At 58.7% G+C, this 172,713-nt stretch carries 162 protein-coding genes, 3 tRNA genes and 1 pseudogene (1 of these 166 only partly in view); 120 read left to right on the forward strand and 46 right to left on the reverse strand.

Annotated features, from left to right (window positions below; all coding sequences use genetic code 11):
* Nucleotides 1-220, reverse strand: partial view of an SGNH/GDSL hydrolase family protein gene (locus LOH53_RS02145; RefSeq protein ID WP_230066062.1) — the start only. 647 nt of this gene lie to the left of the window's left edge; 220 of the gene's 867 nt are visible here — the first part of the coding sequence; it begins with the start codon at nt 218-220; its stop codon lies beyond the left edge, outside the window.
* A gap of 80 nt (nt 221-300) precedes the next feature.
* On the opposite strand from LOH53_RS02145, the pseudogene LOH53_RS02150 reads away from it, so the two are divergent.
* A pseudogene (locus LOH53_RS02150) lies at nt 301-941 on the forward strand (alpha/beta hydrolase).
* A gap of 9 nt (nt 942-950) precedes the next feature.
* Here the strand turns inward: LOH53_RS02150 and LOH53_RS02155 are convergent.
* Nucleotides 951-1,181 (reverse strand): RNA-binding S4 domain-containing protein, encoded by a 231-nt coding sequence (locus LOH53_RS02155; RefSeq protein WP_230066064.1) that lies wholly within the window; start codon nt 1,179-1,181, stop codon nt 951-953.
* A 90-nt stretch (nt 1,182-1,271) separates the two neighbouring features.
* Between LOH53_RS02155 and LOH53_RS02160 the strand changes: the two genes are divergently transcribed.
* The 4 genes from LOH53_RS02160 (at nt 1,272) to LOH53_RS02175 (ending at nt 6,230) form a co-directional block, all read left to right on the forward strand.
* Nucleotides 1,272-2,336 carry a lactonase family protein gene (locus tag LOH53_RS02160; protein ID WP_230066065.1) on the forward strand — a complete coding sequence of 355 codons (1,065 nt, stop codon included), beginning with the start codon at nt 1,272-1,274 and terminating at the stop codon, nt 2,334-2,336.
* Nucleotides 2,337-2,560: 224 nt separating this feature from the next.
* Nucleotides 2,561-3,946 (forward strand): glycine--tRNA ligase, encoded by a 1,386-nt coding sequence (locus LOH53_RS02165; RefSeq protein ID WP_230066066.1) that lies wholly within the window; start codon nt 2,561-2,563, stop codon nt 3,944-3,946.
* 3 nt (nt 3,947-3,949) lie between these two features.
* The gene (locus LOH53_RS02170; protein WP_230066067.1) at nt 3,950-4,933 is read left to right on the forward strand and encodes a GNAT family N-acetyltransferase; all 984 of its coding nucleotides are present in this window, start codon (nt 3,950-3,952) and stop codon (nt 4,931-4,933) included.
* 49 nt (nt 4,934-4,982) lie between these two features.
* A complete protein-coding gene (locus LOH53_RS02175) occupies nt 4,983-6,230 on the forward strand; it encodes a YibE/F family protein (protein WP_376991865.1) in 1,248 nt (415 codons plus the stop codon).
* Between the two features lie 39 nt (nt 6,231-6,269).
* Here the strand turns inward: LOH53_RS02175 and LOH53_RS02180 are convergent, their stop codons facing one another.
* The 3 genes from LOH53_RS02180 to LOH53_RS02190 are packed head-to-tail and all read right to left on the reverse strand — an operon-like array spanning nt 6,270 to nt 9,388.
* Entirely contained in the window at nt 6,270-7,499 is a 1,230-nt protein-coding gene (locus tag LOH53_RS02180) for an FAD-dependent oxidoreductase (protein ID WP_230066068.1), read from the reverse strand.
* Nucleotides 7,492-8,214 (reverse strand): class I SAM-dependent methyltransferase, encoded by a 723-nt coding sequence (locus tag LOH53_RS02185; RefSeq protein ID WP_230066069.1) that lies wholly within the window; start codon nt 8,212-8,214, stop codon nt 7,492-7,494. Before LOH53_RS02185 ends, LOH53_RS02180 begins: the two co-directional genes overlap by 8 nt.
* On the reverse strand, nt 8,207-9,388 hold the full coding sequence (locus LOH53_RS02190) for a type III polyketide synthase (RefSeq protein ID WP_230066231.1): 1,182 nt from the start codon (nt 9,386-9,388) through the stop codon (nt 8,207-8,209). Before LOH53_RS02190 ends, LOH53_RS02185 begins: the two co-directional genes overlap by 8 nt.
* A 332-nt stretch (nt 9,389-9,720) precedes the next feature.
* Between LOH53_RS02190 and LOH53_RS02195 the strand changes: the two genes are divergently transcribed.
* Complete coding sequence (locus LOH53_RS02195; RefSeq protein WP_230066070.1) at nt 9,721-10,275, forward strand: YetF domain-containing protein; 555 nt, start codon at nt 9,721-9,723, stop codon at nt 10,273-10,275.
* 42 nt (nt 10,276-10,317) lie between these two features.
* On the opposite strand, the gene LOH53_RS02200 is transcribed toward LOH53_RS02195, so the two are convergent.
* From LOH53_RS02200 to LOH53_RS02215, 4 genes are all read right to left on the reverse strand, one after another.
* Nucleotides 10,318-11,490 carry a magnesium and cobalt transport protein CorA gene (locus LOH53_RS02200; RefSeq protein ID WP_376991863.1) on the reverse strand — a complete coding sequence of 391 codons (1,173 nt, stop codon included), beginning with the start codon at nt 11,488-11,490 and terminating at the stop codon, nt 10,318-10,320.
* A gap of 369 nt (nt 11,491-11,859) precedes the next feature.
* On the reverse strand, nt 11,860-12,456 hold the full coding sequence (locus LOH53_RS02205; RefSeq protein WP_230066071.1) for a TetR/AcrR family transcriptional regulator: 597 nt from the start codon (nt 12,454-12,456) through the stop codon (nt 11,860-11,862).
* A 51-nt stretch (nt 12,457-12,507) separates the two neighbouring features.
* Nucleotides 12,508-14,727 (reverse strand): YhgE/Pip family protein, encoded by a 2,220-nt coding sequence (locus LOH53_RS02210; protein ID WP_230066072.1) that lies wholly within the window; start codon nt 14,725-14,727, stop codon nt 12,508-12,510.
* Complete coding sequence (locus LOH53_RS02215; RefSeq protein WP_230066073.1) at nt 14,728-15,465, reverse strand: ATP-binding cassette domain-containing protein; 738 nt, start codon at nt 15,463-15,465, stop codon at nt 14,728-14,730.
* A gap of 268 nt (nt 15,466-15,733) precedes the next feature.
* Here LOH53_RS02215 and dusB point away from each other — a divergent pair, with 268 nt between their 5' ends.
* From dusB to LOH53_RS02240, 5 genes are all read left to right on the forward strand, one after another.
* Nucleotides 15,734-16,915 carry a tRNA dihydrouridine synthase DusB gene (dusB, locus tag LOH53_RS02220; protein WP_230066074.1) on the forward strand — a complete coding sequence of 394 codons (1,182 nt, stop codon included), beginning with the start codon at nt 15,734-15,736 and terminating at the stop codon, nt 16,913-16,915.
* 639 nt (nt 16,916-17,554) lie between these two features.
* The gene (locus LOH53_RS02225; RefSeq protein WP_230066075.1) at nt 17,555-18,829 is read left to right on the forward strand and encodes a deoxyguanosinetriphosphate triphosphohydrolase; all 1,275 of its coding nucleotides are present in this window, start codon (nt 17,555-17,557) and stop codon (nt 18,827-18,829) included.
* Between the two features lie 94 nt (nt 18,830-18,923).
* Nucleotides 18,924-20,981, forward strand: coding sequence for a DNA primase (gene dnaG / locus LOH53_RS02230; protein ID WP_230066076.1), 2,058 nt, complete (start codon nt 18,924-18,926; stop codon nt 20,979-20,981).
* A gap of 61 nt (nt 20,982-21,042) precedes the next feature.
* Nucleotides 21,043-21,118 (forward strand) — tRNA-Asn (locus tag LOH53_RS02235).
* A 112-nt stretch (nt 21,119-21,230) separates the two neighbouring features.
* Nucleotides 21,231-21,306 (forward strand) — tRNA-Asn (locus LOH53_RS02240).
* An 86-nt stretch (nt 21,307-21,392) separates the two neighbouring features.
* On the opposite strand, the gene LOH53_RS02245 is transcribed toward LOH53_RS02240, so the two are convergent.
* Nucleotides 21,393-22,433 (reverse strand): NAD(P)-dependent alcohol dehydrogenase, encoded by a 1,041-nt coding sequence (locus LOH53_RS02245; RefSeq protein WP_230066077.1) that lies wholly within the window; start codon nt 22,431-22,433, stop codon nt 21,393-21,395.
* A gap of 203 nt (nt 22,434-22,636) precedes the next feature.
* The gene (locus tag LOH53_RS02250) at nt 22,637-23,542 is read right to left on the reverse strand and encodes a helix-turn-helix transcriptional regulator (RefSeq protein ID WP_230066078.1); all 906 of its coding nucleotides are present in this window, start codon (nt 23,540-23,542) and stop codon (nt 22,637-22,639) included.
* A gap of 216 nt (nt 23,543-23,758) precedes the next feature.
* On the opposite strand from LOH53_RS02250, the gene LOH53_RS02255 reads away from it, so the two are divergent.
* The 3 genes from LOH53_RS02255 (at nt 23,759) to LOH53_RS02265 (ending at nt 27,204) form a co-directional block, all read left to right on the forward strand.
* Entirely contained in the window at nt 23,759-24,850 is a 1,092-nt protein-coding gene (locus LOH53_RS02255; protein ID WP_230066079.1) for an NADH:flavin oxidoreductase/NADH oxidase, read from the forward strand.
* A 476-nt stretch (nt 24,851-25,326) separates the two neighbouring features.
* A complete protein-coding gene (locus tag LOH53_RS02260; RefSeq protein ID WP_230066080.1) occupies nt 25,327-25,620 on the forward strand; it encodes a DUF4287 domain-containing protein in 294 nt (97 codons plus the stop codon).
* A 402-nt stretch (nt 25,621-26,022) separates the two neighbouring features.
* Complete coding sequence (locus LOH53_RS02265; RefSeq protein WP_230066081.1) at nt 26,023-27,204, forward strand: LCP family protein; 1,182 nt, start codon at nt 26,023-26,025, stop codon at nt 27,202-27,204.
* Here the strand turns inward: LOH53_RS02265 and LOH53_RS02270 are convergent.
* Together LOH53_RS02270 and LOH53_RS02275 are read right to left on the reverse strand one after the other, a co-directional pair.
* Nucleotides 27,168-27,662, reverse strand: coding sequence for a hypothetical protein (locus LOH53_RS02270; RefSeq protein WP_230066082.1), 495 nt, complete (start codon nt 27,660-27,662; stop codon nt 27,168-27,170). The genes LOH53_RS02265 and LOH53_RS02270 overlap by 37 nt on opposite strands.
* Before the next feature lie 283 nt (nt 27,663-27,945).
* On the reverse strand, nt 27,946-29,166 hold the full coding sequence (locus LOH53_RS02275) for a multidrug effflux MFS transporter (protein WP_230066083.1): 1,221 nt from the start codon (nt 29,164-29,166) through the stop codon (nt 27,946-27,948).
* Nucleotides 29,167-29,471: 305 nt separating this feature from the next.
* Between LOH53_RS02275 and LOH53_RS02280 the strand changes: the two genes are divergently transcribed.
* From LOH53_RS02280 to LOH53_RS02305, 6 genes are all read left to right on the forward strand, one after another.
* Nucleotides 29,472-30,311: a phage holin family protein gene (locus LOH53_RS02280; protein ID WP_230066084.1), complete on the forward strand. Its 840-nt coding sequence runs from the start codon at nt 29,472-29,474 to the stop codon at nt 30,309-30,311.
* 63 nt (nt 30,312-30,374) lie between these two features.
* The gene (locus tag LOH53_RS02285; RefSeq protein WP_230066085.1) at nt 30,375-31,007 is read left to right on the forward strand and encodes a CDP-alcohol phosphatidyltransferase family protein; all 633 of its coding nucleotides are present in this window, start codon (nt 30,375-30,377) and stop codon (nt 31,005-31,007) included.
* Entirely contained in the window at nt 31,004-31,903 is a 900-nt protein-coding gene (locus LOH53_RS02290) for a DMT family transporter (RefSeq protein WP_230066086.1), read from the forward strand. The genes LOH53_RS02285 and LOH53_RS02290 overlap by 4 nt, the downstream gene beginning before the upstream one ends.
* A gap of 137 nt (nt 31,904-32,040) precedes the next feature.
* On the forward strand, nt 32,041-33,246 hold the full coding sequence (locus LOH53_RS02295) for a glycosyltransferase (protein ID WP_230066087.1): 1,206 nt from the start codon (nt 32,041-32,043) through the stop codon (nt 33,244-33,246).
* Nucleotides 33,247-33,315: 69 nt separating this feature from the next.
* Nucleotides 33,316-33,389, forward strand: a tRNA-Ile gene (locus LOH53_RS02300).
* 234 nt (nt 33,390-33,623) lie between these two features.
* Nucleotides 33,624-34,814, forward strand: coding sequence for an acyl-CoA dehydrogenase family protein (locus LOH53_RS02305; protein ID WP_230066088.1), 1,191 nt, complete (start codon nt 33,624-33,626; stop codon nt 34,812-34,814).
* A 30-nt stretch (nt 34,815-34,844) separates the two neighbouring features.
* On the opposite strand, the gene LOH53_RS02310 is transcribed toward LOH53_RS02305, so the two are convergent.
* The gene (locus LOH53_RS02310) at nt 34,845-35,444 is read right to left on the reverse strand and encodes a M23 family metallopeptidase (protein WP_230066089.1); all 600 of its coding nucleotides are present in this window, start codon (nt 35,442-35,444) and stop codon (nt 34,845-34,847) included.
* Nucleotides 35,445-35,788: 344 nt separating this feature from the next.
* Between LOH53_RS02310 and rpsB the strand changes: the two genes are divergently transcribed.
* The 6 genes from rpsB (at nt 35,789) to LOH53_RS02340 (ending at nt 41,238) form a co-directional block, all read left to right on the forward strand.
* Nucleotides 35,789-36,673, forward strand: coding sequence for a 30S ribosomal protein S2 (rpsB, locus tag LOH53_RS02315; protein WP_230066090.1), 885 nt, complete (start codon nt 35,789-35,791; stop codon nt 36,671-36,673).
* 152 nt (nt 36,674-36,825) lie between these two features.
* Nucleotides 36,826-37,653: a translation elongation factor Ts gene (tsf, locus tag LOH53_RS02320; RefSeq protein WP_230066091.1), complete on the forward strand. Its 828-nt coding sequence runs from the start codon at nt 36,826-36,828 to the stop codon at nt 37,651-37,653.
* A 222-nt stretch (nt 37,654-37,875) separates the two neighbouring features.
* Complete coding sequence (pyrH, locus tag LOH53_RS02325; RefSeq protein WP_230066092.1) at nt 37,876-38,637, forward strand: UMP kinase; 762 nt, start codon at nt 37,876-37,878, stop codon at nt 38,635-38,637.
* Between the two features lie 120 nt (nt 38,638-38,757).
* The gene (frr, locus tag LOH53_RS02330) at nt 38,758-39,315 is read left to right on the forward strand and encodes a ribosome recycling factor (RefSeq protein ID WP_230066093.1); all 558 of its coding nucleotides are present in this window, start codon (nt 38,758-38,760) and stop codon (nt 39,313-39,315) included.
* A 371-nt stretch (nt 39,316-39,686) separates the two neighbouring features.
* Nucleotides 39,687-40,565: a phosphatidate cytidylyltransferase gene (locus LOH53_RS02335; protein WP_230066233.1), complete on the forward strand. Its 879-nt coding sequence runs from the start codon at nt 39,687-39,689 to the stop codon at nt 40,563-40,565.
* 67 nt (nt 40,566-40,632) lie between these two features.
* Nucleotides 40,633-41,238: a DivIVA domain-containing protein gene (locus tag LOH53_RS02340; RefSeq protein WP_230066094.1), complete on the forward strand. Its 606-nt coding sequence runs from the start codon at nt 40,633-40,635 to the stop codon at nt 41,236-41,238.
* Here the strand turns inward: LOH53_RS02340 and LOH53_RS02345 are convergent.
* The 4 genes from LOH53_RS02345 to LOH53_RS02360 all read right to left on the reverse strand — a co-directional run bounded on the left by LOH53_RS02345 (nt 41,235) and on the right by LOH53_RS02360 (nt 45,214).
* On the reverse strand, nt 41,235-42,734 hold the full coding sequence (locus LOH53_RS02345) for a sodium/solute symporter (RefSeq protein WP_230066095.1): 1,500 nt from the start codon (nt 42,732-42,734) through the stop codon (nt 41,235-41,237). The genes LOH53_RS02340 and LOH53_RS02345 overlap by 4 nt on opposite strands.
* Nucleotides 42,731-43,138 carry a hypothetical protein gene (locus tag LOH53_RS02350; RefSeq protein WP_230066096.1) on the reverse strand — a complete coding sequence of 136 codons (408 nt, stop codon included), beginning with the start codon at nt 43,136-43,138 and terminating at the stop codon, nt 42,731-42,733. Before LOH53_RS02350 ends, LOH53_RS02345 begins: the two co-directional genes overlap by 4 nt.
* Entirely contained in the window at nt 43,135-43,857 is a 723-nt protein-coding gene (locus LOH53_RS02355) for a LytR/AlgR family response regulator transcription factor (RefSeq protein ID WP_230066097.1), read from the reverse strand. Before LOH53_RS02355 ends, LOH53_RS02350 begins: the two co-directional genes overlap by 4 nt.
* A gap of 133 nt (nt 43,858-43,990) precedes the next feature.
* Entirely contained in the window at nt 43,991-45,214 is a 1,224-nt protein-coding gene (locus LOH53_RS02360; RefSeq protein ID WP_376992032.1) for a sensor histidine kinase, read from the reverse strand.
* Between the two features lie 167 nt (nt 45,215-45,381).
* Between LOH53_RS02360 and LOH53_RS02365 the strand changes: the two genes are divergently transcribed.
* Nucleotides 45,382-45,753, forward strand: coding sequence for a DUF485 domain-containing protein (locus LOH53_RS02365; protein ID WP_230066234.1), 372 nt, complete (start codon nt 45,382-45,384; stop codon nt 45,751-45,753).
* 30 nt (nt 45,754-45,783) lie between these two features.
* On the forward strand, nt 45,784-47,406 hold the full coding sequence (locus LOH53_RS02370; protein ID WP_230066235.1) for a solute symporter family protein: 1,623 nt from the start codon (nt 45,784-45,786) through the stop codon (nt 47,404-47,406).
* A gap of 125 nt (nt 47,407-47,531) precedes the next feature.
* Here LOH53_RS02370 and LOH53_RS02375 read toward each other — a convergent pair whose 3' ends face one another.
* The 3 genes from LOH53_RS02375 to LOH53_RS02385 form a co-directional block, all read right to left on the reverse strand.
* Entirely contained in the window at nt 47,532-47,843 is a 312-nt protein-coding gene (locus LOH53_RS02375; RefSeq protein ID WP_230066099.1) for a protealysin inhibitor emfourin, read from the reverse strand.
* Nucleotides 47,840-48,910 (reverse strand): M4 family metallopeptidase, encoded by a 1,071-nt coding sequence (locus tag LOH53_RS02380; protein ID WP_230066100.1) that lies wholly within the window; start codon nt 48,908-48,910, stop codon nt 47,840-47,842. Before LOH53_RS02380 ends, LOH53_RS02375 begins: the two co-directional genes overlap by 4 nt.
* Nucleotides 48,911-49,060: 150 nt before the next feature.
* Nucleotides 49,061-49,525: an Lrp/AsnC family transcriptional regulator gene (locus LOH53_RS02385; protein WP_230066101.1), complete on the reverse strand. Its 465-nt coding sequence runs from the start codon at nt 49,523-49,525 to the stop codon at nt 49,061-49,063.
* 236 nt (nt 49,526-49,761) lie between these two features.
* Here LOH53_RS02385 and pdhA point away from each other — a divergent pair, with 236 nt between their 5' ends.
* The 4 genes from pdhA to LOH53_RS02405 all read left to right on the forward strand — a co-directional run bounded on the left by pdhA (nt 49,762) and on the right by LOH53_RS02405 (nt 53,837).
* On the forward strand, nt 49,762-50,898 hold the full coding sequence (gene pdhA / locus LOH53_RS02390) for a pyruvate dehydrogenase (acetyl-transferring) E1 component subunit alpha (protein ID WP_230066102.1): 1,137 nt from the start codon (nt 49,762-49,764) through the stop codon (nt 50,896-50,898).
* On the forward strand, nt 50,895-51,899 hold the full coding sequence (locus LOH53_RS02395) for an alpha-ketoacid dehydrogenase subunit beta (protein ID WP_230066103.1): 1,005 nt from the start codon (nt 50,895-50,897) through the stop codon (nt 51,897-51,899). The genes pdhA and LOH53_RS02395 overlap by 4 nt, the downstream gene beginning before the upstream one ends.
* Before the next feature lie 8 nt (nt 51,900-51,907).
* Nucleotides 51,908-53,338, forward strand: a complete 1,431-nt coding sequence (locus tag LOH53_RS02400; protein ID WP_230066104.1) for a dihydrolipoamide acetyltransferase family protein — start codon at nt 51,908-51,910, stop codon at nt 53,336-53,338.
* A gap of 85 nt (nt 53,339-53,423) precedes the next feature.
* Nucleotides 53,424-53,837 (forward strand): hypothetical protein, encoded by a 414-nt coding sequence (locus LOH53_RS02405; RefSeq protein ID WP_230066105.1) that lies wholly within the window; start codon nt 53,424-53,426, stop codon nt 53,835-53,837.
* Here LOH53_RS02405 and LOH53_RS02410 read toward each other — a convergent pair.
* Nucleotides 53,826-54,455, reverse strand: a complete 630-nt coding sequence (locus tag LOH53_RS02410) for an SACE_7040 family transcriptional regulator (RefSeq protein ID WP_230066106.1) — start codon at nt 54,453-54,455, stop codon at nt 53,826-53,828. The genes LOH53_RS02405 and LOH53_RS02410 overlap by 12 nt on opposite strands.
* Nucleotides 54,456-54,595: 140 nt before the next feature.
* Here LOH53_RS02410 and LOH53_RS02415 point away from each other — a divergent pair, with 140 nt between their 5' ends.
* The 16 genes from LOH53_RS02415 to LOH53_RS02490 all read left to right on the forward strand — a co-directional run bounded on the left by LOH53_RS02415 (nt 54,596) and on the right by LOH53_RS02490 (nt 71,518).
* Nucleotides 54,596-56,203 carry a carboxyl transferase domain-containing protein gene (locus LOH53_RS02415; RefSeq protein ID WP_230066107.1) on the forward strand — a complete coding sequence of 536 codons (1,608 nt, stop codon included), beginning with the start codon at nt 54,596-54,598 and terminating at the stop codon, nt 56,201-56,203.
* Nucleotides 56,204-56,210: 7 nt separating this feature from the next.
* A complete protein-coding gene (locus tag LOH53_RS02420; protein WP_230066108.1) occupies nt 56,211-58,340 on the forward strand; it encodes an acetyl/propionyl/methylcrotonyl-CoA carboxylase subunit alpha in 2,130 nt (709 codons plus the stop codon).
* Nucleotide 58,341: 1 nt separating this feature from the next.
* On the forward strand, nt 58,342-59,505 hold the full coding sequence (locus LOH53_RS02425) for an acyl-CoA dehydrogenase family protein (protein ID WP_230066109.1): 1,164 nt from the start codon (nt 58,342-58,344) through the stop codon (nt 59,503-59,505).
* A 35-nt stretch (nt 59,506-59,540) separates the two neighbouring features.
* Nucleotides 59,541-60,305, forward strand: a complete 765-nt coding sequence (locus LOH53_RS02430; RefSeq protein ID WP_230066110.1) for a CoA transferase subunit A — start codon at nt 59,541-59,543, stop codon at nt 60,303-60,305.
* A 2-nt stretch (nt 60,306-60,307) separates the two neighbouring features.
* The gene (locus LOH53_RS02435; RefSeq protein WP_230066111.1) at nt 60,308-60,961 is read left to right on the forward strand and encodes a CoA transferase subunit B; all 654 of its coding nucleotides are present in this window, start codon (nt 60,308-60,310) and stop codon (nt 60,959-60,961) included.
* Complete coding sequence (locus LOH53_RS02440) at nt 60,958-61,437, forward strand: MaoC family dehydratase (protein WP_230066112.1); 480 nt, start codon at nt 60,958-60,960, stop codon at nt 61,435-61,437. The genes LOH53_RS02435 and LOH53_RS02440 overlap by 4 nt, the downstream gene beginning before the upstream one ends.
* Before the next feature lie 55 nt (nt 61,438-61,492).
* Nucleotides 61,493-62,290, forward strand: a complete 798-nt coding sequence (locus LOH53_RS02445) for an HpcH/HpaI aldolase/citrate lyase family protein (protein ID WP_230066113.1) — start codon at nt 61,493-61,495, stop codon at nt 62,288-62,290.
* A gap of 83 nt (nt 62,291-62,373) precedes the next feature.
* Entirely contained in the window at nt 62,374-63,588 is a 1,215-nt protein-coding gene (gene dxr, locus LOH53_RS02450; protein ID WP_230066114.1) for a 1-deoxy-D-xylulose-5-phosphate reductoisomerase, read from the forward strand.
* A gap of 55 nt (nt 63,589-63,643) precedes the next feature.
* Nucleotides 63,644-64,975, forward strand: coding sequence for a M50 family metallopeptidase (locus LOH53_RS02455; RefSeq protein ID WP_230066236.1), 1,332 nt, complete (start codon nt 63,644-63,646; stop codon nt 64,973-64,975).
* Between the two features lie 89 nt (nt 64,976-65,064).
* Entirely contained in the window at nt 65,065-65,859 is a 795-nt protein-coding gene (locus tag LOH53_RS02460; protein WP_230066115.1) for a MarR family transcriptional regulator, read from the forward strand.
* 55 nt (nt 65,860-65,914) lie between these two features.
* On the forward strand, nt 65,915-66,361 hold the full coding sequence (locus LOH53_RS02465) for a hypothetical protein (RefSeq protein ID WP_230066116.1): 447 nt from the start codon (nt 65,915-65,917) through the stop codon (nt 66,359-66,361).
* Nucleotides 66,362-66,370: 9 nt separating this feature from the next.
* Nucleotides 66,371-66,664: a YciI family protein gene (locus LOH53_RS02470; protein ID WP_230066117.1), complete on the forward strand. Its 294-nt coding sequence runs from the start codon at nt 66,371-66,373 to the stop codon at nt 66,662-66,664.
* A gap of 123 nt (nt 66,665-66,787) precedes the next feature.
* Nucleotides 66,788-67,951 (forward strand): flavodoxin-dependent (E)-4-hydroxy-3-methylbut-2-enyl-diphosphate synthase, encoded by a 1,164-nt coding sequence (gene ispG, locus LOH53_RS02475; protein ID WP_230066118.1) that lies wholly within the window; start codon nt 66,788-66,790, stop codon nt 67,949-67,951.
* The gene (locus LOH53_RS02480) at nt 67,905-68,801 is read left to right on the forward strand and encodes a GNAT family N-acetyltransferase (protein WP_230066119.1); all 897 of its coding nucleotides are present in this window, start codon (nt 67,905-67,907) and stop codon (nt 68,799-68,801) included. The genes ispG and LOH53_RS02480 overlap by 47 nt, the downstream gene beginning before the upstream one ends.
* A gap of 146 nt (nt 68,802-68,947) precedes the next feature.
* A complete protein-coding gene (locus LOH53_RS02485; protein WP_230066120.1) occupies nt 68,948-70,975 on the forward strand; it encodes an NADPH-dependent 2,4-dienoyl-CoA reductase in 2,028 nt (675 codons plus the stop codon).
* Between the two features lie 3 nt (nt 70,976-70,978).
* On the forward strand, nt 70,979-71,518 hold the full coding sequence (locus LOH53_RS02490) for a PadR family transcriptional regulator (protein WP_268250850.1): 540 nt from the start codon (nt 70,979-70,981) through the stop codon (nt 71,516-71,518).
* Nucleotides 71,519-71,529: 11 nt separating this feature from the next.
* Here the strand turns inward: LOH53_RS02490 and LOH53_RS02495 are convergent, their stop codons facing one another.
* From LOH53_RS02495 to LOH53_RS02505, 3 genes are all read right to left on the reverse strand, one after another.
* Nucleotides 71,530-71,802: a hypothetical protein gene (locus tag LOH53_RS02495; protein ID WP_230066122.1), complete on the reverse strand. Its 273-nt coding sequence runs from the start codon at nt 71,800-71,802 to the stop codon at nt 71,530-71,532.
* 101 nt (nt 71,803-71,903) lie between these two features.
* Nucleotides 71,904-72,659: an ABC transporter permease gene (locus LOH53_RS02500; RefSeq protein WP_230066123.1), complete on the reverse strand. Its 756-nt coding sequence runs from the start codon at nt 72,657-72,659 to the stop codon at nt 71,904-71,906.
* Nucleotides 72,656-73,489 carry an ABC transporter ATP-binding protein gene (locus tag LOH53_RS02505; RefSeq protein ID WP_376991852.1) on the reverse strand — a complete coding sequence of 278 codons (834 nt, stop codon included), beginning with the start codon at nt 73,487-73,489 and terminating at the stop codon, nt 72,656-72,658. The genes LOH53_RS02500 and LOH53_RS02505 overlap by 4 nt, the downstream gene beginning before the upstream one ends.
* A 155-nt stretch (nt 73,490-73,644) precedes the next feature.
* On the opposite strand from LOH53_RS02505, the gene LOH53_RS02510 reads away from it, so the two are divergent.
* Nucleotides 73,645-75,441 (forward strand): proline--tRNA ligase, encoded by a 1,797-nt coding sequence (locus LOH53_RS02510; RefSeq protein ID WP_230066124.1) that lies wholly within the window; start codon nt 73,645-73,647, stop codon nt 75,439-75,441.
* A 34-nt stretch (nt 75,442-75,475) separates the two neighbouring features.
* The gene (locus LOH53_RS02515; RefSeq protein ID WP_230066125.1) at nt 75,476-76,300 is read left to right on the forward strand and encodes a sulfite exporter TauE/SafE family protein; all 825 of its coding nucleotides are present in this window, start codon (nt 75,476-75,478) and stop codon (nt 76,298-76,300) included.
* Nucleotides 76,301-76,357: 57 nt separating this feature from the next.
* On the opposite strand, the gene LOH53_RS02520 is transcribed toward LOH53_RS02515, so the two are convergent.
* Entirely contained in the window at nt 76,358-77,101 is a 744-nt protein-coding gene (locus LOH53_RS02520; RefSeq protein WP_230066126.1) for a VIT1/CCC1 transporter family protein, read from the reverse strand.
* 179 nt (nt 77,102-77,280) lie between these two features.
* Complete coding sequence (locus tag LOH53_RS02525; RefSeq protein ID WP_230066127.1) at nt 77,281-79,311, reverse strand: DUF4439 domain-containing protein; 2,031 nt, start codon at nt 79,309-79,311, stop codon at nt 77,281-77,283.
* Nucleotides 79,312-79,463: 152 nt separating this feature from the next.
* Between LOH53_RS02525 and LOH53_RS02530 the strand changes: the two genes are divergently transcribed.
* From LOH53_RS02530 to rbfA, 5 genes are all read left to right on the forward strand, one after another.
* Entirely contained in the window at nt 79,464-80,093 is a 630-nt protein-coding gene (locus tag LOH53_RS02530; protein WP_376991848.1) for a ribosome maturation factor RimP, read from the forward strand.
* Between the two features lie 2 nt (nt 80,094-80,095).
* On the forward strand, nt 80,096-81,067 hold the full coding sequence (gene nusA / locus LOH53_RS02535) for a transcription termination factor NusA (protein WP_230066128.1): 972 nt from the start codon (nt 80,096-80,098) through the stop codon (nt 81,065-81,067).
* 81 nt (nt 81,068-81,148) lie between these two features.
* On the forward strand, nt 81,149-81,496 hold the full coding sequence (locus tag LOH53_RS02540; RefSeq protein ID WP_230066129.1) for a YlxR family protein: 348 nt from the start codon (nt 81,149-81,151) through the stop codon (nt 81,494-81,496).
* Nucleotides 81,497-81,657: 161 nt separating this feature from the next.
* A complete protein-coding gene (gene infB / locus LOH53_RS02545; RefSeq protein ID WP_230066130.1) occupies nt 81,658-84,567 on the forward strand; it encodes a translation initiation factor IF-2 in 2,910 nt (969 codons plus the stop codon).
* A gap of 176 nt (nt 84,568-84,743) precedes the next feature.
* Nucleotides 84,744-85,181: a 30S ribosome-binding factor RbfA gene (gene rbfA / locus LOH53_RS02550; protein ID WP_230066131.1), complete on the forward strand. Its 438-nt coding sequence runs from the start codon at nt 84,744-84,746 to the stop codon at nt 85,179-85,181.
* A gap of 115 nt (nt 85,182-85,296) precedes the next feature.
* Here rbfA and LOH53_RS02555 read toward each other — a convergent pair whose 3' ends face one another.
* Entirely contained in the window at nt 85,297-86,061 is a 765-nt protein-coding gene (locus LOH53_RS02555) for a hypothetical protein (protein WP_230066132.1), read from the reverse strand.
* A gap of 146 nt (nt 86,062-86,207) precedes the next feature.
* On the opposite strand from LOH53_RS02555, the gene truB reads away from it, so the two are divergent.
* The 8 genes from truB to LOH53_RS02595 all read left to right on the forward strand — a co-directional run bounded on the left by truB (nt 86,208) and on the right by LOH53_RS02595 (nt 94,699).
* Complete coding sequence (gene truB / locus LOH53_RS02560) at nt 86,208-87,170, forward strand: tRNA pseudouridine(55) synthase TruB (RefSeq protein ID WP_230066133.1); 963 nt, start codon at nt 86,208-86,210, stop codon at nt 87,168-87,170.
* Nucleotides 87,170-87,574 carry a hypothetical protein gene (locus tag LOH53_RS02565; protein WP_268250852.1) on the forward strand — a complete coding sequence of 135 codons (405 nt, stop codon included), beginning with the start codon at nt 87,170-87,172 and terminating at the stop codon, nt 87,572-87,574. The genes truB and LOH53_RS02565 overlap by 1 nt, the downstream gene beginning before the upstream one ends.
* Nucleotides 87,571-88,005, forward strand: coding sequence for a hypothetical protein (locus tag LOH53_RS02570; RefSeq protein WP_230066134.1), 435 nt, complete (start codon nt 87,571-87,573; stop codon nt 88,003-88,005). Before LOH53_RS02565 ends, LOH53_RS02570 begins: the two co-directional genes overlap by 4 nt.
* A gap of 41 nt (nt 88,006-88,046) precedes the next feature.
* Nucleotides 88,047-89,255, forward strand: a complete 1,209-nt coding sequence (locus LOH53_RS02575) for a GNAT family N-acetyltransferase (RefSeq protein WP_230066135.1) — start codon at nt 88,047-88,049, stop codon at nt 89,253-89,255.
* Between the two features lie 53 nt (nt 89,256-89,308).
* Nucleotides 89,309-90,310 (forward strand): bifunctional riboflavin kinase/FAD synthetase, encoded by a 1,002-nt coding sequence (locus LOH53_RS02580; RefSeq protein ID WP_230066136.1) that lies wholly within the window; start codon nt 89,309-89,311, stop codon nt 90,308-90,310.
* Nucleotides 90,311-90,482: 172 nt separating this feature from the next.
* A complete protein-coding gene (gene rpsO / locus LOH53_RS02585; RefSeq protein WP_110501986.1) occupies nt 90,483-90,752 on the forward strand; it encodes a 30S ribosomal protein S15 in 270 nt (89 codons plus the stop codon).
* Nucleotides 90,753-91,096: 344 nt separating this feature from the next.
* The gene (locus LOH53_RS02590) at nt 91,097-93,337 is read left to right on the forward strand and encodes a polyribonucleotide nucleotidyltransferase (RefSeq protein ID WP_230066137.1); all 2,241 of its coding nucleotides are present in this window, start codon (nt 91,097-91,099) and stop codon (nt 93,335-93,337) included.
* Between the two features lie 3 nt (nt 93,338-93,340).
* Nucleotides 93,341-94,699 (forward strand): M16 family metallopeptidase, encoded by a 1,359-nt coding sequence (locus LOH53_RS02595; RefSeq protein ID WP_230066138.1) that lies wholly within the window; start codon nt 93,341-93,343, stop codon nt 94,697-94,699.
* A gap of 55 nt (nt 94,700-94,754) precedes the next feature.
* Here LOH53_RS02595 and LOH53_RS02600 read toward each other — a convergent pair whose 3' ends face one another.
* On the reverse strand, nt 94,755-95,033 hold the full coding sequence (locus tag LOH53_RS02600; protein WP_230066139.1) for a MoaD/ThiS family protein: 279 nt from the start codon (nt 95,031-95,033) through the stop codon (nt 94,755-94,757).
* A 300-nt stretch (nt 95,034-95,333) separates the two neighbouring features.
* Here LOH53_RS02600 and LOH53_RS02605 point away from each other — a divergent pair, with 300 nt between their 5' ends.
* From LOH53_RS02605 to LOH53_RS02640, 8 genes are all read left to right on the forward strand, one after another.
* Nucleotides 95,334-96,959, forward strand: a complete 1,626-nt coding sequence (locus LOH53_RS02605; RefSeq protein ID WP_230066140.1) for a molybdopterin-dependent oxidoreductase — start codon at nt 95,334-95,336, stop codon at nt 96,957-96,959.
* 233 nt (nt 96,960-97,192) lie between these two features.
* The gene (locus LOH53_RS02610) at nt 97,193-98,479 is read left to right on the forward strand and encodes a molybdopterin molybdotransferase MoeA (protein WP_230066141.1); all 1,287 of its coding nucleotides are present in this window, start codon (nt 97,193-97,195) and stop codon (nt 98,477-98,479) included.
* Nucleotides 98,467-98,997 carry a cyclic pyranopterin monophosphate synthase MoaC gene (gene moaC, locus LOH53_RS02615; protein ID WP_230066142.1) on the forward strand — a complete coding sequence of 177 codons (531 nt, stop codon included), beginning with the start codon at nt 98,467-98,469 and terminating at the stop codon, nt 98,995-98,997. The genes LOH53_RS02610 and moaC overlap by 13 nt, the downstream gene beginning before the upstream one ends.
* Complete coding sequence (locus LOH53_RS02620) at nt 98,994-99,494, forward strand: MogA/MoaB family molybdenum cofactor biosynthesis protein (RefSeq protein ID WP_230066143.1); 501 nt, start codon at nt 98,994-98,996, stop codon at nt 99,492-99,494. Before moaC ends, LOH53_RS02620 begins: the two co-directional genes overlap by 4 nt.
* Nucleotides 99,484-99,945, forward strand: coding sequence for a molybdenum cofactor biosynthesis protein MoaE (locus LOH53_RS02625; RefSeq protein WP_230066144.1), 462 nt, complete (start codon nt 99,484-99,486; stop codon nt 99,943-99,945). The genes LOH53_RS02620 and LOH53_RS02625 overlap by 11 nt, the downstream gene beginning before the upstream one ends.
* Before the next feature lie 80 nt (nt 99,946-100,025).
* On the forward strand, nt 100,026-100,784 hold the full coding sequence (dapB, locus tag LOH53_RS02630) for a 4-hydroxy-tetrahydrodipicolinate reductase (protein ID WP_230066145.1): 759 nt from the start codon (nt 100,026-100,028) through the stop codon (nt 100,782-100,784).
* 73 nt (nt 100,785-100,857) lie between these two features.
* Nucleotides 100,858-101,253, forward strand: coding sequence for a hypothetical protein (locus tag LOH53_RS02635; RefSeq protein WP_230066239.1), 396 nt, complete (start codon nt 100,858-100,860; stop codon nt 101,251-101,253).
* 79 nt (nt 101,254-101,332) lie between these two features.
* Nucleotides 101,333-102,130 carry an alpha/beta fold hydrolase gene (locus LOH53_RS02640; RefSeq protein ID WP_230066146.1) on the forward strand — a complete coding sequence of 266 codons (798 nt, stop codon included), beginning with the start codon at nt 101,333-101,335 and terminating at the stop codon, nt 102,128-102,130.
* Nucleotides 102,131-102,215: 85 nt separating this feature from the next.
* Here LOH53_RS02640 and LOH53_RS02645 read toward each other — a convergent pair whose 3' ends face one another.
* Nucleotides 102,216-103,046 carry an SGNH/GDSL hydrolase family protein gene (locus LOH53_RS02645; protein ID WP_230066147.1) on the reverse strand — a complete coding sequence of 277 codons (831 nt, stop codon included), beginning with the start codon at nt 103,044-103,046 and terminating at the stop codon, nt 102,216-102,218.
* Between the two features lie 80 nt (nt 103,047-103,126).
* Here LOH53_RS02645 and dapA point away from each other — a divergent pair, with 80 nt between their 5' ends.
* Together dapA and LOH53_RS02655 are read left to right on the forward strand one after the other, a co-directional pair.
* Nucleotides 103,127-104,032: a 4-hydroxy-tetrahydrodipicolinate synthase gene (dapA, locus tag LOH53_RS02650; protein ID WP_230066148.1), complete on the forward strand. Its 906-nt coding sequence runs from the start codon at nt 103,127-103,129 to the stop codon at nt 104,030-104,032.
* Nucleotides 104,033-104,034: 2 nt separating this feature from the next.
* Complete coding sequence (locus LOH53_RS02655) at nt 104,035-105,726, forward strand: ribonuclease J (RefSeq protein ID WP_230066149.1); 1,692 nt, start codon at nt 104,035-104,037, stop codon at nt 105,724-105,726.
* Between the two features lie 41 nt (nt 105,727-105,767).
* Here LOH53_RS02655 and LOH53_RS02660 read toward each other — a convergent pair whose 3' ends face one another.
* The gene (locus tag LOH53_RS02660; protein ID WP_230066150.1) at nt 105,768-105,959 is read right to left on the reverse strand and encodes a hypothetical protein; all 192 of its coding nucleotides are present in this window, start codon (nt 105,957-105,959) and stop codon (nt 105,768-105,770) included.
* 18 nt (nt 105,960-105,977) lie between these two features.
* Between LOH53_RS02660 and LOH53_RS02665 the strand changes: the two genes are divergently transcribed.
* The 4 genes from LOH53_RS02665 (at nt 105,978) to LOH53_RS02680 (ending at nt 110,597) form a co-directional block, all read left to right on the forward strand.
* Complete coding sequence (locus LOH53_RS02665) at nt 105,978-108,869, forward strand: FtsK/SpoIIIE family DNA translocase (RefSeq protein WP_230066151.1); 2,892 nt, start codon at nt 105,978-105,980, stop codon at nt 108,867-108,869.
* A 42-nt stretch (nt 108,870-108,911) separates the two neighbouring features.
* Complete coding sequence (pgsA, locus tag LOH53_RS02670; protein WP_230066152.1) at nt 108,912-109,532, forward strand: CDP-diacylglycerol--glycerol-3-phosphate 3-phosphatidyltransferase; 621 nt, start codon at nt 108,912-108,914, stop codon at nt 109,530-109,532.
* A complete protein-coding gene (locus LOH53_RS02675; protein WP_230066153.1) occupies nt 109,525-110,028 on the forward strand; it encodes a CinA family protein in 504 nt (167 codons plus the stop codon). The genes pgsA and LOH53_RS02675 overlap by 8 nt, the downstream gene beginning before the upstream one ends.
* A gap of 128 nt (nt 110,029-110,156) precedes the next feature.
* Nucleotides 110,157-110,597 carry a helix-turn-helix domain-containing protein gene (locus LOH53_RS02680; protein ID WP_230066154.1) on the forward strand — a complete coding sequence of 147 codons (441 nt, stop codon included), beginning with the start codon at nt 110,157-110,159 and terminating at the stop codon, nt 110,595-110,597.
* A 141-nt stretch (nt 110,598-110,738) separates the two neighbouring features.
* Here the strand turns inward: LOH53_RS02680 and LOH53_RS02685 are convergent, their stop codons facing one another.
* Nucleotides 110,739-111,341 (reverse strand): MarR family winged helix-turn-helix transcriptional regulator, encoded by a 603-nt coding sequence (locus LOH53_RS02685; protein WP_230066155.1) that lies wholly within the window; start codon nt 111,339-111,341, stop codon nt 110,739-110,741.
* A gap of 58 nt (nt 111,342-111,399) precedes the next feature.
* Between LOH53_RS02685 and LOH53_RS02690 the strand changes: the two genes are divergently transcribed.
* From LOH53_RS02690 to dapF, 7 genes are all read left to right on the forward strand, one after another.
* Nucleotides 111,400-111,621, forward strand: a complete 222-nt coding sequence (locus tag LOH53_RS02690) for a DUF3046 domain-containing protein (protein WP_230066156.1) — start codon at nt 111,400-111,402, stop codon at nt 111,619-111,621.
* 295 nt (nt 111,622-111,916) lie between these two features.
* Nucleotides 111,917-112,969: a recombinase RecA gene (recA, locus tag LOH53_RS02695; protein ID WP_230066157.1), complete on the forward strand. Its 1,053-nt coding sequence runs from the start codon at nt 111,917-111,919 to the stop codon at nt 112,967-112,969.
* A 24-nt stretch (nt 112,970-112,993) separates the two neighbouring features.
* A complete protein-coding gene (locus LOH53_RS02700) occupies nt 112,994-113,527 on the forward strand; it encodes a regulatory protein RecX (RefSeq protein WP_230066158.1) in 534 nt (177 codons plus the stop codon).
* 44 nt (nt 113,528-113,571) lie between these two features.
* Nucleotides 113,572-114,822, forward strand: coding sequence for a coiled-coil domain-containing protein (locus tag LOH53_RS02705; protein ID WP_230066159.1), 1,251 nt, complete (start codon nt 113,572-113,574; stop codon nt 114,820-114,822).
* 66 nt (nt 114,823-114,888) lie between these two features.
* A complete protein-coding gene (gene miaB / locus LOH53_RS02710; protein WP_230066160.1) occupies nt 114,889-116,457 on the forward strand; it encodes a tRNA (N6-isopentenyl adenosine(37)-C2)-methylthiotransferase MiaB in 1,569 nt (522 codons plus the stop codon).
* Nucleotides 116,454-117,383 (forward strand): tRNA (adenosine(37)-N6)-dimethylallyltransferase MiaA, encoded by a 930-nt coding sequence (gene miaA / locus LOH53_RS02715; RefSeq protein ID WP_376991839.1) that lies wholly within the window; start codon nt 116,454-116,456, stop codon nt 117,381-117,383. Before miaB ends, miaA begins: the two co-directional genes overlap by 4 nt.
* Nucleotides 117,384-117,409: 26 nt before the next feature.
* Nucleotides 117,410-118,342 carry a diaminopimelate epimerase gene (gene dapF, locus LOH53_RS02720; protein WP_230066162.1) on the forward strand — a complete coding sequence of 311 codons (933 nt, stop codon included), beginning with the start codon at nt 117,410-117,412 and terminating at the stop codon, nt 118,340-118,342.
* Nucleotides 118,343-118,355: 13 nt separating this feature from the next.
* Here dapF and LOH53_RS02725 read toward each other — a convergent pair whose 3' ends face one another.
* Nucleotides 118,356-118,994 carry a class I SAM-dependent methyltransferase gene (locus LOH53_RS02725; RefSeq protein ID WP_230066163.1) on the reverse strand — a complete coding sequence of 213 codons (639 nt, stop codon included), beginning with the start codon at nt 118,992-118,994 and terminating at the stop codon, nt 118,356-118,358.
* Between the two features lie 177 nt (nt 118,995-119,171).
* On the opposite strand from LOH53_RS02725, the gene hflX reads away from it, so the two are divergent.
* Nucleotides 119,172-120,812 (forward strand): GTPase HflX, encoded by a 1,641-nt coding sequence (gene hflX / locus LOH53_RS02730; protein ID WP_230066164.1) that lies wholly within the window; start codon nt 119,172-119,174, stop codon nt 120,810-120,812.
* Complete coding sequence (locus tag LOH53_RS02735; RefSeq protein ID WP_326832725.1) at nt 120,805-122,898, forward strand: ATP-dependent DNA helicase; 2,094 nt, start codon at nt 120,805-120,807, stop codon at nt 122,896-122,898. Before hflX ends, LOH53_RS02735 begins: the two co-directional genes overlap by 8 nt.
* Nucleotides 122,899-123,058: 160 nt before the next feature.
* On the opposite strand, the gene lexA is transcribed toward LOH53_RS02735, so the two are convergent.
* Nucleotides 123,059-123,802, reverse strand: a complete 744-nt coding sequence (gene lexA, locus LOH53_RS02740) for a transcriptional repressor LexA (RefSeq protein WP_230066165.1) — start codon at nt 123,800-123,802, stop codon at nt 123,059-123,061.
* 437 nt (nt 123,803-124,239) lie between these two features.
* On the opposite strand from lexA, the gene LOH53_RS02745 reads away from it, so the two are divergent.
* The 7 genes from LOH53_RS02745 to LOH53_RS02775 all read left to right on the forward strand — a co-directional run bounded on the left by LOH53_RS02745 (nt 124,240) and on the right by LOH53_RS02775 (nt 129,406).
* Entirely contained in the window at nt 124,240-124,617 is a 378-nt protein-coding gene (locus tag LOH53_RS02745; protein WP_230066166.1) for a LysM peptidoglycan-binding domain-containing protein, read from the forward strand.
* A gap of 364 nt (nt 124,618-124,981) precedes the next feature.
* Nucleotides 124,982-126,085 carry a histidinol-phosphate transaminase gene (locus LOH53_RS02750; RefSeq protein WP_230066167.1) on the forward strand — a complete coding sequence of 368 codons (1,104 nt, stop codon included), beginning with the start codon at nt 124,982-124,984 and terminating at the stop codon, nt 126,083-126,085.
* 181 nt (nt 126,086-126,266) lie between these two features.
* On the forward strand, nt 126,267-126,893 hold the full coding sequence (hisB, locus tag LOH53_RS02755; protein ID WP_230066168.1) for an imidazoleglycerol-phosphate dehydratase HisB: 627 nt from the start codon (nt 126,267-126,269) through the stop codon (nt 126,891-126,893).
* A gap of 23 nt (nt 126,894-126,916) precedes the next feature.
* On the forward strand, nt 126,917-127,573 hold the full coding sequence (hisH, locus tag LOH53_RS02760; protein ID WP_230066241.1) for an imidazole glycerol phosphate synthase subunit HisH: 657 nt from the start codon (nt 126,917-126,919) through the stop codon (nt 127,571-127,573).
* On the forward strand, nt 127,574-127,726 hold the full coding sequence (locus tag LOH53_RS02765) for a hypothetical protein (protein WP_230066169.1): 153 nt from the start codon (nt 127,574-127,576) through the stop codon (nt 127,724-127,726).
* 43 nt (nt 127,727-127,769) lie between these two features.
* A complete protein-coding gene (priA, locus tag LOH53_RS02770) occupies nt 127,770-128,510 on the forward strand; it encodes a bifunctional 1-(5-phosphoribosyl)-5-((5-phosphoribosylamino)methylideneamino)imidazole-4-carboxamide isomerase/phosphoribosylanthranilate isomerase PriA (RefSeq protein ID WP_230066170.1) in 741 nt (246 codons plus the stop codon).
* A gap of 5 nt (nt 128,511-128,515) precedes the next feature.
* The gene (locus LOH53_RS02775; protein WP_230066171.1) at nt 128,516-129,406 is read left to right on the forward strand and encodes an SseB family protein; all 891 of its coding nucleotides are present in this window, start codon (nt 128,516-128,518) and stop codon (nt 129,404-129,406) included.
* 87 nt (nt 129,407-129,493) lie between these two features.
* Here LOH53_RS02775 and LOH53_RS02780 read toward each other — a convergent pair whose 3' ends face one another.
* On the reverse strand, nt 129,494-129,901 hold the full coding sequence (locus LOH53_RS02780) for a DUF1844 domain-containing protein (protein WP_230066172.1): 408 nt from the start codon (nt 129,899-129,901) through the stop codon (nt 129,494-129,496).
* 297 nt (nt 129,902-130,198) lie between these two features.
* Between LOH53_RS02780 and infC the strand changes: the two genes are divergently transcribed.
* From infC to LOH53_RS02805, 5 genes are all read left to right on the forward strand, one after another.
* The gene (gene infC, locus LOH53_RS16900; RefSeq protein ID WP_230066242.1) at nt 130,199-131,380 is read left to right on the forward strand and encodes a translation initiation factor IF-3; all 1,182 of its coding nucleotides are present in this window, start codon (nt 130,199-130,201) and stop codon (nt 131,378-131,380) included.
* Nucleotides 131,381-131,488: 108 nt separating this feature from the next.
* Complete coding sequence (rpmI, locus tag LOH53_RS02790; protein WP_054010474.1) at nt 131,489-131,683, forward strand: 50S ribosomal protein L35; 195 nt, start codon at nt 131,489-131,491, stop codon at nt 131,681-131,683.
* A 109-nt stretch (nt 131,684-131,792) separates the two neighbouring features.
* Nucleotides 131,793-132,176 carry a 50S ribosomal protein L20 gene (gene rplT, locus LOH53_RS02795; protein ID WP_230066173.1) on the forward strand — a complete coding sequence of 128 codons (384 nt, stop codon included), beginning with the start codon at nt 131,793-131,795 and terminating at the stop codon, nt 132,174-132,176.
* A gap of 64 nt (nt 132,177-132,240) precedes the next feature.
* On the forward strand, nt 132,241-133,152 hold the full coding sequence (locus tag LOH53_RS02800) for a TrmH family RNA methyltransferase (RefSeq protein WP_230066174.1): 912 nt from the start codon (nt 132,241-132,243) through the stop codon (nt 133,150-133,152).
* Between the two features lie 54 nt (nt 133,153-133,206).
* Nucleotides 133,207-134,139 carry a cation diffusion facilitator family transporter gene (locus LOH53_RS02805; RefSeq protein ID WP_230066175.1) on the forward strand — a complete coding sequence of 311 codons (933 nt, stop codon included), beginning with the start codon at nt 133,207-133,209 and terminating at the stop codon, nt 134,137-134,139.
* On the opposite strand, the gene LOH53_RS02810 is transcribed toward LOH53_RS02805, so the two are convergent.
* The gene (locus LOH53_RS02810) at nt 134,136-135,371 is read right to left on the reverse strand and encodes an MFS transporter (protein WP_230066176.1); all 1,236 of its coding nucleotides are present in this window, start codon (nt 135,369-135,371) and stop codon (nt 134,136-134,138) included. The genes LOH53_RS02805 and LOH53_RS02810 overlap by 4 nt on opposite strands.
* Before the next feature lie 167 nt (nt 135,372-135,538).
* Between LOH53_RS02810 and LOH53_RS02815 the strand changes: the two genes are divergently transcribed.
* Both LOH53_RS02815 and LOH53_RS02820 read left to right on the forward strand, forming a co-directional pair.
* Nucleotides 135,539-135,979 carry a (deoxy)nucleoside triphosphate pyrophosphohydrolase gene (locus tag LOH53_RS02815; protein ID WP_326832726.1) on the forward strand — a complete coding sequence of 147 codons (441 nt, stop codon included), beginning with the start codon at nt 135,539-135,541 and terminating at the stop codon, nt 135,977-135,979.
* A gap of 126 nt (nt 135,980-136,105) precedes the next feature.
* Complete coding sequence (locus LOH53_RS02820) at nt 136,106-136,306, forward strand: DUF5302 domain-containing protein (RefSeq protein ID WP_230066177.1); 201 nt, start codon at nt 136,106-136,108, stop codon at nt 136,304-136,306.
* 20 nt (nt 136,307-136,326) lie between these two features.
* Here the strand turns inward: LOH53_RS02820 and LOH53_RS02825 are convergent, their stop codons facing one another.
* Nucleotides 136,327-137,517 (reverse strand): Rv2578c family radical SAM protein, encoded by a 1,191-nt coding sequence (locus tag LOH53_RS02825; RefSeq protein WP_230066178.1) that lies wholly within the window; start codon nt 137,515-137,517, stop codon nt 136,327-136,329.
* Between the two features lie 191 nt (nt 137,518-137,708).
* On the opposite strand from LOH53_RS02825, the gene LOH53_RS02830 reads away from it, so the two are divergent.
* Nucleotides 137,709-139,205 carry a long-chain-fatty-acid--CoA ligase gene (locus LOH53_RS02830; protein WP_230066179.1) on the forward strand — a complete coding sequence of 499 codons (1,497 nt, stop codon included), beginning with the start codon at nt 137,709-137,711 and terminating at the stop codon, nt 139,203-139,205.
* A 33-nt stretch (nt 139,206-139,238) separates the two neighbouring features.
* Here the strand turns inward: LOH53_RS02830 and LOH53_RS02835 are convergent, their stop codons facing one another.
* Both LOH53_RS02835 and LOH53_RS02840 read right to left on the reverse strand, forming a co-directional pair.
* Complete coding sequence (locus LOH53_RS02835) at nt 139,239-139,913, reverse strand: SIMPL domain-containing protein (RefSeq protein ID WP_230066180.1); 675 nt, start codon at nt 139,911-139,913, stop codon at nt 139,239-139,241.
* Entirely contained in the window at nt 139,910-140,386 is a 477-nt protein-coding gene (locus tag LOH53_RS02840) for a hypothetical protein (RefSeq protein ID WP_230066181.1), read from the reverse strand. Before LOH53_RS02840 ends, LOH53_RS02835 begins: the two co-directional genes overlap by 4 nt.
* A gap of 297 nt (nt 140,387-140,683) precedes the next feature.
* On the opposite strand from LOH53_RS02840, the gene pheS reads away from it, so the two are divergent.
* Nucleotides 140,684-141,763 carry a phenylalanine--tRNA ligase subunit alpha gene (pheS, locus tag LOH53_RS02845; protein WP_376992027.1) on the forward strand — a complete coding sequence of 360 codons (1,080 nt, stop codon included), beginning with the start codon at nt 140,684-140,686 and terminating at the stop codon, nt 141,761-141,763.
* Between the two features lie 3 nt (nt 141,764-141,766).
* Nucleotides 141,767-144,310 carry a phenylalanine--tRNA ligase subunit beta gene (gene pheT, locus LOH53_RS02850; protein WP_230066183.1) on the forward strand — a complete coding sequence of 848 codons (2,544 nt, stop codon included), beginning with the start codon at nt 141,767-141,769 and terminating at the stop codon, nt 144,308-144,310.
* A gap of 91 nt (nt 144,311-144,401) precedes the next feature.
* Here the strand turns inward: pheT and ppk2 are convergent, their stop codons facing one another.
* Nucleotides 144,402-145,286 carry a polyphosphate kinase 2 gene (ppk2, locus tag LOH53_RS02855; protein WP_230066184.1) on the reverse strand — a complete coding sequence of 295 codons (885 nt, stop codon included), beginning with the start codon at nt 145,284-145,286 and terminating at the stop codon, nt 144,402-144,404.
* 55 nt (nt 145,287-145,341) lie between these two features.
* Here ppk2 and LOH53_RS16905 point away from each other — a divergent pair, with 55 nt between their 5' ends.
* A complete protein-coding gene (locus LOH53_RS16905; protein ID WP_230066185.1) occupies nt 145,342-146,019 on the forward strand; it encodes a 4'-phosphopantetheinyl transferase family protein in 678 nt (225 codons plus the stop codon).
* 13 nt (nt 146,020-146,032) lie between these two features.
* Here the strand turns inward: LOH53_RS16905 and LOH53_RS02865 are convergent, their stop codons facing one another.
* The 3 genes from LOH53_RS02865 to LOH53_RS02875 form a co-directional block, all read right to left on the reverse strand.
* Nucleotides 146,033-147,451 carry a M1 family metallopeptidase gene (locus LOH53_RS02865; protein ID WP_230066186.1) on the reverse strand — a complete coding sequence of 473 codons (1,419 nt, stop codon included), beginning with the start codon at nt 147,449-147,451 and terminating at the stop codon, nt 146,033-146,035.
* On the reverse strand, nt 147,451-151,395 hold the full coding sequence (locus LOH53_RS02870) for a Pls/PosA family non-ribosomal peptide synthetase (protein ID WP_376991831.1): 3,945 nt from the start codon (nt 151,393-151,395) through the stop codon (nt 147,451-147,453). The genes LOH53_RS02865 and LOH53_RS02870 overlap by 1 nt, the downstream gene beginning before the upstream one ends.
* Nucleotides 151,396-151,507: 112 nt before the next feature.
* Nucleotides 151,508-152,482 carry a quinone oxidoreductase family protein gene (locus LOH53_RS02875; RefSeq protein WP_230066245.1) on the reverse strand — a complete coding sequence of 325 codons (975 nt, stop codon included), beginning with the start codon at nt 152,480-152,482 and terminating at the stop codon, nt 151,508-151,510.
* Between the two features lie 151 nt (nt 152,483-152,633).
* On the opposite strand from LOH53_RS02875, the gene argC reads away from it, so the two are divergent.
* The 9 genes from argC to LOH53_RS02920 all read left to right on the forward strand — a co-directional run bounded on the left by argC (nt 152,634) and on the right by LOH53_RS02920 (nt 162,347).
* Nucleotides 152,634-153,692 carry an N-acetyl-gamma-glutamyl-phosphate reductase gene (gene argC, locus LOH53_RS02880; RefSeq protein WP_230066187.1) on the forward strand — a complete coding sequence of 353 codons (1,059 nt, stop codon included), beginning with the start codon at nt 152,634-152,636 and terminating at the stop codon, nt 153,690-153,692.
* Nucleotides 153,689-154,858, forward strand: a complete 1,170-nt coding sequence (gene argJ, locus LOH53_RS02885) for a bifunctional glutamate N-acetyltransferase/amino-acid acetyltransferase ArgJ (RefSeq protein WP_230066188.1) — start codon at nt 153,689-153,691, stop codon at nt 154,856-154,858. Before argC ends, argJ begins: the two co-directional genes overlap by 4 nt.
* Nucleotides 154,859-154,987: 129 nt before the next feature.
* The gene (gene argB, locus LOH53_RS02890; protein ID WP_230066189.1) at nt 154,988-155,887 is read left to right on the forward strand and encodes an acetylglutamate kinase; all 900 of its coding nucleotides are present in this window, start codon (nt 154,988-154,990) and stop codon (nt 155,885-155,887) included.
* On the forward strand, nt 155,884-157,200 hold the full coding sequence (locus LOH53_RS02895) for an acetylornithine transaminase (protein ID WP_230066190.1): 1,317 nt from the start codon (nt 155,884-155,886) through the stop codon (nt 157,198-157,200). The genes argB and LOH53_RS02895 overlap by 4 nt, the downstream gene beginning before the upstream one ends.
* Nucleotides 157,200-158,168 carry an ornithine carbamoyltransferase gene (gene argF, locus LOH53_RS02900; RefSeq protein WP_230066191.1) on the forward strand — a complete coding sequence of 323 codons (969 nt, stop codon included), beginning with the start codon at nt 157,200-157,202 and terminating at the stop codon, nt 158,166-158,168. The genes LOH53_RS02895 and argF overlap by 1 nt, the downstream gene beginning before the upstream one ends.
* A gap of 2 nt (nt 158,169-158,170) precedes the next feature.
* Nucleotides 158,171-158,701 (forward strand): arginine repressor, encoded by a 531-nt coding sequence (locus tag LOH53_RS02905; RefSeq protein ID WP_230066192.1) that lies wholly within the window; start codon nt 158,171-158,173, stop codon nt 158,699-158,701.
* A 135-nt stretch (nt 158,702-158,836) separates the two neighbouring features.
* The gene (locus LOH53_RS02910; protein ID WP_230066193.1) at nt 158,837-160,042 is read left to right on the forward strand and encodes an argininosuccinate synthase; all 1,206 of its coding nucleotides are present in this window, start codon (nt 158,837-158,839) and stop codon (nt 160,040-160,042) included.
* Nucleotides 160,043-160,044: 2 nt separating this feature from the next.
* The gene (gene argH, locus LOH53_RS02915; protein WP_230066194.1) at nt 160,045-161,517 is read left to right on the forward strand and encodes an argininosuccinate lyase; all 1,473 of its coding nucleotides are present in this window, start codon (nt 160,045-160,047) and stop codon (nt 161,515-161,517) included.
* A 95-nt stretch (nt 161,518-161,612) separates the two neighbouring features.
* On the forward strand, nt 161,613-162,347 hold the full coding sequence (locus LOH53_RS02920) for a maleylpyruvate isomerase family mycothiol-dependent enzyme (RefSeq protein ID WP_230066195.1): 735 nt from the start codon (nt 161,613-161,615) through the stop codon (nt 162,345-162,347).
* 14 nt (nt 162,348-162,361) lie between these two features.
* Here the strand turns inward: LOH53_RS02920 and LOH53_RS02925 are convergent, their stop codons facing one another.
* Nucleotides 162,362-163,165 (reverse strand): GNAT family N-acetyltransferase, encoded by an 804-nt coding sequence (locus tag LOH53_RS02925; RefSeq protein ID WP_230066196.1) that lies wholly within the window; start codon nt 163,163-163,165, stop codon nt 162,362-162,364.
* A gap of 81 nt (nt 163,166-163,246) precedes the next feature.
* Between LOH53_RS02925 and LOH53_RS02930 the strand changes: the two genes are divergently transcribed.
* The 4 genes from LOH53_RS02930 (at nt 163,247) to LOH53_RS02945 (ending at nt 166,005) form a co-directional block, all read left to right on the forward strand.
* Complete coding sequence (locus tag LOH53_RS02930; RefSeq protein WP_230066197.1) at nt 163,247-163,858, forward strand: GNAT family N-acetyltransferase; 612 nt, start codon at nt 163,247-163,249, stop codon at nt 163,856-163,858.
* 154 nt (nt 163,859-164,012) lie between these two features.
* Entirely contained in the window at nt 164,013-165,023 is a 1,011-nt protein-coding gene (locus tag LOH53_RS02935) for a methyltransferase (protein WP_230066198.1), read from the forward strand.
* Between the two features lie 124 nt (nt 165,024-165,147).
* A complete protein-coding gene (locus LOH53_RS02940; RefSeq protein WP_230066199.1) occupies nt 165,148-165,318 on the forward strand; it encodes a hypothetical protein in 171 nt (56 codons plus the stop codon).
* Nucleotides 165,319-165,381: 63 nt separating this feature from the next.
* The gene (locus LOH53_RS02945; protein ID WP_230066200.1) at nt 165,382-166,005 is read left to right on the forward strand and encodes a maleylpyruvate isomerase N-terminal domain-containing protein; all 624 of its coding nucleotides are present in this window, start codon (nt 165,382-165,384) and stop codon (nt 166,003-166,005) included.
* On the opposite strand, the gene LOH53_RS02950 is transcribed toward LOH53_RS02945, so the two are convergent.
* Complete coding sequence (locus LOH53_RS02950; RefSeq protein WP_230066201.1) at nt 165,973-166,911, reverse strand: DNA-3-methyladenine glycosylase family protein; 939 nt, start codon at nt 166,909-166,911, stop codon at nt 165,973-165,975. The genes LOH53_RS02945 and LOH53_RS02950 overlap by 33 nt on opposite strands.
* Nucleotides 166,912-167,025: 114 nt before the next feature.
* Between LOH53_RS02950 and LOH53_RS02955 the strand changes: the two genes are divergently transcribed.
* A complete protein-coding gene (locus LOH53_RS02955) occupies nt 167,026-167,700 on the forward strand; it encodes a DNA-3-methyladenine glycosylase (protein WP_230066202.1) in 675 nt (224 codons plus the stop codon).
* On the opposite strand, the gene LOH53_RS02960 is transcribed toward LOH53_RS02955, so the two are convergent.
* Nucleotides 167,630-168,307, reverse strand: a complete 678-nt coding sequence (locus tag LOH53_RS02960; RefSeq protein ID WP_230066203.1) for a GNAT family N-acetyltransferase — start codon at nt 168,305-168,307, stop codon at nt 167,630-167,632. The genes LOH53_RS02955 and LOH53_RS02960 overlap by 71 nt on opposite strands.
* 364 nt (nt 168,308-168,671) lie before the next feature.
* On the opposite strand from LOH53_RS02960, the gene LOH53_RS02965 reads away from it, so the two are divergent.
* Entirely contained in the window at nt 168,672-170,912 is a 2,241-nt protein-coding gene (locus tag LOH53_RS02965; RefSeq protein WP_230066204.1) for a HelD family protein, read from the forward strand.
* 96 nt (nt 170,913-171,008) lie between these two features.
* Entirely contained in the window at nt 171,009-172,319 is a 1,311-nt protein-coding gene (tyrS, locus tag LOH53_RS02970; protein ID WP_230066205.1) for a tyrosine--tRNA ligase, read from the forward strand.
* Nucleotides 172,320-172,713: the final 394 nt, after the last annotated feature.

Raw genomic sequence — 172,713 nt, forward strand, 5'->3', positions numbered from 1 at the left:
ACCGGCCCCGAATGGCCAAGTTGGCGTAACGGAAGTCCTCGTGTCCGCGACTTAGTTCTTCCGCTAACCTGTCGGCCCAGCCGCGGTAGCCGCCCGGGCTGCTGGGCTCTGGGTCACCGATTCCTTCGGTGAAGGAATCGCCCAGGGCCACATATCTGCTCCAGGGGTGGCGAGAGGCGGGTACAGCATCTAAATTTTCAGGGTGCGTAGAAACATTCACGTTTCCATCCTGCCCGCAGTGGGTTAGTTTGCGCCACCTCCCGTTCGTTCTGATTGCTGGCGCGTGAAAGAATGATGGGCATGAGTGAAACCCCCACAGTCCTTTGGTCCCGTCCGGAAAACGAGCGCGCAGGAAGCCCGTTGCTGGTTATGTTTCATGGCTATGGTGCCGATGAAGCTGACCTCTTTGCTTTGGCCAGCCAGCTTCCAGCAGAGTTCACAGTGGCGTGTGTCAGAGCTCCGCAGCAGGCAGGACCTGGTTATGCCTGGTTTCCACTGCGCACGGATCTGACTTACTCTTTGGACGCCGTCATTGACACCGCCGCTAGCATCGAGGCTTGGTTGGATTCTGTCCGTGGCGCTCACAGCTCCGTCACTCTGCTTGGTTTCTCGCAGGGCATGTGCATGGCGACAACGTTGATGCGGCACCGTCCCGCGGACTATGCCGCCGTCGTCGGACTCTCGGGCTTCGTGGTCACAGCGGAGCGCAACCCGTACTTTGACGACGCAACCACAGGCACTGTTAAGCCCCCGCTTTTCTGGGCCGAGACCAGGGCGACCCCGTCATCTCTGCCGAATCAGTGGAGCTCACCAACAGCTGGTTGCGTGGCCATACAACGCTCACGAAGGTCCTCTATACCGGGATCGGGCACGGCATCAACGCCCAGGAAATGGCACACGTGAGCGAATTCTTAGCCCAGAAAGTCCTCGCAGAAGCTTAGCGGGTGCAGCTACTTACTGGTGCTGATACGCACGGTCTCGCCATTGACGCTCACGGTATCGCCGTCGTGAAGTTGCCGGCCGCGGCGCTCGTCAATCTCGCCGTTGACTTTGACGAGGCCAGCCTTGATGACGTCTGTGGCTTCGACTCCGTCCTCGACCAGGCTGGCAAGCTTTAGCAACTGGCCTAACCGGATCATGTCGTCGCGGATGGGGATGTCAATGATCTCGTGTGAACTCATACTGTAATTGTGCCGCATGGGAACAGCTATCCTTGCCGCCGGGCGCTAACGTTGCAGGGAGCACATTCACGATCCGTGAGGGAAACGACCATGAGTTCACCAACGCACGTATTTGTTAGCGGTTATACGCAAGCCCCTTACGGTTCGGGGCCAGGTGTGGTGCGCTACGCTCTGGCACCGGACGGCAGCATAGGCTCAGAAGAAGCGCGGGCCACGGCAGCGGTGAATCCGTCATACCTTGCCGCTGGCGGTTCGGTTTTGCTGAGCGTGGAGGAATTGCCCCAAGGGCGGATCGTGGCACTAGACCCAGGCACCTTGGAACTGGTGGGGCGGGCATCTTCAGGCGGAGCCGACCCGTGCCATCTCACCCTGTGCGGCAGCGACGTGTGGACCGCGAACTATACGTCCGGAACAGCCTGCGTGACTGCGCTCGCCGAACTAATTGACGGTGGTTTTATGGCCAGTACGACGCCGGCCTCACCGGATCTGCTCTCTCATCCGGGAACCGGGCCAGTAATTGACCGCCAGAGCGAGTCACACGCCCATCAGGTGACGTTCACACCCTGGGGAACAGTCTTGGTCTCGGATTTGGGAGCGGACCGAATTGACGAGTACGACGCCCATTCCCACGTGCTGCGTGGCTCAGCCCAACTGCCACCGGGTTCGGGGCCCCGACACGTTGCCATCAAGGGTGCCTTCTTGTTGGTGGCAGCGGAGCTGGATGGGCATTTGCACGTGCTCCGGCGCAACGTGCTGGCAGATGGCGCCGACCACTCGTGGACGTGGCTGTTGCGGACGCCGTTGGCATACTCTTTGGCGGAACAAGAAGATGCCAAAGAGTTCTACCCGTCTCACCTTGAACTCGCAGCTGAGCAAGACCTGCTTTATGTAGCCGTCCGCGGGGCAAATACGCTGGTGGTGCTGGATGTTTCGGGTCTTTGTGGGGATAATCCGGAGGTGCCGCGGGTGCTTTCGGTTGTGGACTCCGGGGGCAACTGGCCGCGCCATCTGGCCTTGGGTGAGAACGTTGTGTACGTGGCGAATCAGCGTTCCGACACCGTGACGGTATTTTCCTTGGACCAGGATGGTCTCCCGGGAGCGGAACCGGTGCAAACCATCGGCTTTGGCAGCCCCGCCTGCGTCTTACTTGGCTAGTGGGCACCCAAGGGCGATGAAATGCGTAGGCGGAGTCCGGCGTCGTACTGCTGGCGCAAAACTTGCCACCAGTATTGCGCATAGTGTACCCGGCGCAATACTCGCCACCAGTATTGCGCCGGCGGAATGGGGCAAGACCAATTCCCGCCATCTCACCACGTCCCGGTAGGCTTATCCACGGACGGACCGCACCCAGCGGCCTCGTAAATAACAGGAGTACTACTTTGGCGCCCCAATCCAAGCTTGACCAGGTCATTTCCCTCGCGAAACGTCGCGGCTTTGTCTTTCAGGCCGGTGAAATTTATGGCGGTTCGCGATCAGCTTGGGACTATGGTCCCCTTGGCGTTGAGCTGAAGGAAAACATCAAGCGCGAATGGTGGCAGTCCTTCGTCCGCGGACGAGAGGACATGGTGGGTCTGGACTCCTCCATCATCTTGCCCAAGGCCGTGTGGGCAGCCTCCGGCCACGTGGCCACGTTCACCGACCCCCTCGTCGAGTGCACCCAGTGTCACAAGCGTCACCGCCAAGATCACCTCCTTGAGGCGTTCACGGCGAAGAAGAAGCGCGAGCCTGAAAACGGCATGGACGACATCGTCTGCCCAGACTGCGGCACCAAGGGCCAGTGGACCGAGCCCCAGATGTTCTCCGGGTTGATGAAGACCTTCCTGGGCCCGGTGGACAGTGAATCCGGCATGGTGTACATGCGCCCGGAAACTGCGCAGGGCATCTTCGTGAACTTCAACAATGTGCTCACCACCAGCCGGAAAAAGCCGCCGTTCGGCATTGGCCAGATCGGCAAGGCATTCCGCAACGAGATCACACCCGGAAACTTCATTTTCCGCACCCGTGAGTTCGAGCAGATGGAAATTGAGTTCTTTGTGCCAGAAGATGAAGCTGAGAAGTGGTTCAAGGAATGGGTTGAACTCTGCTGGAACTGGTTCTTGGACTTGGGAATGAGCCCGGAGAACATGCGCCAGTTTGATGTTCCCAAGGACGAGCGAGCCCACTATTCTGCAGGGACCATTGACTTTGAATACAAGTTTGGTTTCCAAGGCAACGAATGGGGCGAGCTCATGGGCGTCGCCAACCGCACCGACTACGATCTGAACTCTCACACGAAGGGCTCCGGCACAGAGCTGAGCTACTTCAACCAGGCCACGGGGGAGCGGTACACGCCGTTCGTCATCGAGCCTTCCTTTGGCCTGACACGTTCCATGATGGCGTTTTTGGTGGACGCTTTCACCGAAGACGAGGCCCCTAACGCCAAGGGCGGGGTAGATAAACGTACCGTTTTGAAGCTGGATCCGCGACTGGCTCCCGTCAAGGCCGCAGTGCTCCCGCTCTCCCGCAATGAGGACTTGTCCCCGAAGGCCAAGGAGCTTGCCAACACGCTGCGCAAGCACTGGAACATCGACTTTGACGACGCCGGTGCCATCGGCCGCCGTTACCGTCGCCAAGATGAGATCGGGACACCGTTTTGTATCACTGTGGACTTTGAAACCCTTGAAGACAATGCTGTGACTATCCGCGAACGCGACACTATGAGCCAAGAGCGCGTTCCTCTCGATCAGGTACAGGCATACTTGGCTACCCGATTGCTAGGTGCCTAAAGCATGGCTGAACTCTCCTACCGGCCTTGGCGTGATGGCGATGACCTAGCGCTGCGTGAAATTTGGGGCGACGCCGATTACGCCGCAGCCGGGCAGTTCCGCACGGCACTGGCGCCCGAGCAGGATGCGAAGCCGTGGCGGCGGACCATAGTGGCGATGGACCAAGGTATTCCGGTCGCAGCCGGCGTGGTCTATTCCACCACGCTGCACCCACAACGGCTCTGGGCTTATGTGGAGGTCACGCGGGATCATCGCCGGGCAGGTGTGGGAGCTACCTTGCTGACTATGCTGCGCCGCGAGGCTGACGGCGCGCTTGCCGCCGGCCTGCTCAGTACGACGGCGTTGCGCAGCAAAGTTGCCCCCGGCACCCCAGGCGCTGAATTTGCGCAGGCAATGGGACTCTTTGTCCTCCAGCGTAACCGCGTGGTCGAGGTACGGCCCAGTGCGCTGAATTTGCCAGTTTTTGGTGAGGGAACCGAGGCAGAAGCTGAGGCTCGCGTTCAGGATCTGGCCACCGGTTCAGTTGAGCTTAGTGATGTTGTGGGCCGCTATTACGAAGCGGTGAATCGGTGGGATCCCACCGGCGTTCTCACGCCCGGGATGGTCCAGCGCATGTTCTTGGATGAGCTCACCGGAGCCCATGGGGCACTTGTGCTGCGCGCCGAAGCTGCAAGTGCGTTTGGCAACACCGTGGCGGCCAGCAAGAAGGGGCGCATCGAGGCCTTTGCGGTGAGCTATTCACAAGGTTCCCTCACCCCGGACGCCGCAGAGTCAGCGTCGGAAGTGTTCTTGGGAGTTGAACCAAAGCTAGAACATGACACCGCAGTGCAGGCAGTGTACGACCTTCTAGCTTTGATTACGCACCAGTATCCCGTGCTTCTTGAACTTGATGATTCCATGGAAGCCGTGGCCGCTGTCGTCAATCCCATGATTGAAGTTGGTGCGGCAGTTCTTCGCGGCGGTGAGACGCTGGTAGTTGGCGAGTAACCCGTCCACGACTGAGCGTGAGAACAACCATTGAAAGGCTGTCTCCAACGTGAGCCACTCGCATTTACCCGTCGATGACTCCTCTTTAGGACGCAGTGAACTGAGGCGGCGCACAGCTGTGCGCCGCCGCGCCGTCGTCCTACTGAGTTGGATACTTGCCCCGTTGGCCGCGCTGACGCTAGTGGGCATGCTCCTGCTGTGGCCGGGGGATTCTTCGTCAAGCCCGATCGCTGGAAACCCGTACACGGCAGCGCCTGGAGCCGCCATTTTGACGGGGACAGTCCAGCGAACCTCCACTGAAAACTGTCCGGGCAGTGCCCAGAAGTCGCAGAGCTGCTTCATTGCACACACCTCGGTGCAAGGTGGGGGCGAAGTTCCCGTGGTGGTTACTCCGGACATTGTCCAAACTCGTGGCGTGAAGGTGGGCGAAGGCATCCGGTACTTGAAACTACCGGCAATGCCCGCCGGCTTGGAGGCCATGGGGCCGCAGTTTGTGTTCATGGATTTCGTTCGCACAGTGCCACTGGGACTCTTGGCGGTGCTGTATGCAGTGGTGGTCATCGCTGTGGCCAGGTGGCGCGGGTTGCGAGCTATGGTGGGGCTCGGCGGCGCATTTGCCGTACTAGCGTGGTTCATCCTGCCAGCCTTGGCACAGGGGAAACCGCCGTTACTGGTGGCCGTGGTAGGTTCCTCTGCCATTATGTTTGGGGTGTTGTATTTTGCCCATGGATTCTCGGCACGGACCTCCACAGCTCTTCTTGGCACACTCTTTGGACTGGCGGCTACGGCGGGGCTGGCGGCATGGGCCGTGGACGCGGCAGCTCTGACCGGGAGCACGGGAGATAACGCCTACCAGTTACTTAATCTCACGCAAGGGATGTCTTTGTCCGGCATGATCTTGTGCGGCCTGATCATTTCAGGACTGGGTGTGCTCAACGATGTCACCATCACCCAGTCATCGGCCGTCTGGGAGCTCTACGAGCTTGCACCGCAGACCAGTGCCCTGACGCTTTTTCGTTCGGCCATGCGCATAGGGCGTGATCACATTGCCTCAACCGTTTACACGATCGCGTTCGCCTACGCCGGCAGTGCGTTACCGGTACTTCTTTTGGTCTCACTCTATGATCGTCCACTTTTGGATGCGCTGACCAGTTCTGAATTGGCAGAGGAAGTGGTGCGGATTCTAGTCGGTTCCATCGGACTGGTTCTGGCCATTCCGGTCACGACGGCGGTTGCGGTGGCCGTTGTGAAGGCCACGGGAAAACAGGAGGCTGCGGCTCCGGCGCTCGCCAACTAGCAGGGTGCAGTGCTCACTGGACTCTAACCGGTCTGGGCTCTAACCGGACTGGACTCTAACCGGTCTGGGAGATTGCATCGTGAACCTGCGTGCTACGGCGTCTGCCAGCCACGGCACCCGAATAACCCCACCAAGGACGGCGTTACGACGTCGCAGCAATGTGCGTGGCAAGGGACGTCCAAGCGCCATATTTATCGACGCTTGCCGGGATGCTCGGGTAGCTGCGGCCATCCGAACTTGTTCGAATTCCTTCAAGCGCAGTGCCGTCTCTTCTCCCCTGAGCGCAGCCACAATGATCGGGGCCAGCGCGGCTGCGTCGAGCCAGCCCAAGGTCAAGCCTTGGCCGCCGATCGGGCTGATCTGGTGTGCGGCGTCTCCGATTAAAGCCGTCCGCCCCTGTACCATCCGCAGTGCCAGACGGGCACTGACCGGAAAAGCGCTGAGCATACTATTTGCCTCCGCTGCCACGCTGACGCCTGTGCGCGTATGAATGAGCGCCGCCAAATCGGCGGCGCTAGCTGAGGACAGCAGTGTGTCGGTGTGAACCACCCAGCGGCGCAGTTGCCCGGGCATGGGGAAAGACTCCACGATCCCGCCCGGTTCCAGATGCAGCACAGCAGTGGGTCCGTCGTCACCGGCGTCGGGAAAATCCCCCATCAGGTATGTATCGGGGTAATTACGGCCACGTGTGGGAATTCCGAGTTCTCGGCGCACAGTGGAATAGGCGCCGTCGGCTCCAATCAGCAGGCTGGCCGAAAAGACCATTGGGTTCTCCCCGGCGTCCGTATCCCCGGCGTTCAGAACGCTAGGGACCGGAACCATGCCACCCGTATCCCCGGCGTTCAGGGAGGCCCTGAGCGTGACCTGAGTACCGTCGTCGTGCAGGGAATGTACGGTAACCCCGCGCAGGAGGGCCTGCGGGTCGAGTGCGTGAACCCGCGCCTCCAAGAATTCCTCGGTCCTGGCTTGAGGAATGGAGAGAATAAAGGGCGGGCCGTTCGTAATGCCAGAGAAACGTAGCCCTGCCACCAATTTTCCGCCGCTGCGAGCCGCACCGTTGCTGATGTGCAGTCCCTCCGCGGCCAGCGCTTCGCTTACGCCTGCGAGATCAAGTGCGCTCAGCCCGGGTGGATGGATGCCGATCGCGCGTGAATGAGTGCGGGGTGAGTTCCTTTTTTCGAGGATTTTGACGGTGAGTCCGGCTTGGAGAAGCAGGACGCCCAGATACAGGCCCGCCGGTCCCGCCCCGACGATCAGGACATCATCCATGGCCGGCCCCCATGGTAAGTATCAGCCTAAATGGCCGGCCTTCCTCCACTCGCCAGGGGGGCGGGACAGCCGCGGCCAGCTCGTCTCTGGTATAGCTGCGGCGAATGGAAGTGAGTCCGTCACGGCGGATGAACGACCCCGGGAAAAATGGCAGAGTTGAGGCAGAAAACAAGGCGTAGCCGACTCTGTGGCGGGCGATGTCGGCATGCAACGCCAGCTTTGGGGACAACGCTCCGGTGTCCACAAGCAGGCCCTGAAGTTCCGGAGCGCTCAAGTGGTGCAGGACATGGTTGGAGACAATAATGTCGAAGGTGGCCCCTTCTGCTACGAGCACGTTGCTGTGCGCGGACCGATACGTCACACCTGGCACGGATGGTTGCGCGCAGGCGAAGGTGAAGGCTCGTTCATCCGGGTCCAATCCCGTTGCGAGCAAAGCGAACCCATCGCGTGCCGCCCAGCGGGCTAAGCTTCGCACCACGTCACCGCCGCCGGAGCCTATGTCCAGCAACGTCACAGGTCCGTCGGATGCTTTTTGTGCTGCCAGTATCGGTCTGATTCGTTCCTTGTACATGTTCCGCCAGCCAGACACCACCGCATTGATGAGCGGAAACTGGGCGTAGGTGCGTTCTAGCATTGCGGCGTCGCATCCTGGCCGGTCCATCTCCTCCACAGCGCACTGGTCCCGCTCGCGCAGAAATTCCCTGCGCTCAGGCACGACCGACGGTTTCCAACTCCACTACGTTCCGGCCGGTGGGCAGGCCTGGGGAAAGCTTTGTGAAGAGACCCGTCTCCACCGTCAGGCCAGGGCCGAACGCCATAGCGCAGATGCTCTCCTGCGCCGCCGTGGCCTGCTGGTTGAGAATGTGTTTGAGGACGAACATCACTGTTGCGCTGCTCATGTTCCCGAAGTCACGCAAGGTTTCACGGGCGGGAAGCAGCTGCTCTGCTGTGAGTTCAAGCTTGGCCTCGACCTTGTCCAGAATGCTGCGCCCGCCGGGGTGGATGGCCCAATGCCGGATGTCACCATAAGGAAGCGCCGCAATGGCCGGTTCGTGTGCCAGCAGGGGTGCCAGCGCATCCACGATGTGCTCGTCAATAATGCGGGGTACGTAACTATCGAGCACCATTTCAAAGCCTTCATCGCCAATGTTCCAGGCCATCGAGTCTTCGCCCACGGGCGTGAGCACGGTTTCAAAATGATCCAGAGAAATGACAGGGTTCGACGACGGCAGTTCGCGTGCGCTCACCACGGCAGCGGCCGCCCCGTCGCCGAACAAGGAGGAGCCCATGATGGTGTCCGGGTTATTTGATGTGCGCACATGTAAAGAACACAACTCGGCTGTGACTACCAGCACCACAGCTTCTGGATCGGCCTCACAAAAGGCTTTAGCCGCACGCAATGCGGGGAAAGCGGCGTAGCAACCCATGAAACCCAGGTGGTAGCGCTGCACTGAGGCATTCAGACCCAGTGCACGCACCACTTTATAGTCGGGGCCGGGGTTGAAAAAACCAGTACAGGAAACGGTGATGACGTGCGTGACGTCGCCTGGCCCAACGCCGTCGCACGCCTCTAACGCCTTTTCAGCGGCTTCGATGAACAGTTTTGTGGCCTCCGTCGTGAAGAGGTCGTTGCGCACTTTGGTGCTGGGGGAAAGTAACAGGCCGGATGCGCCATCGAAAAAGACTGGATTTTCGCTCTGAGAACCGGTAGACATCTCCGCCACTGCGGTATGGCGGGTGTCTATTGCGGCCGAATCAAAACAGGTACGCACTAACCGTTGACCCAAACGGGTAAGGCCAGGTTGGGAGGCAAAAACATCGCGGGCCTCGGATTGGATCAAGAGGGTGGGCGGAACTGCGGTTTCTAGGGATCTCAGTGTGACCGTCATGCTCCATTGTGGTTCCTGCGCGGGGCAGAAAACAATGGCAGCCGCGGCCCATGCGGAAAGTGACTTTCTAAAACTCTTCCCAGCATGAATTTTTGGGCCGATGGATCGTGTCCCTTTGTTGGGTAAGTGCAAAAAGTAGATGAATGCGGTGATCAGGACCAACGTGGGCAGCGCGTCAACGATCATTGGTGCTGCGCATTTTCGCCCTGACTACCGCATGGAACCTCCGTCCAGGGGTCCGAACCCGTATTCTGGAGGGAGGTTCTGGGCCTTCCTGCGCGGATGGCCCATGCCCGTTCGGACTGGGTAGAACTCCTTGGGAAGGGACCAACATGTGGAATGACTATGGATTGACGTGGGCCGATGCAGGCCGAGTAGTACTTTCAGCCGTTGGGCTTTACGTCCTTGTGCTCTTGCTGATTAGGTTCATGGGCCAGCGCACCATGGCAACACTGTCCAGCTTCGACCTCGCCGCGGCTGTGGCCCTAGGCGCGGTGGTCGGACGGGCCATCCTCGGGTACACCCCTACTTTGGTGGCTGGCGCCCTAGGGTTGCTCACTCTCCTGGTACTCCAAGCGCTCACAGGGCAGCTTCGCCGATTCCCCAAAGGCATAGCCGCCGTCAACAATAGGGCGTATCTACTCATGGCAGGCGGGGCGATTCACCCCTCCAATCTGCGCAGAACCCATGTTTCTCAAAGCGAAATTAGGGCTAAATTGCGTCAGGCTGGCATCCGCAATTATGCCGAAGTAGCCTGTGTGATCCTTGAATCAACGGGAGAGATCAGCGTGCTGCGCACGGGCGTGCCCATCCAACCGGAATTCCTAGAGGACGTCAGGGGTGCGGAGCTGGTACCGGCTTCGTTTCTGGCCATGCCACAGGATTGATATGGATTTCAGGCAAGCACAGCTTCCTGCTGGTGAGCCTGCTTAGATCCACTTGCGGTTCTTAAAGATGCCAAACAGCACGGCGCTGACACCAAACATTGCCAGAATGGCCAGCGCGTAGCCATACTCCCAGTGCAACTCCGGCATAATGTCAAAGTTCATGCCATAGATGGTTCCGACCAAGGTGGGTGCGAACAGAATGGCCGCCCAAGCGGAGATCTTCTTGACCTCTTCGTTCTGAGCGTTGCTGGCTTGCGCCAAGTGCTTCATCTCCTCGTTTTGGCGCTGCGCCACGAGGGTTGAATTGACAGTCAGGATGTCCCGAAGCATAAAGCGGAAAGAATCGATCCGCTCATTGGCCGCAGCAACGTGATCGTCCACATCGCGCAGGTACTGGCGCAGTTCCTCATCGATCCCATATTTATCGAATCCAGCCGCGAGTGAGGCGAGGATCCCTGTCATGGGCCTGGTGGAACGCTGGAACTCAATGACCTCGCGGGAGAGCTCGTAGATGCGGCGGGAAACTTGCGGATCTCCACTGAAAACTTCGGTCTCAATCTCATCAATGTCATTGGCCAAACCAGTCACCACCGGTGCGAAGCCGTCGACCACGGTGTCCAGAATCGCATAAAGTACGGCTTCAGGACCCAGGCGCAAGAGGGTCGCGTCCTGTTCCATCCGACGTCGCACAGCTGCCAGATTAGGTGAGTTCCCATGGCGGACGGTGATGATGAAGTTGGCGCCCACGAACACGTGCAGCTCGCCAAACTCCACCTCTTCTTGGGTCTCCAGATAGCGAGCCGCACGCAGCACCACGAAGAGGGTTTTACCGTAGCGTTCCAGCTTCGAGCGTTGATGGGCCAGAACCGCGTCTTCAATGGCAAGTTCATGCAGGTCAAACTCTTCGGCCAGCTCCTGGAGTTCACTTTCCTGCGGGGTCACCAGACCAATCCAGGCCATAGAGCCGGGCAAGGAGTTGAGCTCGCGGAAGGTATCCGGCAGGGTGCGGGGTGAGGAAATTCGGCGACCGTCATGGTAGATGCCGGCGTCGATCATGCTCGTTGCCGTGTCATGGACCATGCCCGTGCCAGGGTTGAGTACCCCGTCTGGCCCGGCTCCGATCGCGTCCGCGGAACCAGTGGCGGGGCGACAGATAAAGGGGGAGGTGGCGTTCTTCAAAGATTGCAGACGCGTAGCAGCGCGGCGTGTGTTCATGGGTGTATCCAGTCAAGCGCAGGGAAGGATGGGCCATTATCAGGGCCGGCCCACCGTCATCGCCTGCTATGAGGCGGCTATGCGCCTAAGAATGCGCGACGGAAGGCCTGGCTAGTAGGACTCGGAGGTTCCGAACTCATGCGCCCGCCTCCCTTCAATGGCTATTGGCTTCTCTTGCTACCGGAATTGAGCATTTGATGCTGACCGGGGATCACTTTAAGCATAGCCCGGAAAGTCTGTACAGCTAGTTTTGGCAGTTTTGGCAGTTTTGGCACAGGGCGGAGGTCTGCTGCGATGCGTTCTAGCGTACGACGGCGAGCAAGGCCTCCCGGCGGTTCTAACCGAGGGTTGGGGGAAAGTGACCCGGTTCTAACCGAGGGTTGGGGGAGTGGGACCGGCGTCGAGCTTTCCGGAAAGGGTGAAGAGCAGCGCGGCGGCAACATCACTTACGGGGGTCTGCGGGCTAAAGAGTAGCCACTCCAGCCCGCCCATGAGTGTGGCACCAAAGATGCCGCCAGCCATGAGCAGACGCATCGCCTCGCTGGTGCCGGCGGGCACAAGTGGAACCAGCGCTTCCTCGATTTCGGTCAAGGCCTCACGGCGCAAGGCAAAAATGGATTCTTGCCAGGCTCGGTCGGTGCGGAAAATCTCTGCGGCCATGAGTTTGGACAAGGCCCGATTTGCCTCTAGCAGGGACAGCATGGCTGTGACCATCGCTTCAACCCCGGCAAACCCGGACGCGGAGAGCCGGGCGTCGTGCAGCGTCTGGGCAAGCTTGCTCACTCCGGTGGTCAGCAACTCGCCAAACAGTTTGTCCTTGGAAGAAAAGTTGTAGTAAACGCTGCCTTTGGCCACACCAGCGCGCTCAGCCACCTGTTCCATGGTGGTGCCGGAGATCCCATGCAGTGCGCCCAGCTCCAGAGCGGCGGCCAAGATGGCCTCTTTGGTAGCCGAAACGCGCTGCATGGGATGTCCTTTACTTGGATGACGACGGGGTGGAAAAGACTCTTGACTGGCTTACATTTCCAATTCAGGATGCAGGCGCTTGATGGAAAAAACGCGCTGGCGACCGGCACTGAATGAACTGATGGCCACAGAAGCTACAGTCATCACGGCTAAGAATGCCACGGAAATCCACAAACGAGAGTCTATTCCACCAGTCATCAATGCTCGAAGCCCGTTGACCACGTAGGTGGCGGGCATGAACGGGTGAAGTGCTTGAAAAAAGGCTGGGGTGGTCTCCACGGGATACGTACCACCTGAGGAACTTAGCTGGAGCATCAATAGCACCAGACTGGCAACTCGGCCAGCCGCTGTGCCAAAGACAATGATCAGCATCTGCTGCAGTGCTAGGAAGGCCACCGTCGTTAGATAGATGAACCCCGCCATAGCGACTGGATACACAGGGTTCATGTCCAGTCCCCACAGCAGTACCGCCACCATGATCAAGACCTGTCCCAAACCAATGGCCAGGGCTGGCAACAGCCCGGTTAGGACGCTGCGGATCCCTGATACGCCTGCGGCCAAGGCCCGGGTGGGCAAGGCGCGCAAGAGGAGCCAGGAAATTAGTGCCCCGACAAACGTGGCGAGGGCAATGAAGAACGGGGCGAATCCTTCACCAAAGCTGTTCGACTGGTTGCTCCAGGTGGATTTGACGCCCACGGGGTTTGCCAGAACATGTGACTTTTTCTCCAGCAATGTCGCGGGGTCATTGGGTACTGTTTGACCACCTTCCGTGAGTTTGTCAGTGAGCAGATGGCTGCCGGTGGAGAGTTTGTTGGCTCCATCAGCGAGCGTTGCTCCACCATCAGCCAACTTCGTGGCTCCTGTGGCCAGACTGCCGGAGCCTGAGCTGAGAGTTCCGGCTCCCGCGGCCAGCGAGGACGCGCCATCGCGGGCGGAGTCGGCACCCGTGGACAATTTCGCTGCACCCGCTGCTACTTGTGTGGCGCCGGATGCGACGTCGGCTGATCCTGTGGCGGCTCGCCCCGCAGCTGTGGAGAGGGCCATAGCGCCTGAGTTGACGGTATCTGCCCCTGTGGACAGTGCCGAGGCTCCGGTAGCTGCCTCTGTAACCCCGCTAGTGAGTGTGCCGACCCCGCTGGCGACAGCGGTGGCTCCGGTGGAGAGTTTCGCGGCACCGTTGGCCAGAGGTGTTACGGCCTGGGACTGTAATTGCTGGAGGCTGGCTACGAGTGCGCTGGCTGGGGTGCCCGCCGGCAGAGCCTGGGCTGTGGCAATCAGCTTTTCTAGTTCTGCGGACGTCGTTGCTGCGCTCGCAGCGAGTGTGGAGGCGTTTGTGGATACATCGTTCGCACCGGACGAGAGTTTTTGAGCTTGCGGAATGGCTCCCGTGAGCTTGGTGGAGAGTTCAGCGGAGCCGTCTGCCAGCTGTGCGGTGCCGTGGGTCAAAGTGGTGGCTCCGCCGCGCAACTCGTTGAGTCCGGCGGCCAGGGAGTTCGTGCCAACGGAAAGCTGTTGCGCTCCACCGTTAAGCGTCGCGGCACCAACGGAGAGGTCTTTGACACCGTTGGAGAGTGTCCCTGCCCCATTAGCTAATGCCAAGGCGCCGTCCTTGAGCGTCACTGAGCCATTAGCTAGATCGTTCATGCCAACGACCAACTGCCCCGCACCATTTTTAGCCGAGTCAATTCCTCCGGTGATCTGAGCCGAGCCAAGAGCAGCACTGCGGAGGCCATCGCCGGCGTCGTGCAACCCCACCAATAATGTGCTTGAGGTTTGCTGTCCCAATTGGGTGGCTACTGCGTCACGAACTTGAGCCATCGCCTGCTTGCCCAACACCGTGGACAGGAAGTTGTTTGAGTCGTTGTACCGGACATCTAGGAGAGTCTGGGCTGGCGAATCGGTGCCTACAGAAACGGCTTGGGCGGAGAAATCGGCGGGGATAGTCAGCGCAAAATAGTACTTTCCCTCATCCACCCCGTGAGCGGCAGTTGCGGCATCGGTTTGCTCCCATTTCACGTCCATGCCGGCCATGAGTTTGCTGGCCAGATCGGTCCCGGCATGCACAGCAGTGCCAGCATTCGTAGCACCCGTGTCTTGGTTAACTAACGCCACGGGAAGCTGGTCTAGGTGTTTGTCGGGTGCTTGGAAAGCCCAGAGATAGAGCGCTCCGTAGATCAGTGGGATGAACAGCATCACGGCTACGGCTATCTTGGGTAGCTTTCCGCGCTTGAACCGGCTCAGTTCGGTACCGGTGGATAAAAAGGCAAACATTTAGCGACTCTCTTTGATCGGTTGTGCTGCAATAGGGGCCTGGCCGGTGGCTTCCGCATCCTGCGGAGTCCGGGCAGCCGTCAATTCCACCACTGACGGGTTGATGTCCAGTGCTTCCCACAGCTGCGTATCAAGTGAGGAAGCAGACACTACGACGGCGGTGCCCCTGGCTGCAATGTTCGCTAGCCTGCGCCACAGAGTGCTGTGTGACTCTTTTGAGGTGAGCTGCTCCAAGTCGTCAACCAACAGGACGTCGGGGCGGTTCATCATGGCCAAGGTGATGCGCAGGAGAAATTTCGCCCGCTCATTGAGGTTCCAAATGACTGTGTCGGCATGGGGTATGGCTTCGTCTGCAAATACGTCTGCACAGCGCAGCGCTACGTCAACATCATTGAGCTTGTGGACGATTCCCCACCAAGGGCTCAGCCAAGCCTCGCGCTCACGGAGGGCAGCGCCCACGGTCACGGAATCCTCCAGTTCGTCAATGCCAGCAAAGCCGCACACTGCGGTAATTTTTTGCACGGCGCGTAGTTTGCGCGGGAGCTCATATCCGTTGACGGTCAGCTGTCCTGTGTCAGCTTTCATCCGCCCGCCCAGTGTCAAGAGCAGGCTGGTCCGCCCGCTGCCTGGGTCACCGCGGAGCACTGTTAGCCCGTCGCCGATCTCGAACGTCAACGGGCCGTAGACGGGTCCCCGGCTGGCGGAGCATCCAAGCCCGTCTGCGTATATCTGCACCATGTTTCCTTTCAGGAGATCGGGGCGGGAAGTCTTTTTCGACTTAGTTCGCTATCCGGTCATTTCAATTCTTTGTACTGACCAGTCAGTCTAGCAACATTGAGCGATTCGTAACGGATTGTTTTCCGTTTCGCGCTCCGTGACTTTCTTCACAGCGTTGGACGGCCCGGATCGGCTCGCAGGGTTTTTGAAAAAGATCAGGTGCGCGGCATCTGTCATCACTAAGAACCCTGGGTGAGCTTAATTTGGATGGATTTGAGAGAATTGATGGGTGACCGTTACAGACATCCCCACCAGCGCTACCAAACTTGACTTGCCTCCCTTGAAGCTAGGCAACATCACAGTTACGACCCCAGTGGTGCTTGCCCCCATGGCAGGTATCACCAATACGGCCTTCCGCAGGCTGTGCCGCGAGCACGGCGGAGGTGTATTTGTTTCGGAAATGGTCACTTCTAGGGCTCTCGTGGAGCGCACACCCGAGTCCATGCGGCTGATCAGCCATGACGAGGACGAGGAAATTCGCTCCGTCCAGCTCTACGGTGTTGATCCGGAGACCGTGGGCCGGGCTGTGCGCATGCTGGTTGAGGAAGACCACGCGGACCACATCGATCTGAACTTCGGCTGTCCTGTGGCGAAGGTGACGCGTCGAGGTGGCGGCGCGGCGCTTCCATGGAAGACCGATCTGTTTGCCTCGATTGTGCAGACAGCCGTGAAAGAGGCATCCAAGGGCGGCCTTCCGCTGACCATCAAGATGCGTAAAGGGATTGACGATGACCACCTGACGTACCTTGAAGCCGGACGGATCGCGCGCGATGCCGGGGTAGCTGCCGTGGCACTGCACGGGCGCACTGCTGGCCAGTTCTACTCCGGACACGCCGACTGGGACGCCATCGCAAGGCTCCGCGAAGTGTTGCCGGACATCCCAGTCTTGGGAAACGGTGACATCTGGAGTGCTGAGGACGCCATCGCCATGGTCCGCCAAACCGGTGTTGACGGCGTTGTGGTCGGGCGGGGCTGCCAGGGCCGTCCGTGGCTCTTCGGCGATCTCAAAGCGGCCTTTGAGGGCAGCGAGGAACGCCACCGCCCTGGATTGGCAGAAGTATCCGCCGCCGTCTATCGGCACGCTGAGCTGCTCGTTGACACGTTCGACGACGAAAACAAGGCCCTGCGTGACATTCGCAAGCACATGGCCTGGTATTTCAAGGGCTACGTAGTGGGGGGAGAACTGCGCGCCCAGTTGGCCGCCGTGCCCACACTCGAGGTACTGCGTGGTCTCCTGGACCAGCTGGACATGGAATCCCCCTACCCAGGAGCCGACGCCGAAGGGCCCCGAGGCCGCGCCGGCACGCCCAAGCGCACGGCGTTGCCCGAAGGATGGTTGAAGTCCCGCAATCTCAGCGGCGAGCAGCAGGCAGATATTGGTGCCGCGGAATTGGACGTTTCCGGGGGATAGTCCCCAAACGCTCCCACAACTCGCACGCTCGTTGCGGGGCCCTCGCGTTTGTGGGCCCAGTACGCTGCCGACTGTGCACGCTCGTTGCGGGGCCCTCGCGTTTGTGGGCCGAGTAAGCTCCCGACTGTGCGAGCTCGTTGCGGGGCCCTCGCGTTTGTGGGCCCAGTACGCTCCCACAACTCGCACGCTCGTTGCGGGGCCCTCGCGTTTGTGGGCCCAGTACGCTGCCGACTGTGCACGCTCGTTGCGGGGCCCTCGCGTTTGTGGGCCGAGTAAGCTCCCGACTGTGCGAGCTCGTTGCGGGGCCCTCGCGTTTGTGGGCCCAGTACGCTCCCACAACTCGCACGCTCGTTGCGGGGCCCTCGCGTTTGTGGGCCCAGTACGCTGCCGACTGTGCACGCTCGTTGCGGGGCCCTCGCGTTTGTGGGCCGAGTAAGCTCCCGACTGTGCGAGCTCGTTGCGGGGCCCTCGCGTTTGTGGGCCCAGTACGCTCCCACAACTCGCACGCTCGTTGCGGGGCCCTCGCGTTTGTGGGCCCAGTACGCTCCCGACTGTGCGAGCTCCGGCAACCAGCTAACTCAGGAGCCAGCTGTGGACAACGTCCATGACTGTCGCCAGCTTGGCCCTAAACTTAGGGCTATGTCTACCAGCGCGCAGCCAGAGTATTCCGCCAGCGACGTGGAACGGTGGGTCCAGGAGGCCCACAAGAGCAGTTTCCGCACCGTTTTTGAGCGTGATCGGGCACGCGTCTTGCACTCTTCTGCGTTGCGCCGCCTCGGAGCCAAGACCCAAGTGGTGGCTCCGGACACCGACGATTTTGTCCGAACCCGCCTCACCCACAGCTTGGAAGTGGCCCAAATAGGCCGCGAGCTGGGCCGTGTCTTGGGCTGCGACCCGGACGTGGTGGATACGGCATGCCTCTCTCACGACCTTGGACATCCCCCGTTCGGCCACAATGGCGAGTCAATTCTCAACGCCCTCTCCCATGACATTGGCGGTTTTGAAGGCAATGCCCAGACGCTGCGCCTGCTGACACGCTTGGAGCCAAAAGTCATGACGCCGGACGGCGGTTCGGCCGGTTTGAACTTGACCCGTGCCTCATTGGATGCAGCTTCCAAGTACCCGTGGTTAGCTGCCGACGCTCCTTTGCTGGATGGACGCCGGACCAGCAAATTTGGTGCCTATGCCGACGATCTGCCCGTTTTTGAATGGTTACGCAGGGACGCCCCCACAGCGAAAACGTGCATCGAGGCTCAGGTCATGGATTTAGCTGATGACATTTCCTACTCCGTCCACGACGTGGAAGATGCGATCGTTGCAGGGCACGTTCAGCTCAAATGGCTGGCTAATGCCGACCAGCGCAGCAGAGTTTTGGGCTACACCCAACAGTGGTATCTGCCAGGTTCACAGACAGCAGAGATCGAGGCTGCACTGGCCCGGCTAGAATCCACAGACGTCTGGGTTCGGCATGCAGACGGCAGCCGAGCCTCAATGGCGGCTCTGAAGGATATGACGAGTCAGCTGATTGGACGGTTCTGCCAGAGCGCAGTCGCTGCTACCCAAGCCCTCTACGGCACAGGAAGGCTCACCCGGTACGCCGCTGACGTCGTCGTGCCTCGAGAAACTAGTGTCGAAATCGCCGTCATGAAGGGCCTAGCCACCACGTTCGTCATGACCACGGACCACCGCCAACCCATCTATCAGCGCCAGCAGGACGTGCTCAGCGAACTTGTTGCCGTCCTTAATGCCACAGGGGACGCGCATTTGGAGACCATGTTTGCCGCAGATTGGCAAAATGCGCAGGACGACGACGCCCGACTCCGAGTCGTGATCGATCAAATTGCCTCGTTGACTGACGTTTCGGCGCTGGCATTGCATGAACGCCTTGTCGGCATGGAGCGCACACTGCTTTAGGCTCCGCTTGCTACTTTTTTGAGCTTCGCGGTGTTCTCCCCAAGCGAAGAAGTACCGTGGCGTTGTGTACGGCGAATTCACGTAAACTGACCCTGTGGCCGGGCTGATCAAGAGGGAAGACATCGACGAGGTGCGCACGCGTACCGATCTGAAAGAGGTCGTCGACGCCTACGTCACGCTCAAATCCGCCGGGATTGGTTCCTTCAAGGGTTTATGCCCTTTCCACGACGAGCGCAGCCCCTCCTTCCACGTGCGCCCGCAGATGGGGTATTTCCACTGCTTTGGCTGCCAAGAGAGTGGCGACGTCATCTCCTTCGTCCAAAAAATGGACCACATCCCGTTTTCGGAAGCTGTAGAGAAACTCGCTGGCCGCATCGGCTTTGAGTTGCACTATGAAGACGGTGGGAGTGGACCGCGGCGCGAAGACGTGGGCCGCCGCCAGCGCTTGCTGGACGCCCACAAGATTGCAGGAGAGTTCTTCCAAGCTCAATTGTTGACACCGGGCGCTGCTACCGGACGGGCTTTTTTGCAGGAGCGCGGCTTTGAACGAAGTGCCGCTGAACACTTTGGGGTCGGCTACTCCCCGCAGGGTTGGGACGCCCTTCTCAAATACCTCTCCGGTAAAGGGTTCACCCAAGAAGAGCTGAAACTCACCGGCATGTTCTCCGAAGGTCAGCGGGGGATCTACGACCGTTTTCGGGGTCGGCTCATGTGGCCTATTCGCGATATTGCCGGAGATACGGTGGGCTTTGGTGCCCGCAAGCTCTTCGACGATGATCAGGGACCCAAATACCTCAACACCCCGGAGACCGTGCTCTACAAGAAGTCCTCGGTGCTCTATGGGATCGATTTGGCAAAGCGGAATATCGCCTCCAAACGCCAGCTAGTGGTTGTGGAGGGTTACACCGACGTGATGGCCTGCCACTTGGCTGGTGTGGACACGGCCGTAGCCACGTGCGGTACCGCCTTCGGTGCCGATCACATCAAGGTTGCTCGCCGCCTGCTTTCAGACGACGGCACTGGTGGTGAGATCGTCTTCACGTTCGACGGCGACGCTGCCGGGCAAAAGGCGGCGCTGAAGGCCTTTGATGAGGATCAACGCTTTGTTGCGCAGACTTTCGTGGCAGTGGAACCTTCAGGGGCTGACCCGTGCGAGCTGCGCCAACGCCGCGGGGACGAGGCCGTCCATTCTCTGATCCGCTCACGTCGACCGTTGTTTGAATTTGCCATTCGCTCCACCCTGGCCAAATTCGACCTGAGCACGGTAGAAGGGCGTGTCAGCGGACTGCGAGCCTCGGCTCCGGTGGTCGCAGCCATTCGCGATGCCTCTACACGGATGGGCTACAGCCAAGAACTCGCTGGCTGGCTGGGTATTGCTGACCCAAACGAGGTGATGCGCGCTGTCAAGGGAGCCGAGAAACGTGCCCAAACCGCTGCCGTAAGCGGGACTACAGCTTCGCGCCAATCTCCGACGTCTGCGGGTCAGCTCAAGACAGGACAAGACACGTACGACGTCGGCAGCGGCGGACGCGCCAACACCACAACTTTTGGGCATCAGGAACACTTTGGTGCGGCAAATCCCGAACCTGGGACCCCTCACCAGAGGCAAAGATGGCAGGACGCCGGAGCCGGTGACGGCGTCGAACCTTCCATACAAGAACCGGCTGCACCCGTCTACGAAAGACCGGATCCGCGGGACCCGCAGGGACGGATGGAACGGGAAGCTTTGGAAGTGGTGTTGCAACATCCCGGCTTGCTCACGAGCGGAAACTGGCAACACTTCGCTGCCACCGACTTCGTCATTCCGGCATATAAGGCTGTTCAAACGGGTATCGCCGCGGCAGGGGAGTCGCTGGTGGCGTCCTCGCAGTGGCTAGAAGCGGTGCGAGAAAACGTGCCAGCTACTCTGGTGTCGCTGGTGGCGGAACTGGCACTTAGCCCGCTACCAGCGACAAAGGAAGAAACGCTAAACCGGTATTGCCGGGACATTCTGCGCAGATTATTTGAGATGCAGATCACCCGCCTGAAGCAAGAACGGCTCGGCGCCCTCCAGCGGATGGATCCAAGCGTGGACCCGGAAGGCTACACGATGCTCCAGCGTGAACTCATGGAGTTGGAAAGTGCTAGACGGGCCCTGCGGGGTGACTCTTGAGCAGTTCACGCACAGGCGATTTCGCAACCGGGCCAGCCTTTGTTATTGTTGTTCTGCGCGATCCTCTGTAGCTCAATTGGCAGAGCATTCGACTGTTAATCGAAGGGTTACTGGTTCAAGTCCAGTCAGAGGAGCCAATCCCATTGTTGGGATTTCCGGATGCCAATCCGGGCCACGCGCACAGCAGATTCTAATCCTGCTTTGTTTTGTTGTTATGACACGGCACTGCTAGGGTATTGACTGCTTCATTCCTCTGTAGCTCAATTGGCAGAGCATTCGACTGTTAATCGAAGGGTTACTGGTTCAAGTCCAGTCAGAGGAGCCAAAGAAGAGGTCCCGCACTCATTACTGAGTGCGGGACCTCTTCTTTTCTAGTGTGGCTGTTAACCTTTTTAAGCCACAATTTCCGCTCTAGAGGGTGGCGGTGTCAATGACGAAGCGGTAGCGGACATCGGATGCCAGGACGCGCTCGTAGGCTTCGTTGATCTTGCTGGCAGGGATGACCTCGATCTCGGCACCGATGCCGTGCTCGGCGCAGAAATTGAGCATTTCCTGTGTTTCTTTGATGCCGCCGATCGCGGATCCGGCGAAGGTGCGCCGTGCCCCGATCAAGGAGAACGCCTGCACGGGCAGAGGCTCGGCAGGGGCACCCACGCTGACTAGTGCGCCGTCGAGCTTGAGCAGCTGGAGGAAGGCGTTGATGTCGATGACGGCGCTGACCGTGTTGATGATCAGGTCGAAGCTTCCGGCGAGGTCGGAGAACGTGTTCTGATCACTGGTGGCGTAGTAGTGATCGGCGCCCAGACGCAGGCCGTCTTCCTTCTTCTTCAGCGACTGAGAAAGGACGGTGACGGTTGCGCCCATGGCGTGGGCGATCTTGACCGCCATGTGGCCGAGCCCGCCCAGGCCCACGACGGCGACGTTCTTGCCGGGACCGGCACCCCAGTGGTGCAGGGGGGAGAACGTGGTGATACCGGCGCAGAGTAGCGGGGCGGCGACGTCGAGCTCAAGTCCGTCGGGGATGTTGACCACGAAGTTTTCGGTTACGACGACGTGGGTTGAGTAGCCGCCCTGGGTGATGGTTCCGTCGCGGTCCATGGCGCCGTAGGTGCCCGTGTTTCCCTTGAGGCAGTATTGCTCTTCGCCGGCCTGGCAGTTGGCGCATTCGCCGCAGGAGTTGACCATGCAACCGACCCCAACACGGTCGCCGACTTTGTGTCGGGAGACTTCGGAGCCCACTTCGCGCACGATGCCGGCGATCTCGTGGCCTGGCGCCAGAGGGTACTGCTGCGGGCCCCAGTCGCCGCGGACGGTGTGGATGTCCGAATGGCAGATACCGGCGAATTTGATGTCAATCAGGACATCGTGGGGGCCCACTTCCCGGCGCTCAATGGTGGTGGGTACAAGATCACCGGTGGCGGAGGGTGCTGCGTAAGCCTTGACTGTAGACATTATTTACTCCTGTAGTTGATGTGTAGGAATGGTTTTTGGGGGGAGAAGCAGTGGGGATGGCTGTATGCCATCGGTTCGGCACGGCGTCGTGCATGAATGTCAGAGTGCATGAATGTGAGGGGGCTTGAATGTAGCGTGCCGTGAGGTCAGACTGCCTGCCGGCGAGCCGTCAGCTGGCACGGCGGCGGCCCAATAATGCGGGGTCAGTGGCGCAGGGCATCCCCGGTGGTGCTGTGTGCATCGCTGGCGGGTTCCGCGACGAGTTCCTTAGTGGTGGCAGCCCAGCTGGCCAACAGTGCCAAACCGTCCTCCGAGGAGGACCCTGGCTCGGCTGTGTAGGCGAACATCGTCAGGCCCGGTGATGCCGACAGCTCCAAGGCGTTGAAATGTAGCACCAGATCGCCCACGGACGGGTGGCGGAGGGTCTTGACGCCGCTGCGGTGGTGGCGGACATCATGCTGCGCCCAGCGCCTGCGAAATTCTGTACTCCGGGTTGAGAGTTCCCCCACAAGGTCCGTCAGGCACCGATCGAAAGGGTCGCGGCCGGCCTCCGCATGTAGCATGGCCACCACCGTGTCGGCGGCCAGGTTCCAGTCCGCGTAAAGCGACTCTGAACCGCGGTTGAAGAAAACGAAACGCGCATAATTTAGCCGGTGTGCCGGTTCCTTGAAGGCCTCCGAATACAGGGCGCGCCCCAGATCGTTGGCCGCGACGATGTCCAGACTCCGGTTTTGCACAAATGCGGGGATCCCCACCATGCCGTCCAGGATCTGTTGGATGCTCGGATCGATTTCCTTGGCGGCCCGTCGCCGTGTGCGAGGTGCCGAGCTGGCCGCTTTGGCGAGATTGAACAGGTGCTGGTGCTCAGCCTCGGTGAGCCTAAGGGCACGGGCGATGGAGTCCAAGACAGAGTCGGAGACCCCGGCCAGACTGCCGCGTTCCAGCCGGGTGTAATACTCAACGCTGACCCCTGCTAGCTGTGAAACTTCTCCCCGGCGCAGACCCGGGACGCGGCGGATACCACCAAAGGTTGGCAGCCCCACCTGCTGGGGTGTGAGCTTCGCCCGCCGGGAAGCAAGGAATTCCCGAATCTCGTTGCGGTTATTCATATCCACCACGTTACGTCCTGCTCCACTATGAGTGGGAGGCCCTGACAGGGTCTGTGAGGGCCACCATAGTAATTTCCACCGGAATGGCGAAGCCGTGAGTTGGCAGGGGTTGTCCGCTGCGCGGCGCGCCCGGGACCTGAGCCGGGCTGGGGAATCAGAATCGACTAAGCGGTGTTCCCCCTACAAGCGTCCACCATCAGAAGGAAGTCTTGGCCTATGTCCTCTGCACTCTTTGAAGCGATCACCTTGCGCGGTGTGAGCGTCCGCAACCGGCTCTGGGTCACACCCATGTGCCAGTATTCAGCTGAACAGCAGGACGGGATGCCCAACGACTGGCACTTGGTGCACTTGGGATCCTTCGCCAAGGGCGGGGCAGGCGCCGTGTTCACCGAGGCCACCGCGGTCCTTCCCGAAGGTCGGATTTCACCTCAGGACCTGGGCTTGTGGAACGATTCCCAGGAAGCAGCGTTCGCCCGGATTGTCAGTTTCATCCACTCACAGGGTGCCGTAGCCGGTATCCAGCTTGCGCACGCCGGACGTAAAGGGTCAACCTATAGGACTTGGGAGCAACGTCACGGCACAGTCCCCGTGGACGACGGCGGCTGGACCACACTGGCGCCCAGCACTGTGGCCTTCGGCAGCTACAAGGAGCCCGTGGCACTGACGGTGGAAGGGATCCGGGAGGTCACGGACGCCTTCGCCGCTTCCGCCCGAAGGGCCGTCGCCGCAGGGTTTGACCTCATTGAAATTCATGCCGCCCACGGCTACCTCCTGCACCAGTTTTTATCACCCTTGAGCAACACCCGCACTGACTCTTACGGCGGCTCCTTAGAAAACCGCGCTCGTGCGCTGCTGGAAACCATCGACGCTGTCCGCACCGAAGTCGGCGCTGACGTGCCAGTGGTGGTGCGCTTTTCCGCCACGGACTGGACCGACGGGGGCTGGACCCTGGCGGACACGCAGACCGTTGCACGGTGGGCCGCGGAGCACGGTGCCGACCTGGCAGATGTTTCCTCCGGCGGTAACGTCCCTTCCGCATCGATCCCAGTCGGCCCCGGCTACCAAGTCCCATTCGCCACCGCGGTCCGCACCCATGCCGGCGTGCCGACCATCGCCGTCGGGCTCATCGAGGATGCCCGACAGGCAGAGCAGATCGTTGCCACCGGCTTGGCCGATGTCGTCATGATGGGCCGCGAGCTCCTCCGCGATCCCAATTTCCCGCTGCGCGCCGCCGCCACGCTGGGCGTTGACGTTCCGTACGCCCCGCAGCAGTACCACCGCGCTCCAATGGAACGGACCAGGGCGTAGCGTCATGTAACATCTCAAGTTTTCTGTCACCGGCGGCTCGCTCTGACCAGCGTCGATGTTCAACGCTGGATCTGCGGAAGTCTCAAATTCGTGTCACTCTCCTACGAGGCGCGTCATCGTTGGTGAAGACGCGCCATCCAGTTCCACGTGCGACGACCAAATCAACTGGGTCAGGCGGTATGGCGAGTAGCGGGCCAACGCTTGTCGGAGTCAGAAGACCGGACTCGTGGAAGGCGGAAATTCTGCCCCATATAAGGTCCGCCGTCCGTTCACCGGGCACTATTGCGGGCGGGTCTTACCGGAATCGGAGGTCAGTGGATTATCGCGGATTTCAGTTTGGGAGAATTGTGGTTGTACTTGCGCCGACGAGGGACCGGCTTGGGGATACGGTTCAGCAGGTTCGACGGTAGCAGCGGTCCCTCGGCTAGCGCACTCCCAACGGATGCGTCATACTGGCCGAAAATGAAGGGACATCAATGTCATTCCAGGCTTACCTCGACACCGTCGAGAAAAAGACAGGGCTTACCCCGCGCCAGTTGATCGAAATCGCACATCAGCGCGGGTTAGGTCCCGAAACCAAGGCGGGATCCATCCTGACATGGCTGTCAGAGGAATACGGCCTTGGGCGGGGGCACGGGATGGCCATGGTTCATGTCATCACGAAGGGCGACAGCATCGGTAGCAAACACGTCGGCACGGGGAGCGCCCACAGTGACCTGAAGGATCACCTGTGGCTGGATGGTGTTGCCACCAAGCCAGCGTGCTACTAAGGGCTGGTCAGACCCCTACGTCGTCAAACGAACCACGGATAAATGCCCGGTAGTCAATCCTCTTATGTGACGGGCTCAAGGCGGCTTTCGTGAGCAAGCTGTCGTCCAGTTGATACTTGGCTCAACTCACCCTTAGAGTACAATTTTTCTGTTTTCTGCGGTGCTCCCTTCTTGCTTGGGCTGCTACACGATATCTGCGTGCGGAGGATGGTATTCGGTCTGTCTTTCTAGCCGGATGAAAAACAAAGCCGAAACTAAACCGTGCCCCACAACCGAGCAGTAGACTCGTTGTCCATGGGGAAAAGGCGATCTCAGAACAAGACGGTAGCGAAGCATCCATACGTAGATCCCTCATCGAACGGCGATACTACTGAGGCGAGCAAAGAACAGTCTCCCCGACACATGTCTGTAAAACGCAGGTTATCGATATGGTCTAAGTTGGGGATCGTCTCGTCTCTATTGCTGCTGCTGGTTTGCGGAGCAGGTGCTACCGCCTATTTAAAACTGCAGAATAATATAGCTGCTGTCGATTTGTTTCAGCCCGGAGAGCAGCCGTCATCAGAGCCTCCGGTAGACGACAATTCACCAATAGATATTTTGGTCGTCGGAACAGACACACGCGATGGTGCCGATAGCCGCTACGGCAGTGCAGATGACTCCAACGGTGAAGGAAACGCTGACGTCATGATGGCGGTTCACATTTCGGGGGATAGACAGAGAATGTCTGTCGTCAGTATTCCCCGAGACACGATGGCCCCGTTCCCCGGATGTGTGGATGCTGCCGGCGGTCCGCCGTGGCCTGCAATGGAAACGCAAATTCTGAATGTTGCCCTGAAAATGGGGGGACCGTCCTGCTTGAGGAAAACGGTTGGCGATCTTACGGGGGTCTCATTCGAGCACTTTATGATTGCTGATTTCCATGCCGTCGTTGATCTAACTAATACTGTCGGCGGTGTTCAGGTGTGTGTCAACAAGGCGATCGATGACGCTGACTCGAGACTACATTTGCCTGCGGGAAACAGCACCATTCAGGGGGAGGACGCCTTGGCCTTTCTGAGAACCCGGAGCGCCTTCGGTGATGCTAGTGATCTTTCCCGGATAGCTGCCCAGCAAGGGTTCTTGTCGTCCCTCGTGCGCAAAATTAAAAGTGAAAAAACGCTCACAGACGTACCCAAGCTCTATTCGATCGCAGACACTGTCACTAAGAATGTCACTATCGATAAAGGGCTTGCTAATATCCCTGCGTTATTGCAGCTAGCCAGCCGACTTAAGAACATCAACCCAGCCAACGTGACGTTCGTCACCGTACCTCACGAACCATATGTGTACGATCCCAACCGAGTTCAGATACAACAAGAACCCGCTAAGAAGCTCTTCTCCACGATTATTGCGGACCAAGATATTTCTACATCGGTAAATGACAAAGGTGCTGCGGCGCCTGGTCAAGATATATCGCCAGGTGTCGCGCCCTCAGAACTTCCGAGCGAGGGCGCCCCCATGCCAACAGCAGTGTCTGTTCCGGATCCTCTTACAGGTCAGAACGCGGATCAGCAGACGTGCCAATCGGCATCCGGATTCAAATAAATGACCTGTTCTGCTTGCGGGTGGGCTTGTGGGTAGCTAGAAGTGGATGGGGTCCGGGGGCTTCCTGCTATCTTGGCTGCGCCGACCAGCATAACCACAAATGATGTGAGGGAAACTGCAAGCATCGAAAATAGGAGCACGTCCACAAATTCTGTCGGCCGGCTTTGGCTTACAAGATTTCCTTCAAGCCTGAGCAGTTGCCGAGCCGCTGCGGCAGCGGAAACCCATAGGATTTCTCCTACGGCCACCACCCAGGCGAGGCGTAAATGGCCCCTTCCCCGGCCACAAAGAACCGTCAGCGAGACGACTGTCGCGAGTATGACTAAACCCAGCAATAGGGTGGACAGGTTTAGTGGCAGGCCGAAGAAGGTAGAGCCGATGCACAAAACCGCCACCACCAAGGCCGCGATCACACCAGCAACTATCGTGAATCCCCGTAACGAAAACCGTAATTTCACGGTTTCATCCCCCTCGTTCATTGCCGCTACTCATGAGAAGGATAGGTAGGTCATGCCAGATAAGTGGACCCATCTACCAGTCAATCAATTGGTGCGAACCATACAAGGTAGAAGCTCGAGGTGATAGGGGATCGTGTCCGCATCCCGCTCAGAGATCCTACACGTCACCGGGTCCTCGAAAAAACGGCGCTAAGATAAGAAGCGGTTCCGCACTCACTCAGGAGTGCGGAACCGCTTCTTTCTTTGCCGGCTCACGTGGATCGGCCCGGCGTGAGCCCTGGTCTTAGAGTTTTGGCACCGTACGTGGCCGGACGATTAGCCAGAGGGCGGCCATCGCCAGCAGGCTGCAAGTACCCATGATGAGGGCCATCGGACTAGCAGTCTTGACTCCCACAAGACCAACCACCGGGGTAATAAGTCCTGCAAATCCGAAGGTGGCGGCACCGAGCAAAGAGGCCGCTGTGCCAGCTTGCTTGCCGTTGCGGGCCAGACCCAAAACCTGCACGGAGGGGAACATGAATCCGGTCGCCGCAATGAAGAACCAGAGCGGGACAATCACTCCCCACAGCCCAAAGCCCAGCTGGTCAAAGACCACCATGGCGATCGCCGCCAGCACCTGGCCCACCGTGGCGCCAGCAATGACCCATTGTGGGCCAATAAAGCGCATGAGGCGAGCCGCCACCTGGACTCCTGTGACCACCCCAAGGGAATTGGCGGCAAACAGGAAACCATATTGTTGGGGCGTGAATCCGTAGGTCGTTTGAAACAGGAAGGTTGAGGCTGAGAGGTAAGTGAACAAGGCGGCGAAGTTGAGTCCGCCTACAAAGAGTGTGCCAACGAAGATTCTGTCGCTGAAAACCGCCTTGTAACGGCCGGCAACGCTCACGCCGTCGAACTTGCGTTTTTCACGGGGCAGGGTCTCGATGATAAAGACGAAGGCCGCTAGAACTACAAGCGCGCCGTAGCCGGCCAAGAACCAGAAGATGCCGGGCCAGTCCATGATGCCCAGAAGCTGGGAACCGATCACGGGCGCTAAGATCGGCGCCATACCGTTGACCAGCGACATGTAGGAGAGCATCTTGACAAGCCGGTAACCGCCGAAGAGGTCACGGATCATGGCCATGGCCACCACGCCACCGCCGGCCGCGCCAATCCCCTGCAAGATGCGGAAGATCCCCAGCATGGTGATGTCGGTGGACATGGCAGCACCCACAGATGCCGCCACGTGTACGGTGGTGGCCAAAATCAAGGGCAGTCTGCGGCCAAATTTGTCGCTAAACGGACCCACTACCAACTGCCCGGCCGCGAAACCGATTGTCGTGGCAGTGAGAGTTAGCTGGACGGCAGTGGCGCTAACCTTCAGTTCCTCACCGATGATGGGGAAGGCTGGCAGATACAGGTCAACGGTGAACGGGCCTAGGGCTGTCAACAGGCCCAAGACGAGGACATAGACGAGTTTTTGTCGGCGGCTCAGGCTGTCGCCTGGGTGCGAAATGGGGGTCAAAACAGGATTCCTCGGGATCGAAAAGCATGGCAAGCGGGCCCTTTGCGCATCCACGGCACTGGGAAAGGCTTAGGTGTTAATGATATTGCTTCGGTGGGTCAGGAGTGCCCTGTTAACGCTCCGGTGTGCTCCTGCCCAGTGCCATAACGTCACAACGGCCCCAGCTATTTCCTACTACGCACGAATCGCTCCACCACGAGGGATGGTAATTTTGTCTATGCTGGTGTGTACCAAAAACGGCGGTACACAAAGATTTCGGGCAAAAGTCGTGTGTGCCATGAAACGAATGTGATGGAGGCGGTCCCATGAGCGATGCACCCAAGCGCGTGTTGGTCGAGACACTGGAGCGTCCAGAAGTTGACGGCTCGACTCTTCTTGACGCCATCAAGACGACCTCACGCCTCGTGCCGCGTCAGATCACTGACGAAATTGAACTGGCCAAGTTGGAACTTCAGCAAAAGAAGGCGCGTCTGGGCGGGGTCGGTGTCTTTGCCGGGGCCGCAGTGCTTTTCGTGATGCTCTTGGTCATTGCCCTGGTGGTTGCTGCGATTGCAGGTTTAGCGGTGGTTCTTCCACTGTGGCTCGCAGCGCTGATTATTTGTGCCGCACTTCTGTTGGCAACGGGTATTGCGGCGCTGATCGGATACCGAAAGTTTAAGTCTCTGCTTCCCTTGATGCCTGAGCGCGCGTGGCGGGGGATCCGTCACGATCTCGGCATCGCCAAGGAAGGTAGCGACTTTGATGCTTCTACACTCATTCAAGAGAAGCTGAGCAAAGAAGAGAAGAAGGCCAAGGCAGCAAAGGCGCAGGCCCAGCAGGAGAAAGAGAAAGCCGAGCGTGAGGCCAAGGCTGCCGAGAACGGTCCCAAAGCAAGTGCCGAAGAGTTGGTTCTGCGCACGGCAGCTCGACGGGAACACTTGGCTGTCCTGCGCGCGGAATTAATCGAGCAGGCGGACGTCAAGAAACAGGGCGCGCATCTGCTGGACTTTGCCAAAGATAAGGCCGGGGACTCTGTTCGCTCTTCAGCCTCCGGAGTGCTTGCCGCCGGACGGGAGAATATGCAGGGGCGATGGAAACCACTCGCCGTTTTCGCCGTGTCTGCAAGCGCCTGCGCGTTCTTACTGCGAAAGTTATTCAAGAACTAGGAGCATGAAGCGAGTGTCGGCCTTTTACGCTGATGTCAGACGTTTGTGGGAGAGGTGAGACGCATGCCTGCCGGATACGACGCGCCAGCCACCCGGGAGAACGCTGTTGTGACCATCCCAAACCTCATTACTGTGGGCAGATTTTTAGGTACTCCCCTTTTTGTCTGGCTTGTGCTGGCCCGGCACGAATATGGGTGGGGTGTCTTTGTGCTGGCTGTGATGGGCTGTACTGACTGGATTGACGGCTATGTGGCCCGGAAGCTGAATCAGTCTTCCAAACTAGGCCGCATTATGGATCCCTTGGCCGACCGAGTGGCATTGGTGGCTGTCATCATCACGTTGGTGATTGCCAATATTCTCCCGCTATGGCTTTTGCTACTCATGCTCATCCCTGACATTGTCCTGCTCGCCGCCACCCTTTACCTCTTCCACGGCGACGCCGAGTTGAAAGTCACATTGTTGGGAAAGACTCGTACCGCGGTGCTGTTGATCGGCACACCCCTGCTGCTCTTGGCGAAAGCTTTGGATTCGGACGCCACAGCTGTTGCTGCCTGGATCCTCCTCATAGCCGGAATGCTCATGCACGTGGTCGCCTTCGCGTTGTACTGGCGTGCACTGCTGGCCAAATACCGGACGGTGCATCGCAATACTGGAACACCACAAGCTGACGGAGCACCACAGGCAGGCCGCCCATGATGTGGCTGGCAGTTGCATGCGCCGTAGCTGGTGCTTTCTTCTTGGCTTTTGGTGCCCAACGCCAGGGTAGTGCGGTGCAAAATAATACGGGTGGGCTTGCACTTGGCGGATCAGGCTTCTTGCGGTTGCTGCGCAACCCGCGGTGGGTACTGGGACTAGGGCTCCTTGGGGCTGGCATGGCCCTGAACGTGGTGGCGCTGACCCTGGGGACTTTGACCGTCATCCAGCCCATTGGTGCGATCGCGCTGGTCATCACCACCATTGTCAACTCCCGCGATCAGGGAATCCGTTTGAACAGAGCCACGGTAGTTGCCATTACCGCGTGTGTCAGTGGTAGCGCCCTTTTTGTTCTCCTTGCGGTCAATGTGGTCAGTGAAAACACCCACGTCTTGCCCGAAGAGGAGCTCACGGTGGTGATGCTGCTGAGCATCGTCGTGGTGATTTTTGGTGGTTCCCTGGTGCTGTTCAAAAACCGTCTGAAGGCTTTCTTCTATATTCTGGGCGCGGGCGTCCTTTTTGGCTTCGTCGCGGTGCTGACCCGGATCATCTCGAAGCAATTGTTTGATCCCAATGGACTGTTCATGTTCAATGTCCAGTGGTATTCGATCATTGCGATCGCTGCGGCCGGAGGGTTGGGCAGCTGGTTTGTGCAAAGCGCATATTCCAGTGGTCCGCCGGACCTTGTTATTGCCGGGCTGACCGTGATCGATCCGATAGTTGGAATTGGAATCGGAATTACCATTTTGGGTGAGCTTCGTCCCGATGTGCCCCCCGTGATTGCGATATCCATGGCTGGGGCCGCTTTGCTTGCTATCGTTGGGGTGGTCGCGTTGTCGCGGCATCATCCGGACGTTGTCAAGCGCCGCGCTGATGCCAAGAGAGAGCAGCGCAAGTAATGCGCCAACGCATTACGGTCCCGTGATTGCGGGGCAGTCCATGAATCCAGCACGACGGCGTAGGTAACCCCCGTGGTTGCCTCGCGTTGGGGCGTCGGGAAGAACCGGCGGCTGACCATCCATCAGGAGCTATATCCGTGACATCCACACCCGGGACCGGCGAGCACAAACCGTTGACGATTTTGATCGCCGCTGACACCTATCCGCCGCACATCAATGGCGCGGCGCAGTTCTGCTACCGGCTAGCCACAGGCATGAGTGCCCGTGGGCATAACGTGCATGTAATGGCCGCGCGGCCTGACGGTGGTCCCATGTATACCGAAAAGCGCGACGAAGCCACGGTGCACCGTCTGCGCTCACGCCCGGTACCAACCCACGAGTACATCAGAATCTGCCTACCGTGGGAGATTAAGAAAGACATCGCCGCGTTGTTTGATGTCATTAAGCCGGATGTGGTGCACGTGCAAAGCCACTATATGATCGGCGAATATGTGGTGTACGAGGCCCAGCGTCGTGGTATTCGAATCGTGGCAACCAACCATTTCATGCCGGAGAACCTTAACCCGTTTTTGCCGTTCCCGAAGTGGGTCAAGAACATCATTGCCCGGGTTTCTTGGCGAGACATGGGGAAGATCATGAGCCGCGCGGACGTCGTGACCACGCCAACCCCGCTGGCCGCACAAGCCATGCACGAGCACGCATTCTTGCGTAAAGTTCTTCCGCTATCTAACGGGATTGAGGCTGGCAACTATGAGTTGGCAGAAGGGGAGACGCTGGAGCGTAATCCTTACCTGACCGTTGCATTCGTGGGCCGTCTGGCAGAAGAAAAGCACATTGACGTGCTCATTGATGCCATTGCCAAGACGCCAGCAGAACTGGATCTGCACCTAGTGATTGTGGGTGGTGGTGAAGTGAAGAATGCGCTGAAGGCACAGGCTGAAAAAATGGGGCTGGCTTCCAGAGTTCGTTTCACCGGCCTGATCAGTGATGCGGAATTGCGTGATGTCTACCTTAAAGCGGATCTTTTTGTTATGCCCGGAACCGCAGAATTGCAGTCCCTGGTGACGTTGGAGGCTATGAGCGCCTCGACTCCGGTGATTTTGGCCAACGCTATGGCCCTGCCTCACCTGATGGACGACGGCGTCAACGGCTACCTGTTCAAGCCTAACGACAGTGATGACCTGGCCCAAAAGATCACCACGGTCATGTCCTTGTCGCAGGAGGACCGGGAAGCCATGGGTGCAGCCAGCCACTCCATGGTGGCCCGTCATGGATTAACGAAGACTTTGGACACGTTTGAGGACATTTATCGTGGCGGCAGCTATGAGGATCACGCAGTTTAGACTCAAATCCATTAGGATTGTAGGAGTGCTTTTTTGTCGGATGTCTTCAGCCTAAAGAAGCACAGTCTAGGGGCCATAGCTCAGCTGGTTAGAGCGCGGGACTCATAATCCTTAGGTCCTCGGTTCAAGTCCGAGTGGCCCTACGCCTAAAAAGCTGCTGTTCAAAACCACACATGTGGTTTTGAACAGCAGCTTTTTTGCGTTTTAGCGCGTGTGGGAGTTCTCGCCTGCAAGGAATGGTCCGCTGTCCTGGGTTAAGAGTTAGTTGCGGTCAGTGTTGCGTTGGTCACGCCCCTGAGATATGTTACTCATGAGTAACAAGTTTGGGTGGCGATGAATCGTCATCTTTATAGATGAGATCAAGCAAAGGAACGCCCATGTCTAAGCCTGCTGTTGACCTGAACAACCTCCCCTATGCTGATGGTGATTTCTACGGATTCGAGCAACTGCTCACTGACTCCGAACGTGAACGGCTTCAGGTGCTTCGCGAATTTTTAGATAAGGAAGTCAAGCCCATTGCCGTGGATTGCTGGAACCGGGCAGAGTTCCCCCACGAGCTGATCCCCAAGCTGGCCGCCCTGGACATCATGAGTCCCATTCGGCGACAAGGCCATTCCAATGTGTTCGCTGGTATTTGTCATGCCGAGTTCACCCGGGCGGATGCCTCCATTGCAACGTTCCTGGGCGCCCACGACGGATTGTTCACTGGAACCATCGAAGAACTGGCATCCGAGGAGCAAAAAGCCGCGTGGCTGCCGGACATCTACTCCTTGAAGAAGATCGGCGCCTTCGGTTTGACCGAACCACTTGGTGGTTCTGACGTCGCCGGGGGTACCCGCACCACCGCTGTCCGCGACGGCGATAACTGGATCCTCAACGGCGCCAAGCGATGGATTGGTAACGCCACTTTCTCTGATTGGGTGGTCATCTTTGCCCGGGACCTGGCGGACAATCAAGTCAAGGCATTCTTGGTGGACACCACAACGGAGGGCTACAGCGCAACAAAGATTGAAAATAAGACCGCTCTGCGCTCGGTACAAAATGCTGACATTACGTTGGAGAACGTGGTAGTCCCCGACTTCTTCAAACTTGCCGGAGGAAACAGCTTCAAGGACGTCAACAAGGTCTTGAAAGTGACTCGACTGTCGGTGGCATGGCAGGCAGTTGGTCAGCAAATGGCTGCCTTTGACGTGGCACGACGCTACGCCGTGGAGCGCCAGCAGTTCGGCCGGCCCATTGCTTCGTTCCAGTTGGTTCAGGACCAGCTGGTGAAAATGTTGGGCAACACGGTTAGTTCCATGGGCATGATGATCCGATTGGCCCAACTGGAGGACCTGGGTGTGGCCAAGGATGAACAATCCGCGCTTGCCAAGGCCTTCACCACTGCCCGGATGCGTGAATCCGTGGCCATGGGTAGAGGGATCTTTGGTGGTAACGGAATCGTCACCGATTATGGCATGGCGAAGATCTTTGCGGATGCGGAAGCCATCTATTCCTATGAGGGCACTTACGAGATCAACACGCTCGTAACGGGAAGGGCCATCACTGGCATCTCTGCCATCGTCTAGGGCTCACTTTCAGTGTTCAGTTTCCATCGCTCATCCGGTGCTGGGAGAGTCGAGAGGGAGCAACACCGAGGGGCGCAGATCCAGGACAAAAATGAGCGGGTTCAGATAACTCTCGCCATTGCGGACGCCCCAGTGCAGGCAGCTATTGGTTCCTGGGGGAGCGGAGTCGCAGTGAGTGGGTGAGGCGATGTTGCCCACCGGCTCCCCACGGGAGACGCCGTCGCCGGCACTGAGGTTAGACGTTACGGGCTCAAGAGTGATCAGCAGCCCGGCTGGGGTGGCTAACACTAAGACTGGACGATCCACCACGATGCCTGAAAAACTCACAACGGCGGACGTCGGGGCCAGGATCTGCTCGCCATTGCTCGCAAGGAGATCCACGCCCCGATGCCCACGCCGCCAGGGTTTGTCCGGGGGATCAAAGACATGGACAACTACTGCTTTCCCCGAGAGGGGCCAATGCCATGTGATCGAAGGCGGCAGCGAGCGGGGCGACGGGGCAAAAATCGCCAGGCCTGTACCTGCCTTAACTGTTACTGCTGGCGCTGAAGTGGTCATTAAGGCAAGCCCAGCCACGACGCATAACGCCACAGCTCGGTGCCTCTGGTTAAACGTCCGTGAAGTATCCATGAACTAATGCTTGCGCTTAGATAAGACAGCGTGCAGGTGCCCGCTGGAAAATGTGGAGAAAGTCCGGTGCCGGATGTGGTTGTGGAGGGGGCTTTTCCGTCGTGGAGTACAGCGGAAATGTAGTAGGCTTGGCACAGCAGTGTGCTCTTTTGCATCACTGACTACGCGTGCCTAACCCTGATGAGTGGCTGGAGAAATCCTCAAACTGCTGACGGATTGTGCCCATACGGTCTGTCACTTGGCAGGACATGGAAGCACGATGGGTACCAGGAGCAGGACCCGCACGGAAAATCTCGTACAGGTTATCAAGCTAAAAGAACCGTAAAATAAGAAGGAGCGCCGGCATGCCCGTCGTAACTATGCGCCAGCTGCTTGACAGCGGCGTCCACTTTGGACACCAGACCCGTCGTTGGAACCCGAAGATGAAGCGATTCATCCTCACGGAGCGCAACGGCATCTACATCATTGACCTGCAGCAGTCACTGTCTTTCATTGACCGCGCTTACGAGTTCGTGAAGGCCACCGTTGCACACGGCGGCACCGTACTCTTCGTCGGCACCAAGAAGCAGGCTCAGGAAGCAATCGCCGAGCAAGCTACCCGCGTAGGCCAGCCTTACGTGAACCAGCGCTGGTTGGGTGGCATGCTCACCAACTTCCAGACGGTTTCAAAGCGTATCTCACGCATGAAGGAACTCGAAGAAATCGACTTCGAGGACGTAGCTTCCTCCGGTCACACCAAGAAGGAGCTCCTGCTCCTCAAGCGTGAATTGACCAAGCTGCAGACCAACCTCGGTGGTATCCGCAATCTGACCAAGGCTCCGTCCTTGCTCTGGATTGTTGACACCCCGAAAGAGCACCTCGCCATCGACGAGGCTCACAAGCTGAACATCCCTGTCGTTGCCATCTTGGACTCCAACTGCAACCCGGACGACGTCGACTTCCCGATCCCGGGCAACGACGACGCCATCCGCTCCGTTGCGCTGTTGACCCGTGTGATCGCTGACGCTATCGCTGAGGGCTTGATCGCTCGCAACAACAAGGCGACCGGCAACGAAGAAGCACCGGCCGAGCCGCTAGCTGAATGGGAGCGTGAGCTCCTCGAAGGCGACAAGGCAGCTGCCCCGGCTGAAGCTTCTCCTGAGGCTCCTGCCGCTGACGCTGCTCCTGCCGCTGCTTCTGAGGTTCCTGCCGCTGAAGCTGCTCCGGCTGAAGCTGCAACCGAAAAGTAAGACCCACCTTGCGCCGTTTCCTGGGCTTAGTTGGGACGCGGAACCAGGTTTACGGACACTGGCAGGATCGCACCGCTCACAAGGCAAAGCGGTCCTGCCAGCTGTTCTCTAACTAGATTTATATTCTCAAACATCTACACTGAGGGGTTCACATGGCGAACTATACCGCCGCTGATATTAAGGCACTGCGCGAGCGCACGGGCGCTGGCATGATGGACGTCAAGAAGGCTCTCGACGAGGCAAATGGTGACGCCGAGAAGGCCCTAGAATTCATTCGGATCAAGGGTCTCAAGGGCGCCACGAAGCGTGAAGGCCGCTCCACCGCTGAAGGTTTGGTTGCAGCTAAGGCGCAGAATGGCGTTGGCGTCATGGTTGAAGTCAACTGTGAAACTGACTTTGTGGCCAAGGCTGCTCCGTTCATCGAGTTTTCCAACAAGGTGCTAGCAACTGCCATTTCTTCCGGTGCGGCTGACGTTGAAACACTCCTGGCTGCCGAGGTTGATGGCAAGCCGCTGTCTGAAGCTGTCATTGAAGCCGGCGCGCTTCTGGGCGAAAAGATTGCCATCCGCCGGATCGCTCGTGTTGAAGGTGCCACAGTTGACGCCTACTTGCACAAGACTTCCAAGGACCTTCCAGCCCAGGTTGGTGTGCTGTTCGCGATCGACGGCGAAAACCAGGCTGTCGCTCACGATGTTGCTGTCCACATTGCCGCTATGTCTCCTAAGTTCCTTAGCCGCGACGAAGTTGCAGCTGAGACTGTCGAGACCGAGCGTCGCATTGCCGCCGAGACCGCTCAGGCAGAGGGCAAGCCCGAAGCTGCCATGAGCAAAATCGTTGAAGGTCGCCTCACCGGCTTCTTCAAGGAAATCGTTTTGGTTGATCAGTCCTTCGCCAAGGATGCTAAGAAAAGCGTTGGCTCAATTTTGGCTGAAGCTGGCGTCAAGGGCGTCGCATTTGCTCGTTTCCGTGTTGGCGCATAACGCACCAGCACCCTGATGCACACTAAAGGGGCGCCCGCCCACGCGGCCGCCCCTTTTTTGTGCGCAATGTCAGCTAGAATTTGTAACGCACGTTGTCATTGTCGGCCCAAGGCGCGTCAATGGCCCTGCATGGGTGACACCACTGCATCAGCAACTGCACCGACATCACTGCATCGGGTAAAGGGGCCTGGCTCAGGCCGCCCTGCTCCCACGGAAGGCGAAATGACAACTGACACTTCAAAGACCACTCAAGATCACGGCGCCCCCCAAGCAGCAACCACCAAGCGTCGTCGGGTGCTGTTGAAGCTATCTGGAGAAGTATTCGGTGCCGGGAAACTAGGAGTTGACCCTGACACCATCCGCAACATTGCCAAGCAGATCGCCAGCACCGTGGATACCGTGGAAGTCGCCATCGTCGTTGGTGGCGGAAACTTCTTCAGAGGAGCTGAACTCTCCGCTTCCGGAATGGACCGTTCCCGCGCGGACTATATGGGCATGTTGGGTACGGTAATGAACTGCCTGGCGCTGCAGGACTTCCTGGAACAAGCTGGCGTTGATACTCGCGTACAAAGTGCCATCACCATGGGTCAGGTGGCGGAGGCCTATATTCCACGGCGTGCCATTCGCCACCTCGAGAAGAGTCGCGTTGTCATCTTTGGTGCCGGCGCGGGCCTTCCCTACTTCTCCACAGACACAGTGGCAGCTCAGCGCGCGCTGGAGGTCCACGCCGATGTGGTTTTGATGGCCAAGAATGGTGTGGATGGCGTCTACACGGCAGATCCGAAGAAGGACCCCACTGCCGTGAAACTCGACCACCTCAGCTATGACGAGGCAATGGCCAAGGATATTCGGGTGATGGACCAGACGGCATTTAGCCTATGCCGTGATAACAACGTCACGATGCTTGTCTTCGGGATGCAAGGAGAGGGAAACGTGGCGCGAGCCATCCGTGGTGAAGAACTGGGTACGCTGGTCACCCCCTAGCCTTGCGCCCCAGCGAGGTACCGCGTCTGCGCGCTTGCTCACGGTAAGATAGTTCTAGGTTTGCCACGTTCGTTTGTCGTGGAAGTGTTGTTTACACCAAAATTGTTGAGGGAGACTGACGTGATCGAAGAAACTTTGTTCGAGGCCGAAGAGAAGATGGGCAAGGCCATTGAGGTCGCGAAAGAGGATTTCTCCACTATTCGGACAGGCCGTGCGCACCCCGCCATGTTCTCCAAGGTTCTGGTGGAATACTACGGTGCGCCCACCCCTTTGCAGCAGTTGGCGTCCTTTGCTGTACCAGAAGCTCGCACACTGCTCATCACCCCGTTCGATAAAACTTCCTTGCATGAGATCGAGCGGGCGCTTAGCTCGTCGGACGTGGGTGCCAATCCTTCAAATGACGGCAACGTCATCCGCATCATGATGCCTGAACTTAGTGCGGAACGGCGCCGGGAGTACGTGAAACTGGCGCGCACTAAGGGTGAAGACGCTAAAGTTTCGGTGCGGAACATCCGGCGCAAGGCCAAAGAATCGCTAGACAAACTTGTTAAGGACGGCGACGCCGGAGAAGACGAGGGTTCCCGTGCCGAGAAGGAACTTGATGCACTCACGAAAGCCCATACAGACAACGTAGACGAACTCCTTAAGCGCAAGGAAGCCGAGCTTCTGGAAGTCTGATGAAGGACCCCATGCCCGCGACGGCCGATTCACTGGGGGATGACCCGTCCACACCCAATCCCGCTCCCGATCCTTCAATGGAGCCTCCCGCGTACCAGTTCCCCACGCGGAAAGCCCGGCGGGTCGCTGAGCTCACGGGCATGATTCCGATAGTGGCCCCCGCGCCGGATCACTCTGAGCAAGCTGCACGTGGCGAGGTCGCCCGCGAGGAGACGGTATCAGGGATTGAATCCGGCGTTGGGTCTAAGGCTTCTCAGCCTGTGCTCTCCGTGGCAGGAACGGCGCGGGTAACGAAGTCATGGGCTTCGGTAGGCGCTGAACCGTCGATCCCCGTCCCTGCAGGGCCCGTCGCCGTGCTACCAGATATTGCCATGGTGGCAAAGCCAAAAAATCGTACGCCTAAGGCAGGGCGAGATCTTCCAGCCGCCATTAGCGTGGGCTTGAGTCTGCTCGTAGTCGTGCTGGCCAGCCTGCTATTTTTCCCTTTGGCGTTTGTTGTTGTCGCCACCGTTTTCGCAGCCGTCGGTGTGTGGGAGGTCGCTCGAGCAACCGCCAGCAAGGGCATTCTGGTACCTATGACGCCCGTCATGGTGGGTGCTCTTGCCATGCCAGCCAGCGCATACTTCGCCGGTTCTGAAGGCCTGCTGTTTGCTCTGGTCGCCAGTTGCGGAGCTACCCTGCTGTGGCGTTCGCTGGATCCAGAACCCGGTGCGGTGAAGAGCATCCTGGCCGGGATGTTCGTGCTGATGTGGATTCCTTTTCTGCTCGGGTTTGTCTTCCTGATGCTGCGCGCCGAACACGGCCCCACGTTGGGGCTCACCTTGGATATGTCCGACATAAACCGCGGCGTACTTCAAGTGGTCATTATGCTCATTTTAGTGGTTGCTAATGACACTTTTGGATACCTGGTAGGAGTCCTGTTCGGTAAACACCCGATGGCCCCAAAGATCAGCCCCAAGAAATCTTGGGAGGGTTTTGCCGGTTCAATGGGTGGCGCCATGCTGGTGGCCATTCCCGCCACGGTTTTTGTGCTCAACGAGCATTGGTGGGTCGGTTTAGCGCTCGCGATTGGTATGGTCGTTTCAGGAACTGGTGGCGACTTTGCCGAATCCATGGTGAAGCGTGAACTTGGCGTGAAGGACATGAGCAATTTGCTGCCCGGCCATGGGGGCGTGATGGATCGGTTGGACTCTATTCTGTTCGCCGCCCCGGTGGCCTATGCCACGTTTAGCGTTTTAGGTCAGTTCTAATGTGCACCGAAGACATCCGTACCGAGTTCGTTTTAGTCCGAGAAGGCAACACCCCCGAGGAATGGCTATGACAGTGGAAGAAAAGACCCGCAGTACCTCCAAATTCAAGCTGGTTGGTGCGAAGGAAGTTGGTTACAACGTCAAGCAGGTTGACCAGTTCTTAGATCGTGCCCGCGCATATTTTCTCAATGCTGACATTACGGGGGCTGCGATCACCAGCCACGACGTGCGCACCGCCTCCTTCGAGCCAGCCCGTCGCGGCTATAACGCGCAGTCGGTCGACGCGGCCATGGACCGGATCGAAGACGAGTTCGTTCTACGTGAGCGGGAACTGTTGATCAAGGCTGAGGGCGAGCAGGCTTGGATGATGAAAATTGGCAAGACCGCCTCGGTCCTGCGAAGCAGACTGCACCGGCCCGACGGCGAACGCTTCCGTCGTCCTTCGCGCAAGGGAGTGCAAAGCTACAGCATTGCCGACGTGGATCTGCTGTGCCGCGAGCTTCTCACTTACATTGAGGACAACGGCGAACTGAGTGTGGATGTGGTGCGTCGGGCCATTTTCTCCCCGGTCAAAGGCCGCAATGGGTACGAGGAAAGCCAGGTCGACGCGTTCTTGGACCGCATGGTTGAATTGATGGCATCAATCGACACGGCAACGGAGAAGCAGGCCTAACCGCGGCCCTGGCCCGTTGCGAGTGGGCGTTCGGGCACGTGTAGTTTCGACATGAATCTGGCCAGAGATGCGTTCCGACGTTGAGGAGTTGCCAGCGAAACAAGAATCATGGTGAGAAACGCTGCTGGCACGGTCCAAGCGGCTGGCTGTGTCAAGAGGTCTCGCCAGGGTGAGTCGGGCCCTAGCTGTGCGCCAAGCAAGATGGCGGATCCGCACAAGAGGCCACCTGTCAACATGCCAGCTACTGCTCCGATATCTGTGAGTTTCCGCCACCAAATTCCCAGCAGCAGTAGCGGGCAGAGGGTGGATGCCGTGAACGCGAAGACCAAGCCCACACTTCCAGCCAATGCCAGTGAATCGGTACCCAAAGCCACACCCAATGGCACCACAGCCGCTGCGATTGCTGCGATGCGAAAGCCCCGCACGCTTCCTCCCAGTAGGTCTTGGCTAATCACGCCGGCCAGAGAAACTACAAGCCCAGATGTGGTCGATAAAAATGCTGCGAAGGCTCCGGCGACCACAAGAGCTGTCAGTATGCTCCCGCCCAGGCCGCCGATCAAAGTTCCCGGTAGTAGTAAGACCGTGGCGTCAGCGTTGCCGTTGGTGATCAGCCCGGGCAGAAAAACCCGGCCCACGATCCCGTAGATCGTGGGGAAGAGGTAAAAGACGGAGAGCAGACCCAGGACAATCAACGTGGTGCGTCGGGCCGCAGCGCCGTCGGGGTTGGTATAAAACCGGACCAGGACGTGCGGCAGTCCCAAGGTGCCAAAAAGGAGGGCAACCAACAAGGACACTGTCCGGTACATGCTCTCGCCGTCGAGGATGTCACTTGCAGGGAAGAACTCGGAACCGGCGCGGATTCCTCCCGGGGGCACCATGCCTGTGGACCCACTGACTAATAACAAGATAAAGACGGCCGGCGCGGCAAGAGCCGTCAGTTTCAGCCAGAATTGGAAGGCCTGAACGAAGGTGATGGAGCGCATGCCACCGGTAATGACAGTCAGGCACACAATCACCACGACGGCGGTGGCGCCGACCCAGGAAGGTAAGCCGGTGGTGGTGCGGATGGTCAGGGCAGCGCCGTGTAGCTGCGGGACAATGTAGAGCCAACCCACCATGACTACAAGGAAACTCGTGACGTATCTTGCCTGGGTGGAGTTCAGCCGGGCTTGTGCAAAATCTGGAATGGTGTAAGCCCCGGAACGTCGCAGAGGAGCTGCGACGAAGAACAGGAGCATTAGGTACCCGGCCGTGTAACCGATCGGGAACCAGAGGGCGTCGATGCCGGAGATCATGATCAGCCCGGCGATGCCTAGGAAGCTGGCCGCGGAAAGATATTCGCCCCCGATTGCGGAGGCATTCAGCCACGGTGGAACCGTGCGTGATGCCACGTAGAAGTCGCTGGTGGTGCGTGAAATACGTAAACCGTAGAAACCGATGAGTGCGGTAATGATCGAGACTGTGATGATCGCCGTGAAGCCGACTGCGGGATTCATTTCTCGTCCACCAGATCACGGTAGCGGTTTTCATTCTTTGTTGCGGCACGGACATACAGCCAGGCGCATGCGCCAATCACTGGATACACGCCAACGCCAAGCATGAGCCAAGGTGCCGGGATGCCCATAATTTGCCAGGTCCTAAAGGCTGGGACCCAGCGAATAGCGCTCCAACCAATCATGAGCGCCACCATGAAGCCGATGCTCACCACCAGGGCTAAGCGCAATTGGGAGCGAATGAGCGACTGGACCATTACCTCCCCGACGGCCGACTGTTCGGCAACTTCCTCAGAGACGCTGGCGCCTCCTAAAACGCGCCGGGCTGCACTGTGCGGGGAGACCACGCGGACTCGGCCTGTAGCGGGCGGCCCTTGTTCGGGATTCAAGGAGTCCTGGGTTGTCATGACGGCCGAACCCGGGTTGATTGCAGGCGCTCTCGCAGGGCTGGTAAATGACGCCTACTCACTGGCAAGTCAGCGTTCGAGACCGAAACCGTAGGCCTGCTAGCGCTGAGTTTAAGTGCCGTAACAAACGCCATGCAAACCAGATAGGAACGGTGAATGCGCAAGAATCCTGAATCTTGCCAGCGCTGTTCTAGATCTGCCAAGGGAACCCTGATGAGGTAGCTGGCTTCGGCCGTGTGCAGCCTCGCGTAGTCGCCTTGTGCCTGAACAAAGCGCACATCGTCCAAGCGGATGAGGCGGCTGACGCCGCCTTGATCAACTGTGATCATCTCAACCGGGACCTCAGGGACGGGATGGGCCACGAGTTCGGCTACCCGGTCCACTGACTGTGTTAACCGCTCCGTCCGGACTGGTTTGAGCAGGTAATCGACGGCGGCCAAATCAAAGGCTTCCAAAGCGCGGTCGTCATCTGCCGTCACAAATACTACGACTGGCGGGTGTTCGCCTTGCCCGATTACCTGCGCAAGTTCTAGTCCTGACAGCCCGGGCATATGGATATCCAAGAACACGGCGTCCACTGCTTCGTGGGTAAGGATCTGAAGTGCCTGCGCGCCACCTAAGGCCCGGTGAATAACGTTGATGCGGGGGTCGCGGCCCAGCAAGTAGGCCAATTCCTCGACCGCGGGCAGCTCATCGTCGGCGACTAAGACGTTGATCATGGGCTAAGCCTAACGGCCGAGGGGCCCCAAGAGAGCGAAGCGAGCTTGGGGAGGGTGGAAGGCGCTAACGGCCGAGGGGCCCCAAGAGAGCGAAGCGAGCTTGGGGAGGGTGGAAGACGGGAGGCCCTAGCGGTTATTGGGCATCATGACCGGGCTGGTTCTTTGGCACGGTCATGGTGATGAGCATTCCATGACCAACACCGGTGTCGATGACGAGTCCGTGTTGATCTCCGTACACCTGCCGGAGCCGGGAGTCGACGTTGCGCAGACCCACGTGGCTACCGTCGCGTTGGCCACCCAGTACCTGTTTGAGTAATTCTGGGTCCATGCCGACGCCGTCGTCCTCAATGGTGACCTCGGTAAGGGCTCCCAGGTCGCGGGCAGAGATTTGGATCAAGCCCCGTCCCACCTTGGCCTCCAAGCCATGTCGCACAGCATTTTCCACTAGGGGTTGCAGGCTGAGGAAGGGAATGACGGTGCTGAGGACTTCGGGCGCAATTTGCAAACTGATCTGTAAACGATCGCCAAAGCGGGCGCTCTCCAGCAATAAGTACCTGTCGATGCAGCGTAGCTCCTCGGCAAGCGTGGTGAAGTCGCCGTGGCGGCGAAAGGAATAGCGGGTGAAATCGGCAAATTCCACCACGAGGTCCCTGGCTCTCTGAGGGTCGGTATTGATGAAGGAGGCGATGGCGTTCAGTGAGTTGTAGATGAAGTGAGGGCTGATCTGTGCTCGCAGAGCGCGCACCTCGGCTTCTGCCAGTGCTGTGCGTGAGGCGTTGAGCTCGGTCAGTTCCAGCTGAGCCGATACCCAAGCCGCGACTTCGTTGGTGGCTCTGATAAGGCCGGCGCTGGGTTGCTTACTCAAAATGATCACGGTGCCTGCCACCCTTGAATCAACTTTGATGGGGCAGATGACAGCGGCCTTGAGTACTGATTCCTGTTGCGGCAGCCCTAAGGCTTGGCGGAGTCCGGAGTCCAGGACCGCAACCTGGGTGCGACCGTTGCCCAGCGCCTGTGCAGCCAATCCCATAACTGCGGGAGAGTCTGGTTGCTTTGCGGCCGGGCCGGCACCGTCCCACGCCAGCAGCGTGTCTGTATCCGTCATGGCAAAGGCCGCGCAATTGAGTAGAGCGCGTAACTGTTTGCTCGCTTTTAGTGCACTTGTCGGTTCCAAGCCGTTGCGTAACTGTGCGCCAGCGGCCGCGGTCGAGTGCAGAGCCCGGAAGGTTGCGCGTTCGGCGTCCGTCCCAAGCTCGCGATGGGAACGTGAGAGCTTGAAGCCGACGACGGCGACGATTGCGATGGCGGCCAGGACTGCCGCAATTGTGGTGATGAGCAGGAGCGTCGAATCGCTCAACACGAGAGGTGGCATGAAATAAACCATAGCTGCACGGCGCATTAGGCGGCATTGGATACCGTTCGGCGCATTCGCCATGCCGTTCGGCGCGGGTATGTTCCAAACGCTAAAGAATGTGATCTCAAGCACGCCATAGTGAGAGGGATCACATTACTCAAGGAGGAATGATGGGTAATTCTGCCCATGCAAGTGAAGAGAGTCTGGACGTTGATTATATTCAAGTCCAAGCGTCGCAGGAGTTCGCAGACCTCAAGAAAAGCCACCGTAGCTTCGTCTTTCCGGTCGCCGTCGGATTTCTACTGTGGTATTTCGCGTATGTGCTTTTAGCTGCCTATGCCCACGATTTTATGTCCATCAAGGTCTGGGGCTCTATCAATATTGGCTTAGTCATGGGCTTGCTCCAATTTGTCACCACCTTCGGCATCACCACCTGGTATGTCACCTACGCCAACAACAAGCTCGATCCGAAGGCGGCGAAAATCCGTACCCGCCTCGAGGCGCAGATCGCAGCCACCAACGCCGTCCAGGAAGAGGTCTAAACCGTGAGCCGTTCTTCTCTCTTCACCCAGATCGCCCCCTTGCAGTCATTAGGCGAACAGACCAAGGAGACATCGTGGATCAACATTTTGATCTTCGTGCTCTTTGTCGGCGTCACCATGGTGGTCGTCTTCCGTGCCAGCCGCAACAATAAGACTGCTGCAGACTACTATGCGGCCGGGCGTTCCTTCTCCGGCGGGCAAAATGGCACAGCGATCGCTGGAGACTACCTCTCAGCTGCCTCCTTCCTCGGCATCACCGGTGCCATCGCCATCAATGGCTACGATGGCTTCCTCTACTCCATCGGCTTCCTGGTTGCATGGCTAGTGGCCCTGCTGCTCGTGGCTGAACTGCTGCGTAACACCGGTAAGTTCACGATGGCGGATGTGCTCTCCTTCCGACTCAAGCAGCGCCCGGTCCGTATTGCCGCTGCCACCACCACGTTGGTAGTATGCTTCTTCTACCTCTTGGCCCAGATGGCCGGCGCGGGTGGACTTGTCTCGCTGCTCCTGGGTTTGGACAATGGCAATAAGGCTGGCCAGGCGGTCGTGATCGCCGTCGTCGGCGTACTCATGATTGTCTACGTACTGATCGGTGGCATGAAGGGCACCACCTGGGTACAGATCATCAAGGCCTGTCTGTTGATTGTTGGAGCGGCCATCATGACCGTGATGGTTCTTGCCATGAACGGGTTCAACCTGAGCACGTTGATGGACGCGGCAGTGCAGACGTCCATCAATGAAGGTGGGGCCGGTGCGGCACTGCTGAACCCAGGCGCCCAATACGGAAAAGCTCCGCTGGACTTCATCTCCTTGGCTCTTGCCCTGGTCCTTGGAACGGCGGCGCTACCTCACGTGCTCATGCGTTTCTACACTGTTCCCACAGCCAAAGAAGCCCGCAAATCAGTGGTCTGGGCGATCTGGCTCATTGGTATCTTCTATATCTTCACCCTAGTTCTTGGCTACGGTGCGGGTGCGTTGATCGGCAAGAAGGAAATTTTGGCGGCACCCGGTGGCGTCAACGCTGCCGCCCCGCTGCTGGCATTCGTGGTGGGAGGGCCCATCCTGCTCGGCTTTATCTCGGCCGTGGCCTTCGCTACCATCCTGGCTGTTGTTGCCGGGCTGACCATCACCGCCGCTGCGTCCTTTGCGCATGACATCTACTCCAACGTGATCGTCAAGGGCGAGCCTAAGCCTGAAATGGAAGTCAAGGTTGCCAGGCGCACTGTGGTCGTGATCGGTGTAGTCGCCATCGCCGGTGGCATCTTGGCCAATGGGCAGAACATCGCCTTCCTCGTGGCATTGGCGTTCGCGATCGCTGCCTCGGCGAATTTGCCCACCATTGTTTTCTCGCTGTTTTGGAAGAAGTTCACTACTCAAGGTGCCTTGTGGAGCATGTACGGTGGCCTCGCCGCTGCGATTGTCCTCATCGCGTTTTCCCCGGTGGTCTCTGGAAGTCCGAAGGCGATGATCCCCGGTGCCAGTTTCGACTTCTTCCCGCTGGCCAACCCCGGAATCATCTCGATCCCGTTGGCATTCTTCCTCGGTTGGTTGGGCACGGTACTGGATAAGAACACCGAAAACCCGCGCATTCAAGCGGAAATGGATGTCCGTTCCCTCACGGGTGTCGGAGCTGAGAGGGCGGTCGAGCACTAAAACACGCTCTCAGTGCCTGTAGAAAGGCCCCTACTAGTCCTCCTTGGATGAGGTCTAGTAGGGGTCTTCCTACGTCTACCAGCAGCGCTTGTTGAGGGGCCGGGGCTGTAGCGCTTGCTGTGTTGCTAAGCCTCTAATGACTCTTGTCGATCAGGGCACTGCCGCATCCAATGCACGAGTTTCTCGACGTCCGCTGGAATGGATTCGTCCGTGAAATGTAGTTTGAAGCGCTTTTCTCCGTCTTGGAGAAGTACCTCATAGAGTTGTGCATCTGGCCGCCGCTGGGCTGCGGCGGGTGGCTCGATGGAGCGTAACTGTGCGCGGTCCACTTCCGCAGCCAACGCTTGCGCTTGCGCCACAGGAAGGATTGTGGAATCTACGGCTATGACGGACACCACTCCGGCGAAACCCCCGCCGATCCGGACCGTCAGTTTCACGACAAAACACCCACGCTCTTCCACGCGCTTTCCACCGCGTGTGCTTCGGCAGAGCCAAAAAGTGTGCTCGCCATGTCCACAGTGGCTGTCGCAGCGTCGTCGAATTGTGAGTTTGCGTGCAGTTGTGTGGTGAGGGTTCGGTACCAGATCTTCCCAGCCTTTTCCCACGCATTTCCTCCGAGTGCAGTGGCAGCGAGGTAGAAGGCATGGTTGGGGATTCCAGAATTTATATGGACGCCGCCGTTGTCGTTACGGGGGTCGTTGTCGTCAGGTAATTCAACGTAGTCGGCCATCGTGGCTGGTTGGTGGTCACCGGAGTAGGCCGTTCCCGGAGCTTTCAGTGAACGCAGTGCCTTGCCTAAAGACGGAACCAGGACACCCTCGCCGATCAGCCAGTCGGCGTCTTGTGCGGACTGTTTGAGTGTGTACTGCTTCACGAGGGAGCCGAAGACATCCGAGAATGATTCGTTCAGGGCGCCGGACTGTTTGCTATAGGCCAGACCTGCCGTGAACTCTGTGATCCCGTGAGTGAGTTCATGGCCGATCACATCCAGTGCGTGCGTCAGTCCGCCGATTTGGAAGATTTGTCCGCTGCCGTCACCGTAGACCATCTGCGTGCCATCCCAGAAGGCGTTGTCATAGGCCACGCCGTAGTGGACGCTGGAGACCAACTCCATATTGGCGTTGTCCAAGGAATTGCGGCCCATGACTTTTTTGTAGAAATCGTAGGTTTCGGAACTGCCGTCATACGCTTCGTTGACCGCTACATCCGAGCTGGGTGGCTCACCCCACCCGCGCATGCGTACGCCCGGCAGAAAAGTGCGGCCTTTCGTTTGGTTATCATAGACGGTCAGCCGTCTGGTGGAGGAAATGTTGAATCCCAGAGCCTGACCGGTGGGAAGGTGGAACTGGCGTGTCATTTTGCCCATGACGGCGCGTTGCTGCCGGAATGCAGCAGAGGTTGCCAGTGCTCGCAAGGCAGCTTCCTTCTGGGCTGACGTTCCGTCAAGTGCCAGCCGCGCCAGCAGATCTGGCGGGGCAATGCTGCAGTGATGGTTGGCAATCATTGTCTCTACCTCATGATTCCTCGCGAGTGGCTGCCTCCACGCTACGCCGGTGCTCCGACTCGCGAAAGGGTAGGAATCGTTGATTTCGAACTTTCGGCTCTGTTGGGCCAATTTAGGATCCGGAGCCACGGTGCCAAGAAATTTTCGTCGCTACACTCTCCGCTTGAGCAGGGGTGTGAAACGGAACGGGACTAGCTCGTTCATGGCTAAAGATGTGTCGGTGCGCTCCACGCCGTCGCAGGCTAGAATTTTTCCGTTGATTCGGAACAGATCTTCGGCTCCGGTCGAGACCACCCTGACCAGCAAGTCAGCCCGTCCACTGAGTCCGTGAGCCTCCACCACCTCGGGGATGTCTGCTAGCAAACCGGCAAGCGCGAGTAGTTTTTGCTGCTGGACGTGGACGGAGATGAAAGCCGTCAACGGGTAGCCCAGGGCCGCGGCGCTGATGCGGTGGTCAAAGCCTAAGAACGCGTGCCGCTTCTCCAGCGAGGAGATCCTGGCTTGCACGGTGTTCCTGGAGAGACCAAGCTGTGCCGCCATGGCCACGACGGTTTGTTTGGGGTCGTTGACCATGGCGAGGAGAATGCGAGCGTCGGTTCCATCTAAACTAGGCATAATGCGCATATTAGCACGGGTTGTTCCGATGATTTTTAGCAAAATGATCAATTTTTTTAGTGCATATTGCGCCGTTTGCCCTCTGTGAGTACTGTCACAGATAAGGGTTGCAATGAGGCCGCCCTGCCGGTCGCGAACACTATTCGCTGACGGCCACACGAGCGCGCATCAACCCGATGTATTTGCTCTTTGTTGCGGTGCGTGCGCCCGTAGCAAGCATTAGGAGGCGAACTGTCGTGCTGGATGAACAAGCTGACCCCGGGGCCCTGAATCAAACGGGAATCCACCAGCTCATTTCCCCCGACGGCCACGCCGTTGTGGATGAAGAGCTTTCACCTTTTGTCGAGGACGTTGACGATGCCGCGATCCTTGGTCTTTACTCCGATATGGTGGCCATCCGCCGGATAGATTCTGAAGCAACCGCTCTCCAGCGCCAAGGTCAATTGGCACTGTGGCCACCGATGCTAGGACAGGAAGCATCGCAGGTTGGCTCCTTGAGGGCTTTGGCCGTCGAGGACTTCATCTTTCCGACCTACCGAGAAAATGGCGTTGCCTACCTCCGGGGCGCGAGCCTGGCAGGGATCATGAGCACGTGGCGCGGCAGTGCCAACACTGGGTGGGACCCTCATGCGATCAATCTGGCAACCCCGCAGATCATTATCGGTGCGCAGACCCTTCACGCCACCGGCTATGCCATGGGGTTGGTTCTGGAAGGCAAGGACGACGTGTCCATTGCCTACCTAGGCGATGGTGCCACCAGTCAGGGTGACGTCCATGAATCAATGGTGTTTGCGGCCAGCTTCCAGGCGCCTGTCATTTTCTTCTGCCAGAACAATCACTGGGCGATCTCGGAGCCCGTAGGATTGCAGGCCCATGCGCCCATCGCCGGCCGGGCCCCGGGTTATGGCATTCCTGGCATGCGTGTTGACGGCAACGACGTCCTTGCCGTCCTGGCAGCTACACGTTGGGCCGTGGCCCGCGCACGCAGCGGCGGTGGCCCCAGCTTCATCGAAGCCGTCACGTACCGCATGGGCGCCCACACGACGGCGGATGACCCCACCCGCTACCGTGGTGTGACTGAGCTTGAGGAATGGGGCGCAAAAGACCCGATCGCTCGAGTCAAGGCGCTCTTACAGAGCCGTGGACTCCTTGACGCCGATGGTGAAGCTGCCGTGACGGCGCGGGCCAATGCCGTGGCAGCTGAGTTAAGAGAAGGCACCATCACCATGGGTGACCCTGCCCCCATGAGCGTCTTTGAAAACGTTTATACCGAAGAACATGCCATTCTGGACCGCCAAAGAGAGCACTACGGGCGTTACTTGGCAGGATTCACGCCCGCTGACGGAACCAAGCTGGAAGGGAGCCTGTCATGAGTAAGCTGACACTCACGCAAGCCATCAACGCCGGGCTGCGCAAGTCCATGGAAGAGGACCCGAAAGTCATCTTGATGGGTGAGGACATTGGCACCCTCGGTGGAGTCTTCCGCGTCACTGACGGGCTGATGAAAGACTTTGGCTCGCACCGCGTCATTGATACCCCGTTGGCCGAATCCGCCATCATCGGGACCGCGGTGGGTCTGGCCTATCGCGGTTTCCGGCCGGTTTGCGAGATACAGTTCGATGGCTTCATTTACCCCGCCTTCGACCAGATTGTTTCGCAGGTGGCGAAGCTGCACATGCGCACCCACGGACAGGTGCGCATGCCGCTGACCATCCGAGTCCCGTTCGGCGGCGGCATTGGCTCCCCAGAACATCACTCCGAATCACCTGAGGGATACTTTGTCCATACCTCAGGGCTGCGCGTCATCAGCGTTTCCAACCCACAGGACGCATACACCATGCTCCGCCAGGCCATCAAATGCGATGACCCGGTTCTGTTCTTTGAGCCCAAGCGCCGCTACCACACCAAGGGTGAGGTTGATTTGGACGCTGATCTTTCACGTGCACCGGCCATGGGCGCCTCCCGGGTTGTCAGTGCCGGCACCGACGTCACTTTGGTGACCTATGGACCGTTGGTGCCAACGGCACTTGATGCAGCCCGCGCCGCCGCCGACGAAGGCATCAGCATAGAGGTCATCGACCTACGGTCCCTCTCACCTCTTGACTACGGACCGATCGAGGAATCGGTTCGCCGCACCGGACGTCTGGTCGTCACTCATGAGGCGTCACAAACTTTGGGCCTCGGGGCGGAGATTGTTGCCGGGATCACCGAGCGCTGCTTCAATTACTTGGAGGCAGCACCGGTACGGGTAACCGGATTCGATATCCCTTACCCGCCCTCAAAGCTGGAAAAGCATCACCTCCCCGACCTTGACCGCATGCTCGACGGCGTGGACCGCGTCCTCGGCCGTCCCAACTCCGCTTCCGGGCTTTAAGGATGACAATGATCCAGGAATTTAGGCTTCCCGACCTTGGCGAGGGGCTGACCGAGTCGGAAATCGTCAGCTGGCACGTGGCCGTCGGAGACACGGTGGAACTCAACCAGGTCATCGGTGAGGTGGAAACCGCCAAGGCCGTCGTCGAGCTCCCATCGCCCTACGCCGGTGTGGTAACAGCGATCGCCCACGAACCCGGCACAGTGGTGGAGGTAGGCGTTGTCATCATTGCCTTCGAAGTGCCTGGCGAAGACGCTCCGGCACTCGGGCGTGGCAAGTCAGCGGCGGGCGCCACCAGTTCCTCGGCGCCCGAGGCGGAGTCGGCAGCTGCTGAGGCGGTGCAGCAGCGTGTCCCAACCTTGGTCGGGTACGGTGCGGACCCGGAGTCATCAAAGCGACCCGCTCGGAGAGCGCGCTCCTTTGATGCACCCGCTACTGACGCAGCTGCTAGGACGACTCCGTCCGTAGCTTCCGCCCCTGTGGTAGCAGCGCCTGTGGTGGCAGCACCGGAGGTGCCTGCGCAGGTGCAGGGAGACCGCCCTCGATCCACACCACCAGTGCGCAAGCTGGCCCGGGACCTCGGCATAGATTTGTTTGATGTGACTGGGACGGGGGAGTCGGGTGTGATCACACGCGGGGATGTCCTGTCCTTTTCTGGCGAAAATGATGCAGCGGCGCTCGCCGTGCCGTCATCGTCAACCGGCGCATCCGGTCCCCAATCATCTGATCGGATGAAGGAACGGGAAGTTCGGACCCCCATCAAGGGCGTTCGGAAGTTTATGGCAGCGGCCATGGTCGATAGTGCCTTTACCGCCCCACACGTCACTGAATTCTTGAGTGTTGATGTCACCGCTGGCATGGAGTTCTTGGCTAGACTGCGGGATTCCAGGGCCTTTGCTGACGTCAAACTGACTCCTCTCACGCTTGCGGCTAAGGCTGTGTGCGTAGGAATTGCCCGGCAGCCATCGCTTAATTCCCACTGGGACGCTGCGAACAACGAAATTGTGACGATGAGCTACGTCAACCTTGGTATTGCCGCAGCTACGCCCCGCGGGCTCGTCGTCCCCAACGTCAAGGACGCACAGGATCTGGGCCTGCATGGCTTGGCGGAGGAGATCGGCCAGTTGGCAGTCACGGCACGGGCCGGGAAGACACCGCCTGCGGACCTCGCTGGTGGAACGTTCTCCATCACCAATATCGGTGTGTTTGGCATTGACGCAGGTACCCCGATCCTCAACCCGGGCGAGGCTGGCATCTTGGCGCTGGGTGCCGTGCGCACCATGCCGTGGGAACATCAGGGTGGGATTGCCTTACGGCAGATAATGACACTGAGTTTGTCCTTCGATCACCGGCTCGTGGATGGAGCGCAGGGTAGCCGCTTCCTGGCCGACGTCGGCGCCATCATGGCAGATCCGGCCATGGCATTGGCTCTGTCTTAGGCGACAAGCCACTGGCGAGGTGAAGCTGTTCCGGACCGAGTGTGCTTTCAATGCGCAGCGCGTTCTTTGAGTAGGCTTTGTTGGCATGAGGGTCCTTCTGGGTAGGGTGTCCAAGGCGTCCGCCGCGACATTACTGGTTTTGTCGGGGCTGTTCCTGGTTCTTGGGGCCATAGAAGCAGCCCGCTATGCCGGGCTCCTGCACACAGTGCAGGAGCCCGATGCCGCAATAGCCGTGGTAGGCATGCTCATGGTATTTGGCTTGGGAATGGCGGCCTTTTTCTGCGCTCTGGCGGCCTTGGAGTCGTTGCGCAGAGCCAATCACTGGTTTGCCGTTTTACTCATTGCCGGCTGGCTGCTGGCACGGTTTCCCGCGGGCCTGGTCCTTGGCTCACTTCCGCAAGGCTTTCGTGTGCTGGACGGCGTTTTTACAATGCTGATGCTGCTTGGGATTGGGGTCGGCGTGTTTGCCTTGGTAGTAGGTCCCCGGCTAAGAAGCTAGATAATGCGGACTTGATCCCTCTGCGCTCAGACTGGCCCATGCCATGGACTCCAAAGCGGTTTTGGCGGCTGTCGCGCCGAGCCGGCGCCCGTGCAAGATCACGCTGTGAGGGGTGGAGTTGATCAGCCCAAATACTGCGTGGGCCTGGAGTCTGCGCAGCGAGGCATCTCGTTGTGGAAACAACCGCCCCAGCACGTCGACCCACAACTCCACGTAGCCGCGTTGGAGTGAGCGTACTGACGCCAGGTCCTCCTCGCTGAGCGAGTCAAAGTCCCTGTCCTGGACACGAATGACATCAGGCTGAGCCAAGGCGAAGTCCACGTGGAAGGCAACGAGTCCGCGCAGTGCGCTGGCATCGGCATCCGCACTTGAGAGGACCGCTCGGCCCCCTGCCAGCAAGTCTTCGCTCACGCCCACAAGAAGCGCGCCGAGCAACGCTTGCTTACCACTGAAGTGCCTGTAAACAGCAGGCCCACTGACGCCCGCTGCAGCCCCGAGGTCTTCGATGGAAACGCCGTTGAAACCACGTGAGGCAAAGAGCGCGGCGGCTGATTGGAGCAGTACGGCACGGCGGTTGGCTTTCGCCTGGGTACGCGTGGTGGCGGTTGGCTCAATCATCGTCATTCCTAGTGCTGGACATCACGGAAATCTCAGACTAACCTGAAACTCAGTTAGTGGTTATTAACTTAGCATGTGGATTTGGCTGGTGTAAGGCGCCAATCTACGAGGCCCGTCACCGGGGAATGGATTACTTGTCAATGGAGACTTTGCAAAGTCGTGTGGACCCGTCGGGGGCGGCCTTTGGGCGCAACGAATCAGCCCAGCGCCTGCTGGTAGCTGAATTAGGCGAACGCTTGCGCGTCACGGCCCTTGGTGGGACGCAAAAATCACGTGAGCGTCATGTGGCGCGAGGAAAGCTTCTGCCCCGGGACAGGGTGGATCGGCTCCTCGACGACGGAAGCCCGTTTTTGGAAATTGCCCCTTTGGCTGCCAACGGCATGTACGACGACGCGTCCCCAGGCGCGGGGGTCATCGCGGGTATCGGCCTGGTACAGGGGCGGCACGTGGTGATCGTCTCCAACGATGCCACGGTCAAGGGCGGTACCTATTACCCGATGACCGTCAAGAAGCACCTTCGGGCACAGGAGATAGCGCTGGAGAACCGGCTGCCATGCATCTACTTGGTGGATTCCGGTGGAGCGTTTTTGCCTAAGCAAGACGAAGTGTTTCCGGACCGAGAGCACTTCGGCCGGATTTTCTTCAACCAAGCTCAGCTATCAGCAAAAAAGATTCCACAGATCGCCTCGGTCATGGGCTCTTGCACCGCGGGCGGCGCGTACGTCCCGGCCATGAGTGATGAAACTGTCATTGTCCGCAACCAAGGCACCATCTTCCTTGGCGGCCCGCCCCTGGTAAAGGCCGCCATTGGCGAAATAGTGACGGCAGAGGAGCTTGGGGGAGGCGATGTGCATGCTCGGATTTCCGGCGTCGTGGATCACCTGGCAGAAAATGACGAACATGCTCTGGCGATAGTCCGTGACATCGTCGCGACACTGCCGGGGAACCCAAAGCCAGCATGGGAAATTCGGGCCACCGAGGAGCCTGTGGTGAACCCCGACGAGATCTATGGTGCTGTTCCCACAGATCTGAACACTGCCTTTGACATTCGTGAGGTTATTGCGCGGATAGTGGACGGAAGCAGATTCCACGAATTCAAGAAGGAATACGGCACCACGCTCGTCACCGGCTTTGCCACCTTGCACGGTCATCCCGTGGGAATCGTTGCCAATAATGGCGTGCTGTTTAGCGAGTCAGCCCTGAAGGGTGCTCACTTCATTGAGTTGTGTGACCAACGCGGAATCCCGCTGATCTTTTTGCAAAACCTCAACGGTTTCATGGTTGGAAAAGACTACGAACAAGGTGGCATTGCCAAGCATGGCGCCAAGATGGTCACTGCCGTGGCAACCGCCCGAGTACCTAAGCTGACGGTTATTGTGGGCGGTTCCTTTGGTGCTGGCAACTATTCCATGTGTGGCCGCGCCTACTCGCCCCGCTTCTTGTGGATGTGGCCGGCCGCCCGCATTTCCGTTATGGGCGGTAATCAGGCTTCCTCAGTGCTGGCGACGGTCAAGCGGGACCAGTTTGAACGCCAGGGCCAAGAGTGGTCACTCGAGGATGAAACCGCATTCAAGGCGCCCATCAAGGCCCAATATGAGGACCAGGGCAGCCCGTATTATTCCTCGGCTCGGCTCTGGGACGACGGTGTGATCGATCCCGCTGACACTCGCACCGTGCTGGGCCTTGCCCTGGACGTCTGCGCCCGTACCCCACTTCCGGAGACATCCTTCGGCCTCTTTAGAATGTGAGCCAGCCATGACTTTTCCTTTTGACACCGTCCTGGTGGCTAACCGTGGCGAGATTGCCTGCCGCGTCATTAGAACGCTGCGCGCCTTAGGCGTCCGCTCAGTGGCCGTTTATTCCGAGGCCGACGCCGGCGCCCGTCACGTGCGTGAAGCAGACCAGGCCGTTTGCATCGGACCGGCAGCGGCTTCGGAAAGCTATTTGAACATTGACGCCGTCGTGCAGGCATGTAAGAGATCCGGAGCGCAGGCAGTCCACCCGGGCTATGGTTTTCTCTCGGAAAACTTGGCGTTTGCACAAGCCCTCGATGCTGCTGGCATCACGTTTATTGGTCCCAACATTGAGGCCTTGAACGTCATGGGGGATAAAATTCGTTCAAAGAATCATGTCTCCGAAGCAGGGGTTCCGGTGACCCCGGGAATCTCCCGTCCGGGGCTGACGGACGCAGACTTGATCGCGGCGGCGCCTGGCATCGGGTTTCCTCTTCTCATCAAGCCGTCGGCCGGCGGCGGAGGCAAGGGCATGCATGAGGTGTTCAGTGCCGGAGAGCTACCGGGTGCGCTGGCCACGGCCCGACGCGTTGCTGCCAGTTCTTTCGGCGATGACACCCTGTTTTTGGAAAGACTCGTCTCCACTCCGCGCCACATCGAAGTGCAGATCTTGGGCGACAACTTTGGCAACGTAGTCCATCTTGGCGAGCGGGAATGCTCTCTCCAACGCCGCCACCAAAAGGTCATTGAAGAGGCACCGTCTCCACTGCTGGATGGCTTGGACGACGATGGCGCCACCCGGGCACGCATCGGAGCCGCGGCTTGTGCTGCGGCCGCAAGTGTCAACTACACGGGAGCCGGGACAGTAGAATTTCTGGTCTCGGATGAGAACCCACAAGAGTTCTTCTTCATGGAGATGAACACACGTCTCCAAGTTGAGCACCCCGTCACAGAAATGGCTGTCCGGGCAGCAGGAAAAACCCTGGATCTTGTCGAATGGCAGTTGCGGATAGCAGCTGGGGAACGGCTGGACTTTACCCAGGAAGAAATTAGCTTCGAAGGTCACGCCGTGGAAGCCCGGGTGTACTCGGAGAGTCCCGCCCAAGGATTCTTGCCCGCATCCGGAACGGTTATAGTCCTCGATGAGTCCGTGGCGCAGCGCCCCGGAGTACGCGTGGATAGTTCCTTGATGCAAGGGTTGGAAATTTCCGCCAACTACGACCCCATGCTGGCCAAGGTTATTGCCTGGGGCGCAGACCGCACCGAAGCTCTGGCCCGGCTGGACGCTGCACTGCGGGACTACGTGGTGCTCGGGGTACCAACCAACGTTGAGTATCTTCGCTTGCTTCTTGCTGACGCCGACGTTATCTGTGGGCGCCTTGATACAAACCTGATTGAGCGCAAGCTACCGGACATGACGTTCCGGACGCCTGCTGCTAGTGACTACTCTGCTGCAGCCTTGTTCACACGAGCCACGGGGGCGCCTTCGAACGTTGACGGACGCCAGTATCGCGAGGACCTCCAACAGGGACGCCCGTGGAACCGAACTGACGGCTGGCGGCTTGGCGATTCTGCCCCGTGGCACATGAGCCTTGCCGGTCCCGGGCGTTCTGCGGTGATCGCGGTCAGCGGCAAGGAGACGCAGAAGGTGCGCGGCGAAACCGCCGGAACCTCCGACGTCGTCCAGGTGAGTGGCCTGGGTGCAAGCGATGGCACCGAACACAGTGTCCGGCTCACCGGAATCCACGACGGGGTACTGTCGCTGACATGGGATGGGGAGCTGGTGCGCTACACCGTTGCCCGGAACCAAAACACTGTGATTTTAGGTGCCGAAGGCTGGAGTGCCCGTTTTCAAGTGCTGGATCGCGATGCGGCGACAGCTCGGATGCTCGCAGAGATAGAACATGAGGACGCCGCAGCTGATCCGGATGTGCGCAGTCCCATGCCGGGAACCGTGACGGTCGTCAGTGTCCAAAGCGGTGATCGTGTGGCTGCCGGAGACGTGCTCCTTGCTGTGGAGGCTATGAAGATGGAGCACCAGCTCCTCGCCGCCGTCTCCGGGATAGCGCACATTTCCGTCGCCATCGGCAGTGTTGTCAAGGCTGAACAAATTGTTGCCACCATCGAAGCAGAAACTCCTGAAGGGGAATAACGTGCCAAATTTTGAACTCAACGAGGAATATCAAGACCTCAGCGACATGGTCAGGGACTTCGCCGACAACGTGGTGGCACCCGTGTCCGCTAAGCACGACGAGGAGCACAGCTTCCCGTATGAAGTGGTTGCGCAGATGGGCGAGCTGGGCCTGTTTGGCCTACCGTTCCCGGAGGAACACGGTGGCATGGGTGGGGACTACTTTGCTTTGTCCCTTGCCTTGGAACAGTTGGGCCGGGTGGACCAGTCGGTTGCTATCACGTTGGAGGCCGGCGTCTCGCTAGGCGCCATGCCCATCTACCGGTTCGGTACGGAGGCACAAAAACAGGAGTGGCTGCCATCCCTTGCCGCCGGTACTTCACTCGCTGGCTTTGGTCTCACTGAGCCTGACGCAGGGTCCGACGCCGGGGGTACCGCCACGAAGGCTCGCCTTGATGGAGGGGAGTGGATCATTGACGGAAACAAGCAGTTCATCACCAACTCCGGCACTTCCATCACCAAGTTTGTGACGATGACAGCCGTGACCGGAACTTCGGTGCGTGCCGACGGGTCCATCAAGAAGGAAATCTCCACCATTTTGGTGCCCAATGGCACACCCGGATTCACTGTTGAAAAGGCGTACAACAAAGTTGGTTGGAATGCCTCCGACACCCACCCGTTGACTCTGGTGGACGTACACGTCCCCGAAGAAAACTTGATTGGTGTGCGCGGGCGCGGGTACGCGAACTTTCTCTCGATCTTGGATGAAGGCCGGATCGCAATTGCAGCACTAGCCACCGGTACAGCGCAGGGCTGCGTGGATGAAGCCGTTCGCTATGCCAAGGAACGCTCCGCCTTCGGCCACAACATCGGGCACTACCAAGGCGTCTCCTTCAAGATCGCCCGTATGCAGACCCGTGCTCACACTGCGCGGTTGGCGTACTACGACGCCGCTGCCCGCATGCTGGCAGGCAAGCCGTTCAAGACGGAAGCTGCCATCGCTAAGATGGTGGCAAGCGAGGCGGCCATGGACAATGCCCGTGACGCTACACAGGTATTTGGCGGTTACGGCTTCATCAACGAATTCCCGGTAGCCCGCCACTACCGCGATTCAAAGATCTTGGAAATCGGGGAGGGCACCACCGAAGTCCAGCTCATGCTCATTGCCCGCGACCTGGGCTTGTGAACCTCGCCACCCGAAGCAAGTGAAAGGTACTAGCGATGATTGACAAAGAAGTTGCGTCCGCGGCGGTTGCCATAGAGGACATCCACAATGGTGCGTCCTTAGCCGTTGGCGGTTTTGGTCTGTGCGGCATCCCGGTAGCGCTCATCCAAGCCCTCCACGACGCCGGAACGAGCGAGTTGGAAACGATCTCCAACAACTGCGGAGTGGATGACTGGGGACTTGGCGTACTGCTCACCGATGGACGTATCCGCCGCACCATCTCCTCCTATGTGGGGGAGAACAAAGAGTTTGCCCGCCAATTCCTGGCCGGCGAGCTTGAAGTAGAGCTCACTCCGCAGGGTACCTTGGCCGAAAAACTCAGGGCAGGCGGAGCTGGTATCCCGGCGTTCTACACCGCAGCAGGGGTGGGGACACAGGTCGCTGATGGTGGACTGCCGCGCAAGTACGACGGCGCAGGTGGGGTTGCTATTGCTTCCGAGCCTAAGGAGGTGCGCACGTTCAACGGCGCCGACTTTGTGCTCGAAGAGTCATTGAACCCTGATTTCGCGTTGGTGCACGCCTGGAAGGGCGATCGCCATGGCAACCTCGTCTTTCACGCTACCGCCATGAACTTCAACCCGCTATGCGCCATGGCGGGGAAAATTACGATCGCTGAAGTCGAGGAACTTGTTGAGCCTGGGGAACTGGATCCCGAACACATCCATGTTCCCGGCATCTTCATCCAACGCGTGGTCCACGTTCCGGCAGGCGCACCCGGTAGCGAGAAAAGAATTGAAAAACGAACGGTCAAGGAGGCATAACCATGGCACTGACACGCAACGAGCTTGCAGCCCGGGTAGCCCGGGAATTGCACAACGGCCAGTACGTCAATCTGGGCATCGGTATGCCAACTCTGATCCCTAACTACATCCCTGACGGGGTGGAGGTGGTGTTGCACTCTGAGAATGGAATTCTGGGCACGGGCCCCTACCCGTTGGAGGCCGACGTCGACCCTGACCTGATCAATGCAGGGAAGGAAACCGTCACCGTCAACAAGGGCGCAGCATTCTTTGACTCAGCGCTGTCCTTTGGCATGGTACGCGGCGGACACGTGGATGTCGCCGTCTTGGGTGCCATGCAGGTGGCGCAAAACGGTGACCTCGCCAACTGGATGATTCCGGGAAAGATGGTCAAGGGCATGGGCGGTGCCATGGACCTCGTCTTTGGTGCAAAGAAACTGATCGTCATGATGGAACATACCGACAAGGCCGGCAATCCGAAGATTTTGGAGAGCTGCACACTGCCGCTGACAGGCAAGGGATGCGTTGACTTGATAGTCACTGACCTGGCCGTCATTGAAATACGTGAGAACACGCTGATACTCAAAGAACTGGCGCCGGGCGTGAGCGTAGAGGCGATAATCGCAGCCACCGGCGCGCCCCTGAACTTTGATATGTACGATTCGAGGAACGCATGAGTGATCAACCTCGAGTCACCCAACGCGGCCTGTTCTACGAGGAACTCGAAACTGGGGTCGTCTATGTACATAAGCCCGGGCGGACCATGACGGAGACGGACAACGTCCTTTTCACCACCATGACCATGAACACCCAGGCACTGCACCTCGACGCCGCGTGGAGCGCTTCACAGCCGTTTGGCCAACGGCTCATGAACTCCATGTTCACCCTAGCCACCATGGTGGGGCAGTCTGTGGCGCAATTGACGCAAGGCACCATCGTGGCACAGCTGGGCATGGGGGAGATTTCCTTCCCACACCCCCTCTTTCACGGTGACACCCTGTACACAGAGACCATCGTGACCGAGAAAAGGCTCTCTTCCTCCCGCCCCGGGCAGGGAATTGTCACCATGACCCATACCGGCCGCAACCAGGACGGAGTGGTGGTGGGCAAAGCCAGCCGTACCGCCTTGTTCTGGCTCAAACCCGAAGACTAGCTCAGCACACTACGCGAAGGAACACACCATCAGCACCGCGCACAAAACCTTCACCATGGGCCCGGCACTACTTTTCGCCCCCGCCGACCGGCCCGAAAGGTATCTAAAGGCCGCCGAGCGATCGGACGCCGTCATTCTTGATTTAGAAGACGCAGTGGCACCTGACGCCAAAGCACAAGCACGTGAGCACTTGGTCGCTAACCCCCTGGACCCGGCCACCACCATGGTGCGTGTGAACGCGCTCAGTACAGCTGAGAGCACCCTGGACTTGGCGGCATTGGCCCGCACCCGGTACCGCACCATCATGGTGGCCAAAGCGGAAGATCCGGGCGCGATTGCTGCGCTCGCCGACTACAACGTGGTGGCCCTGTGTGAAACGGCGGCAGGCATTATGGCCGCCGCAGAGTTGGCCAAGTTGCCCAACGTCGTCGCGTTGATGTGGGGTGCGGAGGACCTGGTGGCATCCCTTGGCGGTACGTCCAGCCGCTTCGCGGATGGTTCTTACCGGGCCATTGCGACCCACGCACGTTCATTGATGTTGCTGGCGGCCGGGGCCGGAGGGAAAACGGCAATTGACTCGATCTATGCAGATATCCCAGATCTGCCGGGGCTTGCCGAGGAAAGCGAGGACGCCGTTGCCAGTGGATTCGGCGCAAAGGCGTGCATTCATCCAAGCCAGGTCGCCGTCATCCGCGAGTCCTACCGGCCCTCCGATGTTGACGTCGCGGCAGCAACACAACTACTGGCTGCTGCTTCTGCGGCGGGCACGGGCGTCTTCGCCTATCAGGGAAAAATGGTGGATGGGCCCATTCTTAAGCACGCCCAGGAAACATTGCGTCGAGCCGGGGTATAGGGCTGGAGTGATCTATAACTGCTTGCACAGCGGTTTATGAGTGGGTGTGCCCACGCTTTGCCGGAGTACGGAATACTAGAACCATGCAGCATCGCAAAGTGATCATTCTTGGCTCCACCGGTTCGGTAGGTACGCAGGCGATCGACGTCCTGGCACGTGCGGTGAAACCGGACGGCACACCACGGTTCACCGTTACCGCTCTCAGTGCTGGTGGGGGGAACCTTGAGTTACTGGCTGAGCAAGCAGTAGAAACGCGTGCACTTGCCATCGGAATCGCCTCGGACGACGCCGCCGCCCTCCGGACGCTGATCGCTAGCCGTGCCGCCGCGGTAGGGGTCCACGGCTATGCCCCGGAGATCGTGAGTGGCCCAACCGCCTCCTCCGTCATAGCGGCCTGGGATGCTTATGGTCCGGACGCCGCGGACGTTGTTTTGAATGGGATTACCGGTTCTATCGGCCTAGCTCCCACACTGTCGGTCCTGGGTACTGGAGCCATCTTGGCTTTGGCGAACAAGGAATCACTGATTGTGGGCGGCCAGCTTGTTAAGGATGCGGCTTCGCCTGGGCAGTTGGTTCCCGTTGATTCTGAGCATTCGGCGCTCGCACAGGCGCTACGCTGCGGTACTGCTGCGGAAGTGCACAAACTGGTGATTACCGCCTCCGGTGGCCCATTCCGTGGCCGCAGCCGGAACGAATTGGCGGGTGTCACGCCTGCGCAGGCACTCAAGCACCCCACGTGGTCCATGGGGCCAATGGTCACCACGAACTCTGCCACGTTGGTCAACAAGGGGCTGGAAGTCATCGAGGCGCACTTGCTCTTTGATGTCCCGCTGGAGAAAATCGAAGCCGTGGTCCACCCTCAATCGGTCGTGCACTCCATGGTGGAATTCACTGACGGTTCAACGCTGGCCCAGTGTTCACCACCGGACATGCGACTGCCTATCGCTTTGGGGTTGGGCTGGCCCGATCGCGTTCCGGGTGCCGTGCAGGCGTGCGATTGGACCAAGGCTGCCACTTGGACTTTTGAGCCGCTGGACAACGTGGCCTTCCCCGCCGTCGAGCTGGCCAAGGAAGCTGCAAGGCGGGGCAGTACCTGCCCGGCTGTTTACAATGCGGCGAATGAGGAGGCTGTTCACGCCTTCCACGCCGGAAAGATGAGTTTCTTGGGCATCGTTGACACTATTGCGGAAGTTCTCAGCGAACATGCACCTGATTCGGAGCTGACTATCGGTTCGGTGCTGGATGCTGAAGCGTGGGCGCGCACTCGAGCCAACGAGTTACTGGCCGCGAAGAGATGACTCATATAGACACAGACGTTTCTTTTATAACGGGTAACCACTAGCCGGAAAGTTGATTGTGACCGTATTGCTATTCATTGGCGGCGTCCTATTCGTTGCCGTGGGTGTGGTTCTTTCCATTGCCCTGCATGAGGTGGGGCATCTGCTGCCCGCCAAGCTCTTCAACGTCCGTGTGAGCCGTTACATGATCGGCTTTGGCCCCACCCTTTGGTCCCGCACAAAGGGCGAAACTGAATACGGCTTCAAGGCGATTCCCGCCGGCGGATACGTAGCTATGATCGGCATGTACCCGCCTAACCCCGCGGATGGCAGCGTCCGCCCGTCCAGCACCGGAATGTTCCAGACGCTGGCTACTGAAGCACGCAGCGTAGCCCATGAAGAAGTCGGTCCAGAGGACGCCAATCGGGTATTTTACCGGCTTGCAGTCTGGAAAAAAGTTATCATCATGCTCGGCGGACCCACCATGAACCTGCTGATCGGCATTGTGCTGATGGCTGTGCTGCTTATGGGATTCGGTACACCACAACCCACCACCACGGTGTCCTTGGTGAACGCCTGCCAAGTGGCTTACGGGTCCCCGGAACCAACGGACCTTTCCACCTGCACCAAGACGCCGGCCGCTGCCGCTGGATTGCAGCCGGGGGACACCATTACAAGTTTTGATGGCAAAGATGTCACCAACTGGACCACTTTGACGGAGTGGATCCGCGCATCGGCCGGCCAATCTGTGGCCATGAGTTACCAGCGCGCCGGAAAAACGCTCACCACGACCATCACGCCTGTGCTGACCTCCCGGCCCGTTGTGGATGCCAGCGGCAAGGCTGAGGTGGATGCGAAGGGCCAGGCAGTGACGGTCGACGTCGGCTTCATTGGCGTGGGGCCCACCTCGGCACTGGTGCCAGAATCGGCCAGCGCAGTGCTTCCGGCGGTGGGAAGCAACATCACCCAAATTGGTGGTGTGGTCTTCCAGTTGCCACAAAAGCTCGTCGGGGTGGCGCAGGCAGCGTTCAGCTCAGAACCGCGGGACCCCAATGGACCCATCTCTGTGGTCGGTGTCGGTCGTGTGGCGGGGGAGGTGGCTGCCATGGAAGATGTGCCCCTGAGTGCTCGTGTCGGAACGCTGATCGGTCTGCTAGCGGGGGTGAACTTGGCTTTGTTCGTCTTCAACCTGATTCCGTTGCTGCCGCTGGACGGTGGCCATATTTTGGGGGCTCTCTATGAAGGTGTCCGCAGGAGCGTTGCTAAGCTGTTCAAACGCCGCGATCCAGGCCCTTTCGACATCGCCAAGTTGCTGCCAGTGACTTACGTAGCGGCAGTAGTACTCATTGCCATGGGCGCGCTGCTGATCTACGCGGACATCGTGAAGCCTGTCAATTTGTTTGGTTAGTTCGCAGTTAGTGGGCCGTTGGCCGCAAATTCTCGCCTGATCACTCAAATAGGGTTGATTATTAAAAATCAACCGATTATGATTTATCTATGTTTGTCATGACAATTGATCAGCGGGGTAGCCGTCAGGGTCCTGATTTAGTGCCGGAGCTGCTATCAGTGCTGGCTGATATCCCTGTGCTGTTAGCGTTCGAGCGCTCGGTGGGGGATGAAGTTCAGGGCCTACTCGATTCGCCTAAATCTGTGATTGAGGTGGCGATGCGTGCGCTTCGCAGCGGTCAATGGTACGTAGGTATAGGCGTCGGGGACGTCGATAAACCCTTGGGCGCCAGTCCGCGCGAAGGATCAGGGGCGGCCTTTGTGCAGGCACGTCAGGCCGTGGACAAGGCCAAGCGCACAGGAGAACGTGTGCCTCTTTCGGTCCAAGCAGCACCTGCGCGAGCAGTTCAGGGCCTAGCCGTTCCAGACTCTGGGCAAGCAGCATCGGCCCCAGCTGCGCCAGGAACGGAACGGTCGGGCCAAGTTGCCTCAGCCCAAGCGACTTCCAACCAGGCGACTTCGGGCGAAGCAACTTTGAACCTGCCGACTTTGAGCCAGACGACTTCGATGGAGCGGGCTCTGGCTGCCCGCGGTATTGATGAGCGGGCTCGAGCCGCAGAAGCAGTGTTGGTACTTATCGGGGATTTGGTGCGCAAACGCTCCGAGGCCCAGTGGCGTGTTTTAGCGCAACTTGACGCTGACCCCATGCAGCGTCAGGTGGATGTCGCCGTCGCCTTGGGAATCAGCCCGCAGGCAGTGAGCCGTGCCATCCTAAGGTCTGGCTGGCAAGAAGAATTGGCGGGGCGCGACGCCGCCGCGCTGCTACTCGATCTACTCAACTCATAGCCTCTGGGCTTTGTCTGAGCATGCCGCTACGCTGGGGACCGATAAGGAGGAACACATGACTGCACTGTGGATTGTGCTCATCTTCGCGGCCGGGTGCTTGGGCGGCTGGCCTATAACCGCCGGGATACTAAAGCTCGCCAAGTCCCGTTCTGTCCGTGCCGTTGATGCCCATGAGATGGGCGCCCAGACGTCACCGGATGCAGCTAGGCCGGACCTGGCTGCGCTCACGCCAACACCGGAAGCGTGCCCGCCTCCGGCTCAGGAAGCTGGCGTACTCAGAGGCGGACTGCTGATAGGGATGTTGGAGCGAGCCGGCGTCGTACTTGCCATTCTGAGCGGGCAGCCGGTTGCCATTGCCTATGTAGTGGCCATCAAAGGCTTGGGCAGGTATCCCGAACTTAAAGCGGCGCCCGAGTCGAGCGAGCGGTTCATCATCGGCACATTGGCCTCGATGCTGTGGGCCGCCGCCGTGGCGGCCGTTGCCAAAGTGCTCCTGTTATAGGCTGCAAGTATGACTATCTTTGCTGTTGAGTATGTGTATGGTCCCGAAGCCGAGGCCGCTCGGGTGGAACACCGTCCCAAGCACCGTGAATGGCTCGCCGCCCAGTCCGAAGCTGAGGTGATGCTGGCTTCTGGTCCATATGGGGATGGCGCTGGGGCGCTGTTGATCTTCAAGGCAACTGACGAGCCGGCGTTGCATGAACTTCTCAAACAAGACCCCATGAGTATTGGTGGCGGTGTCACTGGGCTGAAAATTTCCGAATGGAAACCGGTCATTGGGCAGTTAGCCAAATACATGTCGTAGGACTCATCTGGCACCAGAACGTGCCAACGCCGTTTACAATTTAGACCATACGATGCGTAATTCACCCAGCTCCTCACAGGAGCTGGCTGCGCAGCGGAACAAAGAACCAACAAGGAGCAAATTTTGACCTCGGTCAGCCTCGGAATGCCGCCATTGCCACCGCCAGTTCTTGCCCCCCGGCGCAAAACCCGTCAAATCAAAGTCGGCTCCGTCGGTGTTGGTTCGGACTTCCCCATCAGCGTGCAGTCCATGACCACCACGAAAACTACCGACATCAACGCCACACTGCAGCAGATTGCTGAGTTGACGGCTTCTGGTTGTGACATCGTGCGGGTCGCTTGTCCTTCACAAGATGACGCAGAGGCACTGCCCATCATTGCCAAAAAGTCGCAGATACCTGTCATTGCTGACATCCACTTCCAGCCCAAATACGTCTTTGCGGCCATTGAAGCTGGTTGCGCTGCGGTGCGGGTTAATCCGGGCAATATCCGCAAGTTTGACGATCAAGTCAAGGAAATCGCCCAGGCCGCCAAGGATCACGGGACGTCCATCCGCATCGGTATCAATGCAGGTTCGCTGGAGCCGGGCATTATGAAGAAATACGGCAAGGCCACGCCTGAGGCCCTCGTGGAATCCGCCGTCTGGGAAGCTTCCCTTTTCGAAGAGCACGGCTTTCACGACTTCAAGATCTCGGTTAAGCACAACGACCCTGTCATCATGGTCGCAGCTTATGAGTTGCTCGCCGAACAAGGCGACTGGCCACTGCACTTGGGCGTGACTGAGGCGGGACCGGCGTTCCAGGGCACCATCAAGTCCGCTGTAGCGTTTGGCGCACTTCTCTCCAAGGGTATTGGAGACACCATTAGGGTTTCCCTCTCTGCTCCTCCGGTGGAGGAGATCAAAGTCGGCAACCAGATCCTGCAGTCATTAAACTTACGCCCCAGGAAACTAGAAATCGTCTCGTGCCCTTCGTGTGGACGGGCTCAAGTGGATGTGTACAAGCTGGCCGAAGAAGTTACGGCTGGCCTTGAGGGCATGGAAGTGCCGTTGCGAGTGGCTGTTATGGGCTGTGTAGTCAACGGCCCGGGGGAGGCTCGTGAGGCTGACCTTGGTGTGGCCTCGGGTAACGGCAAGGGTCAGATCTTCGTCAAGGGCAAGGTCATCAAGACCGTGCCTGAGGATGAGATCGTTGAAACCCTCATCGAAGAAGCCATGAAAATTGCCGAACAGATGGAGTCCGATGCCGAGAATTCGCTCCCGGGTGGGCCCGTGGTTAGCGTCTCATAGGGCGCACGTTACGCCCCAGGTGCGCGTCCTAGTCCACGAGGACACTCAAGCGCTCCTGGCCCTCGTAGCAAAGGATGCTGTCGCCAACGTCTTCATCGATTCCTTGCTAAGCAAGGGTCGCAGTGCCGTGCCAATCCAACAAGGCGCTGTGATCCTTGGCTATTTTGAGCATGATGGCACCCGGTTGGTTGCAGCGTGCTGGGTGGGCTCCAATGTGGTCCCCATCGAGGCCGGAGCCGAGCACAGCGAAGCCTTTGGCCGTTGGATAAATGAGCACTGGCGCCCGCACGCGTCCATTTTTGGGCCGGCCGAAGCAGTGCTGGCCATTATGAGCGTCTTAGCAGAAAGTGGCGTCCAAGCCCAAGAAATTCGTGCCGACCAGCCGCTCTTGACCATGAGTTCGCCCTCGCCGCTGGCCGCCAGCCCCCTGCTGCTCCGCAGCCATAATGGGCAATTTTCCCAAATCCTCATTGCCGCCGCCGCCATGTTTGAGGAAGAGGTGGGCTATTCGCCTTTTCTTGGCGGAGAAGAGAACTACCGCCGTCGCGTCGCATGGCTGATCAATGCAGGGCATTCCTTTAGCCATTGCGAAAAGGATGGCACCGTAATCTTCAAAGCCGATCTGGGTGCGGTGACCAAACACGCCACTCAAGTCCAGGGTGTATGGATGAACCCTGCCTATCGTGGACAGGGCTTAAGCGCCGGATACATGGCCGCCGTCGTTAATCTCTCACAGATGTTGGCTCCTGTAACGAGTCTGTACGTCAATGACTTCAATACCCGCGCCCGGTCCGTCTACGAGAAAGTCGGTTTTGAACAAGTGGGCACCTTCGCCACCGTGCTGTTCTAGAAAGACTTCCAAGCTGCGCACAACTCACCATGAGTTTTGCGCATAGTGCACCAGGCGGCGAACTGGTACCGAGTTAGGCGCAGACGGTAATCCGCGAGGCCTTTCGTGTTACATTTATGCAACTTGTTGCACAAAGGAGAGCATGAATGGTCACCGATCAGTATCCCCACCTGTTCACCCCCCTGGATCTGGGCTTCACCACGCTACCCAACAGGGTGTTGATGGGATCAATGCACGTTGGCCTTGAGGAACTTCCCGGCGGTTTTGAGCGTATGGCAGCGTTTTATGCTGAGCGAGCACGGGGAGGCGTTGGGCTGATGGTCACCGGTGGTATTTCCCCCAACGACGCTGGCCGGCCAATGAAAGGGGGCGCCAAGATTTCAACGCCCGAGGAAGCCGAGCAACATAAAGTTGTCACGGCTGCCGTGCATGCCGAAGGTGGAAAAATCGCTTTGCAGCTGCTGCATTTTGGCCGCTACTCCGCACATCCGGACCTGGTGGCTCCCAGCGCTGTTCAGGCTCCCATCAGCCCGCTGACGCCGCACGCTCTGAGCAGCGAAGAAGTGGAGGCAACCATTGAGGACTTTGTCTCTGCGGCTGACTTGGCTCAGAGCGCCGGGTACGACGGCGTAGAAATCATGGGCTCAGAGGGTTATCTGATCAATGAGTTCATTGCACTGCGGACCAACAACAGGACCGATCAATGGGGTGGTTCCTATGAGAATCGGATGCGATTGCCCAAGGAGATTGTCCGACGTACCCGCGAACGCGTGGGCTCGCACTTCATCATTATCTACCGGCTGTCCATGCTTGATTTGGTGGAGGGAGGTTCCACCTTGGAAGAGGTCATCAGGCTCGCCCAAGGCGTTGAGGAAGCTGGGGCTACCATCATCAACACAGGGATCGGCTGGCATGAGTCGCGCATCCCCACGATCGCCACCTCCGTACCCCGAGCCGGATTCGCTTGGGTGACCAAAAAGGTTATGGGTAGCGTGGGCATCCCCTTGATCACAACGAACCGCATCAACACTCCCGAAGTCGCTGAGGCGTTGCTGGCGGAAGGCAATGCCGACATGGTTTCCATGGCCCGGCCTTTCCTGGCCGACCCGTTCTTTCTTCGGAAAGCTTCCGAAGGCCGTGCGGATGAGATTAGCAGCTGTATTGCTTGTAATCAGGCGTGCCTGGACCACACGTTCGCTGGCAAGACATCCTCTTGCCTGGTCAATCCGCGAGCTTGCCACGAGACCAAGATCGTAATTGAGCCCAGCCTGGAACCGAAAAGGCTAGCGGTGGTGGGGGCCGGACCGGCAGGGTTGGCCTTTGCTGTGACAGCGGCAGAGCGTGGTCACCACGTGACACTTTTTGAAGCAGCTGCGCAGATCGGCGGGCAGTTCAATATAGCCAAGCAGATCCCTGGCAAAGAAGAATTCAGTGAAACCATCCGTTATTTCAACCGTCAAATCCAGCTGCGCGGTATTGAACTTCGCCTGAACACGAGGGTTACGGCAGCACAGTTGCTGGCAGAAGGATACGAGCATGTAGTGCTCTCCACGGGAGTTCTTCCGCGTATTCCGGAAATTGACGGAGTGGATCATCCCAGCGTGATGACTTATCTTGACGTTATCCGGGACAAGAAACCGGTGGGCGCCAATGTGGCAATCCTCGGGGCCGGCGGCATTGGGTTTGACGTGGCAGAATTCATCACGGCACAGGGCCCAAGCGCCACTCTGGTCCCAGAAAAGTTCTACCGGGAATGGGGGATAGACGCGGATTACACCGGTGCCGGTGGTATCACGGAGGCGCAGCGTGAGGCGCCAATCCGTCGGGTCGCACTCTTCCAACGCAAAGAAACCAAGGTTGGCGCTGGGCTTGGCAAGACCACTGGCTGGATTCACCGCACAGAGCTCAAAGCCAAGGGCGTACAAATGATCCCGGGAGTTGAATATCAAAGGATCGACGACGCAGGCCTGCACTTGCGCATCAACGGTGCCCAGACAGTCCTGGCGGTGGACACGGTCATCTTATGCACGGGGCAGGAACCACGGCGAGAACTGGCGCACGAGCTGGAAGTTGCCGGCGCCGTCGTGCATCTGATTGGTGGGGCGGATGTGGCTGCCGAACTGGATGCGAAACGGGCCATAGACCAGGGTACGCGGCTGGCGGCGGCGATCTAGCCCATGTCTCTGCGTCATGCACTTCTGACTTCTTTGATGGAAAAGCCTTGTACCGGGGCTGAACTGGCGCGCCGGTTTGAGAAATCGATCGGTCATTTTTGGCAGGCGTCCCATCAACAGATTTACCGTGAACTGGCAGCCTTGGAAGCGGATGGGCTCATCGAGGTTAGAGGGCTGGCTACGGCACGCGGGAGTCAGCGCCATTTTGCTGTGTTGGCTGGTGGGCGGAATGAATTGGAACGTTGGTGTTTGTTATCAGCAGATCCGCATCCAGTGCGTGAGGCACTTTTGGTACGCCTGCGTGCTGCTGCGGTCTTGGGGACAGTGGACTTGGCGTCAGAAGTCCGCCGGCATCTAGGTTTGCATCAGGATTCCTTGCGACGCTACCAGGCAATTCAAGGACGGGACTTTGCCGAAGGCAGCCCCCTGACGCCCGCGGGGGAACTCCAGCTGGCGGTTCTACGCGCTGGAATTGAATTTGAGCGCGCTTGGCTGGCGTGGTGCCAACAAACCCTCTGCGAGGGGTTATCGGAGAAAAAATAAACGACAGTGCCTTAGGAACTGGCGGTGTCCTGCTGATCAGCTTGAAACTGAAGGTGTAAGGCGGCGTCATTGAGCATGTCGGCCCCCTTGGCAATCACGGGGGCGTAGGAAGATTGCCAGGCGTGTCGGAACATGAACGCATCTGGGCCTTCCCAACGGAGGTTATTGGAGATGTGTGAGCCAAGCTCGGTACGGATAGTCATGAGCGCACCGGCTGCCGCATTGAGATCATAGGCAAACCGGCGCAACTCATCCGGGTCTGAGCCTTGGAGGCCTTGCGTCATTAATACTCCTGCGCTTCGCCATCTTGATCGAACTTCAACAGATCGAACTTCAACAGTAGGCGTGGTGACGGTTCGGCGCGATGGGGAGTGCTGCCCATGGCTCAGGCGGACCTTCTGCGTAGTGTCAAGGAGGCCAGCAGCAGACAGAGCAGCACAAACCCTGCCATCACCAATAAATCGAACGTTAGCGCGCGTGTGGGGTCGGCGTGTTGGGCCACCTCGTTGAGCCCGTCCACGGCATAGCTCAGTGGTAAGACGTTAGAAACTGCTTCAAGGATGCCGTTCATTTGGTTTCTGGCAACAAACAGTCCGCACAGCAGAATCTGGGGGATGACCACCACAGGCATGAACTGGACGGCCTGAAACTCCGTGGTGGCAAAGGCTGAGCACAGCAGACCCAAGGCCACACCCAAGACGGCGGTCAGTACGGAAATGAGCACCACCCAGCCAGCGTTGCCGCTAATGCTGATATTGAACACCCAGTAAGCCACTGCCGTGGCCACGAGCGACTGCAGCGCCGCCATGATGGAGAAAGCCAGTGCATAACCGACCAGTAGGTCAGCCTTGTGGATAGGGGTGGTGAGTAGCCGTTCCAAGGTCCCAGACACCCGCTCGCGCAGCATCGTGATTGAAGTGACTAAGAACATGACGGTAAAAGGGAAGATGCCTAGCATCATCAAACCCACACGGTCGAAGGTGCGTGGCTGCCCGGGGGCTAAGACTTCGTTTTGGTAGAGCCAATAAATGACGGCCAGCAGTATTGCTGGAACCACCAAAATCAAGGCAACACTGCGAGGATCATTCTTTAGCTGCATGAGTACGCGCAGGCACGTGGCCCACATCATTTTGAGGTTCATGAGGCCACAGCCATGTCAGCCTGGATGAGCCGCAGGAACGCTAATTCCAAATTCTCACTCCCGCCACGCTGACGCAGTTGTGCAGGAGTGAGTTGAGCCAGTAAGCGACCCCCGCGTAAAAGCAATAGAGTGTCGGCATGCCCGGCCTCCTCCATGACGTGACTGGAGATAAGCAACGTGGTTCCGGCTGCTGCCATGGCGGTGAACTGTGCCCATAGATCGGCCCGCAGTACCGGGTCAAGCCCCACGGTGGGTTCATCCAGAACGAGCAACTTTGGTTTGGAAACTAGGGCGCACGCCAGGGAAACCCTACTGAACTGTCCACCGGAAAGCGCTCCAGCCTTGCGCCGGGATATCTCAGCGAGCCCGACGGCGGCCACGGCAGCCACTGCGTCCGCGTGGCTGCAACCACTCATGGCGCCAAAGTAGCGCACATTCTCCAGCACGCTCAAGTCCTTGTACACGCTGACGGCTTGAGTGACGTAGCCGATCTCCCCCCGTAGAGTTGCGTCACCGGCGGGTCGGCCCAAGACCTCGATAGAACCGCCGACAAACTTTTGTACACCCACCAGAGTACGAATAAGCGTAGTTTTCCCACTGCCGGAGGGCCCCAACAGGGCTGTGATGTGTCCACTCGGAATGGAGAAGGAGAGGTCTTTTAGGACCTCCATCCGGCCGCGGCGGACCGTAAGGTTTTCAACCCTGACACTTGTCCCGGCGTCGTGCCGTCCGGGTTTCAGGGGTAACGCCGGTGTTGGCGGCGACATGCCCAACGGATGCGGGAAGGGTAGCTGTCCGTCCGGTTCTGGAAGTACTGCACGGTGTGACACGCCTGTTCCATTCTCTCGATTCATCCCCTATTGATTTCAAAGTAGTCCGGGGCTCACTCCGTGTATAGAGTCCACGCTGCGGATTCCGGTAGATTAGTAGCGTCCCGTTCTTTTGCCGGCGGGCCGCAACTGCTCAAGAAACGGAAAATACCCGCGTGGCACTTCGCCTTTCCACTCTCTTTCTTCGCACCCTTCGCGAGGACCCCGCCGACGCCGAGGTAGACAGCCACAAATTGTTGCTGCGCGCCGGCTATATCCGCCGTGCCGCTCCGGGCATCTACACGTGGTTGCCGTTGGGGCTGCGTGTCTTGCGCAAGGTCGAGGCGATCGTGCGTGAAGAGATGGACGGGATCGGTGCCCAAGAAGTGCATTTCCCGGCGTTGCTGCCCAAAGAGCCCTATGAGATCACCAACCGTTGGCTCGAATACGGTGACGGGATTTTCCGTTTGCAGGACCGCAAGGGCGCTGATTATTTGCTGGCGCCCACACATGAGGAAATGTTCACACTGCTGGTCAAGGACCTGTACTCCTCTTACAAAGACCTGCCGCTTTCTATCTACCAGATCCAAAATAAGTACCGCGACGAAGCCCGGCCGCGTGCTGGGCTACTGCGCGGTCGTGAGTTCATCATGAAGGACTCGTATTCTTTTGACATTGACGACGCCGGACTAGACGCCAGTTACATGGCCCACCGCGGCGCCTATCTGCGAATCTTTGAACGACTTGGCCTGGAAGTCATTCCAGTCGCGGCAACAGCAGGGGCTATGGGAGGCTCTAAGAGCGAGGAATTCCTGCACCCGGTGGCGATCGGCGAGGATACCTTTGTGCGCTCTGCGGGCGGTTATGCCGCCAATGTGGAGGCTGTCACCACGGTGGTCCCCGACGACATCGATTTCACGAGCGCTCCTGCGGCAGTGGTCATGGACACGCCTGACACCCCGACCATCCAGACCTTGGTTGAGGCAGCAAATAAACTAGCACCGAAGGCCGACGGCGGTCAGTGGACTGCCGCTGACACCCTGAAGAACGTTGTGCTCGCCATCGATCTGCCGACGGGTGAGCGCCAGCTCGTGGTTATCGGTGTTCCCGGCGACCGCGCCGTGGACCTCAAGCGCATTGAAGCCAATATTTCGGCTCACCTCACGGTGGGAGGAGAAGTTGGTGTTGAGAGTGCAAACGAAGCCGACCTGAAGAAACAGGCCGGACTGGTCAAGGGCTATATTGGCCCGGGTTTGTCCCTAGCTGCTCCAGTCCTCGGAGCTGAATCAGCGACGAAGTTGATGTACCTGGTTGATCCCCGTGTTGTGTCCGGCACAAGCTGGATCACCGGCGCCAATGAGTCCGGCAAACATGTATTTGGTTTAGTCGCTGGACGCGACTTTGCCTGGGACGGGACCATCGAAGCAGTCGAGGTGCGTGAAGGGGACCCTGCCCCCGATGGTTCGGGACCGCTAGAAGCGGCTCGCGGCATTGAGATGGGTCATATCTTCGCATTGGGCCGTAAATACGCCCAAGCTCTGGACTTGAAAGTCCTGGATCAAAACGGCAAGCTTGCCGTCGTCACCATGGGTTCCTACGGCATTGGTGTAACACGTGCCGTTGCCGCTTTGGCCGAATCCAATCATGACGATCGGGGTCTGATCTGGCCGGCCAACGTAGCACCAGCCCACGTCCACGTCGTTGCCGTGGGCCGAGGTAGCGAACTCTACGAAGCAGCAGAGGCTCTGACCGCCGAACTGGAAGCCAAGGGCCTGGAAGTCATTTACGATGACCGTCCCAAGGTTTCCCCCGGTGTGAAGTTTGCCGACGCCGAGCTTCTTGGAGTCCCAACCATCGTTGCCGTGGGACGTGGACTGGTGGATGGTGTGGTAGAAATCAAGAATCGCGCCACGGGCGTTGCCACGAACGTACCCGTCTCCGAGGCAGTGCAATACATCCTCGACAATCAGTAGCCTTCACCCTTCAGAAACCAATTAGTGGAGAAGCATGATTTCCGGGTTTGAAAACATCACCGTGGCCACGATCTTATTGATTTTGGTGGCTGGCTTTGCAGCAGGTTGGATTGACGCAGTAGTAGGTGGGGGCGGACTCATCCAGCTGCCGATCATGCTTATGATCCCCGGGATCACACCCGTGCAGGCATTGGCGAGTAACAAACTAGGTTCGATCTTTGGGACAGCTACCAGTTCCGTAACGTATTATCGGCGCGTAAAAGTTGATCTGCGAACAGCCCTTCTGATGGCCGCTGTGGCGCTGCTGGGCAGTCTTGGTGGGGCCGTGGTGGCGACCCTTTTGCCAGTGGCTGTCTTTAAGCCCGTCATAGTTGTGGCATTACTCGCCGTGTTCTTGTTCACCGCTTTCAAGCCCAGTATTGGCAACACCACGGAACCTTTGCGCTCTGGCCGCAAGCACTACGTTGTGGCCTGCGCCATTGCTGCCCCGATTGGTTTTTACGATGGTTTGATCGGCCCAGGGACGGGATCTTTCTTAGTGATCGCCTTAGTGAGCCTCATGGGGTATGCGTTTCTTGAAGCAAGCGCTAAATCCAAGATCATCAATCTGGCCACCAATGCCGGCGCGCTGATGTTCTTTCTGCCCAACGGTTCCATTTTGTGGGGTGTGGGGCTGCTCCTTGGCGCCGCAAACATGGCCGGCGGTTACCTCGGCGCCCGTACTGCGGTGAAACAAGGCAATAAGTTCATTAGAGTCGTGTTTTTAGTCGTTGTATTGGTACTCATTATCAAACTTGGCATAGACGTTTGGAACGAAAATGGGCTGGCGGCGTTGTCCACCAACATGCTGCGGTCCTAATTTGCCCCCTTTACGTGTCTTTGTCCACGCCAAGGGAAAACGGCTGGGAGCATGCTGCTAGCCAAGCAAACCGCTGGCACCGAGCAGCCTACCGATGACGAAAGTGGCGGCCAGGGCCACTGCTCCGCCCAATGTCACGCGCAGGGCGGCCTTGATGCGGGAGCCGCCGCCGATGGTGGCGCCCACCCAGCCAGTGATAGCCAATGCGGCCAGCACTGCCACAAAAGTGACTGGAACGCGGAGCGTTTCCGGCGGAAGTAAGATGGCAAGCATGGGCAAGATCGCGCCGAGAGTGAAAGCGATGGCTGAGGCGATAGCTGCATGCCAGGCGTTGACGACGTCGTTCTCGTCTAGATTCAGCTCAGCACTCACATGCGCGCCCACGGCGTCGTGCTCCGTCAACTCCTTCGCAACCCGCTGGGCTGTCCCGGCGCTGAGACCCTTGCGCTCGTAAATGCGTGCCAACTCTGCAAGGTTCCGTGCGGGCGCTAAGGCGAGATCCCGGCGTTTTTGAGCGATCATGTGCTTTTGGCTATCACTTTGGCTGCTCACTGATACGTACTCACCCAGTGCCATGGACACTGCGCCGCCTACCAGGGCCGCCATCCCCGCCATGAGGATTGCCCCTGTGCCGCCAGTAGCACCGGCAACGCCGACTACGACGGCGGCAACGGAGACGATACCGTCGTTGGCACCCAGAACGCCGGCGCGCAGCCAGTTCAAACGCTGCGCTATCTCACCGGTTCGTGTGAGCTCCCTTGGGGCCGTGCCGAGTACTTCTAGATCAACTGCTCGCTTCATGACCTAAGCAAACCACCGTGCCGGATTCGCCGCCAGCAAGGTGAGGATGTCCTCCCAGAGGCAAGGCTCGCCTGAGTTTGGACAAACTTTCCAGAGAATTTTTTGGGCCACTCTTTAGGTGGTAGGGAAGTTGGCACGTCGATCGTTAATTGGCAGGCCGGTCGTTAGGAGGCCTGTCGTTAGGACGCAGGTGTTGGAACGGAGATGCCAGGTAGCGCTCCGGGCGTACCTCCCCAAGTTTGCTCTGCGACGATTGATCCTAGTAGCCAGGCCACGGCAAGTGACCGTGGAGATGATTCTGTGGTGCTGGTTGCCGATACAACGTGGGGAGCAGACGGTTGGCTCAAGGTGGCCAGGTCGCCGTAAACATCGGCCAGCTGAGCCTCCAACTTCCCTAGGGCTTGTTGAGGTGCGGTGGTGAATGATGGGTCCAGCACATAGGCCGGAACAGGAACTATTTGTGGAAGACACTGATGGGCCAATGCGGCATTTAGAAGTGTCAGTCGTTCCTGATGCTCCTTGAGGAGATCCATGGCGGTGGAAAATGCGGGCTTAGCCAGGCGCGATCCGGCCACTTGGTAGGTGTACACGGCTTTTTGCTCGGCTAAGGCAGCCGTATGAAGTGCTGTATCCGCATCCACACCGGGTTTTGGAGTGCGCGTTTCCTTGCAGTTCTCCGACGTGGCCAGCGCAAATTGAGATGTGGTCGAAAATGCTTGCAGATCGGGGGCCGTCAGGCTGTTTTCTGCCGCAAGATCGGCGGCAAGCAGGAACTCACTCGTGCTTGCCGAGGCAAAAACTCTGCCCAATGTGCCGTCCGCTGTCATGGCGAAACCAAGCATACTGGTGGCGTTTGCAGTGAGGGCTTGAGTAAAGTCCGCCATGGAACCTGGTGGCACGGGCACGGGTGTGGTGCTGATAGGCGCTGACGATGCCGTTGTCGAAACAGGAAGCCCGTCGGATAGCGCAGCCGTATGAGCCTGCAGCGCAGCTGCCGTGGTTTCAAGTAATTTCTTATTACTGGCCACCGTCGCCGTTGTACCTAGTTGCCGGGCCATAGACGCCAGGGCTTGCGTTGCGTCCCGCATTTGCACCCGGTTGAGTTCGGTAGTGGAAGGCGGAGCGTCCTTTGTGTCCTTATCAGAGATCACGGTCCCCACGCTCAAAACAACGGCCGCAATGACCAGCAACAACAGCAATGCTCGGAGGGCAGCCCAGATGCGATTGCGCTTTTTACGTGTGGCCCGCCTCTGAAGAGGTACTTCTGGGAGGGCGTCACCGATGGGGGAAACGGGGGTCAACACGAGCTCTGGCGTCAAAGCAGCAGCGCTGGCACTTGTGGCTTCTGCTCCACTTGGCTGGCTCTGCTCGGCCAAGCGCCTTTCGCGTCGTGATAGGGGAACCTCGGGCTCGTCAATAACAGGTGAAGAGGTGGGCTCGTCATTTACCGCGATCTCACCGGCTGGTTGCTCGTGGTCGGGCTCTCCGCCTGTGGGGATCTCACCGGCAGGTTTTGAGTTTGACTCGTTGGTAGCTTTTTCTTCCCCATCTGGGAAGGAAGCCTGAGGCAGGTCCGATCTGCCCATGCTCTGCGCTGCCGTTGATGTTTCAACTTGCTCGGCAGCCAGAACTACCCCGGCAGCGTCAGGGGAGGCTTGCGTGTCAAGCGTGCTGTCAGCCAGGGTCGCCAGGCTGGCAGCATCCGCGGTCCCTGCGGTATCGGAGGTGGGCTCTGTGTCTGAATCCGGACGAGCGTCGGCATCCGATGTCGGATCTGCATCCACATCCACATCAGGATCAAGATCAGAATCAGGATCAGGATCAAGATCAGGATCAAGATCAAGATCAAGATCAGAATCAGGATCAGGATCAGGATCAGGATCAGAATCAGGACCAGCGTCTGCCGGGTGCCCGGAAGACTCTTTGGCGGGAAGCTGCTCCGCTTTGGCCTGCGCCAGGCTTGGCGCGCTGACGTCCGATTTTGAAGTTTGTGATGCCGGGACAATCATGCCGTCGGCGCCTACTACGATGACGACAGCGCCAATACCGGAGCCCTTATTTGGCGAGCCTGCCGGAGAGGAGACTCTCCGGTGTCCTGTCCGCCGCGGCTTGGCGGGGGAAGTCCCGGGCACGACTTCGAGGTCTCCGGCAGGAGTGGGCTGACGCTCGGAAGCAGAACGGGAATTGGTCACAACTGTTGATGTTCTCATGTTGACCGGTCATTGTGCACACTAATACCGTCTGTCGGCACGCCGATTGGGTCCAAATGCGTTGATACTCACAGCAAAAACGTTCTGCGCGACCGGTTGAAACTCGGTAGTCTATATATCTACAACATAATTTCAAGGGAGGCGGGCGTCCAATGGCGAAGTCGGACAGGCCAAAAATGGCCCGAAACTCAGGGCATTCTCACTCGCTCGTAGATCCTGGTGCTCAGGCACAGCGGTTGATGGCGCTGCTGGCACCCACCGTTGATAGTGCTGGGCTCTACCTTGAGGACGTTCGAGTTACTTTTGCCGGGACACACCGAACTGTTTCGGTGGTCGTGGACCTGCCGGATTCGGAAACCGGCGGAGTAGGGCTTGACGCGATTGGACGGATATCCAAGACATTGTCTGAGACTATGGATTCCGATCCATTAGATGACGGGGTGCCCTATGATTTGGAAATCTCCTCACCTGGTGCCACCCGGCCGCTAACGCAGCCACGCCACTGGCGTCGTGCGCTAGGCAAAATGGTGAAAGTGAACGCCATCGACAGGGATAATCTAACGGGCCGGATACTGGCTGTTGACGACGACGGCGTGCAGTTGCTACCTGAGCTGCCTGTTAAAAAGGGTATGAAACCCAAACAAGGCGAGCCGGAGAAGGTTTTGTTCGCAACCATTCGCCGCGGTGTTGTGGAAATTGAATTTGCTCGCCTGGACGAGGCTGAGCTGGATTTGGAATTTGAGCCGACCGGCGGCGACGCGGTCGATCGAGAGGAAAGCTGATTATGGATATCGATATGAGCGCGCTGCGAATTCTGGAGCGTGAACGCGAGATCCCCTTGGATCTGCTGATCCCCACCATCGAGCAGGCATTGCTGATGGCTTATCACAAGTCTCCCGGTGCCAATGAGCAAGCTCGCGCCGAACTCGACCGCAAGAGCGGACACGTCACCATCTGGGCCGCCGAGTTGGACGAAGACGGAGAGCAAGTCGGTGAGTTTGAGGACACGCCAGCTGGCTTCGGGCGCATTGCTGCCAGTACGGCCCGCCAGATCATCCTCCAACGCTTGCGTGACGTCGAGGATGAGAACGTCTTGGGTGAGTTCAAGGGCAAAGAAGGCGAACTTGTAGCGGGTCAGATTCAGCAGGGAAATAACCCGAATATGATTCAGGTTAACCTTGGGGCCGTCGAGGGAGTCCTTCCCCCCAATGAGCAGGTCCCCGGCGAGAGCTATCGCCACGGCTCCCGCGTTCGCGCCTACGTTGTGGATGTTCACCGTGGCTTGAAGGGTCCCTCTGTTACTCTTTCACGCTCCCATCCGGGCCTTGTGCGCAAGCTTTTCGAGATGGAAGTTCCTGAAATTGCTGATGGCACGGTTGAAATTGTTGCTCTTGCCCGGGAGGCAGGACACCGTACAAAAATGGCCGTCACGGCTCACAAGGCCGGAGTGAACGCCAAGGGTGCGTGCATCGGCGAAATGGGTTCGCGCGTGCGCGCCGTCATGTCTGAACTCAACGATGAAAAGATCGACATTGTTGACTTCAATGAGGACCCGGCCGCATTTATCGCCAGTTCGCTATCTCCGTCTAAGGTGATTTCGGTCACCATTGTTGATGAGGATGCTCGCTCGGCAAGGGTGGTTGTGCCCGATTATCAGCTCTCTTTGGCCATTGGCAAGGAAGGGCAGAACGCCAGACTTGCTGCCAAGTTGACCGGATGGCGCATCGACATCGTCTCGGACGCCAGCGCAGAATAGGTTAGCGGCCCGGCCGCGCGGTAGACTAGTTGGGACCGGGCCTACGGGCTGTTGTGACTAATCGTGTAAGGCGTTGCACACGTGCCAAAGATTTTCGGTGTTCGTGGGGAAGAAAAACCCATAGCACCAGGCGCATTGCGAACCTGCATTGGTTGCAAACAAACCGATGCCCGTCAAAAGCTGCTGCGGCTGGTCAGATCAAGCAACGAGTTCGGGGAACTGAACGCTTTGATTGATGTGCGACGCCGCCGCCCTGGCAGGGGAGCATGGCTGCACCCCAGCGAAAACTGCATCAAGCTTGCTCTCAAACGTCGCGCCATTGGACGAGCCCTTCCAGGGATCACCAATGGCTCCGATATCGAAAAAGAGCTTGTGGGCAGCTACCGCCAGGTATTTGAATCAATACGAACCGACATTGTCCCTTTGTGAAAGCGGGTCAGAAAACCGATGGAAACCCGATGAGTACCCAGCGATGAGTGCCCAAAAATGAGCATCTTCGTGCTCTCTCACGCCGCGCGGTCCGACATGGATTGTCGCAGTAAGAATTAAGCGGTTCGTACCTGTCCGGTGCGGGCCGAGACAGGAGAAATGTGGCCAAGGCCCGCGTCCACGAGCTTGCAAAAGAGCTCGGTATCACCTCAAAAGAAGCAGTTACTAAGCTTCAAGAACTCGGCGAATTCGTTCGTTCAGCGTCTTCAACCATTGAGGCCCCCGTCGTGAAGAAGCTTCGCGACGCATTCCCAGCTGCCCAGGCAGCACCCAGCAAACCGGCTCCAGCCGCACCCGTCGCTACACCGGCCCCGGCAGCAACGGCCACTGCGCCTGCTGCAGTTGCGCCAGCCACAAGTGCTCCCGCACCCGCTGCATCAGCGCCGCAAGCGGCAAGTGCTTCCGCACCTGCTGCTCCGGCTGCACCAGCACCCAAGGCGGCTTCAGCCGCCAAACCGGGTGCCAAGCCCGCTGCGGCGGCACCCGCGCCAGCCGCATCAGCGCCGCAAGCTCCTAAGGCTGCACCAGCACCAGCACCCAAGGCTGCACCATCGGCCGGTGGACCCCGCCCGGGAAACAATCCCTTTGCTTCGTCTCAGGGGATGCCGCGCTCCGGCCGCCCTGAGCGTGGCGAGAACCGGGACGGCAACCGGGCCCCGCGCCCAGCCGCGGGTTCAACGGGAGGCGCTGGTTCAGGAACGGGCAGCCCTCGCCCGGGTAATAATCCCTTCGCTTCTTCGCAGGGCATGCCCCGTCCGGGTACGCCGCGCAGCGCTGAAGCCGGGACCGGCGGTCCACGTCCAGGCGGTCCTCGTCCAGGTGCTCCTCGCCCGGGTGCTCCTCGCCCGGCCGGTGCCAGTGGCACTGGCGGTCCTCGTCCGGGTGCCCCGCGCCCAGGCGGCCCCCGTCCCACACCCGGCATGATGCCAAACCGCACCGAGCGCCCGGCGGCTCCCGGTCGCGGCAATGACCGTCCGGGTGCGCCGGGACGTGGACGCCCCGGAGCTCCCGGAGCCACACCGGGCGGAGCCCCCGCCGGCGGTGGCTTCGGTAAGGGTGGTCGCGGTCGCGGTGGCACCCAGGGTGCCTTTGGTAAGGGCGGCGCAGGCCGTGGCAAGCAGCGCAAGTCCAAGCGTGCCAAGCGCCAGGAACTAGAGCAGATGAGCGCTCCGTCACTTGGTGGCGTGAGCGTACCCCGTGGCGACGGTAACACCGTCATCCGCTTGCGTCGAGGCGCTTCCATCTCTGATTTCGCCGATAAGATCGAGGCAAATCCCGCAGCATTGGTGACAGTGCTCTTCCACCTGGGCGAGATGGCAACTGCCACGCAGTCTTTGGACGAAGACACGTTCGCCTTGCTGGGAACCGAACTCGGCTACCGGGTCCAGGTTGTTTCCCCGGAAGACGAGGAGCGCGAGCTGCTCAGCAGCTTCGACATCGATTTCGATGCCGAGCTTGAAGCTGAAGGCGACGAAGACCTTGAAATTCGTCCTCCGGTCGTTACTGTCATGGGTCACGTCGACCATGGTAAAACCCGTCTGTTGGATGCCATCCGTAAGTCGGATGTCGTTGCTGACGAGCATGGTGGCATCACCCAGCACATCGGTGCTTACCAGATCGTGCATGAGCACGAGGGTAACGATCGTCGCATCACGTTTATTGACACCCCCGGCCACGAAGCGTTCACCGCTATGCGTGCTCGTGGTGCCAAAGTCACCGACATCGCCGTTTTGGTGGTTGCCGCTGATGACGGCGTCATGCCTCAGACCGTTGAGGCACTCAACCACGCACAGGCTGCTAACGTGCCGATCGTGGTTGCAGTGAACAAGATTGACAAGGAAGGCTCCAACCCGGAGAAGATCCGCGGGCAGCTCACCGAGTATGGTCTGGTTCCTGAGGAATATGGTGGAGACACCATGTTCGTGGACGTCTCGGCACGCAACAACATCAACATCGAGGAACTCCTCGAAGCTGTGTTGCTGACCGCTGATGCAGCCTTGGACATGCGTGCCAACCCGAACAAGGACGCCCGAGGCATCGCGATTGAAGCGAATCTGGACAAGGGCCGCGGTTCCGTAGCCACCGTCCTGGTGCAGTCCGGTACCTTGCACGTCGGTGACATCATTGTCGCCGGCACCGCACACGGCCGTGTGCGTGCCATGTTCGATGAAAATGGCGACGTCATCTCCGAGGCCGGTCCTTCGCGTCCGGTTCAGGTACTGGGTCTTTCCAATGTCCCCCGTGCAGGTGACACGTTCTTCGTCACCGGCGACGAGCGCACTGCCCGCCAGATCGCTGAGAAGCGTGAAGCAGCAGACCGCAATGCCGCACTGGCCAAGCGCCGCAAGCGCATCAGCCTGGAAGACTTTGACCAGGCCGTTGCCGATGGGAAGGTTGACACGCTTAACCTCATCCTTAAGGGTGACGTTTCGGGTGCCGTTGAGGCGCTGGAAGATTCACTGTTGAAGATCGACGTCGGCGAAGGTGTGGCGCTTCGGGTGATTCACCGCGGTGTGGGTGCTATAACCCAGAACGACGTCAACTTGGCCACTGTGGACAACGCGATCATCATCGGTTTCAACGTCAAGCCGGCGGAGCGCGTTGCCGAGCTGGCTGACCGTGAAGGCGTAGACATGCGCTTCTACTCGGTCATCTACGGTGCCATCGACGATATTGAGCTGGCCTTGAAGGGTATGCTCAAGCCCGAGTACGAGGAAGTTCAGTTGGGCACCGCGGAAATTCGCGAAGTCTTCCGTTCATCCAAATTTGGGAATATTGCCGGATCGATTGTTCGCTCGGGCACCATTCGCCGCAACTCGAAGGCACGTGTTCTGCGCGCTGGGAAGGTTATCGGTGAGAACCTCACCGTTGACTCACTCAAGCGCTTCAAGGATGACGCAACCGAAGTACGTACGGACTTCGAGTGTGGTATCGGGTTGGGCTCGTTCAACGACCTGCTGCCTGAGGACATCATCGAGACGTTCGAGATGCGAGAGAAGCCGCGCGTCTAGTCATCAGGCAGTTCCGCCGGCCGGCTTGCCCTGCAAGCCTGCGGGCGGATCCCGGCCGGTGGGACCTGCATGTTCCATGAGCCGGCCGGGCGCCCACACGGGCGTCCGGCCGGCTTTGCAATCCCTAAGATGGTTCCAGGACCATCCTTGTCTTTCCACTTTTGAAGGAGAACACCATGGCTGATTCAGCCCGCGCCGCCAAACTGGCCCAGCGCATCAAGGTTGTTGTGGCGCAAGGCCTGCGCAGCCGGGTCAAAGATCCGCGCGTTCAGGGCATCACCATCACCGACGCTCGGGTCACCAACGATTTGCAGCACGCCACCGTCTACTACACGGTCTTGGGCGACGAAGCGGCACAGTTAGAAACCAAGATCGGTCTAGAGCGCGCCAAAGGCGTACTGCGTGCCGAGGTTGGCAAGAACATCACGGTCCGCCTGACGCCGACCTTGGAATTCGTCGCCGACGAAATTCCGGTCAACGCCTCGAACCTCGAGGCACTTCTGCGTGTCGCGAAGGAACGTGACGCTCAGCTCGCAGAATTATCTGCAACCGCAGAGTTTGCCGGCGAAGCAGACCCGTACAAAAAGGAAGTAGACGACGCCGACCAAGCGTAGCGACTAGCTAACCGTCAAGCTTCCTAGTGCACAAACAAAAGCAAGATGTTGACCAACGGGAAACGGCCGGTCACCTTCCAAAAGGAAGGTGGCCGGCCGCCGTCGTACCTAAAGGCTATTTTCCCCAGGTAATAGGGTTCTTCAGGTAAGGATTGTCAGAGTATTTGACGTAGTGGAAGCTGCTGTCTTTGTAGGAGGCGGACGTGATGGCGTCGCCTGCGGGTGCCAGGAAGACGCTGCAGGTGGTTTTGCTGGAGCCCACAACGTATGTGAATGCGTCGCCGTCGCCCTCGGTCTTGAAGTTGGTGTCCTTGCAATCGGGCATGGAACCAAAGACGATCAGCTTCTGGGCCTCGGAGCCGTCCTTCAAGTGCGCGGAGACTCGAGGATCGCTCAAACCGGCACTGGGCTTATTCAGGGCGGTCAGTGTCATATCTGTGAAGACGTAGTAAGGCGTCTGGCCAGCGAACTTGGCGGCATCTTTGAACTTAGACAAATCCGCTTCAGTACCGGGGACGATCTTCGTCACGGCAATCTCGTAGCTAGCTTCCTTGTACTTTTCCGTGCCTTCATCCCCAGAATTAACGTGAGTGTAAGCAACTTCACCTAGTTTGAGGGAAGCGCCTGGCTCGGTCAAGGTACCCGGCTCAGCTGCTGCTTTCGGGGCGGCTGACCTGCTTGCTCGTGCTGTTGCTGAGGAGAAACCGCCGTCACGTGCGGTATCGCTAGCGGCAGCCGAGGATGCGGGCTTGTCTGTCTGGGGTGCCGGTGTGGCGTCTTTGGCTCCGGGCAGACAGCCGGTCAACGAGATCATGAGGGCAGCCCCAGCGCCAAGGGCTGCCAATGAGCGGTTACGGACGGTAGCTGGTGTGGTCTTCATGGGTCCCCAGTTTCAAAATGATGCGAGCGGATCAGATAGGTACTTTTATCAGATAGGTACGTTTAGAAGACTAGTAATCCAAATCGTTTCCCGCGATGGGGACAAGTGCCCATGGGGTGCGCCTCCATACCGATATACTTCAAAGCGTGCTTTCTGGACTTGTAATCGTTGACAAACCGCAGGGATGGACCAGCCACGACGTGGTCGGCCGAATGCGAAGGCTAGCAGGGACCCGAAAAGTAGGTCATGCAGGCACCCTGGATCCTATGGCCACCGGGGTGTTGGTGGTGGGCATCAACAAAGCCACCCGACTGCTGACCTATATTGTGGGTACTGCAAAGACTTATGACGCCACCATCCGACTCGGTGGCACCACCATTACCGATGACGCCGAGGGTGAGATGACCCAGACGGTCTCAACAACAGCGGTGGTTGAGGACGCTATTCTTGCGGGAATTTCGGCGCTGCGTGGGCCCATTAGCCAAGTTCCTAGCAGCGTCAGCGCCATCAAAGTCAAGGGCGAACGTGCGTACACTCGCGTGCGAAACGGCGAGGAAGTAAAGCTGGCAGCCCGGCCTGTCACCATTCACCGCTTTGACGTCCTGGAGATTCGACGGGGAACTCACCTGGACCAAGAAGGTGAGGTGGTCCAGTTCATTGACGTGGACGTCACGGTGGAATGCTCTTCCGGAACGTATATCCGTGCACTGGCTCGGGACCTTGGTGCGGGACTCGGTGTGGGCGGGCACCTGACCGCGCTTCGCCGCTCCAGCGTGGGCCCTTACACCCTGGACCGCGCCCGGACCCTGGAACAACTCGCACAGAACTTGGAAGTCCTTGATATAGCGGACGCTGCCAGAGCACTCATGCCCATTCGGGAACTCACTGCGCAGGAAGCCGCTGAATTATCGTTCGGGCGGCGTATCAGCGCCAGCGTGGATGGACTGCACACTGCAGGGGAACCGGCAGCTGCTTTCGCACCCGACGGAACCCTCGTAGCGCTGCTTGCAGACGCTGGGAAATACGCCAAACCAGTCCTCGTTTTCCCACCTGATCAGGCTGGCGCCGCGGATCAGGACCCGGCTGCCACAGTAGGGGAGGAGAGCTGATGACCATTGATGGCTGGTTTATCGCGAGCATAGTAGTGGGTATGGCGTCAACAATCATCTGCTTTGTAGCGGCTGTGATGAAAAAGAAACCCAACGATCTGACGCTGATCTCATTGGCCGTCGTAGAAATTTTCATCATTGTCTACGCCGTGGCGTCCCTCATCCGGGTACTTGCTGGCGCAAACATCAACGGCGAACCATGGGAATTTTGGGGATATATCCTCACAGCAGCCCTCCTGCCCGTGGGCGGCTTCTACTGGGCCATGACTGAACGGACGTTCTGGTCCAACTACGTTATGGGCGCCGTGGGTGTAACGGTGGTGGTCATGATGGCCCGGATGGCACAGATTTGGTACGGCGTCAGCACCGCTGCGCAACCCTTACAGCTTGGAATCGGATCATGAAGAACAACTCCACCACCGCAGCGCCATCCTCTCCAGCCGGCCGGACCACAGGTGCCGGTCGGCTCCTCATCACCGTCTATGGTATTTTTGCCATCTCCGCCACGGCCCGCGCCGGCTATCAGATAGCCACACACTTCACGGACGCACCCGTGGCTTACTTATTGTCTGCGTTTGCAGCGGTCGTCTACATCGCGGCAACCGTCTCCTTGGCAAAACCGGGACAGAAATGGGCGATCGCTGCCGCAGTAGCCATTTGTATCGAGTTGGTAGGAGTGCTGGTGGTTGGTTCGCTGAGCCTCTTCGACCAGCAAGCATTCCCTCACGCCACCGTGTGGAGCATGTTTGGCCGGGGTTATGGGTTTATTCCTTTGCTGCTGCCCATTATTGGGCTGTGGTGGCTTTACCGTCACCGTGAGCGGGCCAATCGGTGAGTCGCGAGACTATCAATAGCGGGGACAGCGACCAAGGAAATATGGGGCCAGTACTTCGTGAGGGCTCCACCGCAGTGCGTCGCTTCACAGCAGCGGACGCAGCGAGTTTTGCTGCCATTCACCGTGATGGCCTCAATATCAAATGGGCGGGCTCAGACGCCAACATGGACCTTGTGAAAGCCGCGCAACTCATCGAGGGGCCGGTTGCGGACGGTTGGAAGACCGGCTTATCGCTACGTTTCGCTGTCGTCGACGAACTTGATGACGTGGAACAGGTCGTCGGTACGATCAGTCTTGCTGACGTGAACCGGACGGCCGACGGCGGGACCGCGTCAGTGGGCGTGAAAATGCTTCCAGCAGGACGAGGTCGGGGCAGTGCAAGCCGTGCTATCAAGCTCTTGTGCGCTTACGCCTTCAAACAATTGGGTCTTGAGGTTCTCCATTGGCGAACCACCGTGGGCAATACAGCTAGCAAAATGCTCGCTGAGCGTTGTGGCTTTGTCTTGGCTGCTCAGGTGCCAGGTTTCGGCCACGTAGACGGTCACATAGCCGATGGATGGCTGTTTGCCCAAACTCGCCCGCAATGGAGCCGCACGCAAGACCGGGATAAGTTTGGGGAAGCCCAACACAGTGCACGGGTGCCTACTTCGATGGGGGACCTCCCCATCGAGCTATCAGTGCCTCGGCTAGAACAAGACAACGTTGTCTTGAGGGCGCTTCACCGTGGGGACGCTGAGAAGTTGGTGATCAACTGCGCCGACGCGCAGGCGGTACGATGGACCACCGTCCCACTGAACTACACGGCTGAACATGCCGAGTATTTCATCAACACCGTTGTTGTTGATGGGTGGCGCAGCGGTGCGACCTTGACCTTTGCCGTCGCAGAGCGTGCCTCGGACCGGCTGCTGGGCACAGTGGACCTACAGTGCAAGAATCCGGGAAGCGCCGCCGTCGGCATTAACTTCGGTCCTGACGCTCGCGGGACGGGAAGCGCCGAGATAGCTGTGCGAATGCTCGCCGCCTACGCCTTCGACCAACTCAACTTCAGCTATTTGCATTGGTCAGCCATGGTGCCCAACTGGGCAAGCCGGAAACTGGCATGGAAGTTGGGTTTCACTCTTGAAGGCCAGATTCGGGGGGAATACAACGACCGCGGCACACCCGCTGACCACTGGGTTCTGACGCTGGCATCCACAGATCTTCGTACCCCACAGGTGCCGTGGAGCGGACCGGCCGCACCAGCACGGTAATCTAGAAAAAGTCGCCCCGCAGTAAAAGTGTATGGAAATGGTGAGGAAAAGCAGTGCACATTTGGAACTCATTGGATCAGGTCCCCGCGGGGTTTGGGCCCTGCGTGGTGACACTGGGAAACTTTGATGGGTTGCATCTGGGGCATCAGGAGGTGCTGGGGCAAGTCATAGCTGTTGCCGCGGCTCGCCAAGCATCGGCAGTAGCGCTAACGTTTGACCCGCACCCTGCCCAAATCCACCGTCCTGACTCCGCACCGGGCCAGATCATGGGGTTGGCGGACAAGCTCGAGGCCATGGAAAAACTGGGGCTGGACGGAGTGTTAGTGATTCCTTACACTCTCGAATTCGCCCAGCAGAGCCCAGAAGAATTTCTGCGCAATGTCTTCGTGTCAACCCTCGGGGCATCCGCGGTGGTGGTAGGCCATGACGTTAGGTTTGGGAGGGGTAACGTCGGAGATTTGGACGCTATGATTCGTCTCGGTACCCAGCTTGGCTTCGATGTAATCGTGGTGGACGACAAAGGCTATGATCGCCGCTGGTCCTCCACCTGGGTCCGTGAAGCGCTGGACAAAGGCGATGTAGAAACCGCCGCTCAGGTTCTGGGCCGCTGGCACAGCATGAGTGGAGAGATCGTGCACGGGGCGGCACGCGGACGCGCTCTGGGGTTTCCTACGGCCAATCTCTCCCCGGATGCCGCTGGAAGTATCCCCGCAGACGGAGTCTATGCTGGCTGGTTGAGTGACGAGCAGCAACACCGATGGCCCGCAGCAATCTCCGTGGGCTCTAATCCAACCTTTGAAGGCGTCAGCCGCCAGGTTGAGGCTTTTGTGATCGGGCGTCCCAAAGAGCCGGTGGAAGCCTTCAACCTTTATGGTCAGCACGTGGTGGTTGAATTTGTGCAGCGGCTTCGCGGCATGGTTGCCTACACGGGGCCGGAAGCGCTTATTGAGCAGATGCATCAGGATGTCCTTGACACGAGTTCGATCCTTTCTGCCGATCCTTCAGTGATTCCTTCAGTGATTCGCTCAGTGATTGGCTCAGAAGAGACCGCATAAGCGGCATCTTGCCGGTGCGAGTGCAAGATGCCCGCTTCGACATTCCGGGGCCCAGTGCACTAAACTTGTCAACTGGGTCCGGCTGCAGTCCGTGGTGGCTGGATTCAACCGCGTCTAGGGCTTGCCCGAATCACGGTTACACCACGTTCACGGCACAAACAAGGAGTTACTTGTGGCACTTGAAGCCGCTGTAAAGCAGGAAATCATGCAGGCATTTGCAACCAGCGAAGGTGACACTGGTTCGCCTGAGGTTCAGATCGCGATGCTCTCACGACGCATCTTGGATTTGACCGAGCACCTGAAGATGCACAAGCACGATCATCACACCCGCCGCGGCCTCATGGGCCTGGTCGGTCGTCGTCGTCGTCTGCTTGGCTACTTGAAGGACACTGACATCGCTCGCTACCGTACGCTCATCGAGCGCCTCGGTCTGCGTCGCTAGCATTGCCTACGAGGCGGTCTTCCCCGGCTGGGGAAGGCCGCCTTCACAGTAGTAAGGAATTCAGTCGCACCGGAATCGGTTCGACTGGCCCGTGGCTGTCGCAGATACGCGCCAGTCACACAACTTGTTCTAAGGCATCTGCCTGGCATCGCGCATTCGCGGTCCTCGGTAGTGGTCTCCGGGAACAGCCCTTTGGGGTATGCGCCCGTGGACCTCGATCGAAGACCGGATGTTGTACAGGAACCCACAGCAGTGTTCGGTGGGATACCTGGGATGGTGACGGAAAAGATTCCTTGGCGCAAGTGACATAGTCACACCTACAAGGAAATGGAGGTGACTCTCTTATGGAGGGTCCCGAGATTCAGTACGCAGAGGCCGTTATTGACAACGGCCGTTATGGCAAGCGTGTTATCCGCTTTGAGACCGGGCGCCTTGCACAGCAAGCGGCAGGCTCAGCGATGGTCTACATCGACGAAGACACGGTCATGCTCTCCGCCACCACGGCAGGCAAGCACCCTCGTGAAGGATTCGATTTCTTCCCGCTGACGGTTGACGTCGAAGAGCGCATGTACGCTGCTGGCCGCATCCCCGGCAGCTTCTTCCGCCGTGAAGGACGTCCCTCCACAGACGCCATCTTGGCCTGCCGCCTCATGGACCGCCCGCTGCGCCCCGCATTCAAGAAGGGCTTGCGCAACGAAGTCCAGATCGTCGTCACCATCTTGGCGATCAACCCCGACGTGCTCTACGACGTTGTAGCGATCAACGCTTCCTCGATGTCAACTCAGCTCTCCGGCCTGCCGTTCTCCGGCCCCATCGGTGGCGTCCGCGTTGCCTTGGTCGACGACGGAAACGGTGCCCAGTGGGTTGCGTTCCCGAAGCACTCCGAGCTGGAAAACGCCGTGTTCAACATGGTGGTTGCCGGTCGCGTTGCCGGTGACGATGTTGCGATCATGATGGTGGAAGCTGAAGCCACCGAGCACTCTTGGAAGCTCATCAAGGAACAGGGCCACACGGCCCCGACCGAAGAGGTTGTTGCCGAGGGCCTTGAGGCTGCCAAGCCGTTCATCAAGGCACTGTGTGAAGCTCAGGCGGATTTGGCTGCTCGCGCTGCCAAGCCGACCGTTGAATTCCCCGTATTCTTGGACTACGAAGACGATGCCTACGCAGCCGTCAGCGAGGCTGCTGCTAAGAAGCTTGCAGCCGTGTTCGCGATTGCTGACAAGCAGGAGCGCGATGCCGCTTCGGATGCTTTGAAGGACGAGACCGTTGCTGCTTTGGCCGCTGACTTTGCTGGCCGTGAGAAGGAACTCTCCGCTGCTTTCCGTGGAGTCACTAAGCATGTTGTGCGCCAGCGCATCCTCACCGAGCAGGTTCGCATCGATGGACGCGGCCTCACCGATATCCGCCAGCTCACCGCTGAGGTAGAGGTTCTGCCACGCGTGCACGGCTCCGCTATCTTCGAGCGCGGCGAAACCCAGATCATGGGTGTCACCACACTGAACATGTTGAAGATGGAACAGCAGATTGACTCGCTGAGCCCCGTTACGCGCAAGCGCTACATGCACAACTACAACTTCCCGCCGTACTCCACCGGTGAGACGGGTCGCGTGGGTTCGCCCAAGCGCCGTGAAATCGGCCATGGTGCCTTGGCAGAGCGCGCACTTGTGCCTGTGCTGCCCTCGCGTGAAGAATTCCCCTACGCAATTCGCCAGGTCTCGGAGGCTTTGGGTTCAAATGGCTCAACGTCCATGGGCTCAGTATGTGCCTCGACGTTGTCGCTGCTCAACGCTGGTGTTCCGTTGAAGGCCGCTGTGGCGGGAATCGCCATGGGCTTGGTCTCCGACCAGGTCGATGGTCAGACTCGCTACGCTGCCCTGACAGACATCCTTGGTGCCGAAGATGCCTTCGGTGACATGGACTTCAAGGTTGCAGGTACTTCAGAGTTCGTTACGGCCATCCAGCTGGACACGAAGCTTGACGGTATCCCGGCCTCGGTTTTGGCCGCTGCGCTGAAGCAGGCCCGCGAAGCGCGCTTGCACATCTTGAGCGTCCTCAACGCCGCAATCGACGTTCCCGACGAGCTTTCCGAGTTCGCGCCACGCGTCATAGCGGTTAAGATCCCCGTTGATAAGATCGGCGAGGTCATTGGGCCGAAAGGCAAGATGATCAACCAGATCCAGGAAGATACCGGCGCTGACATCTCCATTGAAGATGACGGAACGGTTTACATCGGTGCAACGAACGGTCCGTCAGCCGACGCCGCGCGTTCAGCGATCAACGCCATTGCCAACCCTCAGATTCCTGAAATTGGCGAGCGTTACCTGGGAACCGTCGTCAAGACCACCACGTTTGGTGCGTTCATTTCGCTCACGCCTGGCAAGGATGGCCTGCTGCACATCTCGGAATTGCGCAAGCTCTCCGGCGGAAAGCGCGTTGACAACGTTGATGATGTTGTTTCTGTTGGCCAGAAGATCCAGGTGGAAATCACCAAGATCGATGACCGTGGAAAGTTGTCTCTCTCCCCGGTGGTAGCCGATGAAGAGGTAGCAACGGATGATTCTGTAGCAGAAGGTGCTGCTGAATAATCCATGGCAATTACCCTTTTGCCGCTGACCTCCGCTGCGGCCGGACTTGATCATCCCGACTCGTCATTGATTTCGGGTACTGCCGGAGGCGCCTTGGTGCGCCGCTCCGTCTTGCCTGGAGGAGTACGAGTCCTGACAGAGTCAATGCCGGGGCAGCGAAGTGCGACAATCGGGTTTTGGGTCGGTGTTGGCTCTCGGGATGAATCCGAGGGCCAACACGGCTCGACTCATTTTCTTGAGCACCTGCTGTTCAAGGGAACCCTGCGCCGGACAGCGTTGGAAATTGCGTCAGCCTTTGATGAGGTGGGCGGGGAATCTAACGCAGCTACGGCGAAGGAAAGCACCTGCTACTACGCACGTGTGCTAGATACCGACCTCCCCATGGCCATCGACGTGATCGCTGACATGGTCACCTCCGCTGTGTTGGACCCGGCGGAGCTGGAACAAGAACGCGACGTCATCTTAGAAGAAATCGCCATGGACAGCGATGATCCTACGGACGTTGCGCACGAAAAATTTGTTGCCGCGGTTCTGGGTGAGCACCCCCTGGGTCGCCCCATCGGTGGCACACCAGAGGCTATCAAGTCCGTGCCGCGGGAGTCCGTGTGGGAGCATTACCGCAAGCATTACCGCCCCGAAACGTTGGTGATCACCGCTGCTGGCGGCCTTGACCACGACGACGTCTGCGCACACGTCCTTTCGGCTTTGCGCACTGCGGGTTGGTCCTTGGACGACGGCGTCACTCCGGCCCCGCGCCGCAGCGCCGTCCCCGCCACGATCTCCGGAACTGCCGGACTAAAAGTTATTCATCGAAAGGTGGAGCAGGCCAACATCATCCTTGGCTGTCCATCCTTGACGGCCACCGATCCCCGTCGCTATGTCATGAGCGTGCTGAACTCTGTTCTGGGTGGTGGCATGTCCTCCCGGCTATTCCAAGAGATCCGCGAAAAGCGTGGTTTGGTTTACTCCACTTACTCCTTCGCATCCTCCTACGCTGATGCCGGGTACTTCGGTATGTATGCTGGCTGCTCCCCGCAAAAAGTAGCTCAGGTCATCGGTTTGTTGAGTGCCGAGCTGGAAAAGTTGGCACAAGAAGGCATCACCGAGGCGGAGTTGTCTAAGGCTCTGGGACAGATGTCCGGCGGAATTGTGCTTGCCCTTGAAGATACCGGTTCACGGATGTCCCGGCTGGGCCGGGCGGAGCTTGTAACAGGGGAGTTCCTTGACATTGACGAGACCCTTGGTCGGATTCGCGCAGTCACTGTTACACAAGTGCAGGAGTTAGCGCGTGAATTGGCTGCAGCGCCCCGCACCATCACCGTGGTCGGTCCCTTTGATGAAGCAGAGACGTTCGGGTTGTAAACGCGTTTTTGTAGGATCTATTTTTCTGCCCGGATTCAGAATCCTGGCCCAGCGTTTAGCCTCCAGCGAACGGGGGCAGAACGTCAACGACGTCGCCTTCTCCAAGAGTGGTGGCTAGATCGCGTTGAGCAACCTCATTGAGCAGAAAGCTGCACCGGGTGAGCAATTCGGGCAGCGGGGGAGTGCCCTTGGAAGCTGATACTGGAAAAGAGGAAGCTAGGAGGACCGAGAGGTCTCTTAGTGTAAATGGGGTAGATTCATCCACCCCTAATTCAATGAGCTGTTCCTCGACGCCGGCAGCGGCAGCGGCTGCCGCAAAAAATCGAACCTTCATCTTAATCTCCCATGATGTTCAGGCGCCGTTGCGCTTGTCCTAGCTTGTGCGCTGAAGGCTGGATGCTAGGACGAACCGTCAGCACCCTTCGAAGAAGGCCTCGCTGTGTGTACGACTCAACGCTACTTCATCGACGTCGGCGAAGCCATCGAAGGTGAATCGGGCCCCGCCGGCCCTGGCCTTGACGCCTGCTCCACGGACCATGCCGGAGACTAGTTCTCGGTCAAAAGATCCAATATGAAATCTTTAATGAAATCTGCACGTTAGACTGTTCTGGGGCCGTGAATTGGAAAGGAAGTTATGCAAGCACGACGGTACTGGGGTCTTGCTGGGTTAGTCTGCGTCGCAGTGGGGGTGGCGCTAGGCGAATTGCTGGCCGCGTTCACCAGCCCGGCCGCATCGCCTGTAAGCGCCGTAGGTCAGGCAGTGATTGGTCTGTTACCGGGTCAGGTCAAAGAATGGGCCATTCATCTTTTCGGGACGGCCGATAAAACAGTTTTACTGCTGACCATGGTCCTTGTGATGGGACTGTTGGCATTTTCGGCCGGTGTCTTGGAGAAGGCACGCCGAGGTATGGGAATGGTACTTATTGGTGCGTTTGGTGTGGTGGGACTTGCCGCCGTCGCTGTAAACGCGCAAGCCTCAATTCTGGCGTATGCCGCTCCAATCGTTGCCGCTGGTGTCGCTATGGGGCTTTTGTCCTGGGTGCGCGGCCGTTTTCTGGATGATGATTTAGCTCTCCACCAGGCGTCCGAACTCAGGGCTGCAAAGATGGCAGCCGACTCCAAGGGTGTGTCCGGGAAGCAAAAAACTCCGACCCGCACTCCGGCAGCAATACGCGAAACGAGTGCTCGCGAGGCGTCCCGGCGTAAATTCTTGGTGACCATGGGTACCGGCGCCGCGCTGGCAGTAGTTGCTGGAGGTGCCTCGACTATTTTTAGACGCGCAAGCGTCGTGGTGACGGAACTGCGAGCTATGGTGCGGTTGCCGATGCCGAAAAAGCCGGCTGCGCCAATACCAGCAGGTGCTCAATTGGATATTCCCGGGATTACCTCTTTGGTGACGGATCCGGAGACATTTTACCGAATCGATACCGCCCTCGTCGTTCCCGCTGTGAACTCGGACACGTGGACGGTCAAGGTAACAGGCATGGTGGAGCGGGAAATCACCCTCAACTATGCCCAACTCTTGGCAAAACCCATGGTGGAGGAGCACATAACTATTGGCTGTGTCTCCAATGAAGTAGGAGGCGGACTGGTTGGCAACGCACGCTGGCTAGGCTGGCCCGTGCGCGAATTGTTGGCCGAAGCTGGTGTGTTGCCGGGTGCGGACATGGTGCTTTCGCGAAGTACGGACGGGTTCACGGCGGGCACACCCCTTGAAGCCATGACGGATGATCGCAACTCCATGATTGCCGTCGGTATGGACGGGGAGCCGCTTTCCTTGGTCCATGGCTATCCCGCCAGGATGGTCGTGCCAGGCCTGTATGGCTACGTCTCAGCCACTAAATGGCTCATGGAATTGAAGGTGACGACTTTTGCCGCGGATCAGGGTTATTGGACGCCGTTGGGATGGAGCGCCTTGGGGCCAATAAAGACCGCGTCACGCATCGACGTTCCCCGCTCTGGTGCCAAACCTTCGGCAGGACAGTTCACAGCCGCCGGGGTTGCCTGGGCTCCTGAGCGCGGTATTTCCGCTGTCGAGGTAGCGCTTGACGGCGGATCTTGGGTCAAGGCGACTCTCGCCGAGGCTATCAACAAGGACACCTGGGTGCAGTGGAAGGTTTCACTGGATCTGGCCGCTGGCGGGCACGAACTCAAGGTGCGAGCCGTGGATGGAGAAGGGACTGTGCAAACAGCTACTCTTGCCGCGCCGGCACCCAACGGTGCCAGTGGCCACCACACGGTGAATTTCACTGCGCAGTAGATAGAACGGCGCAGTAGATAGAACGGCGCAGTTGGTGGAGCAGCGCAGTTGGTGGAGCAGCGCAGTCAGCCAAGCTGCGCTGCTCGCAAAGCTGCGCCGTCAGCAAAGCAGCGCAGTTCGCGGAACCGTCTCGTGGGGAAACCTTGGTGGTGTGCGCCCAGATACCACTGCCACCTCACCTAGGATGGGGTGCAGCGAACGTGCCCAATGAGTTACTCCGGGAGGAAATGTTAATGCGAAGGACAGTTGCCGAACACCAAGGTGCCGTGCTTGAGGTGCTGACAAAGGCTTGGAGTGGTCCGGAGGGAACCCTCCGGACCGAAGATGTCGGGGAACGAATGCCGTTAGCTGAGGCAGCTGGGCGAGTGCTGGCCGGCGACTTGGTGGCGCCTTTGTCCTTGCCTCCTTTCGCTAATTCGCAGATGGACGGCTTTGCTATTCTCTCCGATACGTCACAACCGGAATACGTTGATTCCATAGAATCAACCACCTTTACGGTGACTGCTACCATCCCCGCCGGCGTCACGCCTTCGCGGCTGCCGTCGGGTATGGCTGCACCGATCATGACGGGGGCCATGATGCCAGACGGTGCCGACGCCGTCGTGCCCGTGGAGAAAGCGGACCCTGCCCGCTTTCTAGCCGAAGGCGAGTCGGTGGTACTGCCGCTGACGCGAGCAGGTACTTATGTTCGCGCAATGGGCAGTGACCTGGCTCAGGGTGAACTGGCCATTGCTGCAGGGACGCTGTTAAATGCTGCGCACATCGGCTTGGCTTCCGCGTTGGGTTGCGTTCAGCTCACGGTTCGGCGAAAACCACGGGTTTTGCTAGTGACCACCGGGGATGAGGTGATGCTCCCGGGTGATCCCCGGGCCTCGGATGGACTGCCAGCGGGGAAAATTTTTGATGCCAATATGGCTTTGCTGCGGACCAGTTTCCAACAGGCTGGGGTAGAGGTCGTTTTGGCTCCAGTAGTTGCGGACCAGCCCCAGGCATTGTTGGAGATGCTTGAGAGCTATGTGGGGCCCAGTGCCCGCGGAGGGATCGATTTGATTGTCTCCACGGGTGGTATCAGTGCCGGCGCATTTGAGGTGGTTAAGCAAGCGCTCGATGATGCGAGCGTTGAGTTTGTTTCGGTGGCGCTGCAACCCGGTGGCCCGCAGGCGTTGGGCACGTTCCTGGGTGTGCCCTTCATCGGTTTCCCCGGAAATCCTGTCAGCGGGGTGGTCTCCTTTGAGCTGTTTTTACGCCCCGCATTGAGCGAAATCCTTGGAGCTCCCGAGCCGAGGCGTCGGGTGCTGGCGACCCTGGAACATGCGTTAGACTCACCAGCTGGAAAGTACCAGGTTCGCCGTGGAATCTACGAAGGCCCGGAATTTGAATCGGCGGCATCCGTGCGGGAAGTAGGCGGACCCTCCTCACATTTGCTGGCGTCGTTAGCCCAGGCAAACGCACTAATCCACATCCCGGCCGGGGTTACGGAACTTGAGTCCGGAGCAAAAGTGGAAGTATGGCTGTTATGACCGGCACTCAACCATCTAAATTAACCCACTTGCGCCAAGACGGTACCGCCCAGATGGTGGACGTCTCTGAAAAGGCCGTGACTACTCGGGAGGCCACCGCGAGCGGGGTGGTTCACACCACGGCGGAGGTCATGGTGTTGCTGGGCGCAGGCGAACTACCAAAGGGCGATGCGTTGGCAGTGGCGCGCGTGGCGGGCATCATGGCGGCGAAAAAGACACCCGAGCTCATTCCGCTGTGCCACCCGCTGCCAATCTCTAAGGTGACTGTGGATTTTGAGCTGGGCACCACCACTGTTGGTATTTTTGCCACTGTCAAGACCCGAGGGGTGACGGGTGTTGAAATGGAAGCACTTACCGCAGTGTCCGTGGCGGCACTTAGCGTGTACGACATGCTCAAGGCGGTGGACAAGCACGCAGTTATTTCGGATATCTCGGTGCTTGCTAAAAGTGGCGGGAAAAGAGGGGACTGGAGCATGGCAAGCAGTGCGGGCGCAGAAGACGGTGAGGCATCCAAGTGAACGATTCAAATTCTGAGGTTTCGCCAGGTGCTGCAGGAGTGCTGATTGCTTCCACACGCGCAGCAGCGGGCGTCTACGAGGATAAGACCGGACCGGTGATCGTCGATTGGCTGCGTGAACGGGGCTTTGATGTAGCCGAGCCTGTGGTCGTTGCGGATGGTCCTGCCGTTGGCCAGGCACTGCGCGCATTATTGGTCAATCAACCGTCCGTTGTGCTGACCAGCGGGGGCACGGGGTTGAGTCCTACTGACCAGACCCCTGAAATGACACTTCCCTTGCTAGAACGCGAAGTTCCGGGCATCATGGAAGCGATCCGGGCCGCGGGACTGAGCAAAACGCCGATGGCGGCCCTAAGCCGGGGACATGCTGGTCTCGCGGGGGACACTCTCATCGTGAATCTGCCGGGTTCACCCAAGGGTGTCATGGACGGCTTGGCCGTTTTGGAACCCATCATCAAGCATATTTGTGAACAGGTGAGGGGCGGGCATGGGCACTAATCTGGATGTAGTTGCCGCGCTGTTGAGCGCAGATCCCATCTCCGTCGACACCGCGATTGCGGCCGTTGAGTCCCAGCGGGCCGGAGCAGTTGTCAGCTTCAGCGGGGTAGTTCGCAACCATGACGGGGGCAAGCGGGTTCAGCGGCTCTCCTACAGTGCGCATCCGCTTGCCCAAGAAGTTCTGAACCGGATTGTCACCGAACTTGCCGGTGCTAAAGGGGCTGCCGATCCGGACGGGCATCCCGTGCGTATCTGGGTGGCACACCGTGTGGGACCGTTGGAAATCGGTGAACCTGCGTTGGTGTGCGCGGTTGCTTCCTCACACAGGGCCGAGGCCTTTGAAATCTGCTCGGAGTTGGTGGAACGGGTCAAAGCTGAAGTACCTATCTGGAAAGAGCAGTTCTACACCGACGGAAGCGTTGAATGGGTCGGGGCGGGAATGCTGCCTTAAACTGCCCTCCAGTGAGGCCAGGCTGACGTGAAGCCGTAGTGCGGATAATGGTGGCCGTGAAAACCAGTAGGCTTAAACGTATGAGTGAAATGCTAAAGGTCGCCGTTCTCGGCGCCAACGGACGTATGGGCGCGGCGGCTGTTGACGCCGTGGGTGAGGCAGCAGGCATGGAATTGGTAGCGGCTTTAGGGCGCGCCGATTCGCTGGAGATGCTTCGTGACTGTGGTGCAGAAGTCGTTGTAGATCTCACTGTCCCTTCCGCCACGGAAGCTAACGTTCGCTTTGCCGTTGAGCATGGCATGGACGTTGTCGTTGGTACCTCCGGTTGGGATGCGGTGCGTTTGGAATCACTCCAGGCCTTGTTGGCGGACCATCCCGAAAGCGGTGTCCTCATCGCGCCGAACTTCGCCCTCGGTTCAGTGCTCGCCACCCACTTCGCTACCAAAGCTGCGAAGTACTTTGACTCCGTTGAAATCATTGAACTCCACCACCCGGCCAAAGTGGATGCTCCCTCCGGTACTGCGTTGCGCACGGCCGAACTCATAGCTGCGGCCAGGAGGGCTGCGGGTGTACCCGCAGCCCCGGATGCAACAGAGACCGAACTCGACGGCGCCCGTGGTGCCAGCGTCGAGGGCATACCTGTCCACAGCGTTCGGCTAGCCGGATTGGTAGCGCACCAAGAAGTGCTGTTTGGCAACGCGGGGGAGGGACTGAAAATCCGTCATGATTCTTTCAACCTTGGCTCTTTCATGCCAGGAGTGCTGCTGGGAGTGCGCACGGTTGGAACACGTCCCGGATTGACATTGGGACTTGATGGTTACCTTGACTTGGAAGGCTAAGACTGTGGAAAAGATCCGTATCAGTAGAACCAAAGTCTGGGTCGCCTTGATCGCCTTGCTGCTGGTTTTTTACATGGTCGTCATGCTTCAGCGTTCCTTTACGCTCATGTTCGTCTCACCCGAATGGCAAGCCAAAGTCATGGGCGCGGCGTATTTCCTGATACCTCTCGTTGTGGCGTGGGTACTGGTCAACGAGATCCTTTTTGGCGCCCGTACCGAAAAGTTGGCCACCATCCTTGAATCGGAGGGTGGGTTGCCGGTGGATGAGCTGCCACGAACCCCTGCCGGAAGGATCATCCGGGCCGCCGCTGACGCCGAATTTGAAAAATACAAGCAGCAGGCTGAGGAAGCGCCAGGAGACTGGCGGTCCTGGTTCCGTCTCTCCTGCGCGTACGACGCATCCGGAGACCGCAAGCGAGCCCGCAAGGCGATGCGTGACGCGGTCAACATGTTCCGGGCCGGTCTCTGAGCGAACTCGAATTTTTCAGCGATGCAGGGCCGGCGGACCTGCGGTATCGAAGCTATAACGCCAAAAATAGGATGAAACCATGGTGAGCAGTACGCGCAACCCGGTAGACGGCGTCGAACTTTCCTTCGATAGTGTGGGGGAAGGGGACCCGATCCTGCTCATCCATGGCAGCGCCCTGAGCAGGGCCATTTGGCGCGGCTTCGGCTATACCAAGGCGCTGCGTGATCGCTATCAGGTCATCTCAATGGACCTGCGCGGCCACGGGCGCAGTGGCAAACCGCATGCTCAAAGTGCCTACGCCATGGACTTTTTGGTGGCCGATGCGTTGGCAGTTTTGGATGCTGCCGGGGCCGAGCGCGCCCATTTCGGTGGGTACTCCGTGGGATCACGGGTGGGATATTCGCTTGCTGTCAGCGCCCCCGAACGGCTGCTCTCCCTGACTACTTTTGGCGGCACGTTCCGCATCCAGCCCGGCAGTGTTGGGGATCTATTTTTCCCTGAGTACGACGCCGCTCTGGGCGCCGGCGGTATGACCGGCTTTGTGGCGGGCTGGGAAGCGCGGATGGGTCATGACCTTGATGCTCAAACGCGGGCGGCGTTCTTGGCAAACGACGGTGCTGCGTTGCAAGCTTATTTTCGTCAAACTGAGGCCGAAGCTGCCATTGCCGAATCCGACGTCGCAACTCTTGGCATGCCTGCACTGCTGTTCGCAGGAACGCGGGATCTTGCAAGGCTGCAGGATTCCCGACGCGCGAGCGAACTCATGCCCAATGCCCGTCTCGTAGAATTGCCGGGCCGCGACCATGGCACCACATTGATTCCGGCTCAACCGGTGTTGGAAGAGTGGTTACCCTTCCTCGCAACGTCCGGCAACTAGCCCGGAACGCAACGTCCGGCAACTAGCCCGCAATAGATGCTCTTTTAACCCATTGGAAAGCGATTTCCAATGCAATAATCGCGGGTCAGTTTGAGGGTGCGCCATCCTGCCTAGCTGCGCGGCCCTCGTTGCTGTGGTTATAGGCGGAGAGCACGGCCGGGATGATGACGGCAGAAGCGCGCCGGTAGCCCAAGGTGGATGGGTGAAAACCATCAATGGCGAACATGTCATGTGGTTCGGAGAGGAATATTGATCGCACGGCCCGGCCCAAGAGCACGGGCCGTGCACCGGCAGCTGTGGCAGCCTTGAACTGGGCTGTGGCCAATCTTCTGGAGAGCTGACCCCCCACTTCACGCAGCGGTTTCGGTAGCGAGGGCAAGGTGTCGAAGTCTGGACAGGTACCTACGACGACTGCACTTCCCATCTCCCGCAGCCTTAACATAACAGCGGTGAGTTCCTTGATGGAAGTTGCCAGCGAGACGCGATTCGTCAAGTCATTACCGCCCACAATGACAAGAGTGATAAATGGCACGGCGCCGTTGAGAGAGTCCAACTGGCCATTGACGTCACTGGTTTTGGCACCCACAACAGCAACGGTTCTTAGTTCTACGGCGCGGTGTGCGTGGTCAGAGAGGGCAACTGCCAGATTCGCCCCTAAGGTTGCCGCTGGTCTCGTCGCACCCAGGCTGGCGGCCACAGAATCTCCGGCTACCACCAGCAGCAACGGTTTGCCCCAAGCTGGCCGATAGATCTTGTCTGCGTCCGGGCCTCTGTCGCCGAGCCGATGCCCCACTGCGTGATATGCCCGGCGGCCTTCCGTGCCAAAGAGCACTGCCAGTCCACCCACCGTCGCAACGACGCTCGCGGCAACGACCGCGCCAGCTAGCGCTGTCCTTCGGAGGGAGATGGCATCCATGCTGGAAGTATAAGCCGCCGGGAGAACGCGGTGACGGACGCGTTGAACGAAACTGATGCCGAACAAGTAATGTTTTAGCTATGTCTGCCACTGATGGAACTCTGCGCCCCTTTGGAACCCTGGTCCCTGCCATGGTCACACCCTTTACCGTAAATGGTGAAGTGGACTACAAGCAGGCGGCTGCTCTGGCCAATAAGTTAGTTGACGACGGTTGCGATGGCATCCTGGTCACCGGAACGACGGGGGAGACCCCGACCTTGACAGACGAGGAAAACCTCAAAATGTTCGCGGCGGTTCTTGACGCCGTGGGCGGGCGGGCCCGCGTGATCGCTGGCACCGGTACCAATGACACCCGGCACTCCATTAGTTTGTCCTTGCGTGCAGCAGATCTTGGTGTCCATGGCTTGTTGATTGTGACACCGTACTACAACAAACCCAGTCAAAGTGGCATCAGGGCCCACTTCGAGGCTATCGCCGATTCCACGCCACTACCCGTGATGATCTATGACATTCCCGGGCGAACAGGCATGGCGATCACCACGGAAACGATGATCAAATTGGCTGATCACCCGCGGATCGTTGCTCTCAAGGATGCCAAAGCTGATTTCACGGCAACCTCGCGTGTGATGGCCAGCACCGATCTTGATGTTTACTCGGGCGACGACGGACTGACCTTGCCGCTGATGGCGGCAGGAGCCGTCGGGCTCGTCAGCGTCAGCGCCCATATCGCACCACGGCGTTTCCGTGCGCTCATTGACGCAGCAGCCGCGGGGGACTTCGTTACGGCTCGCCGTATCCACTTCGAGCTGGACCCTCTGATTCGTGCCGCCATGGGACATGTTCAGGGCGCCGTCGCGGTGAAACAAATTCTTAAGTGGCAGGGGATCCTGTCCAACTCGGTTGTCCGGCTTCCACTTGTGGAGCCGGACGAGGCCGAGATCGCGATGATCAAGGCTGACCTTGCGGAAGCTGGAATGGAATTGTAAACATGACCCAAATGACCGAGCCTGGCTTGAGCACACCACCACCACTCGCGGAAGAAACGCTACGGATCGTGCCGTTGGGCGGCATTGGCGAGATCGGGCGCAATATGACGGTCTTTGAAATGGGCGGCAAATTACTCATTGTGGACTGTGGAGTCCTCTTCCCGGAAGAGGACCAACCAGGCGTCGACGTGATCCTGCCTGACTTTTCCTATATCAAGGACCGCCTCGATGACGTAGTGGGCGTAGTTCTCACGCACGGCCATGAAGACCACATTGGTGCGGTACCGTATCTGCTGCGCCTGCGCGAAGACATTCCGCTGATCGGTTCGCATTTCACCCTGGCGTTAGTTGAGGCCAAGCTTGAAGAGCATCGGATTAGGCCTTACTCGCTCACTGTCAAAGAAGGAGACGTAGAGCAGTTTGGCCCGTTCCAGTGCGAGTTTGTGGCAGTAAACCATTCCATCCCTGACGCGCTGGCCGTGTTTATCCGCACTGCGGGTGGAACCGTGCTGCACACGGGTGACTTCAAGATGGACCAACTGCCCCTTGACGGGCGCATCACGGATCTGCGCCACTTTGCTCGCTTGGGCGTGGAAGGTGTGGATCTGTTCTTGGTGGACTCTACCAACGCCGATGTGCCCGGATTCACCACCAGTGAGGCGGAGATCGGGCCCACCCTAGAAGCGCTATTTGGCAAAGCGGACAAACGCATCATTGTGGCCAGTTTTTCCTCCCATGTCCATCGGGTACAGCAGGTACTTAATGCCGCCGTCGTCCATGGACGAAAGGTGGCTTTCGTTGGCCGTTCGATGGTGCGCAACATGAGCATCGCGGAGAAACTTGGCTACCTTCATGTGCCCGCAGATGTCGTGGTGGACTTGAAAAACGTGTCCGATCTGCCGGATAAAGACGTGGTCCTGATGTCTACCGGCTCTCAAGGTGAACCCATGGCAGCGCTCTCTCGCATGGCCAATGGGGACCACAAGATCAAGGTGGGCGTTGGCGACACCGTCATATTGGCGTCGTCATTGATTCCGGGCAACGAAAATGCTGTATACCGGATCATCAATGGCCTGCTCAAGCTTGGCGCAGACGTTATCCACAAAGGTACTGCGAAGGTGCACGTTTCCGGCCATGCAGCGGCTGGGGAACTTCTGTACTGCTACAACATCCTCAAACCGAAAAATGTCATGCCGGTGCACGGGGAAACCCGGCACTTGATCGCGAACGGAAAGATTGCCCAGTCATCCGGCGTGCCAGCTACAAACGTCCTCTTGACCAACGATGGTTCCGTGATCGATTTGGCCCACGGTGAGGCGAAAATCGTAGGCCAAGTCGAGTGCGGTTTTGTGTACGTTGACGGCAAGAGCGTGGGGGAGATTACCGACGCGGACCTCAAAGATCGCCGCACGCTAGGAGACGAAGGTTTCATCTCCATCATCACAGTGGTGAATCGCTCCACCGGGAAAATCGTTTCTGGTCCCGATATTCATGCTCGTGGCGTAGCCGAGGACGATTCAGTCTTTGACGAGATCAAGCCGAAGATCGCCCAAGCATTGGAAGAGGCCGTCATCGCCAGTACCGACCACACCGTCCACCAGCTCCAACAAGTGGTCCGCAGGGTCATTGGTACGTGGGTCAACCGTAAATTGCGCCGGCGCCCAATGATCATTCCCGTGGTCCTGGAAGCATAAAAAGGCGGGTCCGTGAGGTCGTGCTTGAAGGTCGACTGATTTCACCGGGCACTTTTTTCACGCGTCTTGAGCCAGGACACGTCCAAGTTCGACGACGGTGTCGGGTACGTTGGCGTCGCTGGGCCAATGTACCCGGCGTTGCCGTGAGCAGGGTTCGAGGCTTCGCGGGTGGCTGACCGGGCGCGGCGCCACCCCTTCGCGAGGCGTGTAAATCCGCGGAAAGTGGCGCTCAAGAGGGTATCTTTGACTCTATGGCGACTCGTTCTTCTCCCGCTCGCGCGTCCGCCGGCAAGTCAGGCGGCGTTTCGACGCGCCCTGCGAAGACCGCAAGCATGCCGAGCGCACGCAATAAACTTCCCGAAGCTGAAAAGCGGCTCGTGTGGCCGTTGCGCTTGGTGGTCGGCCTATGGCAAGGGCTAGGCCATCTGCTGGGCGGTGGAATTCGGCGTATGGGCACAGATGTCAGCACGCTGGCCTCCTCGGATCGACGCGACGGAAGCGGGCTGCTCTTCATTGTTCTGGCGGCAGTCATTGCGACCTTTGAATGGTGGGGGCTGAGCGGTCCAATTGCTGACGCCGTCCACGGCGTCTTTGAGGGGACCTTTGGTTGGGTTGCGACTCTCCTGCCGCCTTTACTGCTCATTTTCTCTGTCCTCGTGTTTCGCCAGCCAGCCAATATGCGCAGTAACAATCGGGTGGCTATTGGATTTTCAGTATTGGTTCTTTCCGTGTGCTCATTGGCGCATGTAGCAGGTGGACTGCCCAACGCGAGTGATGGATTCACCGGTGTCAGCGCTGCTGGTGGAATGGTAGGGGCCATTGCTGGTGGGGTGGTGGCCCTAGCGAGCCCCATATTGGCTGTGGCGATCTATTCAGTCTTGGCCCTCGTGAGTGTCTTGATAGTGACGGCAACGCCGATCCTGCATATTCCTGCTCGCCTGCGCGGACTCTACGGTCAGCTCATGGGTACCGCGCCGCAGGGGGAACTCACCGGGCATGGTCACGACCAAAGCTACCTGTTCGACCGTGATGAACCCCCAGCAAAGATCAAAAAGCCGCGTGGCCGACTTGCCCGTAAGAAGTCGGAGGAGGATAACGAGGCCCCCGACTACGACGGCGACGGCGCGTTTGAGACGGCCCTGGTCGCTGGGCAGGATATTACAACGGTGAGTGCCGAGCCAGCCGCACCCTCCTTACCGCCGGGTGTTCGCCGCCCCACGCGTGACGAACTGGCAGCGGATGCGATTAAGGCTCGTCAAGGGCTTCCCACTACGGCAGACGCCCACACCAACCGCTCATCCGGCTCCCACGAACGCGAAGCCGTGACGGAGTCCATTGGAATCGTTTCAGCCAACGCTCTAGGCGGGGTCACCCGCGCTATCCCTGCCCCTCCGGCGGCCGCACCAATGCCCATTCCGGCGCGTTCGGAGCAACTCCAACTCTCAGGTGACGTCACTTACACCCTGCCGTCCTCTGATTTCTTACCTTCTGGCCCACCAGCACGAGAGGCCACAGAAGCCAACGACGCCGTCGTCGCAGCCTTGACGGATACCCTTCAGCAGTTCAACGTGGATGCAGCCGTTACCGGATTCAGTCGAGGCCCCACGGTGACCCGGTACGAGATTGAACTCTCGCCCGGGACCAAGGTCGAACGCGTGACGGCTCTGAGCAAGAACATCTCCTACGCCGTGGCGTCCTCCGATGTGCGAATCCTCAGTCCCATTCCCGGCAAGAGCGCCATCGGAATCGAGATTCCCAACGCGGATAAGGAAATAGTGGTGTTGGGAGACGTTCTACGATCCGCTAACGCCCGCCGCACTGACCACCCCATGGTGATGGGTGTGGGCAAGGACGTGGAAGGCGGATTCGTCGTCGCCAATTTGGCCAAGATGCCTCACCTGCTGGTCGCCGGGGCCACGGGCGCGGGTAAATCCTCTTTTGTTAACTCTATGATTGTCTCGATCTTGATGCGTGCCACCCCAGATGAGGTGCGTATGGTCATGGTTGACCCCAAGCGCGTTGAGCTGACGGCCTATGAAGGTGTCCCGCATCTGATCACGCCCATCATCACTAACCCGAAGAAGGCCGCAGAAGCCTTGCAGTGGGTAGTTCGCGAAATGGACCAGCGTTACGATGATCTGGCGAATTACGGTTTCAAGCACATTGACGAATTCAACAAGGCAGTCAAGGCCGGCAAAGTCCAGCCCCCCGTGGACTCTAAGCGAGTTATCCGTCCGTACCCATACCTGTTGGTGATCGTTGATGAGCTCGCAGACCTGATGATGGTGGCTCCCCGCGACGTTGAAGACTCGATCGTGCGGATCACGCAGTTGGCCCGTGCGGCCGGCATTCACCTTGTCCTGGCTACCCAGCGGCCGTCCGTGGATGTTGTGACGGGTTTGATCAAGGCCAATGTGCCTTCTCGAATGGCCTTCGCAACTTCGTCCGTGACAGATTCTCGCGTGGTCTTGGACCAGCCCGGTGCCGAAAAGCTCTTGGGTCAAGGTGATGCACTGTTCTTGCCGATGGGTAAGTCCAAGCCCATCCGCGTTCAGGGAGCCTGGGTCACTGAGGCCGAGATTAAACGTGTCGTGGACCATGTCAAGGGTGAGCTCAAAGTCAGCTACCGGACAGACGTTGCCGTGGAAGCCCCGAAGAAGGTGATCGAAGACGACATCGGTGATGACTTGGAACTCTTGCTTCAGGCAACTGAGTTGATAGTCACGACCCAGTTTGGCTCGACGTCAATGCTTCAGCGCAAGCTTCGGGTCGGCTTTGCCAAGGCGGGGCGGTTGATGGACCTGCTGGAGTCTCGGGGAGTCGTGGGGCCCTCGGAAGGTTCCAAGGCCCGGGACGTTCTGGTCAAGCCTGATGATCTCGCAGTGACACTTGCCGCCATCAGGGGGGATGAACCCGCCTCGGGGCACTCGGTCACGGGGAATATCGACGACGCCACGAGCGATCGAACCCAGCGGGATCCGGCCTCGGATCATCTGAGCGCGGCGCTGGCCGATAACGCTAATGCCAACCACACTTGGGGCACTGACCTAGTTGCTGAGGACCTGGCTAATCGGACCGAGGCTGTGGACTACGGCGATGGGGGCGACGACGGCGAAGATGCTTGGTCGCTCACCGGTCGGTAGGGCCCGCTTACCGCTGGAGCCAAATGAGGATAGCCTTGAACTGTGACTGAAACCACCGCCCCAACACCGTCCACTCCGGTTCCTTCTAACTGGAACCTGCCCAACGCATTAACCCTGCTGCGTATTGCACTGGTGCCGTTCTTCATCATTTTCTTTCTGACCGACGACGGAGCCTATGGCTGGTGGCGCTGGGGTGCAGTGGCGATGTTTGTGGTCGCGATTTACACCGACAAGCTCGACGGCGACATCGCCCGTGCCCGGGGCCTCGTCACCAGTTTCGGTAAAATTGCTGATCCAATTGCGGATAAATTACTCATCGGCTCTGCCCTGATCTTGCTCTCCGCGGTAGGGGAGCTGTGGTGGTGGGTAACAATAGTGATGCTCGTGCGAGAGATTGGCATCACAATCTTGCGTTTTGTGGTGATCCGTTACGGCGTCATGGCCGCATCAAAGGGTGGGAAGCTAAAGACGGTGCTGCAGACAATCGCCATCTTCGTATTCCTCTTGCCGGTCACACCGGCACATACTTGGCTATCAGTCGTGGCGTTGATCGTCATGATGGTGGCACTTCTAGTAACGGTCGTGACAGGCATTGACTATGTAGTGAAGGCCATACAGCTGCGCAATAGTGGCAAGGGAAGCCGAGCCGGTCAGAGTGTCTAAGTCAGATATTGGCTCTTGGTTGACCACGCTCATTGCGGATGCAACGGCAGCCAGGCTGAGTGTGGCCACAGCGGAATCACTCACGGGCGGCCTGCTTGCGGCAACCATTGTGGATGTACCTGGGGCCTCTGGGATGTTCTTTGGTGGCGTTGTGGCCTACCAGAATTCAGTGAAAGTCAGAGCTCTTGGAGTCTCGGAAAAACTTTTGGACCAGCGCGGTGCCGTTGATGCGGATGTGGCGGTGGCCATGGCGCTCGGGGCGTGCCGAGCTACGGGGGCCAGGGTCGGAATCTCTACCACGGGTGTTGCCGGACCAGAACCTCATCAGGGCAAGGATGTGGGCACCGTATATGTGGGTATCGCGTTGGATGGCGTTGCTCGGGCTCATAAATTCCACCTGGCAGGAGATCGGGCGGCGATCCGCCATCAGACCGTAAGTGAGGCTCTCCAGCTTCTTCTTGATCTTGTCAAGACCATGCGGGAACAAAAGTTGTGAGCAGATAGTTACTCTTAGTGAACACAAAAGTCGCTTCTTCCCTTTAGGATGGGAGCACTAAGTGAGCGTATCCTTTTCGGATCAGCCGAAAAGTATGAAGGAAACTAACAAGGAGCAAGACGATACCGATGGTGAAACAACCCGTATCCGTAAACGGCGTGGTGCGCTGGCGGGATGTGGGTTTGGCAGACGAGGCAAAACACACGCAGAAGGACCGCAAGATGGTGGTTCTGCGCCAGGAGATTGGTGATGTTCTCCGGGATGTCCGTCAACGTCAAGGCCGCACACTCCGTGAAGTCTCACACAACGCGCGCGTCTCGCTGGGTTATCTCAGCGAAGTTGAGCGTGGGCAAAAGGAAGCATCTTCTGAGCTGCTGTCCTCAATTTGTTCGGCACTGGATGTGCCGCTCTCACTCATGCTCCGTGAGGTGAGTGACCGTTTGGCCATTGCCGAAGGCGTGGCTGTCCCAGACACTGTTCCCCAAGAATTCGCGGCGCGCTATGGCCGTGATCTCAATGAGGAACTCTCTGATGAACTCCGCAAGGGCCTGATTTCCAGCTCGTACTAACGTTTTGGCCCGTAATCCGTTGATCTGGCTCGTTCCGGATCCACCCCAAAATCAGTATCGTTGAAGGTCGCGATCAGCGACCCTGCGACGGCGGGCCCTGCCATGGCGGCGGGGCCCGTTTTTTGTACCCCATTTGAGCTACTAAAAAGTCTTGGAGATCTGTTCTCCGTCCTCCGTTTGAGCCAACTGGGGGCTGCTCAAGGGTGCCGCGTCTGCGAGCTTTGCAGACGCTTGGTGGGAGTCGCCGGCGCCGGCATTGCGGTCGTCAGCGTTGCCATTGAGCTTGGCGATCAAGACAGCCAAAGTCGTCAACTCGGTGTTGTCCCAATGGGCTAGAAGGGCATGGAATGCTTCCTGGCGGCCAGCGTTCACAGAGCGCATCTTCGTCAGACCGGCTGGAGTTAGGCCGATCATCTGAGCGCGCCCGTCGCTGGGATCCGCCTCTTTTTGCACAAGTCCAATACTCTCGAGGAACTTGATCTGACGGCTCACCGACGGTTTGCCCACGCCAATACATTTCGCCAACTCGGTCAGGCGCATGCCGCCGTGATGCAGTAGAACGGACAGCAGCCCGTAGGCGGCAGGTTCCAACTCCGGATGGACGCTGCGTGTGAGGCTATGGTTCAGTACTCTGGCTCGACGCCATAGCAGGCTCAACTGCGCCTCCAGGACCTGGATGGCTTCGCGGGATTGAGCTGACTCATCCGGCGAGGATGGGCGCTGTGGAGAACCTGACTGTTTCATGATGCAAGTCTATGGCGCTTAGTGCAGCAACTGATGAGTGGCATGCGAGAATGAAGGAGTGAGAGTAAGTGAGTTTTGGCGATTGATGGACGATGAATTCAGTCCTGGATATTCTCGGGTGCTGGCCCGTGAGCTGGTCTTAGGCGGGGTCGGAGGAACCACTGCCGAGCACGCCTTGAAGGCAGGCTTTGAGCCTCGCGATGTGTGGATTGCCGTGTGTGAGGTGCAAGACGTGCCACCAGAACGCCGCCTGGGTAAAGACCTTCCGGGGAACAAATAGGCGCCGACACACCGCGATAAATATTCGAATACTAGTTCGATTCGTTTTAGAGTGTCTAAGAAAGCACTACGTACTTTAGGGCTGGCTCATGAAGTGTTGCGTGGCAGCCAGCAAAGTTTTCCACAATTTCTACGTCCATGGACTCAAAGGCTTATGAATGTCAGAGCCTTGAACTAGCGTTGATAACAGTTGATTAGTACCCATAAGACATAAGAGTCCACAACCTGTCCACCGGCACCCGAGTGCCAAGCGGACGGGCAGCCATAATGGCACATATGAAAGACCGAGGTGAATCATGGCCGCTCCCGCAGACCGTGAAAAGGCGCTGGCCGCAGCACTGGCCCAGATCGATAAGCAGTTTGGTAAGGGCTCGGTCATGCGGCTGGGTGACGACGTACGTGCGCCCATCGAAGTGATCCCCACCGGATCCATCGCACTGGACGTGGCCTTAGGCATTGGCGGGTTGCCGCGCGGAAGAGTCGTGGAAATCTATGGGCCTGAGTCTTCGGGTAAGACCACGGTAGCGCTGCACGCAGTCGCTAACGCCCAAAAGGGTGGTGGCATTGCCGCGTTCATTGATGCTGAACACGCGCTGGACCCTGACTATGCGGCGAGGTTGGGTGTGGACGTTGACGCGCTCCTAGTTTCCCAGCCGGACACCGGTGAGCAAGCCCTGGAAATCATGGACATGCTCATTGGCTCGGGATCCTTGGACGTTATCGTCATTGACTCCGTTGCCGCTCTGGTTCCGAGGGCCGAAATCGAAGGCGACATGGGAGATAGCCACGTCGGGCTTCAAGCCCGCCTGATGAGCCAGGCCCTCCGTAAGATCACCGGGCGCCTGAGTCAAACCAAGACCACCGCAATCTTCATCAACCAGCTGCGTGAAAAGATTGGTGTCTTCTTTGGTAGTCCCGAAACAACCACGGGTGGAAAGGCGCTGAAATTCTATGCGTCAATCCGCATTGATGTGAGGCGCATCCAGACGTTGAAGGAGGGCGCCGATGCTGTAGGTAACCGAACCAAAGCTAAAGTCGTCAAAAACAAAATGGCTCCGCCTTTCAAGATCGCCGAATTCGACATCATCTACGGCCAAGGTATTTCCCGTGAGGGAGGCATTATCGACATGGGCGTTGAACACGGCATCATCAAGAAGTCCGGCTCGTGGTACACCTATGACGGTGATCAGCTGGGGCAGGGTATGGAGAACTCACGTCGATTCTTGAAAGATAACCCTGAATTGACAGAGGAACTTGAACGACTCATCAAGACCAAACTTGGCGTGGGCGTCATTCCTGAGGAGGAAGTGGAAACCGCGCCTAAGCTCAAGGCCGTTGATGGATTTTAAAACGGACTAATGGACTAACGGACTATGAGTATGAAGAGGCCCGCGCCTGAACTAGACCCTGACGCTAATCCAGCGTCAGTGGCTAGGGCTATTGTTTTGCGCCAGCTGACCAACTCGCCCAAGAGCCGCCACCAACTCGAGCAAAAACTCGTCGAACGTCACATCCCGGGTGAAGTCTCCCAAGCGGTCTTGGACCGTTTCGAAGAGGTGAAACTCATTGACGATGCCGAGTTTGCGCTGCTCTGGGTGCGCAGCCGATCGCAGTACAAGTCAATGGCGCGCAGCGCGCTCAAACGGGAGCTTGCAGAGAGAGGAATTGCTCCAGAACTGATTGAGGATGCCTTAGGCCAAATCACCCAAGAAGCCGAGGATGCTGGAGCCGAAGAACTGGTGCGCAAGAAGCTTCGCAGCTCTGTGGACCTTGCAGATCGGGACGAACGTGAGAAATACACCAGACGGTGGGTGGCCATGCTGGCCCGCAAAGGCTACAACCCCTCCTCCGCTTTTACCGTCGTTGGAAAAGTGATCGATCAGGCTCTTGCGGACGAAACACCCTAGAGCGGTTGGGACAATGGACCCGGCGGTGGATATGCTAACCACATATGACATATCCGTCCCGTCACCGTCTTCGCCTCCTGGCTGCTTGCGCTGCCGCCGGGTTCTTTGCTGTGTCCTTGACCGCGATTGGTCCTGCCGCTGCTGACGATGCGCCTCCCAGTGGATTTCCGAGCTGGTCAGACGTGCAACAAGCCAAAGGGAATGCCTCCGCAACGCAGGCTGAAGTAGCAAAAATCGGGGCGCTTCTGCAAGGGCTGTCGGCTGAATCAGACACATTGGGCACGGCTGCGGTCCGAGCCGGTGCCAGCTATGCTTCCACCAAATCCGAACTGGACGCAGTTGCCGCGCAGGTGAGCGTCCTCCAGGCGAGGTCCGGCCGTGCAGAGAAGGACGCTGCCAAGTACCAAAAGGACGTAGCTGCGGTTGCCGCTCAAAGGTATAAGTCCGGCGGGGCAGATCTTGGTATTTTCAATACCTTCGTTGCCCTTGGTTCCACCGATTCCCTTCAAGGGCTGGACATACTGACGCAGGTGGGTGATGCCGCGGCGGCCAAGCAAGTTAAAGCCAAGGACGCCCAAGCCGTTGCCCTTTCCCTGTCTAAGGCTCGCCAGGCCGCTGAGTTAGAACAAGCAAAGTTGACTGGTGTTGCCAAAGGCGAACTGGATGCGGCTGTGAGCGCGCAACAAGCTGTGACGGAACAGTTGGCAGCGCGGCAAGCCCAAAGCACCACGCTCACGGCGCAACTTGCTTCCTTGAACAATACGAGTTCAGCCGTTGAACAGGAATACCAGCAGGGGCAGGTCGCTCTTGCGGCATATCAGGCCGCACAAGCAGCGAAGCAGAAAGCAGCTGATGAAGCCGCCCGAGCGGCAGCAGCTCGTGCGGCAGCCGCGCAACCTCAGCCTCAACCTCAAACTCCCGACGCCGGTTCTGGCGGGTGGATCCCACCGGAGATACTGCTACCAAATATTCCAGGGGGCGCCGTCAACGACCCTGCAGGTGCCCAGGCATACGCCTCGTCCAGACTTGGCGCCTATGGGTGGGGGCAATCGGAATTCTCGTGCTTAGTTAGGCTCTGGACACAAGAATCGAGCTGGCTGACAAACGCCACAAATCCCTCCAGCGGCGCCTACGGGATCGCGCAGTCGTTGCCACCCGGGAAGTATTCCTCGGCCGGGAACGATTGGCTAACGAACTACAGGACCCAAATTGAGTGGGGGTTAGGTTACATTCGGGACCGCTACGGTTCACCGTGCGGAGCTTGGGCCCACGAGGTCTCCATAGGCTGGTATTAGCGCCTTAGCAGTGCGGTTCAGGTGAGCTGTTTAGTGTGAATCGGAAACAGGACTTAAGCTTGTTGGGTGAGCTTGACCCTAGAAGGCGTTGATTCTTCCGCCAACACCAACCCCAGCCAACCGCGAACCTACCAAGTACGCACCTATGGCTGCCAAATGAACGTCCATGACTCTGAGCGCATGGCCGGACTGCTGGAGGCAGCCGGCATGGTCGCCGTCGAAGAAGCGGGCGACACCCCGATCCGTGATGCTAATGGGGATTTGATTCCCGACGTCGTCGTATTCAATACGTGCGCCGTGCGTGAGAACGCGGATAACAAGTTGTACGGCAACTTAGGAATGCTGGCCCACATCAAAGAGAGCAACCCGGGGATGCAGATAGCCGTCGGTGGCTGTTTGGCACAAAAGGACCGGGATGTGATTCAAAAGCGCGCCCCTTGGGTTGATGTGGTCTTCGGTACGCACAATGTCGGAGCGCTGCCGGTGCTGTTGGAGCGAGCCCGCCACAACGCTGACGCTCAAATGGAAATTTTGGAGTCACTGGATGTTTTCCCCTCCACCCTTCCCACCCGCCGCGATTCCGTTTATGCCGGTTGGGTGTCCATCTCGGTGGGCTGCAATAACACGTGCACTTTCTGCATCGTTCCTGCTTTGCGGGGGAAAGAACGCGACCGCCGCCCGGGAGAGATATTAGCTGAAATCAAGGCGCTGGTTGACGACGGAGCCATTGAAGTGACGTTGTTGGGTCAGAACGTAAATTCCTACGGCGTCGAGTTCGGAGACCGGCTCGCCTTCGGTAAATTGTTGCGCGCTTGTGGAGAAATCGAGGGCCTGGAGCGCGTACGCTTCACCAGCCCGCACCCCGCCTCTTTCACCGACGACGTCATTCTGGCCATGGCACAGACTCCCAATGTCATGCCCCAGTTGCACATGCCATTGCAGTCTGGCTCCGACAAGGTTCTCAAAGACATGCGCCGCTCTTACCGGTCAACGAAATTTCTGGGCATATTGGAGAAAGTGCGCGCACAGATGCCCCAGGCCGCCATATCGACAGACATCATTGTTGGTTTTCCGGGTGAGTCCGAGGAGGACTTCCAAGCCACGCTCGACGTCGTCGAAAAGTCGCGGTTCGCAACCGCTTTTACCTTCCAATATTCCAAGCGTCCCGGGACTCCAGCTGCCGAATTGGCTGACCAGTTACCCAAGGAAGTGGTTCAAGAACGTTTCCTGCGCCTGACCGCGCTTCAGGATAGGATCTCTGCGGAAGAAAATGCTAAGCAGGTCGGTAGCCGCGTCGAAGTGATGGTTACCGCGCAATCTGGGCGGAAAGCGGCACAAACGCACCGACTTTCCGGGCGTTCCCGTGACCAGCGGCTTGTTCATTTCAGCGTTCCGGACGGCGCGCAGGTGCCACGTCCTGGCGATCTGGTTACCGTGAGCATCACTGAGGCCGCTTCGTTCCACCTCATTGCCGATCCTTCTGCGGCGGAGTACGAGCTCCGCCGTTCACGTGCCGGCGATGCCTGGGACCGTGCGCAAGCGCAATCCTGTGCTGTCCCCTCCGCCAGCGGAACACAAGGTTCAAAGAGTTCCGTGTCATTGGGTATGCCTTCGCTGCCGGTCCGCGGCGCTTGAGTTTGAGCCCATCACGGCTGCCGCTCGTCGCCGTCGTCGGACCAACAGGAGCGGGAAAATCGGAGCTGGCGCTGGAACTAGCAGAACACTTTGGTGGGGAAGCGGTCAATGCCGACTCCATGCAGTTTTATCGGGGGATGGATATTGGCACAGCCAAGCTAGGGGTGAGCGAACGACGGGGGATAGCGCATCATCTGATGGACTTTCTGTCCGTGCGCGAGGACACTACAGCGGCCGCGTTTCAGGCCATGGCCCGGGCGTCGATCGCTGATATCCGTGCACGGGGCAAACTGCCGATCTTGGTCGGAGGCTCCGGACTCTATGTTCGCGCAGTGCTGGACGCCTTGGATTTTCCGGGTACTGATCCGCTCATTAGAGCACGCCTTGAAGGGGAGCTAGATGCCCACGGGCTAGCTCCACTGGCAGCCCGCTTGGAGCTCGTGGACCCGGTGTCCGCCGCGCGCATCAGCGACGGCAAGCGGATTGTGCGTGCTCTCGAAGTCCATGAACTTACCGGCCGCACCTTTAGTTCTTTCATGCCCGAACGACGCTACATGGAGCCCACAGTGCAGATCGGGCTCAATGGAGACCGTGCACAACTGCACGCCCGGCTCAGAGATCGTGTCCATAGGATGGTTAGCGCTGGCCTTCAGGACGAGGTTGCCGCGCTCCTACCGCAAGGATTGCGTGAGGGGCGTACGGCCCATAAAGCTTTGGGATACCAGCAGTTCCTGCGCGTGATAGACGGTGAATCCTCTGCGGAACAGGCTGCGGAAGAGACCATTACGGCAACCCGCCAGTTCGCTCGGCGCCAGATCACCTGGTTTCGGGCTGACCCCCGAATCCACTGGCTCGACTGGGGGCAGCCCAAACTTGTTGACGCAGCCTATGAGATAGTCCGGGCAAGTACGGGTGGGCAACCCTAAGTAGGTCTTTGCCATAGCATTGATGCATGAATACTGCAGAGATGATCGATGAAACGCCTCTGACCGGCCTGCGTTTCTCCAAAGGTCATGGCACTGGCAATGACTTCATTTTGATAGCGGACCCCGAGGGTGAAAGGAACCTGACGGCGGAGCAGATTGCCAACTTGTGCAACCGCCATCATGGCATTGGTGCTGACGGCTTTATCCGCGCCATCCGGTCCCGGCGGCTGCCTGAAGGTGCTCAAATACTGGCCGTTAACCCAGGCGCGGAATGGTTCATGGACTACAGCAACGGTGATGGCACGTGCTCGGAAATGTGCGGAAACGGTGTCCGAGTGTTCGTCGAGTTCCTCGTAGCCCAAGGATTGGTGATCCTTGATCTCGGTGAAGAACTAGCCATTGGGACCCGCGGCGGTGTGAAGACTGTAGCGCGTAGCGAGAACGGATATCGCGTGGACATGGGCCCGTGGGAGTTCATCTTCCCGGAGAAAGCCCGTGAACGCGGCATGGATTCACTGGTGGAAGCCGCTGGACTCGAGGTGGCGCGGCCAGCATTGTCGATCAGTATGGGAAACCCACACACGGTTGTGGCATTGGCTGATCTTGCTGAGCTTGAGGGAACCATACTGTTTACCGCCCCAAAAGTGGACCCTGAGCCAGTTCACGGAACCAACGTTGAATTCGCTGTTCCAGCGGAGCCACTCGTGAGCGACGGCGTCGGACGGATCAGCATGCGAGTACATGAACGGGGTGTGGGGGAGACGCTCTCGTGCGGGACCGGGGCGTGTGCGGCGGCCGCCGCCACTCGTTTCTGGGCCGGGGATCAAGCACCTGACATCTGGGATGTGGACATACCCGGCGGGATCGTACGTGTGCGCTTTTTTGCCGGAAGCGACGGAACAGAGCGGGTGGAACTAAGCGGACCAGCGGTCATCGTTGCCGACGGCGTTCTAGCTTAGTTATTTTGGGGCGCTAGTCGGCTGTGCGGAGAATACGTAGAACACGGAATGCCTTATTGGTGGAATAACGGGAGACTTTCAAACCCGCTTCTGGGAAACGTTGAGCCAACTCGGCAGTTAGCCAGCGCTGAAGTGAATCTGAGCCCAGATTTTTCTGCACCACCAAGTAGGCGCTTCCACCCGAGGCCAATCGGGGCAGCCACATGAGCAAGATGGAGTGAAGTTCATCCTTGCCCACCCGGATTGGCGGGTTGGACCAAATGGTGTTGAAGCGCAGATCTGGGTCCACGGCATCCGGAGACGAAGCGCGCACATTGGTGAGCCCAAGCGCCACAGCGTTATCTCGGGTGAGGTCGATGGATCGTTCATTGACGTCAACGGCGAAGACGGACGCGTGCGGGGAGCGAAGAGCCAAGGAAAGCGCCACCGGACCCCAGCCGCAGCCGATATCCAACAGATTGCCTTCAGGGGCAGGCGGCGGGACCTCAGAAAGCAGGATTGCTGTTCCCTTATCCACGCCAGCCGGACTGAAAATTCCACCGGCCGTTTCCAAATCCCGTTCCTCGCCAGCCAAAACCACTTTTAACGGTCGGCGTTTAAGCGGAGTTGACGGTTGTGAACTGAAATAATGATCTGCACTCTGAGTACCCATAGTCCTGCCAGATTAGTGCGAAAACGCGTTAATCGGTATCTAGGCGCGCCTAAGGGGCTCTCTTCGGAAGGGCCCGCTTCGGGTGGTTCCGCCCCGTGATATCCACAATGACGCAGACAAAGGTGTGCGTGTGGGCCCCCGGGACTACGATTGAGTGTAAACGCCACGAAGGAGAACATGAGCCACACATCCGCACCCAGCGGTTCTACCGACCCCAACGATTCCGGGGATGTTTCCGGATCAAACTCCGGCCAAGATCTTTCTACGGCTGATATTGAGGCCGTGATCGACCGCATCCTGGCTAAGGACGCGGCTGGCGCCAAAGCTGCGCGCGAGGATGCCAAATTTGACGCTCAAGATCCGCAATCCGGGGCAGTCTCGACGCACCCCGTCATCGGCCGCGCGCAAGCCCTTTCAGAGCTGAACTTTCAGCACAGTAAATTTGACGGGGACCAGAGTGAGCTTGCCGCGCGTAACGCGCTGCGCAGAAGTGCAAGCTTGTCCACCGAGCTAGAAGATGTTACTGAAGTTGAATACCGTCAGCTTCGTCTAGAACGCGTCGTACTTGCCGGGCTGTGGTCTAGCGGGACCATGGCTGACGCGGAGAACTCATTGCGTGAGTTGGCTGCACTGGCAGAAACTGCCGGCTCCGAGGTGCTCGATGGTCTGGTGCAGCGCAGGGCGAAACCGGACCCGGCCACGTACCTTGGTCAGGGCAAGGCCCAGGAACTCAAAGACATAGTTCACGCCACAGGAGCTGACACCGTCATCATTGACGGCGATCTTGCCCCGTCACAGCGGCGCACGCTCGAAGAAGTGGTCAAGGTCAAGGTGATCGACCGTACGGCCCTGATCTTGGATATCTTCGCTCAGCATGCACAGTCCCGAGAAGGACGGGCCCAGGTGGAGCTGGCGCAGATGGAATACCTTCTCCCACGCCTGCGAGGGTGGGGCGATTCTATGTCCCGTCAGGCTGGTGGCCGTGTGGGCGCGGCCGGTGGTGGGATTGGCTCCCGCGGCCCCGGCGAAACAAAGATGGAGCTTGATCGGCGGAAGATCCGAACACGAATGGCCAAGCTGCGCCGCGAAATTGCTGCCATGAAGCCTGCAAGAGAAACCAAGCGGGCCAACCGCAAGCGCAACTCGGTGCCATCGGTTGCCATTGCCGGATATACGAATGCTGGTAAGTCGTCGTTGTTGAACAGGCTGACCGACGCCGGCGTCCTGGTGGAGAACGCGTTGTTCGCTACCTTGGACCCCACTGTCCGCAAAACTGAAACTGCCGACGGCTTGGGTTACACCCTCGTAGACACAGTGGGGTTCGTGCGTTCTCTCCCCACCCAACTCGTTGAAGCGTTCCGCTCAACGTTGGAGGAAGTGGCTGACGCAGACCTCATTTTGCATATTGTGGACGCTTCCCATCCGGACCCGGAAGGACAGATCGCTGCGGTCCGGAGCGTCTTTGCCGAAGTTGACGCGCTGAAAGTCCCTGAAATCATCATCTTGAACAAGGCCGACATCGCCGATCCGTTTGTCGTAGAAAGACTCCGACAGCACGAGCGACGCACAGTAGTGGTTTCGGCTCGCACAGGGCAGGGAATTGAGGAGTTACTTGCGGCCGTTAGCGATGCGATCCCCAGGCCTGGGATCGAGTTGAACTTGCTTATCCCCTACGACCGTGGGGATGTGCTGAACCGACTTCACCGCAGTGATGCAGAAATAATCAGCCTTGAACATGGCGAACAGGGAACGGTGGTTCACGTCCATGTTCGCGAGGTCCTGGCCGCTGAGCTTGAGGCCTTCGTCCAGCATGGGTGAAACTGCAACTGCCTCCACCCCTGTAAGCTCTAGCCCCGCCGCAGGCGAAGCGGAGAGCGCTGACGCAGATGCGTTGAGGGCCCAAGCCGTAGAGCTTTTGGACACTGCCGTTGCGGCCATGAATGGCCAGCGGCGCGACGGCCAGCATGAGATGGTCCGTCGGGTCATGGATGCCATTGATGGCGGGGAGCACTTGCTGGTCCAGGCTGGTACTGGAACGGGTAAATCACTTGCCTATCTGATTCCACTCATCGTCCATGCGCTAAACCACGACAAACCATCTGTCGTGGCCACCGCAACCTTGGCATTACAAGCTCAGATTGTGGGAAGGGACGTTCCGCGGCTGCTGGCTGCGTTGAAGCCGCTGCTGCCACGCCCCATCGACGTCGTCCTGGTCAAAGGTCGAAGCAATTACGTGTGCCAACACAAGGTTGGTGGCGGCTTTCCCTCTGAGGACGCCTCCGAGGGTGCTTTGTTCAGCCTCGGAGAGGACACTAGCGTGATGCACCTTCCGGGTGCCAAAGCTGGCCCTAGTTCTCCACTGGGCAAAGAAGTGGTGCGCCTTCGCGAATGGGCTCAGGAAACCGAAACAGGTGACCGCGACGAGCTCACGCCGGGGGTTACAGACAAAGCGTGGCGCCAGGTATCTGTTACCTCGATGGAATGCTTGGGGGCGCAGCGATGCCCCCTCGCGGAAGTATGTTTTTCAGAGTTGGCGCGTGCCAAGGGTGGCCAGGCCGACATTGTGGTGACAAACCATGCCATGCTCGCTATCAGCGCTTTTGAGGGCATAGCTGTCCTGCCTGACTATGACGTCGTGGTGGTGGATGAGGCGCACGAACTACAGGATCGAGTGACGGGTGCCGTCACCGGTCAGCTTTCGCTTCAGATGGTCCAAGCAGCAGCCTCCAGCACGCGTAAGCACACGGGAGTGTCAGTTGAGGCCTTACACAGCAGTGCGGCGGCCTTGGATCTAGCGTTTGCGGACACTGCCACGGGCTTGCTGCCCAACGGTTTGAACGAGGAACACACGGCGGCAGTGGAACAGCTTCGTGACGCTGCCCGCGTGGCACTCTCCGATTCGAAACCGGAAGGCTCTGCGTCGGCGGACGGGGGCAGATCAATTGCGCGGGCTCGTCTAAATCTAATCTTTGATCTCTCTGAACGGCTTCTTAGTGCCAAAGACTCACGCGAGGTTGTGTGGGCATCACGGACAGGCACGTTCACCCCCGGGCAGGGATATCAAAAGGCGGATGATGGTGAGCCGCCGGTGATCAACATTGCCCCCTTGAGTGTGGCGGGCAAGCTTCGCGAGGGGCTGTTTGCCGACCATACGGTGGTGCTGACGTCAGCTACCTTGGCAATTGGCGAGTCCTTTCAAGCCACTGCCGGGGGGCTGGGGCTCTTGGGGGCTGGCGCGCCGGCTTGGTCCGGGGCTGATGTCGGTTCCCCGTTTGACTATCCCAGGCAGGGAATGCTCTACGTGGCCGCACACCTAGCCAAACCCGGTTTTGGTACTTCGCCGCAGCAACTCTCCGAGTTGGAAGCGCTCATAACTGCCGCCGGCGGAGGTACTTTGGCACTCTTCTCCTCCCGGAGAGCTGCCGAAGATGCGGCGCAAACTTTACGCAAGAAACTCAAAGTGAAGATCCTGTGCCAAGGAGACTCTTCTATGGCGGGGCTCATCACGGAATTTGCGCAAGAGCCCGATACGTGCCTGTTTGGCACCATGTCTCTCTGGCAAGGCGTGGACGTCCAAGGGGCCTCGTGTCGCCTCGTCGTCATCGATCGAATCCCGTTTCCGCGGCCTGATGATCCCTTGGTCACCGCACGCGCCCGGGCCGTCTCCCAAAACGGTGGGGATGGCTTCATCGCCATCTCGGCCACCCACGCGGCTATCCGGCTGGCGCAGGGAGTTGGACGCCTGATCCGTTCCAGCAGCGACCGCGGAGTTGTGGCAGTGCTTGATTCGCGCCTTGCCAATGCTAGCTATGGTGGCTTTCTGAGAGCTGCTCTGCCACCCTTCTGGTCCACAAAGGACCGGACCGTGGCCCTGTCAGCGCTCAAGAGGCTCTCTGGAAAGTAGCGCGTCGTCCCCCAGACGCTCGGTTACTTTCGGGGCACTAAAGCAAGACGCTCGGTTACTTTCGGGGCACTAATGACAATCGCTCCCTCACATTGTGGGGGAGCGATTGGCGCGGTGTTAAGGACTTGACAAGTACAAACGGTGGGAGGCGTCAGAGGCGTCAGAGGCTGCGGAGGACTGAGACTACCTTGCCCATGATGGTGGCCGTATCACCGAGAATCGGTTCATAACGGGTGTTCTGAGGTAGCAGCCAGGTATGGCCGTCTCGCTGCCTGAAGGTCTTCACAGTAGCCTCGTCTTCAAGCAGAGCGGCGACTATCTCGCCGTTATTGGCCGTGTTTTGGCGGCGAATCACGACCCAGTCACCGTCACATATGGCGGCGTCGATCATGGAATCTCCTGCCACTTTCAGCATAAACAGCTCTCCGTTACCCACGATCTGGCGGGGCAAAGGCATGATGTCATCCACCATTTGGTCAGCCAAGATGGGTCCGCCTGCAGCAATGCGGCCCACGAGAGGCACGAAAGCGGTGTCTGAGGAACTACTTAACTGAGCGAAGTTCAAACCGTTGGAGCTGCGGACGTCCTCCGGGGAGCTGACACCACCGATTTCCACTTGCCCATTGTCCAAGACCAAGGGAATAAGTACTTCCATGGCACGTGGACGCTTGGGATCCCGGCGCAGGTAGCCATGACGTTCAAGCTGGGTCAGTTGATGCGTAACGCTGGAGAGGCTGGCCAGCCCTACATCATCACCAATTTCACGCATCGAAGGCGGGTAGCCCTTGTCTGCAATCGAGCGTTGGATGCACTCGAGGATCTTTTTTTGACGAACCGTCAAACCCTTCATGCCGGCCCTGCTCGGGGCCTGGGAAATGCGGTGCGGAGGTTGCGGTAGCTCCATGGTCCTTACGATCCTTTCGTTGCATTGCGCCAAGACTTTAAGTGTCAGTGGTGTCACCGTCACCAGAGACGTGTGAAGAACATCACTACGGCAACGTCACTAGCAGTTGTTGCAGACGTCAGTGTTGTTCAAGCGTACTGGCGTGCCAAGCGTATTAGCCCGAAAACGCCAATGTCTGAGCCTGCTGGTGGACTGCTCTTAGGCAATGATTCCTTGTCTCCAAGATTAAGCCAGGATCAGGTGAATTTCAAACATTTGTTCTAGCGAGTCTTGGCAAGAGTAGTCAATAGATGCTAAAACTATAGAACAGTAGTTAGAACATATCTTCTAACTTTGAAAAATGTGATGGGAAGTCTGCTCCTGCGGACATCTGCAGCTCCCGCTTCAATTCGGGAAATCTTCAGGAAATTCCCCATGGTGTGAAAGGAACGTCGGTCATGAGTGCAATGGTCAATTCGAGCGTAGGACCTGCAAGAAGGAAAGATCCCTTGACGCTTACACGCAAGGGACGCATGCTGTTCTTGGGCATTCCGGCACTCATGGTCAGCGCTGCGCTGTTGTTTGCTCTCATTGCAGTGCTGCTGGGGTCTTTCGCCAGTCCAGCCAATGCGTCAACGGGCATCAATGCCTTGGACATGACCGACTATGCGGCAGCCGTCACTGTTCTGCAAGGCGATAGTTTGTGGACAATCGCAGCAGCCAGCGACCCTTCTCGCGATGTACGCGAAGTGGTCTCGGAGATTGTAGCCCTGAATGACTTGAGCAGCAGCGTTCTTCAGGCTGGACAGCAACTGTACGTACCCATTCACAAATAGCACCGCGCCAACGGCTCTGGAAGCCCGTGGTGCCAAAGTAGCCGGCGTTTTCATGGCCATGAACGCACTGCCAATCCAGCGATCACGGACCGGCGATGGGACGCGGGCCGATGACCACGGATGCGCCGGCGATGGTGAGCCGTGAAGCTAGAGTGCCGATCCCCGAGCAGGGATGATTCGCCCGTCATCGGCGCTGGCGTTGCGACGTACTAATTCAGCAGTACTCGCGACACAATCGAAAGTTCAGGCGCCAGGAAGGAACAGGGTTGGCGAAGTGGCCGGGGATCATTGTGAGGTTGGCACGAATGGCGAAGGTGCGTCACACGTTAGTCTCTAAGTCCGGCTTCGACTTAAACTTGGTTCTATGGACCAGTTTGAAAGACTTAACCAATTGCCGCTGCGGGACGATCTGAGGGGCTTGCGCCCTTACGGTGCACCGCAACTGGATGTGCCCATTCTTCTGAACGTCAACGAGAACACTTTTGGTGTACCGCTGGACGCCAAGGAAGCAATCCTGAAGGCAGTTGCGGATGAATTGGATGGATTGAACCGCTATCCTGATCGCGAGTTTACGGAACTGCGCAGAGCTTTAGCGGCCTATTTGGGGCATGGCCTGAACGAAGACAACATGTGGGCAGCTAATGGCTCCAATGAAGTCCTGCAGCAGTTGTTGCAAGCGTTTGGCGGTCCTGGTCGGAGCCTGATGAGCTTTCCACCCACATATTCGATGTATCCACTGCTAGCTAGTGGAACTGGGACGGGGTACATTGAAGGCTTTCGGGATGAAGATTACAATCTCAGCGCAGAATCGGCGGCCGAACAGGTTCGCTCCAAGTCTCCGAACATTGTTTTTCTGTGTTCACCGAACAACCCGACCGGCACAGCACTTGGCTTGGACATCGTTGAGGCAGTGTATGAGGCTGGGGAAGCGTCACGGACCATCGTGATCGTTGACGAGGCCTACGCAGAGTTCGCTCACTCCGGTACTCGCAGTGCACTGTTGCTGTTGCCCAACAGGCCACGGCTAATAGTTTCACGCACGATGAGCAAGGCATTCGCCATGGCAGGAGCGCGAGTGGGATATCTGGCTGCGGCTCCCGAGATCACGGACGCCGTTCGTTTGGTTCGTTTGCCGTACCACCTCTCTGCGATCACTCAGGCGACAGCCGTGGCCGCACTGCGTAACTCAGACGCGCTGCTGGCCAATGTGGAAGCTATTAAAGTTCAACGCGATCGAATCGTCAATGAACTGATCCGGATGGGACTTGCTCCGGCTCCTTCGGATTCCAACTTTGTCTTTTTTGGTGGTCTTGAAGATCCTGCGGGCGTATGGGAAGCGCTTTTGGCTGCAGGCATTCTCATCCGCGACGTGGGCATTGCCGGGCACCTTCGTGTGACGGCCGGTACGGAAGCCGAGACAACGGCTTTTCTTCAGGCCCTTGAGGCCATACTTGACGGTGTGCACTGAGCCACGAAAACCAAGTTGACGCTGCCCGTCGTCGCTCGGTTGTGACCCGCGCATGAGTTGCTTTGTGTGGAAGCACGGACTATCTCCTAAACTGGAAGAGAACACGGCAGCGCGGTGCATTTGATCGTGCCGGGAATTTTTTGGCAGGTCTCCCCATCAATCCATAAAGGACGCTCAAACCATGACTGAGAACAGCCCGCAGCCCGGCAGCGGACGCACTGCACGCTTGGAGCGGGTCACGAGTGAGTCAAGTGTGTTAGTTGAAATTGATCTTGATGGCACGGGCGTGTCAGAGATTGAGACATCGGTGCCGTTTTATGACCACATGCTCACGGCGTTTTCAAAACACTCCCTGATCGACTTGAAGGTCAAGGCCCACGGAGATACCCACATCGATGTTCATCACACGGTCGAAGACGTAGCGATCGCCTTGGGTGAAGTGCTCCGCGAGGCTTTGGGAAACAAGGCTGGTATTCGTCGTTTCGGAGAAGCCACGATTCCCCTGGATGAGGCATTGGCGCAGGCCGTTGTGGACGTATCCGGCCGGCCCTATCTGGTGCACAGCGGTGAGCCTGCAGGCCAGGAGTACCACCTGATTGGCGGACACTTCACTGGTTCGCTGACCCGGCATGTGTTTGAGGCTATAACCCTGCACGCCCACATTGCCCTGCACATGCGCGTGCTGGGTGGTCGGGACCCCCACCATATTGTGGAGGCCCAGTTCAAGGCATTCGCACGCGCCCTGCGTGCAGCCGTTGAAAATGATCCCCGCGTCACCGGTATTCCCTCTACGAAGGGACTTTTGTGAGCACTGCACCCAACCAGCCGCAGATGACCGAACTGAACCCGTGCGTAACAGTCCTAGATTACGGGTCAGGCAATGTCCGTTCCGCGGTCAGGGCGCTCGAACGCGCCGGAGCCACCGTGACCCTCAGCGCCAAACCCGAGGACGTCCTCACCGCTGATGGCTTAGTCGTCCCCGGCGTGGGTGCGTTTGGCTCCGTCATGGCGGAGCTGAAAAGCGTTGACGCCATCCGCATGATCGGGCGCCGTGTCGCCGGGGGCCGGCCCGTGCTGGGTATATGCGTTGGCTTACAGGTTCTCTTTGAATCCAGCGTTGAGCATGGCGTTCGGCAGGAAGGCTTGGGGGAGTGGCCAGGCGCGGTGGAACTGCTGCCGGCAGACGTGGTCCCCCATATGGGATGGAACACAGTTCAGCCGGCCGAAGGGTCCATGCTCTTTGAGGGCGTAGAAAATGAAAGATTCTATTTTGTTCACTCTTATGGGGTACAAAAATGGGACTTTGACGTCTTGCAGCCAAAGATGAAAGCACCCATGGTGACCTGGTCACAGCATGGGGCCCCCTTTATTGCCGCCATCGAAAATGGGCCCTTATGTGCCACCCAGTTCCACCCAGAGAAGTCCGGTGATGCCGGAGCGCGGCTCTTACGCAACTGGGTGCAGTCCCTGCGAAAGAAGCGTGCCTAAATGTGGTCGCTACTTCTCATGGGACTGGCTGGTCTCCTTGTTGGGGGTTGCTACACGTTTTATCAGCAAAAGACGCCCCGCTGGATTCCCATCAGCTTCGCCATTCTCGCTGCAATGGCACTGATAGCTGCTTATCTATTCACCCTTTCCTAAGCACTCCTGATACTCCTAGCCACACCAGACCTCGAAGGACCCGATGACAGCCTCAGCCCCCATTCTTCAACTCTTGCCAGCCGTGGACGTTGCCGACGGCCAGGCCGTACGCCTGGTCCAAGGCGAGGCTGGCTCAGAAACCAGTTACGGCTCGCCATTGGAGGCGGCCATGGCTTGGCAAAATGACGGAGCGCAATGGGTTCACCTCGTCGACCTCGACGCAGCCTTTGGTCGGGGAAACAACCAAGCACTTCTTCGCGAGGTCGTACTGGCGCTGAACGTTAACGTTGAACTTTCCGGTGGCATCCGTGACGATGCATCCCTGGAAGGCGCTCTTGAATTGGGAGCCGCCCGCGTCAACCTTGGCACAGCCGCTTTGGAGAACCCTGAATGGACCGCCAAGGTCATCGAGCGCTTTGGCGAGAAGATCGCTGTGGGTCTTGATGTGCGCGGCACTACCCTTGCTGGCCGTGGTTGGACGCGTGAGGGCGGAGACCTGTGGGAAGTCTTGGCTCGCCTTGAAGATGCTGGCTGTGCACGCTACGTCGTCACTGACGTCACCAAGGATGGCACTCTCCGCGGTCCCAACGTGGAATTGCTGCGGGAAATGTGTGCTCGTACGAATAAGCCGGTCGTAGCCTCTGGTGGCATCTCCAGTCTCGAGGACTTGCGGGTACTGCGCAGCCTTGTGGGCGATGGGGTGGAAGGTGCGATTGTCGGTAAGGCCCTCTACGCCGGCAAATTCACCCTTCCGGAAGCCCTTGACGTGGCAGGACGCCGCTAGCCGCCATGGCGCAGACACCGAAAAAGACGCTTCCCGGTCACATCGCTGCGGCCCTTGCTGGTTCTGGTGGCGCTACGGACTCTGCGGGGCAGCCGTGGGCGGGACGCGCGCTGCCGGACGGGCAGAAGTACCATAGCTTTGAGGCGGACGACGGCGCCGCTGACGCCCGTTACATCGGTGCGGTTGCGCAGTTGGTGGCTGGGCAGGGAAGTGAGCGTGAGGTGGTTGCGGCGCTGGCCCAGGCTCGGGTCTTCATCCCGATCATTGCCACGCTAGCCGAAGAAACTGTCAGCGCAAACGGTCTTGTCTCGGACAAAGAATCTGACATGGCACTTGTGACCATTCAGGCGCCGGACGGCCGTCGGGCACTTCCTGCATTTACCAACGTCAGTGCCTTGGCCGATTGGCATCCGCAAGCCCGTCCCGTAGCTGTCTACGCCGCAAGAGCCGCCCTGTCAGCCGTTGCAGAAGAAGCTCAGATGCTCGTCCTGGACCCTGGAAGTGATCAGCCTTTTGTGGTTCGTCGACCCGCCATGTGGGCGTTGGCGCAACAGCAGGATTGGCTGCCTAGCTATCTTGACACCGCCGTCGCTGCTGTCCTGGACGCGTCTGTTGCAGCGCTCGGGAATTCCGCGGTGGTCAGTATTTTTGCAACGCCCGGCCCGGGGATACAGGCCCATTGGGGTGAAAAGAATGAACCGTCAAGACCACCAGTCTGTGGTGGCGGGGCCGGGCCTGAATTAGAAGTGAAGATCACCCTAGAACCCGGTCTGGATCAGATGGCTTTGGAGGCTATTCTTGCCACTTTGCAGGATATCTGGGCGCGGAACGAACACTTCGCCCGCGTTGTTGATTCCGTTCAGATTCGTCTGCAGCAACAAGCAAGCACCAGCTAAGTATCAACGCACAAAAAGGGACGTCCTCCGCAGCCAGTGCTTTGGACGTCCCTTCATAGTGCTGTGTGTAAAACAGGTGCGGAGACGTTAGTTGACCGCTCCAGTGAATTTTTCCCCCGGGCCCTTCCCCGGAGCATCTGGGAAGGGGGAAGCTTCGCGGAATGCCAGCTGAAGAGATCGCAGGCCATCACGCAAGGGGCCAGCATGTTGGCTGCCGATTTCAGGTGCGGCGGCCGTGATGAAGCCAGCAAGTGCTGTGATGAGCTTACGAGCTTCATCGAGGTCCTTGAGCGCTTCAGAGTCCGGCCCGGCAGCCAATCCACACTTGACCGCCGCTGCGCTCATGAGGTGTACTGCCGCAGTCGTAATGACCTCAATGGCCGGAACTTCAGCGATGTCACGGACCACGGAGGCGGCTTCGGCGTCGCCTAATGCCTCCTCAGGAGCCGTGTTGAAGCTGTGACGGGTGTCCGAATTATTATCTGCGGTGTTCATACTGCTAAGCTTGTCACAGACCGATCAAGTGTCGATACCTCCGTGGGCTTGAACCCGCGTGATATTGCAGGCATTTGGTGTGCAAGTGGAGTCCTCTCCCACCTTTCGACCCTCCGTGGTGTTGTCTGGTTTAGGTTGGCGCTCTTCCTCCATGGAAGAGCAGGTAGTGTCCCGTTGCCGGGACGCCACGCTAACTAATTTGAGGCCTCCTATTGCATCAGCAATGGAGGCCTTCTTCGTTGCTGATGGCGTTCACATATTTGATGACAACAGGAGTTACACATTAGCGAGCCACGCATCAATGATCGTATCCGCGTCCCTGAGGTGCGGTTGGTTGGACCAGCAGGCGAACAAGTGGGGATCGTCCGCATTGAGGACGCCCTTCGTTTGGCTGCCGAGTCAGACTTGGATCTGGTTGAGGTAGCACCGACGGCTAAGCCGCCGGTGTGCAAACTGATGGACTTCGGTAAGTACAAGTACGAGGCCGCCGTGAAGGCGCGTGAGGCCCGGAAGAACCAGACGAACACCGTTCTGAAGGAAATTCGATTCCGCCTCAAGATCGACAAGCATGACTACGAGACAAAGCGCGGCCACGCGATGCGCTTCCTCGGAGCCGGTGACAAGGTGAAAGCCATGATCCAGTTCCGTGGTCGTGAGCAGCAGCGTCCGGAGATGGGTATCCGTCTCCTCCAGAAGTTTGCTACGGAAGTTGCCGAGGTCGGCGTCATTGAGTCAAGTCCCCGTATTGACGGGCGCAACATGGTGATGGTGATCGGCCCGTTGAAAAACAAGGCAGAAGCCAAAGCTGAAGCACGTCGGAACCAACAGCGCGCCGATGCCAAGGCACACAACGAGGCTGTTGCCAACGGCACCGCCCGCGTTGATGTGGAGCGTGAAAACAAGGGTTCAATGACGCAGTCCCTAGCGGAACTGCTGCCTTCTGGACTGCACCTAGGTGAAGACGCACCCGCTCCGGCGGCTGAAGAAGCTTCTGCGCCGGTTGCGGCAGAAGTCGCGACAGAAGCTAAGGCACCGCTGGCCGACGAAGCTACGAAGACGGAAGCTGGGGCACAATCCTCGGCTGCCGGCCTTGAAGCGCAGACTGTTGGCGAGCCGGAAACGAAAGCCGTCAGCAAGCCTGCGGCTAAGGCTCCAGCCGCCAAAGTCCCTGCTGCTTCGAAAGCTCCCGCTGCGAAGGCTCCCGCTGAGAAAGCACCGGCCGCTGTCAAGGCCCCGGTCGCTGCCAAGCCTGTGGTTGCCGCGAAGCCGGTAGTCGCATCGAAGCCTGTGGTTGCCGCGAAGCCGGTAGTCGCTGCCAAGCCTGTGGCCGCTAAGCCGATCCCCATGCCCAAGCCCATGGCCAAGCCGGTTGTAAAACCAGTCGCCAAGCCTGCTGCGAAAGCAGCACCCAAAACTGCCGCAAAGCCTGTCTCTTCAAAGAGTGCGCCTGCGGAAGGTACCAAAGACTCAGCTGAGTAAGGCCCACAGCCCTAACCAGCGGTGAATATACACCCCGACAGTGACCCAACCAGTCGCTGCAAAAGAACCACAGGCAGCGCCGGTGGATACGTAAGGAGACAGGTCCTCATGCCTAAAATGAAGACACACAGTGGTGCAAAGAAGCGATTCAAGCTTACCGGTTCCGGCAAGCTTCGTCGCCAGCAGGCTAACCGCCGCCACTACCTGGAACACAAGCCTTCGAGCTTGAAGCGCCGCCTAAAGGGTGACCTCACGGTTGCCAAGGCAGACGTTCGCAACATCAAAAAGATGCTCGGCATCTAATTTCGCAAGTCAATGGGTGACGGTCCCGTTCAGGGGCCGACACCAATCCAAACAAAGCCTTCCCTGGCATGATTGGCTTGGGATCTTTAGAACTTGAAGGAGTACGCACGTGGCACGTGTGAAGCGGGCGGTAAACGCCCATAAAAAGCGTCGGGTTATTCTTGAGCGCGCCAAAGGTTACCGTGGGCAGCGCTCACGTCTGTACCGCAAGGCCAAAGAGCAGTTGCTGCACTCGTTTGTGTACAGCTACGGTGACCGCCGCAAGCGTAAGGGTGACTTCCGTCGCCTGTGGATCCAGCGTATCAACGCTGCTTCACGCGCAAACGGCTTGACCTACAACCGTCTGATCCAGGGCCTGAAGGCTGCGGAGATCGAGGTCGATCGCCGCATGTTGGCAGACCTGGCAGTCAACGACGCCGGTGCCTTCGCTGCACTGGTCAAGCTCGCTAAGGCTGCTTTGCCTGCAGACACTTCTGCTCCGGTAGCTAAGTAATAACGTAATTGACACGGAACCTTGCGTTCCGTATTCATGGTGAGCGACTGCTAAAGTCCTAAGCATGAGTGAACCCGGGCGTCCGCCAGCTGATGCAATGACCAATCCTCGAGCAGATCGAGTGAGGGATGTTGCAAAGCTAGCTGGACGCTCGGGTCGTTTAAAACGCAGTCAGTTCTTTCTCGAAGGCCCTGCGGGTGTTCGAGAAGCACTAAGTGCACACCGGGACTGTATGGATGCTGGTGGCAGTGCCGTGGTGGAAGCCGTTTACGCGAGCGTTGAGTGCCTCAAAAGGTATCCGGAATTGATGGAGCTTGCTTCACATCCGGCTTCCAAGCTGCAGATTCGCGTGGCCAGCGAGATGGTCCTCTCGGCCATGACTGACACTGTTACCCCCCAAGGCGTGGTGGCCGTCTGCAACTTTGTGGACGTGCCGTTGGCGGAAGTTCTTGCGGCAAAACCAAAGCTGATTGCCATGTTGTGCAGGGTCCAGGATCCGGGGAACGCCGGAACGGTATTGCGAGCCGCGGACGCGGCCGGTGCTGATGCTGTGATTTTCTCTAACTCCAGCGTAGATATTTACAACCCTAAAGCTGTCCGTTCGACGGCTGGATCCTTGTTCCACCTTCCGGTGGTGCGCGGCGTGGAGCTGTCCGACGTCGTCGCTGCCGCTAAGGCCGCAGGCATGGGTGTGCTGGCCGCGGATGGATATGGCCAGCTAAACCTTGACCTGCTCCAGGACGAAAGTGCGGCGCGGGCCTTTGAGCAGCAGATTCCAGATTCTCAATATGTCCTTGAAGACCCGACTCTGTGGTTGTTTGGCAACGAAGCCCAGGGGCTGGCCGGGGAAGAGAAGGCTTTGGCCGATCACCGGGTGGCGGTCCCTGTTTACGGGGAAGCGGAGTCTTTGAATCTGGGGACCGCCGCGACCGTGTGCTTGTATGCCAGCGCTCGGGCCCAGCGACGCTCAAACTGAAGCTGTTTGTTTATTGTCTCTCGCGTTTCCACGTTCTGAACTAGGAGTAGCATCATGTCCCATGGTGGAGGCGGCAAAGCAGTTGTCGCGGCGCTTGTGGCGAATTTATCCATAGCCGTACTGAAGTTTTTGGCTTACCTGCTGACCATGTCATCATCGCTGTTGGCGGAGTCAATCCACTCACTGGCAGACTCCGGCAACCAACTCTTGTTGCTTGTTGGTGCGAAGAAAGCGGCACGGCAGGCGAGCCCCGAGCACCCATTCGGCTACGGCCGTGAGCGCTACGTTTATGCGTTCTTGGTCTCGATCATTCTTTTTAGCGTCGGCGGAGTCTTTGCTCTCTATGAGGGCTATTCAAAATGGCAGCATCCCCATGCATTGGATCCAAAATGGGCGTGGGTGCCACTAGCCGTCTTGATTGGTGCCATCATTCTTGAGGGCCGTTCCTTTACCGTTGCCATTAAGGAATCCAATCTAACGCGCGGTTCAAAGGGCTGGGTGGCATTTATCAGGACCGCGAAGGCTCCCGAGCTGCCCGTGATTTTGCTAGAAGATTCTGCGGCCCTTTTAGGACTGGTTTTCGCCTTGTTTGGCGTGAGCATGACGCTCGTGACGGGCAACGGTCACTGGGATGCTGCAGGAACCATACTGATTGGTCTTCTGCTGGTGGCTGTGGCCGTCATCCTTGCCGTAGAGACCAAGTCACTACTTCTGGGTGAATCAGCTACGGAGGAGGATGTGCGGGCGATTGAAACCGCTCTGGTGGGCCCTGGAGTGAGCCGGATCATCCATTTGAAGACGCTGCACCTAGGCCCGGATGAGCTGCTGGTTGCGGCCAAGATTGCCGTGGAACAAAGCGAGACAGGCGCGCAGATAGCACAGGCCATTGACGCCGCGGAAAAGCGTGTCCGTGCCGCGGTACCCATCGCCAAGGTTATCTACTTAGAACCGGATATCTACTCCACGAAAGAGACTGCGAGCAACTAAGCGTTTTCCGGGACCTTGACGACGTCCTGGACCTGCCGGGCACGTTTGTCCAAAGCACCGCTGCCCAGGGCAATCCCCAGGCCAAGCACCGCAAGTGCGGCACCTACCAGAGCTGGGGCAGTGAATCCCCAGCCCCAGCTGATGACTAAACCACCGGCAAAGGCGCCCAAAGCATTTGCCATGTTCAGTGCGGAGTGATTTAGGGAAGATGCCAAAGTGGGGGCACCCGGGGAGACATCAAGAAGTCGGGTCTGTAACGAAGGAACCAGCATGGACCCTGATGCGCCGATGATGAAGATCATGAGCAATGCCAGCCACTGGATGTGGACCGTATAGGCATAAATGACGAGCATGGCGGCGATGAAAGCCATCACAACGTAGATGCTGCCCAGCACCGACCAATCCGCCAGCTTGCCACCCACAAAGCTGCCAGCCACCATTCCCAGCCCGTAGAGACCAACAATAACGGGCAGGAAGCCCGGACTGAACCCTGCGACGTCGGTCATCGTGTTGGCAACGTAGGTGTAGACGGCGAAGAATCCACCAAAGCCCACCACGCCAATGAGCAGGGTTAGCCAAACCTGGCCGCGGCGCAGGGCGCTGAGCTCGCGTCGCAGACTGGCGTCTGGATGGGCCTTCCGTGCCGGAATGAACTTCATGATGGCCACCAGAGTCACCAGTCCAATGAAGGCGACCAGAATGAACATCGTGCGCCAACCGAACTGCTGACCGATCAGGGTGGCCACAGGGACTCCCAGAACATTGGCTACTGCCAGTCCCATCATGACCATGGCGATGGCCCGCCCTCGCTTGGTAGGAGCCACGAGGGATGCTGCCAGTACGGCTGCAACACCGAAATAGGCCCCATGGGGAAGACCAGCAATGAAACGAGTCACCATCAAGGACGTGAAGTCTTGGGCAAAAAAGGATGACAAATTGCCTAGCGTGAACAAACCCATCAGGAAGAGGGCCAGTGTTTTGCGCGGCCATTTAGCGCTGACGGCTACTAACAACGGTGCGCCGATCACCACACCCAACGCGTAGGCGGAGATCACGTGGCCGGCGTCCGGGATGGAAACACCAACACCTTCGGCGACGTTGGGTAGCAGGCCCATCATGGCAAATTCAGTGGTCCCGATGCCGAACCCTCCCACCGCCAAGGCAAAGATAGCCCGGGCAATCCCCGCTTGTGAGAGCACTTTGCCTGGAGAGTGAGTGGTGGAATTTATCATGTAAGTGCTTTCAAAGGGAGGGAGGGGAATGCCAGAAGTATAGACGGATGTGAGCCAGGGAAGCGGCATAGTGAAGTGATGAGGGACAGCTGCGGATCGCAGGCGACTGGGCAAGTGTCCGCAATCAGTCTAGAGGGGACCGCGTGGGTTGTGCTTATGCTAGCTCCGTGACTTTTATCAAACAGATTGTGGGCGGTGCCCTGGTTGACTCGCTGATGGCTCCGAGGAAACTTTTGGTCGGCAGACGCACTGCGCCCCCGGAATTTGCGGGTATGTGGGAATTTCCTGGCGGCAAGGTCGAGTCTGGGGAGAGCGCGCAGCAGGGGCTCCACCGGGAACTGGCCGAGGAGCTAGGGGTGGAGGTGATCTTAGGCGAAGAACTGGCAGGGCCCACCGCGGAGGGTTGGCCCTTGAACAACAAGGCGTCCATGCGGGTGTGGCTTGGCGAAATCGTGGCTGGAACGCCAAAGCCGCTTGAAGACCACGACGAGTTACGGTGGGTTTGTCTGGACAGTAATGAACTTCTGGAACTGCCGTGGATTCCGGCTGATTTGCCCATTGTTCGGGCTCTGATGGCGCGCACTGGCCCTGCAACCTCAAGAGGTTAGCAACTCTTTCCCGTTTCGATGCTAGCGGGCGCCAATTGCGCAGAGAACACGCCAACTGGAGGCGCTGCGATTATGCGGGCTCTGTGCCAGACTGGGGGTTAGCAATGATCCAAAGGAGGTTGTGCAATGACATCGAACGATCAACATGACGACGAAGTACCAGCAGCGGATACTGCCGCTGCGGACATGAAGGAAAAATTCCGTCAGGCGCTTGAAAATAAAAAGAATCAGCACCACGGCAGCGTGGAAGCTGCCAATGGGGCCAAGATCAGTTCTCAGCACGGTGCTGCCTCCCACAAGCGGGAGTTTCGCCGCAAGAGCGGATAAGACTCTAGAACCATTAGCTCCTAGAACAGGACCGCCTGCGGGGTCGAATGCGCAGAACGGCTAGTACTTGCGAAGGCAGGGGCACGCACAGCGTCCCTTGCCTTCGCTGTTCCTGCTGACTGTCGAGCTGTGGGTATGCTGCCAACGGGATAGTTGGCCTCTTCTCGACGGGGATCGTGGATAAATCCGGTTGTACCAGCAAAACCATGACGGCGCTTTGCATCGCCGATGCGCACGGCCAGCCACTGCCGATAATCCTTGGAAGCGTAAGAGCCGTGGCTGTACAGGCGCTGGTAGCGACCCACCAGTGCAGGGTGTTCGCGGGCAAGCCACGCCATGAACCATTGTGAAGTCCCGGGACGCAGGTATAGGGCCCCGGCGCTGACATCAGTCGCCCCCGCCTCGGCCAATGCGGCGAATAAGGTATCCAGGCTCTCCTCTGAATCACTGAGCCACGGCAGTATGGGCATTGACATCACCCCACACGGAAGACCAGCGTCTCGTAGTTTTTTGATGAGGGAGAGGCGCGCCTTGGGTGTTGGTGTGCCGGGTTCAATGGCGGCGGCCAACTTTTCATCAAGTAAAGCCAAGGAGATGCCCATGCCGATGCTGACATGCTGTGCAGCTTCGGCAAGCAACGGGATATCTCGGGCCAGCAGGGTTCCCTTGGTGAGAATAGAAAATGGTGTGCCTGAATCGGCCAGTGCTCTGATGATCCCTGGCATCAGTTTGTATCGACCTTCCGCCCGCTGGTAGGGGTCAGTGTTCGTGCCCAAGGCCACGTGAGAGTGCTTCCAGGCGGACCTGTGCAGCTCTTTCTGCAGAACTTGAGCCACGTTAACCTTGACCACCACTTGGGAATCAAAATCGATCCCTGGATCAAAGTCCAGATACGTGTGGCTTTTTCTGGCGAAGCAATACACGCAAGCGTGGGAGCACCCGCGATAAGGATTGATAGTCCACTCGAACGGCATAGTGGAGGTGGCTGGGACCTTGTTCAGGGCGCTTTTAGCGAGAACCTCATGAAAAGTGATTCCGGCGAATTCCGGCGTCTGAACACTTTTGACGAGTCCAGCCAGCAGCGGAATGGAGGGAGCGGTACTAGAGCCTTGGGTAATTCCAGAGGTCTTCGCCTCTTCCGCTGTTCTTGTGCCGGCAAATCCTGTGCTGGCAAAGAGGGGCTGGGTCAGTTCCTGCTTACTCCATCTCATCTCCATATTCGAACATGTATTCGATTATTCGTCAATACTCTCGACGTGCGGTTCAAGGCTTGTATTACTCATGGGTAGATTTATGGGGTAGATCACATTTTTGCCGCTAGGCTGGGTTTGTAAGGGGCCAGGGCGCTCCTTTGCTGACCTTCTGGATCCGCACCACTTTTTCCTCACCAAAGGAGCCGAACATGACAAATCTGGCCACCATCTTGAGCACATCCGCGCAGCGGAACCCCGCGGGGATTGCCATCAAAATGGATGACATTGAAATCTCCTTTGGCGCACTCGAGGTCCTCAGTGCCAAAGTGGCTGGCATGCTGGCCGCCCGCGGAGTGAAGCCGGGGGACCGGGTAGCGCTCATCTCGCCCAACTTGCCGCAAATGCCGCCCATTTACTATGGCATCCTGCGTTACGGGGCCATTGTGGTCCCGCTGAACCCCCTGTTGAAGGCCAGAGAAGTTGCCTACCACCTCCGGGACTCAGGCGCCACACTCGCCTTTGCTTGGGAAGGCGTCATGGGTGAGGTAGGGCCGGCGGCGGCAGAGACAGAAACTGACACCATACCGATCGATGCCGCGTTCATGGGCCTGCTGGCCGACGTCGAACCTCTTCTAGATATAGCCGCAGCAACGAAAGATGACACGGCGGTTATCCTCTATACTTCGGGCACAACTGGCAAGCCCAAGGGTGCAGAACTGACGCATGAAAACCTGCGCAGTAATGCCGAGGTCTCGGTCAGTCTGTTTGGTAGCCGGGACGGTGACGTCATTTTTGGAGGCTTACCGTTCTTTCATATCTTCGGACAAACCTGCGCTCTAAATTCTGCCGTGATGGCAGGGGCCACTGTGACGATCCTGCCCAAATTCGATCCCGCGAAGGCGCTGGAGATCATACAGCGGGACAAGGTTACGATCTTCGAAGGAGTGCCGACCATGTACATTGCACTCCTGCGGACCCCGGGGAGAGAGAACTATGATCTTTCGAGCCTACGATTGGCGGCATCCGGAGGGTCCGCCTTGCCCCTGGAAATTTTGCACGAATTTGAAACGACGTTCGGCGCCACCATGCTCGAAGGCTACGGGCTCTCTGAGACGTCCCCCGTGGTCACGTTCAACCAGATGGACGGCATTCGCAAACCCGGCTCCATTGGCCAGGCCGTAACCGGCGCGCAGCTTCGGATCCTTGACGAGGCAGGCAACGACGTCGAGCCCGGAGAGGTAGGAGAGATCGCGGTCGCTGGCCCCTATGTGATGAAGGGTTACTGGAACAATCCAGAGGCGACGGCGGCCGCTATTCCCGACGGCTGGTTCCGGACGGGGGATTTGGGGCGAAAAGACGAAGACGATGTGTTCTTCATCGTGGATCGCAAGAAAGACATGATCCTGCGTGGTGGCTACAACGTTTACCCCCGGGAGATTGAGGAAGTGCTCTATGAGCATCCTGCTGTGGCCGAGGCCGCCGTCATCGGACGCCCGGATGCTGTCCACGGCGAGGAAATCTACGCCGCCGTTGCACTGAAGGCGGGGGCCGAGGGCGCTGACGATCCAGAGGCGCTCGCAGCCAGTATCCGTGACTTCGTCAAGGACCGGGTGGCCGGTTACAAGTTTCCGCGCAGCGTCATCATTATGGACTCCCTGCCCAAAGGTCCTACCGGGAAGATCCTCAAGCGCGAGATCGTCATCTAACGCCCGTGGGCCAAGACATTCGGAGGAGTTTGCCTATACTAGTTCCCAAGTCACGGACACCGCTGCGCTGACTTTGCTCTGTCCCGGCTCAATCCCTATGCGAGATTCGGAACTCATCATGGCCCGTGCCATGAGGGGTGCCGTTTCCTGGGCGTGTGGCGAACCCTCGCTGATGACTAAGACGGCACCGAGTGAGCGCCCGGCCAATGCGGCGTACAGCTCTGCGCTCCGCCGAGCGTCTTCCCAGGCTGCTGTCCGCGCCGCAGTGGTCGCGGAAGTGGGATCCGAGATGCCAGGCGCCAGAGCGTTCAAGCGCACACAGTTGTTGCCGGTATCGATGACAGCGGCAACAATCGCCTCAGCGGCTTCGTCGTAGCGCAACCGCACTACAACAGTGGAAGAGACGGTATATCCACTGACAATGGAGCCGACGCCGTCCTCCCAACGGCTGTCCGCGCGGACGTCCAAGGAGGAGGTAGAGATGGCATCGCCGGCAACTCCTTGATCCAGTAGCTGGTTTTGCACACCATTCATGGCGTCACCAACTGTTGCGTACGCTTCCCCAACGCTAGGCCTCTGCGCTTCGATGCCGATGTTGATCTGAAAATAGTCGGGGGCAGCGGCGACGGTGCCGCGTCCGATCACGCTCACCGTCTGGCCATTCTGTTCGGACTTTTCTGAACCGACGCTCATTGCGGGCTCGTTCATGGTTGGTGCCTTCCTTGCCAGGTCATATTGTGAGCTAAAAATGTCCACAGGGGTGCCAGACGCACCAGCGTAGGTAAGTTCGGGTAGCCCCCAGCGGCCAATCCAGCGTTGCGCTCAAAAAAGTTGCGACTCCCCGGATCGCCTGTACGCCAGAGTGAAAAAGTGGCACATGCCCCGTACAAAGGCAGGAATGGCAAACCCAGACACCAGGCGTATTGGGTGGCGTGAGCAGATTCATGTCCGAGGAGCTCTGGCCGTGAATCGATGTAGTGACGGTCTGCCCGGTAGAAAATCACATTACCGACGGTGAACGCGTCAGCTAACGGCAGGCGCGGCTGGTACTTGGTACCAAACAGCAGACCGTTTGGACCTCGTTCAATACTGGTGCGCGTCAGAGCCGCCAAGAGGAGACCCGCCGCCGTGGACAAGTTCGTGGCGTTGGCTACGCGGCGGATGTGCAGGGCAGCTCTCACCGATCAGACTCTGTTAGCCAAGAGAACGGCTCCCGGACCTGGGCAGGCTTTTTCGAGGCGTCCGGTGGCCAGCACCCACGGTCAGGAAGCAGCGGAAGGAGACTGAGCGACGTCGCACGCCCGGCCTTCACAAAGATGCACATGAGCTGAGCCTAACAACGCGGAGCGTCAAATGGCAGGGTCGGCGGCAGAGCGTTAATGCCCTCGCCGGGGCGTCCTCTAGACTGTATGAGGTGGCTCCAGCCACCCCACCGCTTACTCGCACACGAGCTTAGGTAAGAACTGTAGATGTCCAAGATGCCCCAAAATTCGGCCGACGTGCCGGAATCGATCATTGAACCCGTGCCGGATCCGCTGGACGAAGCGGCGATTGGTGCCGCCGTGGACAACGCGCTCGCGGCCATCGCCTCCGCGGCCACGCTGGAGGCGTTGAAGTCGGCCCGGCTGGCGCACACCGGCGAGAAATCTCCGCTGAGCCTAGCCAACCGGGAGATCGGCGCCCTTGCGAAGGAATTTAAGGCCGCCGCCGGCAAACTCATGGGGGGCTCACGAGGACGAGTTGCCAAGGCGCTCGCAGCCCGTTCCGACGTGCTCGAGGCCGAAGACGCAGCTCGCATACTTCTCGAAGAGACTGTCGATGTCACGGCGGCGCCGCGCCGACGTCGGGCAGGGGCACGTCACCCGCTGTCCACTCTCCAGGACAGGGTCTGTGACATATTCGTCGGCATGGGCTGGGAAATTGCCGAAGGTCCCGAGCTGGAATCGGAGTGGTTCAACTTCGATGCGCTGAACTTTGCCCCGGACCACCCAGCACGTGAAATGCAGGACACGTTTTTCGTGGAGCCTCCCGAGGCTCACCTGCTGCTGCGCACCCACACCTCACCGGTGCAGGTAAGGGCCTTGCTAGAACGTGAGCTCCCGGTCTATGTGCTGTGCCCTGGCAAGGTCTTCCGTACAGACGAGCTTGACGCCACACATACCCCGGTTTTCCACCAGTTCGAGGGCCTCGCCATCGACAAGAACTTGTCCATGGCTGACCTGCTGGGAACGCTGGAGCACTTCACCCGCCAGATGTTCGGGGAGGAAGCCCGCGTGCGGATACGCCCAAACTTCTTCCCCTTCACGGAGCCCTCGGCTGAGTTGGACATCTGGCATCCCGGTGCCAAGGGAGGTCCGCGCTGGATCGAATGGGGCGGTTGCGGGATGGTCAACCCGAACGTTCTGCGGGCGGCTGGCATTGACCCGGATGAATATTCAGGATTTGCTTTCGGCATGGGGATCGAGCGGGCCTTGATGTTCCGTAATGAAGTGGCCGACATGCACGACATGATCGAGGGCGATGTACGTTTCAGCGAACACTTTGGAATGGAGATTTAGTCCGTGCGTATTCCACTGACTTGGCTGCGCGAGTATGCGCAGATACCGGCGGGAGCAACCGCCGAAGATATCATGACCGATCTGGTCAAGGTAGGTTTTGAAGAAGAAGATGTCCACCGTCCGCTGGATTCCATCAGCGGTCCGATTGTGGTTGGCCAGGTTCTTTCTAAAGAGCCAGAACCGCAAACCAACGGCAAGACCATCAACTGGTGTTCGGTGCGCGTGGTTCCTGAAGGAACGGCGCAGACCCTGGACATTGAGGGCATCGACCCGACAGGTGTGCAAGGGATCGTCTGCGGAGCGCACAACTTCGAGGTAGGTGACAAGGTCGTTGTTACCCTGCCGGGATCGGTGCTGCCCGGAGATTTCCGGATAACCCCCCGCAAGACGTATGGCCATGTCTCGGCAGGGATGATCGCCTCCGTCCGGGAGCTGGGCATTGGCGAGGACCACGACGGCATCCTGGTCCTGGCGACTCTGGGACTTGACCCGGAGGTGGGCTCTGACGCGCTGGAACTGCTGGGCTTGAGGGACGAAGCCGCCGAAATCAATGTCACCCCTGACCGCGGCTACGTCTTCAGTATTCGCGGCGTGGCGCGCGAGTACTCTCATGCCACCGCAACCAAGTTCATCGATCCAGTCTCACGCGTAGCCGTCACGGCCGCCACCGGCCAGGGCTACGCTGTCCGCTTCGAGGATCAAGCACCCATTTACGGGAAGCCTGGCTGCGACCGTTTTGTGGCACGCACGGTGACCGGCATCAACCCGTCCGCGCCCACCCCGATCTGGATGTCCTCACGACTGCGCCTGGCAGGCATGCGCTCCATCTCCTTGCCAGTGGATATCTCCAATTACGTCATGCTGGAGCTTGGACAGCCGCTACACTTCTACGACGCTGACAAGCTCACCGGTGAAATCGTTGTGCGCCGTGCAAAAGATGGGGAAACCCTGAAAACCATTGACGCCAAGGTACGCAAGCTCGACTGCGAGGACTTGCTCATCACTGATGGGTCCGGAGCCTTAGGCATTGCCGGTGTCATGGGAGGAGCGGCCACCGAGGTTAGCTCAGCTACCTCCAATGTACTCATTGAAGCGGCGCATTTTGAGGAAATTTCCATTGCCCGTTCGCGTCGACGGCACAAGCTGCCCTCCGAGGCATCCAAGCGCTTTGAACGCGGCGTGGATTGGCAAGTAGCCGATATAGCCGCCCAGCGCGCAGTGGATCTGCTTGTTGAACTGGCCGGCGGCACAGAGGAAATCACCGTCACCGATGTGGGCACACGGCCGGCGCCCGTGGCTGTGTTCCTGCCGAGCGGATTCGCCTCCAGACGTATCGGCATCAACTTCACGACGGAGCAGGTTGTGGGCTCGCTGGAAGCTCTCGGTGCTGTTGTTGAGACCGTCGACGGCGGCCATTTAGTCACAGCCCCCAGCTGGCGGTTCGACATGGTCACCCCCGAGGACCTCACGGAGGAAGTAGCCCGTTTGGTGGGGTACGAGAAAATTCCTGCCACCTTACCTACGGCCCCTCCAGGACGTGGCTACTCACGCATGCAACAGCAGCGTCGCCGCGCCGTTCAGGCGCTGGCTGACTCTGGCCTGACTGAGGTACTGGCTTACCCGTTCGTCTCCAAGGTCTCTAATGACACCTTCGGTGTTGCTGCCGCCGGTGCCGAACGAACAGCGGTAAAGCTGGCAAACCCGCTAAGCGAGGAATTCGGTTACCTCCGTACGTCCTTGCTTCCTGGCCTGATTGAAATTGCTAAACGCAACCATTCCCGTGGATCCAATGATCTGGCGTTGTTCGAGTCCGGTCTGGTGTTCTTGCCAGAAGGTACCTTCGGCACGGCGTCGATCCCGCCGCTGGGCGTTAAGCCGTCCGAGGAGGTTCTGGATGCCTTGTATGAGGGCATCCCCTACCAGCCTCTGACGATCGGCGCGCTGTTCACCGGAAAGGATTCCCCTGCCGCGCCCGGACACACCCCGCGCTCGTGGGACTGGGCAGATGCCGTTGATGCTGCTCAACTTCTCGCTGAGGTAACGGGAGTGGAACTGCTGGTGGAGCAGGGCTCACATCAAGCTTTTCACCCGGGACGTGCCGCGGTGCTGAAGCTGCGCAACGGAGACGTTGTTGGTTACGCCGGTGAACTTCACCCGAAGTTGCTCAGTGACGCTCACTTACCGGCTCGCACTGTTGCTATGGAAATCAATGCTGAGAAGGTCTTCAACGCTGCGGCGGACGTAATTGTGGCCAAGCCGATCTCAACGTTTCCGGTAGCTACCCAGGACGTCGCCCTGGTAGTTCGCGCCGGTATCCCGGCAATGACTGTGCTCGAAACCTTGCGTGAAGGCGCTGGTGAACTGTTGGAGTCCGTGGCCTTGTTTGACGAATATCAGGGTGCGGGAATTCCGGAGGGAAGTAAGTCTCTGGCCTTCGGTCTGCGCTTCCGTGCAATGGATCGCACACTGACAGCCGATGAAGCCTCGGCTGCCCGCGGATCGGCCGTGGAGCTGGCGGCAACGCGATTCGGGGCCACGCAGCGCTAGCTTAAGTATCTGGGCGCGAAAAAGGTCCTGAATAGCTTTGACTAAAGATCAGTCAAAGCTATTCGGGACCTTTTGCTTTCAGCGGCGGTTCCTAGAACTCTTCGCCTTCTCCCACGACAGCTGAGGCAGGGCCAACGATGCACGGATCAGGGACGCCCACCAGCTCTTGGTCTTTACCCGTATAGTCAAACAAACTCAACACATGGCGCATAGCCCCCAACCTGGCCCGTTTCTTATCGTTGGACTTCACCACAGTCCACGGCGCGTGGCGGGTGTCAGTCTTTTTGAACATGCGTTCTTTAGCCGCGGTGTACGCATCCCACTTGTCCAGTGAGGCGAGGTCCATGGGGGAGAGCTTCCACTGTCGGACCGGGTCCACTTGACGGATGATGAACCGGGTTCGCTGCTCGGCTTGTGTGACGGAAAACCAAAACTTGATGACCGTTATGCCATCGTTGGCCAACATACGTTCAAACAACGGTGCCTGCCGGATGAACTCGTCGTATTGGTCCTTGGAACAAAAGTCCATAACCCGCTCCACGCCCGTGCGGTTATACCAAGAGCGGTCAAAGAGCACCATTTCTCCGGCGCTCGGCAGGTGGGCCACATACCGCTGAAAATACCACTGCGTAGACTCACGTTTGCTTGGCTTTTCCAGTGCGACGACCCTGGTTCCCCGAGGATTCAGGTGCTCAGTAAAACGCTTGATGGTCCCGCCCTTGCCAGCGGCATCGCGGCCCTCAAACAAAATGACCACGCGTCGCCCGGTAGCCTTGATCCATTGCTGAAGTTTGAGTAGTTCAATCTGTAGCAATCGTTTTTCAACGTCGTAGACATCACGCTCCAGCCTGGCTTCGTAGGGATAGCCGTCCCGCCACGTATCCACCGCTGATCCGTCCGGGGCTAAAAGCGTTGGATCGTCGTCGTCGTTATCAATAACTAAGTAACCGGTGAAGTCTTGGTGCGCTTGATTCATGGCCCGAGCGTAATGCGGCTGAATAGACGAAAAACCAACAGGAGATGGAGTAGAGGTGAACGAATCCTTTTCTAATGACGCCCAGCGGGTACTTCCCACTGTGCGGGCCTTTGACTTGGCAACTATGGATGGCGTCCCGGCCGAGTCCTTGGACGGAGCCGAACAGGCACGTGCCGCAGGCATGATGGATGCGAAAAGTCGTGAGCACTTCATTGCCGGAAGGGTTGCACAGCGAATCATGGCAGCAGAGTTGCTCCATGCCAAACCGCAGGAGCTGTTGGCAGCCTACTTATGCCCCGATTGCGGTCCCCAACCGCGTTCTTCGCACGGCCGTCCCGGCTATTTGCTCCACGGGGTGCCAGCGGCCTTATCCATCAGTTTTTCACGAAGCCACGGCTGGGCACTGGCAGCTATGGTGCCCACGGCGGGTCTTCGCATAGGCATTGATTTGGAACATCGTGCCGCTGTGGGCTTTGCCGGGTTCGACGACGTGGCGCTCAGTGCCGCGGAGAAGCTCAGTGTTCTTCGCCTTGCCCCTGATGCGCAGGACGCGTGGCGGGTAGCTGTATGGGCGCGCAAAGAAGCGCTGGCAAAACACTCGGGTCTGGGTTTGCGCACCGACCCACGGGAAATCCCGGCCTACCCCGAACCAGCTAAGGGCGTGGAGCTGTGGGATCTGGATCGCGAAGTGTTGGGACTGCCGGCTGGCTTCGCTGCGGCCTTGGCTTTTTAGCGGCCAAGGCCTTTTAGCGGCGGTGGGGGAGCGGTGGGATCGATTGTTGGTACAACCATGGCGTAAGGATCGCGGCGGCTGAAAAGCCGGAAACCTCGCAGCAGAGCTGATCGGCCAGGATCACAAACGCTGCGGTGGACACTGAACCGTGCTGATTCTGTGCCGCCCAGCGTTGAAGCAGGGGGAAGAAGAGCGATTCTCCGACGGCACAACGGATGGCTTCAAGCGCCAGCGCACCGCGTTTATACACGACGTCGTCGAACATCTTTGTGGGCCCGGGATCGCCAATGATCACGTCATTGGGTTCCAGCAGCAGTTTTGCATGCGCTGCGGCTGCGCGCTCAAGAACGCTCAGGGAGCCGCTTTCCTCGGACCAAAGCCACTCGGCGTAGCAGGCGAAACCCTCATGGAGCCAGATGTCGCGCCACGACGCAAGCGTAAGTGAATTACCAAACCATTGGTGAGAGAGTTCGTGGGCGATCAAACGCTGTGCTTCCCAGTCGCGTTCGAGGTGGTTACTGCCCAGAATGGACAGCGACTGCGCTTCGAGCGGGATTTCCAGAACGTCCTCCGTCACCACGACCGTATAAGCATCGAAAGGGTAGGGTCCAAAACAGGCTGTGAAAACATCCAGCATTTCTCGCTGCCGAGCGAGGGCCAGGGATGCTTTGGCTTGGAGTTTTTTAGACACCGCCACCGTAATGGGTACTTGGGCCGGTCCGGGTGGAATGGGCAGGCTCAGTAGCCTGTACCGACCGATTTGAAGCGTGGCGAGGTAGGTGGACATGGGTGCAGATTGTTCGTACACCCATGTTTCCCGGCTGGACTTTTTTGTCTGCGAGGTCAGAACACCGTTACATACCACGGTGTAGTCCGCGTCGGTGGTGACAGTAAAGCGATAGGACGCTTTATCGTCGGCCCGGTCATTGCAAGGGAACCACGTCGGGGCCCCCGTGGGCTGGCCGGCGACTAGCACGCCGTCGTTCAGTTCCTCCCAACCAACGTCACCCCATTCGCCGTCGTCCGGGGCAGGAAAGCCACTGTAACGAATATCCATGGTGAAGTCCGTGCCGGCCTCCAGCGGGGTGGGCAGGCGCAACTGTAGTTTCCCGTGCAGCGCAGAGTGCTTCAGGACCCGAACTCCGTCCACAGAAGCCTTGTCCATGCCGACGCCGATCAGGTCAAGGTCCACATGGGTGAGGGGGACAAGCGCCCGTGCCGTGATGACGGCCCGCCCCGCAAGATGGTTCCCGGCGAGGCGGACTTGCAGATCTAATTCGTAATGTTCCACCGTATAGCTGGTGCTGCCGTGTAAAGGAATATATGAATCCGATGGCGCCGGAGTGAGAAGGGCCGCCAGCGCGCTGGTGGAAGGCCGCGGGCGGTGCAGGAATCTCATGCTGTGCTCGGTATCCAAATCGGTGGGGAACATTAGGCGCGGTCGGCGAATTCTGGTCCCTTCCAGGGACTGATGGGGTTGCCCATCCAGTAACTGCTAGCAGGTACCGTTTCGCCACGCATGACCAGGGATGCCGGACCCACGGTACCGCTGCGAGCTATTCGCGCCGCTGGCAGGATAACTCCATGCGGACCCATGGTGGCTCCCTCCTCCAGAGTAACCGTATCGATGGCCATGACTCTGTCATGGAAGAGGTGGGTCTGGATCACGCAGCCGCGGTTGACGGTGGAACTTGCGCCCAGTGTGACCAGATCGGCTTCCGGTAGCCAGTAGCTCTCACACCATGCGCCATGGCCGATCTTGGCACCTAATGCACGCAACCACCAGACCATGGCAGGCGTGCCCACAGCGGCGCGTGCAAACCACGGAGCGCTGACCATCTCAATGAAAGTATCCACCACCTCATTGCGCCAAATGAATGAACTCCACAACGGGTGCTCGCTGCGTTTGATCCGCCCCACGAGAAGCCACTTGGCAGCCACGGAACTACCTGCGGCAAAGGCCCCTGCCGACACCATCACGATGCCGCTGACAACGGCCGCTAGCCAGTAGCCACCAGCTTGAGCAACGGCGTCAAGCACGCACAGCACTGCGCACGCCACAGCTACGGTAAGCACGGTGGGAACCAGACGGCAGCTTTCCCAGAGAGCCCGAGCTACTTTTAGCCGGAGTGGTGGAGCGAAGGTCAGCGACTCGTCGGTGTTTAGATTAGTCCGGCGCAAGCGTACGGGCGGACTGCCCAACCACGAGGTGCCCGCTTTTGCCTTCGCAGGGGCAGCAGATAAGACGGCCACCAACGAGTTGCGAGGCATGGTGCGGCCCGCAGCCGCCATCCCCGAATTACCAAGGAACGAGCGTTTGCCAACCTTGGCTGGCGCAATGTGAATGTATCCGCCGCCCAGTTCGTATGAGGCGATCATGGTGTCATCAGCCAGGAAAGCTCCGGAACCAATGGTTGTCATTTTAGGCAGCAGCAGCACTGTAGAGGCTTCCACGTTCTTGCCGACCTTGGCCCCCAACAGCCGCAGCCAGAGTGGAGTGAATAAGCTTGAATAGATTGGGAAGAGGAGATCGCGCGCCATATCCAGGACCCGCTCTGTGGCCCAGACCTGCCAGCCTATGCGGCTGCGAACAGGGTAGTGTCCTTCGCGGAGCCCCACACCGAGCAGGCGAACCGTCGCCATGATCAGCACCAGCAAGGTGAAAAACCAGGTCAGCGCGGCAAGCGGCACAACCCTCAAGAGAATCGGGGTAGCAGCAAAGAAGGACTGCTGACCGTTAACGGCTCCCAGCACGACGGCGATGGCGGCGGCAGCGGCGAGGAACGGAATCAGCGACAAGATGGCAGATGCAACGGCAAACAGGATTCCCACGTGCTTTGGGGTAGGAGTGCGCTGTTCCGGCCACGACTGCGTGGCCTTGCCAGTCCGTTCCGCTGGGGATCCGGAGACGGTTACTCCCGGTTTGACCTTGCCGCGCACTGCGGAGCCCGGGGCAACGTGGGCCCCGGCCCCGATGCGGGCGCCAGGCATCACCGTGCTACGCGCCCCAACGACCGCGCCCGTTCCCACGGAAATCTCACCAATGTGAACCCAGTCGCCATCTATCCACCAACCGGATAGATCCACTTCCGGTTCAATGGAGGCGCCCTCAGCCAAACGCAGAAGTCCAGTCACTGGTGGGACCGAGTGAAGATCTACGTTCTTGCCGATCTTTGCCCCTAAGGCGCGGGCGTAATACGGCACCCAGGGCGCACTGGCTAAGGTGACGGCACCGACCATATCGGCGATTTGTTCTGCTAACCACAGCCGCAGATGAACCTTGCCTGAGCGCGGATAGCTACCCGGGCGCACTGCTCGCAAGAGGAGACGAGCCGCCAGTACAGAGATTCCCATGCGTCCCCACGGCGACACAAAGAGCACCCAGGAAAGGGCGACCCACCACCAGGAAATGGTTGGTCCGCTCAGCAGGAAACCTTGCCACGCGGCAATATTATTCAACGCCATCAAGTAGGTGAGCCAGCGCATTCCCACGAGAACGTGCAGGGGTGCGCCCATGAGCGTCTGAAAGATTTGGGAACTTCTTCGGGTTCTACCCACAGTGCGGTTGACGGCTTTAGTTGCGTTGCCGGTGGGCACGGAGCCCACAGCAAGTTCAAGCAGGGCTCCAATCCGGGGGTGCGAGTAGACGTCGGCCACGGTAATGCGCGGGTAGCGCTGTCGAAGCGCCGAAACGAGCTGGGCAGCGGCAAGACTGCCGCCTCCACTGGCAAAGAAGTCGGTGTCCAGCGATGACGGGTCACCGCCCAAGACGGCACGCCATTGTTCCAGCACCCATGCGCCGTCCGGATCCAACGTCCCGCTCAGGGAGTCTGCGTCATCCGCGGATTGTTCCAAAGGCCACGGTAGAGCGTTCCGATCCACCTTTCCGCTGATTTTGGTGGGCAGGGAATCGGCAACAGTGAGGAGGGGGATCAAGGACGCCGGCAAAGAGATTTCGAGCAGAGCTCGGAGAGCAAGAACATCCGGGATGATCCCGGCAGCGGGCACCAGATAACCTACCAAGAGTTGGCTGCCACCTGCCGTTTCTTGGACGGCTGCGGCGGCCCCTGCGATGTTGGGCAGGCTTTGCAACGCTGCGTCGATTTCACCTAGTTCAATGCGGCGTCCTGCCAGTTTCACTTGGTCATCAGCCCGTCCCATGAACACCAGACCGTCGCGATCAAGCCTGACTAAATCTCCGGATCTGTACGCACGTTCCCAGCCAAACGCGGGCATTGGTGCATATTTTTCGGCATCTTTCTCCGGATCGAGATAGCGGGCTAAGCCAACGCCTGCGATGATCAGTTCGCCCACTTCTCCTTCCGCAACGGGAGCGCCGCTCGAATCGACAACGGCCAAGTCCCACCCGTTGAGGGGCAGCCCTATCCGGACGGGTCCGGCTCCGCCCAAGGGGGCGGCGCACGCCACAACTGTCGCTTCGGTAGGGCCATAAGTGTTCCATACCTCCCTGCCATGAACCGCCAGCCTGGCGGCCAGATCTGGAGGGCAGGCTTCTCCACCAAAAATAAGGAGTCGAACGGATTCCAGTGCTTCAACAGGCCAAAGAGCGGCCAGGGTTGGCACGGTGGAAACGATGGTTATGCCGTGTGAAATCAGCCAGGGACCCAGGTCCATGCCTGAACGGACCAGTGAGCGTGGTGCTGGCACCAAAGCCGCTCCGGAGCGCCATGCCAGCCACATCTCTTCGCAAGAGGCGTCGAAAGCTACGGAAAGCCCGGCCAGAACCCGATCTTCAGGCCCGATTGGATCGCACGGCAGAAAGATGCGAGCTTCCGCGTCCACGAATGCTGCGGCGGAACGATTGCTAACAGCAACCCCTTTGGGAGTACCTGTTGAACCCGACGTGAAAATGATCCATGCGTCGTCGCTGGGAATCGGGTCTCTTTCCTCTGCTACTGCGGAGCCGATTTCACGAGACTCCGTTGTGGGGGGCGTCGCTGCCTGCTCGCCTAGCACAGCTGCCACAGCGGCTTCCCGGAAGACGAGCGCGGCCCGCTCCTGTGGATCGTCGGCATCCACCGGAACATACGCCGCGCCGATGGAGAGAATGGCCAAAATGGCCAAGTAGAGTCCGGACGTGCCGGAGGGTATCCGCACACCAATTCTGTCCCCGGCTCCCAGACCGGAGCGTCTCAATTCCGTGGCTTTTGTGCGCACTGCTTTCAGCAATTCCTCGTAGCTGAGGGCTTTGACACCGTCATCCAGCGCCGTAGCGTCCGGGTGGGCCTGCGCAGTTGCCATGAATACTTCCCACAGCGTCCTGGGCTCCGATGCCAGTTCGCTACCAGGCATTTGCGCGGCATATTCAACTGCCACGGAGCTTCTCGCATCGGACTGTGGCTGGGCACTGTTCATGGTGGCAGGGTTCACCGCTCCACCGTGCACCATCAGGATGAACGGGAGTTGAACTTCAGGTTACGAGTTAGACTCTGCGAGGCCATCATTGATCGCCCCGCCAGCACGACGGTTAAGGCTCCAAAATAACCTTGCCGGTGGTGGAACGGGACTCCAGCGCAGTGTGGGCTGCCCCGGCTTTAGATAAGGGAAAACGGGCGCCTATCCTGGCGGTGAGATTGCCCTCAGCTACCGCGTTGAAAACCTCAGATGCTCGCCAGCGGCGTTCCTTCACATTCAAAAGATAGTCGCCCAGCTTCGGTCGAATGATGGAAAGAGATCCGCCGCTATTGAGTCGCTGTAGATCAAAGGGAGGCACTTGTCCTGATGCGCCACCAAAAAGCACCAACGTTCCGCGCGTGCGCAGCGACGCCAAGGAACCGTCAAAGGTGTCTTTTCCGACGCCGTCGAACACCACGTCCACTCCATCACCGCAGGTGAGCTCCTGCACGGCCTGCGCGAAGTCCTCGTAGCGCAGAACGTCATCAGCGCCTGCCACACGGGAAAGCTCTTCCTTTTCATCGGTGGAGACCGTGGTAATGACGCGCGCCTCACGCTCCTTGAGCATCTGAGTCAACAGCAATCCAACACCGCCAGCGCCAGCGTGCAGCAGGACCGTCTGCCCAGGTTCCACATGGTAACTGGAGTTCATAAGGTAATGGGCGCTCATGCCCTGGAGGGGTAACGCGGCTGCAATATCCAAAGGTATGGCGGCGGGTACGTGCAACGCTTTGTGTGCTTCGACGATGGCGTACTGAGCGTACGTGCCGCGGCCCTCTGCCGTGGCCACCTGGTCTCCCACGGAGAAGTCGGTGACTCCATCACCAACGGCCACCACAGTTCCCGCAGCTTCTGTGCCCGGGGTAAAGGGGAACGTTGCGGGGTAGACGCCGCTCCGTTGGTAAGTTTCAATGAAGTTCACTCCCGCAGCCGCGACCTTGAACAGAACCTCTCCGGGGCCGGCCTCCGGAATCGTCACCTCGCGTAAAGAGAGGACCTCTGGGCCGCCAGACGCCTCTGCGACAATGGCGCTGCACTGAGTGTTCATTATGTTCCCCACTTCGTTCTCGTTGAGCTGTGGCCGTCCCGCCTCCTGAGGAAAGGCGTGCGCTTCCTCCATCATAGAACTGGGCAGCATTGATGACTCCATATTGAATAAATATCGGTAGTAATGAATATATTTGCTGTATAGTCGATTTATGACAATTTCTGTAGCCGTTTCAGGAGCCAGCGGATACGCCGGTGGAGAGGTGCTGCGTCTGTTGGCCAGCCATCCCGATGTGAGGATCGGTGCCATCACCGCTCACAGCAACGCCGGTTCCCGCCTCGGTGAGCTTGCGCCGCACCTTCATGCGCTGGCGGACCGTATTTTGGTGGACACCACGGTTGAAAATCTGTCCAACCACGACGTTGTATTTCTAGCTCTTCCGCACGGTAAGTCGGCAGCAGTGGCCGCCCAATTACCTGCCGAAACGTTGGTGATCGACGCCGGGGCGGACCACCGCTTGCAGTCAGCCGCGGAGTGGGAAAAGTTCTACGGATCACCCCACGCCGGCACTTGGCCCTATGGGCTTCCCGAGCTTCCCGGTGCGCGCGCCAAACTTGTTGGTGCTAAGCGCATCGCAGTCCCAGGCTGCTACCCGACGAGTTCGCTTTTGGCGCTCCTGCCCGGATTCAGCTCCGGAGCTCTGATGGCCGATGACGTCGTGATAGTTGCGGCGTCAGGCACCTCGGGCGCGGGCAAGACTGCGAAGGTTAATCTGATTGGCTCTGAAGTCATCGGCTCGATGAACCCCTACGGCGTGGGTGGTGGACACCGGCATACACCGGAAATTGCGCAAGGCCTCTCCAACGCGTCCGGGTTGGATGTGAAAGTCTCCTTCACCCCGACGCTGGCTCCGATGAGCCGCGGTATTCTCACGACGGCCACCGCTAAGGTGAGTGCTGAATTTGCCGCTCGGTATGTCAACGTGGATGAACTGGCCACGGCACTGCGTCAAGTCTGGTTGGACGCATACCTCAACGAGCAATTTGTCAACGTCTTGCCCGAGGGGCAGTGGCCCACCACAAAGTCGGTCCTGGGCTCAAACTACGCTTCCCTACAAGTTACCTATGATCCCAACGTCAACCGAGTTATCGTCTGTGCCGCCATTGACAACCTCACCAAAGGCACAGCCGGTGGCGCCATCCAGTCCATGAATATTGCCCTCGGCCTGGCAGAAAACACCGGCCTAACCTTCCAAGGAGTAGCACCATGAGCGTGACAAAAGCACAGGGTTTTCGCGCCGCGGGCGTGACCGCCGGACTGAAGGTCTCGGGAAAATCCGATTTCGCATTGGTGGTCAACGATGGTCCTTTGCATAGCGCGGCTGCCGTATTCACCAGCAACCGGGTGGCGGCGGCTCCTGTCCACTGGACCCGCACGGCCGTGGGCGACGGACGCTTGGATGCCGTGGTGCTCAATTCCGGCGGGGCGAACGCCTGCACGGGAGTGGAGGGCTTCCAAAACACGCACACCACAGCCGACAAAGTCGCTGACGTCTTGGGGCTCAGCGCTGGGGACGTAGCCGTTTGCTCAACCGGACTCATCGGGGAACAACTGCCGATGGCGAAGATCCTGCACGGTGTTGAAATGGCGGCCGCTGCACTGGTCGCTGATGGGGGTACAGCGGCAGCCACAGCAATCATGACAACCGATTCCGTTGCCAAAGAAGCGTCCTGGACCAGCCAACCCGGTGCCGACGGCACCAGTTACACGATTGGTGGAATGGCCAAGGGTGCTGGGATGCTGGCGCCCGGGCTGGCCACGATGCTGGTCGTCATCACGACGGACGCCGTCGTGGAAGCTGAGGGACTCGACGCGGCCTTGCGCGACGCCGTCAAGGTCACCTTTAATCGTGCCGACTCAGATGGTTGTATGTCTACCAATGACACGGTGCTGTTACTGGCTTCCGGCGCCGGCGCAGTGTTCCCTGACATGGACGAGTTCACGGCCGGGCTAACCCAGGTCTGCGCGCAGCTGGCCCGGGCATTGATCGCGGACGCTGAAGGCGCCAATCACGACATTGCAATCACCACGGTCAACGCTGATAGTGAGCGCGACGCCGAAATCGTTTCCCGTTCCGTGGCCCGCTCCAATCTGTTTAAATGTGCGATCTTCGGCAACGACCCCAACTGGGGTCGAGTGCTTTCCGCCGTGGGCACTACCGATGCGATCTTTGATCCCAACGAAATCAACGTGAGCATCAATGGTGTCCAGATCTGCCGAAAGGGTGGCATTGGGGATTCCCGTGAACTAGTTGACCTGAGCGCACGCGAAGTCACTGTGGAGATCGACCTACGTGCTGGTGATACGTCAGCCACGATCTGGACCAACGATCTTACCCATGCTTACGTCGAAGAAAACAGTGCCTACTCCTCGTAGCCGGGTGTCCACGACCCCCCTCGCGAGCAGTAAGATTTAGCCGCTCGTACCTCGCAAGCAAAATCCGTCCTCGCTCCGGGGCGTCATGGAAGCCCGCACACGCTATTTGTACATGGAAGGAAGAACAGGATGACTTCGGTGGAAACCGCGCAGGACAAGGCTGGAACCCTCATTGAGGCGCTCCCGTGGATCCAGCAGTTCGCCAACACTGTTGTGGTGGTCAAATACGGCGGGAATGCCATGATCAACGACGAGCTTCGTCGTGCCTTTGCCGAAGATATCGTGTTCATGCATCATGTTGGTATCAAGCCTGTCGTGGTCCACGGCGGAGGACCGCAGATCAATGCCATGCTCAAACGTTTGGACATTAAGAGTGAGTTCAAAGGCGGTTTGAGAGTCACGACCCCGGAGGCCATGGACGTGGTCCGCATGGTTCTCACCGGACAGGTGGGACGCGAGCTGGTGGGCCTGATAAATGAACACGGCGCCTATGCTGTGGGGCTCTCAGGCGAGGATGGGGCACTATTGCAGGCTGAGCGCACGGGCGTCGTCATTGACGGAATGCCTGTGGATCTAGGTCTGGTGGGAGAAGTAGTCGGGGTCAATCCAGGGGCGATTATCGATCTGCTAGAAGCCGGTCGGATACCTGTCATCTCTACCGTAGCGCCGGAGGTAGGGGACGCCTCCACCGTGCTCAATGTTAATGCCGATACCGCAGCGGCAGCCCTCGCAGTGGCACTGGAGGCTTCGCGGCTGGTCATACTTACCGACGTCGAAGGCCTGTATGCCAACTGGCCAGACAAGTCCTCGCTGCTGAGCGAAATTGGAGCCAGCCAGCTGCGTGCCATGTTGCCTACCCTGGAGTCAGGCATGATTCCCAAAATGGGTGCCTGCTTGTCAGCGGTGGAGCGCGGAGTGGAACGCGCCGCCGTCGTGGATGGCCGCAGCGCACATTCGGTGCTGCTGGAATTGATGACCACTGCTGGAAACGGCACCCAAATATTTCCGGATGAAGAGGACGGCGCATGAACCACGCACATGATGAAACAGGGGCCGGGAACGGCTTGCTGAGTAATGTCAACGCCACGGCCGCAGCCGTGACCGGAACAGGTACCAGTGCCCAATGGTTGGCTCGCTACAGTGATTCCCTCATGGGAGTCTTCGGCAGTCCCCAACGGGTCCTGGTGCGTGGTGCTGGTGCTTTGGTCTGGGATGCAGACGGAAAGGAGTATTTAGACTTGCTTGGTGGCATTGCCGTCAACGCCCTGGGCCACGCCCACCCCTTCGTGACGTCTGTTATCTCCAGCCAACTGGCTACTCTCGGACATGTGTCCAACTTCTTTACCAGTCCGACGCAGATTGCACTAGCTGAAAAGCTACTGTCGTTGAGTCAAGCACCAACAGGTTCGAAGGTTTTCTTTGCCAACTCCGGAACCGAAGCCAACGAAGCCGCTTTCAAATTGGCGCGACGTCACGGCAAGGTGCACAGTCCAGAGAACGGGCCCTCACGGAGCACCATACTGGCACTTGAGGGCGCGTTCCACGGCCGTAGTATGGGTGCCTTGGCGCTCACGGCTAAGCAGGCTTACCGTGAACCGTTTGAACCCATGCCAGCTGGTGTGCGGCATATCCCCTTTGATGACGTAGAAGCCCTCCGGGCGGCCATGGATGAAACTGTTGCCGCACTAGTCATTGAACCTATTCAGGGCGAGGCTGGCGTGCGCCCGCTCTCACTTGAATACCTGAGAGCGGCTCGCGAACTGACCCGTGAAGCTGGTGCGCTGCTGATCCTGGATGAAGTCCAGACCGGTGTAGGCCGCACAGGCGAGTGGTTTGCTGGCACCGCCGCGGGCATCGTTCCGGATGCTATGACCCTTGCCAAAGGGTTGGGCGGTGGGTTCCCCATCGGTGCCATGATCACTTTTGGGGAAGGCCCCTCGCCTCTTCTTTCGGCAGGCCAGCACGGGACCACCTTTGGCGGTAACCCTGTCGCAACTGCTGCCGCGCTAGCCACCTTGCACGTACTGGAATCGGCTAATGTACTGGCCAATGTGCGCGCCGTCAGTGCCCGGTTCGCGGAAGGCTTGACTGGCATCGCAGGTGTTACGCAGGTGCGTGCCCATGGGCTCCTCATTGGCTTTGACGTGGCTGAACCCATCGCGGCCGGGATCGTGACTGCCGCTTTGGAAGCTGGCTTCATTATCAACGCCCCTAAACCCCATACCGTGCGGTTGGCCCCGCCGCTAAACCTTACGAGCCAACAAGCGGGATCGTTCTTAGCGGCGCTGCCGGCACTGATCGAAACCGCCCTCGCGGCACAAACCCTGCAAGGAGAATCCTGATGACCCGGCACTTCCTCGTTGACACCGACCTCAACCCACAAGAACAAGCCGAGGTTTTGGACTTGGCCGCGCACCTGAAAAAGCTGCCGTATGACAAAAGTACGTTTGCGGCAGATGGTGCTGCCCGTAAAACGGTGGCCGTCATTTTTGATAAAACCTCCACCCGGACCCGGGTTTCCTTCGCGGCCGGCATTGCTGAGTTAGGTGGGAACGCGCTGATAGTCAACCCTGGTGAGGCCCAGATTGGTCACAAGGAGTCCGTGGCGGACACGGCTAAGGTGCTTGAACGCATGGTCTCAACCATCGTCTGGCGCACGTATGAACAGGCTGGTTTGGAGGAGATGGCAGCCAACTCCTCGGTGCCGGTCATCAACGCGCTTTCCGATGACTACCATCCGTGTCAGCTGCTTGCTGACTTGCTTACCATCAAGGAACACAAGGGCCATTTGGCCGGCCTGACCATGACGTACATGGGGGACGGGGCCAACAACATGGCTAACTCCTACCTGCTAGCCGGTGCTACGGCGGGCATGCATGTTCGGATCACCGGCCCGGAGGGTTATTTGCCGCCCGCCGACGTCGTTGCTGCCGCGAAGGACCGCGCGGAACTCACCGGCGGCTCGGTGCTGGTCACCACCGATTTTGACGCCGCTGCGTCTGGTGCTGACGTTCTGGTTACTGACACGTGGGTGTCCATGGGGCAGGAGGAAGAAAAAGCGCAGCGGATGGAGTTGTTCAAAGAATACGCACTCAACGAGGATGCACTGGCCAAAGCGGACCCAGCCGCGATTGTGCTGCACTGTCTGCCGGCCTACCGCGGTTACGAGATTTCCGCATCGGCGATCGACGGCCCACAGTCAGTGGTGTGGGACGAGGCGGAGAACCGCTTGCATGCCCAGAAAGCGCTTATGGTGTGGCTGGTGGAAAAGTCCGCTCAAGAACCGCTGCGTGAAACGGCCGGGCACTGACGATGGCCAAGCAACCGTTAGCACCGATGCTCACCACCAAAACTGCCCGCCAAGCGCGGGTGACGGCTCTGCTGACCAGCCGCGCTGTACGGTCTCAAGCGGAGCTGGCAACACTTCTCGCCGACGACGGTTTGGTGGTCGGGCAGGCGACTCTCTCCCGCGATCTGGTGGAACTACGGGCCGTCCGTGTCCGTGGCGAGGACGGTGGGCTGATCTACGCCGTTCCGCGGGAGGGAGGGGATCGCAGCGTTCACTCCCTCTCTTCGCAGGAACTGCTGGATACCCGGTTGGTGCGCTTGTGCGGTGAACTGCTGGTGACGGCGGAAGCCTCAGCGAACATTGCCGTATTGCGCACACCCCCCGGTGCTGCAAACTTTCTGGCCTTGGCCATTGATCATTCAGTGATGCCCAGCGTCCTTGGCACGATCGCTGGCGATGACACTGTGATGGTGATCGCCCGCGACCCACTTGGGGGAATCGCGGTGGCGCAGCGATTCCTAGATTTTGCGGCCGAATCAAGTTCCGGGGCCTAGTCCGAGGCGTCGGACGAAAACAGCCACCAAAATTTCAATGAATATATTTTAGTAATAATGCATAATCATGCATTAGGCTGTTAAGCAACGTGGAAACACACTCTAAGAATTTTTCAAATAATGGGAGAAATGAACGTGACTGATCGCATTGTATTGGCCTATTCCGGCGGCCTGGACACATCCGTTGCCATCGGCTGGATCGGTGAAGCCACGGGGGCGGAAGTTATCGCCGTCGCCGTCGACGTCGGTCAAGGGGGAGAGTCGCTGGAAGAAGTACGCCAGCGCGCACTCGCGTGTGGCGCAGTCGAAGCCTACGTGGCTGATGCGCGCGACGAGTTTGCCAATGACTACGCCATGCCGGCGCTGAAGGCCAATGCTCTCTATCAGGGCCACTACCCGCTGGTGTCCGCCATCTCCCGCCCGGTGATTGTCAAGCACCTGGTCAAGGCAGCCCGCGAATTTGGTGCCACCACAGTGGCTCATGGCTGCACCGGCAAGGGCAATGACCAGGTCCGTTTCGAGGTTGGCATCCAGACTCTCGGCCCGGACCTGAAATGCATCGCCCCCGTTCGCGATCTCGCACTGACTCGCGACAAAGCGATCGCTTTCGCCGAAGCCAAGGGCTTGCCGATCGAGACCACCAAGAAGAACCCGTACTCGATCGACCAGAACGTCTGGGGCCGTGCCGTGGAAACGGGCTACCTGGAGGACATCTGGAACGCCCCCACGAAGGACATCTACGACTACACGGCTACTCCGGAGTTCCCGCCGGCACCCGATGAGGTCATCGTCTCCTTCAAGCAAGGTGTGCCCGTCGCCATCGATGGCGTTGCCGTATCCCCGTTACAGGCCATCCAAGAACTGAACCGGCGCGCAGGTGCGCAGGGTGTAGGCCGGATTGACGTCGTCGAAGATCGCCTAGTTGGCATCAAGAGCCGTGAAATCTATGAGGCCCCCGGTGCCATGGCCCTTATTACGGCGCACAAACACCTCGAGGACATTACGATCGAGCGCGAGCAAGCCCGCTTCAAAGCGTCCGTAAGCCAGCGCTGGTCTGAGCTGGTCTACGACGGCCAGTGGTTCTCCCCACTCAAGCGTTCTCTGGATGCCTTTATCGACGACACGCAACAGTACGTGTCCGGGGACATCCGCATGACGCTTCATGGAGGACAAGCGATTGTGAACGGCCGCCGCTCCGAAACGTCGCTGTACGACTTCGACCTAGCCACCTATGACACTGGCGACACCTTTGACCAGTCGCAGGCCAAGGGCTTTATCGAGCTATGGGGGATGTCCTCCAAGGTCGCCTCAACGCGCGATCAGCGCTTCGCAGGAAAGTAACCGTGGCAGACACGAACCCGCAGACGCAAGGGTCCTCGGCAAAGCCAGGCGAGACGGGTGGACATACGGGGACTAACGAGGGAGCGCTCTGGGGCGGGCGTTTCCAAGGAGGTCCTGCGGATGCACTTGCCGCTCTAAGTAAGTCCACGCACTTTGACTGGCGTCTGGCCCTGTACGACCTCGCTGGATCCAAGGCACACGCTCGGGTACTGAATTCAGCTGGCCTGCTCGACGACGTCGAACTTGCTGGCATGCTTGACGCGCTTGACCGGCTTGTTGCGGACGTGAAGTCCGGTGCGTATCTTCCGGCAGAGTCCGACGAGGATGTGCACGGGTCTTTGGAGCGCGGTCTGATCGAGCGCGCTGGTGCAGCATTGGGCGGCAAACTGCGGGCTGGGCGTTCGCGCAACGACCAGGTGGCCACACTGGGTCGCATGTTCCTTCGCCATCACGCGAGGATCATCGCCGCAGGGGTTCTTTCAGTCATTGATTCGCTGGTGGGGCAGGCCAAAGTGCATCACGGCGTGGCCATGCCGGGGCGCACCCATCTCCAGCACGCCCAGCCGATCCTGCTTAGCCATCATTTGCTTGCCCATGCTTGGGCGTTATTGCGAGACGTCCAGCGACTTATCGACTGGGACAAGAGGGCCGCCGTCTCGCCGTACGGCTCTGGCGCTCTGGCGGGTTCGTCGTTAGGTCTTGACCCGAACGCCGTAGCGGCGGATCTCGGTTTTAGTTCGGCTGTGTGGAACTCGATCGACGGCACCGCCTCCCGCGACGTTTTTGCCGAATTCGCTTGGGTCGCCGCCATGATTGGCGTTGACCTCTCCCGGGTGTCTGAAGAAGTAATTCTGTGGGCCACAAAGGAGTTCTCCTTTGTCACTTTGGACGATTCATATTCCACGGGATCCTCCATCATGCCGCAGAAAAAGAACCCAGATGTGGCGGAGTTGGCCCGAGGCAAGGCTGGCCGTCTCATCGGCGACTTGACCGGATTGCTGGCCACTCTCAAGGGTCTACCTCTTGCTTACAATCGTGACCTGCAAGAGGACAAGGAGCCTGTTTTTGACGCCGCTGACACACTCGAGGTGTTGCTCCCGGCAGTATCTGGGATGATTGCCACGCTCGTCTTCAACACCGAACGCATGGAGTCGCTGGCACCCCAAGGATTCGCACTGGCTACAGACATCGCCGAATGGCTTGTCCGTCAGGGTGTCCCCTTCCGGGATGCCCATGAGCTCTCCGGTGCTGCTGTCAGGGTCGCGGAAGCCCGCGGGGTGGAATTGTGGGACTTGACGGATGCCGAGTATGCGAACATCTCCGCGCACCTCACCCCGGCGGTCCGCACAGTATTGAGCACGCGCGGATCGTTGGAGAGCCGCAGCGCGCAAGGTGGCACCGCTCCGTCCGCTGTTCTGGCACAGCTCGAAGCCTTTGAGGGACAACTTGCGCAGGCGCGGACCTTCTTGGCCTGACCGCCGTCGAGTTTGACCGTCGGTCAGGACACCGGAATGCCCGCATCGAAGGTCGATGCGGGCATTCCTAGTTCTTTGACCTATAGAATGTGCCCATGAAGCAGATCACGAATGAACAGCTCAAGGACAGGCTTGGCGCAGCCGCGGACGCTCTAGGCGGCAAAGTGGCCACGCTGACCGACGATGACATCCGTGCTGCGACTGAGCTGACGGGATGGACGCGTGGGCACATTCTGGCCCACACCACCAATGTGTGCGACGCCGTGGCCCGCCAGATTGAATTCGCTCTCCGCGGGGAGAGCATCGAATTTTACGACGACGGTCAAAGCGGGCGGAATCAAGCCATAGAGATGGCTGCTAGCCACGGCACGGATGAGCACCGAACGCGGCTGGATGCAGCCCTTTCGCGTGTGCTAGGTGATCTCGCCGGACTCGCCGATGACCAGTGGCAATTGCGGATCAGTTACCGTGATGGGACCATTTTCGACGGCGCATTGGCACTATGGCGCGAGCTCGTGATCCACCTCGCTGACCTTGACATGGGACGTGGGCCGGAAACGTGGTCCAAAGATTTTTGCCTCTACCTCATCGACTTTCTGACTCCAAGGGTGCCCCCGCAGCTACGACTGGTGATGTTGCCCCTTGGACTGGAATCCATAACGGTAGGCACGGGGGAAGACACCGTCTCCGTGCAGGGGATGCTCACCGACATAGCCGCATGGCTGGCCGGACGCACACCCACCATGGGCAGTCTGCGTGCCGAAGCCGCAGCCGATTCCGTGGCGTTGCCCGCGCTTTTGCCGTGGCCTTCAGCTACCGCAGCTAGATAAGGTTGCGGACGGGGTCATCGTTTCCACTGGTAGGGCGTCGTAGTGGAGACTTTCAAGAGTCCGGAGCGTTCCAGGATCGGACGTGAGAACTCGGTGGAGTCGCTGTGAATGAGCGTTTTTCCCAATCTGATCGCTGATCGCGCGCGTGCAGCGCTCAAGGCCCGGTATATTCCTTGCCCACGCCATTGCTCACGAGTCGCTCCGCCCCATATTCCGGCAAAATTGGTGTTTGGAACTGGTTCTAGCCGTCCAGCAGTGACGATTTGTCCTTCGGCTTCGCCCACCCACAGTTCCATCCCATCATCGAGGCCGAGGCGATGCAGCAGCGCGTCAGCCATTTCTGTGGAGATCGGCTCACCAAAGACTTCGTCCGCCATGGCACTCATTGCTCGCACATCGACCTCGCTGGTGACTTGTCGCAATGCGACGCCTTGTGGAAGTGGAGCTTCGATTGCCAGTGCGGAAGCTTCGCCGATCATGATTGATTCCGTCTCCTGCACGATGAAGCCATTCTCCAACAGTGCTTCATGCAGACCCGGTGCATGATCGTGTCCGCGAGTTTTCCACTCGACGCGGGTAATCTCTGGGCTATTTTGGTAGTGAGCCAACGCCTCGGAAACGAGCCGTCGGATATCGTCTTTTTGAACTAGGCCGAGGTCTTGGTATGTAATGAAGCCCCGTCCGTTCATGAAGGTCACTAGGCGCAACGGACCATGCACAGTGACGTTGATGGCGCTTGGTGTCTCGGCATCCGTGCGTAACTGTTCGTCGTAGGCGGCAAGGAATCGCGTTTTGTTGGCAACTTCATTGTGTGTCATCGGACTATTCTTGCAAAGAATGACCGGCTAGCACCAAGCCTCGGGGAGATGAATTGTTGGGCATGCCGGTAGAGTTTTTTTATGAACAAGATCGCTCCCGTAACGCTTCGCGGAAAATACGTCACTCTTGAACCCCTTAGCGAGGACCACCATGACGGATTGGTGCAAGCGGCGTCCGACGGTGAACTGTGGAACCTTTGGTACACCTCGGTGCCGCGACCTGAACAAATGGGTGCAGAGATTCAGCGGCGGCTAACAATGCAGGAACAAGGCTCAATGGTTCCGTTTACGACCCGCCTCAATGACCGGGTAACGGGGGAGCCGGGCAAAATTATTGGTATGAGCACATACTGTGACATTGACGTTGAACTTCCACGCGTGGAAATTGGATATACCTGGAACGCGGCGAGTGTCCAAGGGACCGGAACTAATCCGGATAGCAAAAGGCTTTTGCTGGGGCATGCTTTTGAGACGCTGAATTGCGTAGCCGTGGAATTTTGTACGCACTGGATGAACATGCAGTCCCGAGCGGCGATCGCCCGCTTAGGGGCAAAGCAAGATGGAATTCTGCGCGCCAACGCCCGCATGGCAGATGGTTCGCTGCGGGACACAGTCGTTTTTTCGATCATTGCCTCCGAATGGCCCCAGGTTCGCAGTGGGCTAGATTTTCGGCTTGGCAAAGTGCGCCCATAGAACTCCCTCAGGTGCATTAGATCTATAGTCACTTCTCGTTTCCCACCGGGCAAAGCTCAAGACCTTGTCACGACCGGATGACTTTGGGATGGTTATCCGAAGGGATGGGGCCAGGAAAGAGGCTGCGGTGAATGAAAATTGCGAGCATGATCCAATGAGTGAACCCGCGCCGACTGCTTGGCAGTTGATGGCGCCAGTGATCGATCTTCTGACACCGATGGCTACGCGGGTTGCAGCCACGTTGAGGGTCGCCGATTTTCTCTGCGAGAGTCCTCTGTCCGCCCAAGAGCTGGCCAGGCTCACGGATTCTGATCCCGATGCGATCGGTCGGCTATTGCGGCATCTGGTGGATCACGGCGTTTTCGCCGAACCAAAGCCGGATGTATTCGCGTTGAACGAGCTCGGCGCTCTGCTATGTTCGGATCACGCGTCAGGAATGCGTGTCCAACTGGATCTAACTGGGTTCGGTGGCCAGATGGATCTGGCCTTCACCGGTTTATTGCATACTGTCCGCACAGGGCAGCCTGCTTGGGAGAGAGTCTTTGGCGCCCCCTTCTGGGACTTTCTAGGTGGCGACCCTGTCATGAGTGCGTCCTTCGATGCGACCATGACCGCTGGCGCGGAATACTTAGCAGACGATGCACAAGCCTTTGAGTGGTCGAGCCTTCGGCGGATTATCGACGTTGGTGGGGGAAATGGGGCATTGCTAGGCGCCATTATTTCGGCACATCCTGACATACAGACAACCTTGGTTGATCTATCCGAAACCGTTGAACGCGGTCGAGATGCTCTGACCCAACAAGGGCTGGCTGCCCGATGCACGTTCGTCGGGCAGAGCTTCTTTGACCCCTTGCCAGTTGGGGGAGAGATGTATGTGCTCAACAGCGTGCTGCACGACTGGGGCGACAAGGAAGCCATAGCCATCCTGCGACGGTGCCGTGAGGCGGCGGGCGCCGACGGCCGTGTCCTGATTATTGAAACAGGGGCAGGTGAAGGCGCCGGGTTCGCTGAGATGGACTTGCGCATGCTCGTGCTGTGTGGCGGGAAGGAACGTACTTTTGAGGGTTACACCAAGCTTGCTACCGCCGCAGAACTGGGCGTTATCAGCACCCACACCACGCCGCTGGGCCAAATAGTCATTGAATGTGCCGCCGAAAAGCCTTGATCTTCTCTGGCACGTACTGCTTGGCTACTCTGAAACGGATTGCCGGGTATGGTGGGCGGAAGCGGTGTGACGGCCAGACCAAACCACAGAATTCAGGAGAAATGATCCCTAGAGTGAGGACAATTTGAGTGAAGACAATGAAATGGCCCGGCGCGCAGCGGCGCACGCAGATCAAGCGGTCGTCGCCGCAGCCAAACTGAAAGTCGGTAGCTGGGAGTCCGTGCAAGCGCTAGCAACGTTATCGATTGCGGAGAGCCTGCTTTCTCAGCGCCAGATAGATCAGCCTCGACGCTAAGAGCGAAAGCCGCAGCAGGGTAATTTCTCGACGATTGCGTCACTTTGAAAGGTTGAGGTTTTTGTGAATCTTGAGGCTGATCCGGAACGCGCAACCCAGTTGTGCTGCGAAGCGCAGGCACGTTTGACGCGTCGGGTGGCACACCTGAGCGAGGACGACGTTCGATCAGCGAGCCTTCTCCCCGGCTGGAGTGTTGGACACGTACTAACCCACTTGGCCCGTAACGCGGACGCACACGCGCGCAGACTATCGGGTGCCCTGAACGGGTGCGATGTTTCCAAGTATGAGCGCGGGGCTGAACAGCGTCGCAGTGAGATTGAGGACGGCGCTACACGGTCAGCGAGCGAGATCATCGTCGACTTGCTTGCCAGCATGAGGGCTCTGGAGCGACTCTTTGTCCAGAGCGCTATTGCGGGGTGGCCCAACGGTGATTTCCTTGGCGGAGGAGATTACGGCGTCGCCGGATCTGCGGCACACAGATTACGGGAAGTGGAGATGCACCACGTGGATCTTGGGCTTGGTTACACCCCAGCTGAGTGGCCACAGGAATATGTGGACTGGGACTTGCCCGTGCTACTTGCTACGGCCAACGAGCGGCTTGGATCAATCAACGAACGCCGCTCAATCATGGCGTGGCTTGCCGGCCGGGGACCCTTAGACGCCCAGATGACGCTCGCTCCCTGGTGAATGCGCTGGTCTTGCTCGTTGTGGAGCTTTTGGGCCTTCCCCGGCAGCCCGCCAAAGATGCATTGTGGCATAGGAGCGCCACGGCCGCAGTGGCTCTGCCATCTTGCTAAGCTCGCCGACTTTGATAGTGCGGGCTAGAGCTAGAGTGTCCCCACGCAGCAGTCCGTAGCCGTTGCGGACGGCGGCATCTGTGGGCAAGAAAACATCGCCATTGCCAAGAACCCGCATGGACACGTAGCCCACTGTCCAGGGACCGATGCCTGAAATCGGTAGGAGTTTAGTTGCGAGGGATTCGGGGGAGTCATGCGGACCGATGGACAGTGTCCCGTCAGCGAGTTGGGCCGCAACGGCCATGATGGACTCGATTCGACGCTTTGGTCCGCGCAGAATTAGTGCGGCGCCGGTGGCGATCTGGGGAGGCGTGGGGAAAAAATGCGTCATGGTTCCGTGCGGGAGCCGGGAGGGGGTGGCGAGGACGGTGAGCTGATTGAGCTGTGTACGGGCCGCAGCCACTGTGATTTGTTGGCCTACCATTGCACGGATCAGGATCTCAGCCGGATCCGTACAGCCCGGCAGTCGAATACCGGGAAGTGCCTCCACGCGTGGAGCCAAGACGGGATCCTTGGACACGGCGGCATCCGCCGAAACGGGGTCATGGTCCAAATTGAAGAGCTGGCGCACACACTGTAGGAGAACATCTGAATCCCGTGGATCTTCGACGTCGTACTCCAACAGCAGCGAGGTGCCGTCCCAAACAAGCTCAAACCAACCGTGGCCACTCGGCAACTGCAGCGTTCGCGCGTACCGGTTCCAGGAGGCCTCCTCCACTCCGGTAACCGCACGGGCGGCAAGGAATGCGAAAATACCAGGTTCAAACGGCGGGATGAAGTTAAGAGTAACGGCCATGAAACCATCCTGTCATGGCCCCAAAGCAGTATGTCCGTTCTCGATGTCCGCCGCATCCCACGGGGAAGCCCCAACTCGTCGCCAGGCATGACTGCGGGGAGGTACGGTGGAAAGATGGGACAGCAAACTGACATCCTTGAACTACTCCAGAATCCGGCACCATTCGTTGCACCCCGTCTGCTGGGCGCCTTGGTGCGCCATGAAACGGCGGAGGGTCTCGTCGTCGTGCGGCTAACGGAGTTGGAGGCATACCTAGGGCAACGTGACTCGAAAGACCCTGATCCCGGCTCGCACAGCTTCAGAGGAAAAACTCCACGGAACTCGGTCATGTTTGGTCCTCCCGGGAACTTGTACGTTTACTTCAGCTACGGCTTGCACTTCAGCGCAAACATAGTGTGCAGACCCGAGGGGACGTCATCCGGGTGCCTTATGCGGGCCGGGGAGGTAATCGAAGGGTTAGAACTGGCGCGTTCCCGGCGGCCCACGGCCAAAAGTGACCGCGACCTTGCGAAAGGCCCCGCCAGGCTTGCCAAAGCTATGGGCTTTGCAGGTGAGCACAACGGCATGAGCGCCCTTGGCGGAGACGTATCAATCACGCTGCCACAGGAACCGGCCGGAACCATCAAAACCGGACCACGGGTGGGTATCAGCGGGCCAGGAGGTACGGACGCATATCCGTGGCGATTCTGGCTTGAAGGGGAGCCGACGGTTTCAAAGTTCAAGCCGGGAGTGGTGCGCCCTGTTCGCAAGCCCGTTTCTGGTGACGGGATGGCTCGGCCATCCCAGTGACCTGCGGCAGTGTCTGCGTCTGAACCTCCGCCTGAGCTAAACGACGCATCAGGGTGCTGCGGGAGGCTGGCCATTCGTGGTCCAAAATGGAGTAGATTCCGGTGTCCACACGCGTTCCGTCGTGGCCTCTTCGGTACCCTCGCAGCACGCCCTCCGACGAGGCCCCTAGTTTCATAATGGCGGCAGCACTGCGGACATTGCGGGTATCGCAGCGCAACGCGACCCGATGCACCAGAAGCTGTTCGAAGGCAAACGTCAGCAGGACCAACTTGGAAGCCGTGTTGACGTTGTGGCCCCAGTAGTTCCGGCCAAAAAACGTCATGCCTATTTCTACCCGGGACTGATCCGGCACGTAGTCATACAAACTGGTGGTTCCTGCTACTGCTCCGGTGCTGTGGTCGATCACGGCAAAGGAAATTACTGCCGGATCGTTGATTCGATCGGTGAATAATTTCTCTAGGGCACGCCTGGACGTTGGTCGACGGGAAGCCATGCCTGCCCACATGTCTGCATCCAGAATTGGGAACAGATTGAGTGCGTGAGCACGCCGGAGTGGAACAAGCCGGACACCGTGCCCGGGAAGGGAAATATTGTGTTGCACGGACATATATAAGCATCTTTTCGAGCCGAGTAGAACCCCCTTTTTTGCGCCCAGTTCAAAGGTACAGCGGACATGAACTTTCAGGGCCGATCCGGAACGACTCAGCCGATTCCAAAAAAGCGGTGATCTCGGCAGATTTACCGGGCCCGATGCCGCTTAGTGGTCCAACGGCGCTGGCGAACGGCGAGAATTGTTTACGAAGAATTAACCCTGACTTTTGGCTGGCAATCTTGGCTAAGGGGAACTGTTAGCGTGGGTTCCGCCTAGCGAGGAATGGGACGCAGCGGGTGGACCCCAACTCGGCAGTCTCGGGATAGAATAGACGGTCCGCCTTTTTGGTGGTTCGCCTTAGGTAATCAGGAGTTTTTGCATGTATGACGCCGAGTTGGCCAAAGAACGTTTGTACGTTGACGGACTATATGCCCGCCTGGATGAGCTTCGCGCAGCAAAGGTGGAGCAACTGGCACAAGTGCGCCGCACCAAATCAATGGGAACGCACCAAAACCGCTCCGAGCGGGACGCTTTTGCCTCTCTCTACGAAAATCGTTTAGCTCAGCTGAACGCGGTGGATGATCGCTTAGCGTTTGGCCGCCTGGATCTGGAATCTGGCGAACAGCGCTATATTGGCCGCATCGGCCTCTCCACGGAAGATCTGCGTCAACTCATGGTTGATTGGCGTGCGCCGGAAGCCGGAACCTTTTATCAAGCCACGGCATTCGAGCGCCTGGGTGTGCGTCGCCGTCGCCATTTGATCCTTCAAGGACGCAGCGTGAGCGCTATTGAGGACGATGTTCTGGACCACACTATGTTGGTGGACGGAGAGCACTTACAGGGTGAAGGCGCTCTCTTGGCAGCACTGAATTCAAAGCGGACTGGCCGCATGAGCGACATTGTGGGAACCATTCAAGCAGAGCAAGACAGGATCATTCGGTCCCCGCTCAGTGGTGCGCTGGTAGTCCAGGGCGGACCTGGAACCGGCAAGACCGCAGTCGCACTTCACCGCGCAGCGTACCTGCTGTACACGCATCGGGAGCGTTTGCAATCCTCAGGAGTACTCCTGGTGGGTCCTTCCAGTGCTTTCATGAAATACATCGAGCGGGTTCTTCCTTCCCTTGGCGAGACCGGAGTGGTTATGGCCAGTCTGGGCCATTTGATGCCGGGTATCACGGCTGCTGCCGTAGAAACGCCGGAGGTAGCCAAGCTTAAGGGCGGCATTGACATGGTGGCGGTGATGGCGAACGCTGTGGCCAACCGCCAACGGTTACCCCACGGTGATTCCAGGGTCGACGTCGAAGGGACCAGACTGGTACTTACGTCACGTCAGGTGCGCCGCGCCAGAGACAAAGCACGCGCCACCGGCAAGCCGCACAATGAAGCCAGAGTGACGTTTGTGAAAACACTGCTGCGCGAATTAACGGAGCAACTACGCGAACATATTGAGGGCTCCGGGGCCGGGAACACGGCTGATCGGTCATACCTGGCGGAAGACGTCAGAGGATCTCGAGACGTGCGAACGATACTGAATCTGTGCTGGATGCCGATGAGCGCCGAAAAGCTGGTGCGGGACATGTTCAGCAAGCCAGAGATCCTCGCCGCAGTGGCCCCCCAGTTCAGCGCCGCGCAGCGAGCTCTGCTGTTGCGCCCGGCTAACTCCCCCTGGACGGAGTCTGACGTTCCGCTGTTGGATGAGGCCGCGGAACTCCTCGGTGAGTTGGACGCTACGGGAGGACGGGCCGAAGCTGCCCATGACGCGCAGCGCAAGCGGGATCTGACAAATGCCGAGAAGGCTATTTCCAATATGAATCAATTGCTAGAAGACTCGGGGGTCGACGGCATGCTGACGGCCGAGCAGCTGGCTGATTTCAACGTGGTTGATGGCGATCATCTCAGCAATGCTGAAGTGGCTTTGACCGATAGAAGCTGGGCCTACGGGCACGTGGTGGTGGACGAGGCTCAGGAGCTTTCTCCGATGCAGTGGCGCCTGTTGGTGCGCCGGTGCCCGGTGAAGTCCTTCACCATTGTGGGCGACATTGCCCAAACGAGCTCGGCAGCCGGAGCTTCCTCGTGGCAGGGTGCGTTGAGCCCGTTCTTCGGCGAGCGTTGGGCTCTGGAGGAGCTGAGCGTCAACTACCGTACGCCCACCCAGATCGCTGAGGCAGCCGCGCGCATGGCTAACGCTGCCGGTCAGGTGGTCTCTACACCGAAGGCAGTACGCGAGGGCGAGTGGGAACCGATCATCGACCGAGTCGCTGCGGGCGCAGTAGTGGACCAGGTGGTGGCGGTGATGGAGGAAGAAACTGCGGCTGTGGCCGGAGGATTGATCGCGGTCATCGCGCCGAAAGTTCAGGTCAGCGACATCACGGTTGCTCTTCGCGCTGTTTACGGCCACCGAATCGGGCATGGCGCCGGCTCCACGGTGCAAGACATTGTGGTCCTTGACCCGCACCAAGCCAAGGGTCTGGAGTTCGACGGCGTCGTGATCGTGGAGCCAGCAGCACTCTTGGCTGGCGCGGGCGGCCGCGTCGGTGATCTTTACGTTGCTATGACCAGGCCTACCCAGCGTCTCCGCCTGATCACTTCGGAGCCTTTGCCCGAAGGTATCGAGCGCTAGAAAAAAAGTGACTGACGCGTCCTACTGTTGCGCGCAGCGGTAGGACGCGCCGAACGCGAGGCGGAAGAAACGCCGTCGTGCTGGTAATTTTGTGGTGTGTCTTTGCAAACTGAACTCCGCGCCCCTGAGAATGACCCCAGCTTCGCCAATGTATGGCAGGAGCTCAAATGGAGGGGCCTCATTCAGGTCTCTACCGACGAAGCCGCCCTGGAGGAATTACTCGCTGGAGAACCCATTACGTACTATTGCGGATTCGACCCAACCGCACCTAGCTTGCACCTAGGAAACCTGGTTCAGCTACTGACAATGCGCCGTATGCAATTAGCTGGACACAAGCCCCTGGGATTGGTGGGCGGGTCCACCGGGTTGGTGGGGGATCCGCGCCCGACGGCGGAGCGCACCATGAACTCGAAGGAAACAGTTGAGGAATGGGTTGGTTACCTGCAAGGCCAGGTTCAGCGCTTCCTGTCTTTTGAGGGCGAGAACGCCGCACGCATGGTTAACAACCTTGACTGGACCGAACCGATGTCGGTGCTGGACTTCCTGCGTGACGTAGGCAAGTACTTCCGCGTCGGCACCATGATCAAGAAGGACATTGTGGCCTCGCGGCTGAACTCCGATGACGGTATCAGCTACGCCGAGTTCAGCTACCAGATCCTGCAGGGCATGGACTATCTTGAGCTGTTCCGCCAGTACGGCTGTGTATTGCAGCAGGGCGGGTCCGACCAGTGGGGGAACCTGACAAGCGGCACCGATTTGATCCGCAAGGTTGAAGGCGCCTCGGTCCATGCACTGGGCACGCCGTTGATCACCAACTCTGACGGAACTAAGTTCGGCAAGAGCGAAGGCAACGCCATCTGGCTTGACCCGGCCATGTGCAGTCCCTTTGACATGTACCAGTTCTGGCTAAACACTGCCGATGACGACGTTATCGATCGTTTGAAGGTGTTCACATTTCTCTCCCGCGAAGAACTAGCCACGATTGCTGAGTGTGTTCGGTGGAAACCGCAGGCCCGTGAAGGCCAGCGCACCTTGGCATTCCAAGTGACCTCTCTGGTGCATGGCGTGGACGCAACCGAAAAAGTCATCGCTGCCTCCGCCGCCTTGTTCGGACAAGGTGAGCTAAGCGCCTTGGACTTGGACACCCTTGAGTCGGCGACTCGTGAGTTGCCGCGAGCCATAGTGCCTGCTGCAGGAGTAACAATTGTGGAACTGCTAGTCGCTGCAGGGCTGTCGAGGAGCAATTCTGAAGCGCGCCGCACCATCGGTGAGGGCGGGGCGTATGTCAACAACGCCAAAGTGAGTGACCCGGACACGATTTTGGGGAATTCACAGGCATTACATGGCAAATACCTTTTGGTACGCCGTGGGAAGCGCACCTTGTCCATGGTGGAACTCGACAGCTGATTTTTTCCTCATAAAACAGTTGGTCACGGACGTCCCCGTCAGCGCTGCCCGCCCCCGATTTGCGTGGGGGCGGGCAGCGCTGTATTGTTCTATCTGTCGCCTGCACAAGGTTGAGCCGCTTCGAGAGAAGCAAGGCTCCCAATTTGCAGGAAACCAAGCCTATAAAATATTTTTATTATCATTTACTTCTAAAGTGAATGAATCAGAAAAAGTACGGGTTTGAGGAATTTATGAAGTGACCAGCCGCACATATTGCGGATTGGACAAAGTGAATTCTAATGTAATAAAGTATGAATATCGCGTCGACGAAAACTAAGTGAGAAAAACATTTAGCAATTACTCGAATGCAGTTGTTGTTTGAGAACTCAATAGTGTGCCAAGTTTTATTGATACC

Origin of the sequence: Arthrobacter cryoconiti (assembly GCF_020905375.1) — a bacterium.
Taxonomy (GTDB): domain Bacteria; phylum Actinomycetota; class Actinomycetes; order Actinomycetales; family Micrococcaceae; genus Specibacter; species Specibacter cryoconiti.

Coding starts and splice junctions, on each gene's coding strand:
- hisB (WP_230066168.1), top strand. CDS start 126,267: ATGACTGAGAACAGCCCGCAGCCCGGCAGCGGACGCACTGCACGCTTG.
- LOH53_RS02180 (WP_230066068.1), bottom strand. CDS start 7,499: ATGGATGATGTCCTGATCGTCGGGGCGGGACCGGCGGGCCTGTATCTG.
- LOH53_RS02280 (WP_230066084.1), top strand. CDS start 29,472: ATGAGCGATGCACCCAAGCGCGTGTTGGTCGAGACACTGGAGCGTCCA.
- moaC (WP_230066142.1), top strand. CDS start 98,467: ATGGCTGTTATGACCGGCACTCAACCATCTAAATTAACCCACTTGCGC.
- LOH53_RS02410 (WP_230066106.1), bottom strand. CDS start 54,455: ATGATTGAGCCAACCGCCACCACGCGTACCCAGGCGAAAGCCAACCGC.
- LOH53_RS02835 (WP_230066180.1), bottom strand. CDS start 139,913: ATGAACGAGCCCGCAATGAGCGTCGGTTCAGAAAAGTCCGAACAGAAT.
- LOH53_RS02515 (WP_230066125.1), top strand. CDS start 75,476: ATGATTTCCGGGTTTGAAAACATCACCGTGGCCACGATCTTATTGATT.
- LOH53_RS02965 (WP_230066204.1), top strand. CDS start 168,672: ATGTATGACGCCGAGTTGGCCAAAGAACGTTTGTACGTTGACGGACTA.
- LOH53_RS02435 (WP_230066111.1), top strand. CDS start 60,308: ATGGCACTGACACGCAACGAGCTTGCAGCCCGGGTAGCCCGGGAATTG.
- dapA (WP_230066148.1), top strand. CDS start 103,127: ATGTCTGCCACTGATGGAACTCTGCGCCCCTTTGGAACCCTGGTCCCT.
- LOH53_RS02865 (WP_230066186.1), bottom strand. CDS start 147,451: ATGTTCCCCACCGATTTGGATACCGAGCACAGCATGAGATTCCTGCAC.
- LOH53_RS02625 (WP_230066144.1), top strand. CDS start 99,484: ATGGGCACTAATCTGGATGTAGTTGCCGCGCTGTTGAGCGCAGATCCC.
- LOH53_RS02490 (WP_268250850.1), top strand. CDS start 70,979: ATGTCTCTGCGTCATGCACTTCTGACTTCTTTGATGGAAAAGCCTTGT.
- LOH53_RS02555 (WP_230066132.1), bottom strand. CDS start 86,061: ATGAAGACCACACCAGCTACCGTCCGTAACCGCTCATTGGCAGCCCTT.
- LOH53_RS02305 (WP_230066088.1), top strand. CDS start 33,624: ATGTCTAAGCCTGCTGTTGACCTGAACAACCTCCCCTATGCTGATGGT.
- LOH53_RS02465 (WP_230066116.1), top strand. CDS start 65,915: ATGACTGCACTGTGGATTGTGCTCATCTTCGCGGCCGGGTGCTTGGGC.
- LOH53_RS02285 (WP_230066085.1), top strand. CDS start 30,375: ATGCCTGCCGGATACGACGCGCCAGCCACCCGGGAGAACGCTGTTGTG.
- LOH53_RS02210 (WP_230066072.1), bottom strand. CDS start 14,727: ATGTTTGCCTTTTTATCCACCGGTACCGAACTGAGCCGGTTCAAGCGC.
- LOH53_RS02530 (WP_376991848.1), top strand. CDS start 79,464: ATGGCGAAGTCGGACAGGCCAAAAATGGCCCGAAACTCAGGGCATTCT.
- rpsB (WP_230066090.1), top strand. CDS start 35,789: ATGCCCGTCGTAACTATGCGCCAGCTGCTTGACAGCGGCGTCCACTTT.
- ppk2 (WP_230066184.1), bottom strand. CDS start 145,286: ATGAATCAAGCGCACCAAGACTTCACCGGTTACTTAGTTATTGATAAC.
- LOH53_RS02765 (WP_230066169.1), top strand. CDS start 127,574: ATGTGGTCGCTACTTCTCATGGGACTGGCTGGTCTCCTTGTTGGGGGT.
- pheS (WP_376992027.1), top strand. CDS start 140,684: ATGCCCCAAAATTCGGCCGACGTGCCGGAATCGATCATTGAACCCGTG.
- LOH53_RS02685 (WP_230066155.1), bottom strand. CDS start 111,341: ATGAAACAGTCAGGTTCTCCACAGCGCCCATCCTCGCCGGATGAGTCA.
- LOH53_RS02380 (WP_230066100.1), bottom strand. CDS start 48,910: ATGATTGCCAACCATCACTGCAGCATTGCCCCGCCAGATCTGCTGGCG.
- LOH53_RS02905 (WP_230066192.1), top strand. CDS start 158,171: ATGGCCAAGCAACCGTTAGCACCGATGCTCACCACCAAAACTGCCCGC.
- LOH53_RS02595 (WP_230066138.1), top strand. CDS start 93,341: ATGGCAATTACCCTTTTGCCGCTGACCTCCGCTGCGGCCGGACTTGAT.
- LOH53_RS02935 (WP_230066198.1), top strand. CDS start 164,013: ATGAGTGAACCCGCGCCGACTGCTTGGCAGTTGATGGCGCCAGTGATC.
- LOH53_RS02195 (WP_230066070.1), top strand. CDS start 9,721: ATGTGGAATGACTATGGATTGACGTGGGCCGATGCAGGCCGAGTAGTA.
- recA (WP_230066157.1), top strand. CDS start 111,917: ATGGCCGCTCCCGCAGACCGTGAAAAGGCGCTGGCCGCAGCACTGGCC.
- LOH53_RS02350 (WP_230066096.1), bottom strand. CDS start 43,138: ATGACAACCCAGGACTCCTTGAATCCCGAACAAGGGCCGCCCGCTACA.
- LOH53_RS02245 (WP_230066077.1), bottom strand. CDS start 22,433: ATGTCTACAGTCAAGGCTTACGCAGCACCCTCCGCCACCGGTGATCTT.
- LOH53_RS02255 (WP_230066079.1), top strand. CDS start 23,759: ATGTCCTCTGCACTCTTTGAAGCGATCACCTTGCGCGGTGTGAGCGTC.
- LOH53_RS02170 (WP_230066067.1), top strand. CDS start 3,950: ATGGCTGAACTCTCCTACCGGCCTTGGCGTGATGGCGATGACCTAGCG.
- LOH53_RS02745 (WP_230066166.1), top strand. CDS start 124,240: ATGAGTGCAATGGTCAATTCGAGCGTAGGACCTGCAAGAAGGAAAGAT.
- LOH53_RS02405 (WP_230066105.1), top strand. CDS start 53,424: ATGAGGGTCCTTCTGGGTAGGGTGTCCAAGGCGTCCGCCGCGACATTA.
- argF (WP_230066191.1), top strand. CDS start 157,200: ATGACCCGGCACTTCCTCGTTGACACCGACCTCAACCCACAAGAACAA.
- LOH53_RS02600 (WP_230066139.1), bottom strand. CDS start 95,033: ATGAAGGTTCGATTTTTTGCGGCAGCCGCTGCCGCTGCCGGCGTCGAG.
- LOH53_RS02415 (WP_230066107.1), top strand. CDS start 54,596: ATGGAGACTTTGCAAAGTCGTGTGGACCCGTCGGGGGCGGCCTTTGGG.
- LOH53_RS02735 (WP_326832725.1), top strand. CDS start 120,805: ATGGGTGAAACTGCAACTGCCTCCACCCCTGTAAGCTCTAGCCCCGCC.
- LOH53_RS02570 (WP_230066134.1), top strand. CDS start 87,571: ATGAAGAACAACTCCACCACCGCAGCGCCATCCTCTCCAGCCGGCCGG.
- LOH53_RS02485 (WP_230066120.1), top strand. CDS start 68,948: ATGGTCACCGATCAGTATCCCCACCTGTTCACCCCCCTGGATCTGGGC.
- hflX (WP_230066164.1), top strand. CDS start 119,172: ATGAGCCACACATCCGCACCCAGCGGTTCTACCGACCCCAACGATTCC.
- LOH53_RS02895 (WP_230066190.1), top strand. CDS start 155,884: ATGAACCACGCACATGATGAAACAGGGGCCGGGAACGGCTTGCTGAGT.
- LOH53_RS02820 (WP_230066177.1), top strand. CDS start 136,106: ATGACATCGAACGATCAACATGACGACGAAGTACCAGCAGCGGATACT.
- LOH53_RS02875 (WP_230066245.1), bottom strand. CDS start 152,482: ATGAACACTCAGTGCAGCGCCATTGTCGCAGAGGCGTCTGGCGGCCCA.
- LOH53_RS02705 (WP_230066159.1), top strand. CDS start 113,572: ATGACATATCCGTCCCGTCACCGTCTTCGCCTCCTGGCTGCTTGCGCT.
- LOH53_RS02800 (WP_230066174.1), top strand. CDS start 132,241: ATGAGTGAACCCGGGCGTCCGCCAGCTGATGCAATGACCAATCCTCGA.
- LOH53_RS02645 (WP_230066147.1), bottom strand. CDS start 103,046: ATGGATGCCATCTCCCTCCGAAGGACAGCGCTAGCTGGCGCGGTCGTT.
- LOH53_RS02665 (WP_230066151.1), top strand. CDS start 105,978: ATGGCGACTCGTTCTTCTCCCGCTCGCGCGTCCGCCGGCAAGTCAGGC.
- dapF (WP_230066162.1), top strand. CDS start 117,410: ATGAATACTGCAGAGATGATCGATGAAACGCCTCTGACCGGCCTGCGT.
- LOH53_RS02445 (WP_230066113.1), top strand. CDS start 61,493: ATGGGCCCGGCACTACTTTTCGCCCCCGCCGACCGGCCCGAAAGGTAT.
- LOH53_RS02385 (WP_230066101.1), bottom strand. CDS start 49,525: ATGCCTAGTTTAGATGGAACCGACGCTCGCATTCTCCTCGCCATGGTC.
- LOH53_RS02200 (WP_376991863.1), bottom strand. CDS start 11,490: ATGAACACACGCCGCGCTGCTACGCGTCTGCAATCTTTGAAGAACGCC.
- LOH53_RS02460 (WP_230066115.1), top strand. CDS start 65,065: ATGTTTGTCATGACAATTGATCAGCGGGGTAGCCGTCAGGGTCCTGAT.
- LOH53_RS02355 (WP_230066097.1), bottom strand. CDS start 43,857: ATGATCAACGTCTTAGTCGCCGACGATGAGCTGCCCGCGGTCGAGGAA.
- tsf (WP_230066091.1), top strand. CDS start 36,826: ATGGCGAACTATACCGCCGCTGATATTAAGGCACTGCGCGAGCGCACG.
- LOH53_RS02950 (WP_230066201.1), bottom strand. CDS start 166,911: ATGGCCGTTACTCTTAACTTCATCCCGCCGTTTGAACCTGGTATTTTC.
- hisH (WP_230066241.1), top strand. CDS start 126,917: ATGACCGAACTGAACCCGTGCGTAACAGTCCTAGATTACGGGTCAGGC.
- LOH53_RS02190 (WP_230066231.1), bottom strand. CDS start 9,388: ATGACGGTCACACTGAGATCCCTAGAAACCGCAGTTCCGCCCACCCTC.
- LOH53_RS02470 (WP_230066117.1), top strand. CDS start 66,371: ATGACTATCTTTGCTGTTGAGTATGTGTATGGTCCCGAAGCCGAGGCC.
- LOH53_RS02260 (WP_230066080.1), top strand. CDS start 25,327: ATGTCATTCCAGGCTTACCTCGACACCGTCGAGAAAAAGACAGGGCTT.
- rbfA (WP_230066131.1), top strand. CDS start 84,744: ATGGCTGATTCAGCCCGCGCCGCCAAACTGGCCCAGCGCATCAAGGTT.
- rpmI (WP_054010474.1), top strand. CDS start 131,489: ATGCCTAAAATGAAGACACACAGTGGTGCAAAGAAGCGATTCAAGCTT.
- priA (WP_230066170.1), top strand. CDS start 127,770: ATGACAGCCTCAGCCCCCATTCTTCAACTCTTGCCAGCCGTGGACGTT.
- LOH53_RS02440 (WP_230066112.1), top strand. CDS start 60,958: ATGAGTGATCAACCTCGAGTCACCCAACGCGGCCTGTTCTACGAGGAA.
- LOH53_RS02830 (WP_230066179.1), top strand. CDS start 137,709: ATGACAAATCTGGCCACCATCTTGAGCACATCCGCGCAGCGGAACCCC.
- LOH53_RS02750 (WP_230066167.1), top strand. CDS start 124,982: ATGGACCAGTTTGAAAGACTTAACCAATTGCCGCTGCGGGACGATCTG.
- pyrH (WP_230066092.1), top strand. CDS start 37,876: ATGACAACTGACACTTCAAAGACCACTCAAGATCACGGCGCCCCCCAA.
- LOH53_RS02930 (WP_230066197.1), top strand. CDS start 163,247: ATGAACAAGATCGCTCCCGTAACGCTTCGCGGAAAATACGTCACTCTT.
- argC (WP_230066187.1), top strand. CDS start 152,634: ATGACAATTTCTGTAGCCGTTTCAGGAGCCAGCGGATACGCCGGTGGA.
- LOH53_RS02155 (WP_230066064.1), bottom strand. CDS start 1,181: ATGAGTTCACACGAGATCATTGACATCCCCATCCGCGACGACATGATC.
- LOH53_RS02420 (WP_230066108.1), top strand. CDS start 56,211: ATGACTTTTCCTTTTGACACCGTCCTGGTGGCTAACCGTGGCGAGATT.
- LOH53_RS02335 (WP_230066233.1), top strand. CDS start 39,687: ATGGTGGCAAAGCCAAAAAATCGTACGCCTAAGGCAGGGCGAGATCTT.
- LOH53_RS02680 (WP_230066154.1), top strand. CDS start 110,157: ATGGTGAAACAACCCGTATCCGTAAACGGCGTGGTGCGCTGGCGGGAT.
- LOH53_RS02920 (WP_230066195.1), top strand. CDS start 161,613: ATGAAGCAGATCACGAATGAACAGCTCAAGGACAGGCTTGGCGCAGCC.
- LOH53_RS02610 (WP_230066141.1), top strand. CDS start 97,193: ATGCGAAGGACAGTTGCCGAACACCAAGGTGCCGTGCTTGAGGTGCTG.
- LOH53_RS02960 (WP_230066203.1), bottom strand. CDS start 168,307: ATGTCCGTGCAACACAATATTTCCCTTCCCGGGCACGGTGTCCGGCTT.
- LOH53_RS02250 (WP_230066078.1), bottom strand. CDS start 23,542: ATGAATAACCGCAACGAGATTCGGGAATTCCTTGCTTCCCGGCGGGCG.
- LOH53_RS02780 (WP_230066172.1), bottom strand. CDS start 129,901: ATGAACACCGCAGATAATAATTCGGACACCCGTCACAGCTTCAACACG.
- LOH53_RS02310 (WP_230066089.1), bottom strand. CDS start 35,444: ATGGATACTTCACGGACGTTTAACCAGAGGCACCGAGCTGTGGCGTTA.
- LOH53_RS02565 (WP_268250852.1), top strand. CDS start 87,170: ATGACCATTGATGGCTGGTTTATCGCGAGCATAGTAGTGGGTATGGCG.
- LOH53_RS02605 (WP_230066140.1), top strand. CDS start 95,334: ATGCAAGCACGACGGTACTGGGGTCTTGCTGGGTTAGTCTGCGTCGCA.
- LOH53_RS02480 (WP_230066119.1), top strand. CDS start 67,905: ATGCCGAGAATTCGCTCCCGGGTGGGCCCGTGGTTAGCGTCTCATAGG.
- LOH53_RS02205 (WP_230066071.1), bottom strand. CDS start 12,456: ATGCAGCGCGTTTCGGCTACCAAAGAGGCCATCTTGGCCGCCGCTCTG.
- LOH53_RS02160 (WP_230066065.1), top strand. CDS start 1,272: ATGAGTTCACCAACGCACGTATTTGTTAGCGGTTATACGCAAGCCCCT.
- LOH53_RS02955 (WP_230066202.1), top strand. CDS start 167,026: ATGGGACAGCAAACTGACATCCTTGAACTACTCCAGAATCCGGCACCA.
- LOH53_RS02825 (WP_230066178.1), bottom strand. CDS start 137,517: ATGAGATGGAGTAAGCAGGAACTGACCCAGCCCCTCTTTGCCAGCACA.
- LOH53_RS02290 (WP_230066086.1), top strand. CDS start 31,004: ATGATGTGGCTGGCAGTTGCATGCGCCGTAGCTGGTGCTTTCTTCTTG.
- LOH53_RS02810 (WP_230066176.1), bottom strand. CDS start 135,371: ATGATAAATTCCACCACTCACTCTCCAGGCAAAGTGCTCTCACAAGCG.
- LOH53_RS02495 (WP_230066122.1), bottom strand. CDS start 71,802: ATGACGCAAGGCCTCCAAGGCTCAGACCCGGATGAGTTGCGCCGGTTT.
- LOH53_RS02525 (WP_230066127.1), bottom strand. CDS start 79,311: ATGAGAACATCAACAGTTGTGACCAATTCCCGTTCTGCTTCCGAGCGT.
- LOH53_RS02805 (WP_230066175.1), top strand. CDS start 133,207: ATGTCCCATGGTGGAGGCGGCAAAGCAGTTGTCGCGGCGCTTGTGGCG.
- LOH53_RS02775 (WP_230066171.1), top strand. CDS start 128,516: ATGGCGCAGACACCGAAAAAGACGCTTCCCGGTCACATCGCTGCGGCC.
- LOH53_RS02340 (WP_230066094.1), top strand. CDS start 40,633: ATGACAGTGGAAGAAAAGACCCGCAGTACCTCCAAATTCAAGCTGGTT.
- LOH53_RS02700 (WP_230066158.1), top strand. CDS start 112,994: ATGAGTATGAAGAGGCCCGCGCCTGAACTAGACCCTGACGCTAATCCA.
- LOH53_RS02635 (WP_230066239.1), top strand. CDS start 100,858: ATGGTCGTCATGCTTCAGCGTTCCTTTACGCTCATGTTCGTCTCACCC.
- LOH53_RS02265 (WP_230066081.1), top strand. CDS start 26,023: ATGTCTGTAAAACGCAGGTTATCGATATGGTCTAAGTTGGGGATCGTC.
- LOH53_RS02590 (WP_230066137.1), top strand. CDS start 91,097: ATGGAGGGTCCCGAGATTCAGTACGCAGAGGCCGTTATTGACAACGGC.
- argJ (WP_230066188.1), top strand. CDS start 153,689: ATGAGCGTGACAAAAGCACAGGGTTTTCGCGCCGCGGGCGTGACCGCC.
- argB (WP_230066189.1), top strand. CDS start 154,988: ATGACTTCGGTGGAAACCGCGCAGGACAAGGCTGGAACCCTCATTGAG.
- dapB (WP_230066145.1), top strand. CDS start 100,026: ATGAGTGAAATGCTAAAGGTCGCCGTTCTCGGCGCCAACGGACGTATG.
- LOH53_RS02345 (WP_230066095.1), bottom strand. CDS start 42,734: ATGAATCCCGCAGTCGGCTTCACGGCGATCATCACAGTCTCGATCATT.
- LOH53_RS02430 (WP_230066110.1), top strand. CDS start 59,541: ATGATTGACAAAGAAGTTGCGTCCGCGGCGGTTGCCATAGAGGACATC.
- LOH53_RS02725 (WP_230066163.1), bottom strand. CDS start 118,994: ATGGGTACTCAGAGTGCAGATCATTATTTCAGTTCACAACCGTCAACT.
- LOH53_RS02520 (WP_230066126.1), bottom strand. CDS start 77,101: ATGAAGCGAGCAGTTGATCTAGAAGTACTCGGCACGGCCCCAAGGGAG.
- LOH53_RS02870 (WP_376991831.1), bottom strand. CDS start 151,395: ATGAACAGTGCCCAGCCACAGTCCGATGCGAGAAGCTCCGTGGCAGTT.
- lexA (WP_230066165.1), bottom strand. CDS start 123,802: ATGGAGCTACCGCAACCTCCGCACCGCATTTCCCAGGCCCCGAGCAGG.
- LOH53_RS02400 (WP_230066104.1), top strand. CDS start 51,908: ATGATCCAGGAATTTAGGCTTCCCGACCTTGGCGAGGGGCTGACCGAG.
- LOH53_RS02215 (WP_230066073.1), bottom strand. CDS start 15,465: ATGGTGCAGATATACGCAGACGGGCTTGGATGCTCCGCCAGCCGGGGA.
- LOH53_RS02640 (WP_230066146.1), top strand. CDS start 101,333: ATGGTGAGCAGTACGCGCAACCCGGTAGACGGCGTCGAACTTTCCTTC.
- LOH53_RS02575 (WP_230066135.1), top strand. CDS start 88,047: ATGGGGCCAGTACTTCGTGAGGGCTCCACCGCAGTGCGTCGCTTCACA.
- LOH53_RS02500 (WP_230066123.1), bottom strand. CDS start 72,659: ATGAACCTCAAAATGATGTGGGCCACGTGCCTGCGCGTACTCATGCAG.
- dxr (WP_230066114.1), top strand. CDS start 62,374: ATGCAGCATCGCAAAGTGATCATTCTTGGCTCCACCGGTTCGGTAGGT.
- LOH53_RS02365 (WP_230066234.1), top strand. CDS start 45,382: ATGGGTAATTCTGCCCATGCAAGTGAAGAGAGTCTGGACGTTGATTAT.
- LOH53_RS02225 (WP_230066075.1), top strand. CDS start 17,555: ATGTCTACCAGCGCGCAGCCAGAGTATTCCGCCAGCGACGTGGAACGG.
- LOH53_RS02395 (WP_230066103.1), top strand. CDS start 50,895: ATGAGTAAGCTGACACTCACGCAAGCCATCAACGCCGGGCTGCGCAAG.
- nusA (WP_230066128.1), top strand. CDS start 80,096: ATGGATATCGATATGAGCGCGCTGCGAATTCTGGAGCGTGAACGCGAG.
- LOH53_RS02925 (WP_230066196.1), bottom strand. CDS start 163,165: ATGACACACAATGAAGTTGCCAACAAAACGCGATTCCTTGCCGCCTAC.
- LOH53_RS02655 (WP_230066149.1), top strand. CDS start 104,035: ATGACCCAAATGACCGAGCCTGGCTTGAGCACACCACCACCACTCGCG.